Consider the following 230,686-nt stretch of genomic DNA (forward strand, 5'->3'; position numbering starts at 1 on the left):
TCGTATTTTATATTAGAGAAGTTCATATTTTATGTTAGAGAAAAGAGGTAAGTTATGAGTTGCATTCACGCAAAAAAATCTGTGCCTACAGATCCGGCCGAAAAGGCACGTTATGATTGGGCTAAAAAGCAGACGGAAGTAGCTAGAGAACAGGGAATGGACAGCGACGAAGTCCATGCATTGTTTAAATATATTATGGATATGGATTTAGACGCAGTGGGACAGTCCGCTACGGAAGAAGTGAGCAGCACGTTCCGCCGTGCTATCGGACAGGCTACTACCGCTTTGGAAGTCGGTCAGCCGACCGCTGTGGCACTCAATTTATTCCGCTGCATTATGCACGGTGATTTGAAACAACAAAAGGATTGATAGCATGGATTTAAAAGAAGTAATGATAATTTCTGAGGATATTCGAGTTAAATATCATGCTTTGGAACGTCAGATTCATAATAAGGAATGGTCCACCGAGGAAGATGCATTGGCCTTTTTAACTGATGCCGGTTTGGTGGGGCGTTATATTATGTCGAACGAAGGACGCTGGCCAAGCGAAGACGAAAAGATGCTGGCTTCCAAAATCGGCGAATGTGTTTGGTGGCTGGCCGTGCTGGCGGAACGCAGCGGCATTGATTTCGAAGAAGCAGTGGAAAACTTCTTGAATCCGAGAGCGGAAGAGTTAAAGAAAATGAATCTTTGAGGATTTAAACAAGATGAACTTGTAGTGGGGCAAATAAAAAAAGCGCTGTAATCTTAGATTACAACGCTTTTTATTTGCTTGGAATTATAAAGCATTAACTTTAGCAGCCAAGTTGGATTTCTTACGAGCTGCAGTGTTTTTATGAAGAACGCCTTTGGAGGCCGCTTTATCAATTACGCTAGTAGCTTGAACAAGTGCTTGTTTAGCATCTTCTACTGCGCCTGCTTCAACAGCTTCAACCGTTTTGCGGGTAGCTGTACGAATCTGAGATTTCACAGCAAAATTTTTCGCACGACGTTCAGCGTCGGTTTTTACGCTTCTAATACTGGATTTAATATTTGGCAATTGAGTCACCTCCTTATGATTACAATAATATACCTGAATAATTATAGCATAGTGAGCATTGTTGTGCAATAGCTTACTACAATACTTTTTGTGTTATAATAAAGTGTATTGATACTTTAATTTAATGTAATTCTAAAATGAATGATTTATTATAGAATTAATAGAGTAAAATAAATTCTTATTTCCTATGTGAGGTGCTTTATGAAAAAACTTATGATTATAGATGGCAGCAGTTTACTGTATCGTGCATTTTTTGCGTTGCCTCCGCTGAGTAATGCATTGGGTGTACCAACAAATGCGGTATACGGTTTTTTAACCATGCTTGTAAAGCTATATAATGAGTTGCATCCTGACTATGTGGCGGTAGCGTTTGATAAAGGGAAGGAAACATTCCGTACGGAGTTATATTCCGATTATAAAGGAAACCGTCCGAACGCGCCTGATGATTTGCGCCCTCAGTTCGGATTGATTCGCGAAGTGCTTGAAGCCTTGGGCATCTCCGTAATTGAAGAAGAAGGTTTTGAAGGGGACGACATTATCGGCTCTTTGAGCAAGTCCATGGGGAATGATGATACCGCTGTTTACATTATTACCGGTGACCGCGACAGCTTGCAGCTGGTAGATAATTACAGCACTGTATATATTACGAAAAAAGGCATTTCCGAAATGTTGGAAGTGACCCCAGCCAATATGGCCGATGAATACGGCTATGGACCTGACATGGTAATTGATATGAAAGCCCTCATGGGTGACAGTTCCGATAATATTCCGGGCGTACCGGGGGTTGGGGAAAAGACGGCGTTGAAGTTGCTTACTCAATATGAAACCTTGGAAGGCGTGTACGAACATATTGATGAAATCAAGGGCAAGTTAAAAGAAAAATTAGCTGATAATAAAGAGCTGGCTTATTTATCCAGAACCTTGGCTACGATTAAAACGGATATGGAATTGCCATATAAATTGGAAGATTTCGTGACTCATGCCCATGAAAGTGAAATCGTACCACTCTTTGACCGCCTCGGATTCCACAGTGTAACACCGCGTTTGATTAAAGCAATGGGATTGAATGAAGTGAACACAGCAGACAGCGATTCCTTATTCGCAGACTTCGCCAATGATCCGAACGCAGGTGAATTTACTATTGAAGAGGTTCAGTCTGCAGATGCTATTGATTATAAAGATAAACTTGTAGGTATCCACGTAATTCCGGAAGGAGCTCATCCGTTCCGCACTATCGGTTCTCTTTTTATAGCCAATGATGAAAAGGTCTACGAAGTGCAGGGCGACAGTGCGTTGCTGACTTCCGTGGCCGCTCGTGTGGCTAATGAAGCGCGCGAAGTGGTAAGTAATGATGTTAAGTTACTACTTGAAGTGTTAGGCACTGATGCACCGGGCGAATTGGCACTTTTCAATGACCAAGGTGAACCGCGCGTATGGGATTTAACATTGATGGCGTATCTCTGTGATCCTACACGAACTAATTACGGACTTACTTATTTATTAGAACGCTTTAACGGTGGCAATGTATCCACCGGCGGAGACAGCCGCGAGTTCGCCAGTACGGCAAAAGCCTATGTGGTGATGCAGGAGACCGCATTGAAGGCCCTTCATGAAGTGGAAGTATGGGATTTATATAAAGATATTGAGCTGTCCTTGGTAAATACTTTGCTTATTATGGAAAAGAACGGTATTTACATTGATACAGAAAAATTAGATGAAACAAAAACTCGCTTTGACGGCGAAGCGCGTGAGTTGCAACAGGCTATTTACGACTTGGCCGGCGAGGAATTTAATATTAACTCACCAAAACAGTTAGGCGTAATTCTTTTTGATAAATTAGGTCTTCCTGTGATCAAGAAAACAAAGACCGGTTATTCCACGAATGCGGAAGTATTGGATTTACTGCGCGATGAAAATCCAATCATTGAAAAGATTTTAGCATACCGCACAGTGGTAAAATTAATTTCCACCTATCTGGATGGACTGAAACCGCTCATCAATGGAGATACACATCGTATTCACAGTACATTTAACCAGATGGTGACAGCCACAGGACGTCTCAGCAGCTCTGATCCGAATTTACAAAATATTCCGGTGCGTACAGAAAAAGGCCGTGAAATTCGTGCCTTGTTCTTACCGGGGCAAAGCTACGATATGCTCATGAGCGCCGACTACTCGCAGATTGAGTTGCGCATCTTGGCACACTTGTCTGAAGATCCGGCCCTTATTAAAGCCTTCATGGACGGCGAAGATATTCACCGTTTTACAGCGGCGGAAGTATTGGGCAAGGAATTAGAAGATGTAACACCGTTGGAACGTTCTCATGCGAAAGCGGTAAACTTCGGTATTATTTACGGCATCAGTGACTTTGGTCTGTCCCGCGATTTGGGGATTACCCGCCAGGCTGCGAAGGAATACATCGAACTGTACTTCAGTCGTTATCCGAAAGTTAAAGAATATATGGATAATATGGTGGCATTGGCTCACGAAACGGGCGCAGTGCGCACTATGTTCGGCCGTGTCCGTACATTACCGGACATTAACAGCCGCAACTTTAACCGTCGCTCCTTTGCGGAACGAACAGCTATGAATACGCCGATTCAGGGCACGGCAGCCGATATTATCAAGCTCGCCATGAACCAGGTGGCACAGGCGTTGGCCGATAAAAAATTGAAATCTCGTTTATTATTACAGGTACACGATGAATTGGTAATCGAAGTAGTGAAAGACGAAGAAGCAACTGTTAAAGAGTTGTTGGAAACTATCATGGATAGTGTAGTCACTTTAAAAGTGCCTTTGATTGTAGACGTGCACAGCGCCACCAACTGGGCTGATGTAAAATAATAGACAGTGGTAAGTTAATAAGCTGAGGTAAGTTAATAAACTGAGGTATGTTAATGAGCTGAGATATAATAATAGGACGGGTTAAACTAATACTATGTACTTAAAGGAGGGGCACGTATGCCGGAACTTCCTGAGGTCGAGATCATTCGACGCTATATAACAAAACAAATCAAAGGAAAGACGATAGCATCCATTAACACTTTATTGCCCCGCCTGTGGCGCAATGCCACGGTGGGCGCGGCCGAGGATGCATTGGTAGGACTTACTGTTGATGAAGTGAGACGGCGTGGAAAATATCTGACCATTCACTTTGTGAACGTAGACCTGATTTTAGTGATACACTTGAAATTGACAGGTAGTTTAGTGTATCATGAATCGTCGGTAATTGAGCGTTTTGACCGAATTATATTCGAGTTTACAGACGGTACGGAATTGGCGTATGGCGATGTGCGTACATTGGGCGGCCTGTATATTTTTATTAATGAACAGGCCATCGATTTGACGTCCTATGTGTCTATGGGTGTGGAGCCTTTAAGCGATGATTTTACCGGAGCTTATATGTACGAAGTGAGTCGCCGCAGTGCGCTTCCTGTTAAGACATTTTTGTTGAATCAGAAGTATGTGGCCGGTATCGGCAATATATATGCGGACGAGGCCTTATTTAAGGCTCATATTCGTCCTACAAGACGCGCCAATTCGCTGACGAAGAAAGAAAGTAAAGCCCTTTGCGAAGCCATTAAGGATGTGCTGTCCGATAGTTTGGAACGAGGCGGCACAAGTTTTAGGAACTATAAAAATGGGGAAGGCAAAAAGGGAAATAATCAGAACTATTTACAAGTATATGGTCGCAGCGGTCAATATTGCTATGACTGCGGGCAACCTTTGACAGATATGATACTGCGTGGCAGACACACGGTATACTGTAAGCATTGTCAAAAATAGGAAATGCTTGCAAATGTGAAAGATCGGAGAGACAGTTACGAATGTATAAGATCGGATTAACCGGCGGCATTGCAACCGGTAAAAGTACAGTGAGCGGATGGATGGCCCAACGCGGTGTGGCTGTCATTGATGCTGACCGGGTTGCACGCGAAGTGGTAGAGCCGGGAACACCCGGCCTACAGGCTGTAGCAGATGCATTCGGCAAAGACGTGCTCCTGGAAGACGGACAATTGAATCGTCCCGCTTTGGGGGCTATTGTGTTCAATAATGAAGCAAAGCGCAAACAATTGAACGCGATTTTGCACAGCTATATAAAAGAGCGCATTGACCAGCTGGAGATAATGTTTGAAAATCGCGGCGAGCCGGCGGTTATCTACGACGTGCCGCTGCTTATCGAAGCCGGCTGGTATAAAGACATGGATGAAGTATGGCTCGTGGTGACTGATGAAGCGACGCAGATACGCCGCCTTATGGAGCGTAACGGCTTGGACGAGGCGGAGGCGGCATGCCGCATAAAGAGTCAGTTGCCGCTCAGCGAAAAAAGAAAGTACAGCAAGGTTATTATTTCCAATGAAGGTCCTATGGAAGAACTGGAAGCGGAATTAGAACAATTATGGGAACGCTATAAAAACCGATTTGAGAAGGAGTTGGCATGAGAGGGTCCACGTTTTTAGCTATTACAACTGTTATATTGGGCATTCATTATGCCTTTATAGGACAACCGTATTTGGAACGCATGTATGCTTATCCTTTGGAGCATCGCGAATTAGTGTATGCCGCTTCGAAGGAAAATAAGGTGTCGTTTTCATTGGTGGCGGCTGTTATTTTAGCGGAAAGCAAATTTAATGAGTCGGCACAATCGGCGCCCGGTGCTATGGGACTTATGCAGCTCATGCCGGATACGGCCCATTGGATTGCGGAACAAATTAATCAGCCTAAAATGACCGATGAGGACATACGTGAACCGGGCACCAATATTAAATTGGGTACCTGGTACTTAGCTTATTTATTGAATGAGTTTAAGGGCAATGAAATCCTCGCATTGGCTGCGTACAATGCCGGTCGCGGTCATGTGGAAGAGTGGATGCAGACGTATGGCTGGGGCGACGACTTTGATCAAATCGATGCCATTCCGTTTGCAGAAACCAGAGAATATGTGACTACGGTTTTAAGAAATAAAGAGCATTATGAAGAACTCTATCCTGAAACGGCTCTCAAATAGTAAATTGTGATTTTGCCACAATACATGTGGTAAGACGGAGGTGTAAGAATTGGGGAAGAAGCCTGATATTTTGGCGGAATGCAGCGAACGAACCTATGATTTTTCGTGGCTCCCTCAAACAATCGGCCCTTTTGAGCTGGTCATTGATACGAAACTTGAAGATAACACGTATTTATTTTTCCATTATGAAAATAAATTAGGCTGGCGTTGGCAGGCCATGTACGACAAAGAAGTAGATGACTTTACAGTCCATGTTATTATGCCATTGTTTTCCTTTGTGGATATCAGCTTTATCCGCACCGATTGGGATTCGTTCCTGGAGGGCTTGAAGGAGCGCGCAGTGGAAGGCATGCGTAAACGACTCATTGATTCTCATGAACTGTTTACGTATGAATATAAGAAGACCAATATTCTCGATTGGGACTTTGAAGAGGTGTTACCTCAAACTATTGATGACTTCGTGCTGGACATTACACCGAAAAACGCCATTTCCATGATCAACGGTTCTTTTATTATAGGAGAGTACCGCCTTATGGATGATCCGACCGGTTTGTTGTTCTTCTACAATGTACTTCGTCAGGAGTTTTTCGCAGAGCTTCGTTGTCATAACATTCCGGAAATCAGTCATAATTTTGATGGAAACTCGGTAAAAGAGTTTGAGATTTGTTTAAAAACGCATTTACATAATGAAATTAAAAACTTAAAAGCACGATTGTAATGCGTTTTATTTGAATTTTTAGAGTAGACATGCTATAATGTAGTAGATTTGGAATACGTTACTTTTGAAGAGTGGGCTCTGGCTCACTCTTTACTTTATAGTATGGACCTTATAATGCGATTATAAGAGGATACTGTAAGCCTTAACATGCATATAAAACAGCGTTTTTAAGTAAGTAAATCGTAAACAAGCAAACCTACAAAATAAAAGGAGGCGAAAGCAATGAAACGTGAAGCGGTAGAAGAATTGGTATCGTCTGTTGTTGAGCAAATTATCGAGTCCACAGATATGGAATTGGTAGATGTGGAATATGTGAGAGAGCGCGATTGGTATTTGCGCGTCTATTTAGATAAACCTAATGGGATTGATCTTGACGACTGCCAGATGGTCAGTGAAAAGTTGAGTGAATTTTTAGACGCAAAAGATCCGATTAAGGAAAATTATCTGTTGGAAGTATCGTCTCCCGGCATTGATCGCGTATTGAAAAAAGAAAAAGACTTTATCCGTTACAGCGGCAAAGCTGTAGATGTGCAGTTATTTAAGCCGATTGACGGTCAGAAACTGTACACAGGCAACCTTGGTGCCGTAACTGATGAAAGCGTAACAATTTATATAGATGAAACACCAAAAGAAATCGAACGCGCCGCAGTGGCACAGATTCGATTACACATTGATTTTTAAATATAAAATAAAATAGGACATTGGAGGAATTATCAGTGAGTCAAGAATTAGTACAAGCAGTTATGGTGTTAACAAAACAGAAGGGTGTAGCCCCTGAAGTGGTTTTCGAATCCCTTGAAGCATCATTATTGCAAGCTTATCGCAAGGAACCTGGCTCGAATCAAGAAGCGTATGTGGAATTAAATCGTGAAACCGGCGATTATAAAGTATTAGCCAAGAAAACTGTTGTAGAAACAGTGGAAAATCCTGAACTGGAAATCGGTTTAGATGAAGCCCAGGCTCGTGACTTACGCTATGAAATCGGCGATATTGTGGAAGTGGATGTAACGCCAAAGAACTTTGGCCGCAGCGCTGCCCATACAGCCAAACAAATGCTCATTCAGCGCCTCAAAGAAGCGGAACGCAGCATTGTTTACGAAGAATACTTCAGCCGTGAAGGCGACATTATAACAGCTCTGGTTGAACGCGTTGAAGGACGCAACGTATTTGTAAATCTGGGCAAAACGGAAGCAATCTTGCCTCCGGCGGAACAAATTCCGACAGAAACATATAAAGCGGGCGACCGTATTAAATGTTATATTGTGGAAGTTAAGAAGACCACCAAGGGTCCTCAGATCATGATCAGCCGTACACATCCGGGACTTTTAAAACGTTTATTCGAATTGGAAGTTCCTGAGATTTATGAAGGTGTTATCGAGCTTAAGTCTGTAGCTCGTGAACCGGGTATGCGTTCCAAAATAGCGGTTGTAAGCCGTGATGAAACAATCGATGCTGTTGGCGCTTGCGTAGGTCCTAAAGGACAGCGCGTGCAGAACATCGTTGATGAATTACACGACGAAAAAATCGACATCGTTAAATGGGACGAAGATCCGGCAGTATATATTGCCAACTCATTAAGTCCGGCAAAAGTATTGTCCGTTGACGTGGACGAAGAAGAAAAAACGTCCCGCGTCGTAGTGCCTGATTACCAGTTGTCTTTAGCTATCGGCAAGGCCGGCCAGAACGCCCGTCTCGCTGCTAAGCTTACAAACTGGAAAATCGACATTAAGAGCGAAAGCCAGGCGGACGATGTGGACTATAATGACCATGAAGAAGGTGACGGTGAGGCGTAATGAAGAAAAAAACTCCTCCTATGCGAATCTGCGTAGGTTGCGGTGAATTACGTAATAAAAAAGATATGCTCCGCATTGTGGCATCACCGGACGGCACCCTTTCTATCGACAGAACAGGCAAGGCCGCAGGCCGCGGTGCCTATATTGAGCCGAAGGAAGAATGTTTCGAAACGGCTTATAAAATGAAGCGATTGGAGCGCTCGTTGAAACGGGAAGTATCGAAAGATATTTACGAAGCCTTGCGAGCTCAATTGATCAATGAATAAAGTAAAAGTATTAAACTTATTAGGTATGGCGCAACGAGCCGGCAAACTCTTATCCGGCGATTTCGTAGCGGAAAAGGCAATGAAGAAGCAGCGCATACCTCTGGCCATCTTAGCCACCGACTGCGCTAAGAATAATGGCGAAAAATATAGATGGCTCGCCCAACAACATGAAGTGACGTTGCGTGAATTTGCAACGAAGGCGGAATTGGGCCAAGCCTTAGGAAAAGAACAACGAGCAATAATTTTAGTAATGGATGATGGATTTGCTAAAACTATGCTTAAGGAAATAGATTGTTAATATGAGGGGGAATGTAGATGTCCAAAAAAAGAATACGAGACCTAGGCAAGGAATTAAATGTAGAGAATAAACAGATTATTGCGTTTTTACAAAAAGAAGGTTACGCCGTAACCGCACCTGCAAGCGGTGTTGATGATGCCGGTGTTGATTTAGTAAAGAAACACTTCGGTGGTCAGAATAAACCGGCTCAGGCGGCAGCGAAACCACAGGAAACTGTTAAAGCGGTGGAAAGTGCTAAACCGGCAGCTTCCAATGAAGGCAGCCACAGAGAATCTGCTCATAATAAAACGCAGCAAGGCAAGAATCAGCAGGGTTCTTCCAACCAAGGCGGTCAGGCCGGTAATCAGCGTCGCAATCGTCCGGAAAACCAGAAACAGAGTCCCTCTCACACGAAATCCGGTGATTCCAAAGGAAACGATAAAAACAATAAGCGCGCACAAGATGCTCGTCCGCACAATCAGGAGTCTCGTCCAAAACATGGCGGCGAAGGCAAAGGTTCTGCACGCCACAACGATCGTGATGATCGCAACAATCGTAACGACAATCGCGGCGAAAACAGAAGCGACAACCGCAATGAAAATCGTAACGATAATCGAAATGATAAAAAAGGCAATCGCAACAAAGATAACCGCAATAAAGATAATCGCGGTCGCGATGGCTTCGATTCCAACGATCGTCGCAACAAGAAAGATAAGAAGAACAAGAATAACCGCCCTCAATCCTTGTTATCTACATCCTTAGCAAAGAGCAAAAATAAAGTAAAACAGCGTAATGAACAGAATCGCCAGCACAAAGAAGAAGAAAAACGTAAAGCGGAAGCAATGATTGCTACGTCAATCGAATTGTCCGGTCCGTTAACCGTTAAAGAACTGGCTGAAAAAATGGGCCGCGAAGTGAGCGAACTTATCAAGAAATTGATGATGCTCGGCGTTATGGCCACTATTAACCAGGAAGTGGATGTTGATACAGCCACTATCGTCGCTGAAGAATTCGGCGTAGAAGTAGTGGAAGTGGAACCGGAAGAAGATCCAACAGAAATCCATGAAATCGTGGATGCTCCTGAATCTTTAAAACCACGCCCACCTGTAGTAACTATCATGGGTCACGTTGACCATGGTAAAACTTCCTTATTGGACGTAATTCGTCAAACTAATGTAACTGCATCCGAAGCAGGCGGTATTACCCAGCATATCGGTGCGTACATGGTACGTTATAAAGGCAACAAGATTACATTCCTTGATACACCGGGCCATGAAGCGTTTACAGCAATGCGTCTTCGCGGTGCGCAGTCCACAGATATTGCCGTATTGGTAGTAGCTGCCGACGACGGTGTAATGCCACAGACTATCGAAGCGATTAACCATGCCAAATCTGCAGATGTGCCAATTATCGTGGCCATCAACAAAATGGATAAACCGGGTGCTAATCCGGACCATGTAAAACAGCAGTTGTCTGAACATGGCTTATTGCCTGAAGAATGGGGCGGCGATGTAATCATGGTTCCTGTTTCCGCTAAGAAACGCCAAGGTATTGAAGACTTACTTGAAAATATCTTGCTCGTAGCTGAAGTATTGGAATTAAAAGCCAACCCTAACCGTAACGCACAAGGCGTTGTTATTGAAGCGAAACTCGATAAGGGCCGCGGTCCTGTATGTACAGTGCTTGTACAGAAAGGTACTCTCCATGTTGGGGATAACATCATTGCCGGTGTAGCTTACGGTAAAGTACGTGCCATGACCAATGAACGCGGTGAAAAAGTTAAAGTAGCCCGTCCATCCATGCCTGTGGAAGTACTCGGTTTATCCGATGTACCGCAAGCCGGTGAAATTATGGACGCCGTTGACGATAACGAAGCCCGTACTATTGCAGAAAAACGTATTGAAAAACAACGTATTACTGAACAAAATACCAGTCATAAAGTTACCCTTGATGATATTTTCAACAAGATTCAACAAGGCGAGCTGAAAGACTTGAATATTATTATTAAAGCAGACGTACAGGGCTCTGTAGAAGCTCTTCGTCAATCTTTGGAAGCCATTAAGAATCCGGAAGTGCGCATCGTTATTGTTCATGCGGCCGTAGGTGCCATCAATGAATCCGACGTAATGCTCGCATCCGCATCGAATGCGATTATCCTCGGCTTCAACGTACGTCCTGACGCGGTTGTACGTAAAGCGGCTGAAAAAGAAAGCGTAGACTTGCGCACTTATCGCGTAATCTACGATGCCATCAATGACGTAGAAAGCGCTATGCGCGGTATGTTAACGCCTGAATTCAAAGAAGTAATTCTAGGCCGTGCGGAAGTTCGTCAAGTTATTTCCACACCGAAAGCTATCGTTGCCGGTTCCTACATCACTGAAGGTAAGATTACTAATAAATCTGAAGTACGTCTGATTCGCGACGGCGTAGTAGTTCATGAAGGTACTGTTGATTCCTTGCGTCGATTCAAAGATGAAGTGAAGGAAGTAAAACAAGGTTTTGAATGTGGTATTTCTATTGAACGTTATCGTGACATTAAGGAAGGCGACGTAATCGAAGCCTTCACAATGGAAGAAATTTCGCCACAGATCTAGGAGGCGTTTATGAGTGACGTACGAGTTCGTAAATTACAGGAATTTATTAAACAGGAAGTAAGCAGCATGCTGATGCGCGGTCTTAAAGACCCGCGCATCGGTTTCGTAACTGTTACCGATGTGGAAGTAACCGGTGATTTACGTCAAGCGACTATATATGTAAGTTTATTCGGCAGTGACGAAGCTAAAAAAGAATCTCTTCAGGCATTGCGTCACGCAATCGGCCATATTCGCAGCGAACTTGGCAAAGTATTGCGTCTTCGCTATACGCCGGAATTATTCTTCGAAGCGGATACATCGCTGGACTATAGCATGCATATCGAATCATTGTTGAATGATATTAAAAAAGATGAGCCGGCCTCATCAACGTCTGATGAAGACGGCAACAAGGAAGAGTAAGCACATGAAAATGATTAATTTAGAAGAGTTAAAAGCCGCCTTAGATGCTGTTAATTCTGTTATTTTAACTGTTCATGTTCATCCTGATGCTGATGCATTGGGATCCCTGTTCGCCTGCTATGAAGCATTGGTAGGCCAGGGTAAAACGGTAACTATGGTTATCGATGACGTAGTGCCTCAGAAGTTGACTTTCCTGGCCCATGCCGACAAGGTATATACCGTAGAAGATATGCCGTCCTGGAAGGCCGATATGTTGTTGGTTCTCGATGCAAGTACGAAAGAACGCATCGGCAAAGTGGGCGAGTTCTATGAAGGTCCTATTTATAATATTGACCATCATATTTCTAACTCAAAATTTGCTGACGCTTTGTACTTACGTCCTGAATTTGCCGCAACCGGTGAAATTCTTACCTATTGTTTCACTGAATGGAATTGGCCTGTAACTGAAACGATGGCGACAGCACTCTATGCGGCGATTGCCTCTGATTGTGGATTTTTCCGCTTCAGCAATACAACGGAGCACACCCTTAATATGGCGGCTCTGTGTGTAGCTAAAGGGGCTAAACCGAACATTATTTCCGAGCATTTGGAAGTGACGACGGTATCCCGTATTGAAGTGATGAAAGAAGCGCTTCAGACGATTAGCTTTCATGACAACCAACAGGTAGCCATGATTGCGTTAGATAAAGATTTAATTGAAAAGACCGGCAATGATACGGACGGTTTTGTCGATTTGATTCGCAATGTAGATACTGTGGATATTTCGATTTTATTGAAATACGTAGCTGCGAATGTAACGCGTGTGAGCTTGCGCTCCAAACGCTCTGATGTGAACGCCATTGCTCAACAGTTTGGCGGCGGCGGTCATATTCGTGCGGCAGGTTGCACAATTAATGCCTCCATGAGTGAAGCTAAAAACGCATTATTACAAGTCATTACAAATAAAGGATGATACGATTTTGGATGGAGTATTTTCTTTTTTAAAACCGCCCGGCATTACCAGTCATGACGCTGTGAGTATTTGCCGCCGCGTTCTCAGAGAGCGGCGCATCGGGCACAGTGGTACGCTGGATCCGCTGGCCTATGGTGTACTGCCAATTTTTATCGGCAAGGCCACCCGCATTATTGAATATACCGATGCGTTGGAGAAGACTTATGTGGCTGAATGCCGCTTAGGTTACGGCACCGATACGGAAGACAGTACGGGACAAATATTGGGGGAGCCTGTTACGGTTACTACTTACCCGACGATGGAAGAACTGGAAGCTATGGCGCAGCAGTTCATTGGTGAGCAGTTGCAAAAGCCGTCCATGTATTCGGCCATCAAGATTAATGGTCAAAAGGCCTACGAATTGGCACGACAAGGTAAGGAAGTGGACTTGCCAAGCCGTACCATCAATATTTATGATTGTCAGATTCTGGCGTATAGTTATCCTTATTTTACTGTAAGAGTAACTTGCTCGGCCGGTACCTATATTAGGGCTCTGTTGCGCGACATGTGTGCGCATTTGGGGATTCCCGGCACGATGACGCAGCTGGCGCGGACGGCTGTAGGTTCTTTTTACATTAATGAATCTGTATCCGTAGAAGAATTGGAAGCGCAGGGCGCCGGTATTTTACAACCTGTAGATAGAGCCTTGGTACATTTGCCGAAGATCAGTCTGCCGGCTGAAGCGGTTACCGCTCTTAAACAGGGGCAAACGTGGCCGCGCGATACTATGCAGGGCCCATCCGCCAAATTGGTGAGAGCTTACGGTCCTGACGGATTCTTTGGCGTGCTTTTTGACAAACGAACGCATTATAAAGTAGCAAAAAATATTTTTTAGTAGGATGGTAATATGAAAATTTTAACTTCTTTTGCTGAGCTAAATACACTTAAAAAGAATATGGTATTTGCTTTGGGCACATTTGACGGCCTTCATATAGGTCATCAGCATGTAATTGCAAAAGCTGTAACAGAAGCACATAAACAGGATGCCTATGCAGTGGTACTTACCTTTGACAAGCATCCATTTCATATTATCAATCCCCAGAGAGAGCCGAAAGCATTACTTCAACAGGCCGATAAGGTGCGAGTGCTGGAGGAACTGGCGGTGGATTGTGTACTTATGCTGCCTATGACTAAAGAGCTGATTACAATGAGTCCCGAAGCATTTGTAGATGCTTTGACAGCGTCTAAGCGGGCCGTCGGTTTCGTCATGGGGGAAAACTTTTCCTTCGGCGCAGGCGGCAAGGGGAATCCACGTGTTTTGACCGAGTTGCTTCAGACAACGGCTTGTAAAGACGCTCAGGTATACACGATTGATTTGGCGAAGTGCAGTAAACGGCCGGATCATGTGTCCAGCACATTGATTCGCAATCTTATCAGCGCCGGTGATTTTCCCGCTGTAAATGCCCTGCTGGGGCGTCCGTTTCGCTTTACCGGTACCGTTATTACCGGTGATCGCCGCGGCCGGACCTTAGGCTTTCCTACATTGAACTTCCTGTTCCCGCAGGATTTGGTGTTACCGCCTGACGGCGTTTATGTAAACCGCGTGTTCATTGATGGAGCCTGGTATAATGGCGTAGGCAATCTGGGTGATAATCCTACCTTCACCAACCAATATCATCGCTTTGAAGTACATCTGTTTGACTTTAACCGCGATGTGTACGGCTATGAAGCGACTATTGAGTTCTATGCCTTATTGCGCGGTGAAGAGCGTTTTGATTCCTTAGAAGAGCTGATTGATCAAATCAAAGCCGATGAACAGGGCGCTAAAGATTTTTTTAAAAAGAATAACTTTTAAACATAAAACGTTTACCTTTATCAGTGATGAGACTTCTTTTCACAAGGTAAACGTTTTTTTGTACAATAAAGTGTCTTTTTACTGAAAACTTATGTGTTCTTTTGGTTGACATTACAAAATGATGATAGTATTATTTATAGTATCAAAATTTTAGGAGGTAATAGTATGGCCATTCGATTTTCAGAACCTGTTAATGCAATCAAACATTCGGATACAGGAGATATTTTAAAACTCATTGCGCAACCTGATATGATTTCCTTTGCCGGCGGCCTGCCTGCGGAAGAATCATTCCCTGCGGAACAAATTCGGAAGGCTACAGAGCTGGTTCTCCAGAGTGACTCGGGCAAAGCCTTGCAATACGGACCGTCTCTCGGCTATGATCCTCTTCGTGAGAGCATCGCTAACCGTATGAACCGCATGGTTAAAACTAATTTTACAAAGGATAATATTTTAATCACATGCGGATCTCAACAGGGCCTCGACATGCTTTGTCGTCTATTCTGCAATAAAGGAGACACCGTTGTTGTAGAAAAACCGTCATATTTAGGTGCCATTACCGCATTTAACCTGTCTCAGGTAAATTATGTGGAAATTCCGGGCGACGGCAAGGGCATGATTATGTCAGAATTGAAGAAAGCGCTGGATACACATGATGTTCGCCTTATTTATATCGTAACGGACTTCCAGAATCCTACCGGTATTACCTGGAGCCGCGAACGCCGTGAAGAATTTATGGCTCTCGTTGATGAATATGAAGTGCCTGTTATCGAAGATAATCCGTATGGCGAACTTCGCTATGAAGGTGAATATTTGCCGTCTTTGAACAGCTTTGACACAAAAGGTCTTGTATGCTCATTGGGCACATTCTCTAAAACATTTGCTCCCGGCATGCGCTTAGGCTGGATTGCGGCCAATCCGTTATTCATTGAAAAATGCGACTTGTTAAAACAGAATATGGACTTGTCTACGGCACCATTTACACAGCGTATTTGTGCGGCATGGCTTGAAAACTTCGACTTTGATGCACATGTACAGGAAATCAAGAATTTGTATAAATCCCGTCGTGACGCCATGTTGTCAGCCATTGACGAATTCTTCCCTAAGGAAGTACAACACACATATCCTGAAGGTGGTTTGTTTATCTGGTGTACATTGCCTGAATATATGAAATCTCGTCATATTTTACAACAATGTATCGAACAGAAGGTAGCCTTTGTACCGGGTGAAGCATTCTTCACATCGGAAGGGAATACCAACTTCTTCCGTTTAAATTATTCCTGTAATAATGAAGAAGTGATTCGTGTAGGCATCCGTCGTATTGCGGACGTTTTAAAAGCTATTTTAAAATAAATTGAAACAAGTAAGTTGAAATAAATCGCTTAACATAAGCAGCCTGAAAGAAACAATTTAAAAGAAGCAATCGGCAATTGTTATAGAAAAAGTGCATTTAATTATATTTTTTTATATAATTGCGAAAACAGAGCGAGAGAAAGACGCCATGAAATGACTAAGTTCAAGAATGGCGTCTTTTTTGATATAGAAATTATGAGAAATAAATCGGGGCAATGAAAGGGCATTCATTCTATTGGAATGAGTCTGCCATCTACAAGTTAGACGTTAATTATGTTATGATAATAAAAGAGACCATTACGCCATGAAGATGCAAGCCTTCGTGGTCGTCAATGATTTGTTAGTAGGGAGGCTGCTATGATTTCAGAAGACATTAAAAATAGTAAGTTAGAAGAAGTTCGTAAAAAAATAGATAAACTGGACAAACAACTTATAGAAACCTTTGAAGAACGCCTTCAGGTAGTTCTCGAAGTGGCTAAAATAAAAGAAGAAGCTCATGGTCGAATTTATGAACCGCAGCGCGAGGAAATTGTTAAGGCTCATGCTGTTGAGCATTTAAAAAATAAAGAGTTATCCAACTATGCACTTTCCTTTATTGAAAAGGTAATGGAGATTAGCAAAACCTATCAAAAGAACCATATGCAGCAGCATGTGTTTCTTATCGGTATGCCAGGTGCCGGCAAAACTACAGTTGGTAAAGCGTTGGCACAGGACGAAGGTATGGAGTTCTTCGACTTGGATGCTGTGATTCAGGAAAAAAATCATAAATCCATTCAAAATATTATTATTTATGACGGTGACGAAGCATTCAGAGAATATGAATACGAAGCGATTAAAGATATTGTGTCTACTAAAGCTCCATCCGTTATTGCTACGGGCGGCGGCACCGTATTGTCCGAAAAAACTGTAAATCTCATGAGAGACTCCGGTTACGTTGTATTCATTCACCGCGATGTAACACAGATCCTTGACGATTTGGATATGGAAATCAGACCGCTTTTAAAAGAAAGCATTGAATATATCTTCCGTCTCTACGAAGAACGCTATCCGTTATATGAAAAAGTAAGTGACTTGAAAATAGTGAATGCCAGCACCATTTCCGATGCAGTGGAACAGATTATTGAAGCTTTGCCAAATGAAGTAAAATAACTGTTTATATTTAACGATAATGGAACTAGTGATAATGTAATGGAACTAATTCGTGGCATCGTGCAGCGATTAATTTATAAAAACAACACGGATACATATTGTGTGTTTTTGTTAACCGATTATAATGAAGAGCGTTTAGTGTGCACGGCTAAACAGGAAGCACCTAAAGAGGGTGACGAAGTAGAAGTGAAGGGGCGCTTCGTAGAACATAAGAAATACGGGCACCAATTCGAAATACAGCATTTAGAACGATTAAAGCCGGATACGATATTCGGCGCACGACAATATTTAATAAACCTGGAGATCCGAGGTTTTGGCGAAAAGTCCATCGATAAAGTGATGGACTATTTCGGCATGCAAATTGTGGAGCTCTTAAAAGAAGATAATCCTACAGAAATATTGGATGTACCGGGACTTCGCAAGAGTGTTAAGGAAGAACTTTACAACACCTTGCGTGGCGAAGGGATTCTTGTAGATATTAATAAATTCCTGGAAACTTGTGGCATAAGCTCCCGATGGAGCCGCAAGCTATATACACTATATGGCGGCGCTGCCATTGACGTATTGCGGGATAATCCGTTCCGATTAATGGATATGGACAGCACCATTACGTTTTCCATGGCGGATACTATGCGTGCGGCCTTGGAAATCCCGCCAGACGATGACCGGCGTTTGGAAGCTGCGTTGCTGGCTGTTTTAAAAGGTGTTACCGATAATGGCCATTGCTGCTATCCGGTAGATGAACTGATTCGGGAAGTTTTTGACCGTCTGGGTGGCTATGCCGATGAAATTGCGGCACGTATTGAAACCTTATTGGAATACGGTGAGCTCGTGAGCACGACCTATGAAGATATTATGTATATATACTTGCCGGAACTGTACGGAGCAGAGTCAGGCGCAGCGTACTTAACACAGCAGGTCATGGCGGAAGGGGCAGCCTTTTCCTTCGATATGAAAAGTTTTATGAAACGCTTCGAAGAAAAGGAACATTTAAAGTTGGGTGATCAACAGAAACAGGCCATCTCCATGGCTTTGGAAAATAAGGTGTCACTCATAACAGGGGGTCCGGGCACAGGGAAGACGACGATTGTAAAGGCGTTGGTAGAAGCGTTTCAGCAAACCGATCAGAACCGCATCGCCTTATGTGCGCCTACAGGGCGTGCGGCTAAGCGCCTCACAGAAGCGACCGGTTATGAAGCAACGACTATACATCGATTACTTATGCCTGTAGAAGGCAGTCATGATTATGATTTCAGTAAAAACGAAGATAATCAGCTGGAAGCGGACGTAATCATCGTCGATGAAGCTTCCATGCTCAATGTGCAGCTGTACCATGCGTTACTGTCTGCTGTACCGGAATTCTCCTTCGTTATTATTGTTGGTGACGTGGATCAGCTGCCACCAATCGGCGCGGGATTTATCCTTCGCGATTTACTGGACAGTGAAATCATTCCTTTTACACGACTGGATACTATTTTCCGTCAAAAAGAGGGAAACCGTATCGTAGATAATGCGCATGCTATCAATAACGGTCACATGCCTGTTTTGGAATCAGCCGGTGAATTTACTTTTATTCCGGTGAATACTGTATCGGATATGATGAAGCAGTTGGTTAAGACCTATGAAGAGGAATTGGATGAAGCGGACGACGAACTGGATGTGCAGATTATTTCGCCAATGCGCCGCGGTCCTGCTGGGAGCCATACTATATCGCAGACGGTACAGAAGTACTTGAATCCGCTGCCGGGCAGTGATGGAGAAGTCAAAATAAACGGCAACACATTTCGTGTAGGCGACAAGGTTATTCAAGTACTGAACAACTATGACCTGGAAGTGTTTAACGGTGAAATCGGCGTTGTATACGCTATCAGTAAGAGTTATGTGTTCATTCGCTTTACGGACAAAGAAGTCACCGTGCCAATGGAAGACATGGAGTCAATTATGCTGGCCTATGCCATTACGGTGCATAAAAGCCAGGGCAGTGAGTACGGCACCGTTATCATTCCGTTTATTCCGCCATACTCTAACATGTTACAGCGCAACTTGCTCTATACAGCAGTAACACGTGCTAAAAATAAAGTAATCATCATAGGCACACAGGGCGCTATCAAACGAGCCGTTGATACACAAGTGGGTGAAGAGCGATACACCTTGTTTAAAGAACGATTACAGGAATTAGTCTAATGTAGATAGTTTAGGCATGAGTGTGATAGAGAGAGCTATGTTTGGGATTCTTATGATGTATCTTTAAGATGTATCTTTATAAGGTATCTGATTAAACGGGAGAATTCGATTATGAAACAAGACGTTAGCATGAATACATTAACGGAAGCTTTCTTGAATAGAACGGTTAAAGTATGTTACCGTTCCGTGCTTAATGCTATGAGTAATATTATCTTTCCGCCTCGGTGTGCCGCTTGCGGCTCTGCCGTATGGCATGAAGGCGAGTGGTGCAGTGATTGCTTTACGGCGGAATATAAACTTCGCATTATTCCGGGGAATGAACGAGACCCTCTGGAGCGTGTGTACGTTCTAAGCGAATATGATAAGGGCGTTAAAAATTTAATCAGACATATCAAGTTCAATCAAAAAAAGGAGCACAGTCGAGGACTGGCTCCTTTTTTAATATCGTTTATACATTCCCTAACAAAGGAAGAATGGAATTCCATTGATTATATCATTCCTATCCCTGTAAGCCCGGAGAAACGAAAATCCCGCGGTTACAACCAGGTAGATATTATCTTTAAAGACTGGGCGGACGCTCACGGCAACTGGCTTGACTGTTTAGCGAAAAGTAACAGTACCAAGAAGATGTACGCTTTAGGCCGAACAGAGCGAAAGGAGAATATAGCCAAGGCGTTTTCTGTGAAAGAAGAAATTAGACTATCACAAATCTTAAAGGGAAAGAAGGTACTGATTGTGGACGACATACATACTACAGGTGCAACCGTTGCCTCGGCGGCTAATGTGCTGAAGCAAGAAGGTGTGAGTACAGTGTGGGCTTTGACTATTGCCGGGGCGGTGGGGAATGTGTAAGTAATCAAAAAGACGTAACCTAAAACTAAGGTTACGTCTTTAAATGGTTGTATTATAATTTTATTATTACCCGATAATCTCAATGAAAGCTTTAACCAAATCCGGATCGAAGTAGATACCGGAGCCGCTGAATAATTCTTGTTTAGCGGTTTTCTTGCTTTTGGACCAAGACTCAGTGGACGGGTTAATAGCGGAGTCGTAGTAATCGGCGATGCCAATTATTCTTGCCCCTAACGGGATGTTGTTGCGCACCAGGTGTTTTGGGAAACCGGATCCGTCCCAACGTTCATGGTGATGAAGGATGTACGGAATGATTGGCTGGCAACAGGAGTAGTTCTCTATCATGTTTGCCCCGTTTGCCGGATGCTGACGATATTTACTTAATTCCTGCCGATTAAAGAACGGAGCTTTTTTCAATACTGCAGAAGGCATTGTTATGAGGCCTAAGTCGTGCAATAATGCGCCGTGTCGTATTTGAACTATTTCGTTGGCAGGTAAGCCGATTTTAGCGGCGATACTCACCGAATAGTTAGCCACATTGAGTGAGTGCTTATATAATTCGTAACTTTTCATACGAATCATTTGGAGTAGCTGGGCACTGATGGCTTCCAAGCTGTCCTTTTCTAATTCATATAAGCCCGATGGCTGCATTAAAGATAACATAAACATAACAAAAATCCTTCCCTAGTTGTCTCCTTACCTAACAAGTAAAGATATTATACAATATTATGGTCATAAAAGATATACTTCATACTTGCTATATATGTATAAGTAAAATGCGTGAAAATTTTGAGTAAAAATAAGAACCCTTTGTACATCGCAGGTTTAAAGAAATATTCCTTTAGCATCTAAAAGTAGCAAGTGAAAAAATGAAAGTTGTGATATAATTTTGCTATAGACAAAGTGTGATTCTTTTCATATAATCACATGGTACGGGTCTGTGGTTGAAAATCGAGGCCAGTCGCAGGCAAAACGATCCACGTAAGTAATTGAACGAATTATGAGCATGGTGCGGCTTAGAAGTAAGACCTGCCGAAAAATTCGAGAGGAGTAGTAGTGGGGAGTCAGAGAACTTAGGAGCGAACCTTCCAGCAGGCGAGTGTGGGGGCAAAGACCAGGTCAGCCGTACAGTCAGGACTATCAGTTGATAGTCCTTTTTTTGTTGCCCTAATATATAAAAGGACGCGTATAAAATTTATAAATTACACAAGTTTTTTCTTCTGTCAGTGAATTATTATAATCATACAAATGCGATTAAATAAGGAGTTATTGAATACATGAGAATTAAAATACATAAAAATGTGTAAAAATATACAAATTAACTATTGACTATATATACAAACCTTTGTATAATTACAACATGTTAATTGAGGGGAAAACAATTAACGGAGAAGTGAGAGGCTAGCACACTTGAGATTTGAGAAGAGAAAGGGTTGAACATTTATGTTAAATAAAAAGTTTACAAAGGTTATCATGGCAGGCCTTGCCGTGCTGGCTATGGGGGCGGTGATTGCAGGCTGCGGCAGTGATACGACAAAACAGGCAACGACAAACGACGGAAAGAAAATCATTCATGTAGGTACGAACCCAACGTTTATTCCATTTGAGTATATAGATGATAACTCTAAAGACATTGCAGGTTTCGACATTGATTTGATTAAAGCAGTTGCCAAACACATGAACGCCGAAGTGGAATTCAAGAAAGTGGCGTTCGATGCGTTAATTCCAAGCTTGGGTAACAAAGACATCGACTTGGCTGCATCCGGTATGACGATTACAAAGGCCAGAGCTGAAAAGGTATTATTTTCCGAACCATATTATGAATCAGCTATGGGCGTAGTCGTAAAAGCAAATTCTTCCATTAATGATCTTAAAGATTTGGAAGGTAAAAACATTTCCGTACAAATCGGTACAACCGGTGCTGACTTGGCGGCGACAATCCCAGGTGCGCAGTTGAAACAATTTGATCACAGTAGCGATGCATTATTGGAATTGAGCAACGGTGCCGTTGACGCATCCGTTCTTGACTTACCGGTAGCGCAATATTATGCAGCTAAACATCCGGAAGCAAACATTAAAGTAATTCCATATCCAAACACTAAGAAATACTTCGGTTTCGCTATTGCTAAAGACAATAAAGAATTACAGGCAGAAGTAAACAAAGCGTTGGAAGAAATGAAGAAAAATGGTGAATTGAACCAGATTTACCAAAAATGGTTTAAACAGGATGCACCTGCTGATATGCCAATCGAATGGGCAGGGACCTGATTGAAATCGCAATAAAATGGAATACGGTTTTATAAAATTTGATGAGATTCAGTAAAATTTTGTAAGATGTAATTGACTAGTACTATTTGATACCATACTATATAAGCTACATGGTTTGTTAAATAGTACTAGTTTTACTAAGGAACAAAGTATTAACTATGTAGGGATTTTATTTTCAGGGATTCTATTTTAAAGAATTCTAATTGTGAAAGTCCTATATGTAAGGGGTTTAAAGGAGACGAGACATGAACTGGAAAAAAGGGGTTGCCCTTGTAGGCGCCGCATTATTGATGATGGGGCTTGTTGCCGGTTGCGGCAATGATGCACAAAGTGATAAAAAGGTGATTACATTTGCTGCGGAAACTACCTATCCGCCGTTTGAATTTGCTGAAGGCGATTCGTATCAAGGCTTTGATGTGGATTTAAGTAAGGCCTTGGCCAAAGAAATGGGCTATGAAGCTAAATTCGTAAGTATGGGTTTTGATGCACTCATTCCGGCGCTTCAGAGTAATCAGATTGACGCTATTGCGTCCGGCATGGTTATCACTGATGCCCGTAAGGCGAAGATTAATTTTACCGATCCATATTATCAGGTAAACTTGGTAATGGTAGTTCGCAAGAGCGAAACTAATGTAAACAGCGAAGCGGATATTGCAGGTAAAACGGTAGCGGCTCAAATCGGTACAACCGGTGCAATGTTGGCGAAAGAAAAACCGGACACCACTGTAAAAGAGTTTGATGCTATTCCAAATATGCTTCAGGACTTATCAAACGGTCAGGTACAAATTGTTATGCTTGATGAACCGGTTGCTAAGTACTACATCAGCAAATTGGGCATGAATGATTTAAAAATTGTACCTGTAGGTTTACAGGAGCATTTCTTGGGCATTGGGGTTAGAAAAGATGACAAGGAATTATTGGAAAAAATGAATGCTGCTCTTAAGAAATTAAAAGAAAATGGCGAGTATGCAAAATTAGAACAAAAATGGTTTGGTGACATTAAATATTTTTTACCCCTGCCGGTCAAATGGCAGGGGGCATTTTTAGATAGAAGTATGGAGTAAGTGATTAGTATGATGGCAGAGAATTTATTTTCCCAACGGGCTCGGGCAATTAAACGTTCGGTTATCGGGGCTTTAAAAGACGGAGTAAAAGGTGATGATGTAATTTCACTGGGAGAAGGTGTACCGGATAAGGCGGCCTTTCCGGCGGAAGAACTGGCTGTTGTAGCGGAAAAAGTATTGCGTGAGCAGGGGCGAGATATTCTTCAATATGGTGCTGTACAGGGCTATGTGGGGTTACGTGAACAGTTAAGTCAGCTCATGGAGCAGTATGGCATAAACTACGGTCCGGAAAATATTCAGGTCACTACTGGTTCAATGCAATCGTTAGAATTGGCGACAAAGTTATTCTTAGAACCGGGTGATATTGTATTGGTAGAAGATCCGACCTTCATTGATGCACAAAATGTTATTCGTTTTTCCGGCGCAACGGTAAAAGGGATTCCTTGTGACGACGAAGGTATGAATTTGGAAATTTTGGAAAAGACTTTGAAGTCCCATGTAAATATTAAGGCGATTTATGTAATTCCTGATTTCCAGAATCCTACAGGACTTTGCTGGACTGTAGAGCGCCGCAAAGCGTTTATGGAATTGGTAAGTAAATTCGGCGTAGTCGTACTGGAAGATAATCCTTATGGCGAATTATCTTATACACATGCTCCGTATAAAGGCTTGGCACATTATGATCAAAAAGGCCAGGTTGTGTTCATGGGCAGTTTATCAAAGACCTTGAGTCCGGGTATGCGCTTAGGCTGGTTGGCCGGAGCGGAGCCAATTATCCATATGATCAGTTTGGTGAAAGAGCAGAGCGATATTCACAGCAGTATACCGGACCATGTAATTGCTGCTACATATATGCAGGATTACGATTATAAAGGTCATGTACAAAGCATGTGCGCCATGTATAAAAAACGACTTGATGCATTGGCTAATGCATTGGAAGAAGAATTGCCTGAGTTTACTTTCCAAAAGCCGGAAGGAGGCTTCTTCATTTGGATCAGCTTACCGGACGGTATTAATGACATGAGCTTCTTTACAGCCGCTTTGGATGAAGGTGTATTGGTTATTCCGGGCACTCCGTTTTTAGTCGGTGTGCATAATAAATCATATATTCGTGTAAATTTCTCAGGCCGTACGGAAGAAGAATTAGTGGAAGCAGTTAAGCGAATGCATAAAGCCTATCAAAATATGATTAAATAACTATTGACAATGTATAATAATACAACTATAATGTGTTGTACATATTTTTAAGAATTATCGTATAGATAACTGAATTGATAGGGATTTAATCATAGAATTCATTTGCATAATTTTGCATTTATATATGCCTTTGACACATACATGGGAGCACGGACAGATTTTCATGAAATGCATGCCACCATGCATACTTAATCGTTTGTACAGTTATCATACATAGAACAATGGGTTAGTAGTTAAAAGAGAAAGGATTTAACGATGTTTGATTGGAGTTTGATTTGGGATAATTTTCCCTTACTGTTAGCAGGGGCGGGAATCACAATACAAATTACCGCCATGAGTGTTGGTTGCGGTTTTATTATCGGTATGTTTGCTTCTTTGGCACGACTTTCACGATTTAAAATTGTCCGAATCCTTGTGAAATGCTATGTAGAATTATTCCGCGGGACTCCACTTTTGGTACAGATCTTCATGATCTACTTCGCATTGCCAAAATTGTTACATCAACCGATTAATCCTTATGTAGCTGCCGTAACCGCATGTAGTATTAACTCCGGTGCGTACGTATCTGAAATTTTCCGTGCCGGCATTCAGTCCATCGACAAAGGTCAGATGGAAGCAGGTCGTTCCCTTGGTTTGACTTGGGCACAAACAATGCGTTACATCATCATGCCACAGGCATTTAAGGCAATTATTCCTCCTTTAGGCAACGAATTTATCGCCATGATGAAAGATACGTCCCTCGTATCCGTAATCGGCTTCGAAGAATTAACTCGTCGCGGTCAGTTGATCATCGCCAGAACCTACGGTTCTTTCGAAATCTGGTCCGCAGTAGCCTTGATTTACTTAATTATGACATTAAGTATTTCTCAGTTGGTGGCATACCTTGAAAGGAGATATAAAATTAAATGATTAAGATGATAGATGTGCAGAAGAAATTCGGTGAACTTCATGTATTGAAGGGCATCAATCTTACCGTTCATCGCGGTGAAGTAGTAGTTATTATCGGGCCGTCCGGTTCCGGTAAAAGTACGGTGCTCCGTTGTATGAATTATTTGGAAGAACCGACTGACGGACAAGTTATCGTAGACGGTATGGACTTGGGTGATAAAAAGAACATTAACAAGGTTCGCGCCGAAGTTGGCATGGTATTCCAGCGTTTTAATTTGTTCCCTCACATGAGCGTGTTGGATAATATTTCCCTGGCACCACAGAAAATCCGTAAGATCAGCAAGCAGGAAGCGGAAGCGACGGCTTTGGAACTTCTTAAAAAAGTAGGCCTTGAAGACAAAGCTAATGCGTATCCGGAACAATTGTCCGGCGGTCAGCAGCAGCGTGTGGCTATTGCCCGTTCCTTGGCTATGAAACCGAAAGTGATGCTGTTTGACGAACCGACATCCGCGTTGGATCCTGAAATGGTTCGCGAAGTATTGGAAGTTATGAAGGAATTGGCTGAAGAAGGCATGACCATGGTGGTAGTAACTCATGAAATGAAGTTCGCCAAAGAAGTGGCATCCCGTGTTCTCTTCGTAGACGGCGGGGAAATCCTTGAAGAAGGTACGCCGGAAGAGCTTTTCGATAATCCTCAGAACGACAGAACAAAACTGTTCTTATCGAAAATCCTATAAAAATAACTTATATTTCTATTCATTATATCTAAAAGTAATGTAATGACAGAAGGGTATATATTCATAAGAATGAATATATACCCTCTTTTTGAAATCTTGGGAAATATAATCAAAAGTTCCCTTATCCATTGGTGTATCTAGATTATGACGATAGTTTGTTAAGTTTTAAAGTAATTTTAACGATGTGTTTATTTTAGCATAATAACAGCAGAAAACTTTAACAATATACTATTATTGCATATGAACGTAATTATCCTTGTATTTTTATGTGCTCTATGCTACCATAAGCAAAGAGCACTTAAGTGTTCTTATGCAAGGATTTTTTAGGAGGATTTTGTTATGCTTGGTAAAGTTAAATGGTTTAGTGCAGAAAAAGGTTTTGGATTTATTGAACGAGAAAACGGTGACGATGTATTCGTACATTACACTGCTATCGAAGAAGATGGCTTCAAATCCTTGAACGAAGGACAAGAAGTTGAGTTTGAAATTAAAGATGGCGATCGTGGCCCTCAAGCTACAAACGTTAGAAAAGTATAATACTAACTTGACTTTACGACCGGCTTATGCCGGTCTTTTTTTGTGCAATTTTACATATACATTTTGTTCATTTATACATTGAAAGGGTATGCAAAATTTTCTTTGAAAGTTTTGTAAAAATTTTACAAAAAAGAAGGAGATTTGAAAAGCATTATAGAATAAGTAAGTATAACTAACAAGCTTTACTATTAAGGCTTGAAAGAAAGGATGTTTGCATATGAAAGTTTCAGTAAGAGGTAAAAATTTAGAAGTTACTGCGGCTCTACGTGAGTATTTAGAAAAACGAGTTGACAAATTAGCCCGTTATTTCGATTCTCCATTGGATGTACAAGCTGTGCTGTCAGTGGAAAAAGAAAACCGTGTCGTAGAATTGACCTGCTTCGTTGAAGGCATCGTACTTCGCGGCGTAACGTCTAATGCGGACATGTATGCGGCTATCGACTTAGTAGTAGATAAGATTGTTCGTCAGATTCATAAATATAAAACTCGCTTGGCAAGACGTTTCAAGAAAGAAACAGGTTTCAAACCGGATGCTTATGTACCGGAAGTTCCTGTTCAGGAAGATACTATCGATGTAGTTCGTCGTAAACATTTTGCAGTACGCCCTATGAGCGTAGAAGAAGCAATTATGCAGATGAACCTGGTAGGCCATGATTTCTTTATGTTCTTCAATGCGGACACTGAGATCATGAACGTTGTTTACCGTCGTAAAAACGGATCGTACGGTTTAATTGAACCTGAACTTTAAGGAGAGAGAGTTAACTGATCGGGAAGTAAGTACCTCACGTACTCGTGGTCGATACAAGGTGCTCAATAACCGTAACGATTAGTGACAATTAATATCTTGAATTAAAGTCCTACGATTAATCTTGTATATAAAGACTGTTATATGATGCAGAATATCTGCTCGTATAGCAGTCTTTTTTGTGTGGTATAAAATTTACACTTGACAAAACGAAGGTTAAAACCTATCATATTGGTATGTTTTAAAAATGAATGAAAAGTTTATTAAAACATAGAAAAGCATATGAAACGCGTTGATCAAAACAAGTACGTTCAATGAAACGAACAGAGAGATAAACCACGGCTGAGAGTTTATTACGATGTAGTTGAGCGGAATGCCTTTGTGAGCGGGGAAGCTGAAATTAGAGTAGGTTTCCACGGTGAGCCGCCGTTATGGTATTTGAGTGCAGCAGCTTGACTGTTGTAAACAGAGTGGAACCGCGGGCCACCGCCTCTGTCATGGAGGCGGGAGGTCCTTTTTTTGTGCAATTTGGGGGAATACTATGATTGAATTTAGGCACATTGACAAGGAATTTGTCATCAAAAAACAGCGAGTCCAAGCTTTGCAGGATGTATCGCTTACCGTTCAGGACGGCGATATCTTCGGCATCGTAGGATTCAGCGGCGCCGGGAAATCCACATTATTGCGCATGGTGAATGCGCTGGAAGAACCGACTGCCGGCGAAGTTCTTATTGACGGTGTGAATATTAACAAATTATCCCATAACGAACTGCGTAAGGTTCGTAAGGGAATCGGCATGATATTCCAATCGTTCAATCTTTTAAATTCAAAAACCGTGTTTGACAATATTGCCATTCCGCTGCGTTTGAATAAAGTGGCGGAAGATGTTATTGAAAAGCGCGTTAAAGAATTATTGGAGTTCGTTAATTTACCGGATAGAGCCAATGCGTATCCAACACAATTATCGGGCGGTCAAAAGCAGCGTGTAGGTATTGCCCGTGCGCTGGCGACGAATCCGTCCATTCTTCTTTGTGACGAAGCGACCAGTGCGCTGGATCCGGAAACGACGGAACAGATTTTAAAACTCTTAAAGCGAATTAACGAGGAATTTAACATTACCATTTTATTGGTTACTCATGAAATCAATGTCATTCAGGAAATCTGTAATCGCGTAGCGGTTATGGAGCATGGCCGTGTAGTTGAAACAGGCACTATCCTTGATGTGTTCAGCCATCCTACACAGGACATGACGAAGCGATTCGTGCAGACGGTAATTCCGGAACGTATTCCTGACAATATTGTGGCTCAGTTAAAAACGGATACCAGACCGTATGAACTGGTTAAATTACGCTTCTTAGGCGACATGGTAACAAAATCTGTTATCTACGAAGTGAACCGCAAATTTAATGTGGAAACAAATATTATTTTTGCTTCCGTTAACCAGTTGCAGGATTCAGCCTTAGGCATCTTTATTTTGCAAGTAGTGGGTAATGCCGACGATGTGGCGGCAGCCAAAAAATATATGTGTGACGCAGGACTGGAATGTGAGGTGATTACATTATGATGCCGGATTTGGGAGTACCGAACGAACAAATTATTTTAGCGGCTCAAGAAACACTGTACATGGTGTTCGTGTCGCTTATTATCGGGTCCGCTATCGGCCTTATATTAGCCGTCATTTTAGTGCTGACGAATAAGGACGGGATTCTAAAAAATAACTATGTATTTACCGTAGTTAATACAGTAGTTAACATTATTCGCAGTGTGCCGTTTATTATTTTAATGGTGTTTATTTTACCGCTTACGAAATTATTGATTGGTACACGTATTGGGACGACCGCGGCGTTAGTTCCACTGGTTATTTTTATTGCACCATATTTAACACGTTTATTTGAAAACTCATTACTTGATGTAGATAAAGGTATTATTGAAGCGGCCCAGGCCATGGGGGCATCTCATTTTGAGATTGTGTGGCACTTCATTTTACCGGAAGCGAAAGCATCCTTCATTTTATCTGTTACTACCGGTACAATTGGCCTTATCGGTGCCACGGCTATGGCCGGCGCCATCGGTGCAGGCGGGGTTGGCGATTTGGCGCTTACTTACGGGTATGAACGTTTGAATTTCCCGCTCATGTTGTTCACGGTTATTGTATTAGTTATTTTTGTTCAGATTATTCAAACAGTGGGTAATCACTTCGCATTTAAAATGCGCAATCATTGAGAAAAGAAAGCAGGGTTATTATGAATTTATCACGTTTTAAGAAAATTGGTTTAATCGTAGCGGCTACAGCGTTGAGCGCTGTTATCTTGGCCGGTTGCGGCTCAGACTCCGCTTCCGGTGATAAAAAGGAATTAACATTCAGTAAGTCTCAAGGTCCTTACTCGGAACTTTTCGAACAGGCTGTTAAACCTATCATGGAAAAGAAAGGTTACAAAATTACAGCACGCGATATGTCCGACTTGGTGCAGGCCGACGTTGCTTTAAATGATGGAGAAGTTGACTTCAACGTGGAACAGCACACAGCGTACATGGATAACTTCAACAAGAAACAAAACGGCCATTTAGTTGCATTGACTCCAATCCCAACAGTTCCTGCCGGTATTTATCCGGGTTCCAAAACTTCGTTGAGCCAAGTGGCTGACGGCGATACAATTGCTGTTCCTAATGATGCATCCAACACAGCTCGTGCGTATGCTTTGCTTCAAAAAGCAGGTCTTATCAAATTGGATCCAAACAAGGATTTAGCAACAGTAACTAAAGCTGACATCATTGAAAATCCACACAACCTTAACTTCGTGGAAATGAAATCGCTTACCATTCCATCAGTTCGTACAGACTTTGCGTACATCGTAATTACTGGTGCTATCGTGTATAATGCCAAGATTGATCCTTCCACAGCATTGATGAAAGAAGACATTTTACCATACTTGCTCTTACAGCTCGTAGTATTGGATAAAAACAAAGATACTCAATGGGCTAAAGACTTAAAAGATGCGTACAACTCTCCAGAATTCAAAGAATACATGAAGACACATAACAACGGTTTATGGTACGTACCTGAAAATAAATAATCTGAAAGCAAATAATTCGGAATGAATCGTTTAGAACGAATATTTCGGAACGAAAAGTGTAGAATAAATATTTTGAAACGAAAAGCTTAGAACAAATAGTTCGGAAGTCATGGTAATTGAAGAATATTTAGTTTACCAACATATCGTTAAATAGCTACCAAAAAGTAATGACCCTTTCAAATTTGAGAGGGTCATTATTTATTTTGAGGTATAATATAGAGGGGGTATACAGAGGCTATATTAGAATTTTGTATAAAGTCAGTCATGGTTACGTATACAATATGTAAAAACCTTATAACTTCCATTGTTTATTTTGGTTTTTTTAGAAACTTTGTGATATAATTAGTTGAATATGTATATAGTAAATATACGAACCTAAGGAGTTGATTTTGTTGTTCGATTTTATACAACGTTGGATTGGTAATAATAGTGCACGAGAAATTAAAAAAATGGGTGCCATTGTAGATCAAATTAATGATCTGGAAGGCTCTCTTACCTCGTTGAGCGATGCTTCATTGGCTGCGAAAACTCAGGAGTTTAAAAATCGTTTGGCTAATGGAGAAACGCTGGATGATATTTTACCTGAAGCGTTTGCCGTAGTGCGCGAAGCATCAAAGCGCGTACTTGGGATGCGTCACTTTGACGTTCAGTTAATCGGTGGCATTACATTACACCGTGGTAACATCGCAGAAATGCGTACCGGTGAAGGTAAAACATTGGTTGCTACATTGCCTGTATATTTGAATGCATTGACCGGCAAAGGCGTGCATGTTGTTACAGTCAATGACTATTTGGCCAGCCGTGACAGTGAGTGGATGGGTAAGTTATATCGTGCACTCGGTCTTAGTGTAGGTCTGATTGTGGCCAACTTGGATTACAATCAACGTAAAATGGCTTATGCCGCAGATATTACGTATGGTACAAACAATGAATTCGGCTTTGACTACTTGCGTGACAACATGGTTGTACACGCGGAACAGATGGTACAACGTCCGTTGAACTACGCCATCGTCGACGAAGTGGACTCCATCCTTATCGATGAAGCCCGTACACCGCTCATCATTTCCGGTCCTGGGGAACGTTCCACTGACAGCTACTACACATTGGCTAAAATTGTGCCACAGTTGAAAAAAGACGAAGACTATACAATCGATGAAAAGCAGAAAACTATTGCCCCTACAGAATCAGGGATCGCGAAAGTGGAAAAAATGCTTAAAATCGAAAACTTATATGATTCCGCCAACTTGGAATTGAACCACCTTTTAATTGCGTCTTTACGTGCCTATGCCATGATGCATCGCGACAAAGACTATGTAGTTAAAGACGGTAAAGTTGTTATCGTTGACGAATTTACCGGTCGTCTTATGTTCGGCCGTCGTTATTCCGAAGGTCTTCACCAGGCTATCGAAGCTAAGGAAGGCTTGCAGGTTGAACGTGAAAGCCAGACATTGGCAGCCATTACATTCCAGAACTACTTCCGTATGTACAAGAAACTGTCCGGTATGACAGGTACTGCTAAGACGGAAGAACAGGAATTTAACAACATTTATGGTTTGGAAGTGTATGAAATTCCACCAAACAAACCATTACTTCGTAAGGACTTACCTGACTTAATCTTTAAAACTAAGAAAGCCAAATACAAGGCGGTTGTTAAAGATGTAGTTGAACGTCACAAGAAAGGACAGCCTGTATTGGTTGGTACTACTTCGATTGTGCAGTCCGAAGAATTGGGCGAAATGCTCTTGAAGAGCGGCGTGCCTAATAATGTATTGAACGCGAAACACCATGAAAAAGAAGCGGAAATCGTTAAAAATGCCGGTCAACGCGGCATGGTTACAATCGCTACTAACATGGCCGGTCGCGGTACAGATATTACTCTTGGTGAAGGTGTTCCTGAATTGGGCGGTCTTCACATCTTGGGTACAGAACGCCATGAAAGCCGTCGTATCGACAATCAGTTGCGCGGTCGTTCCGGTCGTCAGGGTGACCCGGGTTCCAGTCAATTCTTCTTATCTCTTGAAGATGATTTGATGCGAATTTTCGGGGCTGACAACATTTCCAGCATGATGGATAAACTCGGTATGGAAGAGGATGAACCAATTGAACATTCCCTCATCACCAAGTCCATTGAACGAGCTCAGAAAAAAGTGGAAAACCATAACTTCAACATTCGTAAATATATCCTTGAATATGACGATGTTATGAACCAGCAACGTGAAGTTTTATATGAACAACGCCGTAAGATTCTCGGCAACGATTCATTGAAAGATACTATTATGGATATGGTTGACTCCATTATCATTAAAACAATGGATCAATACGCCGATGAAAAACTGTATCCGGAAGAATGGGATTACGAAGGTTTATTGAAACAATTGGAACTCTTCTTCTTGGAACCGGGTCAATTAACCGTCGAAAAGATGGAAGAATTCGGCCGCGGCGAATTACAAGAGGAATTAATTACTATTGCGCATGATGAGTACAACAAACGGGAAGCACTCATCGGGGAAACCAACATGCGTGCTTTAGAAAAAGCAGTTATGTTGAAAATTGTAGACAGCAAATGGATGGAACATCTGGATTCTATGGATATGCTTCGTGAAGGTATCGGCCTTCGTGCATATGGCCAGAAAAACCCATTGGTGGAATACAAATTTGAAGCCTATGATATGTTCGAGTCTATGATTGAAGCCATTCAAGAAGATACCGTAATGTACCTATACCGCATTCGTGTAGAACTTAACGACGATGCAGTAGAAGACGAGCCGGTAGATCACCTGGCAAATGCGCAAACCCATCATGATGATGTGTTGGAGCCGCAAAACGTAGATTAGACCAACGCAGAATGGTTCGTTGCCGGGGTTAATTCGGCACGGCCATTTTCTGCATTTATGGCAGATTTAATATGAAAGAGGTGAGCCTGTTGTTAGAGGACTTAAAAGGACCTATCGACAATTTGGAGGAGCGTATATATGGAATGAGGGATTCACTTTAACATCGCTCAGAAAGAAGATCGAATCTTCACACTAGATGTTAAAATGAGTGACCCTGAATTCTGGAATGATCCGGATACGGCGAAAGCCATATCTCAGGAAGCAACGCAGTTGAAAGATACTGTAGAAGGCTATAAGGCGTTAGTGAGTGAGATTGAAGATACACGACTCATGCTGGATATGGCCATCGAAGAAGAGGATGAGTCCATGGAATCGGAGATTTCTGAACTCGTCAAAGGTATTGAAGAAGAGGTGGAACGTCGCGAAATTCTCCTGCTCCTCAGCGGTGAGTACGACGCGAACAACGCCATCCTTACATTCCACGCCGGTGCAGGCGGCACGGAAGCCCAGGACTGGGTATCCATGCTTATCCGCATGTACTTGCGCTGGGCAGAGCAGCACGGCTACGGCATCACTATGATGGACGAACAGCCGGGTGACGAAGCAGGTATTAAGAGTGCTACTTTCCTTATTAAAGGGCAGAATGCATTCGGCTATTTGAAATCGGAGAAGGGTGTACATCGTTTGGTTCGTATTTCACCATTTGATGCCAATGCCCGCCGTCATACATCGTTCGCCGCAGTGGACGTTATGCCGGAAATCGACGATACTGTTGATATTCATTTGGATATGAAGGACGTGCGTGTCGATACATATCGCGCCAGCGGCGCCGGCGGTCAGCACATCAATAAAACTGACTCCGCTATCCGTATGACGCATATTCCGACCGGCATTGTTGTTCAATGTCAGAGTGAACGTTCTCAGATTCAAAACCGTGATCAGGCACTGAAGTTATTGCGTGCTAAGTTATTTGAACTGGAATTGGAAAAACAGGCTGAACTGAAAGAAAAAATCGGCGGCACCTACCAGGCTATCGAATGGGGCAGCCAAATCCGTTCCTATGTATTCCATCCGTACAACATGGTTAAAGACCATCGTACCGGCGTTGAAACCGGTAACGTACAGGCCGTTATGGACGGCAATATTGACCAGTTTATGGAAGGGTTCTTAAAGAAAGAAGCAAACTTAAATGTTAAGTAAGTAGTAGCGAGGAGTAATACAAAGACTATGAAAAAATTATTCATTACATTGCTGGTCGTTGTAGTGGCAATTTTAGTAGCTGCTCAATTACTGTTGCCGAACTTTGTAAAAGGGCAATTAGAACAGCAAATAAACAGCAAACTAAATCCTAACTCCACAACACTTCATGTGGAATCGTCCCCGGCTGTACAGCTCTTATGGGGTGACATTGATGCGTTGCGCGGCGAATTGGAAGGCGTAACATTAGGTCATTTAACTTTTGCGGACGTTCATTTGGATGTGAAAGAAATGAAATTGAATCCTGTAGCACTTTTGTTCAATCACCAGGTTGAAGTGACTCAGATGGGAAGCGGTCAGATTGAAGGTACTGTAACTGAATCCGATTTACAGACTTTCATGGAAAAGAGCATTAAAGGCTTACAGATTAGTAAAGTAAATATTACGTCTGACGGCATTGATGTAGTTGGTAATGTTGATATGGGCTTTATTAAAGGCACTGCCAATATTAAAGGTAAGTTGGAAATTAAAAACAACTCCCTCGTATTCTCGCCACAGCGCTTTGAAATCAACGGTGCCAGCATCGGCGGTCTCACTGCATCTGTGTTAAAACAAATTGTAATTTATGATTTTGCAGATTTCCCAATTCCGGTTAAAGCGGATCGAATTGAAACAATCAATGGAGAATTACATTTATTTGTAAGTCCTCAAACTAAGTAAGAAAGGTGCCATTGTGAAAGATATAGAAACAATTAGACGAAGATTTTCGCCCATATTGATTATGCTTTTAATCATCGGTGTATGTGCGAGTCTCTTTTTAGTGCATCAGCGGTATGAAATTGAGCACGGACAGCAACAAATCGAAAATATCGTCGACTATGATGCTGTTATGCGTGCCTCTTCGTACGAAAAACGAAGCACCGAAGATTCCTTAAAAGCCTTGAAGGAAGCCGGTGTTACCGCTATGGCCATATATGATCGCACCTTATTAAAATCCAGCGATGCCGGTGAAGTTAAAGTGTATAACGGTGTGGAAGCGGCCACTTTGGGTCTCTATAACACACAGCCTACGGCAGGTGTTACATACGTAGCACCGGTTCAGGGCAAAGAAGCATACTTTAAAGAAATTAAAGAAGACCTTATTGCCCGCCTCGGTGAAGATAAAGTTCAGAATCTTTGGTCTGTACAAGGCCCTGTCATTGCCTTGCGTCAACCTCATGATTCCTTGATGGACATGAACCTCAGTATTTCCCGTCAACAGGCGTTGGAAGTAAGCCGTTTAGGTTTTAATGTCATTGTTCGTCCTACGAACTTCAAAGATATTAACCGTGAATTGGTAAATCATGTGCTTGACCGCATTGACGGTGTACCTAATGTAACGGGTATGATTTTTGTAGGCAAAGAAGTATTGGGGTATCCAAACTACCTGGACGTAGTGGATCAACGACTCAAAGAAATGCGCATTCCGATTGCCGGTATTGAAGCGGTAGATCAGTTGCAATATGATCCACAGGTCGGTTTCAATCAATTAGCCGTAGCTGACAGCTACAGCGTAGGCCGTCTTTATACGATTCAGAAAGATTCCTTGAAGAAATTATCCCCTGACGAAGTGTCGCAGTGGTTCTTCATCAGCGACATTGAACGTAACATCCGCTATAACTTATATCCAATCTACGAAGAAGGTGTAGGTAATAAAACTGCACTGGAAACAAGTATCAGTTATATGCAGGAAGTTAAGGAAAAATTGGAACCACGCGGTTTCACGTTCGGTCGACCAAGCATTTATCCGCCATATTCGCCAAATCCTATCGGCGTAGTGCTTACTATGAGCGGTATGATTGCCTTGTTCACCTGGATGGTGCATCTGCTCTTGCCGATGAGCCGTAACAAACAACTGGTAATGAACTTTACGCTGTTGCTGATTTCTGTAGTTATCTACATTATTACGCAAGGTACGGTAATCAGTCAGCTCTGGGCTCTCAGTACAGCGATTGCAGCTCCGGTAGTGGCCATTACATTGTTGATGGACTGCTGGGTGGCACGCAGTAAGCGCGGCATCGTAGGACCATGGCGTGCAACGTTGGAAGCCGCTGTATACCTTATCGGAGCGGCTGTCTTCGCCGCAATGGGCGGTCTCATGATTGCAGCCTTGCTGGGCAATACGCGGTTCTTCATGGAATTCGCCTTGTTCCGCGGTGTAAAATTGGTGTTTGTTGCACCGGTTCTATTGACAATTGTGGCTTACTTACAGCGATTCCCGTTCTGGAAGGGTAAAACCATTACAAGTAAAGACGATGCTGTCAAGTTCGTTAAGGACTTCCTCGTAGTGGATGTAAAATTATATATGATTCTTATATTCGGATTCCTTTGTGCCGTAGCTTGGGTATTCGTGGGACGCAGTGGCCATACGGCCGGCGTACCGGTACCAAGCTTTGAAATAGCGTTACGACGCTTCTTGGAAAATACTTTGTATGCAAGACCTCGCGAAAAAGAGTTTTTAATCGGTCATCCGGCCTTAATGCTCGCCGCATTCGCGTTCTTGCGTCGTTGGCCTATGGTATTACATTTCTTGTTCACCGTAGCCGGCGTAATCGGTATCGGTTCTCTGGTAGAAACTTTCTGCCATCTTCGCACGCCGGTGCTCATGTCTATTGCCCGTGGTTTCGACGGACTTTGGCTTGGCATAATTTTCGGTATTGTGGGGATTTTAGTATTCCGCGTTTTAGCCTACATTACTCGTTGGAATCAGTCAGGGGAGGTGTCTCATGACTAGACTTGTAATTTCGGGCTATTACGGATTCGGCAATGCCGGAGATGAAGCCATGTTGGCGGCTATTTTAGAGGCAATATTAGAAGTTATTCCTGATGCCGATATTACGGTAATTTCAGGAAATCCGAAGCAAACAGCACAGTATCACGGTGTTAAGGCCGTAGGGCGCTTTGATATGTTCGGCATATTGAATGCTGTGCGCCGCTGTGATTTGTTGGTCAGTGGGGGCGGCAGCTTGTTACAAGATGTAACAAGTAAACGCAGTCTCTACTATTATTTAAGTGTTATCTCTTTGGCTACCGTATTGAATAAGCCGGTTATGCTTTATGCACAGGGCATTGGCCCTTTGCGTCGCAAGCAGGCTCGCAAGATGGTAGGCCAGGTGCTTAACAAAGTAACGATGATTACTGTTCGCGATGAAAAATCGAAACTGGAATTGGAAAATATGGGCGTTACGCAGGTACCTATCGAGGTGACTGCCGATGCCGTATTGGCCATGCATCCGGTGGATATTACAATCGGCAAACGCCTGTTAAAAGATTATCAGCTATCAGGCGTACGGTACCGCGTAGGCGTATCGGTACGAAATTGGAAAGATTTCAGAGCGTATCGTCAGGAATTGGCAGATGCACTGGATCTGTTGCACGAAGAGTTAGATGCACAAATCATCTTTATTCCTATGCAACATCCGGCCGATACTAACGAAGCGAAGTCAATCGCTCAGCTCATGCGCCATGAGCCGATTGTATTGGAAAGTGTTTATACAACCACAGAGCTTCTCGCTTTGGAAGGTTGTATGGATCTTCTTATCGGTGTTCGACTTCATGCATTGGTATTTGCTACTGTTATGGAGAAGCCGGTTGTAGGTATTTCCTATGATCCTAAGATTACTAATTTCCTACATATGATTGGACAGGAGCCTGTAGGCACACTGGATTCATTGCAGGGAGTTCGTATATTTAAAGCGGCCGCGTCATTCCTTGAGGATGAAACGCTGCAGCAAAAATCATTGGAGCGTGTAGCGCAGCTTAGAGAAGAGTCTTTAAAAAATGCGCATATTGCGTTATCCTTATTAAGTAAGACTAAATAGTTATTCAGTTACATGTTCCTGAGGAATGGAGGTTCTTTATGACAAAGTTAACAGCTGAACAGAAATCATTAGTTCAGAATAAAGCAAGAGAGATTCGCGTTAGTATCTTAAAATCTATTACAGCAGCCAATTCCGGCCATCCGGGCGGATCTTTATCGATTACCGATATTATGGCACTTCTGTACTATGTAGAAATGAACGTAGATCCTAAAAACCCTAAGTGTGCGGATCGCGACCGTTTCGTATTGTCTAAAGGTCATGCAGCACCTGCTTTATACGCTACATTGGCTGAAAAAGGCTATTTCTCCAAAGATGAACTTCAATACTTGCGCAAAATCGACCACATGTTGCAAGGTCATCCGGATATGAAGCATACACCGGGCGTAGATATGTCTACCGGTTCTTTGGGTCAAGGTATCAGTGCCGCTTGTGGTATGGCTTTGGCAGGTAAAATCGACAAAAAAGATTTCCGCGTATTCTCCATCTTAGGTGACGGCGAATTAGAAGAAGGCCAAGTTTGGGAAGCCGCTATGTTCGCCGGCTACTATAAACTGAATAATTTGACTGCATTTGTTGACTTCAACGGTCTTCAAATCGACGGCGATATTCGCGAAGTTATGTCTCCACTTCCAATCGGTGAAAAATTTGCCGCTTTCAATTGGAATGTAATTGAAGTAGATGGTCACAATTTAGATGAATTGCATGACGCTATCGAAGCGGCCAGAGCAACTACAGATAAACCTACAGTTGTAGTTATGCATACTGTAAAAGGCAAGGGCATTAAAGACATGGAAGGTCAGGCCGGCTGGCATGGCAAGGCTCCAAGCCCTGAAGAATGTGAAAAATATGTAGCAGAACTTATGGAGGTGTAAGATGGGTAAGGCAACTCGCGAAGCATACGGTGCAGCATTAGCTGAAATCGGTTTAAAAAATGAAAATATTATTGTATTGGATGCAGACTTATCTAAATCCACAAAAACAGATACATTTAAAAAAGTTTGTCCGGAACGCTTCTTTAACGTAGGTATTGCGGAACAGAACTTGATCAGCGTAGGGGCCGGTTTGGCCGCTGCCGGGAAGATTCCATTTGTTTCTTCTTTCTCCATGTTTGCTACAGGCCGTGCATTCGAACAGGTGCGCAATGCTGTATGCTATCCAAAATTAAATGTAAAAATCTGTGCCACTCACGCAGGCATCACTGTAGGTGAAGACGGTGCTACACATCAGAGCTTGGAAGACTTGGCTTGCATGCGCGCCATTCCTAACTTGACTGTTATCGTACCGGCTGACGAAGTGGAAACTAAAGCTGTTGTAGCATGGGCTGCTGAATATAACGGTCCTGTATATGTTCGCTTAGGTCGTGCCGGCGTAGCCGATGTATCTCCTGAAGGTTATACATTCACACCTGGCAAATCCACTGAGCTCGTAAGCGGCAACGATGTTTCCATTATTGCTTGTGGCGCATTGGTTGGCCCTGCAGTTGATGCAACGAAAGCATTGAAAGAAGAAGGCGTAAATGCTCGTGTTATCAACATGGCATCCATTAAACCTATCGATGCGGACGCTATCATTAAAGCGGCTGAAGAAACAGGCGCTATCGTAACTGCAGAAGAACATAACATTATGGGCGGTTTAGGTGCTGCTGTAGCTGAAGTGGTTACAGAAAACAAACCGGTACCTGTTATCCGCGTAGGTGTACAAGACAGCTTCGGCGAATCGGGCACACCAAAAGAATTAATGGCTAAATACGGTCTTACAGCAGAACACATTGTAGAAGCTGCTAAGAAAGCCATGGCTCGTAAATAATATTTGCCAAACGGGGAAATACTTATTGAGAGTCTTATAACAAGACTGAACTAGAAAAGGACATTATCAATGATAGAATTTAATCATGTCAACAAAGTGTATGACAATGGTTCATTGGCTTTGGATGATGTAAATGTACATATTGAAAAAGGTGAATTTGTGTTGATTTGCGGCCCTAGTGGCGCCGGCAAGTCGACCTTCATCAAACTTTTATCACACGAAGTAGTCCCTGAATCAGGCACAGTAATTGTAAATGACATGGACGTGACGCGTTTAAAGAAACGTAAGATTCCATATTTGCGTCGTCGTCTGGGTATCGTGTTCCAGGATTTCAGACTCTTGCCAAGCAAAACAGTGTTTGAAAACATTGCGTTCGCTTTGGAAGTTATCGAAGAAAAACCTAATCGAATTAAAGAAAAAGTAGAACATGTATTGGATTTGGTAGGCTTATCTCATAAAGCGGATGACCTGCCACAGGACTTGAGCGGCGGGGAACAGCAGCGTGTAGCGATTGCGCGCGCCATCGTTAATAAACCACTCGTTTTAATCGCCGACGAACCAACCGGTAACCTGGATCCTAATACAAGTAAGGATATTGTTGAATTGTTTAAACGCATCAACAACTCCGGTACAACTATCGTTATGGTTACTCATGATATGCAAGTGGTAAAATATTTGAATAAGCGTGTCATTGCATTAGAGGCAGGTCGCGTAGTAAGTGATAGATTGCGAGGTGCCGAATTTAATGAAGCTTAGAACCTTTCGATATTTTGTCAAGGAAGCATTAAAATCTATGAGCCGCAACGGTCTCATGACCTTGGCGTCCATTTCAACTGTAGCATTATCCCTGTTTATCCTCGGCGTATTTACAAGCGGCGTAGTTAACTTGAACAACTTGGCATCCAACTTGGAAAGCCAGGTTGAAATCAGCGTATATCTGAAAGACGGTTTAAACCAAAATCAGATTAACTCTGTACAAACTCGCTTAAAAGAAATGCCGAAGGTAAAAAGTATAGAATATGTGTCTAAAGACGAAGCAATGAAGCGCTTTAAGGAACACTTGGGAGAACAGCAGGGCCTCGTTGCCGCTCTGGACGGTAACAATCCATTGCCATCCTCCTTCGTAATCACCTTTGAAAATCCGGAAGAAGTTAAACAGGCCGCCAAGCTTGTAACTACCTATCCGGAAGTTGAAAGCGCTCATTACGGTCAAGACGTTATTGAACAGATTTTCAAGTTGACGGAAGTTATCCGTATCGGCGGTATTGCGTTGATTGCCTTCTTGGCCGGCGCTACACTGTTTATTATTTCCAATACCATTCGACTCACCGTGTTCGCACGTCGTAAAGAAATCGGTATTATGAAATATGTAGGGGCAACGAACTGGTTTATTCGTTGGCCATTCCTCATTGAAGGTATGTTGTTGGGCTTCATCGGTGCTGCCATTGCGACAGCCTGTGTTTGGGAATTCTATCACTTCATCCTTATCGAAGTGGAAAACTCCTTAGCCTTCTTACCTTTAGTACCTATGGTGCCGTTCTTCTATAATTTGGCGGCTATGTTATTCGGTGTAGGTATCGTAGTAGGGGCCATCGGGTCAACTATCTCCTTGAAACAATATATGAAAGTATAAGAAAAGAAGGGTGTTTATGGCAAAGAATAATTTAAAACTTCGCATAATGGCCGTTCTTTTAAGTACTACTGTATTCGTATCGGTGCCTCTCAGCTATTCCGGTGCGGAAGATGAAGATCTGACAAACCAGCTCGACACGATGCAACAGCAGATGAATGATGCCAGTGCGCAGAAAGCGAATGCGGAAGCGACCATCACCAATGTATCTGCTCAATTGCATCAAATTCAGATTGAATTGGATCAGGCGACAGAAAACTTGCAAAACTACCAGAAACAACGTGTTGCGGTAGAGCAGGAAATTGCTAAAAACGAGAAATTACTGGCTGAAGCACAGGCTCGTTTGAGTAAACGTGAAGCTGTATTCAACAAGCGCGTACGCGATATTTATATCAATGGCCGCCTAAGCTACCTGGACGTAGTGGTAGGTGCCAAAGACTTCAGTGATTTCGCCAATCGCGTAGAAATGTTGCGCCGTATTATTGATGCTGATATTAAATTAATCAACAGCATTAAAACAGAGCGTGAAGAAATTTCCACTCGCAAGTCTATTCTTGAGCAGGACCGAGCTAAGGTTGTAGAACTTGAAAATAAGGCTAAAGAAGCACAAGCTGTTATTCAACAGAAGAAAGATGAACAAACAGCAATTTTAAATAAAGCACAAAGCGATAAAGCAACTGCAGAGCAGATGGAAGCTGACTTACAGGCTTCATCCAATGCAATCCGTGCATTATTGCAGCAACGTCAAGCTGAACGTGCGGCCGCAGCAGCTGCAGCGGCACAAGCCGGCAGCAGTGGCGGAGGCGGCGGTGGTGGCGGCTGGGTACAAGGTACAGGACAGTTATCCTGGCCTGTTAACGGCGTCATTACTTCTGATTTCGGTTGGCGTAACCATCCGATCTTCGGCCGTCAAATTTTACACTCCGGTATTGATATCGGGGTCGATGAAGGTACTCCGGTACATGCAGCGGACGGCGGCGTAGTCGTTTACTCCGGCTGGATGGACGGCTATGGATATGCAGTAGTTATCGACCACGGTAACGGCATGTCTACTTTATATGGTCACAATTCCGACCTTGCCGTTTCGGAAGGTCAGACTGTATCGAAAGGTACAGTTATTGCTTACGCAGGAAGTACAGGTAATTCTACGGGACCTCATGTTCACTTTGAAGTACGTATCAATGGTGACCCTGTAGATCCTCAAGGGTATTTATAAGATGATGGAGTATAAAAATAATTCCGGTGTATCTAAATTTCGGACAGCTGTATTGTTTGTCTTGAAGTTTATCGTTGCAGGATTTATCTTTATGTGGCTCGCATTCTGGTATATGAGCGGTTCTCCAACCGCCATATACCGTTTCATGGCTACATACTATGTAAGTTCTCACTTCTTTATGAATCCTGTATCGAAAGAAGATCTATTTAATGGGGCGTTGAGCGGTATGGTCGAATCATTAGGCGATCCGCACAGCCAGTATTTGGATCAAAAGTCATTCGACAACTTAATGCAGCACACGAGCGGTACTTACAGCGGTGTAGGTATTGTACTCGGCTTCGGTAAGAACGGCCTTGAAGTGGCTACGGCGGTGGAAGATCAGCCGGCAGCCAAAGCAGGCATCCGTTCCGGCGACATTATCGTCGGCATTGACGGTGTAGATGCGAAATCGCTCACTTTGGAAGAAGCGTCTAAGAGCATTCGCGGTGAAGCGGGCACGCAAGTTGTATTGTCTATTTTACGAAACAATGAAGTAAAAGATTATACGATTACACGTGAGCAAATTACGTTGCCTACAGTTAAAGGTCGTATGATTGACGGTAATATCGGATATATTCGCGTAAGTCAGTTTGCTGAAAAAACAGGCGATGATTTCGCACGAATTTATGAAGAGTTATCAAAACAGGGCATGACGAAATTGATTCTGGACCTTCGCGACAATCCGGGCGGTTTAGTTACAACTGCACAGGATATCGGTGATTATGTGTTACCGAAAGGACCGATTGTAACGATTCAGGACAGATTCGGCCATGTGGAATCCTATGATTCCGAAGGATTAGGTAAGAATTTACCTATGGTGGTTCTCATCAACAAGGGGTCCGCCAGTGCGTCGGAAATTATAGCCGGCGCAGTACAGGATGAAAAAGTTGGTACTATTATGGGGACTAACAGCTACGGTAAAGGTACCGTACAGTCTGTACTAAATATATTGAATGATGAAGGTATTAAAATTACAATTGCGAAATATCATACGCCTAACGACCGTGTGATTGACGGCATCGGGATTAAACCTGATGTGGAGGTTGAATTGACTGACGCCGATATTCAGGCGGGCAATGATGCTCAATTGAACCGGGCAGTGCAATTTTTACAGTCAAAATAATGTTGAGGCGGTAATCTATTTTAGTTACCGCCCCTATTACTATCAGTAAAGGATGAAAACTATGTTTATCGATCGAGCAAGGATTTTTGTAAAAGCCGGTGACGGTGGCAACGGAATGAGTAGCTTTAGACGTGAAAAATATGTTCCAAACGGCGGCCCCAACGGTGGCGACGGCGGTAAAGGAGCAGACATCATTTTAAAAGCAGATAGAAATATCAATACTCTCGTTGATTTCAGATATAAACGGCAATTTAAAGGCCCGGCCGGCGAAGGCGGGCAGAGCAGTAATAAATATGGCCGCGGCGCAGATGATTTAATTATTCCTGTACCGTTGGGAACGACTGTAAAAGATGAGGAAAGCGGTAAAATTATGGCGGATCTCGTTGAAGACGGTCAAACATATATGGTGGCTAAAGGCGGTCGTGGCGGCCGCGGTAATGCGCACTTCCATTCCAGTGCCAATCGTGCCCCTACATTTGCGGAAAAAGGCGAACCGGGTGAAGAACGGTGGCTTCAATTGGAATTAAAAGTGTTGGCCGATGTAGGTTTACTGGGCTATCCAAGTGTGGGTAAATCCAGTATTATCCGCAAAGTGTCTTCCGCAAAACCGGATGTGGCGGCTTATCATTTCACCACCTTAACACCTGTATTGGGTGTAGTTTCCGTAGGTGAAGGCCACAGCTTTGTTATGGCCGATATTCCGGGCCTTATTGAAGGTGCCAGCGAAGGGGTCGGTTTAGGCCATGCATTCCTTCGTCACGTGGAACGCAGTAATATTCTTATCCACGTATTGGACGTATCCGGCATGGAAGGTCGCGATCCAATCGAAGACTTCTACAAGATTAATGAAGAACTGAAAAAATACAGTGAAAAATTAAGCAAGAAGCCTCAGTTGGTCGCACTTAACAAAACAGACTTAGTGGAAGATCCGGCTGTAATCACTAAAGTAAGTGATTACTTTAAAGAAAAAGGCTATGAAGTATTTGCGGTTAACGCTTTAACCGGCGAAGGGTTGGACGCTTTGATTAATCGCGCATGGTACTATGTAGAAAACTTTGTACCTGAACCGGAAGCCATTGACGAAACAGTAGAATATGTGGCTAAACCTGATACAGACTTTGTTATTACCCGCGGTGATGACGCGTCCTTTATTATTACAGGCAGCCGTATTGAAAAATTGGTGGCCATGACGAACTTGGAAGATGAACAGGCTCTTCGCCGCTTCCAGAAAATCTGGCGCTATATGGATTTAGATAGAAAATTGAAAGAACGTGGAATTAAAGACGGCGATGAAGTTGTTATCGGCGATCAGCGCTTTACATTCCATGATTTATAATAGGAGATAGCATGAAAGGAAAACAGAAACGATACTTGCGTTCTTTAGCTGCTACGATGGACCCGGTTGTTATGATCGGTAAAAACGGCTTGGAAGATGCTGTCATTGACAGCGCCAGAGCGGCCATTACAGCCCGAGAACTTATCAAAATAAAAGTACTCAACAACTCTCCTGTAGATGTTGAAGCGACTTTTGAAGAATTGGCTGACATGCTGGGCGCCGAATTAGTTCAGATTATTGGACATAACGGCGTACTGTATAAGGCTAAAAAAGAACCTAAAATTGTATTACCTGACTAATATTGTAATTTGAGAACAACGCAGCAAATCCTGAAGGAGAGAGCCTATGGAAAGCACGAATATTCAGCAGGGACACGTAAGTGATGAATCCTTGCGTCAACGCATAAAAAATGCAAAGCGTATTGTTGTAAAAGTAGGGACCAGTACATTGACCTATGAAAACGGCCGTTTAAATTTAAACCGCATCGAGCTTATTGTTAAGCAGATTGCGGATTTGATGAACCAAGGGAAAGAAATGATTTTCGTTTCCTCCGGTGCGGCCGCAGCGGGACTAGTGCCGCTAGGTTTGAAAGAACGACCCAAAGATATTACAACGCGCCAGGCTTGTGCTTCTGTAGGCCAGGGGATTTTGCTTCACATGTATGAAAAGTTTTTCCGCGAATACGGACATACAGTGGGTCAAATTTTGTTGACCAAGGAAGACAGCAGTCATCGCGGTCGCTATGTAAACCTGCGCAATACGTTGTTCGCTCTTCTTAAATTAGGTGTTGTACCTATTATTAACGAAAACGACGTAGTAGCCATTGAAGAGTTTAAAATCGGCGACAATGACACATTGTCCGCCACGGTGGCCAGTATTGTGGAAGCGGATCTGCTCATTATCTTATCTGATATTGAAGGCCTATATACAGCCAATCCGCAATCCGATCCAAATGCAAAATTGATTCATACAGTGGAAACAATTACACCACATATTTACGAAATTTCCGGCGGTGCCGGGTCCAATCGCGGTACAGGCGGTATGTATACTAAGATTCAGGCCGCTCATATTGCGGTTAACTCCGGTGTTGATATGGTAATCAGTTCCGGTGAACACGCCGATTCGATTCGCGCTGTTCTTGATGGTGAACTGCGAGGCACTTTGTTCGTGGCTCATGAAGGTACACCACATATGAAGAAGCGCTGGATGGCATTCGGTTCACGTTTAAAAGGCTCAGTCACTGTCGATGAAGGCTGTGCCAAAGCTATTTTATCGAAAGGGTCCAGTTTGTTGGCCGTGGGTATTAAAGCGGTACATGGTGAATTCTCCGAAGGGGAAACAATCAGCATTTACTTCAATGATCAGGAAATTGCACGTGGTTTCGTCAACTTCTCATCGGAAGATTTGGAACTTATTAAAGGTCATAACTCCGGTGATATTGCAGAAATCCTGAAAATTGCCGTTGCCCATGATGAAGTAATTCATCGCGATAATTTAGTTGTTCTTCATTAGGAGGTCTTTATGGGTAACTATAAAGCAATATTCGAAACAATGGGTGCCAAGGCTCGTCAGGCGTCGTTTCAGCTTCAAGTGGCATCCGGTGATAAAAAGAATGAAGTGTTACAGGCTATAGCCGATGTATTGGTAGCACACAGTGATGAAATTATGGCGGCCAATGACAAAGACATGTCTATGGCGGGCACTTACAATTTGCCTCAAATCATGTATGACCGTCTTCGCCTTACAAAAGAACGCATTGAACAGATGGCAAAAGGCGTTACGCAGCTTATCGATTTACCAAATCCTGTAGGGATTGAGTTAAATCGCCGCGTACGTCCGAACGGCCTTGATATTCGTAAGATTACCGTACCTCTCGGCGTAGTGGCCATGCTCTACGAAGCGCGTCCGAATGTAACTGTCGACGCGGCTGCTCTTTGCCTTAAATCGGGGAATGCAGTTATCCTTCGTGGCGGTAAAGAAGCCTTCCATACAAATCAGTGTTTGGTAGGTCTTATTCGCGATGTGGTTGAAAAAGCCGGTTTACCTGCCGATGCCGTTCAATTAGTGGAAGTATTGGACCGCGAAGCCGTGTCCGACTTATTAAATCAACGTAAGTATATTGATGTGGTCATTCCACGTGGCGGCGCCGGATTAATTCGCCGTATTGTAGAGGAAAGTCGTATTCCTGTTATTGAAACAGGCAGCGGTGTTGTTCATGTCTATGTAGATAAAGATTGCGATATTAATAAAGCTATCCCAATTATTATTAATGCAAAAGTACAGCGTCCTTCTGTATGTAACTCGGCGGAAACGCTCCTCATTCATGAAGAGGCGGCAGCCAAGTATTTACCTCAGATTGCGGAAGCTTTACATGAACAGGGCGTTACATTATTTGGAGATGCCCGTACACTTGAATTAATTCAGGCTGCTAAAGAAGCTGATGATACGGCGTGGTCAACTGAATATAACGACTTAATTATGAATGTTAAAGTCGTACCTTCTGTTGATGCAGCTATCGAACATATTAATACGTATGGTACTAAGCACTCGGAAGCAATTGTTACGGAAAATAAGGAAACGGCACGACGCTTTATGGATATGGTGGACGCATCTACTGTATATGTGAATGTTTCCACTCGTTTTACGGACGGTTTCGAATTCGGTTTCGGCGCGGAAATCGGCATTAGTACACAGAAACTACATGCACGCGGACCAATGGGTCTCGATGTATTAACTTCTTACAAATATTATGTGTTCGGTGACGGTCAAATTCGAAAATGAGACAATGGTTACAGTATGTAAGGTCATATCTCCGGTACATGCAATCGCCGAAGGGCAGCTTTGAATGGCGCTCCTACGGTTGGGCCTTGTTACTTTTTATACTACTTTCTGTACTGGGAATGTTAGGAGTCAGGATTGTGATGAAGCTATGAATAAAACGGGGAATATCGGAATTTTTGGCGGAACATTCAATCCCATACATATAGGACATTTAATGATTGCCGAGCTGGCTTTGGAAGCGTATGAACTGGAACAGGTGATTTTTGTGCCATCCTATCATCCGCCGCACAAGGATAGCGACGTAATCGATGCCGTATATCGGTATGAGATGACCGCTGCAGCAGTAAGTGACAATCCCCGATTTACGATTTCCGATGTGGAGTTTAAACGTGAAGGTCCTTCCTATACGATTGACACGGTTAAATATTTCCACACTGTGTATGGTGAAGATAAAACCTATTATTTTATTGCCGGCACTGACACGATTCAAGATTTACCCAATTGGAAATATATTGATGAACTTTTACCTTTGTGCCATTTTATCGGTGCTATTCGTCCGGACGGTTCAGAGGGGATAGACAATATAATCGAACATTTCGGTGAATTGGGAAAACGTCGTATTCATCGGCTCATCGTGCCGACTATGAAACTTTCCGCCACGGACTTGAGAGCCCGTCTTCGGGAGGGCCGTACCATACGCTATATGGTGCCGCAGGCGGTAGTGAAATACATTCAGGAACACAACATTTATAAAAAATAAAACTACAATTATTAGGAAGTAAGGAAGTTATTAACATTATGTATGAACAACTAATTGATCAGTTAGAAGGTCAGTTGACGCCGAAACGGTTCGCCCATACGCTGGGTGTGGCCAAGGCGGCTCAATCACTGGCGGAGATTTACAATGTAAGTCCAAGCAAGGCATATTTAGCAGGGCTGTTGCACGATTGCGGCAAGGAATTGCCCCTCAGCCATATGCAGGAGATTGTAAAAGAAGCGCAAGTGAATGTAGATTTAGATATGTTCAATAATGGCGCATTGCTTCACGGTGTAGTAGGTGCCATATTAAGTCGCAATATATATGGTGTGGAAGATGTGAACATTTTAGATGCCATTCGTTATCACACAACAGGCCGCATTGGCATGACTGTGATGGATAAAATTATTTTCGTAGCCGATTATATTGAAGAAACCCGTAATTTTCCGGGCGTAGACAAGCTTCGTCAAATAGCCTTCGAAGATTTGGATAAAGCAGTGTTAGCCGGCTATGATTCAACGATTGGACATTTGCTGGATCAAGGTCTTTCCATTTATTTTAAAACGATTTTAGGGCGCAACGATATACTACGTCAGATTCATAAGGCATAGGATGAGTTATGGAAGAACTGAAGAAAAAGCCGCGTAAGCGTCGCAAAAAGAAAAAAGGTTCCATTCGCTGGGGGCGTGTATTCTTGGCCTTGCTGATTCTTTGCCTCTTAATCGGCGGTATCAGTTATGGCATCATGAAAGGCTATGAGTATTTTACAACCGGGGGCGCCAACAGTTCGAATGTGGCTGCGCCGGTGGAAACAACAACAGCGGATAAGCCGAAAGGGATTACCATCCCGTTGGAACAAAAATCACTGGACAAACCGATTTATGTATTGGTTATCGGTCGTGACAGTTCCAATCCGGCACAAGGTGATGCCACCTTTTTAATGTCAATTAATAAACAGCAGAAAAATATAGATATTATCGGCATTCCGTCCAATACGAAAATCGACAGCCGCGATAAAAAATCGACAGCCATGCTGAATACGATTTACAGTACAGGCGGCATCGAACTTACAAAAGCTGTGGTGGAGGATATTTTCCATATTCCGATTCCATATTATGTAGTTGTGGATGAGGCGGCTTTTAAAAAGAGTATTGATGTAATGGGTGTACCGGACATGTATGTAGAAAAAGAAATGGTTCACATCGACAGTACAACCAATACGGCGGATGTAAATTTGGCCCGCGGTTTCCAAACATTGGACTCCGATAAGGCGTACCAGTATGTGCGATTTGTGGATGAAGATTCCAACGCATTTAGTCGTACGCAGCGTCAGGAACGTCTGATTAAGGAAATGATTTCCATGCAGGAAAACAAATTTGCTTTAACCCGCATGTGGGAAACGTGGAGATTGTGGAGTTCCTTTGACAGTAACATATCTACGACTGATATGTTGCGCCTCGTTATGGATATGGGCAACTTGCCAACTTCTCAGATTCACTACTATATTTTGCCGGGGACAAAGGAAACTATCGGTGGTCAAATCTATTGGACCTATGATCCTACGGAAGCACAACAGCTCGTAGGCATCACAATGGGCAATGCGCCGGCAGACGGAACACCGGCTCCGGCCGATTCGACAAACCAGGCTAAAGAAGGCTAAATTATTTTCAAATGAAACAAGGAGTTCTAATGGAAGAAAAAGTAACAATTAAAGAATTCGCACTGGAATTAGGCCAGGCGGGATTCGACAAAAAGGGCAGTGACATTGTAATTATGGATTTGGAAAGTGTATCCTCCATTGCAGATTATTTTGTTCTTATCAGTGCCACTAATATTAAACAGGCACAGAGTATTGCCGATGAAATCGAAGATAAAGGCGCTGAATTAAGCCGTCCTGTTCTTCATCGCGAAGGTTATCATGAAGGGGAATGGATCCTTCTTGATTTCGGCGACGTTATCTGCCACGTGTTCGGCGGTAATGAAACACGCGCATTTTACGGCTTGGAACAGTTGTGGAACGATGCACCGCGCGTAGAATTTGTAGGGAAATAATATGGCTACAGAATTAATGGAAAATACCCTGGCCACCTTGAAAGTGCTGCGCCAAAGCGAGCAAGGCTCTTTCCTGGACGGTGGTACAGGTAATACGAATGATGATATTTTACTGCATAAGGACCAGCAGACCGAGCCGGTGAAAATCGGTGACGAAGTTCCTGTATTCCTTTATAAAGACCCGAAAGGCCGTTTAACCGCCAGTATGCGTTTGCCTGCTATTAAAGAAGGGCAGATCGGTTATGTGGAAGTTGTAAACGTTACTAAATTCGGCGTCTTCGTAGAAGTGGGAACTGAACGCGGTATTTTCATGCCCCATGCTGAAATGCGCGGCCGTCCTCAGCTGGGCGAAAAGGTTTGGGTTCGCCTCTATACGGATAAATCCGGTCGTTTGGCCGTATCAATGGATGTGGATGACGCTATGCGACGGGCCTCTAAACCGGCTACAGAAGCTGTAGTGGGCCAGATGGTACGTGGTGCTATTTATAACTACACGGCAGACGGTGCCTTCTTCATCACGCCGGAACGATGGATTGCGTTCCTTCATCGCAGTGAAATGACAGAACATTTAAAAGTGGGCGACATGGTTAATGCCCGTGTTACCTTTAAACGTGAAGACGGTCGTATCAATGTATCGATGCGCCCTGTAAAAGAAACGGCCATCACGGAAGACGGCAAGGTGCTCATGCAGTACTTGCAACAGCGTAACGGCCGCATGCCTTACAGTGATAAAACGTCGTCTGAAATTATTAAAGATAAATTCGGCTTCAGCAAAGCCGCGTTTAAACGTGCCGTAGGCCATTTGATGAAAGAAGGAAAGGTCATCCAGGAAGATGGCTGGACACTTTTGACAGATAAGGGAAAGGAATATGTAGCGCCTGAAAATGACGAGGCGGACGTATAGTATCATATTATGAAGATTATTGTTGTTGGAGCCGGTAAGGTGGGCTATTCGGTAGCACAGCGACTGGTTCAAGATGAACATGATGTTTATATTATTGAAAAATCAGCAGAGAGAATTCGCAATCTGGAAAACAGTCTTGACGTAAGTATTGTACAGGGGAATGGTACAAGCTTGCGCCTGTTGCAGGAAATCGGCATGGACGATGTGGGCATGCTGATTGCCGTTACAGATTCGGATGAAGTGAATATGTTAGCCTGTTCAGTAGCTAAAATTGCAGGCGTTCCCCGTACCATTGCCCGCGTGCGCGATAATGAATACTTGCGCGACGGCAACAGTGAGGTACAGGAGCGGCTGGGTGTGGATTTATTTATTAATCCCGAGTTGGTTACGGCACAGGAATTGGTTCAGATTCTGCAAACTCCGGCGGCCCTGGACGTGGAAGACTTTGCCAGCGGTGCCGTGCGTCTTATGGAGTTTAAAGTAAGTGAAGACGTGCAGTATGTAGGTAAGAAATTGCGTGATATCCGATTCCCGGCCGGTGTACTGATTGTAGGTATACTGCGAAACGGGGAAATGATTATTCCTCACGGTGAAAGTCAATTGCTCGCTTACGATAAAGTGTTCATACTGGGATCCAAAGACAGTATGGAGGAAGTAACACAGGAATTCCACGAAGAGAATATGGGCCTTAGAACTAAACGGGTAGTCCTCGTAGGGGCAGGCCTTATCGGCTGTAATCTGGCTATTCTTCTGGAACGGGCCGGTTTTATCGTTAAAGTGATTGAAAAAGATTTGCAGCGTTGTGAATACTTGGCCAATCAGGTAAATAACACCATGGTTATCAATGGTGACGGCACGAATATGGACTTGCTGGAAGCGGAAGAAATCTCTGACAGTGATGCCATTATCTGCCTTACAAATGATGATAAACTGAATTTACTGGTAGCTTTGTTGGCGAAGCATTTGGGCGTACCGAAAACCATTGTGCGCGTAGGTCGTCCGGAATACATTGTCCTTATGGAACAGGTCGGTATTGATATAGTATTTTCTCCTCGTCTGTTAACGTCCGGAGAAATTTTGCGTATGGTTCGACGCGGCGAAAATGTGCTCAACATTTCCACCTTCGAAGGTTCCAAGGCGGAAGCGGTGGAAGTGGAATTGAGCGAAGTATCGCCACTGGTTAACTGTGCATTAAAAGATTTGCGCCTTCCCGGCAAAGCCTTAATTGGCGCCATTGTGCGAAACGGAGCTACTATTGTGCCTACCGGTAATACCGTACTGGAAGCGCAGGATCATATTATATTTTTCACATTGCCTGATTATGTAAATAAGTTGCTCACTTATTTGCAACCGCCACGTTAAGAGGTGCCGTATGCGTATTCAAATTGTTATGCGACTGGTGGGTCAGCTTATGTTAATCGTATCATTAACAATGCTGGTACCTTTCTTTTACGGAATTATTTTTGAAGACATTTTCATATCTTTTCTTATCAGTACAATAGCGGCTGCCTCTGTAGGCGGTCTTTTGTACTACTATGGCGAAAACAGCCGGTCCTATAGTTTGCGTGACGGCTTTTTGACCGTAGGTTCCACCTGGATATTAGTATCCTTATTTGCAGCCTTGCCATTTTACTTTGGCGGCATTTTACCAAACTTTATCGACGCTCTCTTTGAGTCGGTATCGGGTATAACCGCTACAGGGGCCAGTGTAATCCCGGATATAGATGATATACCGCAGGCTTATGTGCTTTGGCGCAGCTTGACGAACTGGTTGGGCGGCATGGGTATCATCGTACTCGTTTTGGCCTTCCTGAAAAACTTAGGTGCCGATTCGGCCCATCTGTTTAATGCGGAAGCGTCCGTACCGCGTCCAGGCATCGTTATGCCTCGCATTCAGTCTGTGGCGTTAAAACTGTGGAAAATTTACTTAATCTTTTCCGCCATTTGCTTTGTGGCTTTATTATTGGCCGGCATGAGTCTTTTCGATGCGGTAAATATGACATTTTCCATCATCGCTACAGGCGGTTATACGCCTAATACGGGCGTAGCTGAAATCTATGCCAATAACGGCTATATTCGCTTTATTCTTATTACCTTTATGATCTTGGCAGGCGGTAACTTTGCGGTGTACTACAATGTGTTCCAACAGGGGTTTAAATCCCTCTGGGAAGATTTTGAGTATCGCATGTATCTTATGATTTTAGCGATTGGTGCAACCTTTGTAGTCTTGTCCTTAACGTTCCAAAGTAAATTATCCGTGTGGGAATCCATCAACATGGGGTCCTTCATGCTCGTATCCATGCAGACCGGTTCAGGCCTGTCTTTCGGGAACTACGATCAATGGCCTCCTTTGGGACAAATGATGCTGTTTACATCCACTTTCTTTGGCGGATGTAGCGGATCTACTACAGGGGGCATCAAAATTATCCGTTTTATTATTCTCATAAAGAGCAGTCTTATTTATTTGCGTAAAGCCATTCATCCGGACTTGGTACAATCCATTACAATTAATGGTAAACCGATGCCTAATAAATGGGTTCAGTTGGCACAGGAATTTTTCTTTTTATACTTAACCATTTTTGCCATTTCAGCCCTTTGCATCTCCGCTACAGGCATTCCGTTCGGAGAGTCCATTCAATGTGTGGCCGGTATATTGGGGAACGTAGGATTAGGGTTCGGTACCTTAGGACCATCCGGCTCCTTTGCGGTGCTTCATCCATTCGCCAAGATTGTTTGCTTAGTCGATATGTTGCTGGGCCGTTTAGAATTATTTACGCTCCTTGTATTATTGCATCCTGACTTCTGGCAGGGATACTTTGTAAAACGACGTAAGAAGAGCTATAAAATCATGCGTCCCGTACAATCTCATCGCCACTTTTAAATCCCATTGTAGCATTTAAGACTCATTGCAGGTTTCAGTCTCATTGTAGGTTTAAATCTCATTGCAGGTTAGTATTGCCAACAGTATTGCGAGGTTATCTTATGGAAATCATTAAACAACCTCTGGGCCTCTACAAAGCGAATTGCTATGTATTGGCGGAGGATAATAAGGCCCTGGTCATCGACCCGGGATTTCATGCCCATAGGGTCCTTGAAATGATAGGGGACCGCACGCTGTTGGCTATTTTGCTGACTCATGGACATTGTGATCACATTTGTGCCGTTGACGGTGTAAAGGCAGCATTTGATGTGCCTGTATATATGCACGAAGGTGACAGAGAGCTGCTTCAACTAAAACGGCGCATGCCGTCTGCATATAAAAAGCTCTGTAATTCGCCGATTGAGCCTATTACAGAAGGGCCTCTGAATATAGGACCTTTTCATTTACAAGTCTTTGAAATGCCGGGACATAGCAAAGGCGGAGTTATGTATCAGTGGGGGCAGCACCTTTTCACAGGCGACACACTGTTAAAAAACTCTGTAGGTGCCGTGACTAATTACAATGGCAATCAGGAGGAACTGGATAATACATTGCGCCGACTCATGACCTGGGACAAGAATTTAATCGTTCATCCGGGCCATGCGGAAGACACTACCATAGGGGAGGAGATGGCCCATAATCCATTTCTTCTAAAACTTATGGATAAAGCCGTGTAATATGTCTTGTAAAGAATGTAAAACAATATAAATTTATTGAAAGAGTTCTTACAAATCCTTGTGTTATGCCTATATATTTACAAGCTTTTACATCAAAAAAAATAAAAATGTAAAAAATAAAAAAAGGGCTTGTAAAAAAGTAAAATATGCATTATAATAAACTAGTTGTCAGATGACGGAACTTAGTAATGCACTGAGAATTGCGTCAAATAGGCAACTAGTTATTATTCATGTTGCAGTATGTCGGATTAATTTTGAATAAGTATTTAAAATTAATTATAAACTTTCAAAAAAGAGGACTTGACAATTAACTGCTAAAAACATATAATAACAAAGTAACGTAAACGGCCCCGTGGTGTAGCGGTTAACATGTCGCCCTGTCACGGCGAAGATCGTCAGTTCAAATCTGATCGGGGTCGCCACGTTTGCCCCGGTAGCTCAGTCGGTAGAGCAAAGGACTGAAAATCCTTGTGTCGGCAGTTCGATTCTGCCCTGGGGCACCATGTATGCGGAAATAGCTCAGTGGTAGAGCACCGCCTTGCCAAGGCGGGGGTCGCGAGTTCGAATCTCGTTTTCCGCTCCATTATTTGGCGGCATAGCCAAGCGGTAAGGCAGAGGTCTGCAAAACCTTTATTCCCCAGTTCGATTCTGGGTGCCGCCTCCATATTTTTCCACCCATGCCGGGGTGGCGGAACAGGCAGACGCAACGGACTTAAAATCCGTCGGTTAGAAATAACCGTACCGGTTCGATTCCGGTCCTCGGCACCATTTAGACTGAACATGATGTTCAGTCTATTTTTGTTTTTCAGCACTATAAAAACGTAACATCATGTCGTATGACAATAGGATAGAATAAATGTACTAATAACTTAAAAAGGCTATGCAGGAAACTCTTAGAGAGCTCTTGCATAGCCTTTTTTATTTATGGATCAACTGCTTCCGGATCATTGGAAAGTTTTTGTTGTCCCAACAAGGTTGTAAGGTTTGATTTGTTGAAGCGGTAGTCCGGATTGGTAAAATCTCGGCTCGGATCGTAATGATTGGATGGAGCCTGTAAGAGACCGGATACCATATCATAGAGTAAATCATTGGTAAAGTACTGATATTCGTGTTCACGCATGGTTTCCACGGTTGTTGGGTACGCTTCCTGATATGTTGGGGATACATACACCCAAAGAGGAATGCGTGCCATGTCGAAGTCGAAGATATCAGGGTTATGAGACAGTTTTAAGCTTTCTCCATGATCGGAGAAGTAAAGCATAGCCTGTAAGTTGAGATGTTCTTTAGCATAGGTGAAGATTTGCTGCAATACCCAGTCCGTATAGAGCTGGCTGTTTGCATAGGCTTCTTTGCCTTGAGGCACATTGCCGATTTTCCACTGACTAAACTCATGTGGATAGCGGTCATTATAGTAAATATGACTGCCCATAATGTGAATAACGATAAAGTTATTTTTAGTAGGATCGGCGTGAGGTAGCAAGGAAAGTACTACGCCGTCATATTTGTCTGAGAACATATAGGCTTCGTGAGCCCAGAGTGGACGATCTGCCGTTTTCGCAACTAGGGAAATCGCCGTATCATACTCGCCGTACACGCCCTGGTTACTAAACCAGCTAGTGTAATAGCCCGCCTTCTTAGCTACGTCAATAATAGTGGCGGAGTCCATGAATGGTTTGTCATCATATTGATTTCGTTCAGTTAATGCCCGTTCAAGAGTCGGTACAGTCTGCACATACGATGAGTACGCATTTCTAAAGAAAATGAAGTCCGGATTAGTGGTCGCCATTTCACTTTGCCATGGCGTATCATTATATTCGAAGTTAGGATTATACACCTTCATGTAATTACGAGAGGCCGATTCACCGATAACTACGATAATCGTACCCGGTGCACCTGTAGCGGCAGTTTCCTGCGTAGATAACTTCAAATTGTTATACACATCTTTGTGATGAATCGAATATTGCTGCAGTTCTCGCATGTATGTAGCTACATCCATCCAGTTTTTTACCATATCTGTATGGAAAAATCCCCACGTAGGCAAGTATACTAAAATGGCCAGGCAGCCTGTATAGAGAAGACCTTCGCGAATTCGGAAACGAAGTGTTTTATTCTCCTTGAAATGTTTCCGTTTGAAAGTAATCTTATACATGTGCCAATTGCACCAGAAGAAGAAAATGTACAGGAAGAAGAGCAGGAACCCAAGTCCGATAAGACCGGGAATACCGGCAGCGCTTTTTAAAAAGCCCAGTGCTTCTTCCGTATTCGTCTGATACAGGGCCATTAAAGTGGCCGGTGTCAAACAGTGCCATGTGTTGATGTAGTAACCGATCTGAATGAGTGGAATCATTGTCATGGCCCAATCAATCAAAGTTATGAATGTGGTTACAATGTAACGGCGTTTCGACCAAAGTGTTAAAATGTAATGTAAGGATGAAATGCCGATAAAGTACATGGTACCGAATAGGAAGTCCGGGTAAAACTCATAAAAGTAGAACGGCTTGGTATAGGACCAGTGATAAAGAAGCGGGTAAGTAAGCACCCACGCTATACCTAATATGAGATGAGCCCAAAAGCCGAGGCGTAACAGGTGTGTCCCCCAAAGCCACTGGCATAAAAAAAGACCGCCTATAGTAGGCAGTGCCAGGAGTGTAATGTCTTCCCAATCAAATCCCAGCGCTAAGGGTTCGTATGTAAAATAAAGTAAAGCGAAGATTAGAACAGCAAAGCCCGCATAAAGCAGAGAGGGCTTACGCCAAGAAGCTGTTAACATATATAACTCCTTTATAGTATATTTACAAGTTTTTTACAAAGTATTCTGTTTATCATCAATACGATATCAGAAATACTATAAAATTACAAGCAAAAAGGTGGAAGAATCCATAAATATTAGGTATAATTAATAGTTGACATTTTTCGGTAAATTCACAGTTTAAGAAAGGAGTTATATATGCAGTCTTACGAATATAAACTGGACGTATTTGAAGGCCCGCTGGACCTATTGTTGAGTCTTATTGAAAAACATAAGATTGACATATATGATATCCCCATTGTGGAGATTACGAACCAATATATGGAGCAGTTAAAGTTGTGGCAAACATTCGACATTAAATACAGCAGTGAATTTTTAGTAATGGCCGCCACATTATTACAGATAAAATCCCGCATGTTATTGCCTCGCACGGCAGCACTTAATCCGGATGAAGAAGTGGATCCGCGGGATGAACTGGTAGCCAATCTGTTAGAGTATAAACAGATTAAAGAACTCACTGATGCACTTACGCAGAAGACGGAAATGAGCAGCCAGAGTTTCAGCCGTCTTGACGCACTCAGTCAGTGGGGCCAAGAGTCGGTCTATCGTTTTGAACTTCGTCAACTTTATCAGTTGTTCCGCAGCTGTTACGAACGCAGTGAGGAAAAGGAAGTTGAACCACCAACCGTCAAAGTGGAAAAAGAAGAATATAGTTTGGAAAATAAAATTGACGAATTGCTATTGTTGGCTAAGACAAAACGTTCCATCAGTTTTAAATTATTAATGGATAATGCGGTAGTGCGTGCGGAAAAAGTAACAATCTTTTTAGCCGTATTGGAATTGTTGAAACGGCAAGTATTTTCCTTGCGTGCCCATAAAGAAGAAACCGCCGGTCATGGCGTAGAAGATATAACACTCATCAGTGCAGTTGTGTAGGAGCATAATGAATATGGATCGTACAGATATTGATATTACGGACAAAGAGACTATAGATGAAAATATTGTAGATAAAGATACAATAGATATAAATATAGTAGATAAAGATGCTACAGATAAACATATTAATGAATTACATATAGATACAATGCGTTCCGTACTTTCGGAAGAAAAGAAAATGCCTACGCACAAAGAATTGCTCAGCCATATTGAAGCGGTTCTCTTTTCAGCGGCAAAGCCTGTACCGTTGGCCTTGTTGAGCGAACTCTTTGAAATGGACGAACCGAGCATGAAAGAAACGCTCGACTCCTTTGAGGCACAGCTGATAAGTGAAGGACGAGGACTTCGTCTGAAAATGAGCGGCATCGGCTACGAGTTGGTAAGTGCGCCGGAAAGCAGCGACTATGTAAGCAAGATTCGTCAAAAAGAAGATCGTTTATCTCCGGCAGCTATGGAAACATTGGCTATTGTAGCGTTTAAACAGCCGGTTACGAAAAGTGAAATTGAAGAAATTCGCGGTGTAAACTGCGAAAAAGTGTTGAAGCAGCTGGTAGGACGCGATCTTGTGGCGGAATTAGGCCGCAAGGAAACAATAGGACGTCCCGTATTATATGGTACAACGGATACATTTTTGCGAAGCGTGGGTATTGAGTCTGTTGACAATTTAAAAGAAGAGCTAGGTACGGTATAATAAAAAGATAGAGAGTATTTGCTTTTTCAGCAGCATATGAATTGTACAGTTTCTGTTAATTTTATGTAAACCATGTAAAGTTAAATGTATGAATTGTGTAAAGAGCAAATTAAAACAATAAAGCAAATTGACGCAATAACTAAAAATAATAATAATAAATTTAATCGTAAATAGATAAAGACCATTTTGAAAATGGTCTCTAAAGAAGAAAAGAGGTAAGTATGGATACAGAACGTTTGCAAAAATATATCAGCCGCTGCGGCTATGTGTCCCGTCGTAAGGCGGAAGAACTGATTGTGGCCGGCAAAGTATTTGTTAACGGCCGTTTGGTTACTGAATTGGGTACAAAAATTAACCCTGCCGTTGACCGCGTTAAAATTGACGGTCAGCGCATTGAACCGGAAGCGTTGGTTTACTACGTGTTTAATAAGCCGAAGGGAAGTATTACATCTGTAGGAGATCCGCAAGGCCGTGCAACCGTTATGGATTATTTAAAAGACATTAAGGAACGTATCTATCCGATTGGCCGTTTGGACTACAATACGGAAGGACTTCTTTTGTTAACAAATGACGGTGCTTTGGCGCAGGCTTTAATGCATCCGTCCAAAGGTGTTAACAAAACCTATGAAGTAAAACTTAAGGGCCGTGTAGCGGATGAGCACTTGGAGTCTTTAAGTCAGGGCGTTGAGCTTGAAGATGGCATGACTGCACCGGCGGACATTATGGACTTCGGTTTTGACAGCAAACAGAATGTAACAACTGTGGAAATTACAATTCATGAAGGTCGCAACCGTCAGGTACGCCGCATGTTTGAACATTTCCATTACAGCGTTTATAACTTGAAGCGCATTGCTTACGGCGGAATTACCTTGGCCGGTCTTAAACGCGGCGCTTATCGTCCATTGCGTGATGATGAAGTTCGTCAGTTGAAAGGACTTGTAGACTTACCGGTAGGCAAGATTTCCCGTAAGAATAGAGAACAACAACGAGAAGGAGCTCGTAATGCACGACGTGGCGCATTTACCGGCACAGGTCGACGTACATCGGGCAGCGCCGGTGCATCCCGTCGTCGTGGTTCAGACGCACGAGGCGCTTCTGATTTCCGCCGTGAATCTGATACACGAGGCAATTCTTCTTCCCGTTATAGTTCAGACGCACGCCGCAGTTCCTCCACAAGAGGTACAGCTGATTCTCGCTACGGTTCAGATGCACGCCGTAGTTCCACTCGACGTTCTGATATGCGTGGCACAAGCGGAAACGGTGGTCGCGGTGATGCAGGTAAACGAGGAGGCCGTCCATGAGACGAATTATAGTAGTAGGTGCGGGAGCCGCCGGCCTTATGGCTGCAACTATCGCAGCTCGTGAAGGTGCGGTAGTCACGTTGATTGAAAAGATGAACATGATCGGTAAGAAGATGGGGATTACCGGCAAAGGCCGTTGCAATATTACGAACAATGCCCCTATTGAAGATTTTATCGCCCATACACCGGGGAACGGCAAGTTCCTCATGAGTGCCTATCAGCAATTTGATAATAGAGACTTGTTAGGGCTTTTGGACCACTGGAAATTAAAAACTAAGGTGGAACGGGGCGGCCGTATTTTCCCTGAGTCTGATTCGGCCTTAGAAGTACGCGATATGTTCATGCGCGTATTCAAAAGTTATGGCGGCAAATTACACTTGAACGAAGCCGTTAAAGAGATTATTGTTGAAGATGGCCAGGTTAAAGGAGTTGTTACAACTCGTGAAACCTATTATGGCGATGCCGTAATTATCGCTACCGGCGGTTTGTCTTATCCATTGACCGGATCCACCGGCGACGGGTACGAATTGACAAAAGCCGTAGGTCATAGCATTACCGATTTGCGTCCATCCTTAGTACCTTTAGAGACTGAGGAAAAATGGGTGCAGGAAGTTATGGGTTTAAGCTTACGCAATGTGGAATTGTCTGTAGTCGCTAAGAATAAAGTACAAGCGAAACAGTTCGGCGAAATGATGTTTACTCATTTCGGCATTACGGGACCGATTGTTCTATCTTTAAGCCATACGGTTGGCAAGCTCATGAAAAAGAAAAACGTCGGTGCAATTACATTGGAAATTAATTTGAAACCGGCTCTTACAGCGGAGCAATTGGATTTACGCGTTCAGAAAGATTTCCAGTTATATTCCAAGAAGCAATTGTCCAATGGTCTGAAGGATTTGCTGCCACAACGACTCATTCCGATTATTATTCAGGAAGCGGACCTGAGCGGCGATAAATTCATCAACCAGATTAGCAAAGAAGAACGTTTGAATCTGGTTCGCACATTGCAACATTTAACATTGCGATTTAAAAAGCTTCGCCCTATTGCGGAAGCTATCGTAACGTCCGGTGGCATTTCTGTAAAAGAATTTACACCGCGCACTATGGAATCCAAACTTATTAAAGGGTTGTACGGTGCCGGCGAAGTTATGGATGTGGACGCCTTCACAGGCGGTTATAACTTACAAGCTGCATTCTCTATGGGCTATGTGGCCAGCCATGCACGCCGTGCACGGTGATGTGGAGTAAAACGTATTACAAATAAAACATGTAAACATAAATCAAAGTAAGGAGTATTTTCTATGTCGTTATCGAAACGTATTGCCGTTGCTGTAGATGGACCGGCCGGAGCCGGAAAGAGTAGTATTTCAAAAGTGGTGGCTAAAAAACTGGGCTACTTATATATTGATACAGGAGCCATGTACCGCGCTGTAACGTGGGCCGTATTAACTAATAAGATTAATCCGTCTGATGAAAAAGCGGTCGCCCAATTATTAAATGATCTGACTCTTCGTTTAGAGCCAACGGAAAATACTTTTCGCGTTTTTGTAAATGATAAGGAAGTAACAGACTTCATACGTACACAGGAAGTAAATGCCAATGTGTCACAGGTGGCATCGCTCAAATTGGTGCGTGAATACTTGGTGGCACAGCAACGCGTCATGGCCTCCCAAGGCGGCGTCATTTTAGACGGTCGTGATATCGGATCTGTAGTGCTTCCTAAAGCGGAACTGAAGATTTACTTAACAGCGTCCGTAGAAGCCCGCGCCAAACGCCGCTGGCTAGAAGTAAAGGATAAAGAGCCTGTTACACTAAAAGAGATTGAAGAAAGTGTAAAAGCTCGCGATACAATGGACACAACTCGTAAGGAATCTCCATTAGTTTGCGTGCCGGAAGCTATCGTAGTAAACTCCGACAACCTTACTTTTGATGAAACTGTTAATCGTATGTTAGAATTAATTCGTGAGGCTGAACAGAAAGCTCACGCTTAAATATTGAAATTGAGCACAAATGCTCCTGTTTACCCTTTGAGAATATATGAACTCTTGAAGTTAAACAATGAGGCTGACATGAGGCTCAAATTTATTTGGTAGTTAAAAACATAGTTTTGAAAAGAAGGTGTGCTTGTGAATAAAGCTTCAGAATTATTGTGGCGCAGTGCCTTCCATGTAGTATATAAGTGGATTTACAACATAGATATTGTGGGGCGGGAGAATTTTCCAAAAGAAGGTCCCGTTATTGTAGCACCTAACCACATGAGTAATAATGATCCGTGCGTAAGCGGTCTTGCCTTGCCACGCCACGTAAACTTTATGGCCAAGGAAGAGTTGTTCAAAAATCCTATTTCCAATTTCTTCTGTACTTGGCTGGGAGCATTTCCGTTGCGTCGCGGCGGTGTAGATAAAATCGCAATTCGCCATGCAATGAATTTGTTGAAAGACAACAAAGTTCTTGGCATATTCCCGGAAGGTACTCGTCAAAAGAATGACAAATTGGGCCGTTTCCATGACGGCGTAGCCTCAATGGCTTTGCGTACAGGTGTAGACATAGTGCCTTTGGCTATTATGGGGACTCGAGATATTAAACGCAATCAGGTGGCAGCGGTAATTGGCAAACCAATCAAAGTGACTAAAGAAAAGCCGACTGCTGAAGCCATTGCTCGTGTAAATGATGAACTTCGAGCTCGATTGGAAGAGCTCATGTCCGACTATCGTCAGTCTCATCCGGACTTTAAACGTTAGTTAAGAATAGAGGTCAAAGTCATTTATCAGTTACAGGCATAGGCCAAAGACAGTTATTTGATATGTAACTGTCTTTGGAATTAAATAAAAACAGGTCTGATTCGAAAACTTGACGGTAATATATAAAAAAAATTTGTAAAACTTACAAATTCCTGTTTTCAAGATAATTTAAACGTAGTACAATAGATAGCGTAAGAGGTAAGATAATGGAAATTATCAAGGCAAAGAATTGCGGCTTTTGTTATGGCGTAAAGCGCGCTGTAAATATGGCGGAAGAAACGTCAAAAGAAACAGACAAAAGTTATACACTGGGCCCTATTATTCACAATCCACAAGTTGTGGGAAGTTTGGAAGATAAAGGCGTATTCTCGGTAAACACGTTGAACGAAATCCCCGGCGGGACTGTTATTATCCGCTCTCATGGTGTAGGACCGGCCATTTATGAAGAAGCTTCTAAGAAAGGCCTTAACGTTGTGGATGCCACCTGTCCTCATGTGACAAGAGCGCAGCAGGATGCAAAATCCGTTGTAGACTCAGGCATGAAATTAGTTATTTTAGGCGAAAAAAAGCATCCTGAGGTGATTAGCATCAACTTATGGGCAGGAAACGAAGGTATAGTTATCGAATCTGAAGAAGAGGCTGAAAATATTCCTTTCGTGGAAAATATGGGCGTTGTAGTGCAAACAACCTTTTCACAATTTAAGTTTCAAAGTATAATAGACATATTAGAGAAAAAATCTAAGAATCTAAAGGTTTTCAAAACGATTTGTACAGCCACTCAAGAGCGTCAAAACTCAGCCGTGGAACTGGCAAAAACGGTGGACCTTATGATTGTGGTAGGTGGGAAAAACAGCGGTAACACGACTCGACTGGCAGAGGTATGTCGTGACGTTGGATGCCCTACGTACCATATAGAAACTTCTACTGAATTACAATTGTCATGGTTCACACATGCACAAACAGTAGGAGTCACAGCCGGTGCATCGACACCCGACTGGATAATTAAGGAGGTCATTGACACAATGAGTGAATTCGAAGAATTATTAGCCAAAGAATCTGACTGGGCAGAAGATCTAAAGAAAGGATCTGTAGTACAAGGGGTAGTAGCACAGGTTGAAGACGACCGTGCATGGATTTCCTTCGGTTACAAAACAGAAGCTATTTTAAATCGCACTGAAATTTCCTATCCGGCACCAGCCTCTGCAAAAGACGTGCTTAAGGAAGGCGACGAAATTAAAGCTGTTATCATGAACCACATTAAAGAAGATAATCCTATCTACTTATCTGTTACTCGTTTGGCTAAAGACGAAGATTGGCAGTATGTACAGGAAGCACAGGAAAAAGATGAACCAATCATCTGTAAAGGCGTTGACGCTATCCCTGCAGGTCTTGTTGTAACTGTTAAATCCCTACGTGGTTTTATTCCATTGTCTCAAGGGGATGTACACTTCGTTAAATCTCTTGACAACTTGGTAGGTACTGAGTTCGAAGCTAAAGTATTGGAAATCGATGAAAAGAAAAACCGTTTGGTTCTTTCCCGTCGTGCCGTACTTGAAGTAGCTCGTCAAGCTAAATTGGAAGAAGCATTGAAAAACATCACTGTAGGCGAAAACTACAAAGGTATTGTACGTAAAATCATGCCTTACGGTGCGTTTGTAGATATTGGCGGTATCGAAGGTTTACTTCATATCTCCGATATTTCCTGGCATAAAATTAAACGCGTTGAAGACGTGTTGACTGTTGGTCAGGAAATCGAAGTTAAATTACAGTCCTTCGATCAGGAAAGCAACAAACTTTCCTTGTCCTTAAAAGCTTTAACTAAGAGCCCATGGGACGAAGCTGAAGAAAACATCCATGTTGGTGATGTTATCACCGGCAAAGTTGTACGTTTGGTAGCTTACGGTGCATTCGTAGCTGTTAACGACGACATCCAAGGTTTACTTCACATTTCCCAAATTACAAAACAACGTAATGCGAAAGTTGAAGACTACTTGAACCGCGGTCAAGAAGTACAAGTTAAAGTTATTTCCCTTAACAAAGACGAAAAGAAACTTGGCTTGGCTTTGACTGAATTAATGGAACCGGTTGAAACTGCTGCAGAAGCTGACGCTGAATAATTTTATATAGCCTATATTGGAGCTGTTCCGATAAAAACTAAATAGTTTTACCATTCGAATAGCCGCTGATGTAACTAATATAGAATCACATAACTGTGAAGTGGATTTCCACTTCACAGTTTTTATTTGTTTATAAAGTTGATTGGAGTTATAGAACAAAACGTGTTGATTGCTTATGGCCAATTAATGCTGCATCTTTATAGATTGACTGTAATATGATAAAATATATAGTGATATTTTATGTGTAATTGAGGTGATTATCATGGCCAAACCATTAGTCGCAGTCGTAGGACGACCAAACGTAGGTAAATCGACTTTATTTAACGCCATTGTAAACAAGCGAATTTCCATCGTGGAAGATATTCCCGGTGTAACGCGGGATAGAATTTATTTTGACGCTGAGTGGCTCAATCGGGAGTTCACCATGATTGATACAGGCGGGATTGAGTTTATTACCGCCGACAGTCATGTAATTCCTAAGATGATGAGACTTCAGGCAGAGCTTGCCATTGAAGAAGCTGACGTTATCTTATTCGTTGTAGACGGTAAACAAGGTATTGTTCCGGCTGACGAAGAAGTAGCGAATATTTTACGTGCCAGCGGCAAACCGATTATTCTTGTAGTAAACAAGATTGACAGCATCAGTCAGGAAGCTAATATTTATGAATTCTATAATTTAGGTATTGGCGATCCAATTGGTATTTCTGCTAAAAACTTAATGAATTTAGGTGATCTCTTGGACGATGTGGTGAAAAACTTCCCACCGGCGGGCACTAATACAGAGGACGAAGATACAATTCATGTTGCCTTGATTGGCCGTCCGAATGTTGGTAAATCGTCCCTTACAAATGCCTTATTGGGTCAGGACCGCGTTATCGTAAGTGATGTGGCAGGTACCACTCGCGACTCCATCGATACGCACTGGACTCATGACGGGCAAAAGTTTATCCTCATCGATACAGCCGGTATGCGCCGTAAGGCGAAAATCGATGCGCCTGTAGAACGTTACAGCATCGTTCGCTCCTTGCGCTCCGTAGACCGTGCAGACGTTGTTGTACTCGTACTTGACGGTGTAGACGGCGTTACTGAACAGGACAAGAAAATTGCCGGTTACGCTCATGAAGCAGGCAAGGGGATTATCATTGTAGTGAACAAATGGGACTTAGTCGAAAAAGACGATAAGACCACTTTGCGCTATACAGAAGATATTTACGATGAAATGGCATTCCTTCGTTACGCGCCGATTTTATTCGCCTCCGCTTTAACGAAGCAGCGTATCCATCGCTTGGCGGATTTGATTAAATTCGTTTCTGAACAGCAGCACATGCGTGTATCCACAAGCGTTCTTAACCAGGTATTATCTGATGCACAGAACGTTAACCCTGTGCCTTCCAGAAACGGTCGTCTGCCTAAGATTTACTACATGACGCAGGCGTCGGTAAAACCGCCTACATTTATCCTCTTCGTAAATGAACCGGAGTTAATCCATTTCTCCTATATGCGATTCCTGGAAAATCGTCTGCGCGAATCGTTCGGCTTTGAAGGTACGCCGATTCGATTAATCTTACGCGGTAAGAAGGGAAATGACGATGAGTGATTATAATTTAACGATTATCTGGTTGAGTTTAGGAGCCTATTTATTAGGTTCTATTCCTTCCGGATTGATTATAGGAAAGCTCTTCTTCAACACGGACGTGCGTCAATACGGCAGCAAGAACATCGGTGCCACCAATACGTACCGCGTGTTGGGCATGAAAGCGGCGCTTCCTGTATTTTTGGCCGATGCTGCCAAAGGTATGGCCGGTGTATGGTTATTTTCGCCGGACCAAAACCTAATGCTCTTAGGTGGCATTTTAGCCATGGTAGGACATAACTGGTCGGTCTTCCTGGGATTTAAAGGGGGCCGCGGCGTAGCCACAGGTCTGGGGGTACTCATATTCCTTGTACCGCTTACCTCGGCTATCTGTTTCGCCGTATGGGCCGTTATTGTGGCACTTACCAAGTATGTGTCCCTCGGATCTATCGTAGGGGCCGCCCTGGTGCCAATTTTGATGTTTGTATTTGATGAACCGCTTTGGTATATTGTATTCGGCTTTGTAGCCGCTTTATTTGTTATCCTTCGTCATCGGGAAAATATTATGCGTTTGTTAAAGGGTACTGAATTAAAAGTGGAACGAACAGAAACCGATAAAGATCATGCATCCCATTAATTAAGGAGGCATCATGAAGGTAACTATTTTAGGCTCCGGCAGTTGGGGGACCGCTTTGGCTCTAAAAAGCGTGCAAGCCGGCAACGATACATATTTGTATTGCCGACAACCTCAAGTGGCGGATACGATGAATAAAACGCGTGAAAACGGGACATATTTGCCGGGAGTCACTCTTCCGGAAGCTCTTCACATAGAATCTGATTTAGCTCTTTGTATGGATAAAACTCAAATCGTATTGGTCGTAACACCGTCCATTTACGTGCGCTCCATATTGGAGCAGATTCAACCGCTCGTCACAGCAGATACAATTATTGTCATCTGTTCCAAAGGGATTGAGCGTCAAACCGGAACCCGCTTATCCGAAGTGGCTCGAGAAGTGGTAGGAGCTATTACGCCACATATCGCCATTTTATCGGGGCCAAATCATGCGGAAGAAATTGGACGCGATTTACCGGCCGCTACTGTAATTGCCGCCACCGATATGGAGACGGCGAAAACAGTTCAAAACGCCTTGAATACGAGCACGTTCCGCGTGTATGTGAACGAAGATATGACCGGCGTGGAATTATCCGGTACGACTAAAAATATTATCGCCTTGGCTGCCGGTATTGCAGACGGCATGGCCCTAGGGGATAACTGTAAAGCCTTATTGCTTACGCGCGGTCTGCACGAGATGGCCAAGTTCGGTACTGCACTGGGTGCGCGACGTGAAACTTACGCCGGCCTGGCCGGTATGGGCGATCTTATTGCCACCTGTATGAGTAAGCATAGCCGCAACCGTTTGGCCGGTCAGAAGCTGGCTGACGGCGAATCTATGGATTACATTGTGAACCATTCCAAGATGGTGGTGGAAGGCTTTTTCGCGGTAAAAACTGTGTATGAAATCGGTCAATCCAAGGGACTTGATTTACCGATTACGGAAGCGCTGTATAAGATTTTATATGAATCAAAACAGCCCCGTGATGTGCTTATTGAATTAATGGGCCGTAATGTAAAAGATGAAATGAATTTATAATAAATTTTCTTGGAAGATTACTTTTATTTTGGCTTATTATATACTATAATTATATGATGAGTGTTGGCATTCGAGGAAGGTATGAGAATTATAGCAGGACGTGCTAAAGGTCACACCTTAAAAGCACCAAAAGGTCTTCAAACAAGGCCCACTCAAGATCGAGTAAGAGAAAGTATTTTTAATGTATTGTCAAATTATGGATTCCACGAAGCGACAGTGCTTGATTTATTTTCCGGCACCGGTGCCTTTGCACTAGAGGCTGTAAGCCGTGGGGCAGAGAGTGCATATTGCGTTGATAAGGCTACAAGCCGTATTATCAAAGAAAATATTGCACATTGTCGCATGGACGATGAGGTTACTGTGTTAGCCACAACGATTCAGGCTGCAGGCGCCCAATTACAGGGTAAGACGTTTGACTACATTTTTTCCGACCCTCCTTATGAGCGAGGATTTGTAGCGACTACGTTTGAAGTGATTGAAAAGCATCGATTAATAAAAGAAAATGGAATGCTTATTATGGAACACCATGAAAAGGAATTGATTGAGTTGCCGGAAGGTTGGTCGATTGTAAAAGAGCAACAATTTGGGTATACTAAGATTACCTATTGTGTGCCATATGAGCTTGAAAGGAGCTAATGGAGTGCGTATAGGTATTTGCCCCGGTAGTTTTGATCCTGTTACGAATGGGCATTTAGATATATTTGAAAGGGCCAGCAAATTAGTTGACAAGCTAATTGTGGCTGTTCTTGATAATCCAAATAAAAATAGTTTATTTACTCAAGAAGAACGTGTAGAATTAATAGAAGAGGCTGTAGCTCATCTTCCGAATGTGGAAGTGGATTGTGCGTCCGGCCTTCTTATCGACTATGTAAAATCGAAAAACAGTTACATGATTATTCGTGGATTACGAGCGCTGAGTGATTTCGAATACGAATTTCAACGAGCGTTGTTCTCCAAATATTTAGACGATGAGATTGAAACGGTATTTATTATGACGAATAATAAATACTCCTATGTAAGTTCTACGGGCATTCGCGAACTGGCCAAGTTCCACGGAAATCTGGACGGTCTGGTTACCGAAACTGTCAAAAAAGCATTGGAAGCAAAATTTAGTAAAATATAGTAATACGTTTATAGGAGTGGCGAGAATGAGAACTGAAAAACTTTTAGAAGACTTGGAAAATTTAATCGAATCGGCAAGTCGCATTCCTATGACCTCGAAATTGGTCATTGAAGAAGAAGAAATTATGAACATTTTGGACGCTATTAATGAGTCCCTTCCACTTGAAATGGAAGAATCACGCCGAGTTATTGCTGAACGAGACAAAATTTTGGCCGATGCACAACGTCAGGCGGACACTTTAATCGCCCAAGCTAAAGAATATATCAACAAATTGACTGATGAAAGCGAATTGGTTAAACAGGCTCAGGCTCAAGCTAACCAGATTATTGGTGCTGCTAACCAGTCATCGGACGAACTTAAAAACAGTTCCTTGCAATACGCGTCCGATGTGCTTCGCTATGTAGAAAGCAATTTGGAAAAAACTTTGGAAAGCTTGCGTGTAAATCGTGAAAGCTTAAAACAAACTAACCGCGACTAATTTCTACATAAACAGCTTATATAGCTAATAGTACGTAAGACTAATGGTGTAAAAGACTGTTATAAAACTTCATAGTAAAAAGAGCAAAAGCTCCCTATATTAGCTTATTAGTAATAATAAGTTAATAGGGGAGCTTTTTTTATTTAATATATAAATCTTCATAATTAATATGCGGAATTTCATAATTGCATATATTAATGTTTTTTATTCATTTATGTTTTCTCTTAATTATCAATATGAAGTCTTGATTGATACTGTGAAGAAGGATAAAGATGGTAATCCAACTATCCAACGTGTTCGTATCGTTCCTGAAAATAAAGATAAATACTAATTTTTATTGAGGACGTACAGACTATTTATGTATTACATTAAAAACTGCGACTGTCGAAAGGCAGTCGCAGTTTTTATTTTCTATGAAAATACTGGAAAAACTAATGTAATGCTTTAATTTTAGGCTAATTGCACAACAAGCCACTGTCATAACAATTTAAACTAAAAAGGTCTTGCAGACGTAGTGTCTGTAAGACCTTTTTATATAATATTAATCTTTTATATATTATTTATCTATTTATAGTATTAATTATATTAAATTTGGAGTTAATCAGAAATATTGTTCTTAATCAAAAATATTGTTTTTAACCAAAATTAATTTCTAAAAAGCTGTTATTCCCTCTATCGGCTTATTAATAAATCACTGGTTTCCGGTGACTTCGGATCCACAATAACTGTCTGCTGGTGAGTATAAATAACAAAACCCAGTGGAGAAGCAGGCGGTTTTTTTATATATTTTACCAAGGTATAATCTACCGGCACTTTTGTTGAGTCTCCGGCTTTACTGTAGTAGGCGGCGAATTGAGCTACTTTAGTGAGTAAATCATCGGACGGTTCGCCGTCCGGCCGGAGGATTACATGGCTTCCTTGAATCTGCAAAGTGTGGAACCAGATATCCGTCGGCTTCGCGAAGCGGTGTGTTAGGTATTCATTTTGTCGGTTATTTCGTCCGATGAATACGGTACCACCATGAAGTTCAAAGCGGAGGAAGTTTTCTTTACCGGTTTTATAAGAAACAGGTTTCTTCGATTTTTTAATTAGACCGATAGCTTCAAATTCGGAATAAATTTCCTGAATATCTTCCCGTGTTTTCGCCAAGGATAAACTGTAGAGAATAGAGTTGTAGTAATCCAGTTTCTTCGTACTTTCCGTAAGTTGGTAATTGCCGCTAATGAGGCGATTTTTCAGCTTCGTATATGTCTTATAGTATTGCTGCGCATTTTCCACCAACGTAAGTTCCGGTTGCAAGGTAATGGTAATAGGCTCTGCAGGGTCTACTAACACGTTGTCCAGTGTGATTTCCTTTTGATAGTGACTTTCCATGTACGAATTAATCATGAGCAAGTCGCCATACATCTTATAGGTGTCCGCTTCATCGCTGAGCTTCAGTTCTTCCTGAATCTTTTCGTGACGTCCTTCTTCCTTGCGAATAGCCTGCTGAATGAGCTGTTCCAAGTTTCTGGCCGCCGTATGAATGCCGCCTTGCTTCATAACAGATCCTTCCACAGCCTCCGATAAGGTGGAGAAGGTACGAGTCAATTCGTAAGTCTCATCGATGTAAGTAAGTGGGATTGGAGAAGCTATTTGCTTGCCCTTAGGTCCTGTATATACATAGAGAGTTGTGCTTTCCCCAATATCCTTCTGCATCTGAATCAGTGCATTGCTGAGTCGCGTAAGCTCGTCAGGAGTAAGATCATCCATAGCGGCTTTTTCAGTAGTACCGGCCTGATGACAAAGTTCTTTTAGAAGAATAGGACCGAACCCGTTAAAAATGCGGCGTACAGTGGTTGCTACAGTATCCTGTTTGAACGTAGTCAGCAAGTCCTGAATTTCATGGGCGGAGAAATCAAAGAGACTCATACGCTCGCTGTTAGGTGGCAACTCGTAGGTCAATTTAGGCCCGATGGAGCGCTCCCGGTTCATAAGTGGCGTTACATGGAGCAATGACTCCAAAATCACACCATTTTGAACAAAAATACAGTTGGAGTATTTGCCCATCAGTTCCACGTAAATACGTGTGGTTATCAAAGAGCCGTCCAAGTCCAGTTTATCCACTGTAATAAGGAGAATGCGGTCTCCATGTACCTGTTTAATAGACGTAATACGGGCACTTTCTACATGCTTGCGTAAAAACATACACAAAGCGGTAGGCTCTTTCGGCAAGTCCGTAATGTCCCGGCTAATGTAGCAGGAAGGTGTATTGCCTACGGTGATTAATAAATTTTTATTTCCTTCCATTGTATTGATACGAAATACAATGGTTGTCTTATCTATTTGCAGTAACCGCTGAATTTGGCCGGTTACCAGTTCACGGCTTAACTCTCGCGTTAAGACCGATAAGGTTAAACCATCTAAGTTCATAATTAAGACTCCTTTTCATATACTCTTATTAGTATAACACATTTGTTTGCTTAATTGTTCGGTTGAAGATAAGATTATTAACGCTTTTAATTGTACGGACCTTAATTTCATCGTTCTTCACTTATACTAAGATTCTCTTATGTTTTCTTTACCCTAAGGTAGTAACATGTTAGAATAGATATAAGAATTTTTTCTATTAAAAATCTATGTAACGCAGTAACTAAAAATCTATGTAATGCAGTAACGTTGAATAAGGGGATTTATATGAAAAGTATGACCGGCTTTGGCCGTGGCAGAGCATCGGCTCCACAAATAGAAATTCAAGTTGAAATCAAAAGTGTGAATTCTCGTTATTTAGATATATATATCAATATGCCGTCCGTCCTAAATGAGTTTGAAAGTTTGTTAAAACAGACGATCAAAGAGTCAGTGAGTCGCGGGAAGCTGGAAGTATATGTATCGTTGAAGGATAATCGGGACCGTCTCAAAGACATTCAGGTGAATCGCACCTTGGTAAATCAGATCAAAGACTTGCTCCTTACAGAAGGATTTTCGAAGGATCCGGAATCTATTCGGTTAAACGATGTAATGAGTATTTCGCGAGATTGGCTGACGGTTACAGAAGTACCGGGCGATAATACGGTGCTTGGCGAACTGACTGTAGAGGCATTAAAAGAAGCACTGGCTGGTCTTTTGATCATGCGCGAGCGTGAAGGCGACAATTTAAAGGCTGATATTGAAAGCCGCCTGGAAACTATGAAAAACTTGGTTGGCCAAGTGGATGCCAATAAAGCGGTGGTATTAACACAGTATGAAGAACGACTCCGTCAGAAAATCCAGAATCTACTGGAAATACACAAGATGCCAGTCGATTCGGACAGAATCTTACAGGAAGTGGCAATTTTGGCAGATAAAACAGATATTACGGAAGAAATTGTACGTTTTAGCTCACATGTGGTACAATTAAAGGACACACTAATAGAGACCAACCCAATTGGCAGAAAGTTAGACTTCTTAATTCAGGAGATGAATCGGGAAGTAAACACTATGGGCTCCAAGAGTCCGGACGTACATGTGACAGAATATGTAGTGTCCCTGAAGTGTGAACTGGAGAAGGTCAGAGAACAAATTCAAAATATTGAATAGAAGTATTAAAGAGCAGTAAATGTACCTATAGATATAGGTCAAGAGCAGAGCAAGGAGTAAGAATATGAGTACAAAGCTTTTGAACATTGGATTCGGCAACATGGTTTCGGCGTCCCGACTTATTGCTATTATCAGCCCTGAGTCGGCACCGATTAAACGATTGATTCAAGATGCGAGAGAAAAAAGCGTGTTGATCGATGCCACCTACGGCCGTAAGACCCGTGCAGTTCTCGTTATGGACAGCGGTCAGATCGTATTATCCGCTATTCAACCTGAAACAGTGGCTCATCGTATTGTCCAATCAACACCTAGCGAATCGGAGGTGTAGGTCATATTATGTCGGATAGAGGTATATTAATCGTTCTTTCTGGACCATCCGGTGCCGGCAAGGGAACAATCTGTTCCGCTTTGCGAAAAGAAATGCCAAACTTGGTTTATTCTGTCTCTATGACGACGCGTGCACCTAGAGTTGGAGAGGAAGAAGGAGTAAGCTACTTCTTCAGAGATAAGGAAGAATTCCAACGTCTTATTGAAGAAGATGCATTTCTCGAATATGCCAAAGTATATGATAATTACTATGGCACGCCTAAGCAGCATGTAATGAACTTGCTCAGCGAAGGCAAGAGCGTAATCCTGGAGATTGATATTCAGGGCGCTATGCAGGTTAAAGAGCGTTTCAGTGAAGCCGTATTTATTTACATCGTGCCGCCTTCACTGGATATTTTATCTACGCGCCTGCGTGATCGCGGCACAGATGCTACAGATGTAATCAACAAGCGTTTATCCAAGGCCAGTTCCGAATTGGCTCTGGCGCATCGCTATGACTACATTGTGGTAAACGATGTATTGCCTGATGCAGTAGAGAAGGTTGCGTCTATTTTACGCGCCGAAGCCTGCCGTATTAAGCGCAATAAAGAAAAGATTCAGTATATTTACAATCAATACAGAAAAGATGAGGTGTAGTTATTATGATGGTAAAACCATTATTAAAAGAATTGGAACCTTTTGTTGACAGCAAGTACACATTGGTAACTTTGGCGGCTAAACGCGCCCGCGAGCTTACTGACGGTCAGGAGCCGCTAGTATCCGGCCTTGATACAGATAAGCCGGTGTCTATTGCACTTCATGAAATTGCGGAAAACAAAATTGGTTTCTCCCGTACAAAGGACGGCATTAAGTAATTTTACAAATTCTGTAAATATAACTTGAAGGTGACCCATGAAAAACAAACATATTATAGTCGGCGTTAGCGGCGGTATTGCCTGTTACAAGGCAGTGGAAGTGGTGAGCCGACTACGAAAAGCGGGCGCGGAAGTTAAAGTCGTTATGACCCGTAATGCCACCAAATTTGTCGCTCCTATGACATTTGGTGAAATCAGCGGTAATCCTGTGGCGGTGGAAATGTTTGAAAACATTCACGATTGGAATGTGGAACATATTTCACTGGCTACCTGGGCGGATGCATATGTTGTTGTACCTGCTACAGCCAATATAATCGCTAAGATGGCCGCCGGTATTGCGGATGATATGCTTACGACGCAGCTGCTCGCTACGAAAGCACCTATCTATCTTTGTCCGGCCATGAATACGAATATGTATGAAAACCCGATTACGCAGCGCAATTTTAAAACGCTGGAAGAATACGGACATCATATTTTGCCGGCGGCCAGTGGTCAATTGGCATGCGGTACGTCCGGTATCGGTCGTTTACCGGAACCGGTTGATATTGTAGCTTGGTTGTCGTTCGAGCTTAATAAGACGGATTTACTGAAAGGTAAAACTGTACTCGTTACAGCCGGTGGCACAGAAGAAGCCATCGATCCTGTGCGCTTTATCGGTAACCGTTCAAGCGGAAAAATGGGATTTGCTATCGCCAGACAGGCCGCACTGCATGGGGCACGCACTATCTTAGTGGCCGCTCCGAATCATTTGCCGGCACCGTATGGCGTTGAAGTCATCAATGTTGACTCCGCTCGCCATATGAATGACACGGTTCAGTCTTTATATGACGATTGTGACGCCGTTATTATGGCTGCAGCTGTAGCCGATTTCCGCGTAGCTGATGTGGCGCCTGAAAAAATCAAGAAAATGGATACATTAGAGTTAAAACTTATAAAAAATCCTGATATCTTAAAAGGCTTAGGCGAAAAGAAAACACATCAGAAGCTGATCGGTTTTGCCGCAGAAACGCAAAATGTCATTGAAAACGGCAAGGGCAAGGTGCATAACAAGAATTTGGATATGCTCGTAGCCAACGATGTAAGTAAGGCCGGGGCAGGCTTTAATGTAGATACGAATAAGGTAAGCTTCATCTATCCGGGCGACCAGGTGGTCGACTTGCCGCTTATGAGCAAGGATGATGTGGCAAAGCGTATAATTTTAGCCTTGGCAGAAATGTAATTCTATAGTATAATATCAAATGTGATTCTTAATCGCATTAACTTATATACAAACAGTATTCTCATCAAGAGTAGTGGAGGGAAAGGCCCTGTGAAGCTACAGCAACCATTCGCAAGAAAAGGTGCTAAGTCCGACGGTAATGCCGAAAGATGGGGTTTTATTCCTCATCGGCTGATGAGGAATTTTTTTATGGAGGTAATGGATAAAATGGCTGAAAAACATGTTTTTTTCACATCAGAGTCCGTAACAGAAGGTCATCCCGATAAAATTGCTGACCAAATTTCTGATGCAGTTCTTGATGCAATTTTAGCAAAAGACCCAAGTGCTCACGTAGCATGCGAAACCTTGGTAACAACAGGCCAGGTTCATGTAGTAGGGGAAATTTCAACGAAATGTTATGTGGACATTCCACACATCGTTCGTAATACAATTAGAGAAATCGGCTATACTCGCGCCAAATTCGGTTTCGACTGCGATACTTGCGGCATTAACGTATCTATCGACGAACAGTCCGCCGACATCGCAATGGGCGTTGATGATGCTTTAGAAACCCGCGAAGGCGGTACTGATAAATTTGATAAGATTGGCGCCGGCGACCAAGGTATGATGTTCGGTTACGCTTCCAACGAAACTGAAGAATTCATGCCAATGCCAATCGCTTTGGCTCACCGCTTATCTCGCCAGCTTACTAAAGTTCGTAAAGACGGCACTTTGGATTACCTCCGTCCGGACGGTAAAACTCAGGTAACTGTGGAATATGTGGACGGCGTGCCTAAACGCATCGAAACTATCGTTATTTCCACACAGCACGGTCCTGAAGTAACACGCGAACAAATCGAAGCGGATCTTAAGAAATATGTAATCACACCTGTATTGCCAGAAGGCTTCATTGATGAAAACACTAAATACTTCATCAATCCAACAGGTCGTTTCGTAATCGGCGGTCCTCAAGGTGACGCCGGCTTAACAGGTCGTAAGATCATCGTTGATACTTACGGCGGCATGGCTCGTCACGGAGGCGGTGCATTCTCCGGCAAGGATCCTACAAAAGTAGACCGCAGTGCCGCTTATGCAGCTCGTTACGTAGCTAAGAATATCGTAGCTGCCGGCTTGGCCGACAAATGCGAAATCCAGATTGCATACGCTATCGGCGTAGCAAAACCTGTATCCGTAATGGTTGAAACATTCGGTACTAACAAAGTATCTGAAGAACGTATTATCGAATTGGTAAACAAGCACTTCGATCTTCGTCCGGCAGGTATCATTGAAATGCTTGACTTATTGCGTCCTATTTACCATCAGACTGCAGCGTATGGTCACTTCGGCCGTACCGATGTGGATCTTCCTTGGGAACGCACAGATAAAGCGGTAACACTTCGCTTAGAATCAGGTTTATAATAATACATTGAACGGGATATGGTGGGTTTTAAACCCCCTTGGTGAGAACAGGAAAACAGTTACATTAAGGGGTAAAAACCTTCTATATCCTGTCTTTTTTTATATTGCCAAATAATGGTATAATTAAGAGTAAAACAAAGGAGGCGAGTATGTGCGTGTAGCAGAGATTATTATCAATCGACCGGCTAAAGCTATGAATGATCCATTCAGCTATACAGTACCGGAAAAATTCGGCACCATTCCCGTTGGCACGCGTGTACTCGTACCGCTCGGACCAAGCCGGGAAGAGGGAATTATTATCGGTTATCGGGACTTGGAAGAACCGCCCGCTTACCGTTTACGACCAATCCAGGCGGTATTGGACAGCACACCTTGGTTCACGGCGGAAATGCTGAGCACGGCTAAGCGCTTAAGCCGCTATTATCTGTGCGCTCTGTCCGAGTCCCTAAGTCTCTTTACGATTGATAAAAAAGAATTAAAAGGGTATGAACGCCCTAAAATGCAATGGCTCGTTGTGCAGCCGGATTTCAATCCCGAACTGGTTCCAAAGCGCAATCGAAAGCAGCGAGAACTTGCATTTTACTTAGACGATTTAAAAACCGCATCAGTGGACCACTTAAAACGGGATGGCTATTCGCTGATGGTTATTAAACAGGTTATGCAGCTTCCGGGTATCGTGGTGGAAGAGCGTTACAAAGCCACACAGACGCCGTATGCTTACAAGAAGATAGAAGACATTCCCCTTACGGATGATCAACAAACGGTGTATACGCCGATTTACAAATCCATTGAGGAAGGCCGTCATGAAACTTTTTTGCTTCACGGCATTACAGGTAGCGGTAAAACGCAGATTTATATGAAGGCCGCCAAGGAATGTTTGGAAAAAAACAAGATTGCGATTATTCTGGTTCCTGAGATTATGCTTACCAATCAGATTGTTACTCGATTTGTAGAAGTCTTCGGCGATGAAGTGGTAGTATTCCACAGTAAGCTGACCATCAGTCAACGGTACAATAACTGGGAACGACTACGCCGCAAGGACAGTCATATCATTATCGGCGCCCGATCCGCTATTTTTGCCCCTACTGACGATATTGGAGTCATTGTAGTGGACGAAGAACATGATACGTCCTATAAACAGGAAGATATGATTCGTTACCATGCCAAAGAGGTGGCCTTATGGCGTGCGGAAGCACATCAGTGTCCGCTAATTCTCGGATCAGCCACGCCGTCTGTTACATCCTATTACAAAGCCCTTCATGGAGAATATACATTGCTGGAGTTAAAGCATCGTATTTTCCATCAGCCTTTGCCGGCTGTACAGATTGTGGATATGAAGGAAGAACTCATCTATGGGAATCGCTCTGTATTTTCCGGCGCCTTATTCAGCTTGATTAAAGATACGCTGGCAAAAAAAGAGCAGATGATTATCTTGTTGAATCGCCGCGGTTTCAGCACCTTTGTTATGTGCCGCAATTGCGGAGAAACGATAAAATGTCCTCACTGTGACATTGCCATGGTGTATCACAGCGAAGGGGAAGAATTGCGCTGTCATTATTGCGAACACCATGAGCCAATTCCGAAAGTTTGTCCTCACTGTAAAAGTGATCAGATTAAGTATTTCGGTTCCGGCACTCAAAAGGTGCAGGAACTGTTATGTCGTAATTTCCCTCATGCACGTATTGCCCGTCTGGATCAGGACGTAACGGCCAAGAAAGGACAGGGGGAGGAAATCCTCAACCGCTTCGGCGCCGGTGCATATGATATCTTGCTGGGTACGCAGATGGTGGCGAAGGGACACGACTTCAAAGGCGTTACGGCTGTAGGCGTGTTAACAGCTGATTCCATACTGCATATTCCGCTCTACAGCGCGTCGGAACGCACCTTTGACCTGCTCACTCAGGTGGCGGGACGAGCCGGCCGTGTAACGGGAAACGGGAAAGTAGTAATTCAAACCTATAATCCCTTACATTATGCTATAATAAAGAGTAAGAATCATGACTATGAAGGATTTTATAAGGAAGAAATCGAAACGAGAGAAGCCTTACAATATCCGCCGTTCGGTCATATGATTCAACTTAAAATTCAACATAAGGACTACGCAAAAGGAATGGAGATTGCCCAAAAAATTGCGGACGAGCTCATGCCTTTTGCCAAGGACGACGTAGTTGAAGTCCTGGGCCCTTATGATGAAGGTATACGCAAAATTCGAGACTTGTATCGCATATCGATTATGATTCGCGGTACGGAACTGAAAGACATAAAGTCTCACATTTATAATTCATGGATATTTACACAAGACGGTCTGCACATCGATGTAGACCCTATATAAGGAGAAAATATGGCTGTTTTAGACATTGCGAAAATCGGGTCCCCGGTACTCAAACGTATTGCCGAGCCCGTACCATTTGTAAATAAGAAAGTTCGTCAGTTATTGGACGACATGGCGCAAACTATGCGCGAATCTGACGGTGTAGGTTTGGCTGCACCGCAGGTAAGAGTATCTCAGCGTATTATTGTGGTGGACGACGGCACCGGCCTTCAGGAATTTATCAATCCTGAAATCGTAAAAGCCTGTGGTTCTCAGATTGGCCTGGAAGGTTGTTTAAGTGTTCCGGGTTACTTCGGCGACGTGGACCGTTTCAATGAAATTGAAGTTCACTACATCGACCGCAATAACAAAAAGAAAAAAATTAAAGCGGAAGGCTTTTTAGCGCGTATCATTCAACATGAAATCGACCATTTAAACGGTATTTTATTCGTAGAAAAAGTTACCGCTCTTTCCGCAGAAACTACAGCTGAAGAAGCGGAAGATTCCCACAGCGAAGCTAAAGAAACAGCTGTTGAAGCAAAAGAAGCTAATGCAGTGGAAACCGACAAAGAAGCTGACGCCGTAACAGCAAATGCAGCGGACAAATCTGCCGAAACAGCTGAAACTCTCGCAGAGGAAGCGAAGTAGGAGGACCGATGAAATCATTACGAATTGTGTTTATGGGGACTCCTGATTTTGCTGTGCCAACCTTGGAGGCTCTTATTGAAGGGTCTCATGAAGTGATCGGCGCCTTTTGTCAGCCTGACAAACAACGCGGCCGCGGTCAGAAGATTACCATGTGTCCGGTGAAAGAAACGGCACTGAAACATAATATTCCTGTTTATCAGCCGGTTACCTTGCGCGATGAAGCAAGTGAACAGTTATTACGTGAACTGAATCCGGACTTAATCGTAGTTGTGGCATACGGTAAGATTTTACCGCCATGGCTTATTGCCTTGCCACAGTATGGCTGCATAAACGTACATGCCTCTTTACTTCCGAAGTATCGCGGTGCCGCGCCGATTCAGGCTTCCATTTTAAACGGAGACACTGAAACGGGCGTTACAATTATGAAAATGGATGACGGCCTCGACACAGGCGATATGCTCAAGGTTGTAACCACGGCTATCGAACCGTTGGAAACCGCAGGACAATTGTTTGACCGCTTAGCTGCAATGGGTGGCGAATCCATCAACAGTGCAATCTCTGATTGGATTTCCGGCTCCATTAAACCTGTAAAACAGGATGACGCCAAAGCCACTTACGCAGGCAAAATCACTAAAGAAATGGGCCTCATTGATTGGAATGAAAGTGCTCGCGCATTAGGCTTTAAGATTAGAGGCTTAAATCCTGCGCCGGGCTGCTATACATATTTTAACGGTAAGCGTTTAAAAGTCTGGCTGGCTCAGACGGCGGATGCTGTATCCGGCTCCGACAATACACCGGGTACGATTGTAAAAGTATCTGAAAACTCTTTCTTTGTCGCTACCGGTAATGGTGTACTGGAAGTGTTGGAAGTTCAGCCGGAAAATAAAAAACGTATGAGTGCCGGCGATTTTTGTCGCGGCCATCAGGTAAAGGCAGGAATGGCATTTAATGAGCAACCATAATGTATTAGGCAGATATCCTTTATACTTCAAGCTTACAGGCCTTGTCTTTGCATTACTCACGGCTTTGCTTGCTGTATTAGGTTATTTACTTTGGCCCGGACTTATTCGCTATGGCATGACTGTAGCGGTGAGTGTTGAAATTGTCTTGGCCCTCATACCTGTTGTATGCTGGTTTATGTGGGGCCTTATGTTATTGGCCACAACTAAATATATTAAGATTCATTTTATTTTACTGCGCCTCAGCAACCGCTGGCTCTACGCATTTTTCCCGGCGGTTATACTGGTAGGACGCATTCTCGGAATTTCTAAGGACCGCATCAGTCAGTCCTTAATTGACTTAATCAATTACTTGGTAGAGTTGAATTTATATAAAGTGCCGGCCGACCGGGTACTGCTTTTAACCCCTCATTGCCTGCAGCAGAGCGACTGCGTTCATAAAGTAACGACGGACGTACATAACTGCAAGCGATGCGGACGCTGTCAGGTAGGAACACTGTTAGACATAGCCGATACATATGGCTGTCATTTTCTGGTTGTTACCGGCGGTACACTGGCACGCCTTATGATAAAAAAGGTGAAACCAAAGGCCATTGTGGCCATTGCCTGTGAACGGGACCTGGTGAGCGGAATGAATGATGTATTTCCCATTCCTGTTATCGGCGTCCTCAATGAACGTCCTTGCGGCCCATGCTGCAATACGCGTGTAGATACAGATAGAATTAAAGAAGCTGTGGAGAAATTAATTAATGGCTAAAGAAGAAGTAAAGACGATCAACGTCCGTCGAGTAGCTGTACAGGCTCTGGATGAGATTGAACGTAAAAAGGCATATGCCAACTTGGTCCTCCAAGACTACATCAAAAAACAGAATATGCGCGATGTGGATCGCCGTTTCTTTACTGAACTGGTATACGGTGTAGTACGCCGTAAAAACTATTTAGATGCCATTATTGTGGCACTGACAAAGCGGCCCTTAAAGAAATTATCCCCATTGGCCTTACAAATTATACGACTCGGTTTATACCAGCTCATTTATCTGGACAAAGTGCCGGAAAGTGCGGCGGTAAACGAGTCGGTTAAACTTGCGAAAAAGATGACCCGCGGTCTGGAAGGTTTCGTAAACGGCGTGTTGCGCAATTATCTGCGTAACAGCGACGATTATGCCATTGATGAATTGGCAAAGACACCGACAGAACGACTGGCCTTTATATACAATCAGCCAACATGGCTTCTTGACCTTTGGCTGAAAGAATACGGTGAAACAACGACCATTGGCCTTTGCGAGTGGTTTAATACTTCGCCACGTCTTACGGCCCGTGTAAATACGCTGAAAGCCACACGATCTGAAGTACTGGATGAGATGGCGAAAGCGGGCTGGATTGTGGAACCGTCTCCGAAATTGGACGACGCTATTTTCATTAACCGCCACGAAGGTGCTATCGATGAATCGCCGTGGTTTAAGAACGGTTTTATTACATTCTCCGATTTGGCATCCATGGTAGTGGCCTATGTGATGGCACCGGCTACGGGAGACACGATCCTGGATTGCTGTGCCGCACCGGGTGGCAAGTCCATGCATTTGGCGGTCCTTATGAACAATGAAGGTCACATCGTATCCAACGATATACATGAACATAAATTACAGCTCATGGACCACAACGCCAAACGCCTGGGTATTACGAACATTGAATTAACTCATGGCGATGCGACAGATTTACCGAAGAAGTGGAATGAGCATTTCGATAAAGTATTGGCCGATGTGCCTTGTTCGGGCCTCGGCATTATGCAGCGAAAGCTGGACATGCGCTGGGAAAAAGATCCGGAACAGCTGGAGCGTCTGCCGAAACTGCAGTTTCAGATTTTAGAACAGGCTGCACAAACGGTGAAGCCCGGCGGCATTCTGGTGTATTCCACCTGTACCATCAACAGCCGTGAAAACGAAGGTGTTGTACAGGCATTTCTGGATAAGCACAGTGAGTTTATTCTGGAAGATGCGGCGCCATATGTGCCGTTCCCTGTAAGCGGTCCCATGGTAACGCTGTGGCCGAACCGCGATGAAATGGACGGTTTCTTTATAGCCCGCCTTAGAAAAAGGATAGATACAAATGGAACTATTAGGTAAAAACCTGGAGGAAATGCAAGCTTTTATAACAGAGCACGGATTTCCGAAATTTAGAGCTAAGCAGCTCATGGATTACATTTACAAACGATATATTTTTGATTTCAAAGATATGACGCAGCTCCCTGAAAGCATGCGTCAGTGGTTAGGGGAGAATTGTAAAATCTCCATCCCTCAGGTAGTAACCGAGAAAACGGCACCTGACGGACAGACCATCAAATTGTTACTTCGCTTTGAAGATAACAATCAGGTAGAAACAGTGCTTATGAAGCAGCATTACGGCAACTCCGTATGCGTGTCTTCCCAAGTGGGCTGTGCTATGGGCTGCATCTTCTGTGCATCCACCACAGGCGGCTTGTACCGCAACTTGGAAACCCATGAAATCGTAGGACAGGTACTCCTGTTCGGCGCTCTTTTAAAAGAACGCATTCACTCCATCGTAGTGATGGGGGCGGGCGAACCGTTACAGAACTACGTGAATACGATTAAAGCGCTTCGTTTCTTACACGAAAAAGAATCCTTTGATATCGGTTATCGCCGCATGACTTTATCTACTTGCGGTATTGTGGAAAATATCTACTTATTGGCCGAAGAAGGAATTCCGATTACGTTGGCATTAAGCTTACATGCACCGAACGATACAATTCGTCGTGAAATTATGCCAATCGGCGCCTACTACAAATTGGATGATATTTTGGCGGCCGTTCGTACGTACTACGAAAAAACAGATCGCCGAATTACCTTTGAATATATTTTAATCGACGGTGTTAATGCGTCCGTTGCACAGGCTCATGAGTTGGGGCAGTTGGTAAAATCATTCCCGAACTGCAATGTGAACCTCATTCCGGTAAACGGCAACGAACACATTCATTTATTTAAACCATCTAAACGAAATACGGAAGCGTTTAAGAATATTGTAGCTTCCTATGGCGTATCGGTTACGGTACGTAAAGAGATGGGCGATGCCATTCAGGCAGCATGCGGTCAGTTAAAAATTCAACATGCGGCAGACGTGGAAAAGCAGACAACCGAGGCTGAACAGCCAACAGGATCGTCTGAAGAATAAGCGGCAGATTCAGCATATGTATTGACCGTACTACACAGTATGTAAAGGAGACTCTATGAAAAGTATCGGCATAAGTAAAATAGGCTTAGTTCGACAGCGCAACGAAGATCGATTTTTCATCGATAAGTCGTTGAGCATTGTCACGGACGGCATGGGCGGCTACAAAGGCGGCGAAATTGCCAGTACCATGGTTGTCGATTCCTTAGCTAAGCAGTTCAAGCAATGTAAACATCCTTCTGTTGAACTGATTCGCTCTTACATGAATAAGGCGAACGAAGAAGTTTACAATCGCGTAAAAGAAACACCGGCTCTTGAAGGAATGGGAACCACCGCAGTTGTTGCTTATGTATACGCCAATACCTTATACTGGGCCAATGTAGGCGACAGCCGACTATACATTTTCAAAGATCAGTCACTCCGTCAGATTAGCACCGATCACTCTATGGTACAGGCTTTATACGATGCAGGTGAACTGGAAAAGCAGGAAATGATCAATCATCCGCAGCGCAATATATTGACCCGTGCCATCGGCGTGGAACCTTTTGTTGAAGTGGATGGAGGTAAACTCGAAGTAGCTCCGGGTGACCGCATCATGCTTTGTTCCGACGGATTAACCGGCTATGTATCGCCGGAAGTTATCGAGGCTGCGTTCAAACACGAGCCGTCTGACGAACGCCTGGTAGAAGATTTAATACAGCTTGTATATGACCAGGGCGCTAAAGATAATGTTACGATTGTAGTAGGGACCGTGGAGTGAGGTATAGATAATGAAAGAAATAAAAACGAAGCTGCAAGGGTTAGTCCTTGACAATCGCTATGAGATCATTTCAAAAATAGGCGTTGGCGGCATGGCCGATGTATTTAAAGGTAAAGATACCTTGTTGGGCCGCATCGTAGCTATCAAAATTTTACACGCCAATTTTGCAGGTGATGAAGAATTTGTTTCAAAGTTTAAACGCGAAGCTCAAGCGGCGGGCAAACTGAATCATCCCAACATTGTAAGTATGTATGATGTAGGTTTCGACCAAGGCTACAATTACATCGTTATGGAATATGTAGAAGGTGAAACCTTAAAAGAATATATTGTTCGCCACAAGATGCTCTCCGTGGATCAAGCTGTTAAGTTCACTATCGCTATTGCGGAAGGTCTGGAACACGCCCATGCTATGGGCATTGTGCACTGTGATATTAAACCGCACAATGTGCTTATCACATCTACAGGCCGCATTAAGGTAACAGACTTCGGTATTGCCCGTGCTATCAATGCAGGGACTACCATTATGTATACGAACTCCATTATGGGTTCCGCTCATTATTTATCGCCGGAGCAGGCCAGCGGCAAACCGGTAAGCGGCAGCACGGATATTTATTCCTTAGGTGCCGTACTCTATGAAATGCTCACAGGCCGCGTACCATATGACGGAGATACCCCTATCAGCGTAGCTTTAAAACACGTACAGGACCGTTTAACTCCGCCTACACGTTACAATTCGAGCATTCCTCCATTATTGGAATCCGTTGTAATGAAAGCCTTGGAAAAGAAGCCGGAAAACCGCTTTGCTTCCATTTCCGACATGATCAGCGATCTCCGCTTATCTCAGGGATTTGCTACAGGCCGTACGTCCCGCGCGGTGCCTCATGACTTCGTAACCGACGTAATTCATCCTGTACCTGATGACACGGTGTATATGGGCCGTGCAGACGAGGAGGAAGAGGACGAAAACGAAGGCTGGTTAACCCGTCTGGGCAATCTGCCTCGCAAATACGTTATTTTAGCCGCACTGGGAATTTTCCTCTTTGCTTTTGCATGGGCCTTCTTCAGTTTCGGTAACTTCTGGAGCAATGCGACCGTTGATGTACCGAATGTAGTAGGCAAGCAGGTAACAGTGGCTAAACATATTTTAGAAGACAACCATTTGCGCGTAACAATTAGTGAAGTGTCCAATCCGGATGTGCCGGCAGGACAGGTTATTTCTCAAAGTCCTGAAGCGGGCGAATCTGTAAAGGAACAGCGTCCGGTTCACTTAGTCGTAAGTAAAGGTGTTGGCGATATAACTATGCCGGATCTGACCGGCCTCACCTTAGACCAGGCCAAATCGCGCTTGAAAGACTTGGGTCTCGTAATCGGCAAGATTACCAATGAATCAAATGACAGCAAGGATGACGGCGTAATCTTAATGCAGTCGCCTCCTGGTGATTCTAAAGTCAACAAGGGCGCAACGGTTGATATTGTTATCAACCGCGTAAAAGCTAAAAAAGTAAGTGTTCCAAATCTTGTCGGTATGACAGTGAAAGACGCTCGTGATACCTTGACAGCACTTGAATTGTCTGTAGGTTCCATCAGCGGTTCTTCCGATGATAACGCTGTAATTACAACGCAAAATCCGGCAGCCGGTTCCACAATTGATTCCGGCTCGTCCGTAACATTTGCGGCAGAAGCGAAAGCAAAACCGACAGCACCGGCGAAGAGCCAGCAGTCCAGCGGTACTGTGGACATCACAGTTCCATCAGGCAAGGCTAATCAGTCCGTACGTATCGTCGTATCTGATGATAACGGTTCCCGTACCGTATTTGACGGCACCGGCCAACCGGGCGAACGTATCGTAAAAGACATTTCCGGTACAGGTAATGTGCGAATTCAAGTATATCTGAACGGAACACTGGTTCAAGATCAAAGCTTATAGGAGATGTATGAATACAGGGATTGTAGTAAAAAATGTAAACGGATATTTCTATGTACAAAATGAAGCAGGACAGATTTTTGAATGCAAGGTAAGGGGCCGCTTGAAGCAAAAGCGGTACTCCTTACTGGTGGGCGACCGCGTAACCTATACGCAGGACGGCACCATTGAAGAAATTCTGCCTCGCCATAACCAGCTGAAACGCCCGTTTGTGGCCAATCTGGACCAGGTTATTCTCGTAGTAGCCGCCCACGAACCGGACATTAACGAGCTGTTGCTCAATAAGCTGTTGGTTATGATTGAACATGCGGATATTCCGCTCGTTCTTTGCATTAATAAATGGGACTTACACCGAGAAGACAATGTGGAACTTGTAAAAGTGTACGAAAATGCAGGCTATAAAGTCATCACTGCGTCCACAATTACAGGGGAAGGCATTGAGGACTTAAAAGAAGTATTACAGCATAAAGTAAGTGCTTTTGCAGGTCCGTCCGGTGTAGGCAAGAGCAGTCTTCTCAATGCGATTGAGCCGAAGTTTGCCTTCCAAACAGGCGAGGTAAGCGACAAGATTAAGCGCGGCCGTCACACCACGAGACATGCGTCCTTATACAGTTTAAATGATGATTCCTTTATTATGGATACACCGGGTTTCAGTGCGCTGGACTTCAGCGATATTTCTGAAGAGCGGTTAACGTCGCTTTATCCGGAATTCAGAACCTATGAAGGGGCTTGTAAATTCAGTCCCTGCTATCATGAACATGAACCGGTTTGTGCTGTAAAAGATGCGCTAAAAGAAGGCGCTATCTCGCAAAACCGCTATGATTCATACTTAACAATCCGCAACGAAATTAAAAATCAAAGAAAGTGGTGAAACTATGGTAAAAATTGCACCTTCAATGTTGTCAGCTAACTTTACAATCTTAAAAGATGAAATTTTAGATATTGAAAGAAAAGGCGCCGATTTATTGCATGTAGATATTATGGACGGTCACTTTGTGCCGAATTTGACCTTCGGTCCATCCATGTTAGGTGAATTGAGCAAAGTGACTAAACTTCCTTTTGACGTGCATTTAATGGTAACCAATCCGGCCGATTATGTGGAAGCGGTTGCCAAATTAGGTGCAGAGTATTTTACCTTTCACGCAGAAGCTACACCGCACATGCATCGCTTAGTACAGGAAATTAAAAAGGCGGGCATGAAAGCGGGCGTGTCTTTGAATCCGTCCACACCGGTGGCTGTATTGGAAGATATTGCAGTAGATTTAGATATGATTTTAATTATGAGTGTAAATCCTGGCTTCGGCGGCCAATCCTTTATTCCACATGCATTGCGTAAGATCAAGAAAGCGAAGGCTCTCTTTGAATATGTAAAACGTCCTGACGCAGTGGTGGAAGTGGACGGCGGCATCAATCCGGAAACAGCGCCATTAGTGCGCGAAGCCGGTGCTGATATTTTAGTGGCCGGTTCCGCCGTATTCGGTGCGAACGACCGTGCCGCTATGATTAAAACCCTGCGCGGATAACTGAAAAGCCCTGAATAAGGGCTTTTCTTATATGCAGTTAGTGCCTATTTATATATTAAGTGACTTATTTGCCCATATGTTTTTAATACCTATTTTTGTATATGTATTTTTTAATACCTATTTTTACATATGTACTTAGTGACTATTTTGTATTTATTCAGTTACTATACGTATTTTTATCTGTTTAACGTTTTTAAGTCGGAGAGTGATGCTATTGAGACTGGGCACGGATATTATTGAAATAGACCGCATAGCTAAGGCCGTAATGAAGAGCAAGCATTTCGGCGAGCGGGTATTTGCCGCATCAGAGCGGGCCTATGCAAAGAGCCGGGGCAAACAGGAGATGGCTTCATTAGCCGGTATGTATGCAGCAAAAGAGGCTTTTTTCAAAGCCCTTGGCACAGGTTTTCGCGGCGGTTCGTGGCATGAAATCTACGTTCAGCGCGACGAACTGGGCGCGCCGCATATTATTTGCAACGGTAAGTTTAAAGCTATGTTACAGGAGCGGGGGTTCTCGCATATTGAAGTCTCCATCAGTCATTGCCGGGACTATGCGACAGCCACAGTTATTCTCACAAAGTAAAGGAGAAAGAAATGCGCATTATTACTAATCAGGAAGCTCATTGGATTGATGCCTGGGCCGAAACAAAGGGACGTATACCAACTGCCATTCTTATGGAAAATGCCGGTTCTGCTGTGGCACAGGTAATTGATGAAAGCTTGAAGGAACGCTTCAAAGAAGAAGCGTCCACGAAAGAAGTGGTAATCCTGTCCGGGTTCGGCAATAATGGAGCCGACGGCCTCGTTGCGGCCCGCCATTTGGATGAAATGGGCTACGAAGTACGAATTATAACGCCGGCTCCAACAGGTCATACATCAGATCTGTTTGAAAAACAGGCGGCTATCATCGAAGGATTGGATATTCCTATGATGTCCATCGAAGAAGGGGTAGACAGCCTGGAAGGGGCCGCTGTAATCGTCGATGCGCTGATCGGTACATCCTTAAACGGTGAGCTTCGCGAATCTATGCTGGATGTACTGGACGCGGTGGAAGCGTATTTGGATGTATATGAAGACACTATCGTCATCGCTGTAGATATGCCATCCGGTGTAAACGGTAATGACGGCTCCGTATCGAACGGCACCTTGGGTGTAGATAAAACAGTTACGTTCGGTGCAGCCAAACAGGGCATGTATTTGTATCCGGCTCATGAATACTGCGGTGAAATTATTGTAAAAGGATTGGGCTTCAATTGGGAAATGGCCTTAATGGACGAAGGCAATCACAATTTTCCTACGGAGTTAATCAATGCGCCGTTAGCGGCTTCGCTGGTACCGGAACGGGAAGTGACCGCTCATAAGGGTACCAACGGTCATGTGCTCATCATTGGCGGTGCAGCGGGCATGATAGGGGCGCCTGTATTGGCGGCGGAAGGTGCATTCCGCACCGGTGCCGGCAAGGTCAGCGCAGTTGTTCCTACGGATTGTCTGGAAGCCATGCAGGCAAAAGTTTGGCCTGAAATTTTGACAGGCAGCTTCAGCAATATTATTCATTTACGCATGCACAATGAAGGAAAAGATGCTGTAGTCATCGGTCCCGGCTTAGGCCGCAACGAAGAAATCAGCACCTTGGCGAAGAACTTCATCAGCACTACGGAACAACCGCTCGTAATCGATGCGGACGGACTATGGGCCTTAGGCAATATTCTCACTGTGGACGATATGTTAAAAGCTAAGTCTGTTCCGCCTATTTTAACGCCTCATCCGGGCGAATTCAGCCGTCTTTCCGGCAAGTCCGTAGCAGACATTGAAGCGGACCGCATCGGCATTGCCCGTGATTTTGCTATCTCCCATAATGTGATCTTGGTTCTAAAGGGGGCACCAACTGTAATCGCCGGTCCTGACGGATTTGTAGCCGTAAACAGCTCCGGTAACGAAGGCATGGGCTCCGGCGGTATGGGTGACACCTTATCGGGTATCATCGGTGCCTTACTGGCTCAAGGTCTGGAATCATTGGAGGCGGCCATCCTCGGCGTTTATATCCATGGAGCCGGCGCAGACAGCCTGCAGGAAAAACGTCCATGGGGCTTTACGGCCACAGAAGTGGCGGAGCAGGTGCCATACGAACTTATGAAACTGTTAGACTTGGAATAATACTTGGAGTAACTTAATTTATGAATATTTTTTCCTATTTCTTTAGACTTATTCAATCTGTAATTGCGTTCTTTTTACAGATGACCCGGAGCGGGGCAAACCGGTTAAAAGCCCACAGCGCCACATGGATCCGCACAGTCGGTACATTGGCCGTTACAGTTCTCATGGCCTTTACCCTGAGCGGGTGCGCTTCCTCCTTGGCGGAGTACTTGCCGGCAGGCTTCAATCAATCTACCACAGCTTCCAAGCAGGTGGAAGGAACGCTCGACGTATATGTACTCAACATCGGCCAGGGCGATTCCATTCTGATTCGATCCGGCAATGATTACTCACTCATTGATACAGGGGATGTGGATCACCGCGACAATTTAGTGGCCTATTTGAAAAAATATAATGTGACGAAGTTGAAAAATGTAATTATCACACATCCTCATGCAGACCATTTAGGCGGTTTCTATGCCATTACGAAGGCCGGCATTCCCATAGAACACGTATACGACAATGGTGCTTCTTACAACAGCTCCGTATACAATACGTATATGAAGAATGTGGACCGCTTAAAAATTCCTCGCACCGTTCTCTATAAGGGCGATGTGGTGGACTTCGGCAATGGTGCAACATTTACCGTGTATGCACCTTGGGAAGCAGATCCGATTACGTCTGAAAAAAGCGGTGATGATGTAAACAATAACAGTATTGTTGGTAAATTGGAGTTCGGGAAGTTCTCCATGTTGTTCACCGGTGATGCGGAACGATTGGAAGAAAATCGCCTCATTAAAGAGCAAAATACAAAATTATCCAGCAGATTTTTAAAAGTAGGCCATCATGGCAGTAATACATCATCACAAAAAGACTTCTTGCGATCTGTACGCGCGGAAACAGCTGTTATTTCTGTAGGTGAAAAATCAATTTACGGACATCCGGCCGATCAGACGATTAAACGTTTGAAAGAGGAAAATATGACCATCTACAGCACCTTCGAAAAGGGAACTGTACAGATTCATACGGACGGAAACACATGGCAAATTACGACAGATAAATAGTATATCTAAAAATCTTGTCAACCCTTGATAAAAAACTTCTTTACGCTATATAGTACCAATCGTTTCGAAAAGGTACTATATAGCGTATTTTTACGTGAGATAATTATGAAAATTAGATAAGAGTCATTTTCTTTCAAAAACTTGTGGTATAATAAAATGACTTGAAAAGACGAAATAGTAAACTAGAAAACATAAAAAACCAAACGCATTACTGATGGGAGTGATTATGTTGCGTAAAATATGGATGATGCTATTCTTAGCATTTGCTATGATTCCTTTGTCAATTGTTTCAGCCAAGACGGCCGATGTAACCGATATGTACTGGGTGACTCGAAATGATGCACCGATTCCGTTCGTTCGTGTAGTACTTAACCTGTCTACACCGGTGGAAGCGTCCGCATCTATCGATAAGGCCGGCACAACGACAACGATTAAGTTAAAAAATGCAAAATTGAAATCTGATACGAAATCAGTAACTATGAATGACAAAATTGCCAACTCGGCCAAATTGGATCAGGACGGCAAAGCAGTCAATCTTACAATTAAAACACCAAGTGCTATTGATGTAGGCGATATTAAAGTTTTTTCCTTGAAAAAGGACAAAGCCAACAATAAACCGGACCGCATCGTAGTAGATATTCAGCAAAAAGGGGTAGCACCACGTACATCCTATTATGGCAGCCCTAAGAGTACGCCGAGCGTAACAGTGAATACAGGTTCCACTGCGTCGACAAGTACAACCACTAAAACAACGACTAAAAAGCCGGTAGCCATTCCAAATGCACAGGCACAACCTGTAATGCCGAAGATTGATTACAAAACATCGGGCGGTATTGCCGGTAAAGTTATTACTATCGATCCGGGCCACGGCGGTACAGATCCGGGGGCTATCGGACCTACAGGCTTAATGGAAAAAGATGTAACCTTGCCGATTTCTATGAAGCTGAAAAAAGCCTTAGAAGAAAAAGGTGCCAAAGTATACATGACACGTACTACTGATGTGGATGTATACGGTCCTAATGCCAGTGGTCCTGACGAATTACAGGCCCGCGTAAATGTAGGTACTAAATCTGAATCCGACTTATTTATCAGTGTTCATATTAACTCTTTCAGCAATCCTAACGTAGGCGGTATTGCCACATACTATTATGAAAAGACACAATATGATACAAAACTGGCGTCCCGTATTCAATCCTATATTGCAGATGAAGAGGGTTTTGCCGGTGACCGCGGCATCCAGCCGGGTAATCTTTACGTCCTTCGTCGTTCTTTGATGCCGGCCGTACTGGTTGAACTGGGCTTTATTTCCAATCCGAAGGAAGAAGCGTTGTTGAAAACCGATAAAGTACAGCAGCAATTTGCTGATGAAATCGCAAACGGTATTGAAAACTATTTTAGGGGGTAACAGATATGACTAAGTCACTACGACTCTTATTGGTAGGCATTACAACTGCATTATTACTTGTTCTGGCCGGCTGTGATACAGCTCAGACAGATAGTAACACAACCAATGCCAACAAGAGCACTACACAAACAACAGCCAAAGCGTCAGCAGGCAGTGAAAGTACCATGTCAAAAATGACGATCTATGTACCCCTTGATAATGGTAAAGGTGTAACACCGAAGCTAATTACCGTAGACAGCAATAAAAAGACTATGGCCTATGCGGTAAGCTTCATTCTCGATGAAGACAGCCGTCAAGACTATCCGATTTTCCCTAAAGGAACCAAAGTTAACGGCGTAAACCTGAAAGGTGATACAGCCATCATTGATTTATCCAAAGAATTCCTCAGTGATTCCAATTTGGACGGTTTAAGCGCACAACTTCGCTTAGCCTCTTTGGTAAATACAGTGACTGAATTTAACGGCGTGAAAAAAGTTCAATTCCTCGTAAACGGTAAGAAAGTTGATTCCTACGGCGGATATGATTTATCAGTGCCAATGGAACGAATGGACAAACTAATCGTTAAATAAGAGCGCCGGTCACTCCTATAAGAGAACAATAAGGACTCCCTGCCCAAGATGTGAGGCAGGGAGTTTTTGTGTTATAATAAAATGTAAAACATCTGTACTATACATTTAACAAGTATACGTTTTACGATTAAACGATTGACCATTACAAAGTTAACCACTAAAAATTAAATGGTTAACCATTTAAGGACTATAAATTTAGCGATTGAGTAAATGAGTGTGAGATTCTATGAAGATAAATGAATGCGGTGAATTCGGATTTATTGATTTAATCAAAGAGAATACGATTGCGGATCCTGACTCGGTAGTATTCGGCATCGGCGATGACTGTGCCGTGTACAAGGCGGGGCCCCATACAGATCAGGTAATTACGACGGATATGATGGTGGAGGACATTCACTTTTCCGCCCGTACGACTGAGCCATTCCATGTGGGCTATCGCTTAGGTGCGGCCAATATCAGCGATATAGCCGCTATGGGCGCCTCGCCGAAACAGGCCGTTATATCCATCGCCTTACCGGATACGTTTGATACAGAATATGGAGAAAAGCTGTTCCGGGGTATTAAGCAGATTTTCCAGGAGTTCAAAGTGAATCTCTTGGGCGGTGACACGGTTAAAACGAAGGGCCCCTTGATCGTCAATCTTACTGTAGTGGGCGAAGTCCCGTCAGGACAAGCGGTTTATCGAAGTGGTGCACAGCCGGGCGATGTAGTCTTCGTTACAAATAATGTTGGCAGTGCCGCTGCAGGATTGTATGCGTTACTGCACGATATGAAGGGTTATGAAACAATCAAGAAAGCCCATCAAATGCCGGTACCGCAAGTTCAGCTGGGGACTGCGCTGCGCATAAACGGCGTACATGCTTTAAACGACATTAGCGACGGCGTAAGCAGCGAATTAAATGAAATCGCTAACGCCTCAGCAGTAGATATATATGTGGACGAATCTAAACTGCCGTTGGACAAAGAGCTCCTACAGTTAAGTCAAGAGGCTTCTGTTGATCCATATCAGTTTGCCTGGCAGGGTGGCGAAGATTTTCAACTGATCGGCACGATGAGCCGCGCACAATATGAAGAATTTTCACAGAAAGAATCCTTAACCGTAATTGGACATGTGGCCCAAAGAGATAACCTTAACGAGGACGGCAACAAACTGAAGGGCCGACTCTTTGTAACGGATGTACGAGGCAACACACAACTGGTTCAAGCGAAAGGATACAATCACTTTAAATAAGGAGGCCCTATGAGCTATCAAACAAAACAGACCATTACTTGTCATACAGACTCAGTGGAAGACACTATGCAGTTGGGCCGACAGTTAGGCGAATTTCTAAAAACTTACAGAAAACCTTTATGTATGGCTTTGGTGGGCGATTTAGGAACGGGCAAGACGCATATGTCTCAAGGTATTGCCAGAGGCTTTGGCGTGAGAGAAGAAGTGACGAGCCCTACCTTTGCCCTTATGAATACATATAATACGGCTTATGGCATACTCTATCATTTCGACGTATATCGTCTGGATGTGGAAGCGGAATTGGATAATATCGGCTTTGCGGAATTTACAGAAGATACATTGAGTATTGTTGAGTGGGCCGATAAATTTCCCGATGCACTGCCATTGGAAGTTATGTGGATTAGAATTGAAAAAACAGATGATTCATCTCGCCAAATCGTATTTGAAACGACCGAATTAGGTACCGATGAATTGGAAGCCATAGGAGGATCCTATGTATTTAGGAATTGAGACCAGCAGCGCCGCATCAAGCGTTGCCTTATTGAATGAACAAGGTATTTATAATGAACTGACTGTACAGGCCGGATTAACCCATTCGGAGCAGTTGGTTCCCAACATAGATTTATTATTAAAACAGAGTAATGTGACAAAGGCTGATTTAAAAGGCGTCGCTGTAAGCATTGGCCCGGGCTCTTTCACAGGCCTTCGCATCGGCATGGGCACGGCCAAGGCATTAGCCTATGCACTCCGAATCCCTTTGGTGGGCGTTATGACCATGGATGCTATGGCACGCAATTTTTACAATGTACAAGGCGTCGTATCCATCATGATCGACGCACAGAAAAAACAGGTCTATGAAGCCCGTTATTCCTGGAAGGAAGGCCAATTGGTTGCCCTGTCCGATCCGGAAGTAAAACCGCGGGAAGCGGCATTAGAAGATTTGAACGCCCTAGGTGTCCCTGTAATTGTGGCCGGTGACGGCATTGTAAAAATTAAAGACTCCATAGAGGAGACCTATCAAAATATTACAGTCGCTCCGCCTACCTTGATTCTGCCAAGAGCGTCTTCGATTGTATTGGAAGCCCTGCCTAAACTGGAAGCGGGCGTTGATGAAAATGACCGCCTCGTTCCATACTACATGCGCCGCTCTGAAGCGGAAGTGTTATGGGATCAACGCCATCCGTCAGAGGCCGCAGCGGCAGATGTGAAAGAACCGACAGTTATTGTTACAGAAGTGGCATCACAGATTAAAAACTGATGCCTTGCGAAGGAGATAAAATATGTTAATTCTACGGCGCGCCACACCGGATGATGCGGAAGCCATTTTTGAAGTGGAGCAGGCCTGCTTTTCCATACCTTGGTCCTTGTCCGCCATTGAAGCGGAACTGGATGAGGATATGCAGGAACAGCGACTCTACTTGGTGGCGGAAGAAGAGGGGCAAATTGTTGCCTATGCAGGTGCGTGGCTCGTACTGGATGAAGGTCAAATCACGAATATTGCAGTCATTCCTGAAGCACGGCGCCAAGGAATCGGAGCCATGATTACGCGCAAGCTCATGAGACTCTTATTCGAGGCGTCTATGAATGAAATCTTCCTGGAAGTGCGCCTGTCCAATTTGGGCGCTTTGGCCATGTATCGCCGTCTGGGTTTTACCGTAAAAGGCATTCGCAAGAATTATTACACGGAACCCGTAGAAGACGCATATATTATGTCCTGCACTAAAGATGAAATATACCATAAAGAATAGGAGTTTTTTAATGGAACATATATATACCTTGGCCATTGAAAGCAGCTGCGATGAAACATCCGCCGCTGTATTACAAGATGGCCGTCAGGTTTTATCAAATGTTATATCCAGCCAAGTGCCGATTCACCAAAAGTTCGGCGGTGTGGTGCCTGAAATTGCATCGCGCCACCATATTGAACAGGTGATTCCCATCGTAGATCAGGCACTTACAGATGCCAATTTAACCTTAGCGGATATAGATCATATTGGCGTAACTTACGGTCCCGGCTTAGTAGGTTCGCTCCTGGTAGGCGTTGCCGCCGCCAAAGGTCTTGCCTTTGCAACGGACAAACCGCTTATCGGCGTACATCACATGGAAGGTCATATATTTGCCAACTTCCTCATTCATCCGGAATTGGAACCTCCATTCCTGAGCCTCGTAGTATCCGGCGGTCACACCATGCTGGTAGTCGTAAAGGATTACGAAACCTACGAAGTATTAGGGCAAACCCGTGATGATGCGGCCGGTGAAGCCTTCGATAAAATCGCCCGCGTATTAGGCTATCCCTATCCCGGCGGTCCTCAAATCGAAAAAGTAGGCACCACTGGAGATCCTCATGCTATCGAATTTCCAAAAGCATTACAGGAGAAGGGCAACTTCGAATTCAGCTTCAGCGGTTTGAAATCGGCCGTTCTTAACTATATCAACAATGAACGCCAAAAAGGCAATGAAATCAACGAACCTGATGTAGCGGCGTCTTTCCAGCAATCCATCATTGATGTGCTGGTTCATAAGACGAAAGAAGCGGCGCATGCGTCCGGTCAAACGAAGATTACTTTAGCCGGCGGCGTTTCCGCCAATAAACATTTGCAGGCCGCTTTAAAAGCTATGTGTGAAGAGGAAGGATTTACCTTCTACGAACCGAGCAATATTTTGGCCACAGATAATGCGGCCATGATTGGTTGCCGCGCGTACTACATGGCGAAAGCCGGCAAATTCACCGACCTGTATCTCAATGCAAAGCCGTCCATTCCGCTGGGCGTGCAGGCTACAGTAAGAGATGTAAAATAAGTTTTATCATAAGATACGCTAACTATTTTCGCAGTTCTCAATTCGCAGAAAGATACGTTAAACCTTTTTGCAGTAAGATGCGTTAAGCAATTTTCCAATAAGATATGTTACATAATGTTCGGCTAGGAGTATGGTATGAATATTGCTCAAATGTTAGAGACGAAAACAAATCTAAATCCGGTGCAACAGCAATTGTTGATTCATATTACTAAATTGCTGCCGTTTGCCAACTCCTTGCCGCAGCAGTCTGTCTTTTTATACACCTTGCACAAGGACGGCACCATTTTACACTGGACACCGCTCAGCCGGCGTTCCCACAAGAAACGCTTGCAGACGGACGATAAGACAGGCTATAAGTTCAGTCAGGCCGGTGATACGCCTGTACCTCGCAAGGAATTGGTGATTATGGAAGACGGTTCCCAGGCCTATAGCTTGGAAAATGTGAGCGCCTACGAATTGGCACTTTGGAATGAAGTATTCAATACAGGCCACGCCGTAAAGGGCTTCATGGAACGGTCTCACGGCAATCTGGACCGACTCATGGCATTTCCGATTAAGGACAACGGGGGCAAATGTATCGGCGGTATTGCCGTAGTTCATACAGGTTTTATGCAGCAGGATGAGCATCGCAATACAGCTTTATCTGATGTATTAGGGGAAACGACCTACTTGAGCATGCTCGTGCCGGCGCAGACACAGCTGGAATTGTACAAGCCTTTATCCTATAAAGACGGAGTCATTATTTTCGACGAAGCGGGCATTATTCTCTATGCCAATGAACCGGCGGCCAGACTGGTTGACCTGCTCGGCTTTGACCGCCGTCTATTAGGCACATCCATCTACGGTGGTTCTTTGAAAATGAGCTGGGTAAAGGAAGCGCTTCGCAATCATCGCGGTGCCGTATCGGAAGAGATTTACGGCAATATTATTGTAGAACAGACGATAATCCCTGTAAGCACAGGCCATCGAAGCAAACGAAGCTTTTTACTGTTAAAAGACCGCACTGAATATCGACGTCAGGAGCAGGCTTTACTCGTTAAGAACTCCGTTATTAAGGAGATTCATCACCGCGTAAAGAATAATCTGCAGGTCGTGGCGGGCCTATTGCGTATGGAGAGTCGCCGTTCCGATAATGAAGAAGTGAAAAAAGCTCTTCGGGAAGGGGTCAGCCGCATCGAAAGTATGGCGCTGGTTCACGAATTGATTTCTCACTATGACGAGGATTATATTAATTTGCGCACAATCGGGGAAGAGCTGTTCCGCCTGTTGCGGCGCGCCATGGTGCCGTCTGACAAAACGGTCTTCTTTTCCTATGACGGTCCCGATGTGGAACTGTCTTCGCATCGTGCAGGCTATGTGTCACTCATTTTAAATGAGCTTATCAGCAACAGCATGGAACATGGTTTTAACTTCCTAAGTGAGGAAAATAGCGGCGCTACGACGCATTCCGTTCAGTCTCATAACGAGTGGGACCTTATGGATGACAAACAGATAAAGGCGGATGCTTTGAATCGACGCTTCCGCATCAAAATGAAGGTAACGAAAACGAATGGTGAAATCACCTTAGTTTTATCTGACTCGGGCGTAGGTTTTCCTTCAGATTTCGATATTGTGAAAACATCCCGATTAGGGTTGCAGATTATAAAGAATCTGGTAGAGAATGAATTGAACGGCTCCATCCATTGTGGAACTGCGGAATCACATGGGGCGGCTGTCACCATTACCTTCAGTGATGCGGAATAATTAAGCCATATGTATTGAAAAGAAGCAGAATAATAAATCCATGAGTATTGAAAAGAATTGGCATAAAAGTCAAAATGTTTTAAAGACCATATGGAGTGCCGGTATCATATGAGATGTGAAAGCACGACAAAGATTTAAGAGAGAGGATGGGCTGTATGAAAGTCTTGATTGTTGATGATGAGTCACTCATTCGCATGGATTTACGAGATCAATTGGAAGCGGCCGGCTACGAAGTAATTGGGGAAGGCCGCAATGGTGTGGACGCATTGCGTTTAACTAAAGAGCTCTCACCGGAATTGATTCTTATGGACGTTAAAATGCCCGAATTGGACGGCATTGAAGCGGCTCGTCAAATTCGTCACAATCATCCATGTCCGGTTGTACTTTTAACAGCCTACAGCCAGGCCGACCTGGTGAAAAAAGCGGGGCAGTCCGGCGTTTACGGGTATTTAATTAAACCGGTACGGGAAGAGCAGCTTATCCCGGCGTTGGAAATGGCCTACCATCGTTTTATGGAAGACGAAGCGTTAAAAAAGAATATTACCGACCTGGAAGAAAGTCTAAAAGAGCGCAAATTAATTGCACGGGCCACAGGTATTCTCTGTAAGTTATACACAATCAGTGAGGACGAAGCCTACGGCCGTTTGCGCCGTTACAGCATGGATAAACGCCTTACTATGAGTGAAACTTGTGAGCGTGTTATCGAGGCTGCTAAAAAGTCAAAAAATCAAAAATAGTACTTGCATTTTATTTTTTATCCGCTATAATAATAATTGTAGTTAGCACTTGACCATAGTGAGTGCTAATAATGTAACCTATAAGAAACTGAAATAATTAGTTCAAAGGAGAGATTAACAATGATGAAACCTTTAGGCGACCGTGTCATAATTCGTGTCCTTGAAAAAGAAGAAAAAACGAAAAGCGGTATCTTTTTACCGGAAACTGCTAAAGAAAAACCTTCCGAAGGTGAAGTAGTAGCAGTAGGTGCCGGTAAAGTTTATGACAATGGTCAGCGCATAGCTCCTGAAGTAGCTGTTGGTGATAAAGTAATGTTCTCCAAATATGCCGGTACAGAAGTTAAAATCGATGGTGTAGATCACCTCGTAATCAGCGAACGCGATATTTTAGCAATTCTCTAATTGATGAAACGAGATCATCCCGAACACGCTGAAGCAGTTCCGATGGTCTGAAATATTTAATCAACCGGAAATAAAGTTTACTGATTTTATATAATACGTGATATGGCGGCAGACGCTATATACAGGAGGTAATATATTATGGCAAAAGAAATTCTTTTCAATGAAGAAGCACGCCGTGCCCTTGGCCGTGGTGTAGATGCATTGGCAAACGCAGTTAAAGTAACATTGGGACCTAAAGGCCGCAATGTTGTATTAGATAAAAAATTCGGTGCTCCAACAATTACTAACGACGGTGTAACCATCGCTCGCGACATCGAATTGGCTGATCCATTCGAAAACATGGGCGCTCAGCTCGTTAAAGAAGTAGCAACTAAAACTAACGACGTAGCCGGTGACGGTACTACAACTGCTACCGTTCTTGCTCAAGCTATGATTCAAGAAGGTATGCGCAACGTAGCAGCCGGTGCAAACCCAATGATTTTGAAAAAAGGTATTGAACTTGCTGTTGCTAAATTAGTGGACGAAATCAAAAAGAAATCCATTAAAGTTAACGGCAAAGCTGATATTGCTCAAGTTGCTTCCGTTTCCGCAGGCGACCAGGAAATCGGCGGCTTAATTGCTGAAGCTATGGAAAAAGTTGGTAACGACGGCGTTATCACTGTAGAAGAATCCAAAGGTCTTCAAACAGATCTTTCCGTTGTAGAAGGTATGCAGTTCGACCGCGGCTACATTTCCCCTTACATGGTAACTGACCCTGATAAGATGGAAGCCGTAATGAACGATCCTTACATCTTGATCACTGACCGCAAAATCAGCGCTATTGCCGACATGCTTCCAACTCTTGAAAAAGTGGTAAAACAAGGTAAAGAACTTCTCATCATTGCTGAAGATCTTGACGGCGAAGCATTGGCTACATTAGTAGTTAACAAATTGCGCGGTACTTTCAAAGCTGTAGCTGTTAAAGCTCCTGGCTTCGGTGACCGTCGTAAAGCTATGCTTGAAGATATTGCCATCTTAACCGGCGGTGCTGTTATCTCCGAAGATATGGGCCGCAAATTAGACGCTGTTGAACTTGAAGATCTTGGTACAGCTCGTCAAGTACGCGTAACTAAAGATGAAACTGTAATCATCGATGGTGCAGGCAATGCAGACGCTATTAAACAACGCGTTAACCAGATTAAAGGTCAATTGGAAGAAACTACTTCCGAATTCGATAAAGAAAAACTTCAAGAACGCCTTGCTAAATTGTCCGGCGGTGTAGCTGTTATCGAAGTAGGTGCTGCTACTGAAGTTGAATTGAAAGACAAAAAACTTCGCATCGAAGACGCATTGAACGCTACTCGTGCAGCTGTTGAAGAAGGCATCGTAGCCGGCGGCGGTACTACTTTGATCGACATCCTTCCAGCTCTTGAAGACTTGAAAGAAGAAGGGGACGTACAGACAGGTATTAACCTTGTTAAACGTGCTGTAGAAGAACCTCTTCGTCAGATCGCTTACAACGCAGGCCTTGAAGGTTCCGTTGTTGTAGAACGCGTTAAAAACACTGAAAGCGGCGTAGGCTTCAACGCTCTTACTGAAGAATATGTGGACATGGTAAAAGCCGGTATCGTAGACCCAGCTAAAGTAACTCGTTCCGCTCTTCAAAACGCAGCTTCCATCGCAGCATTAGTATTGACTACTGAAAGCATCGTAGCTGATAAAGTAGAAGAAAATGCAGCAGCTCCTGCTATGCCTCCAATGGGTGGCATGGGCGGTATGGGCGGCATGATGTAATAAATCATAAAACCATACGCAGTGCTTCATAGGTACTTGTACCGATGAACTAAGCTGAATATAAAGGGTTGTAACCGAAAGGTTACAGCCCTTTTTTGTATATAGGGAAAATTTTCTTCACAACTTTATTCTATAGAATTGACAGAACCTATCAAAATTAAGTATAATTTAGTTCATACATAAACATGTATACATTATACGTGAACAAATTTTACGCTGTTTAAGCGCCAAAGCGCGAGCAGGGAGCGTATGATGGACAGAGAAAAAACACTGATGAGAGTCGCTGTATTGTCTATAACTGTAGGCAGCATGGCACTCTCATACATTTATAAGGAGGAGAATTCGCATGAATCAAAAAACATTACCCGTATCCAATGAACAACTACATGAAATTATTGCACAGTATCCAACACCTTTCCACATGTACGATGCGAAGGGAATCGTTGAGAATATTCGCAAATTTATTGCTGCTTTTGACTGGGTGCCGGGATTTAAGAATTACTTTGCTGTAAAAGCAACTCCAAATCCATACATTATGCGACTTCTTCAAAATGAAGGGGTAGGCGCCGACTGCTCGTCCATGGCGGAACTCGTGCTCTGCGAAAAAGTGGGCATATTGGGCGATAACATTATGTTTACCTCCAATGACACACCATATGAGGAGTTTGCCAAAGCTTTTGAACTGGGTGCCATCATCAACCTTGACGATATTACACATATTAAATATATTGAAGCACGCCGTCCATTACCTGAACGTCTTGCATTCCGCTACAATCCGGGCTCTTTGAAAGAAGGGGGCAATACGATTATCGGTATTCCGGAAGACGCAAAATACGGCATGACCGGCGATCAGATTATTGAAGCGGTAAACTACTGCAAAGACCGCGGCATTACCAGCTTCGGCCTGCACACCATGGTAGTGTCCAACGAGTTGGATCTGGAAGGTCTTATCGGCACAGCACAGCTCATGTTCGACTTGGCCGTGCGCGTAAAAGAAGAAACAGGCGTTATGATTGATTTTATCGACCTTGGCGGCGGTGTAGGTGTAGCTTACAGACCGGAAGACACACCGGTTGATTACGAAGCTCTCAGCGCCGGTATTAAAGAAGTCTACAATAATACACTCATAGCCAACGGCTTCAAAGATGTATCCTTAGTATTCGAATGCGGCCGTATGGTTACAGGCCCTTACGGTTACCTGGTAACGACCGCCATTCACCACAAAGACATTTACAAACATTACATTGGTCTCGATGCCTGTATGACGCACTTAATGCGTCCTGCTTTGTATGGTTCGTATCATCATATTACCGTAGTAGGGAAGGAATATGCACCGCTGGATCATGTATATGATGTGACCGGCTCCTTGTGCGAAAACAACGATAAATTTGCCATTGACCGCCAACTACCGGAGATTGTGGACGGAGATATTTTAGTCATTCATGACACCGGAGCTCACGGCCATGCTATGGGCTTCAACTACAACGGCAAATTGAAATCTGCCGAATTGTTACTCAATGAAGATGGCAGCGTAACTCAGATTCGTCGTGCAGAAACCTTAGATGACTTATTTGCAACATTGGATTTCAGTAATTTATAATAAAACACTATTATTTTTCATGAGTGTATGTTATAATATTTAGGAAATTTATAACAATGAAACATTCTAATTGCAAGCATTTTTAATGTTTCATATAAAATTTAATAATATTTTTAAATTCATAGTATTTTAGTAGAATTTAACTTGCACAGCACAGTGTAAGGCTGTATAATGTTTATTAGGTATAAATGTTACAAGTCTTGATGGTTACCAAAGTGGTATGAATTTAATGCTTTTATGAGCGGTATTTCACTTTGGTGGAATATCGCTTTTTTGTATTTACACCTATATACTCAATATCTATGACAAAATATCATAATTAAACAATAAAGGAGTGACCGAATCGTGGCAGAATTGCTTCGCGTAGAAAATCTACACGTATCCGTAGAAGGTAAAGAAATACTGAAAGGTATCGACTTAACGATCAATAAAGGTGAAATCCATGTAGTAATGGGTACTAATGGGGCAGGTAAATCCACTCTGGCTAACGCTATTATGGGCAACCCTGTGTATGAAGTAACAGAAGGTTCCATTACATTTGAAGGTGAAGATATTACTGAAGAAGATGTAAACAATCGTGCGAAAGCCGGCATTTTCATGTCTTTCCAAAACCCAATTTCCATTCCCGGCATTACAGTTGAAATCTTCATCCGTACAGCCAAAGCGACTGTAACCGGTGAAAACGTTCGTGCCTTGGCATTCAAAAAAGAATTGAAAGCTAAAATGGATGAGCTTTCCTTCGACCAGACTTACGCTCAACGCTATGTAAACGAAGGCTTCAGCGGCGGGGAACGCAAAAAGAACGAAATTTTGCAGATGGCCATTTTAAACCCTAAATTGGCTATGCTTGACGAAACAGACTCCGGTCTTGACGTTGACGCAGTGCGCATTGTTTCCGACGGGGTAGACCGTTTCCACAATAAGGACAATGCCGTATTGATCATTACACATCACAATTCTATTTTACAGAAACTTAAACCTGATTTTGTTCACGTTCTTATCAACGGCAAAATCGTTAAAACCGGTGATGCATCCTTAGTAGCTGAAATCGAATCCAAAGGCTACGATGCTTACAAAGCATTAGTTTAGGAGGCTTGTTAATGGAAACTAGAAAGAAAACTCATGTAGAGGAGATGGATCGCGGCGTCTACGATATAAAGAATGACTTCGAATATTCTTACAAATCCGATGCCGGTCTTACAGAAGACATTATTCGTGAGATTTGGTCCAATAAAAATGAACCTGAATGGATGTTAGACTTCCGTCTTAAATCCTTAAAAATATATAACGAATTGGATATTCCAAACTGGATTCCTGATATTAGCGGACTCCACATGGAGAATATCGTAACCTATGTTAAGCCTAAAGTAGATATGAAAGGCGACTGGGACGAAGTTCCTGAAGATATTAAGAGCACATTCGACCGCCTCGGTATTCCGGAAGCGGAAAAAACATCCCTTGCCGGCGTTGGCGCTCAGTATGACTCCGAAGTTGTTTACCACAGCATTCAGGAAGACCTTGTAAAACAGGGCGTTATCTACACAGATATCGAAACTGCGCTTCATGAACACGAAGACATCGTTCGTCAGTACTTCATGACGTTGGTGCCACCAACTGACCACAAATTTGCCGCACTTCACGGTGCTGTATGGTCCGGCGGTTCCTTCGTATACGTACCGAAGGGCGTACAGGTAGACATTCCGTTGCAGTCTTACTTCCGACTCAATGCTCCTGGTGCAGGACAGTTCGAACATACCTTGATTATCGTTGAAGAAGGCGCGAAAGCTCACTTCATCGAAGGTTGTTCCGCTCCTAAATACAACGTGGCCAACCTTCATGCAGGCTGCGTAGAATTGTTCGTTAAAGACAATGCCACACTTCGTTATTCCACCATTGAAAACTGGTCGAAAAACATGTACAACCTCAATACAAAACGTTCCCGCGTAGGCAAGAACGGTACAATTGAATGGGTAAGCGGATCCTTCGGTTCTAAAGTATCCTGCTTATATCCTATGAGTATTTTAGCCGGTGAAGGGGCTCACTGCGAATTTACAGGCGTAACATTTGCCGGTGAAGGCCAGTACCTCGATACAGGCGCTAAAGTAGTACATGTGGCACCACATACAACAAGTAACATCAACTCCAAGTCCATTTCCAAGAGCGGCGGTGCAGCGATTTACCGCGGCGTATTGAATATCGGCAAAAATGCGGAGCATGCGAAAGCCACTGTATCCTGTGAATCCTTGATGCTCGATCAGGAATCCCAATCCGATACAATTCCTTCCATTTCCATTGAAAACGATAATGTGGACTTAGGTCACGAAGCTAAAATCGGTCGTATTTCCGATGAAGCTATTTTCTACCTCATGACACGCGGCATCAGCGAAGAAGAAGCGCGCGCTATGTTGGTTCGCGGTTTCGTTGAACCGATTTCCAAAGAATTGCCATTGGAATATGCTGTAGAAATGAATAATTTAATTACCTTGGAACTTGAAGGTTCTATCGGATAGGAGGTACTGATGAGTAACGTATTATTTAATGAATTACCCAGACCTACCTTCCGTTGGTTGCAGGTAAATCATACTGAAGGCGTTGTTGCTTCCGGTAACGCGCCGGCCTCTATTGCCGTAGATGCGGCAGAAGGGGTTGTGTCTGAAATTAAAGACACTGCTTTAATGAATCCAAACTTTGAAGGTGCTGAAGCTACATCCTTAAAAGCTGTAGCGGAACAGTTCACCAAAGGCCTGGCAATTACGGTTCCTGCCAAGGGCCAAGAAAAAGTTGCTATTTATATTGATGCAAACAGTGCCAGTGTGGGCGACAAAACTCGCGTTTCCATTCAGGTAGCATCAGAAGGCAGCCTGGAATTACTTTACGTAGTTACCGGCGAAGCCAAAGAAGGCGGCATCAACTTATTGACTGAAGTGAATGCTGCTCCAAACGCCAATGTAGTGATTAAAAAACTGCAGATGCTCAGCGAAGGTGTTCAACAAATCGAACATCGCTACACTAAGCTTGGCGAAAACAGTAAAGTAGAGTACTTGAACGTTGAATTGGGCGGCCAGGAAAGCTTCCTGCATTATACACAGGATTTATCCGGTGATGAAGCTCATATCGTTCATGACTTGGCATACTTGGGCGACAACAAGCAGAAATTTGACATTTCCATGCTCATGTCCCATATTGGCCGTAAAACAGTAAGTGACATTCATGTACTCGGCGCCTTGGGCGGCGAATCAAAGAAATCCTTCCGCGGCACCTTGGACTTTATCCGCGGCAGCGTGGCTTCCGAAGGGGCGGAAGAAGATACATGCGTATTACTTGATCCTACTGTTAAATCCGTATCCTTACCATTATTGCTCTGTAAAGAAGACAATGTAGTAGGTAACCATGCGGCCAGCGCCGGACAATTGGATAAAACAAAATTATTCTACATCATGAGCCGCGGTTTCAGCGAAGCGGAAGCTAAGCATATGATTGTAGAGTCCATGTTACGCCCGTTAATCGACCGTTTAGGCAGTGAGGAATTAGAAGAAGCAGCCTTGAAGACTGTTCGAGAAAAGATTTAATATAGGCGGAGAGGATACTATAATGAGAGCTATTACTGAAGCATATAAAGATTTTCCAATCTTAAAGAGAGAACATAAAGGCCATCGCATTGTGTACTTGGACAGCGGTGCAACCACTCAAATTCCTGAGCAGGTGGTAAACGCGTTAAATACACATTTACTGAACCATAACGGCAACCCACATCGCGGTGCTCACATCTTGGCTGTGGAAGCATCCGAAGCGTACGAAACAGCACGCGATGCGGTACAACGTTTCATCAACGCCAAAGAGCGCGAAGAAATCGTTTTGACCCGCAATACGACTGAAAGTTTGAACCTCATTGCCAACAGCTATGCAATGAACAATCTTAAGAAAGGTGACAAAATTGTCATCACCATTGCGGAGCATCATGCCAACTTGGTTACATGGCAGGTAGTGGCTCAACGTACCGGCGCCGTTTTAGAATACATGTACCTGGATGAATCCGGTCATTTAAAAGACGGCGAAATGGATAAGATTGATGAAAATACTAAAATCGTATCCTTCGCGCATGTAAGTAATGTTTTAGGTATGGAATTCCCTGTGGAAGAACTCATCAGCCGCGCTCACAAAGTTGGCGCTATCGCCATTCTTGACGGTGCACAATCGGCGCCTCACAAGAAGATTGACGTGCAGGCTCTTGACTGTGATTTCTTCGTATTCTCCGGCCATAAAATGTGTGCCTCCCAGGGCATCGGCGTAATGTACGGCAAACGTCATTTGTTGGAAGAAATGCCTCCATTCTTATTGGGCGGCGACATGATCGAATACGTACAGGAACAGACTACTACATACAATGAAGTTCCTTACAAATTCGAAGCAGGTACACCAAATGCTCACGGTGCCGTTACATTGAAGGCTGCTATTGAATACTTGGAAGAATTCGGCATGGAAAACATCAATGCATACGAAAAGGAATTGGTAAGCTATGTATTGCCTAAGTTATTGGAAATTCCTCACGTACATGTATTAGGTTCCGAAGATCCTGCTGAAAAACACGGTGTAATCGCCTTTACTATCGACGACGTACATCCTCATGACGTAGCTACCATCTTGGACAGCTATGGCGTAGCAATTCGTTCCGGTCATCATTGTGCACAGCCTTTAGGCGCTTACTACAATGTACCGGCCTCAAGCCGTTTAAGCATGTACATTTACACACGCAAAGAAGATTTGGATATTTTCTTAGACGCTGTTAAAAAAGTACGTCCAACTATGGGGTTACCGGAATAATACAAACACCGACAGAATACGAAACATAATGTAGGAGGTTTATTCCCATGGAAATGGATCAGTTATATACTGAATTAATTTTGGAGCACAATCAGGACAAACGCAACAAACGCCTGTTAGATGTATTTACTTCATCTGAACACGGTCACAATCCAAGCTGCGGCGACGATTTGACATTGCAACTTGATGTGAAAGACGGAGTAGTAGCCGATGCGGCTTACACCGGCTCCGGTTGTGCCATCAGTCAGGCATCCGCGTCGATGATGATTGATATTGTAAAAGGCAAATCAGTGGAAGAAGCATTTCATCTGGTAGACTTGTTCTTAGGTATGATCAAGAAAGAAGTAACCGACGATGAAGAGTTGGAAGAATTGGAAGATGCTATTGCATTGAAGAATATTTCCAACATGCCGGCCCGCGTAAAATGTGCTGTATTAGCATGGCATACATTGAAAGAAGCTTTGAAAAAAGAAGAAGCGGCAAAATAAACTGAGCGCTGCTTTATAACTACGAAGTAAACTAAATGCTAGTTCATAAAAGTAGTATAGTAAAAGGAGTTAACCACAATACCATATTGGGGTTAACTCCTTTTTTATACATTCATATTTATTTTTGCGGATAGGCTTTTAATCTTCTTTCTTAGCGCCCGGTTTAGGCAATTTGCCCATGTCCTGTAAGAGCTTCACGATGCGCACACCGCAGTTTTTACCGCCGCAGGAACCTGTACCGGCACCGGTGCGTTCACGAATCTTAGGAATTGTATCACAGCCGTCGTTAATGGCTTCTTTAATTGTCTTACGGCTTATGCTGCGGCAAGTACATACTTTTGTATATTTGTCCAAAATACTTTCCGGCACCTTTTGTTCTTCAAAATCCATAGGATTACCTCCCATTCAACATACTACTTAGTATTTTTTTAATATAGCTGTTCTATGGTACAATAACAAATGTAGGAATATGATTATAGACCATTTGTTTATCATTATTGTAACACACAATGGTAACATACAATAGTAAAATTCATTGTCCATAAAAGAAAGGAAAGGCCCATGATTTGTATTATCTTTGACCTTGACGGTACCTTAACCGATTCCCAAACAGGTATTATTACATCCATTAAATACGCATTGGATAAAAAGGGAGCTCCTATTCCCGATGATCCAACGTTACAACTGTTCTTAGGGCCGCCTATGCTTGACTCCTTACAGGAGCATTGCCATATGACCTTGGAAGAAGCACAGGAAACATACGGCTATTTTAAAGAACGTTATGAAACGATTGGCAAGTTTGAAAACGAAGTGTACCCGGACATTGAGTCCATGTTGGTAACATTGCGTCAGACCAATACGTACGTGGCTGTAGCTACGGCAAAACCGGAGCATTTGGCACGGGAAATCTTGGATCACTTCAAATTAACACAATATTTTGAAGTCATTAAAGGGGCGGACGCTTCTAAAAACTTAGTACACAAGGAAGACATTTTGCGCGAAACCATTAAGGAATTGCGTGAGCTTTCCTCAAGCCGCGTAAAACGAACTATTACAGGCTGGTACATGGTAGGGGACCGCAAATACGATATTTGGGCAGCCAAAGAGTTGGGTTGCAAAGCTATCGGCGTAACTTACGGCTATGGCACCTTGGAAGAACTGGAAGCGGCGGAGCCGAACTACTTATGTGACAATCCGTCGGATGTAGTACTTCAGATCGCTGTTGATACATTGTTATAATAGAGATTTAATAATATTGCTTTAGTACATATAGGTATTAATTAAGACATTTACGGTAATACTTATAGTGAGTTATTATAAACAATTTAAGAACGTTAGTAATAAATAAAAAAGACTGTGGAGCAGTGGCTTCACAGTCTTTTTGTATTGTTTTTGTAATATTTGTTACTTTTTTGTAAGTTTTGCAACATTTGTATTATTTTAGTAATATTTTTGTTTTTGATTTTTGGATATATTTAATTTTGAATTTTTTGATATATTTTGTATGTGTTTTTTATATATCTTCCGGGTGTTGTGTGTTTTTCTTGGCAATCACTTTAAATACTTTAGCGCCTTTAGATTTCAGTTTTGTACCGGTTTCTTTGAGGCGCAAGCGGGTACGAGTTACACGGGCCATAGCGGAGAGGGAAGTCTTCTTGCGAGGTTTCATATCGCGAAGAGAGCCGAAATCACCGCGGTTAACGCTAGTGGCTTTTACACGTTCCGCACCGAAGGATTGCTTCAATACACGCATAATCAAAGTTGCCTGCAAAGGAATGCCGAAGGTATAAATATCGGCTGCGGCATAGCCCATTTCAGGATAGGTATGGACAATTACATGACAGCGATTGGTTACAGCAATCAAAATAACTTCGTCGTCCAGTACCTGACAACTGATTTCATCAATCGGCTGATTAGCCGCTTCCAATGCATTGGTTACGCTTTCCTGAATCATAACAGGGGAGCTTACCGCATCTTCTAAACAAGCATATAAATCTATAAGTAAATGTGTTCCCATAGAATGAGTCATTAGGAGTCACCTGCCTTTATCGTAGTGTAATAATTGTTCTAATCGTAGTAATTGTAATCGTTATTTTTTCGTCGAATCTTTAATCTATCGAATGTGTTAGTATCTTTTTCGATTGCTTTCAGTATTCATGTATTTTATTCACCCTTAATATATCATCTAATTATACCTTGTATTACTTTGATTGTAAAATACTAGAATTTAAAATTATTGTTTATGCGTTACAGTGATAGTAAAACCTTTGTATACCCGTTTTATACCGATTTTTAAATCAAACGTAACATTGTAATGTATTTAATTTACTTTAAAACTATAGTATGTTATTCTTAAATTAAATATATATTATAAGTTTACCATGCGGTAACATCTAAGTGATGTAGTGACTAGTAGCAGTAAGGTAGGAGGTCCTAAACTAATGGGTATGGTATTAAGAAAAGACTATGACACCTTTGTAATTGAAGCAAAGAAGATTTGTCCTGATCGCGTATTTACCGATTATTTATTACGCTATGCGTACGGCATTGATGCATCATGCTACAGCTATTTGCCAAAAGTAGTGGTGAAGGCACACAATGAAGCGGAAGTTATTCAACTCGTTTTATTGGCTAACCGTTGCGGTACACCGGTTACATTCCGTGCGGCCGGCAGTTCCTTATCCGGTCAGGCATCCAGTGAAGATGTGTTAATCGTTGCCAATGACGGCTTCAAAGACGTAACTGTTTTAGAAGGGGGCAACGCCATTCGTTTGGGTTGCGGCGTTATCGGCATTGATGCCAATGATGCATTGGTTCAATATGGCAAGAAAATCGGTCCTGATCCGGCTACATTGGCTACAGCATTAGTTGGTGGTATTTTAAATAATAACTCCAGCGGTATGTGCTGCGGTACTGCGCAAAACTCGTACCAGACAATTCGTTCCCTGCGCGTTGTATTGGCTGACGGTACTGTACTTGATACAGGCAATGAAGCCAGCGTAAAAAGCTTCTTACAGACTCATAAAGCCTTAGTAGAAGACTTATTGAGCTTGCGTAGCCATATTATGGAAGACAGCGACCTGGTTGATTTAATTCGCCGTAAATACAAGATTAAAAATACAACCGGTTACAGCATTAACACCTTAGTAGACTTCCACGATATTGTAGACATTTTAAACCACATCTTTATCGGCAGTGAAGGTACCTTGGGCTTCGTAAGCGAAGTAACTTACAACTGCGTAGATGATGTAAAACATAAAGGCTGCGGCCTCTTATTCTTCGAAAAATTGAGCGACGCTTCCAGAGCCGTTGTGGCATTGGCAGGCATGAGCCGCGAAGTAGTTGTAGCTGCGGAAATGATGGACTATCTAAGCTTGAAGAGCGTTCAGCAGTTACCGGAAGTGCCAAGCTTCGTACGCGACGTTCCGGAAGGAACCAGCTGTATTTTATTCCAGTCTGAAAGCGCTGATGAAGCAACCTTGGATAAAAACCTGGAATACATTAAAGAGCAGTTGAAAGATATTCCTACAGCCATTCCAAGCTTATATTCCAAAGATGCAGCTGAATATAATCACTGGTGGATGATCCGTAAGGGCTTATTGCCAATCGCTGCGGGCTTACGCCGTTCCGGTACAACTGTAATTACGGAAGACGTTTGCTTCAAAATTGACGATTTTACCGACGGTATCGAAATGATCACCGAATTATTCCATAAATACGATTTCGTAGACAGCGGCATTATCTTCGGTCATGCTTTAAGTGGTAACGTTCACTTTATCATTACACCTAACTTCAACGAACAACGCGAAATGGATAACTTCGCCGGTCTCGTAAAAGAAATGGCGGAACGTGTAGCCGGTGTAGAAGGCTCCATTAAAGCGGAACATGGTACAGGCCGCATGGTGGCACCATTCATCGAATTGGAATGGGGTAAGAAAGCATATGCCGTAAACCGCCGTATTAAAGAAATCTTTGATCCATCCGGACTGTTAAACCCTGATGTAATCATCACTGATGATCCTGACATTTACAAGAAAAACTTGAAGGCAATGACCGAAATCGATCCATTGTTCAATATGTGTATGGAATGCGGTTTCTGTGAAAAACATTGTCCAAGCCGTAATTTGACATTAACACCTCGTCAACGTATTTCCTTAGTTCGTGAGGAACAACGCCTCTTAAAAGAAGGCAATACAGCGATGGCGGAAGACCTGAAGAAGGGCTACGAATATTACGGTGTTGACACTTGTGCCGCATGTTCCATGTGTTCTCAGTTATGTCCACTTGGCATTGATACAGCACAAATCGCCATTTCCTTACGTAAAATCGATCCTAAGGGTCGTCCGTTAGCTAAAGCATTGTACAATAACTTCAGTACAACAATTAAGGCGGCCAAAGTAGGTGCCACATTGGGTGGTGCAGCCGGTGCCATTGCTACGAAAGCTTTATTATCCAAGATTAGTGCCGATGCACATAAGATTACAGGTTTAACACCATATGTGCCATCAACTATGCCTAAAGCTAACACTTACACGTTGAAGAATAAACGTAATCCTGAATATCAACGCAATGTAGTATACTTCAGCACTTGTGCCAACCGTGCATTCCGTCAGAACCAAGGTTACAACGATACACGCAGCTTGCAGCAAGTATTCGAAAGCTTATGTGATAAAGCAGGTTACAATGTAATTTATCCTGATCACATCGAAAATCTCTGCTGTGGCTTGAGCTTCGAAAACTACGAAGAAATCGATAGAAAAGCATTGGCTGACTTGACAGCGGCCTTAACAAAAGCCAGCGAAGGCGGGGTATATCCGATTGTAATCGACCATTCCGCATGCTTCAACCATGCATTCAAACACATTAAAGGTTTGAAGATTCTTGATATTTCCGAATTCTTGTATACAATCTTACCTAACTTGGAAATTACGAAATGCGACGAATCAGTTATCGTACATAAACAATGTAAGATTAAAACATTAGGCAAACAACAATACATTGAAGATTTAGCCCGTGCATGTACTGATAAAGTATTCAACATTAAGAGCTTTGCATGTTGCGGCTTTGCCGGTCAAAAAGGTTTCTTTACACCTGAATTGAATAAATCGTCCACAAAAGACTTGGCTGCTGAAATTAAATCCTATGGTTGTACCTTAGGCGTAAGTTCCAGTTCAACTTGTGAAATCGGTTTAGGCGAAAATGGCGGCATTCCATTTGTAAGCATTGCATACTTATTGGATCGCTGCGCATCTAAGAAGTTCCCATACTAATTAGTATTATAGAATTAGTTAGTATCATAGAATTAGATGGTGTAGATTGAATGTAGTATAACTTACTGGCTAAATTACACGGTTATACACATTATAGGTAAAACTTAATATGGGCCCGGAATTGACACTTTTTCGGACCTGTGATAAAATTACTTCCGATAACGATATATTATCGGAAGTAATTTTTTATTAAAAAATAAGAGAGGTACGTCAAAATGGCTTCAAATAAGCATTTCTACCTACGTTCTAACGAAATACTCATGGCCAGCTCCAAACTCTCCCAAAAAGCGAAACAAAGTATTCTCCTATCTAAATCGGAAAATACAATCAACGCTTACGAGTCTGACTGGTACGATTTTGTATATTGGTGTGAATCTCATAAGACAGATTATTTCCCGGCCACACCGGAAACCATCGTTAACTATATTAACGATTTAGCTGACAATGCCAAGGCTAATACCATATCACGTCGCATTAGCGCCATTTCTGAAAACTTTAACGCTTCAGGCCTTGCCGACAATCCTTGTAAATCTTCCTTGGTTAAATCCGCCCTTCGCGGTATTCGCCGTTTAAAAGGCACTTACCAACAAGGCAAGACTCCAATCCTCTTAGATGACCTGGAAGACATTTTTAAGGAAATGGAGACCTTGGATATGCCGGAGCTTTTAAAACTTCGGGATAAGGCCATTCTCCTCGTGGGCTTTATGGGCGCCTTCCGCCGCAGCGAATTAAGCGCTATTACGGTGGAAAACCTTACATTCTCACCACAAGGCGTAGAAATCTTCCTGGACAGTTCAAAAGCCGACCAAGAAGGCCAAGGTGAAGTTGTAGCCATCCCATTTATCGAAAACGCTGAATTTTGCGCTGTAAGGGCCCTCAAAGACTGGCTCAGGTATTCTGGTATTAAAACCGGTCCAATTTTCAGAGGTTTTACGAAGAATATGAGCCTTCGCAAGACTGCCATCAGCGATAAAAGCATTGCCGAAATTGTTAAGAAATATGTAAGCCTTATCGGATTGGATCCGAACATGTATGGCGCACACAGTTTGCGTCACGGATTTGCCACGACGGCCGCAGCCTATGGCGTTGAAGAACGTAACATTATGCGTCAAACACGCCATCATAGCGTCAATATGGTACGTCGTTACATTAACGAAGCCAATCGCTTCGAAAATAACGCGATCAATACAATCTTTAAGAGATAATATATTCAAGACTTCAGAGATATTCTTAATTAAGACCGTACAGATATTTTCAATCTTGAATATCAACTTTATTATATAAGTTGTTATATAGAAATTTGAATAGATCCTTATATGGAAATAAAAAAGGAATTCACAAGCCGCTTGCGAATTCCTTTTACCATATTCAATTGTCCTATATACACAGTATCCGTCATTTGGCTGTACTGAATATAACAAGTTAATTTTTCTTAATCAAAACATATAGCGCTGTAAACATATAGTACTGTTTAATATGTTTAATAACATATATAACGCATTATTACTTTGTTCGTTATTATGTTCGATTAATCATTTCTGGCCATATAGCCGTTAGCATTTACATGATTCTGAATTGTTGGAACCTTGATTTGACTGCCCGGAGTTAACACTACGGAGTCATCAAGTCCGTTTAAACTTTTCATTGCATGAATCACTTCACGCACATCAACAGTATTATTGGAATTCGCTGCCGCTATATCCCATAAAGTGTCACCGCTTTTAACAGTAACAACTTTAACATTATGTACATCAATCTGCTGCGCAGATGTATTCGTCATAAAAAAGCCAATTAAAAGGGTGAAACACATGCTTAGCGCTATTAACAAATCTTTTCTCATAAGTACTCGCCTCACTATATTATTCACTGACATAGCCTCATCTCTTTACTCGTCTTTTCTTGACTCTTATTCGGCTATCATCGACTCACTAACATCGAACATTTAATTTAGAATGTATGTTCTCTTACAATGAAATTATAACACACGAATAAATGTTCGGTCAATAGTATTTTCGAACATTTATTTGACAACTTTCAAATGTTCGATTTATAATAATACTATAGTATAAAATATAATTGATTATTTAGTGCTTATTATTAAAGTGATTTATAAAGTGACTTAGATTCTTATCGTAGAACAGATTTTATAGTAACTTAGATTTTATATATTCTTTTGTTTTCAATGAATGCGAGGGTTTTATTTTGAGACGTCCGGCTACCGATATAAATTCCAAACAAAAACGTATATTAGACTACATCACCGAGTGTTTACAGACGAATTACCGCTGTCCCAGTGTGCGCGAGATCTGCACGTACATGGGCCTCAGCTCCACTTCTACTGTGCAAAGCCATCTAAATACATTAGAACGTTTCGGATATATTACACGTGATAATAACAAGAACCGTTCCATCACTGTTGTGGGTATGCAGGAACGTTTGGCTCCTTCTGTGGCGGTTTCAGAAGATAAACAGGTTACGTCCTCCGAAACCTTTGAAATGCTGCAATCCAAGCTCCGCAATGTACCTCTTATCGGTACCGTTCAGGCCGGCTTGCCTGTTACAGCCATTCAAAATCAGGAATCTGTAGTGCCTTTGCCGCTCTCTTTAATCGGTAACTCCGAGTGCTTCTTGTTGCGCGTACGTGGCGAATCCATGCGTGATATCGGCATGTATGAAGGCGATTTACTCATCGTCCGCAATCAATCTACGGCCAACAATGGTGATATTGTAGTAGCCCTTATCGACGACGAAGCAACCGTAAAACGCTTCTATCGTGAACCGGACCGCATTCGTTTACAGCCGGAAAACAGCGAATTTGAACCTATTTACACAAAGAACTGCGTCATCGAAGGCAAAGTTATCGGTCTTATTCGCGATCATATTTAAACGTATTCTTACGCTATATTTTACCCTTGCATACACCTACTAATTAAAACCAGGCTATCCAAAGTTATTGGATAGTCTTTTTTATGTTAAAACTTTTCTTATATTAAAACTCTATTATATAGAACAAACTAAAATTATCTTAATTTCACGAAAATCAAAAAGCGAACACTTGTTTGTCTGAGATATTTTCTCTTAAGTAAACAAGTGTTCGCTTTTATTTTTATAGCTAATATTGTAACGTTCTTATTTAATATACGGTGCAATGGCTGCATCAACTACAGCTGCTTCGCTGTCTGTAGGTTCACACATTGGTAAATGGAATGGACCTGCCGGTAATCCCATTTTGCGTACTGCATATTTTACAGGGATTGGATTTGTAGTTACGAACATAGCTTTAAATACAGGTTGTAACTGTTCGTTAATAGCTTTTGCTTTTTCCACATCCCCTGCTTCATAGGCCTGAATCATTTCGTTCATTTCTTTGCCTACCACATGGGCCGCTACGGAGATAACGCCTAAACCGCCAATGGCTACCATAGGCAATGTTAACGCATCGTCACCGCTGTAGATCATAAAGTCTTCAGGCAATAAATGGTAAATGCGCTGTGCTACGGAAATATCGCCGCTCGCTTCTTTAACGGCACGAATATTAGGACATGCTTCGTTAAGCTGGGCAATTGTTTCAGGTGTAATACCTGCACCGGTACGGCCGGGCACATTATACACGATAATAGGCAATGTAGTTGCTTCCGCAATGGCTTTAAAATGAAGGAATAAGCCACGTTGGTTAGGTTTGTTGTAATAAGGAACTACGGCCATTACCGCATGCACGCCTGTCTGAGCAGCGCGTTTTGTAAATTCCACGGAGAGTGCCGTATTATTGGAACCTGTATTGGCTACAATGGTTCCCTGTTGACCACATTCACGGGCAATCAGCTCGAACAGTTTTAATTTATCTTCATTGTCAACGGTTGGACTTTCACCGGTTGTACCACAAACAATGAGTCCGTCAGACCCGTTTGCCAATAAATATTTTGCCAGCGTTACCGCTCCGTCAAAATCCACGGCACCGTCTGCCGTAAATGGCGTAACCATAGCTGTTAATACACGACCTAAAGATTGCATAGAATTACCTCCTATGGAAATTAAAAGTTTTGTTTTTCAACGATATATTCCGCAATTTGAAGTGCATTTAATGCGGCACCCTTGCGAATCTGATCCCCTACAATCCAGAAGTTCATGCCCTTGTCGTTATATAAGTCTTTACGGATACGTCCGATTTCACAGTCATTTTGATTGGATGTATATAAAGGCATAGGATATTCCTGTGCACTTGGATTATCTTTTACAATCAGACCCGGGAATTTTTCACAGGCCGCTCTGAAATCAGCTACGCTTACCGGTTCTTCCGTTTCTACGAGCACAGATTCTGAATGGGAACGATATACAGGGATTCGAATGGTGGTCGGCACGATCTGAATGGTATCATCGTGCAAGATTTTGTGAGTTTCGTTCACCATTTTCATCTCTTCCTTAGTATAATCATTATCCAGGAATATATCAATCTGAGGAATTACATTAAAGGCGATTGGATAATGTTTTTTATCCGATGCGCATGGAAGAATATTGGCTACCGGTTCCTTGCCTGCCAAATAATCATTTACCTGGTTGGTCAATTCATCAATTCCTTCTTTACCGGCACCGGATACGGCCTGATAAGTACTTACAACAATACGTTTGATTGGAGATAAGTCATGAAGCGGTTTCAAGCCTAAGGCCATGATGATTGTAGAACAGTTCGGATTGGCAATAATACCTTTATGGGTATCAATATCTTCCGGATTTACTTCAGGCACAACTAACGGTACATTCGGATCCATACGGAATGCACTGGAGTTGTCAATAACGATGGCGCCGCGTTTTACTGCTTTCGGAGCCAAGGTCTTCGAGATAGATCCGCCTGCAAACAAAGCAATATCGATGTTTTCAAAGGATTCAGGCTTTGCTTCTTCTACCACATATGTCTTGCCGGCCACTTCCAATTCCTTACCGGCCGAACGAGCTGATGCTAATAATTTTAAACTTTCGAATGGGAAATTACGTTCTTCAATTAAAGTAATAAATTCCTGTCCTACGGCGCCTGTGGCACCTAAAATAGCTACACGTGGTTTTCTCATATCTATCTCTCCCTATAATAATTAATTTACTTTACAAATAATGCTCCAAGCCGTAAACAAGGCCTTTCTTCTCAGCAATTTTCTTGCAGGCCAATACGACGCCCGGCATAAAGGATAAACGACTCAATGAATCATGGCGAATCGTCAGGGTTTCATCGTAACCGCCAAATAATACTTCCTGATGCGCTACATAACCTGGCAGACGAACGCTGTGAATAGTCACATCATCTACCTTGGCACCGCGTGCACCCGGTAAACTTTCTCGGGTTAAATCTTCCGCTGCCGTTGCACCGGCGGCCGCCTTAGCTTCATTGATAAGCTTAGCGGTCAATACGGCTGTACCGGATGGCGCATCGTACTTGTGGTTATGATGAAGTTCAATAATTTCCACATTTGGGAAATAAGGAGCCAGCTCAGCCGCTGTTTTCATCATCATAACGGCACCGAGTGAAAAGTTTGGTGCTACCAGACAGTTTGCACCGGTTCGTTCGCCAATTTTAGCCAATTCTTCACGTTGTTCCGCAGTTAAACCGGTAGTACCGATAACCATGTGAACCCCCGCTTCAAGAACGGTCTTGGCATTTTCAAAAATAACGGCCGGCGAAGTAAAATCAACGATTACGTCAGGCTTTCGCTTAGAAAGGGCCTCAGTTAACGAAGTATCAATGGCTATCCCAAGCTCCTCAATACCGGCCATAAGACCTACGTCTTTACCGGCGGCGCTGGGATCAATGCCACCCACTAAGGTAAGGTCTTTATCGGCATGCACCGCTTTTACGACTTCGCGGCCCATCTTGCCGGTTGTACCACATACCATTACTGTTGTCATTTTAATCCCTCCTAAGAAAAAAGATCAGCGGATTAGCTACCACTGATCTAGGTTAAAAACCTAACCAACCCTTCTCATATACATATAAGAATAAGATAGTTAATAAAAATAATCCATATTTTTAAACGATTACAAATAGTATATAATCATTTTGTCCTATCGTCAAATACTTTTGTACACAAATAGGACTATCACTATATTAATATTATAACTATACTCAGATAATAAAATTCAACTATTCTCAGCCGGTAAAATTTAATTAATCTGAGCTGATAAAAATTAAGGATTCTCAGTTAGTAAAACGCAACTGACTGCTTCTAGTTCTTATGGAAATGAGCAATCATTTCGCGAGCTGTTTCCAATGCGGTGTGGGAGAAATCCTGTCCGGACATCATGCGGGCAATCTGCTCCACATGTTCTTCGTCGCTGAATTCCTTAATATTTGACACTGTACGGCCGTCCACTTCTTCTTTATACAGATGATAGTGCTTATCTGCAATGCTGGCTGTCTGCGGCAAATGAGTAATACAGAACACTTGCGTGTTTTTACTGATCTGCTGAATCTTGGACGCTACGCGCAACGCAATGTCGCCGCTAATCCCCACGTCGATTTCGTCAAATACCAATGTTTTGAGCGTCTGATCATTGAATACAGTCTTAAACGCCAAGGCGATACGGGAAATTTCACCGCCTGATGCAACTTTATGAAGGGGCAACAGGTCTTCCCCTTTATTGGCGTTAAAGAGCAATTCAATACTCTTCGCACCTAATCGGCACAGTGTTTCGCTCGGTTCAATTTTAAAGGTAAGGCGCGCATTCGGCATGCCCAAATCGGACAGCTGTTTCTGCAGAAGATTAGCAATCTCCTTGCTGTTAGCATGACGCACATCCGTAAGGGTTTTCAAGGCCGCTTCCGCTGCCTGCTGATTCTTAGCAAGTTCCGCTGCCAATTCTTCCTTCGCAAAGCTCTGCGATTCCAATTCTTCCAGGCGGGCCTGCGCTTTCTCTTCAAACTCCAACACAGCCTCAATGGTCTCGCCGTATTTTCGTTTAAGTCCGTAAATTAAAGAGTCTCGCTCCTGACAATACGCATAACGCTCTTCGTCATACGATATGGTATCGCGATATCTGTCTAAAGACTGAGCCACTTCCTCCAATTGGAAATAGGCGGAGTTCAATAAGTCTGACGTATCCTTTAGGGCTTCGTCAATACTTACCAAGTCCTGAATCTCTCCCTTTATGGCATTCACTCTGTCCAAAATGGCATAGCGGTCACTATAAAAGGCATCATAGGACTGACCAAGAATCTTATCCATTTGTTCGAAACTTTCCAGTCGTTTCAGTTCTGCAGAAATAGCGGCATCTTCACCGGGCTTCAATTGTGCTTCTTCAATTTCATCAATTTGAAAGCGCAACATATCCAGTTCGCGAGCACGTTCCGCAGCCATCCCTTCCAGATTATCATAGGCCAAACGAGAGGCTTCGTAGGCTTTAAAGGCTTTCACATAATTTCCAAAAGCAGTTTTCCCCTGCTCATTGTATTCGTCTAAATAGCGATGATGATAATCCGCATTTAGAAGGAGCTGGTTATTATACTGGCCGTGAATATCCGCTAAATAAAGGCCGATTTCACGCAATGCTTTTAGAGGAATTACCTGGTCATTAGCCAATATATTCGTTTTTCCCTGTCGATTGAAGGACCGGGACAATATAAGCAAGCCGTCGTCTTCAACGGCAATATTTTTAGATGTAAGCAAATCCAGCAGCGCTGTATTATCTCCTATATCAAAGACACCTTCAATAATGAAGGCGTCTTTTTCATGTCGAATAAATTCACTGCTGGCCCGCTCGCCGAGCAATATACTGAGTGCGTCCATTAAAATTGATTTACCTGCACCGGTTTCACCGGTAAATATGCTTATGCCCTTGGAAAAATTCAAATTCATATGTTCAATGAGGGCAAAATTGCGAATCCCCATTTGTACCAGCATATAATTATCCCTTCATCAAATCAGAAATTCGTTTTAGGATAGGTTGAACTTCGTCAACGGAACGAGCAAGCAACAGGATTGTGTCATCACCGGCAATGGTTCCGATAATTTCATTCCATTTTGCATGATCGATGGCAAAAGCCACTGACTGTGCAGAGCCCGGTAATGTATGGAGTACAATCTGGTTCATTGCAAAATCAACACGGGTAATAGAATCCTGGAATAAGCGATGAATACGGTTCGTAAATAACAGTACATTTTCTTCCGGTGACAATGCGTAACGGTAATGTCCGTCCCCTGTAGGAATCTTGATGAGCATCAATTCCTTAATGTCGCGGGATACTGTAGCCTGCGTAACTTCAATACCGCGTTCCGCCAATGCTTGCGCCAATTCTTCCTGTGTCTCGATGGATCTGGATTGTACAATTTCTTTTATGATGTTATATCTATAACGTTTCATAAGTCACCGTCCTTTGATAAAAAATAAGATAGGTGGATGATTCGCCTGGTTTAAAGGCTGCCAGGTGGAAACATCAAACTGTTTTTGAGGAATACTGCGTAAATACGCTGTGACCGCCTCCATTTCAGCTTGGCCTTCCGCCGTGCCCGGATACGCAACCACCGTGATAAGTCCGTGATCACTCAGTATATTAAGCCCCTGTTCCAGAGCCTTAATCGTCGTGTCACTGCGAGTCATACACGCGTGATCGCCGCCCGGTTAATACCCTAAGTTAAATATAAGTAAGTCAATACCTTTAGTCCATTCAGTTTGCTCCAACAGCACATCATGAGACCCCTGTAAAAGGGTTATGGAAATGTCTGTGCGAGCACACTGTGCGTCCAAGAGTTCTCGACTTTTTTGCAATGCTTCACTTTGAAGATCAAGTCCCCACAAGGAGGTCCCGCCTTCACAATGCGTGGCCAGGTAGAGTAAATCATGACCGTTGCCGGCCGTGGCATCTACGATGACCCGTGCGTCCTTCAGTTGGTCCTGCCAGAAAAGATGTTGAAACTTTACGGCATGATTGAGATTAATCATAAGAGCTCATCTCGCCGTGCCGACAATTTTCTAAACAAGGTGGCAAAGAACTTCTGATCGTAGAAGCGCACGTAGCGACTATATAAAGAGCTTGCTTCAATGTGCAAGGAATCTTCGTGAGTAAACTCGTAGTTGAAGGTGCCGTCTATGCAGATATGAAGTGAACCCTGCCGCTTCGGCATGGTCAAATCTACACGGGCGCTTTCTTTCAATACAAGAGATACGCTCTGCAATAGATGCGGCGCTACCGGGGTAATAATAATGGAGTGATTGTCCGGCGCCATAATCGGACCGCCGGCAGACAAGTTATACCCTGTAGAACCTGTGGAGCATGCCACAATGAGACCGTCAGCCGGATACATCTGCGTATGACCTTCATTGATGGCCAAATTGATGCGGGCCATTTTAGCCGGTTCTTTGCAGGTGATCGCCACTTCATTGATGATTGGCGTCAATTTTGTTACGCCGTCAGGATGACGAATCTCTGCTGCCAAGTGAATACGGCTTTCCACGCGATAATCACCGCGGGCAATCTTATCGATGCGCATTTCCATTTCCTTCAGCTCAATCTGATTCAAGAAGCCCAATTCACCGAGATTAATCCCGCAAATCGGTACATCGTGCATATAAATCTGACGAGCCAGGTGAATTAACGTACCGTCACCGCCAAAGCTGAATGCAATGTCCAAGTGTTTAAAAATTTCCGGCCGCGGCAATACGCGACTCTTCGGTACCCCTAATAAATTAGGCACATCGTACTCTTCAAGATCGGCAGGGAGCCACACTTCCAAGCCTCGTGCCACACAATAGTCATGGGCTTCTTTCATTATGGGAATAATATTTTCCTTGCCCATATTGGGAATAAATCCTATACGCATATAATCACCTACATTTGATGTGCCGCCTTGACTGTTTCGTCGATTAACTCGTCCGTCACTTCAAGGGCGCCCTCTCCTGATTTCTTGAAATACCCTAAAAACTCTATGTTGCCTTCCGTCCCCTTAATCGGTGAGAATGTAAGGCCATGTACATAAAATCCACAGTCTAATGCGACCTGTAAAATGCGTTGCAACACTTCTTTATGTGTAGAAGCTTCGCGCACAATACCGCCTTTGCCCACCTTTTCGCGGCCCGCCTCAAATTGAGGCTTAATAAGTGCCACCAAAGAACCGGAGTCTTTTAACAATGTAACTGCTACGGGCAGAACTTTATCCAAGGAAATGAATGCCACATCGATGGATATGAAGTCGGCCAACTCGCCTAATTGCTCCGGCGTAACAGTTCGTATATTCTGCTTTTCCATATTGACCACACGCGGATCCTGCCGCAGCGACCAGGCCAACTGGTTGTACCCCACATCAATGGCAAATACTTTAGACGCGCCGTTCTGCAGTGCACAGTCGGTAAAGCCGCCTGTGGAGGCACCAATATCTATCATTACCTTGTCGGTTAAGTCGATAGGATATAGTTGCAATGCTTTCTCCAGCTTCAGGCCGCCGCGACTCACATACTTGAGCTGCTGCCCCTTCACTGACAAGTCGGCATCTACCGGCACTTTGGTACCGGCCTTATCCACACATACAGTGCCCATAAAAATCTGCCCTGCCATAATTGCCAGCTTCGCTTTCTCACGGCTTTCAAAAAGCCCGCGATTCACCAGCAATACGTCCAAGCGTTCCTTTGTACTCATATTCTGTCCTTACTATAAAAAATTATAAAAGATGATGGATGCCACCACATACCCTAAAATGGCGCCGCCAAATACTTCCAGCGGTGTGTGACCCAACAATTCTTTCAACATGCGCCCGCTGGTGCCGTCCATATGAACCTGCACGCCGCGCGTTTTAAAATGTTCTAATAACTGGTTTAAGATTTGCGCCTGCCGACCGGCCTCGCGTCGCACACCGGATGCGTCATACATAACAACCAATGAGAATACGAGCGCCACGATAAACAGTTCCGACGAAACGCCTTCTTTATATCCCAGCGCCGTCGTAAGACCTACTACCAAGGCTGTGTGAGAGCTGGGAAAACCGCCGGCTCCGATGAGTCGTTCCCATTGAAAACGTTTTATCTGCATCAGAACGATGAAGAACTTCATCACCTGAGCTAAAAACCATGACCATAAGGCGGCCTGACCGATATAATTTGCAAACATTTCAGTTAAAAAATCCATATACTTTCAAGTACCCCTTCATTATAGGTCCGGTTAATGGGTCCGGTGAATTAAATAGTCCGCCAATGCTATTAAAATAGATACATCGCCATCTACATCCTGCAGCGCCGTTTTAGCCGCTTCGCATACTTCCATCGCTTTCTCACGGGCTTTCGCTTCCCCAAGCAAGGATACATAGGTGGCCTTATGAAGTTTTTCATCACTCCCCGGCATTTTGCCCAAGTCTTCAATAGTTCCGGTCACATCGAGAATATCGTCGGTGATTTGGAACAGAAGACCCATGAGGTCGCCGTAGGTTAAATACTTTTCACGTACTTCAGCAGGTGCATTACTTAAGATAAGGCCGATTTCAATGGCCCCTAAGAACAATGCGCCTGTTTTCCCTTTGTGAAGAATCTGTAACTCTTCCAAGGATAACACTTTATCTTCCGAGGATAAATCGAAGGCCTGACCGCCTACCATGCCGCTCGGACCGGCCGCTTTCGCCAACGCCACCATGGACTGAATCTTTTGTGCATCAGTAGCTACAGTGTTGCGTCCCATGAGCTCAAAGGCAAAGGTGTTGAGACCGTCGCCCGCTAAAATGGCCATGCCGTCACCATACACTTTGTGATTTGTCAGATTGCCGCGGCGATAATCGTCATCGTCCATAGCCGGCAAATCGTCGTGAATCAGCGAGTACGTATGAATCAGTTCAATGGCGCAGACCAATTCTTTGTATGGTTCCGCACTGACACCGAGGGACTCCATAACAGCCTTAGTCATAATAGGACGAATACGTTTACCGCCCATCATGAGACTATATTTCATCGCTTCATATAGTCCGCTGTACTCCTCACAGGGAGCTTCAAGAACAGTAGCTAAAAACTCTTCTGTCCACGCTTTGCCTTCTTTTAAATAGGCTTTTAACATAAAAATCTCCTATGCACTTATACACGTATATACAATTTTAGTATTTTATGAATACCCTTTTGTATACTCTATGCAAGCGACTTGATGATAGAAAACTGTGTAAGCGGTTATAAAATAAGATAGTAACTAAATACTTTCTACTTTAACCTTAAATAACATAAATTCATTTGTACTCATGTATAGTATAAAGTATCAAAACTGAATATACTAACATCATTATTATACACTATTTTATTTATTTTATACAAAGTAATTTATGCAATTTATACATTTTTTTGCTGAATAACAAAATTTTTTATAAGACACATAAATTGTATACAAGTACAGGTATATATTCAGCTTCTATAACGTTGTTCTTCTATACATTTCCTCTGAATATGCACTAAAATATGTGCTTATTCACCGATGCGCACTTCATCGATAATCTGCTTAACTTCGCCCTCTACACTTTGAAGCATTTCAGAACATTCCTTAACTAAAGTTAAGCCTTTTTTATACTGTGCCAGCAATTCGCTGATAGACAATTCATTTTCGTCCAGGTTGCGTACCACTTCTTCCAAAGCGGCGTATTTCTTCTCGTAAGATTTCAATGTATTAGCCATGTTTAACAATCTCCTCTACTTTCGCCTGTATTTGACCGTCCTGTAAAATCACGTCAATCGACTGTCCCGGTGTAACCTGATCAACTGAAGATAAGGCTTTACCGTCCAATTCGACTTTACTGTAGCCCTTTACTAATAAGTGTAACGGATTCAACAACTCAAGCTGTTTTGCCAATAAGGCCAATTTATTTTCCTTAGTGCCCATCTGCGTCTTTACTTGACCTTCCAGACGATGTACCAGCTCCTGAAGGCCGCTCCGTTCTTTGTGAATCAAGGTTAACGCCGGAATACCCAACTTGCGGTTAAAAATAGCCTGCAGTTCCTGTTTCTTTACTTCCAATGTGCGATTCATCACATGATGGAGATAATTTTCTTTTTCTTCCAAGCGCTGTAATAAATAAGGCACCGGGAATACAGTTAATTCCGCTGCATGACTTGGCGTAGCACCGCGTGCATCAGCGGCAAAGTCGCACAAAGTATAATCGGTTTCATGACCGACAGCAGATACAATCGGTTTATTTGCATTGTACACGGCCTCTACGACGGCACGATCATTGAAACACCATAAGTCTTCCATGGAGCCACCGCCGCGACCTACAATAATTAATTCCACATCTTTATCCGCATCGGCCCGCTCAATCCCCTTCGCAATGACAGGGCCCGCTTTTTCGCCCTGCACAGGTACAGCGAACAGTTTAAACTTCACAAACGGATTGCGTTGTTCCGCCACATGCAAAATATCGTGCAATACCGCACCGGACTGTGACGTAACTAAGCCGATACAGGTGGCCATTTCAGGGAGCGGCTTCTTGTGAGATTCATCAAAATAACCTAAGGCGGTCAATTCTTTTTTTAGCGCTTCATAGGCCAGTTGATATGGGCTCTTCTGTCCCACTTCCATGTCATTGCAGATTAAACTGAGACGACCTGTTTTTTCGTAAAAGTTAATAGACGCACGCATAGTGACAAACAGGCCGTTTTCCAGCACGCCTACGAGGCCTTTTTTCTGAGCCGTACTTGCCCAGAGCGCCACATCGATAGACGCATCATCATCTTTTATGGAGAAATAATAATGTCCTGTACTGTGTCGTTTCAAATTGGAAATCGTACCGCCTACATAACAGTTTTTCAGCAAATACTCCCGCTCCAGCGTGCGTTTAACCAGCGCACACAGGCGGGTAACGGAAAATACATCCATAGGAACTCCTTGTCTTTCCATAAACTTGAATAATACCTGCTATTAGTATAGCAGGTATTTAATGTGTATATAAAATAATATAGTATGTCTCCGGTATTTCGTTAGTATATCTCGTATTTCTTTAATATAGTGTATCTCGGTATTACGCTGGTTTATCTTAAAAGGCTATTTCGAAATCACGGAAGAATGGCCTTTTTATTAAATAACGACGCCCCATACGCTACACCGGTTGCGTTATCAGAGCTGTATTTCGGGTCGGCGAAATGGAGTTGTACGCCTTCTTTGACACCATAATCACATAGTGCCTGGCGCAAATAGTAATTGCACATAACACCGCCAACGGCGATTAAGTGTTCCGCCCGCTTCTGTTTATTATAATATGTTAAAAACTTAACGATAGACTGACTGATGCAACGGAATACGGCCAAACCCAATTCAGCCGGCTCGTATTCACCGCGTTCCAGGCGTCGAACAGCTTCACTGCATGGTCCGCCAAAGCTCATCTGTCCCGCCTTAACGGCTACAGGGAGGGGGTTATCCAACGGTGCTTCTTCCCATCGTTTCGCATGGGGATACGCATTGCGCACCAACGTTTCCAAATGTGGGCCTGCGGGGAACTGCAATCCCAGAGCTACGCCCATACGGTCTACAAACTGACCGCCGTGAAGGTCGATGGATCCGCTGATGAGTGTAGCTGTAAATAGCTCATCACCCTGCGGTTCACAGTACAGAAGTTCTGTAGTACCGCCGGACACATGAAGGCTGTAAAATGGCTCCTGTAATAAGCCGCCTAAGTCACGTACAGCGGCTAAAATATGATTCTCCTGGTGAGAAAATTCGTAAAGGGGCACCTGTAACGCATGTGACAGGCTTCGTCCCATGCCATGGCCCACCAGGAAGGCTGGCATGTACGAATCTTCTTCGCGACGCGGAAACGCGCTCACACCGATGCCCTCTATGGCATACGCATCTAACGGCAATGTTTCAATAAGTTCAGGCAAGGCGCGAGTATGTTGAAATACCATTTCCGACTGCTGCAAACCGCGGCGGCCGGGTTTAACCTTCAGTAAACGTCGGGATTCCGCCAACAATTCTCCCTCTTCGCCGACCAAGGCGCAGGATGTAGTATAACAACTGGTATCAATGCCTAAAAAAGCAACTTTCTTATCCATAGTTACTCCGCTTAGGCGTTAGCGCCGCTTTTATGTTCCTTGCTGATTACGTCCAATACGGCATTGACGAACTTATAGCTCTTGTCGGCGCCATATTCTTTTACAAGCTGAATCGCTTCGTTAATAACGATGCCCGCTTCCACAGGTTCCGGAGCGTATACCATTTCCCAAGTGGCCAAGCGCAACACATTGCGTTCCACAGCGCCTAAATGAGCGATTTTACGCTTTGGCGAATGACTTTGCAACAAGGCGTCAATAGCTTCTAAATTCGCTTTAGTTCCGTCAATGATGGCGTTGGCATAGGCAATATCCAAGGCGCCGAAATCATCTGTCGGAATAGGAGTTGATTCTTCTCCCTTATGAAATTCCAATGCATATAGAGTTTGAAATGCATATACTCTAGCTAAACGACGATTACGATTCTGTTTCATTCTTTGTCTCCTCTGCCACCTGATCGGGTCCTATAATATGTTCAAAGTGAACATCAATTCTTACATCCGGTATATCCAGCATGCGCTTTAATTCCGCTTTTATTTTCTGTCTGATTTCTTTCGCCATATCCATTAAGCTGTACCCGTAAAGTACATTCAAGTAAAGGTTAATTTCCAGGCCTTCTTTTCGATGTCTTACGTTCATGCCCGGCAAGCTCTTCTGACCGAAGTTTCGAGCAATGCCGTTTACAACGCCGTAATAAAAGTTGCTGTTCAACGAGTGATAGCCCGGTGTTTCCGTAACCACATGTGTGGCAATCTGTAAAATCACATCGTCCGACACTTGCACTTTAACGGCTGTATCCGTATTTTTCTTATTTGTTTGGTCCATTATTTACCTCTCTCCCTTACACCGCCCATAGGAGTAAATATGTCTTCAAACACAATTTCCTGTACATAAATATTAACAGCTTCCACAACGGAACCGGTTAATTCCACGATACCCGACTTTACATGTTCCTGCACACGAAGAGCCACATCGGGAATGCGGTATCCGTACTGCGCCACCACATACAAATCAATAATGAGGCTTTGATCTTCACTGCGGCTGATGCGCACGCCTTCCCATTGATTCTTAATGCCCACCAGATTGGCGATATCATCACCCGCCGTGGTGCTCATAGAGCTGATTCCGCGCACTTCAAGAGCGCGCAAAGCGGCTATCGTCGTATACACAGAATCACTGATTTTTGTTGCACCATCAAAGAAAGAACTTTTATCACTCATAGCAGGCCACCTCTCAGACATAAGTATAAAAGCATTTGCCTACAACGATTGCGCGTCAGAGACAAATGCTTTACAAGTTAAATTTAATTACGCACGTTCGATGTACTGACCGGTACGAGTATCAATGCGAAGAACATCGTCAACTTCGATGAATAAAGGTACTTTTACTACATAGCCGGTTTCCAATGTAGCCGGTTTGTTACCGCCTGTAGCAGTATCGCCGCGGATGCCAGGGTCAGTTTCAACTACGCGAAGCTCTACAGCAACAGGTAAATCGATACCGATAACGATGCCTTGGAAGAACATAATGCTTACTTCCATATTTTCAAGAAGGAAGTTTTTAGCGTCGCCCAATTGTTCTTGGTTCAATTCTACTTGATCGTAAGTTTCATTGTCCATGAATGTATAAGCTCCGTCAGCTTCGTATAAGTATTGCATACGACGACGGTCAACATGTGCTTTAGGCACTTTTTCACCGGCATTGAAAGTACGTTCAACAACAGCGCCTGTTTGCAAGTTCTTTAATTTACAACGCACAAAGGCGGCACCTTTACCTGGTTTTACGTGTTGGAAGTCTACAACTTGCCACACGTTACCATCGAGCTCAATTGTTACGCCCGGGCGAAAATCATTACTAGAAATCATTTAAAATCCCTCCGTTTAACCTTTTACTTCTATTAATTCCTTAGTGGTGTGAGTGATTATCTCACAGCCATTATCGGTAACAATAACTGTATCTTCGATGCGAAGACCACAATCGCCGTCATTGAACTTGTCAATGGCATGACAACCTTCCAAATAGATACCCGGTTCCACCGTAATAATCATATTCGGTTCCAATACTGTGTCAGACTTCGGTGACGCCACCGGTTCTTCGTGAATATCAAGACCTACGCCGTGGCCTGTACCATGCTGGTACACCAAGTCTTTCAAGTCTTCCCGCGCCTTAAAATTAGCGCGACACGCTTCATCTAAATCACGGCCTGTAATGCCCGCTTTCACGGCTTTGACGCCGTTCATCTGCGATTCCAGGATCGTATTATACAAGAATTTCTGGAACTCCGATGCTGTGCCCATTACAATCGTACGGGTCATATCGGAATGATATCCTTTATACACGCTGCCGAAGTCAAATGTGACGAAATCGCCGTCTTCAATGACTTTATCGGACGCTACACCATGAGGCATGTTGGAGCGAATACCGGAAGCTACAATCGTTTTAAATGAAGGTTCTTCGGAACCGCGATCCATCATTTCCTTTTCAAGAATGATGCGCGCTTCGTTTTCCGTCATACCCACTTTGAGCTGTTTCAGCATCGCTGCAAAGGCTTCGTCGGCAATCTTCGCCGCATACCGCATCAATTCCAGTTCATCTTCACGCTTAACGGCGCGTACGGTGGCCAAGTTGACTGATTTGAATTCCTTAATATCTGTCAGTGCTTCGCTCATTTTTTTATACGTATCTACAGGCATGCTGTCGCCTTCAATAATACAAGTTGCAATAGGCGTACCGGAATCGTTGATTAATTCCTTGATAGTCTGCCAGATTGAATCTTTATATTGAATCACTTCATACCCTTCACACTGATTAGCAGCCTGAATGCGATAACGGCTGTCCGTAATCAAATAGGCATCTGTGCGGGTTATGAACGCAACGGCGGTTGTACCTGTAAATCCGGTGAAATATCTTAAGTTTGTTTCGCTGAGTATAATACTCGCATCGTAATTTTCGGCTTTTAAAAAGTCTTGTAAACGATGTAATCCATTCATAAAAAGACTCCCTTACCATTAAAATTTTTCATTTAATGATACCATAAAAACGGAATTTTGACTATAACTTTTCATAGTCTTCCGGCAAAAGAATTGCATACTGACCTGTTTCTTCGATACCGGATAAATCAAAAGGCCCTACGGAAAGTCGTTTCAAATAGACCACTTCACCGCCGGCCGCACCAATCATGCGCTTCACCTGATGATACTTGCCTTCCGTAACTGTGATCATGGCTGCATTACAAGAGCCTTCTAAAGGCTGTGCTCTATGGGCATCCTCTTCTTCAATGCGACTCAGCTCATCACCATCTATTTTACATGGTCCGTCACCGGCAATCTTACGCCACTCGTCGCCGTCACCCAACAATGTTAAATGGGCCGGTTTGCACTTAGTACCGTCGCCCAGCTCCATACCGGCCGCAATGCGGTCCAGTCCTTCTTCACTGAGTGTTCCGGTGTATTCCACGTAATATACCTTCTCTATTTCTTTTTTGCCATTTATAATGCGATGCGCCCAATTGCCGTCATTGGAAAGGAGCAAGAGCCCCTCAGTATCCTTATCCAGTCGTCCTACAGGAAATACTTCCAAGGTAGTAAACTCCGGCGGCAACAGCTCCATTACTGTAGGCTGTTTCGTATCATGAACTGCACAGATATATCCGGCCGGTTTATTAAAGGCCACATAATATACCATCTGCATAGATACAGGCTCATTTTTTACGGCTACCACGTCTTTGTCCGTATCAATGGATACGTCCTTTTTACGGGCCGTTGTTCCATTCACCGTAACCAGCCCCTGCTTTATGAGGCTGTGCACTTCTTTGCGTGTACCGAACGCTTTATGAGCTAAAAATTTATCTAAGCGCAATCTCACTACATTCACTACTTTCTAAATATACTATGCGTACTGCCTATACTTCTATTTTACCAATTCCAAATGCTTTGTATCATTCAGGAAGTTCAAGATATTGTGATCATCAGCACCGGAGCCATAATATTCCAACTTGGTAATGGATGTATTGCCCTGGCTGAAGCTCCAGGAATAATGAAGCGGCAAGTTCAAAATCTTACAAATAATGGTACGGTTAGTGCCCCCATGAGCCACCACCAAAATGCTTTTTTCACTGCCTACATCAGTCATTTCATCGGTCAATGCAGACCAGGCGCGATCCTGTACCTGCGCAAAGGTTTCCCCTTGAGGAAGGTTTAATTTATCCGGATTGCGATACATTGTAAAAATGCCGTTTGGCCAACGTTCATTAATTTGCTCATAGTTCAAGCCTTCCCATTCACCGAAGTTGATTTCCTGAAGGCGTTTATCAGTTTTAAAGGAGATATTGCGGCCTTCGTAAATATATTCCGCAGTAATGCGGGCTCGATCCAGGTCACTGGCAATAATACTGTCAAAATGAATCGGTTTCAACACTTCCGCCACCGCTTTCGCCTGTTTAATGCCTAGCGAGTTAAGCGGCACATTCGTGTGCCCCTGGTATAATCCTTGTTTATTCCAGTCAGTCTGACCATGTCGAACTAAATAAATTGTGTTCATCAGCAAACTCCTTTACCTGTGTTAGTAACATATCATTTTCTTCTTCTCTTTTTACTGCTATGCGAAACCATCCGGTTCCCAAACCTTCATAGGCTTCGCAATTTCGAATCATTATATAGCGACGATTTAAAAATGCCGTCAATGCCTGTAAATCAGGTGATTCAGGAAGCCAACGGACCAAGATAAAATTCACTGTCGGTTGCACTACCTGCAAGAACGGAAGTTCCATTAAGGCATTAGAAAATCGTTGTTTTTCTTTTTGTATAAACACTTTGCTCGCTTCAATATATTCTTTGTCGGCCAATGCCGCTTCCCCGTAGATTTGAGCCGCCCGATTGACGGACCAGGCAGGTAAAACCTGTTTAACCTGCTCCAACAAGGCCGGTGCTCCCAATAAGGCGCCTAAACGCAACCCGGGAACAGCATAGAACTTCGTCAACGAATGAAGAATTAACAAATTGTCATATTTCTTCAAAAGCGGTCTCGCACTATGGCTCTCGTCGGTGAACTCAATAAAGGATTCATCGACCAGTACAAAACTGTTATAGCTTTTCCACTTAGAAATAATCCCATCCAACTCGTCCGGATCAATCAATGAACCGTCAGGATTATTAGGATTGCCCATAATGAGAAGTGACCCGTCAACAACGCTTCCGGTCGAAGCATCAATAATTCTTTCGGCAAAAGTAGCAGCTCTTTCCATAGAAGCATCCATACTGCGCCCCGTAGAATCTATCTGTTTTCTATAAGAAACGACGTTCTTATTAAAAGCCCGCGCTCCTTTTTCATATTCGGAAAACCCCGGTGCCGGCACATACACGGTACTGTTTACCAGTGAAGCCATCAGCCCATATAAAAGCTCAGCGGCGCCATTGCCTACCAGTATATTTTCGGCAGGTAACGACAAATGCGTGCTTAAGGCTGTGAGTAAACCTTTGTTATGAATATCCGGATAATGTATGCATTGTTCCCATGACCGTTCTAAGGCACGACGACCTAAGGGACTCATGCCAAGGGGATTTATATTGGCACTAAAATCAAGCACGTGTTTCTCATCCACCTGATGAGCGGCACTAAATTCATATATATTACCGCCATGCTGATTTCCGCTCACGTTACTCCTGCTTTCCTTTGCACACAAAAATGTTTACGAACTTGAAACTTTAAGTCGTAAAAAGAATCTCTTCAAATTATAAAAGGCCTACTCTTTTATTGTAACATAGGTTATACCTGTGTTTATAGTATTCACTGTATAAAGATAAGATAAGTCCGCGCATCGTTGCAATACGTGCGGAACTATTTCATCCGTCATCTGATCTACCGGATACAGTAAGGCCATAACTGTTCCGCTATGAGCCACTACCAGACCCAAACTGCCCGTTTCTTTGCCAATTTCAACAAGTGTTGGTACATGTTTTTTATATAAAATTGACTGATTAGCCAGTGCACTCATCGTAGCCGCTCGGCCAATCAATGAACTGTCGCCCCTTTCAAATCCGGCCAACAGTAACTCAAAGGCTTCTCGTATCACATCTTCTTTAGCGGCCACTTTTTCCTTCAAATCTATCCGACTATTGAAAGCTACCGTATCCACGGTGCCCCCTTCATCAAAGATGACCAGCTTCATAGACGGAAGTTCGCCTAAATAACGCGTAACCTTACCTTTATAATAATCAAATTGAACAGAGCCGGGATAAAAAGACGCATCGCTTGGTTCAATAGCCAAACAGAGCTTCGCCAACTCTTCATAGGATAAAGTCTTTCCTTTTAAAAGTGATGCCGCCATAGCAACGGCACTAATATCCGCGCTGCTGGAGGCGAGCCCTTTTCCCTGTAAAAGTTGAGATAATCCGATGATATTGTTCACATCATTGCCTGTAATTCCTGCAAGCTCCACAGCATGTAGGGATTTACTCTGTAATGAAAGAGTATCTGTAATGATATTCGTATTTGTATTGATATTTACATTCGACTCAGTGACTTCCGCATCAAGATATCTCCACAACTCTTCCGGCAAATGTGGTTCAATAATTCCCTTTACAGCGTCTAACCGGATCTTCAGATTGTCACCGCTGATTGCGTAAGAGTATAAATTAATCGGGCAGGTTACGAGAAAGTCCTGCCCGTCAATGGAGCCCTGCAGGAGTTCACCGCAGGAGCCCGGTGATTTTACAATATGAAGCATTCGTACCGCCCCTTACATGCCCAGACCGATAACAACCATGAGAAATATAAGTTCCGTTGTTTCAATGACGAAACCATAGGTGTCGCCTGTAACGCCGTCAATCTGTTTCATAATAAACTGATTAAGTATGAGATTAATAGCTATTACACTACCCATATAGAGCAGGTAATGCCAGCCATATAAGAATACAGGCCACAACGTCAAAATCGTACTGATCCACAATGTACTCTTCGGCGAATAAACGGCAAAGGCCTTGCCCATCCCTTCAGGACGGGCATAAGGAAAGAGCCGAATACTTAAGGTCAGTCCGTAGCGGCTCAATAAAGGCATAATGAACAGCACTTCGTATATGTACGTCTGGGAAACAATGAGCAACAACTGCCATTTTAAAAGGACCAGAAAGACGAAGCCGATTACGCCGTTAGAGCCTACGCGGCTGTCTTTCATAATTGCCAGCTTCCGTTCCTTGTCGCGACCGGAAAAAAGGCCGTCACAAGTGTCCATAAAGCCGTCCGCATGAAGACCGCCGGTGAAGAGAAACTCAAATATAACGGCACCCAAGGCGACCAGCTCCAAGGAAATTCGCCCCGCCAAAAGCCACCAGTAGCCCATCAAAAAGGCACCAATAACAGCACCGACTAAAGGAAAATAAACTACACTTTTGCCAAAGTCCTCGATATTCCATTCCGTTTGATTCACAATCTTTAACCGCGTTAAAAATTGGAGACCTACAAAAAATGCGTTCATTCATACTCCTTTATACTATCTTAACTAGTTATATAATCTTAATGCTTTATACAATCTTACTTTTTTAAAATCTAACGTTTAAAATTTCGGTCACAAAGTTTTTAACATAATAAACTGACCGATACATTACAATAAACTGATTATCAGTTTAGACAGCCCCATGCTGAGTAAGATTCCCAACATGGTACAAACATACATAAGGCCCGCTGTATTCACAATATGTCGTGCCCGTAAAGGACGCAGATTATCGCCCATATAGGCGCGGAATGTAGTTTTATCTCCATATGTATTATAGCCGCCCAGGCGAATGTGTAAAGCCCCTGCTACCGGAGCCTCCGCGTAGCCCCCATTAGGACTTGGATGCTTGTGAGCGTCACGTACAGTTATGGAGATAGCCTTACGCCAGTCAAGCCGCATAATAGCCGCCGCCAATACATAGAGAATGAAGGTAATACGGGCGGGAATGTAATTAGCCACATCGTCCAAACGAGCCGCAAAGCGACCGAAGTATATGTACCGTTCATTCTTATAACCCAACATGGAGTCCAATGTGTTTACGGTGCGGTAGAAAATGGCACCCAAGCTGCCGAAACAGGCAAAGAACAGGAGCGGTGCAATAATGCCGTCCACCGTATTCTCCGCAATAGTCTCCACGGTGGCTCGCGTAATTTCACCTTCATCAAGATCGGAGGTTTTGCGCCCCACAATATAGCCCACTTTTTTTCGCGCCATATCGAGCTTCTTCCGGCGCAGCAATTCACTGATTTCAAGACCGGCCGATGCCAAGCTGCGCGGGCTGATTGAAATATATACGAGGAAAATATCTACGAAGTACCCCACCCACGGGCTAATTGTGCCGCCCAGGAGTTGTAAGCCGAAAGATATAATTAACACTGTAAAAATGGTTAATATAACCGTAAGAAATCCATGGAAAAACTGGCGTTGCGGACGTTCCTTCTGCTTGTAGAGACGACGCTCATATATGCTGATGCAGCGACCGATTAACGCCACCGGATGATATTTCGAATTCGGATCGCCCAGCAGGCAGTCCATAATAAATGCCCAGAGCGGAATCAGATAGAGTGAATTATTAATTAACCATTCCATACATTTGGCTCCTTAAATAAATGATTAATGTAATCCATGTCCAGGTGAGACTCCACAATATCGGCCAACCGATTATAGGCCGCCTCCTTATGGGCTCTATACTTAAATGTGCGCTCCAACGGAGGTAATCCTTTATTGATACGCAATTGATTTAATATAAAATAACGCAACTCGTCATTATCGAAAATACCGTGAATATATGTGCCAAGCACACGGTTCTCCGATCCTGTACCGCCATCGCCGATTTGTACGGCATCATGGCTGCGCTTCGTTATCATGAAATTAGGTGTATGTTCGCCCTCAAATTCAGTGCGTCCCATATGAATTTCATAACCTGACAGATCCTGACCTTCATAGGTACCGCCCATAAATCGCAGGCACGGCACATCAAAAGCAACCTGATGAGTCATTTTCTCGCGGCTCATAGTAGTTACCATAGGCAGCAGATTTAGCCCGTCCATAGATTTTATGGACCCTTCCATCCCTTCCGGATCAGCCAGCTTTGTACCCAGCATCTGATAGCCGCCGCAAATACCGATAACCGGTACCCCTTCAGCCACCAAGGCGGCCAATTCATCAGCGTAACCTTCTTCTTTAATGTACTGCAGGTCCGCCAAAGTATTCTTGGAGCCCGGTAAAATAACTAAATCGCTGTAGCCAATGGATTCTCCGGGCTTCACGAAGCGAAGGGCCACGTCAGGTTCTCTCGACAAGGCGTCAAAATCAGTGAAGTTGGAAATCTTCGGCGTTTGAATCACGGTGATGGTCAATTCCTTATTGCGGAGAAACGGCCGTTTCTCCAAAGCCACGGAGTCTTCTTCGTCAATATCCAGATTATCAATGGCGGGAATCACTCCTACCACCTTCTTACCCGTTTTCTGTTCAATAAAATCGAGCGCCGGTGTGAGGAGATTAATATCACCGCGGAATTTATTGATAATTACGCCCTTTACCAAATCTCGTTCTTCCGGTTCCAACAATTCCAAGGTGCCTACAATGGCTGCAATGGAACCGCCCCGATCTATGTCCGCCACCAGTAATACCGGAATATTGGCCATCTTGGCAACGCGCATATTCACAATATCATTGGCTTTCAAATTTACTTCCGCCGGACTTCCCGCCCCTTCAATAACGACGCGTTCAAAGTGTTCGTCTAAATAAAGAAGGCTTTCTTTTACCTTATCCAGAGCCATTAAGGAATATTTCGTATGATAATCCTTCGCACTGTACACGCCTACAGGTTTCCCCATAAGTACTACCTGCGAAGACTGATTGCCCGTCGGTTTTAAAAGGACCGGATTCATCTGTACGATTGGCGGAATACCGGCCGCCTCCGCCTGTGCCACCTGAGCGCGGCCAATCTCGTGACCCCACAAAGTAACAAAGGAGTTGAGCGCCATATTCTGCGCTTTAAAAGGAGCTGTCTTATATCCTTGTCGATAAAAAATTCGGCACAATGCAGTGGTTATAATGCTTTTTCCCACATTTGAACTAGTGCCTTGAAGCATAATTTTCTTCGCCATTATATATGAACCTCCTTCGATTTAACTTCTATAGTAATACCGCTAACGGTCAAATATACTTCATCCGCCGCTGCCGCCACATGCTGATTCAAATAGCCGGCCACATCTCGAAAATGACGGCTCAGCGCATTGTCCGGTACTATGCCGGACCCCACCTCATTTGTCACCATAATCAAAGTCTTATGATGGGCCCGCGTCGATTCAATAATGCGGTCAAATTCGTTAGTTAGGCGCTCCTGAAGCGCATCAACAGCTTCGCTCGTAATAGGATCGGAAAGTTGAAGCACGTAGTTTGTCACATACATAGTTAAGCAGTCAAGTAATATAATGGAGCCTTCCCCGTCCATCACCTGAGACCAATGCTCTTCCAGTGCCAAGGGAATCTCATGTGTTTCCCAACGGGTTCCGCGACGATGCTTATGATTTGCTATGCGCCCTTTCATTTCATCATCAAAGGCTTGACCGGTAGCTACGTATAGTAGGCCTGCCTGCTTGGAATCTATGACGGCATCAGATGACACATCACCTGCACCGTGTTTTTTCATGTAGAGGGATTGAGCCAAGCGTTCGGCAAATTCACTCTTGCCGCTTCTGGCACCACCCGTGCACAATATTATCTTCGGTTCCATCGAATCAGCCTTTCTTCTGTGTCTAACATCATTCACATATTGAATAGCTTACTTAAGCTTCAATCTTGATACATATATTTATAATATCACGTTTCGTAAAATTATAGCATTGCACTTTTCATATACACATTCATAGGCTATACTAAGAGCAATTACAACCAAAGGAGATCTATATGACTATCGAAAATCTATCCTTACAAGTATTTGCCACCTTATGGGAAAATACCTATCGCGTGGTCGCCTATAATCAAAATGAAGAATATACAGCCACGGCCCGCGTCATCGTATCCATACCTCTCAGCGGCGATGCATTGCCTCCCAACGCGCCGGAAGCGGAACCACAACTTCATGTATTAGTGGAAGACTCGCTTATCAACGCTGAACAAATTATCGAGTTTGAAACTATTTTTGCCGCCAAATTGCGAGAGAAGTTCCAATATAATATTAACACAATCTTTTTCTTCTATCCCAGTCCGGAAGATATGCTGAATAAATAATTCTTAACGAAGTGAAATAACTTAATAGTATTAACTAAAAAAGCTATGTTACCGCTCTTATAGTAGTAACATAGCTTTGTTTTTACACATCTAATTCGGCTTCTACTCGTGCTAACATATAACAGCAATCAGACAGGCGATTCAAATATTTAACATTCACGTCATGCACTGCTTCGCCTTCAGCTCTTACGCGCCAAAGAGCGCGTTCCGCACGGCGAACTACAGTACGTGCCTGATGCAAAAAGGCGGAACTCCGGTTATCGCCGGGCACAATAAAGGCCGTCAACGGCGGTAACTGTTCAGAGTACTCGTCAATAATATGCTCTAACGCTTCAATATGAGCTTCCGTAATCATCGGCTCCTGCCCCAAGCTGGATACATCGGCCATTAAAAGCCATAAGTCTTTTTCCATCTTGTACAAATAGTTGCGCACCGATTCATGAGTGGCAAAAGAACGGCATACACCGAGTACAGCCTGTAACTCGTCAATTGTACCGTACGCTTCTACGCGATAAGAAGCCTTAGAATAACGTTCGCCCGTACCTAAGGAAGTTAAACCTTCATCACCTGTTTTTGTGTAAATTTTCGTCATATCTTTACCTCATGAAAAAGCAAAAATAATCCTAAGAGTTATTAATTTTTAAATTCAGGGAACCATAGAGCTACTTCACGTTCCGCAGTGCTTACCGCATCAGATGCGTGCACTACGTTTTCATTAATAGCCAAACCGAAATCACCGCGGATACTGCCCACTTCCGCCTTCAACGGATCAGTGGCACCGTTTAACTGGCGAATAGCTGCTACTGCGTTAGTACCGCTGAGCACCATAGCCACTACAGGACCGGAAGTAATGAAAGCGATTAAGTCTTCAAAGAAAGGCTTATCCTTGTGTTCCGCATAGTGAGCGGCCGCCAAATCGCGCGATACATTAATCAGCTTCATGGCACTGATGGTCAGGCCTTTACGTTCATAACGGCTGATAATTTCACCGCAAATTTTCTTGGCAACGCCGTCCGGCTTAATTAATACTAATGAATGCTCCATGTTTTCCTCCTAATTACCTATCTGACTAAACGATCAGATTAATGCATCTTAGCTGCAATTTTCTTTAATTCTTCAATACGAGATTCCGTGGACGGATGGGTACTGAATAAACTTTTCATACCGCCTTTGAAGTGACTGAGCGGGTTGATAATAAACATATGAGACGTTGTTTCCATGCGTGACGTGCTGGCCGGCAACGTACCATACTTCGAGTAATAATCAATTTTAGCCAATGCGGAAGCCAAAGCCAACGGCTTTCTGCTCATCATAGCACCGCCTTCGTCGGCCAAGTATTCACGAGAACGGGAAATCCCCATCTGAATGAGAGCCGCCGCGATAGGTGCCAAAATAATGGTGGCGAGCATGGCAATCGGATTGCCGCCGCCTTCGCGATCGTCACTGCGGCCGAAAATGGCGAACATCTGCATCATATTGGCAATCATGGTGATAACCCCGGCCAATGTGGCTGCAATTGTACTGATCAGCGTATCGCGATGCTTAATATGCGTTAACTCATGAGCTAATACGCCTTCAATTTCATCGTCTGTCAGAAGGTCCATAATACCGGTAGTTACCGCCACGGCACCATGTTCAGGGTTTCTACCTGTGGCAAAGGCATTCGGCACATTCGTATCGATTACATACACCTTCGGCATAGGAAGGCCGCCATTTTGAGCCAGTCTGCCTACCATGTTGAACAATGCCGGATTGCTCTGCGCTGTTACCGGCTGTGCATTGTACATGCTGAGTACAATTTTATCACTGTTCCAATAGGAAACGGCATTCATAACCATAGAGATCAAGAACATTGTGATGAGACCGCTACGTCCTGCGACGAGCTGGCCGATTACCATCAAAATGCCTGTCATCAGAGCTAATAAAACTGCTGTTTTAACATTATTCATTTATAACATCCTTTTTTCTTTAACATAGAAGTAACAATAAACACTAAAAAGCAACAAAATCACTGAAAAGTAACGAATCACTAAAAAGCATCATAATCACTAGAAGTATCCAAGAAAAAACTAATAAACTCCTCGTATTAAGGCGAAATGATTCCGAGAACCCGTCCCGAAATCATTTACACTTATAATTATATCTTATTTAACGTTGTTTTGCAATTTTCTACACGTAAGCAGCACCGATTGTATCCGGTTTCAATACATAGCTCTTGCAGGCAATACCATTTGTTTCAAAAACATTTTTCATAGCCTCCGCCACATCTGCCGCCGCTGATGCGGGACAGTAGGCAATCAAGGTAGATCCGGAACCGCTAATCGTGGCTCCATGAGCTCCTTTTGCCAACGCCGCGTTGAACACGTCCTCGCAATGAGGAATGAGTTTCTTCCGATATGGCACATGTAAGTAGTCTTCCAGAGCAACTTTTAAAAACTCCGGTTTATCCTGCTGTAAGGCCGTCACAAATAAGGCGGCATGACTCACATTGGCTGTGGCTTCATGATGACTTATTTCCTTCGGCAGCACACTGCGCGCATATTCCGTAGATACGGTCACTTCCGGTACAGCTACGGCAAAAAATACATCAGTTGGAATCATAACAGATGTATAGAAAAGGCCTGCTTCCGCATTTACAGCGCAAATTAAATTGCCCAGTAAAGCGGGTGCCACATTGTCCGGATGACCTTCAATGCGATTGGCCAATTCCACCAAGCGCTCTTTCGAAAGAGGTTTCTTCAAGAGTTTATTGGCCAGCAATAAGCCTGCCACAATAGCGGTCGAGCTGCTGCCCAATCCCCGTGAAGGCGGAATATTGGTGTCACTGTGAATATGACCATATTGAGGTGCTTCACCGGCTTCGGCAAATACCACATCCATGGCACGGCCGACCAGGTTTTGACTCTGATCTTCTTTTTCCAGCAATTCAGCATCAAATCCGGTAAAGCTATATGTATTGGCGGTACTGCCGGCATCATGTGTAAAAGTAAATGTGTTATAAAGTTCCAAGGCCAGTCCCAGACAATCGAAGCCGGGCCCGCAGTTGGCGCTGGTAGCCGGTACACGAACGCGAATCGTTTCCATAGTACCTCCTATTCTGGCATGATGCGGATTACACTGCCTAACTCACGAACTACACGAAGATTTTTAAACGCGTCGATTACATTTAAAATGTAAGAGCGCGGACATGCGGCCGTCACAATGGCCAGAGTAGCGAATTTTTCGTTTTCATTACGTTGAATAACGGATTGAACTGAAATGCGCTGCTCCGCCAATTTCGAGGCCACTTTCGCCAAAACACCGGTGTTATTATCCACCAGAAGGCGAATATAATGAGACGATTCAATCTTCCCCGGTGCGTAAAGATTCTTTTCCGGATTGAAGAAAGAAATTAAACGTCCTGTATTTTCATTTTGAATATTTTTGGCAATTTCCATAATATCGCTAACTACGGAACTGCCTGTAGGCAAGCTGCCTGCACCGCGGCCATAGAACATGGCGTCGCCGATGCCGTTGCCTTTTACGTAAAGGGCGTTGTAAGAACTGCGTACCGAAGCCAGCGGATGATCCGAAGAGATAAACGCCGGTAATACATTGAGGGACAAACCTTTTTTCGTTTCCTTCGCAATACCTAATAATTTTATGGTGTATCCGAACTCTTTGCCGAAGGCAATGTCTGTCGCATCAATACGGGTAATCCCTTCCACGTTTACGTCGCTGAAAAACAACTTGCGGTTAAAGGCGATGGATGACAAAATAGCCAGTTTTCTGGCTGCATCATACCCTTCCACATCGGACGTAGGATCTGCTTCCGCATATCCCAGCTCCTGCGCCTCTTTCAACACTTCTTCGTAACCGGCACCTTTTTCTGTCATATTGGACAGAATAAAGTTGGTGGTACCATTTAAAATGCCCACCAGTTCAGTTATTTTATTGCCGCCCAATGATTCATAGAGCGTGCGGATAATTGGAATACCGCCCAATACACTGGCTTCATAACGCAAATCTACATTCTGTTTAGCTGCCAGTTCTAATAAGTATGGGCCATAATCGGCCAACAAATCTTTATTTGCGGTCGCTACATGTTTGCCCGCCATAATCGCCTTTTCAATACAATCCTTGGCGAAGTCGATGCCCCCCATGACTTCCACAATGATTTGTACCTCAGGATCGGCCAAAATGGCGTCCACGGATTGGATAAATTGTGTGCCTTCCGGCAACTCAATATGCTTATACTTGTCCGCGTTGCGCACAAAAATAGATTTTACATGAATCGTTACGCCCGTACGTTGTGCAATGAGCGCCTTATTACTCTGCAGTAATTCAAACGTCCCCTGCCCAACAGTACCGAAGCCCAACAATGCAACATTTACCTGTTTCATATATGACCCTCACTCTTACTTCTCTTTATTTCTCGTTTAATACATCCCGACCTATAAAGCATATCTCTCATTTCTGCTCTATAGGCATATTTTCATATCTAAGCTGCAACAATCGTACTTCTCGCACGTTCAAACGCACTTCTTGCACGTTTGCTGCAGCGCTGTTATATTACAGCGAAAACCGGCTTATGCCTGGCCTAAGATTTCTACTTTTAAAATACCGCGAATGGAGCGAATATGATCAAGTAAGTCTTCCAAGGAACCGGATAAGTCTTTTGTTTCAAATGCGATTGTTACGTTCGCAATGCCTTGTAATGGAATATCCTGGTTGATAGTCAAGATACTGCCGTTGCTTTCTGCAATGGCTCTCAAAATATTGGACAACATACCGGATTCATTGGACATGGAAATGGTAATAGATACAATTTTGCCCTGCGCAATTTCATAGAAAGGAAATACATAATCCTTGTATTTGTAATAAGCGGAGCGGCTCAAGTCCATGCGTTCTACCGCTTCGTTAATCGTTTTAGCTTCACCCAGTTTAAGGATTTCTTTTACTTTAATGGTCTTTTTAATTGCCTCTGGGAGAATGTCTTCCTGCACCAGATAAAATTTGTCTTTCTTCAACTTAGCCAATTTTGTTGCCTCCTTCTTCATCTTCACGGACATTAATTTCACCGGCTAAGAACCGATGGCCGTAAAGTGTAAACACCGAGTACATGCCGATAAAAAATGGCACATATTCCGCTACTATTCGCCAACCCACAGCCACAATTCCGACCGTTCCTACAGGCAGGAAATCACTGAAGAGATAGATGAATAGCCCTTCCGCAACACCGGTGCCTCCCGGAGTGGGTGCAAAATACAAAATAAGATTTAATAATATCATCCGATTGAGAATATCTACAATCGGTATATCAACCGTAAATGCCCACATAAGGGCCGGTGCAATCGCATATAAGAATAATAAACTGATGCCGGACTCAATGAAAACGAGAAACGATTGCCAAGGTCGCGCATATAAAAGCCCGAGCCCATCATTGAGTTCTTTCAGTTTTAATAACCATGCTTTAGGTGTACCTTTATTGGTTTTTCGGGCAATCCACAACACGGCGCGTTTCATCAAATTGGTGCGCAACGCATACAACCCTATAATCGTACAAACAACCATGACCAGCGAAAGCTGTAATAAGGTTGTATTGGAAATATAAGGAATGGTAATGGATCCATGCAGGAAAATAAACGGGAGCATAACGATGAGGAAGAATATGGAAAATATAGTTCTCACCAGTACAATTGGTGCTCCCTTCATAATAGGCACCTTATAACTTTTTAAAATAAGCATCTGCGCAATCGCCCCGCCGCTGGCGCCGGGAGTCAGCATCGCCATAAAATAGTTGCCGAATATGACGCGCAAAATAGCTCGAATCGGAAGGGCATAGCCCCCCATTTTAACCAGGCGTTGCAGTCGCAAACCATCAAAATACATGCCGATGGCCAACGCTAACAGCGCCAATAACAAAGAGGAAATGTTGAATGTCTGCAAAGTCCTAAGGGACTCCAAATCAATCGTAAAATAAATAGTCAGACCGGAGATGACAAACAGTAAGGCAGCCAACATAAGCCCACGTTTTACCATCTTATTCATTCACATTCTCCATAATTCAATAGTTGGATATTATGTGCTTCAATAAACTGTCTGATTACCGGGGAGCACATAGAATACAATTCACTTTCCCAATGGTAATCCCAGTGGAATTCCTTATTCAGCACGCTGTCTTTTGCCCCCGGATGCGTCATAATTTCATGACTGCCCCGCATATTGGCAATGCGTCCTAAAATGTGAAGCAAACGGTCTTCTGTCAAACGACCGCCGCTCATCATGCCCCAGAAATAACGAGGTGACCAGATACCGTTGCGGCTTGTAAAGGTGTAGGCGTGGTCCGCCACTTCCGCAAGACCTACCTTGCCGATATACCGCCCCCATTGCGTAATGCCGTTCATAAAGAATCTATCTTCTGCGGGAATACGCATCTTGGTGATGCCGTATTTCTTCAGAAGGGAAACCATAATCGGCGTAATCTGAGGGAGTACATGTAAGTGCTGGTGTCCGTCAGCATGCGTAATGTTAAGTCCGGAGGACATAACTTTTTCAAACTGCAGGTCCAACTCATTGTATACTTCCTGGAAATTAATCTGCCCCATGGCCGCTTTCTTAATGAACTTCGGATAGGATTCCACAAGTTTGCCGTCTTCCAACAGGCTTGGTACCTTTTCCGGATCACTTAACGGTTTCAAACCGCCCACAAGGGCTGTGTGAACCCCGATGCCGAGTTCCGGTAAACTTTTTGCCGCCTCTACGGAACCGTCAAAATCATAGCCGTTCGCCAATAAAGACGTACTGGTTATAATCCCTTCTTTATGGCCGCGCACAATCCCCTTATTCACTTCTTCATGGAGGCCAAAATCATCTGCATTTACTATTAAACGTATCATAATTTTACTCTTTCTTTTATACACTCACACTGTAGAAGTTATATTTAATTGCAACATATGTCCATTCGTAGTGTATAGCATTTTTTATATAATGTAAATCTCTTTTTTATTTTTCTTTCGAGCCGGAAACAACTATGGCCATAACTTCCTGTTCAATGAGCTTCAGCGGTTGTTTCAGCCCTGATGCGGCGGCTGCCACATCTTCGTATTCCAATGTGGTATTCACACATTCACCTTTGTAAAAGGCTCGTTTCACATGGATGGGAAAACCTCTATATTCTACCACTTGAAATGTTCTTTCGCAAATAGAACGTTCCACCGGAAAATAACGAAAGCCTATCGTCGTCGTTTGGGTAAATAAAAATGCTTCCACTTCTTCAAGTAAAGCATTGTCACATAATATGGACAACAATATGGCGGGCCGACCTTTTTTCATGATAATCGGTGTAAGCCACGCATCATTGACACCCATGGTTAATAAATATTCCAGCACCGCCGTGTAAAGCTCCGGATTCATATTGTCGATGTTTGTTTCGATCTGGATAAGATTCTTATCAGCTTTATATTCCATACTACTCTATCACCTCCATATGCTGAGACCGCCGTACTGAAAACGAGGTTACACCGCTACAGTATGCCCTGTTATCAGTGTAACCCGAATATATTAATACATTCACAATTATATTTAAACTAAAGATAAACAATGCAGTATTTCAAACTACATATTCCGGTTATCGACTCAGAAAACATATCTCTTACTCTATGAGAGTATATAATTCGTATCGTTGGAATTATATAATTCTTACCTTTGGAATTATATACCTCTTATCGACAGAATTATATAGTTTTTATCTTTGACTGTTTATCATGTGAGCCAACCGCCCTGCGCCGAAGCCGTTATCGATGTTCACAACGCCTACCCCGGCCGCACAGGAATTGAGCATACTCAAGAGGGCTGCCAAGCCGTGGAAGCTGGCACCATAGCCAACTGACGTAGGTACAGCCACAACCGGTTTTGATACGAGGCCGCCCACTACACTGGCCAAGGCCCCTTCCATACCGGCTACAACGATGACCACATTGGCCTCCTGAATGGTTTCCATGCGGTCGAATAGTCGATGAATCCCCGCAACGCCTACATCATAGATGCGCTCCACTTTATTTCCCATCAGCTCCGCTGTCAATGCCGCTTCTTCCGCCACCGCAATGTCGCTGGTGCCTGCCGTAACAACTGCAATTATACGGTCACCGTTTTTCAATTCCTCATCGCCGCGACTGTATATAATCCGGCTCGTTTCATCGTATTGAATATGCGGAATATCCTTGCGCAACGCTTCATAGATACTGCGACGCGCACGAGTTCCCATATATGTTTTATAATGAGCATCCAATTCTTTAAAAATTAAGATGCACTGTTCATCTGTTTTGCCTTCGCAATATACAACTTCAGGAAATCCCTGTCGTTCTGCACGTTGCAAATCCACTACCGCATGGGCGTAGCCGGGTCCTTCAATCGATATAGTCTTGCCATCATTCACAGTCGTCACACTCTCTGGCAGCATAAAAACACAGCGCCGCCGCCACATTCAAATTCAATGATTCAATCGGTCCGTACATAGGAATATGCACTCGTTTATCCGCCATTTGAAGCCATTCTGCGCTTAAGCCGCGTGCTTCATTCCCCAACAGGAAAACGGCGGGATATGTGAAGTTCGTCTTATATAAGGACGTTGCTTCTTCCAGTGCGGTGCCGTAAAACGTAAGGCCCAGTTGAGATTTTAAAGCCCTCATAGTCTCCAAATCCACATCTTCAATAATAGGCAATTTTGTAATCGCGCTCATGGTGCTGCGAACCGTTTTTTCATTATACGGATCCACACTGCCCTTTGTAAGGAAAATGGCTTTAACACCGGCTGCCAACGCTGTACGAATAATCGTCCCCAAGTTTCCCGGATCCTGTACTTCATCCAATAGAGCGTAAATAGCCTTCTCCGGTTTCTCGGTAAAGTCTTTCACCACATCGTCCATAGAAAGGGACTGTTTTTTCACAATGCCAACAATGCCCTGACCATGAACCGTTTTTTCCACTTGCTTAAAAAGCGTCTGATTCATTACATACACTGAAATGGACCGCCCTTCCGCCTCTTTAACTACGGCTTCACCGTCTTCACTGTCCCGAAACACATCGGTCATCAAAACGGATTGCACATAGCCCGTAGGCATCATGTCCACAACGGTTCGAAGTCCTTCTGCCAAGTACGCCTGATGTAAAGTGCGATATTTTTTCTTTTGCAAAGATTGGGCAAACTTTAATGTTTTACTGTCTTTTGACGTAATTATCTCAATCACCGCTACACCTCCTGACGTCCTTACAGAATATACATTGTACTCTTAATTATAACATATGTCAGTATATTTTTAGTAAAATATATCCGTATTTATTAGAAATTAATAGTTCTCTACTAAGCTTTCTTCGCTTCCCAAAGCGTGTAGAATGCGCCTTTTTGACGAATCAGCTCTTCATAGCTGCCTCGTTCTACGATGCGGCCGTTTTCGATTAAGTAAATACCGTCCGCAAAACGGATGGTGGATAAACGGTGAGCAATGCTGATAATCGTCTTTTCTCCGCGAATAGATTCAATGGAGTCCTGGATCAGCTGTTCCGTATGGCTGTCAATATGGGCCGTCGCTTCGTCAAAGATAAGCACTTGGCGCTTACGTACCAATGCACGGGCCATAGCGAGCAACTGCTTCTGCCCTGTAGACAACAATGAACCCAAGTAACCAACCGGCGTATCATAGCCTTGCGGCAATCGCTCAATCATAGTGTGTAAATGAGCCTGTTTCGCCGCTCCAATAAGAACCGATTCATCAATATCGTCTTCATAGAGAGATAAGTTTTCCCGAATGGTGCCCTTAAACAAATGACTGTCTTGGAACACATAGCCCATAATTTCACGAAGCACGGCCGGTGCATAGTCACTTACATCGAGACCGTTAATGCGAATTGTCCCTTTAGTCGGCTTATAAAAGCCCATGAGCAATGACATTAATGTGGATTTACCACCACCGGATGGACCGGCAATGCCGATAAATTGACCGCCTTTGATGGTTAGGCAAATATCCTCCAAGGCATATTTGTCGGAATTGTCGTAGGAGAACCACACGTGATCGAACTCAATAGAGTGAATTTCTTTAAATTCATCCGGCACGTCCACGCTCTTAATTTCCGTATCCGCTTCCTCATTGATAATCGGCACCAGACGCTCCGCGCCCGCCAAGGCACTTTGCAGATTGTTGTATTTCTCGGCAATTTCTTTAATCGGCACAAATAGTTTATTCATATACTGCAGGAACGCAAATACGGTCCCCGCTTCAATGACTGTATCAAACCAGTTTGTAAAGCTGAAGATGGCAATGATAACTACAAATACCAAGCCGTCAACGATTGGACGGAATATGGCAAAGGTCTTCACTTCAAACAGTCCGGCTTCCAAAAATTCCTTACTGATTTTATCGTACTGCTTCGCCATAATACGCTCGCCCACATAGGACTTAATAATGACGATAAAGTTAAGCATTTCCTGCACCGATGAGTTAGATGCGGCCAGCTTCGTACGCACACCGCGGAACGCCTTGCGCGCATAGATTTGGTATACGTAAATGATAACGCCCATGATCGGGATTAATAATGACACCATGAGGGCCATTTTCACATTGAGCATAAACATGGAAATTAAAATACCCACAATCATAAGCGCACTGCTTGCTAATTTTAAAACTACATCTGTATATAAGGTACGCAGAGATTCCGTATCATTCGTCACACGGGTTACCAAGTTGCCGATAGGCAGTTCTGAAAAATGAGCCGGCGTACGGGCCAAAATCTTTGCAAACACTGTATTGCGTATTTCAAAAATAATCTGTTGCCCGAATTTCTCCAGCATATAGGTATGGGTGAACATAGCGATTATGCTGATAATAATGGTACCAAAGTAGATGCCTGCATATTGCATAATCAGTCCGGCCGACTTTTCAGGGAATGCTGTATCGATGACCGTCTTAATAATCCACGGACGGGTCAAGTCAAGGAATAGGGCCACAAGTAAAAATATGGCCGCCGTAATTAACAGCATTATATGAGGCTTAATGTAAAGCCCTAAGCGCTGTAACAGGAGAAAGTCATTTTTATTGGTAAGTGTAGTTTCTTCCTGCACTGTATAGGAACTGCTGTGTTGCTTACTCATGAATAGCACCTCCTTTACCGCTTTCTACATTTTCTATGATTTCATCATCAGTAAAATTAGTAACGTATTCCAACTGTTTTTCGTAAAGACGATAATATTCGCCACGGCTAGCAATCAATTCATTATGAGTGCCCTGTTCAACAATGGAACCCTCTTTAAATACGATGATGCGGTCCGCATCGCGCAATGCTTCCAAACGTTGGGAAATAAAGAGCAATGTCTGTTCGCGACCGCTTCGCAATGTATTGATGATGGTAGACGCACTCACTGTATCCAACGCGGAAAAACTGTCATCTAACAGTAAATACGGTGCATTTTTATAAAGACCGCGCGCAATATTGACGCGCTGTTTCTGTCCGCCCGACAGATCCGTGCCGCCTTCTTTCAAACGCTTGGCCGCAGAAGGAAGTCGTTCATTCAGATCGCGGTTAAAGGCAGCCCGCTTAGCCGCCTCTTCCAACGTAATCGTGTGATCTGATGCGGCACCGAAGGCTATATTTTCGCCAATGGTTGTACCCAGTAAATAACTTTCAGGAGGTACATACGCAATGGATCTGCGAAGCACTTCTAAAGGAAGCTTCGCAATATCCTCACCGTTGATAAACATGGTATTTTCCGGAATTGACTGAAGTCTGAGCAATAACTTAAACAAGGTAGATTTTCCTGAGCCGGGACCTCCTACAATGCCCACAAACTCGCCCGGTTCCACCGATAGGGACACATCATGTAAAATAGGCTCCTTCGTGCCAGGATAGGTAAACGTTAAATTCTTAATTTCCATCTGGCTCAATGGAAGCTCCCGTTCGTCTTCCCCTACCACTTCCTCTTCAATGATAAGGAAGTCGTAAATGCGATCTAACGAGGCCAATCCTTTTTGAAGTACGGCCAATAAAGAACCGATGCCCATAATCGGGCCGATGATTAGGAGCAAATAGCCGTTGATGGCAACGAACTCGCCTACAGTCAGCCTATTTTCAATAATAAGCGTGCCGCACACATAAATGGCGATGGCATAGCAAAGGAACGGTGCCACATAGGTAATGGGCGCCAAAAGTGAATCGAGCAAAACTACTTTCATATTCTTTTCGTAGTTTTGAGTATTAATGGCGGCAAATCGTTTAATGCTTCGCATTTCACGATTGAATGCACGGATAATCGGCATGCCTAAAAATAATTCTTGAGCGAATTCCGTTAAATCACTATATGTATTTTGCGCTTCACGCTGTTTCTTGCGCATGCGGCGACTCACATAGAGCATGCCTGCCATAACGAACGGCATAGGTGATAAAATAATAGCTGCCATCTCCAAACTGATGGACTGTGCCACAATAAAGAACGCACAGAGGCCGAAGAAAATGGCATCTACAAGAATCATAACGCCAAGGCCCAATGATACACGCAAGGACGTTACGTCATTAGTCATGAGCGCCATAACTTTGCCGGGACCGTTCTTTTCATAATAGGCCGTGTTAATATATAAGGCATGATCAAACAATCGACGGCGCAACAGAAATTCAAACCGTCGAATCGAACCCAGTACTAAGTGACGGGATGCAAACTTTAGAATCGTTACCGCAATAGCTAAGATAAAAAAGTACCCTATATAGGTAGTGAGTCCTTCTCTACCGTAATATAAGGTGCTGATTGCTTCACCGGTAAGTTTCGGTACGTATAAGAATAAAATGTCGATAATAATCATCAATATGACGCCCAATAAATAAATGAGCCCATATCCTTTAAAAAATTGAGAAAAAATACGAAGTTTCTTCATGTTCTCTCCTATATAAAAAACTGCGGAACACATACTACATCCGCACTTGCGGTTATCTCTCAGTATATTCAAAATCCAATGTATAGAAATTATGCGATTTACTAATATATTTTATCATAATTATCTAAAAAATGAAAAACATACATAAATAGCCGGATGATAAGACACGATAAAGCTAAAAGAGAATAAGTATCGAATTTCTTAAATTTAGTGTTTTACTATTGTCCACGAAAATGCTATACTTGATATGCAGAGAGAAATCTCATCCAATTGTTTTGTATTCAACCTATTTAATCATATGGAGGTTAATAACATGGAAAAACGTACTGGTGTAATTACATTTTTAAATAACCCAATGACTCTTGTTGGCAAAGAAGTAAAAGTTGGCGAACAAGCTCCTGACTTCACTTTACTTGATAACGATTTACAGGCAAAATCCCTTAAAGACTACGAAGGCAAAGTAAAAATCATCTCCGTAGTTCCTTCCTTAGATACCGGTGTTTGCGATGCTCAGACTCGCCGTTTCAACGTTGAAGCCGGTAACCTTTCCGACGATGTAATCGTATTGACTGTATCCATGGACCTTCCTTTCGCTCAAAAACGCTGGTGCGGTGCTGCAGGCGTTGACAAAGTAGTTACTCTTTCCGACCACAAAGAAGCTAGCTTCGGCACTAACTACGGTTTCTTGATCGAAGAACTTCGCCTTTTAACTCGCGGTATCGTAGTAGTTGGTAAAGACAACAAAGTAGCTTACGTAGAATACGTTCCTGAAGTAACTAACGCTGTTAACTTCGACGCTGCTTTAGAAGCTGCTAAAAAATTAATCTAATAAATGCGTTTATCTACTAAAAACAGTATATAACGAAAATAAAGACCATCTGTTAAACAGATGGTCTTTTTGTATTACTTTTTAAAAATCTCCGTCCCCACTTGTATCTGACGACGCAATTTTTCTTCGTCGATGGTAAGTAATTCTCTATCTTTCATAAGGATCTTACCGGCAACGATTGTAGTGGCCACGTCGGAGGAATTAGCTGCATACACGAGGGATGCCACATCGTTGTAACGTGGTAACCAGTGTACACCGGTTGTATCGTATAACACGATATCCGCGCGATACCCTTCTTTAATTAGGCCCAAATCGTGGTAGTCCAACACTTTAGCCCCTTCTACAGTACCCAATGCCAAGGCGGTATGAGCCGGAATGACTTTAGGATCGTAATGAGTTGCTTTATGAAGCATAGCGGCTAAGCGCACTTCTTCCAGCATATCCGCATTATTGTTGGAAGCGGATCCGTCTGTGCCGAGGCCTACTGTAAGACCTTGTTGCAACATAGCCGGAAGGTCTGCAATACCGCTGGCTAATTTCAGATTGGACTGTGGATTATGTGCTACGCGTACGCCCTTTTCATGCATAATGAGCAAATCGTTATCTGTAAGATGAACACCGTGAGCAGCCACACAGCCCACATCGAATACGCCCAAATCATTGAAATGAGCAATCGGTGTTTTACCGGTAGCCTTAATTACATCATTCACTTCTGTTTTAGTTTCGCAAAGATGTACATGAATCTGAGCCCCCAGTTCGTGAGCCAAGTCCATAACTTTCTTCATGTATTCATCAGGGCATGTATATGGTGCGTGTGGCCCTAACATGACCTTGATGCGGTTATTTTCAAAGCCGTTCCACTTGTTAAACAAATCGCGGCTTTCGTCCAGAGCCTGCATAGCAGTCGGTGCCACACCGGCCATGCCACGGGATAATACGGCGCGAATGCCGGTTTCTTTTACCACTTCCGCCACGTCGTCCATAAAGAAGTACATGTCGTTGAAGCAAGTCGTACCGGAGCGAATCATTTCGGCCACACCTAATTGTGTACCCATGGTAGCAAGCTCGCTCGTAAGCTTCGCTTCCGCCGGCCAGATTTCATTAGCCAACCAGTCCATTAACTCCAAATCGTCCGCATAGTTACGGAACAGGCCCATTGCAATATGCGTATGCGTATTAACGAAGCCCGGTGCAGCCAAGCGGCCTTTACCGTCCAGCACGTAGTCTGCCGTCTTTACCGCATGGTCAATCAGCTGCTCCCCTTCCGGGGTGCGTGCTTCTTCCGGAGAAAGAATACACTTAATATAGCCGTTCTCGATAATGAGTGTGGCATTTCGCAAAATTACACTGTCACTACCGTTAAACTCGCCGGTTATGCAGTCAATATGGCGAATCACAATTTCTGCCATGGTGAACTCCTTTTATAAATAAATCTGTCAAAAGAAACAATAGCTACTCCTCAGGCAATCTAAATTACCTGTAACTATACGTTTAGCTGTTAAAAAACTAAATACACACTGTTACTGTTTAAACGCTAAATATAACTAACACTTTAAAAGCATTAGCTATACTTTCATCAATTAACTGTATGTAAATAATCGTATTGTTCCTGAGTCAATGTATCGATATCATAGCCCATGGACTGTAATTTTACTTTCGCCATGCGTTCATCTAATTCATGAGGCAAGATGTGAACTGTTGCTTCCATGGATGTGCCATGATCGAGCAAATATTCAGCAGCCAATGCCTGCATAGCAAAGGACAAGTCCATGATTTCTGCAGGATGTCCATCGCCGGCCGCCAAGTTTACTAAACGTCCACCGGCCAAGAGATACAAAGTACGGCCGTCTTTCATTGTATAGCCTTCAATATTTTTACGTACTTCCTTGTGAGATACAGCCACTTCCGCCAATTCTTTGCCATTTACTTCACAGTCAAAATGACCCGCATTACACATAATGGCTTTATCTTTCATCACTTCATAGTGAGCCTTGCCGATAACGTCTTTACAGCCTGTTACAGTAATAAAAATATCACCGATTGGAGCGGCTTCCACCATAGGCATAACTTTAAATCCGTCAAATACGGCTTCGATCGCTTTAATAGGGTCAACTTCGGTTACGATAACGTGAGCGCCCAAACCTTTTGCACGCATAGCAACGCCCTTGCCGCACCAGCCGTAGCCGGCTACAACAACATTTTTACCGGTAACAGTCAAGTTCGTAGTACGCATAATACCGTCCCATACAGATTGACCTGTACCGTAGCGATTGTCGAATAAATATTTGCAATAGGAATCGTTAACGGCAATCATCGGGAATGTAAGTTTCTTCGCATTAGCCAATGCATGAAGGCGATGAACGCCTGTGGTTGTTTCTTCAGAGCCGCCGATGAGACGTTCTTTCGCATCTGTGCGAGTTGTATGAAGCAGATTTACCAAGTCGCCGCCGTCATCAATAATAATATGTGGCTTGTGGTCCAATGCTTTGTTGAGGAACATGAAATATTCTTCTTCGGTGCAGTCGTGCCATGCATATACGGTGAGGCCCATATCTACCAAGGCAGCGGCCACATAATCCTGTGTGGACAGTGGATTGGAACCGGTTACGATAACGTCAGCACCGGCTTCTTTTAACACTGTGGACAAGTACGCTGTTTTCGCTTCCAAATGGACACTGACCACAATCGTCTTACCTTCAAACTTATGACTAGCTTTAAATTCTTCACGTAAGCTGTTAAGAGCAGGCATGAAATTGGACACCCATTCAATCTTTTTATGTCCTTCAGGGGCCAATTTAATATCTCTAATTAATGATTCCATGAGATTCCTCTTCTTTCTTTCAATTGGTATTTATATTTCTTCGGCGAATTCGTATATTGTTTCCTTCGCTGAGCTGTCAGATTATTTCCTTCGCTGGGCTGTCAGATTATTTCCCTCGGCTAGTGTTTCGTTATTACCATTCTAAGAAACGGCTTATTATTCCACGCCGTCCAAGCCTTTTTTCTGTTTCAACCGTTCAATAGATTCTGTGAACGGCGCTTTTAAAACGCCTTCTTCCGTTATGATAGCCGAAACCAGCTCATGCGGGGTTACGTCAAAAGCCGGATTCAAGACGTCCACATCAGGAGGTGCTGTCAGAACGCCGCCGAAGTGTTTTACTTCCTCGTCACCGCGCATTTCAATAGGAATATCTTTCCCATCCTGCAAGGTGAAATCAAAGGTGCTGTACGGTGCAGCTACATAAAATGGAATATTATGTGCCTTCGCCGCCAATGCCACGCCGTAAGTGCCGATTTTATTGGCCACGTCACCGGCTGTGGTGATGCGGTCCGCGCCGACGATAACGGCGTCAATAAGTCCTTGCTGCATTGCGTATGCCGCCATATTATCAGTTAATAATGTAACCGGGATGCCATCGCGATGCAGTTCAAAAGCTGTTAAGCGGGCCCCTTGTAAAAGAGGTCTCGTTTCGTCCGCATACACCCGTTTCAACTGACCGTTTTGATGTAACTCGCGCACAACGCCCAGCGCCGTACCTAAGCCGGCTGTAGCCAATGCGCCCGCATTACAATGCGTCAGGATGCGAATATTTTCTTGCCCTTCAAACAAAGTGGCGCCCGCTTTGGCCATACATTTATTAAGTTGTACGTCTTCAAGCTCAATGGCGGTCGCTTCCGCTTCGATTAAACTGATCACTTCTGAAATGGAATCGGCCTGATACACAATGCGATTCACGATGCGGTCAATCGCCCAGGCCAGGTTTACCGCTGTAGGGCGTGTATTTTTCAATTCTTCCGAATATTCAAGGAATAAAGACTTCTCCGCCGCCCCCGGTTCGGATGCTTTTGCTACCGCTTCTTTAGCCGCTAAAATTAAACCGTACGCCGCAGCCACACCGATAGCCGGAGCTCCGCGCACTCGCAATTTCTTAATGGCTTCGCCAACTTGTCGCCAATCTGTGCAGTGAATATACACTTCTTCGCCGGGAAGCTTTGTCTGATCCAATAAGATTAACTCTTCGCCGGTCCAGTTAATACTGCGCAATGGTTCGTTCATCATAGAAGCTCTCCTTCTTTACCCAAGGCTACTTTAAATCCGCCGTATTCTTCAAGGCGATGATGAGACGGTAAATCTTCATTCGGATCGATTTTTTCAATGGTTCGTAAAATAAGCGCTTTAAACTTATCGCTCATTTCCTGCATAATATCCAGCACTTCCTGGTGAGTCAATTCGGTTGGTGAAATGCCTGCGGCAAAGTTAGTTACCATGGAAATAGTGGCATAAGCGATTTCCGCTTCGCCGGCCAACACAACTTCCGGTACATTTGTCATGCCGACAGTGTCCGCACCAAGCATGTGATACATCTTGATTTCAGCCGGTGTTTCAAAACGAGGGCCTTCTGTACATACGTAGGTACCGCCATTGTGAATATCAATATTGAGCTCATGAGCGGCCTCTTCAATATGCGCGCGGATTTCCGGTGCATATGGATTGCCCACACCCAAGTGAACTACTTTCTTCCCGTTGCCGTCAAAGAATGTGTTGGCCCGAACTTTCGTAAAGTCCAGGAATTGGTCGATCAACACAAAATGACCGGGTTTGTAATTTTCATTTAAGGAGCCTACAGCTGTAGTAGACACAATCACTGTAACGCCTAATTTTTTAAGGCCCCAAATATTGGCACGATAATTAATCATGTGGGGCGGAATGGAATGGTCCGAACCGTGGCGTGCCAGGAACACAACCTGCTTGCCTTTGTAGGACCCCTCTGTATAGGTAATCTCTCCATAAGGAGTATTCATAGTCTTCTTTTGAATATTTTCAAACATAGACGGATCGTATACACCGGTACCGCCAATTACTGCAATTATACCCATTATGTCACCTCTTCGTTTTGAATACGTTCTAAACAAAAAAATTCTCCAGGGCAAGCCTGGAGAATTTACACCATAGTAGTGCCTGTCTATATTATTGTACCACATTACGCTTAATTACGTTATGTCTTACTTTTTGTAAATCAAAGTCATTAAGAAATTTTTTAACTTCTAATGAACCTCTCATTAGCTCTTGGGAAAGCCTATTTCTTTCATTAACCTATAACAGACTCGCATCCGTCATTAGCCCTTAGACGAACTTGTTTCTTTATTAGCTCTTAGGCTGACTTGCTTCTTTGAACAACTGTTTCAATTCGTCACGAGTGAAATGATATTTTTCATTGCAATAATGACAAACAAGTTCAGTTGTTTCATCTTCCAAGAGATCCTTCTTGTCTTTATCAGTCAAGGTCATGAGCACGCCTTCGAAACGTTCACGGCTGCAAGTACACTGGAATCGAACATCCCCTTCGTAAACTTTCTCAACAGTAAGTCCGCCTAATACGCGTTCAACCAAACCTTCAGCATCAGGATGCGTTTCCAAGTACTTGGAAATTGGACCCAATTCGTTAATGTTGGCTTCTACTTGCGCCAATGCTTCATCAGTAGCATCAGGCAATGCCTGTACGAGGAAACCGCCGGCCGCTTTTGTTGTCTGATCTGTGTCTACCAACACACCGAGACTGATGGTAGCCGGAATCTGTTCGGACGTGTACAAGTAGTACGCCAAGTCTTCCGCGATTTCACCGGTTTGGATTGGGCTTTGGGATGTATAATCCTGACGGAGTTTAGTAAAACGAGTTACTTTTACATCACCATTATGACCTACCGCTGCGCCTACGTCTAATTTACCGGCATACTTCAAAGGTACGTCTACATGAGGATTATCTACATAACCGCGCACTGTATTATTGCTGAACGCATCTACGTGAACGACGCCTAAAGGACCGTCCCCTTGAATGCGCAAGCTTACGTTTTCTTCGTTTTTAAAATCACCGGCCATAAGCAGAGCACCGGTCATTGTACGACCTAATGCGGCTGTGGCAACTGGCGACAAATCGTGACGCACACGCGCTTCTTCCACTGTATCTCTTGTAACTGCAACGGCCATACGAACGCCTTCTTTCGTCGTATAGCGACAAATTTTATCCATATGAAAACCTCACTTTTCTTTACTTAAATAATCTTCAAAATATTTAATGTACTTAAACGAATTAAGCTGCTTAAATGACTCAATGAGGCTAACCGATCCATATCAATCAGGCTGTATAAGCAATTTAAGTGACTTAATTCAAACTTGATTTAGGCCCTGTTATATTGCGTAACAGGGCCCGGAATTAACAAAATATATGTACTTATAGCTGATTAGATTTGTTCCAACAAGTTAACCATTTCGATGGCACCCATTGCACAGTCAAAGCCTTTGTTGCCTGCTTTAGTGCCGGCACGTTCGATAGCCTGTTCAATATTTTCCGTTGTAATAACACCGAACATTACAGGCACACCGGTTTCAAGGCTTACATGAGCAATGCCTTTGGATACTTCACTGCACACATAGTCATAGTGTGTAGTGGATCCGCGAATTACCGCGCCTACGCAGATAACAGCATCGTATTTACCGCTCTGAGCGGCTTTTTTTGCAATTAAAGGAATTTCAAATGCGCCCGGTACCCAAATTGTGGTCACATCTTCTTCCTTAACGTCATGACGCAATAAAGCATCCATAGCGCCGCTGATTAATTTAGATGTAATAAACTCGTTGAAACGGGAGCCAACGATTGCAAAACGTTTACCTGTGCCTAATAATTTACCTTCTCTTACCATGATATCCTCCATCAATTAATATAAATGACCCATTTTTTCTTTTTTAGTTTGTAAGTACGAAGCATTCACGCTGTTCGCTTTGATGATTACAGGAACGCGTTTATGTACATCGATGCCCCAATGTTCAAGGCTGGTGCGTTTTAACGGATTATTCGTTAAAAGCTGTACGCTCTTAATGCCCAGGAAGCGGATAATCTGTGCCGCCAAAGAGTATTCGCGCATATCAGGCGGGAAGCCTAATTTCACATTCGCTTCTACTGTGTCGAGGCCTTGTTCCTGCAACGCATAGGCTTTAATCTTGTTCGTCAAGCCGATGCCGCGACCTTCCTGACGCATATACACCACTACACCGCGACCTTCTTTTTCAATGGTACGCAACGCATTGTGAAGTTGTGCACCACAGTCACATCGTTTCGATGCGAACACATCGCCGGTTAAACATTCGGAGTGCACGCGAACCAATACGTCTTCACCATCAGCTACATCGCCTTTAACGATAGCTAAATGTTCTTTGTGATCCAAGTAGTTTTTGAATACTAAAATTTTAAAATCGCCGAATTCTGTAGGTAAATTGGATTCCGCAGCCAGTTGAATGATAGGCTCATGCAATTTACGGTATTCAATAAGTTCTGCCACAGAGGCAATCTTCAAATCATGTTTTTCAGCAAATACCAATAAGTCATCAAGACGAGCCATGTTGCCGTCGTCTTTCGTGATTTCACAGATTACGGATGCTTCGCGAAGGCCCGCCAAACGGCAAAGGTCTACCGATGCTTCTGTATGGCCCTGACGCACTAACACGCCGCCTTCTTTGTACTGCAATGGGAATACATGACCCGGACGACGGAAATCTTCCGGTTTTGCATCCGCGTCAAGCATGTGGCGAATCGTAAGGGCACGTTCATAAGGAGAAACGCCGGTTGTAGTATCCACATGGTCTACTGTAACCGTAAAGGCCGTTTCGTGGTTATCTGTATTCTTTTCCACCATCTGGAAAATGCCGAGACGGTCCAAATCTTCCTTCTTCATTGGTGTACAAACGATACCGCGCGCTTCTTTTACCATGAAGTTAATATTTTCACGGTTTGCAAATTCGGCGGCAATTACCAGGTCACCTTCGTTTTCGCGACTTTCATCGTCAACGATAATTACCGGTTTACCAACTTTAATATCTTCTAATACTTCTTCAATCGTATTTAACATACGTCCCATTTACATCGGCTCCTTTACATAAACCCTTTCGAGGCTAACCAGTCCATAGTTATGCCTGCGGTTTGCTTATTTTTATTACTATCATCGGCTACGTTACGCTGTGCGTCGCCTTCCACTGACTTCGTCTGCGAAGATCCGCTGAAATCAGTTAAGAAGTGGCGTATGTAACGACCGGCTATATCAGTTTCCAGATTAACAACGGTTCCCTCCCGGGCCGTTGCTAAAATCGTATTGGCAATGGTATGTGGAATAATGGAAATCTCAAAATAGGAGGCTTCCCGTTTCGATACAGTCAAGCTTGCTCCGTCCACCGCTACAGACCCTTTATAAATGATGTAGTCCAATACATCCGGGGTTGTTTCAATAGTAAATACAACGGAGTTGCCCACATGGCGCACCGCCTTGATGCGGCCCATGCCGTCCACGTGGCCTGCCACCATATGTCCGCCGAAGCGGCCGTTTGCCGCCATAGCCCGTTCCAGATTAACGGCGGAACCGGCTTTCAAATTGTGAAGCGTCGTCATCTTTACCGACTCCGGCATCACATCGGCGCTGAACTGGCGTCCCTTATATTCCGTTACGGTCAAACATACACCGTTAACGGAAATGGAGCAACCGATCTCCATATCGTCGAATATTTTTTGCCCTTCAATAGTGAGCCGCAATGACGGTCCGGTGTGACGAATACTAACCACATGTCCCACTTCTTCAATAATTCCTGTGAACATTATGTGTCACTCCTTTCCTGTTGATACGCTTCAATTCGTACATTATTATCGATGAGTTCCACAGTTTTAAACTGTAAAACCGGTGCGTCCTTTAAATAATCCACGCCTTCACCGGCCATGGCGCTCAAAGCGTCTTTACCGCCGATGAGTATATTACCTATGTAAGTAATGATTTTATTGAACAGATTGGCTTTTACGAAGGCGGAAATAATACGGCTGCCACCTTCAACGAGAATCGATGTGTAACCGATTTCACCGGCAATCTGCAAAAATTCTTCTATGTCTACATGGCCGTCGTGCCCATTCACTACATGCACCAGAGCACCTGCCCTTTGAAGTCGTTCGATTTCATGGGCCTCACAACGGTCACTTACAAATATATGAACCTTGCGGCTCTGTTCATTACTAAGACCTTTTAAAAGATTGGCATCTGTAGGCGTACGCCCCAAGCTGTCCAGCACAAGCACATCCGGCTGGTGTACCTTTACAGCCGTTTCAGCCGGCAAACCGGACGTTACATCAGCACCATACGCAGTAAGGCCTTTCGTGAGTGCCGCCTCAACCTCTTCATAAGACACCCGCGCCGTTAGCGTAGGATTATCTGCCAATACGGTGCCGATTCCTACCACAATGGCATCATGGGTGGCACGAAGAATGTGCCCGTCACGGCGAGCCATCTCATTCGTAATCCACTGTGATTCACCGGTTCGGGTGGCAATTTTGCCGTCCAGACTCATGGCGGATTTCAAGGTTACAAAAGGGCGCTTTGTTTTAATATAAGAAAGAAAACCTTCAATCAATACGCTGCACTCTTTTTCTAAGACACCCGTGGTCACTTCAATACCGGCCGCTTTCAACATGGCAATGCCCTTGCCTGCGACCAAAGGATTCGTATCCACTACGCTCACAACCACTCGTGCTATGCCGGCTTCAATAACCCGCTTTGCACAAGGCGGTGTCTTGCCGTAATGCGCGCAGGGTTCCAACGTTACATAAAGCGTGGCTCCCTTTGCCGCTTCACCGGCAGCTCGCAATGCATGTACTTCCGCATGAGGTTCTCCGGCCTTATGATGATATCCTTCCCCTATAATGCGTCCGTCTTTTACAACAACGGCACCCACCATAGGATTCGGATATGTTTGTCCAACTGCTCTGGCCGCCAGGGTCATGGCCCGGGCCATATATTGCTCATCTGTCATAACATACCCTCAATAGTATCGCTAACATCACAACAATTTTTCGTCCATAAGGTATTTATGTAAAAGAAAAAGGACTATATTGCTATAGTCCTTGAATTTACTTGCGGGCTACACGAACTCTCCCGGCCCCTTGCAGAACCAAGTATATTCATGTACCTGTCTTTTCCCATCCAGACTGTACTGTCGGTCTCGGAATCACACCGAGTCAACCCATTTCAGGGCTTGCGGACTATCACCGCCGGTCAGGAATTGAATCTTACATCACGGAGAATACTGTTATTACAGCCGTCACCACTAAATATGTAAGGATTCGCACCTTGCCTCAAAGACTACTCTTTATTTAGTTAAAATTAAATTTATTTTTTTCAAAAGTAAATCTAATTCTGTATTGATTATACTCTCAATTAGCAAAAAGTGCAACCTCTGCCAATTAATTTGTCTTTATCAATAGTTTCTATCAATCCTATAGGTAAAGCGTTTATACCTTCATTTACGCCTTATTTTCATTCTTCTGTACATAGTCAATTAAGTCTATATATTCAGGCTGCCACTTGATAGCGGTTACCAATGCCTTCACATCAGTACCGTCCACTGTAGCCAAGTTTTGTTTAATCGCTTCTTCCCCTACAGCAATGGCAATCGTTTCAGAGAATTCAGTCAACTTGGAAACAGGAGGAATTGTAGCCGCACCCGGTTTAGTGGTATCAATGATACCGCCCAAGGAATGAGCCGCTTTTGAAATCATCTGGTCGGACAATAACTTAGCACCTACCGCAATAGCACCCAAGCCGAGACCCGGATAGATCAACGCATTGTTGGCCTGGCCGATATCATAGGTTACACCATTGTATGTTACAGGCTGAGCCGGAATACCGGTGGCTACCAAGGCACGACCGTCCGTCCATTTAATTAAATCTTCCGCTGTAGCTTCCGCCAATTCTGTAGGATTACTCAACGGGAAGATAATAGGACGTTCTGTATGAGCCGCCATTTCTTTTACAATAGATTCTGTGAAAGCACCACCTACAGTGGACGTACCAACTAAGATTGTCGGATGAATGGCTTTTACACAAGCTTCCAAAGTAGTCAATTCATCGCTGTTTGCAAATTCGCTGCGTTTTCTTGCAAATGGCTTTTGTTCCGGTGTTAAATCAGTCATATCGTCGAAAAGAAGGCCTTGTTTATCTACTAAGTAGAAATGCTTCATAGCTTCTTCTTTCGCCATACCCTGGTCGATGAATTCCTGAAGAATGCGGTTTGCAATGCCTGCACCGGCTGTACCGGCGCCGAAGCACATATATACTTGATCATGTAGGGATTGACCGGAAATTTTCAAGCCCCCGAGAATGCCGGCCAAGGAAATAATCCCCGTACCTTCAATGTCATCATTGAATACGGTATATGTATCTTTATAGGCATTAAGAATATTAGCGGCATTGCTGCGGCCAAAGTCTTCAAAATGTAAGTATAAATTAGAGAATAAGGTTTCCGCTGTTTTTACGAATTTATCTACAAAGCTGTAGTATGCATCGCCGGTAACGCGTTCGTGTTTGTTACCCAAGTATAAAGGATCTTCCAATAATTCCTTGCGGTTTGTCCCTACATCCAGCACAACCGGTAATACTTTGCGAGGATCGATGCCGGCACCGGCTGTATATACCATCAACTTGCCGATGGAAATGCCTACGCCGTTGAGGCCCCAGTCGCCAATACCCAAGATAGCTTCCGCATCAGTAACTACGATAAGGTTAATGTCCTGATTACCTGCTGCATGGCGCAATGATTCTTCAACGCCTTCAGGATCGTCAATAGATAAATATGCCGCATTCTGTGGCGTTGTATAGTAATGGCTGAAATTACGAATCGTATCGGCAATACATGGATCGTATACGATTGGCATAAACTCTTCCACATGTTCGCTGAATACTTTATAGAATAAGGTGCGGTTACGTCCGAAGATTTCCATGAGGAAATGTCGTTTCTCAACGTCATTAGCCTTAGCACTTACTTCTTCATATACCTGTTTAACTTGTTCATCAAGCGATTGAACGACAGGTGGAACGATACCTTTCAGACCGAAGAATTTACGTTCTTCTTCTGTAAAAGCCGTCCCTTTGTTTAAAAATGGATTATTAAGAATTTCGTACGCTTTTTTCATTGCTCAAACCTCCTAGTAAATAACAAACGAGCAAATACGTCATATTATTCTAAAACCATATAAACTAAACATTAACACTGCACATTAAATCTAAACATTAAAACTAAACATTAAAACTAAACATTAAAGTTAACTCCATCTCTTATTATCATACTACAAGCAACTTATAAATAAAAGTGACTACGAGTGGCTAAATTTCTAATATAGAAAAAAGGAACGGAGCGCTATGGCGTTCCATTCCTTTTCGTTATGTATTATTACTTTTTTTATCAAATGAATCCTAGTAGATATTATGTACTTCTTTATAAGTGGATAAGCCGATGCCGAACCAGGCTTTGAAAGCCACCAGGAATTCGCGCAATGTTTCAAATCCTACTAAAAAGGCAATTTCCTCACTACTCAATTCCAAGGCCAGATACACTTTAATCATCATTTGTTGTACATCTTGCAAAACTTGTTTAAACGTAACCATCTCATTATGCAGATGGCGCTGCAAATTACGTTCGGACATATCAAGTCGTTTAGCTATCTGAATCACATGGAATTCGCCTCTGGATAAGCCGTCTACAAGTTCCATAATAATCAGTTCTGTAAAACTCTGTACCTCTTCAATCAGTGAATCGAGGTAAGGTTGTGTATTTTTAGACAGCTGCTGTGCCATATGATTATTCTCTTTCAAGAACGGAAAACGAAGATCACTAAGCGTGAATACCACTTCATTATCTACGGTAATATGGCCGCCTTTATGTTTATGCAGAACCCATGGCACATTATTTCCGCCGCCTTGAGCGAGCACATTTTGCAACATAGCTTTTTCGTATTGTAACAGGCGATTGCTTAAGACTTCCTCTGATTCCTTATGAATAAACTGTAAGTATATAGAATCTTCAGTTTGTCGTGCACGAATGCGAATCGGCCCGATTCTATTTTTAAAGTTAATATAACGCTTAATTCCGTCAATGCCGTTTTTACCGCATAATGTATAGTATACCAATGCATTGAAGCGGCGCGTTGCTTCTATATTGCATAAGTTGCCGATAATGATTGAGGACAATTTCTTTTCATGAATTCTGAGGAATTCATAATACTCTTCATCACTTACCCAAAGTATATTATCTTTCACTTCCACATAAGCATTCCGAGCACTGCACCACTCCACTATATCCAGCGAAGTTTCTTTCAACATTATTTGAACAGACAAAGGAATGGGGTATTTCATATATCTATCGTTCTCCTCATCAAAAACCTAACCACACAACAACCAAAGTACCAAACACCTTAACATTTCCCCCATTTATCGTCATATATTATACTTATTCTTAATTAAGATTCAATTAACAAAAGTTCATAATATAACTAAAAACTGACAATTCATATTATAATAAAATCTTGTATAAATAATCAATAGAATATTAATTAAAATTTAATATATCTATTAGAAATATTAATTTTATCATTTATTTTGATAGTAAAATTTTAGAAAATACCCACTATATAAACCAAGAAACATGTAATCCCTAATTTAATTAAATCCATTATTAATTAATTGTTATTACGCATAAAATGTACAATTCAATTACGTATATACGCATTTTATAACACTAAATTTCATTTTTTCACTGTTTCTTCATTCATGTATCTTTTAAAATTTTATTATTTTTCTCTAAAAATTATCGTTTTTTATTTGAGGTTTTACTGTTTTGCTTTAAAAATTTATTGTTTTCCCTAATTATTTAGTGCTTTTCCCTGACTATATTTTTTTTCTCCAACTATTTACAGTTTCTCTCTAAAAATCCGGAGCAAACCAAGCATCTTCGCTTCCGGATGCTCCGGATTTTCAAATTATCTCAAATTTTCTAAAGCTCTTCGCCAAAACTCAATTCGAGGTTTGAAACAAAGAATGTAACAGCTCCCGGTCATTGATCATATTAATCCCCTGATCCTTCCCTATAGTAAGCTCTCCATTTGATCCAATATTACCTCCACAAATTCGGAAAATACCCAACATGACCCCTGCTTTTAGAATTTCTAATAAATCAAAGCAATCGGCCATATACTGAGTGAGCTGGTCTTGAAGCGCCAATTGGCGTATTTTTTTGCTTTTACAAGTAACTGTGACCTTTCCCTCATCAGCAATTAATTGCTTAATATACAAATCCAACTCTTCTAACATATGGCATACATCTTCAGTATTACTGCGTATAGCTTCAGTGTGAAAAATAATCTGATCCGATAGAATTCGTCCATAACCACGGATTCGAGATGTAAAAATCGTCAATTCACTTACCATCCGATTGAATCGTTCTATACGTTCTTTAACAGCTTCTACGAGCTCTTCATTTTCAATGAATGGCCGTATTAACTGCAAACGGTCATACAGTTTAACCATAACTCGGCGAAAACCAATGGAATACACATAGCAATACCTAAATCGATATGGAAGTTCACTTTTACACGTATCTCCCAAACGCTCCATGTGATACTTTACAAACTCATGATTGAAATCCATGCCACCGAATATCGACACTATATGAGGCCGCTCCCTATAGCTATAATAACGACTGGTTTTAGCCTCACCATGAACACGGTTATTAAAACCATATTCACGACTTAATATGCCCTTCATCGTATTAATGACGGCACTTATCATTTTAAGAATGCTATAACCATTACGAGCCTGGGGGCAACGTAATGGATATTTTTGTGTAATCCTCTCTACATATGAGAGAAACTTTCCTACCTTATCAGAAATAGTTCTTGTCAAATGACGCTTATGAACAGCCCTTGCAATTTCACCGTTAACACGTCTTAACAATGCGCTGCACTTATGGGTACAATCCGAAGGATAATTTCCTTCCATAAGTAACCCTTCAAGAACTTCCGTATAAAATCTAATATTGTTCAGGAGAATATACGCTCCATCATAATCCAGTTTAAATAGTTCCTGTTTATTTTTGAGATATTTATATTTCATATTTAAAGTCATATAAAATCTCCTTCATATACTAAATCAGAGAATTAAATATTACTTAAATATTATTGATAACGTAAATAATTAGATTAATTAACGAATACCTCCTCCTTTCATACAGATTGCTATACCGGAAAAACAGTAATAAGCAACGTAATGTTTACACTATATGAATTACATGCTTACTACTGCTTTTCTTTTTGTATAATAAATGAATTTTACTAAGTATTTAAGGTATCCTTTTTGTGACCAAATACCAATAGACCAAAGATATAGTTTCTTTAAAAAAGCAACTATAACAACCACTACTCTCAAGGCGTTTTTACGCTTTATCCCCCACTAACGGGGTATACGCTCCTTAGTTCACATAACACCGGAGCTTTTTTTTTTATGTTACCATTTCAATAAATTTCTTTAAATTTCATATCCCATACCAATAAGGGATAAAGTCCCTGTCTTTGAATTTAAAAATTTTAACCGGATTTTTCGATAAACTTGGTAACGACAGTTATAAAAGTTGTTGTATCACCCTCCTAGTCTTTTCCTAAATTACACCCTCCTAGAAAACAAAAACCTAACGCATCACCTACCTAGTCTTTATCTAATTTCTTCCTCTTAATCCCCAAGTCCCCTTCAATACCTATACGCATCACCCCCTTACATGGCGATTTATATTTTACATTTTGGTGAAAATTTTCAAATTTTAGATAGATTTGCTTGTTTTTCAAGAAATGGATATACTGTTACACAGATTACGTAATCTGTTGTACTTTACCGCACAGTATTTGCCTATACTGTGTGCTAATCACGAAATGTATGTAAGTATTCTTACATACAACCTACACCAACACGGTCGATACGATTCTTTCAATAAAACAGAAAGGATATGCATTATGACAATGAACAGTATAGTTTACGAACAACCCGTCCAATCTATCATTTGGGCTGCTCAGCAAGGTGATAAAGACGCGATTACCAAGCTGTGCCGAAATTATAAGCCCCTTATTTCGAAGTACGCCTCCGCCAGGCCCATTGCCTGTGAAGCCGATGACATGGCGTCCGAATTATGGATCATCTTTCTAAAAGCCTTACAGGAATATGATCTCAATGGTTCTGTTCCATTTTCCGGCTTCGTCAAAAGCCGCATTTCTTACGGCCAATATAATGTATTTAAAAAATGGCGTAACCGTTGGCAACAGGAAATTACCGGACTTGATGGGACCACTTCAAACAATGAAACCGGATCCACAGCCACTGCCGGCCTGAGTCTGGAAGATGTACTAACCCCGGCCCCTGCTGCGGAGTCTGTTTATATGACCCGGCAGAATAAAGACCTGTTGTGTAAGGCCTTTTCAAGATTGATGCCTTTACAACAGCAGCTGCTACATGACTATTATTTCAAGCACCGTACCTTGGAAGAAATAGGCCGCACGCTTAATATTAGCCGCCAAGCTGTGCACAAACATAAAAACCGTGCCCTCACTGCTTTATATGTTTACATGACAGAAGGAGGAATCTAAGTATGTATGGCATCGATATTAGCGAACACAACGGCTCCATCCCTTGGGAGCACTTACGATCAGCGGGCCAGGAATTTGTAATCATACGGCTGGGCTATGGCAATTGGCATCAAGACAGTCTGTTTGAAGAAAATATTACATCCGCTATAATGCACCAAATCCCCATAGGCGTTTACCTCTACTCCTATGCCCTTTCGGAGGCGGATGCCCGCAATGAGGCGGAATTTGTTATTCACACCTTGCAGTCATTGTATCTGGGGCCTTCTAAGTTGGCTATGGGAGTCTGGTACGACATGGAAGACGCCGATTTATATAAAGAGCGTTTTTTCCCGTTAGACGAGGAAGTAAATCCGCACTATAAGCAAAAGCTGACCAATATATGCAGCACCTTTGTTAATGCGTTGTGGCGAGACGGTTATTACCACACCGGTGTGTACGCCAACTACGACTGGTGGACTCACCATCTTCATGGAGATCAGCTCCACTGCCCTAAATGGTGCGCTCAATATAACAGTCAATGTGATTTTAAGGACCCTTACCTATGGCAGTATACAGATTCATTAGTCATTGACGGTCAGCGCTTCGACGGTAACCTCAAAATAACTTCAAAGTAATCTCAAAGCAACCTCAAAACTTCGTATACATAGATAAACACAAAGACTGTAAGCGCAGGATATCACCTGTAGCTTACAGTCTTTTTACATTCAATTACGTCATACACTGATGCTAAGTATAACATATTTGATTTATTTATGTTTATATCAATAATTAATAGCTAATGCACTGAAATCAATCAAAATCGCTGATTTCATCATGATTTAATATTTATTTTTTTAAATAAGGTCTTATTTTTATACATCTTTTAATCAATTTAAACATATGATAAAAAGTAATATAAAAATCATTTTCATCTAAAAAATATCTTATTTCAGCTCATCCACAGCTTTTGCCACATCAGATGCCTTGGTAATCGCCGAAATAACAGATACACCGTTAGCTCCGGCTGCTTTTAACGGCGCCACGTCGGCAGCGGTAATGCCACCGATGGCCACGATAGGAACCGAACGGTCAAATTGACGAATCTTCGCCACTCCTTCATAGCCTACAGCCCCTTTTGCATCCGCTTTCGACTGCGTGCCATGAATCGGACCTACACCGATATAGTCGGCCAAGCGCACATTGGATATCATATACTCGTCCAAATTATGGATGGACAAGCCGATAATTTTCTTGCCGAAACGCTCACGCACTTCTTCAATCGGGTCATCATCCTGACCGATATGCACACCGTCCGCATCGAGTGCTTCCGCCAAATCCATGTCATCGTTCACGATAAATGGTACCTTATATTGTTTACATAAGGCCTGCACATGTTTGGCGAATTGAGCCTTCACCTCACCGGTTAAAGAGCCCTCACCTTTTTCACGCAATTGGAACATGGTAACGCCGGACTTTAAGGCCTCTTCAATGGTCTGAAGGGCCTGTTTCACATCGCCGCCGAAGTCCTGCGTTCCGCAGATGAAATACACGGACAGGCTTTTGCCGATTTCTTCATTATCATGGAACGGATTATGAGCTTCCGTACTGATAAAACGAGTATGTGTATTAACAATTTCATCAGTAATTTTATCGAGAGCGTTCAAAAATTCTACGGCGTATGTGCCGGGACCTTTGCCAAGAGCGGCCGTTTCTGCCATTTCTCCGGCAATGTTGTACGCCGATAAAGCCTTTTGTGCACCTACGAACAAGGCATTGTCGCATATATGGGCATCAGAGCCTGTAAGTTCGTCACATTTTACAGCAAGCCCTGCAAAAGCCGCCACTACGGCACCCAATAAACAGCCGGTCCCCACTACCTGTGGCATCAATGACGAGCCGTTGCGCACTTCCACATAACCGTTAGCGCAGGCAACTCCGTCGGTGGCACCGGTAGCAATAACTACTGTATCGTATTGAATAGCCGCTTTTCGAGCCAATGCTCCCGGATGATCCGCGCTGAGGCTGTCCACACCTTTTGTATCTATTTTTTCATCTACCAAAGCGGCAATTTCACCGGCATTACCGCGCAAAATGGAGATTTTACATTCCGTTAAGAGTTCTAATGCCACCGATTTTCTAAAAGCACCGGCACCACATGCTACCGGATCGAGCACGATTGGTACATGATGCAAGTTTGCCAATTTGGCCGCTTCTTTATAAAATTCGGCCTGCTGCGGTGTGATAGTCCCGTTGTTGATGAGCAATGCATCGGCGAAAGGCATTAAATCCTTCAAGTCTTCAATGCAGCCACTCATAACCGGAGATGCCCCCAGTGCTAATAAACCGTTGGCCGTAAAGTTTTTAACTACATCATTTGTGAGGCAAATAACGAGGGGCTTGCGGGCACGCAATACCTCTAAATATTGTGTATGTTGTACTAATTTCATGCTTCTAACTCTCCTTGAAAGGCCATGTGATTCACCGGACCATGTCCGTGACCCAGCGAAGGATTGGTGGCGATGGCTTTAGCGATAAACAGTTTGCCTGTATATACCGCTTCTTCCAATGATTTTCCTTTACTTAACTCTGCCGTAATTACAGCGGAGAACGTACAGCCTGTGCCATGTGTGTGTTTCGTATCCAATTTGACACTTTCGTACGTGATCGGTTCTTTTCCTTTTATGAAAAGATAGTCTTTAGCGGCATCACCGAAATGACCACCTTTAATAATAACGGATTTTGGACCCATTTCATTTAAAATGATATGAGCCGCTTTAAACAGTTGCTCTTCCGATTCAATGGAAAAACCTACGAGAAATTCCGCTTCCGATAAGTTCGGTGTCACCAAGGTGGCTACCGGCATAAGTTCAGACTTAAATTTATCGCGAGCGTCTACGTCGATGAGATAGTCACCGCTGGTCGCAACCATAACAGGATCCATAACGTAAGGCACGGAACCATCCACATATTTGCGGATAATGCGCATCATGTCCACGTTTGGAATCATACCGGTCTTTACTGCAGTTGGGGCAATATCGTCATACACACAGGCCAACTGCGCTTCCAACATGCTTAAGTCTACGTTCTGAATCGCTTTAACACCTAATGTATTCTGTGCCACTACACTGGTAATCACCGCCATGCCATATACCTGACGGGATTGAAAGGACTTCAAATCCGCCATAACACCGGCTCCGCCCGATGGATCGGTACCTGCAATAGTCAACGCAATACCGGCCGGTTTCGACGGCTGTAAAGTCAACGGTTCTAACACTATATTCGATTGTGTGGTTACATCAAATTGGTTCATTTCTGTCCTCCTGTTACTACAATTACGTGGAAGCAGGTCTCCTTTTCCCGCTTCCTTTGTAATAAATTCATGAACCCAATACTCCATATTATTGTACGCTATTTGCCGCTTAGTATGCAAACACAAAGCACTATGGTACATAAAAATACGGCCCGAAATTTTCATTTCGAGCCGTATATAAGCAAATGCCTTACTCTCTCTATTATAGATTTTAAAACTCTATTATGGCTTTTTTAAACTCTATTATAAGCGTTTTAAACTATAGATAATTCTATGCGATATAGATACACTCTATTAGATTAAATTGCGGCTGTATTCGAAGTACTTAGCTTCCAATTCAAGCATTTTTTCGTTCATTTCCACCTGCAATTTGGAGGCTGTATCGAAGTCACCGCTGTTAACCGCTTCGATAATACGTGTGAACAAGGATTTTTCAGTTACACTGTCTTTTGCAAGGTATACGCGAAGACGGTTAACTTCTTCCCAGCGAGCATCGTCGAAGGAATTAGTTTCGTGAGCTGCACGCATAGCGCGGATTGTGCCCAAGTTAGCAGGTACAATGCGGTTTACCAATTCCAAAGTCCAGCGTTTCTGAATACCGGCGATGAAGGAATCCATCAAATCTTTCGCAAATGCACCGGCACCGGCCAAAGCATCCACTTTTTCAGGGTTGTTCTTATAGCCCAAGATGTTTTCCCAAACAGTAGCAGGCGGTACACCGAACATGGAGTCGCGTTCTTCCGGTGTATAATCTTCAAATACGTCTTTTTCAGAACGATATGCACGACCCTGTTCTAAGTAATCAGCAGCATCTTCAGGAGCTTTGGAGATTTCAGCCAACAATGCTTCATAAGATTTGCCGGATTTAATTACATAGCGAAGACCGTCAAGTACGGCGGAGTAAATCAACGCGATAGCTGTGTAAGTGTTAGTGTAAGGGTTTGGCGAACGAAGTTCGAAACGTGTAGCCATCGGATTGTCAATATCGCGAATTAAACCGCAAAGGATAGTACGGTTACGGCTTGGAACGCTTGGATCTTTACCGAAGGAAGTTACGATACAAATTGGTGCTTCGAAACCAGGTTTTAAGCGGTTCAAGGAGTCTGTTGTAGACGTAATGAACGGATTGATAACTTCATAGTTCTTCAAAAGACCCATAATAGCGCCAAGGCCGATGGAGCTTAATGCAGCTTTGCGCATATCAGCCGGGGAGAACAAGTTAACCATTTTACCGCTCTTCAATTTAGCCATTAAACCGAAGTGAGTATGTTCACCGGAACCGGCAACACCGATAATAGGTTTTGCCTGGAAGGTTACATCCAAACCGTATTTACGGAATACTTCACGCACGATAATGCGAGCCTGTAATTCGTTGTCAGCAGTCTGCAATGGATTGCCGGTGTATTTCCAGTCGATTTCCAACTGTTCCAATACATGGTCCATATGGCCTTCATCGTCGATTTTACCTTTAACGCCGCCCACTTCTTTGTGACCCATTTCAGCATGTAAACCGTAATCATTGAGGCGAAGTACAGCTTCTTCCATGGCGGTTCTTACGGCGCCATGTGTACGCTGCCAGTACTGTTCCTGCAATTTCTGAGATGTGGACAATTCCTTAGTACTTACAACCTGAGATGGTGTTTTAACCCAGAATTCCAATTCAGTAGCGGTTGTAAATACAAGGTCTGCTACATCATCGAAATTTACATGGTCCATATCGGCCACTTTGTATTCTTTTAATAATGTTAACAATTCGCTTTTAACGAATGTAAGAGTGTCTTTTAAAATGGAACGGGAATCAACATAGCGGTCATTGTGATTCAAGAATGCCGGAATGCGAAGAGTACCGGTAGGACGACCTGTCGCTTTGTCGATGTTTTCTTCGTTGTAGTCCACGAACCAGTTAACGCTCGGATCGGCCCAGATGTCAACTCGAGCATTGTTCAAGGTTGCAATATTAGTAAGTACAACGGAAGAACCGTCAGTTTGTACGGCACGACCTTCGAAGAATGATTCATAGTCATCAAAGAACACGGAAACAGGAATTTTTTCGTCTGTATCGTTACCGGCAAGATCCACGCCTACCAAGGATACAAACTTAATTTCCGGATGCTGCTCCAATAAAGCGAGCACACCCTCTTTACCATACTGACCTGCGGGAATGTAGTAAATTAAATCGTTGTTCATAATATAGCCTCCTATAAAACAAAAAGACCTATACCTTGTTAAATCTAACAAGGTATAGGTCTTCATTGACCGATTATTATTTTAGGTGTATGTTACCATACTCGATAGCATATGTCAACAGATTAACCATTAACTTTAGCTATTTCTTCACGGACAATTGTATTTACTAGTTTGCCATCGGCTCTGCCGCGAGTTTCGGGCATCACCTTGCCCATTACATCACCCATTTTCACAGGTGCTGTGAGTGAGCTGATTGCATTAACTACAATAGTACGAATTTCTTCTTCCTTAAGCTGTTCAGGCATATACTTTTTCAGTACATCCATTTCAGCCTTAGTTTGTTCAACGAGATCATCACGATGACCTTTAACAAATTCAGCTAATGAATCTTGACGCATTTTCATTTCTTTGGCCAAAATTCCTAATATATCTGTATCGTTAAGCTCACGCTTTTCGTCAATTTCCGTATTTTTGATAGCACTGTTAACCATTCGGATAACCGATAAAGCAAGCTTCCCGGCTTCACGAGCCTTCATTGCTTCTTTCATATCCGCTTTAAGCTGTTCTTTTAAGGACATGCCAATTCCCTCCAAGATAAATCTTATGCTCTGAATTTGCGCTTACGTGCTGCTTCAGATTTTTTCTTTCTTTTTACGCTTGGTTTTTCGTAGTGTTCGCGTTTTCTTACTTCAGACAAAACACCCGCTTTTTGGCAGGAGCGTTTAAAGCGACGAAGAGCGCTTTCAAGCGTTTCATTTTTACCGACTTTAATTTCAGACATCTATATCCCTCCCTCCAAAATATACTATGGAAGTGCAGGTATTTACTATACGCACATAAAGATATTATAATATTTGCGCTTTTCTTTGTCAATATTTCCGGCCCCGTTTATATAAGATTCTTATAGAAAATATCTTATTAAATCATAGGACTTATTTCAATTTCTTATTGACATACTACGTGAAATAATATGTGAAAACAAACATAGAAAATTGTATGAAATATTTAGTACAAAGTTAGGCGCCTGTGCTCATAAACAGGGCTTTATCTCACAAGTAAATGTTGATAAAGCCCCTATAGAATGCCATAAACTATAATACCTTACAACGAGTCACTTATGCTTCAGGCCAGCCAAGTTCCTGGCCGCCCAATAAATGAGCATGTAGATGGAATACAGTTTGACCTGCCTTTTCACCTGTGTTTAATACAAGGCGGTAACCGTCTTTCGAAATGCCTAATTCCTTGGCCACATCGCGTACGAAAGGCAATAAGCCTTCTACATAGTCCGCATTAGCTTCTGTTAAATGCGCAATATTGGCTACGTGGTTTTTAGGAATAATCAATGCATGTACTTTTGTTACAGGATTGATGTCGTGAAATGCCAGAAACTTATCGTTTTCTAAAATTTTCTTACATGGAATTTCACCGGCAATAATTTTACAGAAAATACAATCACTCATGGGTATACCTTCTTCCTCTACACCGCGCCGACTATTCAATAATCAGCGACTCACCGTCAAATTCTTTCACGGTTCCTCCAATAATACTGCCTATAGGATAATCCGCATCTTCTTTTTTTATTTTACCGTGAATGTATTCATTCGTAAAGCCCACATAGTATCCGTCCACTTCTCGTTCCACCAGGATCTCCGCTTTTTTGCCGATTAAGGTGTTGGCGAAATTGGTCAATCCCTGCTGTCCTAAACTATTCAACAAGGCTACACGGGTCTTCTTCACCGCTTCCGGCACCTGATTTTCCATAGTCGCCGCCGGCGTACCTTCACGAATGGAATACGGGAAGGCATGAATATGAGTGAATCCGATTTCTTTTACTGTATTCATAGTTTCATCGAAATCTTCGTCAGTTTCCCCCGGGAAGCCTGCAATAATATCGGTAGTAATAGCCAAGCCCGGAATGCGATTACGCAACATTGCTACCAAATCTTTAAAATCCTGCAGCTTGTAGTGGCGGTTCATCAATTTTAAAATGTGGTCGGAACCGGCCTGTAGCGGCAAGTGTAAATGTGTACAGAATCGCGGTTCATTCGCCATGAGGTCAATCAGTTCATCGGACACTTCGACGGACTCGATGGAACCGAGGCGAATACGTTGTAAACCGTCAATAGTCAACAAAGCTTTAACAACATGGGCCAAGTTCGGCTTATCAGGCAATTCCACACCGTAGTTGCCCAAGTGAATCCCCGTAAGTACAATCTCCTTGTAACCGTGAGCCACAAGGCGTTTCGCTTCTTCCAAAATGTCATCTACACGGCGGGATTTCAATTTGCCGCGAGTGTAAGGAATGATACAGAACGTACAGTAGTTGTTACAACCTTCCTGAATCTTCATAAATGCGCGGGCTTTGTCGATTTCATCACCGTATAAAGGCATTTCTTCAAAGGTGGACTGCTCCATAATATTACGCACAATATTGATTTGCTTTTCCGTAGATTCAAGCTGTTCAACCAGCTCCACTACTTTGTTTCGATTGTTCGTACCGATTACCAGGTTAACACCTTCAATAGCCGCAATAGCGTCCGGTGCCAACTGGGCGTAACAGCCCGTAACAATAATATACGCATCTTCATTTGTGCGCTTTGCTTTACGGATCAACTGACGGGACTTACGTTCCCCCATATTCGTTACAGAACAGGTATTGATTACGTAAATGTCCGCTTTCTCGTCAAAATCCACCGGCGTATAGCCGCTATCTATAAATAAACCTCGCATGGCGTCTGTGTCATACTGATTCACACGACAGCCCAAGGTTGTAAATGCTACTGTTTTCATGAGATTTTACTTCGCTCCTCACTATTTTATATAAACTGTAAAACCCTTTACAGATATTAATTCAATGTTTTAATCTTACATATTCAGCTCGTACTGCAACATGCTCACAGCGCCGATAGCTGCCGTCTCAGCCCGCAAAATAGTGTTACCCAAGGTAACCGACTTCACACCGGCCGCTTCATACTCAGCCACTTCCGTCGGCGTCAAACCGCCTTCAGGACCGATGAAAATAACAACCCGTTCAATGGTTTCGCCATTATTATCTTGAAGAGCCTCTTTCAACGTGCGGCTCTGTTCATTTTCATAGGCTACCAATAATAAGGTATTTGGATTTGTCTCACGTTCAATGATTTCATTGATGGACAATTCCGCTTCCAGCTCCGGCAATTTAGCACGCCCGCACTGCTGGGCCGCTTCTTTTATAATTTTCTGCCAGCGGCTTATCTTCTGTGGCAGCTTGCTATCTTTATATTGGGCCACGCAATTTTTCATATTCGTTGCATACACTGTGTGTACATTCAATTCCGTAGCTTTCTGTAGCACCAGTTCCAGTTTATCCGCTTTTAAAAAGCCCTGCACCAGTACAATCTCCACTTCATCGTCCTGTACGACACCATCCTGGAGTATACGGGCTCGCGCCTGTCCATCCACAACGTCGATCAGTTCATACGTGGCCGTACGGCCGTCACTGCCGCCTACCAAGATCGGTTTGCTCATTTTATGACGAAATACATTCAATAAATGATGCGTCGTATCAGCAGGCAAAACTATTTCGTCCGTTAACGGAACATCTATAAAAATTTTTTTCATGAATATACCTCTCTAAGCAATCCAATGTATTGTGTAAATGATGTACTCTTTAGTATATCATGACTTGAGGATTAAATCTAATTTATTCGAATTGAATAATCAATCTATTACTCTACACGTGGCGTTAAGGCCAATGTATGCCAGCTGCCCTTCACCAATTCAGTCTCAATCTTCCAATGGGCCTGAATAAACGGCATAATTTCCTCGTAGCGCTCGTCGATGATGCCGCTGATAATCAAGATACCATTCGCATCCAATTTCTTGCTTATAGCCGGCAAGAGCATTTTTAAAGGGTCTACGGTCAAGTTAGCCAAGATTAAATCAGCTTTGCCATCAAAGTCCTTATCTAAATCGCCGCAAATCAAAGTGGCATTTACATTGTTCAGTTTACAGTTTGCTTCCGCCTGTGCCACAGCGTCAGCGTCAATATCGATACCCACCAAGTTCGTTAAACCCAGTTCATATGCTACCAGCAGCAAAATTCCGGTTCCCGTGCCGATATCCAGGCACGTTTTACGACCTTTTCCATAGGTTGCCATAAGCTCCGCACAGGCTCTGGTCGTTTCATGAGCACCGGTACCAAAGGACAGTTCGGAGTCAATCGTAATAATCTTATCTCCCGCCGCCGGCGTATACTCTTTCCAGGCGGGGCGAATAATAATATGCGGTAAAATCTCCGTCGGCTCAATATACTGCTGCCAACTGTTATACCAGTCCGTATCAGTAACAGTCTTTGTTTCCAGATCCGAGTAATCTACGTGACCTTCTTTCAATAAGGCCTCCACCTCGTCAGCCCATTGCTGCGCCGGTTTACTCATATCGCCGTAAATTGTCAATTTTACCAAGTCCGGCTGATCCGGTAAATCTTCTTCAATGATTCCGTTGCTGCTGAAATTGTCAAAAAGAGTAGTCACCTCGTCGATGACTACTCTTTTCACTGCAACGGATATTTCTATCCATTCCATATAAGTACCTCATTGTGAAATACAATCTATATTGTACGTACTAAATAAGCACGCACTACAGTCATTACTTTGTACTTATCTAATACTATGAGTTTAATGACAATTTGTCAAACAATTTAAACTGGAAAGTTTCCTTCAGCTTTTCACCCATGTTCTTCAAAAAGCCTTTGTCCTGATTTAACTGACTCACATCTTCATTACCTTCCTTGGCAAACTCAATGAGTAACTGTTTCTGTTTATCAGTCAATTTCTTAGGCGTATTTACAATTACGCGTACATGATGATCCCCTCTTTGTTTAGGGTTTCGTTGGTACGGAATGCCCTTGCCCTTAATGCGGAATACGGTGCCGCTCTGCGTGCCTGCAGGAATCTTAAGATCCATTTGGCCGTCCAGCGTATTCACTCGGATTGTGCAGCCCAATGCAGCCTGTGCAAAGGAAATATTGGCCGAGCTGATAACTTCATAGCCCTGACGCTCGAACTCATTACTTGGACGCACATAAACGTATAAGTACAAGTCGCCTCGTGGACCGCCGTTAATGCCCGGTTCACCTTCATTAGCAACGCGAACGCGATTACCGCTATCTACTCCCGGAGGAATTCGAACTTCAAGTTGACGGTTAACCACAGTTTGACCGCTACCATGACATTTTTTACATTCTTTTTCAATCTTCTTGCCTGTACCGTGACATATAGAACATGTACGGGACGAACGCATCTGACCGAATGGGGTGTTCTGTACCACTGTTTCCTGACCGGATCCGTGACAGCGCGGACAAGTTTCCACTTTGCTGCCCGGTTCACCGCCGGTGCCGTGGCAGTGATCACATTCTTCATGACGATTAACAACAATCTTTATAGTTTTACCGAAAGCGGCATCACTAAAGCTGATTTCCACTTCCTGTTGTAAATCATCACCCTTTTGCGGGCCACTGCGCTGACGACCGCCGCCGCCAAAGAACATATCGAAAATATCGCCAAAGCCACCGGCCTGACCGCCAAAACCGCTGAAGTCAAAGCCACCGGCTCCACCGAAACCGCCGGCCCCGGCGCCTCCACCCTGAGTGAAGGCGTCATGACCGTACTGATCATATTGAGCACGTTTTGTCTCATTGGATAAGACTTCATAGGCTTCATTAGCTTCTTTAAATTTTTCTTCTGCTTCTTTGGGATTATCGCGGTTTACGTCTGGATGGTATTGTCGTGCCTTTTTACGAAAGGCCTTCTTTATCTCGTCTTGGGACGCATCTTTGCTGACCCCAAGGACGTCATAATAATCCTTTGCCATTATCTAACCTTACCCTCTTATTTATTCTGATCGTCTTTTACTTCAGTGTATTCAGCGTCAACTACGTCGTCCTGACCCTGCTGTGCGCCCTGTTGTTGTGCACCGCCTTGAGCACCGGCCTGGCTTGCAGCCTGAGCTTGTTCATACATCTTAGTGGACAATTCATATAAAGGTTTAGTTAATTCTTCGCTCTTAGCTTTAATATCTTCTACGTTGCCGGATTCAATAGCAGCTTTCAAAGCGTCTTTTGCAGTCTTAACTTGTTCAAGTGTAGATGCATCAGCTTTGCCTTCAAAGTCTTTTACTGCTTTTTCAGCCTGGTAAACCAAGGAGTCCGCATTGTTTTTAACTTCGATTTCTTCTTTCTTAGCTTTATCTTCTGCAGCATGAGCTTCCGCTTCTTTTACCATGCGGTCGATTTCATCCTGTTGCAATCCGCCGGAAGAAGTAATTGTAATAGCCTGTTCTTTACCTGTACCCAAGTCTTTAGCTTTTACATTTACGATACCGTTAGCATCGATGTTGAATGTAACTTCGATTTTAGGTACTCCGCGTGGAGCTGCAGGGATACCGGTCAATTCAAAACGACCCAATGTTTTGTTGTCTGCTGCGAAATCACGTTCACCTTGTAATACATGGATGTCTACAGATGGTTGGTTATCAGCAGCTGTGGAGAATACCTGGCTCTTGGATGTAGGGATTGTAGTGTTGCGGTCGATAATGCGAGTGAATACGCCGCCCAAAGTTTCGATACCCAAGGACAATGGAGTTACGTCGAGAAGTAATACGTCTTTAACTTCACCAACAAGTACACCGCCCTGAATAGCAGCACCTACGGCTACACATTCGTCAGGGTTTACGTTCTTAGTAGGTTCTTTACCAAGTACGCGTTTGATAGCTTCCTGAACTGCAGGAATACGGGAAGAACCGCCTACCAACAAGATTTTATCGATTTCGTTTACACTGAGACCGGAGTCAGCCAATGCTTTACGAGTTGGTTCGATAGTAGCTTCTACCAAGTCGTGAGTCAATTCTTCGAATTTTGCACGAGTTAAAGTAAGATCCAAGTGTTTAGGACCGGTAGCGTCAGCTGTAATGAATGGCAAGTTAATGTTTGTGCTCATTACGCCGGACAATTCGATTTTAGCTTTTTCAGCAGCTTCTTTTAAGCGTTGATCAGCCATTTTATCTTGAGACAAGTCAATGCCTGTATCTTTTTTGAATTCTTCGATTAACCAGTTCATAACGCGTTGGTCGAAGTCGTCGCCGCCCAAGTGGTTGTTACCGCTAGTTGCTTTTACTTCGAAAACGCCGTCGCCCAATTCAAGGATGGACACGTCGAATGTACCGCCGCCAAGGTCGAATACCAATACTTTGCCTTCTTCGTCTTTATCTACACCGTAAGCAAGTGCTGCTGCTGTAGGTTCGTTGATAATACGAAGTACATCAAGGCCTGCAATAGCGCCCGCATCTTTAGTAGCCTGACGTTGGCTGTCAGTGAAGTAAGCAGGTACAGTGATAACTGCCTGGGATACTTTTTCACCTAAGTAAGCTTCAGCGTCTGCCTTCAATTTTTGAAGAATCATTGCGGAGATTTCTTGTGGTGTGTATTCTTTGTCGTCAATTTTTACTTTGTAGTCAGTACCCATGTGACGTTTAATGGAAGAAATTGTACGTTCAGGATTGGAAACTGCCTGACGTTTTGCCAACTGACCAACTAAACGTTCACCATTTTTTGCGAAACCAACAACGGAAGGAGTCAAACGGGAGCCTTCCTGATTTGTAACAACAACAGCTTCGCCGCCTTCCATTACAGAGACTACAGAGTTTGTTGTACCTAAGTCAATACCAATTACTTTTGCCATGTCAAATGACCTCCTAAGTTTTAATTTATCTATTGAGTATCGTATATTTACGGAATTTATTTATTAAACGGTTAACTCTTGTGAGCTTTTTAGCCCTTGTGAACTACTTTGATTAACCGTTGTGAGCTACATTGATTAACCGTTGTGAACTACTTTTACCATAGCGGGACGAACTGTTCTGCCGTCTACTGTGTAGCCGGTTTGCAGAACTTCACATACTACGTCGTCATCATATTCATCGAATGGTACACGCATTACCGCCTGATGATAATTCGGATCGAACGGTTTGCCTACGGCATCAATCACTTCAAGTCCATGCTTTTTCAGCATAGCCATCAGATTCTGCTGAATCATTTCAAAGCCTTCCAAGAATGCTTTTGTTTCATCAGTAGTCGGTGCCTGTAAAGCTCGTTCAAAGTTATCTAGAACAGGGAATAAATCTTTGATTACATCAGCCTTAACGAAACCGGCCAATTGATCTTTTTCCTGTAATGTGCGGCGTTTAAAATTTTCAAAGTCCGCTTGCAAACGTTTGTAACGATTTTCTGTTTCCGCTACAGCCGCCTGAATTTCAGCTTCTATGTCGGCACTTTCTTCAATCGTCACATCTTCAGCTGTTTCCACGTCAACCGCTTCGTCTGCATTGTCTGTCGCCATCGTTTCGTCATGCACTTCAGTCTCTGCAGCCTCGTCTGTGTGCGCTTGCTTTTTAATTTCTTCTGTACTCATTGTGTGTACCACCTCGCCGTTATTTTTTATTATCTTTTAAAAGTTTAACAAAATCTTGAATATAGGATAAAATACCGATAATTCGTCTGTACTCCATCCGTGTAGGCCCCAAAATTGCCAATGTGCCGATGCCTTCATCAGCGTCGCCGAAGTTCGCCTGAATAACACTTAAGTTCTTCATGGTTTCCGCTTTGTTTTCGTCACCAATCTTAATATCAATCCCCACCGGAGCGGCCGGCTCAATCAATTGTGTGAGCTGATCTTCTTTTTCCAGTATGGATAAGATGGACTGAACTTTCTTGACATCCTTGAATTCCGGTTGTTCCAACAACTCAGTTGTACCAATGGAGTAAAATAATTTACGTTTCGCAATGGCTCTATACAACGATGTTGCCAGAATCATGAGCAATTCTTTAGGTCCCTCAATGAGTTTCACTGTATGCTCCAAGAAGAATGGGGATATATCTGCAATCCGTACATCTTTCAAAGCATTGCTGAACTTCATAGATGCGCCTGCCAAATCGTCTTCACTTACAGCCTCACTGAAGCTGATGTGCTCATTATCCAGCGCCCCCACATCTGTTACTACTACCATCACCGCTCTATGTGGCGAGATAGGCAACACGTGAATAAACTTCAATGTGGAAGAGTTATGCGCCGGTGCCAAGACTAAGCTCATATTGTGACTAATCTGGGAAATCAGTTTGGCCACATCTAAAAAGAAATCTTCAAGATTACTAGGCTTTTTATTCCATATTTGATTGATTCGTTCTGCATCTTCGCGCTGTGTGCCGTTCAAATGCATCATGTCATCTACATAATATCGATAGCCCTTAGGCGAAGGAATACGCCCGGCGGAAGTGTGTGGCTGCTCTAAGAAGCCCAACTCTTCCAAATCGGCCATTTCATTTCGCACTGTAGCAGGACTGACGCCGAGTTTATAATTCTTTGCCAATGTTCTGGACCCTACGGGCTCAGCCGACTTTATGTAGTCTTGTATGATAGCGTGTAAGATGCGTTGTTTTCTTTCATCCATAATCGCGCCTCGTTTGTTAGCACTCATTAACATCGAGTGCTAATCACAGGTATAATGTTACCATAAAATGTCAAAATGTCAAGAGAATATTTCCGCAAAGATACAGATATTTCCCTATTAGTCAAAAAATCAAAACCATTAAACTTTATTCTATTCTCCATCGTATCCGTTCGTTGTTCATTTGCTATTCTTTTCTTTTTCTTTGATTTTTAACTGAAAGTACAAACGATATTTTTCTTTTATTCCTGAGTTAAATGCAGTAAGTCAGCTTTTTTCTAATTTTTAAACTCTCTTCAGAAAAAACAAAAAAGACCCTACCGGGTCTTTTTATATACAAATTTAAAGCTGTCCTATCTAACTTACTTAGATTACATATCCTCCCTACTCAGCTTCTCCAACTCACATCACTTACTTAATTTATAAAATCTGCCATTAATTCCTGAACAATATCTTCACAACTTTTTACTTCTTTAATTAGATCTATAGCAGTGTTTACGGAAACTATTCCATCCTCCAGTCTGCCCTCCAGCATCCCTGGTCTCAACCCGTCAATCTGATTAATTTTTTCATCAAGCTCTGCTGTAGACATACCATCTTCATACATACGCGCCAACTTTTGAGCAAACGTATGCGGTGTCGAACGTTGAGTTCCCGAAACAAAAACCAAATCTTTTGCCTTTGTCTGAATAATATCTTGTTTACATGCATCTGAAGCCGGACATTCTTCGGATAAAATAAATCGGGTTCCCACATATACACCTTCAGCACCCAGTGCAAACGCAGCCCTCACACCACGAATATCATTAATACCACCTGTTGCCATTACCGGTATCTGAACAGAATCTACAATAGTTGGAACGATAGAAAAGGTACCAATTTTATTTTGAGGTATCCAGCCGCCTTCATCATAGCCTGTAGCTATAATAATATCAGCACCTTCATTCTCTGCCAATTTTGAAGCTTCAGGGGTAGGCGTTAATTCTCGATGTACCCAAATACCATTACGCTTTTTCAGTTGTTTTGCCAATTTCTTATTCACTTGACCAACAGTAACAAAAATAGTTACGTCTTCTTCAAAAGCTATATTAATAATATTTTCCCCATAGGCTTCCATTTCTGTCATTCCGTCTTCCGGCAAATAAACATTCACAGCAAACGGATTATTAGTTAAATTCTTAATTTTTCGTAATTCGTTTCTATATCGTTCTTCTGTACTAACTCGTTTATTGCCTTCAAATTTTACACCTGCATTAGGGCCTAACACACCCATTCCGCCTGCATTCGAAACTGCTGCCACCATGTTCGCATCTGTAATCCAGTTCATAGCAGCTTGAACAAGCGGATATTTAATGTTAAGTATATTGCATACTCTGTTCTTATTTTCCATGACTATAACCTTCCTATTATTACTACGTATTTTCCTAATCCGTTAAATCGAAATAGTAATTCATGCCCTGCAATAATAAGCAAAGGCACTAAATTTAAGATTGCCTAAATATTTTTACAATGTTACTAAAGCAATTCAACTGACGACCTCGCTTATATCTTACAAAATATCAAATATGTTCGTCTGCTACAGTTGATACAAAAAACAAAAAAGGCCCCGAAGGACCTTTTTTATTTACATAACATATAACAAAGTGAAACTTTATTTTTATGCTTTATTGCGTTTCAACTTAACGCTGGTTGCAATCTTATACATAGCGATACAGAAGATGAAGTAAATAACCATGCCTAAGAATGTAGCGCCCGGTGTTTTTTCCCATTCAGTTAAGAATACGTCCACACCTGCGATGTGAAGAATCGCACTGATCAAGGCACCAATCGCACCACCGGCTACGAAACCGGAAGCCACGATACCGCCCTGGGTAACGCGTTCTTCTTGTTCAGCTTCATCTTTAGAAGATTTTTTAACCAAGTAGGAAATGAGACCACCGATCAGTAATGGCGTATTGATTTCCATTGGTAAGTATGCACCAAGAGCGAAAGCCAATGGTGGCACACCGCACATCCAAAGAATAACGGCGAAGAAAGCACCCATAATATACAATGGCCATTGAGCACTGCCGCCTGTCATTAATGGTTCAACGATAGCAGCCATCGCATTAGCCTGTGGAGCGTTCAATGCGTTTTCACCCACGAAACCGTATGCGTGGTTCAAAAGAAGTAATACGCCTACAGCTACGATAGCAGCGATAACAACGCCTACTAACTGCCATTGTTGCATTTTCTTAGGAGTAGCACCCAATAAGTGAGCTACTTTCAATTCAGACATGAAATTACCGGCTACACCGATTGTAGTTGCCAGGAACGCAGCCATCATCAAGATAGCGATGATGCCGAGCTTGCCTGTTAAACCTACGCTTGTAAGAGCTACTGCACCGATGAGAATCATGAAGATTGTCATGCCGGATACCGGTTCACTACCGGTAAAGGCGATGGAGCTGATACCTACTACGGAAAGTAAGAACGCCAAGATCAATACGATTACGAATGCCACTAAAGTCTGAACGATTGTTTGCGCATAGAAAATATGGAAGAAAATAGCAAACAATACAGTCGTTAAAATGATACCCATACCCAACATGGACATTGGCAAGTCCATCTGTGTACGAAGCAAGTTAACATTAGTTGTTTTACCGCGTTTGAACATATCCACGATAGCACGGCGCATAATGCGGGTTACTACATTGGACATGCTGAGCAAGCCGATAACGCCGGCCATGGCCAACATACCGATACCGATATGACGTACGTATTGCGAGAATACAGTACGAACCGGCGCATCAGCAAGCAGAACTTCCTTGCCGGCAATTACCATTACATGGTCGCCGCCGAGGTAGTAAACCAATGGAATACATACATACCAGGAGAAGAAAGAGCCTGCTACGATAATGGCTGTATAGCGCAAGCCGGTAAAGTAACCGATACCGAGCAGAGCAATATCACTGTCCAGAGAGAAATGTAATTTCATCTTATCCTGGAAAGCTTGACCCCATTGGAAGGTAGTGGTCGAAAATACTTCGCGCCACCAGCCCAATGAATTGAGCACGAAATCATAGCCCATACCGAAGAGACCACTGAAAATCATCAGTTTAGCGCGGCTGCCTTCATTACTGCTAAGTACTTCGGCTACGGCGCGGCCACCAGGGAACGGATACGCATGATGCATTTCTTCACAGAAGTATTGACGGAAAATGGTACAAAGCTGTACACCAAGCAAGCCGCCCAATACAACCGGAATCATCATTTCAAGTGGTGATACATCATCAATATTCAAAATAAATAGCGCCGGAAGAATAAACATAACCCCTGCTAATACGTTAGTACCCGCACTACCGATAGCCTGAATATGAACTGTTTCCGGAAACGCATTTGCACGTTTAAAAACTGCCGCCATCCCCATGGCAAGTACAGATACAGGAGCGAACGCATCAACTGTCTGACCAATTTTTAAACATAAATAACCTACCGCCAATGAAAACAATGCGGCGTAAAAGAGGCCCCAAAAAACTACGTAGGAGTTAATTTCCACGTACTCTTTGTGCGGATCCATTATGGGATGAATGTCATTTACATGTTCCTGTTCTTTCACAATATCCTCCTCAAAACAATACAAAAAACCATAGTCCCATAAGCCTCAACTCTCACTAGTAAAAACCGGTACGTCATTTAATAATACTACAGCCAAAATATACATAAAACTTCACAAATAAATACATGCTGCGTCATTTAAACGTAATGCTACACATAAAAATATACTCTATAGTATAAACTACAATATAAACAGTCTCTTTCTGCTTATACTGTATTCCCTATGCATTAATACAACCCTGTTTCACTAAAAATTCTTTCTCTCAAACCGACTTTAAATTGTCAGCCTCACCACCTTTGGTCAGTAATCTCGATTTTGTATGACTATACGATTAGATCATATATTCTTCACAGGCTTCCACAAAGGCTCTGAATAAAGCCTGTGCTTCCTGAGAGTTCTCCGTCATCATTTCCGGATGGAACTGACAGGTTACCAGCCACGGATAGTCTGTTGCTTCCAACGCTTCGATAGTGCCGTCCTTGGAACGACCGGTTATCTTCAGTCCCTTACCTACAGCCTTTACGGTCTGATGGTGATGGGAATTGGTAACCCAAGCGGTTTTCCCTAAAATATCCGCAATCTTCGAATCTACTGTAAAATCGACTGTATGGAATGGCATCCCCGGACTTTGGTTCTGCCAGTGTTTAATCGTGCAAGATTCATCATACTTCAAGTCTTGGTACAACGTACCGCCGCGATACACATTTACAACCTGATGACCTCGGCAAATAGCAAATATAGGAATGCCTTTATCGATGGCCGCCTCCAAAAGTGCGAAATCAAACTGATCGCGCTCAGGCCATACCTGGCTCAATCCCTGCAACGGTTCTTCACCGTAATACAGCGGATACACATCCTGTCCGCCCGATAAAACTAAACCGTCAAGGCGTGCTACTAAAGACTTGATATTTTCTTTATTCGTCGTAAATGGAAGGATAATAGGCAAACCGCCCTGATCCTCTACAGAGCGCAGATAGTTATCATTAACATAAGCTCGTGCTACACTTCTGAAATCATCTTGGCCCACATGAAAATGGCTGCCGGAAACTCCTATTAATGGTACCACACTATCACCCTTTCCTAAAAAAGAAGAGCTTTCACCCTTTGTGATGAAAGCCCCCAAATTTATTGAATTTTGAATAAAGTCGTTTAATAAACCAGTTTATATAACTCATTATAAATTTGGGAAATGTATTTGTCAATATGGACAACTGTTCTTTACACTTGATAAATTCGCATAACGAAGGGCTTTAAAACCCTATTGTCCCAGTTTTGTAATCTCTTCGTTCCGACCGATCACAATTAACATATCTGTCGCTCGGAGCCGGTCATTCGGATCCGGCGTGGCTATGACTTGATTATCGCGCTTTAAGGCTACCACGTTCACGCCGTATTGTTTACGAAGTTCCAGTTCTTTTAAATTTTTATTTACCATGAATTCCGGTGTGCGGATTTCCACTATACCGATATCTTTAGATAATTGGAAATAGTCTACTATATGGTCGCCTGTGAGCATCTGCGCCACCCGTTCCGCCATATCCATTTCCGGATACACGATAAGGTCCACGCCCACTTTTTTAAGCAATTTACTTTCAATGGCCGTCGATGCTTTCGCCACAATGAACGGACATCCGATTTCCTGTAATACCATGGCCGTCAAAAGCTTGGCATTCATATCTTCACCGATGGCGATTACTACCACATCCAATGTTTCCAAATGAAGCTGGCGCACCGTATCTTCATCAGTGAAGTCGGCAATTACGCTTTGTGCAATATACGGTGCTATCTTCTGCACCACTTTTTCATCCCGGTCCACGCCATATACTTCATGGCCCAAGCCGGTTACCTGTTTGGCCAAGGTACCGCCAAAACGGCCCAGGCCGATAATTCCGATTGATTTACGTTTCATAATAAACTCCTATGGCATTACAATAGCACATTGTCTTCCGGATAGTACACGGCACTCGGCTTTTTCGGGGTAATAAAGAACGCACTTATAAGTGTTAACACGCCAATACGGCCTGTGTACATAACGAACATAAGGACAATTTTACTCAAATCTGTCAATTCGCCCGTTATCCCTCGTGTAAGACCTACCGTAGCAAAAGCGGACATTACTTCGAACACAAGGTCCAGAAACTGGAACGGTTCCACCCAAGATAGAATGAATGTAGCAATTAGAACCAGCCAGGACGAGAAGAATATAATACTGCAAGATTTATTGATTAAGTTCTGACTCAAGCTGCGATTAAACAGATGAACTCTTGTTTTACCGGTCAAGGCCGCATACGCCGTAGCCCATACGACGGCAATGGTGGAAATTTTCGCACCACCGCCCGTAGAGTTCGGGCCCGCACCGATAAACATAAGAATGACCGTAATAAATGCCGTTACCGGATGGAACTGTGAATAGTCCAGCGTAGGCAGACCTGCCGTACGAGGCGTTACGGCCTGCATCAATGCGGCCTGGAATTTATCGACTAACGACAACGGTGCCAATACGCCGGTCCATTCAAGGAGACATATAAGCAATGTGCCGCCTATGACGAGAACAGCATTGCCTACAAGCATCACCTTTGTGTGTAATGAGAAAAAAGTAAATCCCCGTTTATAATTTTTCAAAATATCAAAAGTGGCCATATAGCCGAAGCCGCCAATTAAAATAAGACCTGATGTGTTTAACGTAAAGCCCCAGTTAGTCACAAGTTCGTAGGGCAAATTATTGTCAAAGAATACAAAGCCTGCATTACAGAAAGACGAAATAGACTGATAAAACCCGTAATATATAGCACTGTGTCCTAAATAAGGATACAGTACAACTGTATAAATCAGGCCGCCTACAAATTCCACAAAAAAAGTAAGACCTATAACCTGTTTCATTATGGTTCGAAAATCAATATTTTCCAGGCCCACATCTTCCTGCAGGAGTAATCGGTTTTCCAAGCCTACGCGCCGCCGTAAAATCAGGAATATAAGCGTTGTAAAGGTCATAGTGCCCAGACCGCCAATTTGAATTAAAATAATCATAATGGTTTGTCCGAAGACACTCCAATGATGAAATGTGTCAACCGGGGTCAAACCTGTTACAGATGCACAGGAAACGGCCACGAAAAATGCATCCACCCAGTGAGTGGCCGTGCCGTCACTGGTCGCTATAGGCAATGACAGCAATGTTCCGCCCACCAGCATAAGTAATGCAAAGCTGATAGCCAGCATGCGCTGCGGGTGGCGAACCAGAAATAAACGGTACCATGTTAAAAAATTACCTGCCCGCCTCCGTGGCTCAAATGAAGACAACATACTTAATCCTCTTTTCAATCTACATGTAATTTAATTCTCTGCCATAGTGTACGCCTATTTATTGCAAAGTTCAATAGAAAAACTAGTCCACATCTTTATCAAGCCGGTCATACAGCCGCTCTTCTTCTTTACCGGCTGTACCGCTTTTATACTCCTTATGAGCCCGTTTAGCCTCTTTTATGGCCTGCCACAAGGGGCGAATCTGCGTGCCGTTAAAGGCCTCAACCGTGGTATATCCGGCGAACCATTCCGCTGCGGCGGCACATACAAAGGTGATAAAGAAATAGGCCATAATAATAAAGAGCAGCAATATGGCTACAAAGAAAAAGGCGACTTTCTCAAGGCCAAACTGATTATGCTCGCCCATGAGAATGTCCATAAAGCTGACAAAGGTCAACGAATGATACACGAGCATCAATTCGGCCAATCCCCAGAATCCCAGCAACACGGCGCAGAATATATAGAAGGAGTATTTGTGAAACTCCGTATAGGTAGACATGGCTTTTAAATACACTTTGCGTGCTATGGCACCGCCCAATATGAGGCAAAGAACAATTGCGAACGCCTGCGTTACAGCGTCATTCGTTTCACTGCCCACCAAAACGCCTACAATCATTGAAAATAAGCCGTAAAAAGAGTACAAAACGCCGCCGGCGGCCACTCGCAATCCCAGTTTTACATATTCATTCACCTTGCTTCACCTTCTTTCTCTCCTTTATTTATCAGTTCATACAATTAATTATTCAGATAATTATTCAGATAATTATTCAGTTGATTATTCTCTACTCAAACAGATAATTATTCATCTAATCATACAGATAGTTATTCCTCTAATCATTCAGCAAATGGATTTCCCAAACGCTCCAGCACATGCTCAAACTTCTCCTTCGGCATGGCCTGTTCTTTATACCAGTTTAATAAATAGTCCATTTTTTCCTGTGCTTCTTCGGCAGATAAGCCTTTTAAAAGTACTTCTGCACTCTGCGGTCTGCCGCCACTCTTGCCACCGGCCACAAGTACAAATCCGTCAGGCATGCCGTACACGCCGATATCCTTGATCATGGTTTCTGCACAGCATCTTGGACATCCGCTGATACCGATGCGAATCTTGTTCGGCATTTCTTCACCGAAATGAGTGCTATCCATATATTTGGCAAGCGGCATCGTCTGCATGAATGCGTGACTGCAACCGTCTGTACCGCGGCAGGATATAACGGAGTTGACCGCCTTGTGCTTCACCACTTGCACGCCTTCAGGTAGGCGCTCCATCATACTTGCCTTTGCTTCTTTTGAAATATCATAAATCTGAATGCCTGTAGCTACAATTCGGAAGCTGCCGTCAAATTCGCGGGCCAGCTCCATAAGCGCCGCTAACTGCTCAGAAGAAAACTCATTAAATAGTGAATGAAAAATAATCGATGTTTTCATAGGGGGTACTCCTTGTATATTATAAATTTAAGGGATAGCTCCTTATATTACCTAACTTTAGTAAATTCCTTTTAATAAAACCCGGTCTTTTAAATTGAACTTATTTCTTTTTATTTAGTATTACCAGACGTTTTATTATATCACATCTTGAGGCTCTTCTTCAGCAGTATTACGTAAAAACAGCAAGTACAGGCCCTTAAAAACTTGTACTTGCTGTTTATTTTAATCATTTACTTGTCATTCCAAGACGTATTAATTTACTTGTTATTTCAAAACGTATTCGTTTACTTATTATTCTAAGACTCACTCATTGGATATTGACTTATTCATTCGATATTGACTTATTCATTGAATATTTTTATGCGGCTCATTCTTTCCTGTAAGCGAATGATATCCCAAGGCATATATTCCGCAAAGCTGAGGCCAACAATATCGGCTACATTGCCGATTTCCACAAAGTGAGTGGTAATTTGATCCAGCGTCATACTGCCGGTCGCATAACTTACAGGTCCCAAGCCCGGCTCGTTATACAGAAGCCCTCTAAAGTCATTCGCATCCATAACGTCCATATCAAAGTGAATCAATACTTGTTTTACATTACGTTCACGAAGCCAATCCAAAATCGGCTTGCTGTTAATTATAGTTTTACCATCTTCCGATGTATCCAGCAAATCTTGCGGGCGCAAGTATGACATGCTGTGCTCTTTTAAATACTCTCCCTCAAAGTCCATCATATCTTCCGCCTTGAGGCCTACATATAGCACTTGATCCGGCGTAAAGGGATGGTCTACCTGAGCTGCAAAATCAGGTTCGCCATCTCCCAGTAGATTGCCAAGCACCATGGCATGCTCATGATTAAACTGCGTTGGCTTCATTATATCGGGATGCGCATCAAACCACAGAATGGCCGTATGTTCCCCATATTTGCCATGAAGGTAATCGAAGGGCGCCTGTGATACGGAACAGTCACCGCCGACGGTGATAATCTTTTCCGGAGCGGCCGCTGCAATAATAGCTTTCGCCGCTTCCGTCTGTTTCAAAAGAGTCTCTTTTTCATACACCCCATCTTCTACGCGCCACATATCGACAGGCTGATTCTGACCTACCGGCACTTTGATATAGTCGGCCTCAGTAGCGCCCGGTAAAATATGAGCCAGCACGCGAGCACCCACTTGATACTTCGGATTGGCACCGCCCTGCCATTGAGGATATAATAAACGTAACACTTTGTGAGAATTCTTTTTTTCTGTTGTCATAGTTACCTCCATGGTTACTTACCTAAAACGTATGCTATATAAGGAGTCAAATATGCTTGTTCCTCGTTATATATTTAAAAATGATTTTGCAGAATTTGCTGATTTGCTGCATTCCTATCCTCATAAGGAATATTTTATTCCTGCCGGACAATATATGTGGAGTCCCGATGAGCCCTTAGATACGCTCCATTTTATAAAAAGCGGCCTCGTCGAAACCTCTATGGAACACGAGGAAGGATTTCGTAAAATTATTTCGTTTCACGGGCCGCAGACAATCTTCCCCGGCTTTCACCAGGAAGATTTCAAATTGGAGCGTTCCCTATCATCAAAAGCAATAACAGATACGCAGACCATAGCTTTCACTAAATCAACATTTCAGAGCATATTAGAAGAGCATCAGTCTGTTACGTTTGCCATGTTAAACTCCTACGCCCGTTATGTAAATCTGCTTCTCTACGAAACAGGTCATCAGGAATATAACACGGGCTTTGTAAAGCTCTGTAATCTGCTGTACTTAATTTCCTCTGAAAACGATACTGCGCTTCACTTAACTCAGGAAGACATCGCCACCATACTCGGCTTGAGCCGCGTCAGCTTAACCCGCTACCTCAGCCGGCTCCGTGAAGAACACATCATCGAAACAGGCCGCAAGATCTTGTCTATAAAAGATATAAATTCTCTAAAAGCCTATTGTTCCGACGAAACAGTATTGTAACTTACTACTAATAACTTTCGACTAATAACTTACAACTAATAACTTACTACTCTTTCAGTATAAACTGATTTTTAAAATCGGTCTGTATCATATGATGCAAAGAACACACATTCTAACTGATAATAGTATATGCAAAAACAGTGCCATACAAATGTATGACACTGTTTTTTATTAGTCTAAGTTCATAGATGGCACCAACAAAGAGCCGGGCACAATTCTAAACTATTAAATTGTATTAAGTTTAGCAATTAATTTATCTGCATGAGCAGCCATTTTTTCGCGTGTAGTACCTTCGTTTTCAGGCTTGCGATCAGTATAGGATACGCCCTGTGTTACTACTAGGCCGCCCCAGTTCATGCCGGTTAAGATGCAAGTACATTCTAATGTGTAGAAATAATCTTGCAAGTCATGTTTCATAAAGCCTTCCGGCGTATAAGCACCTTCAGGAGCACCGGTTGTGAAAGATGCGATCAACGTCTTGCCCTGCAAAGCCTGACCGGTTGTACCGTGAGACCAGCCATGAGTGAAAGTCTGTTCCATCCAGCGATGTAATAAAGCAGGCATGGAATACCAGTATAATGGGAACTGCAATACAATAATATCAGCTTCTTCCATTTTCTTCTGTTCTGCTTTTACGTCAAACTGAAAGTCTGCATATTGTGCATCTAAATCATCAAACACAGCTTCAGGTAATTTGGCTTTTAAGTCTTCTAATAAATATTTATTGGCTACAGATTCAACAACTGTGTCATGAGCGGAAACGATCAATACTTTTTTCATAGGTGTACCCCTTTTCTTTTTAATAGTAAATGTAACTAACAGTATATACTCTATACTTGTATTGACTAAGGAAAGGATTCTAAATAAGAATCTCTATCTATACTATAAAAAATATCCACATGATAGTCAATGAATTTTTTCGATATACTACATTAAGAAACAGATAAAAAAAAGCCACTACCGAAGTAGTGGCTTTATACTCATGGTGGAGATAAGCGGGATCGAACCGCTGACCTCTTGAATGCCATTCAAGCGCTCTCCCAGCTGAGCTATACCCCCATGCATTACGAGTTATATATTACTAAATACATGAGGTATTTGTCAAGATAATCTATGATTTTTGTAAAAACACTTTTACAATGATCGAACAGTTTAAAACCCGGCATTTCCTACCTAGAACTTCGATTTCCGAAGTCCCCTGTCATCTACAGGGAGCTTGAATGTTCCGGATTATTTTCCGCCTTCGCACTTTCTCTCAGTCTGTGAATGTAGCGGCGCCAAATGTATTCCACACTGGCCGTCGTATAGAGCAAGAAATAAAAATACGTAAATAAGGCGGCACCGATAAACCAGGTAAGCAATGCAAACGGTGCTACAACCGGCGTGGACATGTTCATGTACATGGAATCCAATTCACGATTCAGTTCCCACGCTACGAGCCCCATGGCCAATAGATAAAGGAAAAGCAATACGATAGCTACACTGAATAGGGTCAATATAAAGAATGTCTTTGACACGCCCGTACGCGGAAAACGTTCGTCCAATGCCTTTTCATAGATAGGACGACAACCCAACGCCAGTAAGGTTACGATGACCGCAACCAGGCAGGCAATAAATATATTAAAGCCCGTATTATTCGGGCTCACTGCTACACCAAACTGAAGTACAAATAAACAAATAAGCATCAATATTTGAAACACAATGCCGGCGCCACACGCACGCCAACCAAATCTAACATAATCCTTCACTACGCCGCCTCCCATACTTCCACCGGGCCTGCTATAGTTACAACTTCCCATAGGCACACTGCCTTTTAATACAAAACTACAGGCACAACACCATACAGGTATAAAAAACTATAGGTACAACAAACTCTTATCGAATAAACTGACTAAACACATAATTTCCGTGTTTAGCCCCTTCGCGTGTCAATCGCCACGCGTTATGTTTTATTATAGCAGATTTATCGAAATTACTCATCACTTCATCATAGGATTCCAAGAGCCCCAGTTGTTCCAGATGATCCAACTCATCCTTATAAATGGACGTCAACGGCTTTTTAAATAACGCTTCAAAAGCGCTGCTGCTGAGTCCCCATTTGGTACGTAGTGCCAGGAAGCAATAATCTTCCACAGCCCGCTCTTCGCTGATGGTCTCTTCAAACACAACAGGCAACAAATCCTGACGAAGGCGATTAATATAAGGCACCACATATGGTTCGTTGTTGCGGCGCACATTATTATAAAATGAGTACGCACCGGATCCGAATGCCAAATACTCCTTATATTGCCAATATCGTAAGTTATGACGGCTATAGGCCCCATTATTTGTAAAATTGGAAATCTCGTATCGCTCAAATCCATTCTCCGCCAACGAATCCAACATACAGTCGTACATGGCTTCATTCGTGTCGTCATCAGGCAGTACATATTCGCCGGTACTTACCTGCTTATGCAGATTAGTCCCTTCTTCCAGCTGAAGGCCGTAAATCGACACGTGATTAACACCGAGTTTTACCAAGGTGCTCACATCATTGCGAATATCTTGCAGTTCCTGACCCGGCAATGCATAAATGAGGTCGCCACTCACAGAATTAAAGCCTACGGCCAACGCATCTTCAATGGCCTGTTTCGCGATTGCCGCCGTATGGCCGCGGCGCAAAATAGTGAGTAAATGGTCATCAAATGTCTGCACACCGTAACTGAGGCGTGTAACGCCCAATTGTTTTAATTCATGCAAATAAGCGCGGTCCACTTCTCCCGGATTTGCCTCTACGGACAACTCCCGTACATTGCGGCAGTCGTAATAAGAATATAATGTTTTCAAAATCTTTTGGATCTGCTCAATAGAAAGCATGGTCGGTGTGCCGCCGCCAAAGTAAATTGTATCTACGGGAATGTGGCGGCTTTCTTCATAGGTTCGGGCCCACAATTCAATTTCTTTACAAAGTGCTTCTACATAGTCGTCATAATACGCTTCCAATCCTTCATAAGAAGCGAAATCACAATAAGAACACTTCTTACGGCAAAACGGGATATGAAGGTACACCCCCATATCCCGCTTTACTTGAGCAGATAAAGAAGTCGTATCCGGTATGATTTGCATAGAACAAACACTCCTTATCTATACGAACTCTTCTTTATTTATCGTCAACTTTTAAAATAGCCATAAATGCTTCTTGTGGAATTTCCACGCTGCCTACGGCTTTCATGCGCTTCTTACCTTCTTTTTGTTTTTCCAGAAGTTTACGCTTACGGCTGATGTCACCGCCGTAACATTTAGCAAGAACGTCCTTACGCCATGCTTTAACCGTTTCACGAGCCACAATTTTGTTACCCACAGCAGCCTGAATCGGAATTTCGAACATTTGACGAGGAATCAATTCTTTTAACTTTTCAGCCAACGCACGACCACGCACTGCGGCACGGTCTTTGTGAACGATGATGCTGAGCGCATCCACCGGTTCCCCGTTGAGGAGAATATCCATCTTCACCATCGGCGAAGTCTGATAGCCGATGAGTTCATAGTCCAGGGACGCATAGCCTTTAGTGGCGGATTTCAATTTATCAAAGTAATCGTAAATGATTTCCCCTAAAGGCAGATGGTATACGATGGAAACACGTGTTTCATCCAAGTATTCCATACTCTGATACTCGCCGCGTTTATCCTGAGACAATTCCATGATGGCACCGACGAAATCTTTAGGCACGATGGTAGTAGCCTTTACATACGGTTCCTGAATGTAATCGATTTCTGTTGGAGGTGGCAACTTGGCCGGATTGTCAATTTCCAGAACTTCCCCGTTTGTTTTGTGAACTTTATAGTTTACACTTGGCGCCGTCGTAATGAGGGTCAAGTTATATTCACGTTCCAAACGTTCCTGAATTACGTCCATGTGGAGCAATCCAAGGAAGCCGCAACGGAAACCAAAGCCCAAGGCGATGGAGGTTTCCGGTTCGTATTCAAGTGCAGCGTCGTTCAGGTTTAACTTTTCCAAGGCGTCGCGTAAGTTGTCATAGTCTTTGCTGTCTGTCGGATAGAGACCGCAATACACCATGGATACGGCTTTGCGATAACCCGGTAACGGTTCTGTCGCCGGATTGTCCGCTTTAGTGATAGTATCACCTACATGGCAATCGCGTACGTTTTTAATACTTGCCGCTACACAACCTACAGCACCGCATGTTAATTCATCCACAGGCAATAAGTTTGGCGTGAAAACACCGAGTTCGGTCACCTCAAAGTCTTTTTGATCGTGCATCATACGGATGATGTCACGTTTTTTCAAAGACCCTTCCTTAACGCGTACATAGGCGATAGCGCCTTTATACGAGTCGAAGCGAGAGTCGAAAATAAGAGCTCTGGTCGGTTGATCGGATTTATCTTCAGGAGCCGGAATACGTTCTACAATGGCTTCCAAAATATCTTGAATGCCGATGCCGGATTTAGCACTGGCCAAAATAGCCTCGGATGCGTCAAGACCGATAATATCCTCAATCTCCTTTTTTACACGCTCCACATCAGCACTCGGTAAGTCGATTTTGTTAATAACCGGAATAATTTCCAAGTCATGTTCCAATGCTAAATATACATTAGCCAAGGTCTGCGCTTCAACACCCTGAGCCGCATCGACAACGAGCAAAGCACCTTCACAGGCGGCTAATGAGCGAGATACTTCATAACTGAAGTCCACATGACCCGGTGTGTCAATTAAGTTTAAAGTATATTGTTTACCATCTTTAGCCGTATGCAGTAAGCGAACGGATTGCGCTTTAATTGTAATCCCACGTTCTCTTTCTAAGTCCATGGAATCCAATACCTGAGCTTCCATCTCACGCTTAGTAAGAGTTCCCGTCGCTTCTATTAAACGGTCAGCCAAGGTGGATTTCCCGTGGTCTATATGGGCAATAATGCAGAAATTGCGAATATGTTCGGTTACCATGTTCCATTCTCCTTATAATTAGCTTAACCACGCCAGTCTCAATAATTTAGGATGAGCAACGGTTGAGCAATAAATAAATCTAAACCAATATATAGGAATTAAAAGTTAATTGATAATCTTAGGTAAATTACATAAAATGTATAATCCATTTAATTATTATAACATTACTACGGCATATCGTCTATTATTGCAAGAATACTACATATTAAATACTTACACACATTACGTTTTCACCTGTTGCACAATAGCAATGACGCCCAAAAACAAGACGGGACTGTCAAGCCAATTCCATCCATATTTATCCATAGATAAATACTCGGATACACTTTACAATGCCAATACAACTATTACACTTTTATTTTTCATACGTTCATGATACGATATAAACCAGTTAGAGGTTTTCACCCCTAACCCTTGGACAGTCCTTACTTTTTGAAAAGTGTTTTATTGCTACTGCTATTTGCACTATCTTTTCAATTATAGTAAGGACTTTTTCTATATGGTTATCATTTTTCACATCCAATTTATCGTTTCATTATAATCCTGCATAAAATAGCTGTTTTTAAATATGAAAGCCTGTAACCACATTCGGTTACAGGCTTTCTAACTGTTTGTTATATTCAGTTATCCCTATAAATATTTATTTAGCAAACAGTTTCAATAACACCGCCACCTAATACTTGAGTGCCTTCGTAGAATACTACGGATTGACCCGGCGTAATGGCACGCTGCGGCGTTTCAAAAATAACTTCCATAGTTTCGTCATCTAAAATGCGGGCTACGCATGGTGCCGGATTAGCGGCATAGCGAATTTTGCCTGCTGCATGAAGTTCTTGAGGAATTGTTCCGGACAAGAAGTTGTAGTGTTTGCAAATCATGCGATTTGTAAACAGGCTTTCATCAGGACCTACTACGACTTCGTTCTTTTCACTATCCAAACGAACTACATAAAGAGGATGTTTATATGCAACACCCAAGCCTTTACGCTGGCCGATAGTATAGTTGAACAAACCGTTGTGACGACCCAACACTTCTCCATTTTCATGCACAATGTTACCAGGTTTTGCCGGTACGGATAACTGCTTTTCAATAAAGCCCTGGTAGTTGTGATTTGGCAGGAAGCAAATATCTTCGCTGTCCGGTTTATTGGCAACCGGCAAATCACGGTCGTTCGCCATGGCACGAGTCAATGTTTTCTTCTGCGAGCCCAATGGGAACATGAGATGACTTAGAATATGTTGATTTAATGTATATAATACGTAGCTCTGATCTTTACTTGGGTCTGCCCCTTTGTGAAGTTCATATAAGCCGGTTTCTTCGTTGTAGCGTACCTGTGCATAGTGACCGGTCACCATGTGAGTGGCACCCAGTTCCAACGCGCGGTTCAACAACAAATCAAATTTTATATTTTTATTACAGAATACACAGGGATTCGGTGTACGGCCGGCAGCATACTCCTGTACAAAGTAGTCTACCACATTATCATAAAACACATCACGTGCATCTACAACATGATGTTCAATGCCAAGAAAATCACACATTTTCTTAGCGTCGGTTACTGCTAACGGCACATCGTCCGCGTCAGTATTATCAACCCATAAACGTAAGGTAATACCAAATACCTTATACCCTTGTTCTAACAGCATAGATGCTGTTAAGGAGCTGTCAACGCCCCCACTCATTGCTACTGCAACTGTTCCTTTTTCCATGCTTTCTCCTTCTGTGGACCGCTTGGTCCAAATATACATGATACAGAGTGAAAGTCCGAATATGTATATACTAAAATAATAAAAATAAAAACTTCCGTAAGTATATCACAAAAAATCGATTTTATACAGAGATGGCCTTAAAAACTTACTGTTTACGATTAGCCAAAAGTTCTTCTGCAGCGCCTAAAATACCGAGCATGGAGTGCTCAAATACTAAGCCGCCCTGCATGTAGATTGTATATGGCGGACGTACCGGACCGTCAGCACTGAGTTCGATGGACGAACCTTGTACGAAAGTACCGCCTGCCATAATGATTTGATCCGTGTAGCCCGGCATATCACCAGGAATCGGATGCACGTGCGCATCTACCGGAGAGTATGCCTGCATACCGCGGCAGAACTGTTCCATTTCATCCGCATTGTGAAGGTTGACCGCCTGAATGAGGTCATAGCGGTTCGCATCCACTTTAGGGAATACTTCATAACCGAGCAAGGTGCCTACAGCGGCTGTATAAACAGCGCCTTTTAACGCTTGCAACACTACGTGCGGTGCCAAGAAGAGGCCTTGGAAGAATAAACGGTAGCCCGGTGCGTACGAACCCATATGGTCACCTAAGCCGGGAGCCGTCAATTCATAGGCCACAGTTTCTACCAAGTCTTCACGACCGGCCACATAACCACCTGTTGGGGCAATGCCGCCGCCGGCGTTTTTAATTAAAGAACCGGCCATAATATCGGCACCATGTTCCAATGGTTCTGTAGTTTCTGTAAATTCGCCGTAGCAGTTATCTACGAAGCAAATTGTGTTCGGATTTACCGATTTTACAGCGGCGCAGATTTTTTCAATATCCATAACGGATAAAGGTTCTCTCGTGCTGTAACCGCGGGAGCGCTGAATCACTACTACGCGTGTATCGTTGGTAACGGCCGCTTTAATGCCGTCCAAGTCGTAAGAACCGTTAACTAACGGCACTTCTTTATAAATAAAGCCTCGTTCTACTAAAGAGCGTTTTTGAGGATGTGGCACACCGATAACAGACTGCATTGTGTCATACGGCGCTCCTACAGCGTAAACGAATTCCTTGCCATTGTCGCCGCTGCCCATCAATGCGATCAATGTGGTTGCCAAGGCGTGAGTTCCTGACACAAAATGAGCACGCACCAATGCTTTTTCCGCTTTGAACACATGAGCAAATACTTCGTCCAGCTTTTCGCGACCGCTGTCATTGTAACCGTAGCCGGAAGAGCCGTTGAAGTGATAGTCACTTAACTGACATTCCTTAAAAGCTTCCAACACTTTCTTTGTATTGTGCAATGCTACAGGTTCAAATTTCTTAAAATGAGGCTCTGCCATTTTCATGGCTTCGTCGCGTAGAGTATCTAAATTCATTACTTATACTTCCTTTACATTTAATATTGTGCCTTTGCGCTTACCGTGCAAAAGGTCTTGCTAATCCAAGGTCAGTTGAGTCATTATAAACTACTCTTTATCAACCTCTCTGCCTCTTCATAAATTTTTTGTGATGATTTCTTGGTACAATCGATCCATTGAATGTATGGCATCCGCTTGTACCAAGTGATTTGCCGCTTCGCAAAGTGTCTCGTGTTCTGCTGAATCGCCTCAATGGTTTCTTCCTTTGTAGCCAAACCTTGGAAATACGCTACCACTTCTTTGTAGCCGATGCCTTTAAAAGCCTGGCAATCAGGATTTACCCCCTCATGAAGCAAACGTTCCACTTCTTCAAATAAGCCCGCTTCCACCATAAGGTTCACGCGCAAATTAATGCGTTCATACAGTTCCTCGCGATCTCGTCGAAGCCCGATAACCGGACCTTCATAGGACAAGCCGTCCTTTGTCTGATTCACAAGGGCATCGTAATCACCGGTGCACATCAATTCGATTGCTCTGTACAATCGATGTTTGTCCGTAAACTGCAACGTAATGCCGCCCTTACGAGCCAATTCTTCGCCATAGGCGCGTAAGCCGTCCATGCCTTCCGTTTCATACAAAGTATCTAAGGACTGACGAAGTTCCAAATCCGGTCCCTGCGTGGAAAATTTAAAATTTTCCAACAACGACTGCACATAAAAACCGGTACCGCCCGATAATATAGGCAACACATTCTTCTCGTTCAGTTCCGTTATAATGCGCTGCGCCTCTTCCTGAAACAAAGCGACGCTGAATTCTTCTTCAGGGTCCAAGCAATCTATCAAATAATGAGGTGCCCGACTCAGTTCCTCCGCCGTCGGCTTGGCAGTCCCAATATCCAGGCCTTTATACACCTGATAGGCATCGCCGGATATGATGGACGCGTTTAAGTTCTCTGCCAACTGCAGCGTTAATTCAGTTTTTCCCACCGCCGTGGGGCCCAGAATAGTAACGAGTCGATTCATAATAACACCTTTCTTACACTTCATACACACCATACGCCACGCGGCTGTAGGTACCGCCCTCCACATAGTCAGGCGGGAATGTTTTAAACACTGTGGCAAACGGTCGTTCTTTTACAATAACTTTTTTCCGTGCCACCCGCTTTGCCTCATTGAGCATTGCCTCCGTAAGAGGTGTTTCCACAATATGACCGCGAAGTCCGAGGAATTGGGGACTCTCCGTTACAGGCACTTCAAACATGGGATCGAAGTAAACAATGTCAATACTGTCAGAATCGGCCCGAGCTAACACGCTTTCGTAGCGCAGTGCAAAGACCTGAATGCGCCGCAACGCGTCGGTCACCTGCTGCGATTCATGAACAAAGTGGCGACATCCGTAATTGCTGATATAGGCGAGCAATGGATTACCTTCCAGTGCATAGAGCCGCTCCAGCTCCGGATGGCTATAGGTTACCATAAGGGAATCACTGCAAAGACCGGCCGTACAGTCCAAAAAGGACTCTATCGGTTCACTGCCGACGGCATTGAGCAAATGCTCCGTCTGCCCCCGATCATAAGCGATAATGCGCAGCTGAGCCATGGACAGATGGAACTTGTGATTCACACCTTCGCCCGTATAGAGTTGAGGCCCCTGCTTACTCATGATTAAAATATCCGAGTCGCCGTAAAGACTTTGCAACTTGCTCATGGAGTGCTTCTTGCGCTCCACATAAGGAAGATTAAGTAAAGAAGCCGCATGACGGGCAGCGTGAATCTCGGCTGCACCTACATTCTGTGATGTTGTAACAAACGCGGACCGCATACATTTCCTCCTGCCCATAACTTTATGTCTTAACTTCGTAAGAACAGTTTCCCCATTTCCTCAGGCGTAAACTTAATAATCGTCGGTCTGCCATGAGGACATACATATGGTTTGTCTGTTTTAAATAATTCTTCGATAAGTACGGCCATCTGATACGTATTCAGTGTATGACCGGCCTTGATGGCACCGCGACAAGACGCGTAAGCCAGCATTTCGTGACGAAGCTGTGCCTTTGTAGGAATCTGCTCGTCTTTTAATAATGAAAATACGTAACGCAAAATTTCAAAGGCCTTGCTTTCCACTAAATCTACAGGCAAGCCTTCAATCTTCACCTGCGTTGGACCGCCCTGCACAACCTGGAAGCCCAAGTTCTGTAAAATGTCCTGTTTTTCTTCTACTAAAATCAGCTCTTCTTCATCCGCTTCTTCGTATTGAGGAATTAATAACTCCTGCATAGGAATTGCTTCTGCGGACTTACAGAGTTTATCATAACGAATGCGTTCATGTGCCGCATGTTGATCGATGATATACAGATTTTCGTCTTTTTTAGCCAAAATATAACAAGCCGCTACCTGACCAAGCGGCAATAAGCCGGTTGTATTGACGGTCACACTTTGTCGCTCTAAATCGGAACGGGATGTAGTGCCGATGCCGTCAGCCGACGCACCGGATGCGCTATAGTCGTTTCCATAAGGAGCGTCACCATCCTGCCAGTTCTGGCGGCGGTTAGCTTCTGCAATTTCATGGAAACGGGCTTTGTCTTCATCCGTATAATTTCTAGCGGACGTACCGATTTCAAAGTCACCGCTGTCAACCCATGATTCTTCCCGATAGTTAACACGTTCCGGCGCTTCATACCCTTCGCGGCGTAACTTATTAACAAACTCGTTTACCTTCGAACGGTCCTGTGCCTGTTCCGGCACATTTTCAATGGGATCAATATCTATATCGTAAAGGCGTTCACGACCTAATTTCGTAAATGATGTATCGTAATTAACCGCCGTCGCGATTGTTTGCTCCGACTGACCTAAATCATTGCACTGACCTAATTGATCAGTGCCATTACCCACGGAAAAGGGAATAGAGTCATTAGAGCCCCCCATGGAGTTCCCTCCACTAAACGATTGCGAACCTGTATAGGAACCGTCACCGGACTGAGGACCGCCGAAAAATTCTCGTGGGCCGCTGTTTTCAGTAGTTCCATATGGGGAACTTCCTAACGTGGAGCTATCTCCGCCCTGCTGCTGTAACGGATGCTGCAAGGCCTGTAAAATGCCATGATATACAGCCTTGAAAATAGGCTTGTCATCGCTGAATTTTACTTCGCTCTTGCGAGGATGCACGTTAATATCTACCGATTCAGGCGGTACAGTAATCATAAGGAGTACTAGTGGATAACCGCCTTTCGGAAGGAGCGCGTGATAGGCGTTGTCGATGGCTTTCATAATCGCTTTATCCGTAATCACGCGATTATTCACCACAACGGTCTGCCAGATACGGCTGCTCTTTAAGAGGGTCGGTTTACTTACCACACCTTCCACAACGATTCCTTCCGCCTCATAGGCGATAGGGAAAATATCATTACTCACTTTGTAGCCATACAAAGCGGCCACCGTGTCCATAAGTTTGCCGTTCCCCGGCACTACAATGCTCACTGTATCATTGTTAATCAGCTTGAAGGCCACATGAGGATTACTGAGGGCCAATTTACCCACAATATCCTGAATTTTAGCCGTTTCCGTACGCTCCGTCTTTAAAAACTTGCGTCGTGCAGGCGTATTATAAAATAAATCGCGCACTTCAATGGTTGTACCGGGCTGCGCACCGAAAGGCATGCAGTCGGTAACGGTACCACCGTCAATAGTAATGCGTGTGCCCAACTCCTGATCTACAGGCCGGGTCACCAAGGAAAAATGAGATACGGAGGCAATACTCGCCAATGCTTCACCGCGGAATCCGAGGGATGCAATGTCGAATAAGTCATCAACGGAACGAATCTTACTGGTTGCATGGCGCAACACAGCCAATCGAGCGTCTTCCTCGGTCATACCGGAACCGTTGTCCGTAACTCGCATATAGGATACACCGCCGTCGGCGATTTCCACTTCAATGGAGGTGGCCCCGGCGTCCAAAGAGTTTTCCAACAACTCTTTAATGACGGACGCAGGGCGTTCCACCACTTCGCCGGCGGCTATTTTATTTATCGTCACTTCATCAAGTACATGAATCTGTGCCATAACTATACACCTCCTTTACGAGCGTCCTCCTGTAATTTGAAGAGAACGTTAAGTGCTTCAATCGGTGTTAAACTCATAATATCTACGGCCAGCAGTTCATCAACGACGGAGTTGGTAAATAAATTCCCGCCATAGCCTGCCGAAACAGGTTCGCCGGCACGTTGGCCCATAATTGTGGAACCCGGCTTTACGCCTTGTCCTTCAGCGTCACTGCCTGCACCGGACGCACCGGCACGGCTGCCGCCTGCGCCTGCCTGATTGACAGGATTATAGTCTTCAGCCGTTGCTTCCAGCCCTTCTAAAATGACTTCCGCCCGCTTCAAAACGGAGTTTGGCAGGCCCGCCAATTTAGCTACATGGATACCATAGCTGCGGTCCGCACCGCCACGTACAATACGGCGTAAGAACACTACATCTTTGCCCTTTTCTTTAACAGCCACTGTATAGTTCTTCAGTTTCTCATACGTCTCTTCCATGCAGATGAGCTCATGATAGTGCGTAGCAAATAGGGTCTTGCCGTGAATGTGCTTGCAAATATATTCCACTACGGCCTGGGCAATACTCAGTCCGTCAAACGTACTGGTACCGCGGCCGATTTCGTCGAGGATTAACAGACTGTTGGACGTAGCATTATTTAAAATGTACGCCACCTCCTTCATTTCCACCATGAACGTACTTTGGCCGGTGGAAATATCATCGCTGGCGCCTACGCGTGTGAAAATACGATCGACCGGAGAAATTACCGCTTCTCGTGCAGGGATAAAAGAACCGAGCTGCGCCATAATCATAAGTAACGCTACCTGACGCATGTAGGTTGATTTACCGGCCATGTTAGGGCCCGTAATCAAGATGAACTCTTCCCCTTGATGATTAAGATTTACATCATTCGGAACGAATACTTCCCGTTTCAAAAGTTTTTCAATAACCGGATGGCGGCCATCGCGAATAGTAATCTGTCCGTTCATTGTCATGGTCGGACAAATGTAATTTTCCTCGTACGCCACCTGTGCCAAGCTGGCCAATACGTCCAGTTTCGCAATAGCACGAGCAGTGCTCTGAATCTCTTTCACAGCCCCTTTTACGTGCTCGCGCAACTCCTGGTAAAGACTTTGTTCTAAGGCGACGATTTTCTCCTTCGCACTTAAAATTTTAACTTCAAACTCTTTTAATTCAGGCGTAATATAACGTTCCGCATTAGTCAATGTCTGTTTGCGGATGAAATAGTCAGGAACCATATCTTTATTCGCATTGGACACTTCGAAATAATAGCCGAAGACTTTATTATAACCCGTTTTCAAACGAATCCCGGTCTTCTCTCGTACTTCATCTTCCAAACGCTGCAACCACTGCTGGCTGTTCGTTGCCAGGGAACGAAGCTCATCCAGCTCCGCATTGTAGCCGTCGCGAATAACGCGGCCGTCTTTTAAAGTCAGCGCCGGCTGTTCCGCAATGGCTCTATATAAAATGTCATAAATATCTTCATGGAGTCCCACCTCACCGATAATTTCGGTCAGTAAGGAGCTTTCATAGGTTTTGCCCAATTCAACTATATCAGGCAGAATACGCAATGATTCACGAAGGGCTGTAAAATCTCTTGGCGAAACAGAACCGGTTTCCACGCGGGCCAAAATGCGTTCAAAGTCGAAGATTACATCCAATAACTCACGCAATCGTCCCTGTTCAATCGGCTTCGCCACCATCTCCGCAATACTGCGCTGGCGTCGCTCAATATGATGAACGTCCATGAGGGGACTTTCCACCCATTGTTTCAACAAACGAGCCCCCATAGGTGTCAATGTTTTATCCAACACCTGTAGCAAGGTGCCCTTCGTACCGCCGTCGCGCAAGTTGTGAGAAATTTCCAAATGGCGCAAACTGGACGTATCGAGAACCATGCGGTCTCCTATCTGTAATGGATGGAGATAGTTAATATGAGAAATATCGGTTTTAATAACCGTAGATAAATACGTAAGCAAATAGCCGAGACCTTCCAGTACATCTTCTTCCAAAAGGCCGGCATCGCTGAAATGAGACATGCTTTGGCTACGAACCGCATTCAAGTCCACATCCGGATCAAATGGCGATAAGGCCACCTGATTCAATTGCACCGCAATGAACTCTTCCAGCTCTTTCCCTAAGGGAATATTTCCGATGGTTACAATCTCGGACGGACGATACATGGAAAAGGAGTCGTAAATGGCGGATTGCCGCTCTCCATGACGGATGCGGTCCCAAATTACTTCGCCGGTTGATACATCACAGAAGATGAGAATCAATGTCTCAGCGGTGCGATAAAACAGTGCGAGGAAGTTATTTTCACGCGCTTCTGTACCGTTTTCCGTAAGCACCGTGCCCGGCGTAATCACGCGGATTACATCGCGCTTTACAATGCCCTTCGCCGTCTTCGGATCTTCCACCTGTTCGCAGATAGCTACTTTGTAGCCTTTTTTTATCAGCTTATCGATGTAGCCTTCCGCTGCATGATACGGCACGCCGCACATAGGCGCTTTCTCTTCTTCACCGGAATTACGTCCCGTAAGGGTAATATTCAGTTCGCGAGATGCAGTTAAGGCATCATCATAAAATAGTTCGTAAAAGTCACCAAGACGAAAAAATAAAAGCTCCTCTTTATATCGATCTTTAATGGAGAAATACTGATCCATCATGGGCGTTTGTTTTTTACTCATCTACGCCTCCATCACCATTAGCAAAAGCGAGCCTATACTGTAACAGTATAGGCATGCGCAAATTCTTATACAATCGTACCGTATAAAATCCAAGTTTGTGCTTTGTCCACTCTGGCCTGCACCGTGTCACCGATTCTCAGCGATTCATCCTTAGGGAATAGAATCATCTTATTGCCGGACGTACGGCCGAACCAAACATCTTCATCATTGCGGCTTGGACCTTCCACAATAATGTCGTACACGTGACCTTCCATTTCCTTGTTAAGTTCCAGGGAAATTTCGTTCTGCACATCCATGAGAGCCTGTAAACGCACGCGTTTAACTTCTTCAGGCACCTGGTCTTCCATAGTGGCCGCCGGCGTACCGGAGCGCTTGGAGAAAATGAATGTGTAGGCCATGTCGTAACGAATATCTTTTAATAATTGCAACGTATCCTGGAAGTCTTCCTCCGTTTCACCGGGGAAACCTACAATCAGGTCCGTTGTCAACGTTAACCCTTTAATCGTTTTACGGCAGTAATCGATTAATTCTTTATAATGTTCCACTGTGTAACGGCGGTTCATTTTCTTAAGAATACGGTCGGAACCGGATTGAATCGGCAAATGAAGCTGTGTTACTACATTGGAAGAACGCCCCAAAGCGTCAATCATTTCCTTATTCATATCCTGCGGATGACTTGTCATATAGCGGATGCGTTCGATGCCCGGAATATGATCCAATGCATCAATCAAGGTACCGAAATGTGTGCCGTCCTTGAAGTCCAAACCATAGGAGTTTACGTTCTGCCCCAACAAGGTCACTTCTTTATAACCGTCTGCACCGAGTTTCGTCACATCGGCCACGATAGCGTCGATGGAACGGCTGATTTCACGGCCGCGCACGTGCGGAACAATGCAGTATGTACAGAACTTGTTACAACCGTTCATAATCGGTACCCATGCGGAGAATGTGCCGCTTGGTTTTGCTTCCAATTCATGTAATACGGAATTATCCATTTCTACATTGAGCTGATGTTTATGCGTGCGCTGCACTTCCGCTACCATTTCATTAATATGGCGCAAGTTGTGAGTGCCCAACACGATGTCAATGTGTGGAGCGCGCTTAAACATATCCGCCTGATTTTTCTGAGCCATACAGCCTGTAATGGCTATGATTAAATCTTTATTTTTCGCCTTCAAGTGCTTCAATTCGCCGATGCGGCCATAAATCTTATGTTCCGCCGTTTCGCGCACACAGCAGGTGTTCAAAATAATCAAATCAGCCGTTTCAAAATTATCCGTGCTTTCGTAGCCTGCTTCTTCTAATTGATGAGCCAGGCGCTCCGAGTCACTTTCATTCATCTGACAGCCATATGTAAAAATATAATAAGTCTTCATTCTAATCTCCAAAACTGCTAACCTAAGCCATACCGCTACATTTGGGGAGCTACTATACCGTCAACCACAATGGCCAGACGCTCCACCGACATACCGGTAATGTATTCTATATCATTGCAAATATACTTATGCATTTCATTCATTATTGTCTTCACAGGACGCCCTCTATACAGAGTGACTCCCATGTTTAATGCTAACGCATTGGTGCCCTTCTGGGACTTTTTAATATCTATATCGGAACAGCCTGCAATATCTTTAATTTTTCTCAAACTGTTTTTTATAATCGACTCTACAACATTGTCTGAAAAGGTCAAGCTGCCGTAGTAACTGAATACAGGGCGAACCACCGATTTTTCAAACTCTGCCGGGCCGTTCTTCGAAAACCGTTTACGACGCCAAATAGACGTAATCGGATCAATTAAGTACCCTTGGAAATGAGGTTTCAATTCCATGGTCGGTACAGGGATAATATGTTTCCCCTCTTTAAGACGGGACACCTGTGCCTTTTCAATTTCTTTGCTGGACGCAATGTCTTCAATGTGAATATAGCGGCTTGGCGCGTCAATATCCAAAGCCTTCGCGATTTTGCTAACCATGTTTTCCGACGTACCTAAAATCAAGATACGTTCCGGTTTGATTACATTAAGTTGCTCTTTCACCGAAGCTACCTGCTTAGGATCCTGGAAGATAGCACGGCGAACCGCTTTAAGACGGCTTTCTTCTTTTTTCGCAGAAAAACCCGCTACAATACGGTTGTTATGAATTAAAATGCCGTCATCAATGATGCATTCCGCATGATTCTCATGGGCCACAACCAAGGCTCTATGACTTTTTCCTGTGCCGCTGGGACCTACAAATGCTATAACTTCCATAGATATATTCTCCTATTCAGTAACAGAGATATGTTCTCTTATTCAGTAATAGAGGTGTGTTCTCGTATTCCGTAACAGAGAGGGCTTTCCCTATTCAGTAACAGCTTTTAAAAATTCCGCTACATCTTCACTTTGGATCAAGAAATCTCCAACACGAAGTGGTTCTTTGTCAAGAATACCATGATAATCGGAGCCGCCGGAAATTAACAGATTATGTTCTACCGCCATTTTACGGTAATGTTTTGATAATTCAGCGCTTTGTTTAACATGGTACACTTCCAAACCGTCAAAAGGCAGTTTCAATAACTCCAATACATCTTCATCAGATTTAATTAAAACAGGATGTGCCATAACTGCTATACCGCCTGCGCGATGTATTAAATCAATCACATCATTTGGCTCCGCTTTAAACTTTGGTACATAACAAGGGCTCTTACGGTCTAAAATTGTATTAAACACTTCGCTTGTTGTTTCTGCATACCCTTTTTTTATTAATAACTGAGATAAGTGCGGACGTCCCAAGGAGTTTGTGTCAGGAAATGCTTCAAGCAGTTCTTCTTTAGATACATCATACCCATTCTGTTGACAGCGCTCTATCATTTCAAAGATACGGGATAGTCTATTCGCTTTAAAGAATGAAATATAATCCAATACTTCTTTATTCTTATAGTCAAACGAATACCCTAAGATATGAACGTCTTTATCATTATATGTGGAACTGAATTCACAGCCTACTACAACATCAATATCCGAAATAGGGTTATTAATTAACTCCACAACACCTTCCACAGTGTCATGATCCGTTAAAGCCATAACACGAATCCCTGCTGCAGCATTCGCTGCACGCAAATCTTGTGGTTTCATAGTGCCGTCAGAGGCAGTACTGTGCATATGAAAACCGACTAACATGCTAAGACCTCCTGTATAAAATATACGCAGTAAGCGTTCTAATAACATATTGAGATTATTCCATAATACTCCATCTTTTATTATGACTTAAATTATCATTTTATACAAGGTTTTACCATCACATTTGTCACATAGATTTACCACATAAAAACAGTCGATAGGCTTGTCGTTCCCTATCGACTGTTTTCTTAGGCAGATTTATTATAAATCAGCTAACAGTTTAGCCACTTCCGTTGCAAAGCTGTCTACAGGTACATCGAATACTTCGCCGGTTTTGCGAACTCGAACTTCCACTGTATTGCTTTCCAAGGATTTCTTACTTACTGTTACTCGGAGAGGATAGCCGATTAAATCAGCATCTTTAAACTTAACGCCTGCGCGTTCGTTGCGATCGTCTAATAAAATATCAGCCGGTGCCACATCGCCGCCTTTCATCAAGTCCTGATACAAACGCTGGCTCAATGTCATCAACGCTTCGTCTTTCGCATTAATTGGCACAATTACCACTTCATACGGTGCAATGGCGCGTGGCCAGATAATACCGTCTTCATCGTGATACTGTTCAATAGCCGCCGCCAATGTACGAGATACACCAATACCGTAGGAACCCATCTGGAATGGTGTAGGACGACCACCCTGGTTGAGGAAGGTAGCATTCATAGCTTCACTATATTTAGTTCCCAATTTGAATACCTGACCTACTTCAATTCCTTTATCAATACGAAGGTCGCCACCACATACAGGGCATTTATCTTCTGTCGTAATTAAACGGATTGGAGCCACAATAATGTCATTTACATCGAAATCGCGTTCAGGATTGATGTTGATATAGTGTGCATCTGTTTTATTGGCACCGCCACAACCATTGTTCATAGTCATAACGGATTCATCCACAACAATTTTGAAGTCATCAGATTGATGTAAGCCTACAGGGCTGATAAAGCCGCCTACAAGACCTACTTTTTCCAATTGTTCTTCAGTAGCCATTTCCGGTTCAATATTGCCGTTTACTGCATGCTGTACAGCAATTTCATTCACGTCATGATCGCCGCGAACCATAGCCAATACAACGACACCGTCAACGGAAAGTACAACAGCTTTCATTGTTTTGGATAACGGCAAGTTGAGCATTTCTGCTACGGCATCAATAGTTTTAGCATCAGGCGTATCTACAATTTCCAATGCTTTAGGCGCTTCACCGTCACCAGGCAGTACACCCGGTTTACCGATTTCAATATTGGCTGCATAATCACATTTTGTACAGTGAATAACATCAGCTTCACCGGATTCAGCAAGCACCATGAATTCATGGCTGTTGCTGCCGCCGATAGCGCCGGAGTCAGCTTCTACCGGTTTGAAATATAAACCGCAGCGGCTGAATACATTGCTATATGCATTGTACATATCGTGATAGGATTTATCTAAATCAGCTTCATCCAAGTTGAATGAATATGCATCTTTCATGATAAATTCGCGACTGCGCATTAAGCCATAGCGAGGACGACGTTCATCGCGATATTTATTCTGTGTTTGATACAATGTGAGCGGTAATTGACGATAAGAGTTAACTTCCCCTCTTACAAGGCTCGTAATCATTTCTTCGTGAGTTGGTCCTAAGCAATATTCACGTTCATGACGGTCCTTAATACGCATCATTTCCTTACCGTACACATTCCAACGGCCGGATTCCTGCCAAATTTCAGCAGGCTGAAGAATCGGCATCATTACTTCCTGAGCGCCAATGTTGTTCATTTCTTCATTGATGATCGCTTCAATCTTGCGGATACTTTTCCAAGCCAAAGGCAAATAAGAATACAAACCGCCCGCCATCTTGCGAATCATACCGGCACGAAGCATATACTTTTGACTGATTACCTCTGCATCAGCAGGTGTTTCTCGTAAGGTTGGGGCATACAATTTACTGGCTAACATATTACTATGACTCCTTTGACTCTAAATACGTTTCTATTTCATGGAATAAAGCGTCTACTAGTTCGCTTTCATCCACAGTTTTAATGGTTTCACCTTTGCGGAATACGATGCCGCGACCGTCGCCGCCGGCAATACCGAAGTCCGCTTCACGCGCTTCGCCCGGACCGTTTACCACACAGCCCATGACAGCAACGCGAATCGGTTCTTTAATTGTTTTCAAGCGCTCTTCCACTGTTTCCGCCAACTTGAACAAGTTCACGCGGCAGCGACCGCAGGTCGGGCAGGAAATCATGGTGGCCCCATAGGTTCTAAGGCCGAGAGAACTCAAAATAGTCTTACCTACTTCCACTTCGTGAATCGGATCTCCTGTGAGAGATACACGCAATGTGTCGCCAATCCCTTGTGCGAGCAATGCGCCGATACCGATTGAAGACTTAACGGTCCCCTGACGGATTGTCCCCGCTTCGGTAACACCTAAGTGAAGTGGATAATTAACTTTGTCAGATAACTTCTGATACGCTTCGATCATGAGCGGCACATCTGTAGCCTTAATGGAAATTTTCATATCCCTGTAATCCATGGACTCCAAGATGCGCACATGTTCAAGAGCGGCTTCCACCATGCCGTCAGCACAAGGATGACCGCCGTAAGCTTCCAGAATATGGGCAGGTAAGGAACCGGCGTTAACACCGATACGAATCGGAATTCCCTTCGGTTTCGCTTTTTTTATAACGGCCAATACATTTTCAATACCGCCAATATTGCCCGGATTGATGCGAAGACCGTCAATGTTATTATCGATAGCTTCCAAAGCCAAACGATAGTCAAAATGAATATCCGCAATTAACGGAATTTTACTGCCTGCACGAACAGCCTTGATTGCTTTGGCTGCGGCCATGTCAGGCACGGCAAGGCGCACTAAATCACAGCCTGCATCGGCTAAGCGGTTAATCTCCGCAATCGCCTTCTCCGTTTCCACCGGATTGGTGGTAATCATGGACTGTACACTGATAGGCGCAAAATGACCGATTGGTACATCGCCCACCTTAATTCGTGTTGTTTCTTTTCTGTTAATCATAGGTAACTCCTACATTACAGACGGCTTATATCATGAGTCGTCGCATAAATAAATAAAGCGATGAGTAAAATAACACCTGTCAGTTGAATATATTGTAATGCCTTTGGCGGCATACGTCTTCTTGTAATACCTTCAATGATGAGGAGAATCAAGTGACCGCCGTCCAATGCCGGAACAGGCAGCAAGTTGATAACCCCCAAGTTTAAGCTCAAGATAGCTGTAAAGTTCAGCAAGTACACAAAGCCGAACTGTGCCATCGTACCGGCCGCCTGCGCTACGCCAATCGGGCCGGATACCTGTGCGGCCACCTGACCGGTAATCATGAGCCACAAAGTATTCACCATTTCTTTTAAAATGGCAATGGTTCCCACTACAGATAACTGAGCCGCTTCTCCCACACTATACGGCGTGGAGTTAATTACCGGATTTATCCCGATAATAGCGCGACCGCTGTTTTCTGTGGGAATGACTGACACTTCGCGGCTTTCGCCATTGCGTTCAATCATCATAGTAACCACTGTGTTTTCAGTGCCTTTTAACTGAGTCGTAATGTCAGACCACACTTTAACAGGCTGACCGTTAATGGATGTAATGCGGTCATTTTCTTCCAAATGAGCCGCAACAGCCGGCGAATCGCTTACAATACGGCCGATAACAGGCTCTGTAGACGGTGTTTGCTGTCCATACGTAACAAATACACCGAAGAAAATAACAATAGCCAGCAAAAAGTTAAAAAATGCGCCGGCAAAAATAACGATAAAGCGTTTCCACACCGGTTTATTTAAAAACGAACGATCATCAAGGGGCTCATCCGGCATCATACCGGCAATTTTATTAAAGCCCCCCAACGGAATCGCCCGGATTGAGTATAAGGTCTCGCCATACTGTTTCTTCACAAGTGCCGGACCGAAGCCGATGGCAAATTCATCAACGCGCATACCGCTTGCTTTAGCGGTTACGAAATGGCCCAACTCATGAATGAATACAATAATCCCAAATACAAAAATCGTGGCAAGTAGAGTTAACAATATTCTATCTCCTATTTAATGAACGATTTTGCCTTTTCACGGGCCCATAAATCTATGCGTTGTAAATTTTCCAACGTAAATTCCGGTTCCGTTTCCATCTGTTCCAGCACTGCCGTAACAGTTTTATAAATACCGCCGAAGGTGATCTTGCCGTCTAAGAAGGCATAAACGGCCTCTTCGTTAGCTGCATTGAATACGGCAGGTTTAAATCCGCCTGCACGGCCCACTTCAAAGGCTAAACGCAAGGCAGGGAAATCATCATAACGAGGTAGGAAAAATTCCAGTTGCAACGCTTTGTCGAATGTAAGTACATCCATATGGAGCGGCTTGCGATCAGGATAGGTAAGCGCATATTGTATAGGCTCGCGCATATCCGGATTGCCCAACTGTGCCAAAATAGCACCGTCCTTCATCATAATCATGGAATGAACAATACTCTGTGGGTGAACTGTCACTTTAATGTGATCGAAATCAAAGCCGAATAGCCAGTGTGCTTCAATAACTTCCAGGCCCTTATTAAATAAAGTGGCGGAATCAATAGTAATCTTGCTGCCCATATTCCATGTAGGATGCTTTAAGCAGTCCGCCGCCGTAGCCGTTGGTAATTTTTCACTTGGCCAAGTGCGTAAAGGACCGCCCGATGCGGTAATCAGCAAAGAGTCAACGTTGTGGCGCTCCTGCCCTTCCAAACATTGGAAAATAGCACTGTGCTCACTGTCGATAGGCAGTAATTTCACATTATATTCTTCGCAAAGAGACGTAATAAGAGGTCCCCCTGCTACGAGTGTTTCTTTATTGGCCAAACCGATTGTTTTACGCGCTTTAATAGCGGCTACGGTCGGTTCAATACCGGCTGCGCCTACTACGGCGGTAACAACCATGTCTGCCGTATCCCAGGTGGCACCGGCCATTAAGGCTTCCTTGCCGCCTAAGAGCTTCGTTGGGCCCGAATAGCGGGCTGCCAGCTCCTTATAGGCCGCTTCGTCTACAAGACCGGCCATTTCAGGTTGAAATTCTTTAATTTGGGCTTCCAATAAATCAACATTCTTATAAGCAACTAAGCTTTTTACGGAAAATAAATCCGGATGCTGACGAACCACGTCCAAGGTTTGTGTTCCTATGGAACCGGTCGATCCCAGTATGCTTATGTTTTTCATGAAAGGTTCTCCCTTAGAGTTAATAAGTTAAAGCAAATAAGTCAACGCAAATAACTTAGCGCAAATAAGCTGAAGCAAATGAGTCAATGCGTATAAATTAAAGCAACTGACTTAGAGCAAGTAAGCTAATATCATAGGCGCTGCGAATAAAAGGCTGTCAAAGCGGTCCAATACGCCGCCATGGCCCGGCAATAATACACCGGAGTCTTTTAAATGGCAATGCCGTTTTAATTTTGATTCAAATAAGTCGCCTAATGGTGCCACAATACCGGTTAATAAGCCGATCATAGCGCCTAGGCCTACAGGAATACCTGTAATCCAGGAGTAAACGATAGCCGTAAAAACACAACCGATGAAACCGCCGATAAAGCCTTCCAAGGTCTTATTCGGGCTGATTCTCGGTACAATACGGCGTTTACCCCATTTACGTCCTGCAAAATAGGCGAACGTATCGCTGGCCCATGTGCAGAACAATAGTAACCATACCATGAGTTCACCCATATGAGGCGCTGTAAATGGCATAGAGAAAAATTCATAGGCTGAATTTTCACGCAAAATCAGCAAGGCCGCAAAACCGCCGTTAATGTAAAAGAACCCGAACGAAGCATAGGTCAATACATCAATGGTAATGCGTCTCGAACTGAAAATGTAAATAATGCTGAGGAGCATAACAGCACCGACGGAGCTGATAAGTGCCCATTTATACTGATGGAATACAAGGGACGTCATGATAATGGCGGTAAAGATAAATCCCCACGCCTCCGGTAACTTCATATCAAGTTTTCGCATCATGCCGGTGTACTCATGCCACCCTAATAATGTTAATAATAAAATGAGCCCGCTGAACCAGTAACCGCCCAGCGTAATGGCTATTATCGCTATAATAAACCCTATTAGAGCAGTTATGACGCGTGTCTTTAACATACTACTCCTCCACTTTTAACCCGCCGAAACGACGTTCACGCTGTTGATACGCACGAACCGCTTCCTCTAAAATGGCAGGGGTAAAGTCAGGCCAGTTGGTCGTAGTAAACCAAAACTCCGCGTACGCCAGTTGCCATAATAAAAAATTACTGATTCGATAGTCCCCGCTCGGGCGAATCAATAAATCCACATTAGAAAATTCCTGCGTATATAAACAACTTCCAAAATAATCTTCCGTTATATCATCCGGACTTAATTGTCCGCTCTGTACATCAGCCACAACATGTTTTACGGCCCGTACTATTTCATCGCGCCCACCATAGTTGATCGCCAACTGTAAGGTAAGGCCCGTATTATTCATGGTTAACTCTTCAGCATCTTTAATAATCTGCTGTAATTCTTCAGACAATCCGCCGATAAAACCGATAAAGCGAATTCTCACATTATGTTCGTGCATATCGCGCACATTGCCAAGCAAATATTCCTTGATCAAACTCATCAAGAGAGATACTTCCTGAGCAGGACGTTTCCAGTTTTCCGTGGAAAAGCCATATACAGTTAACGCTTTTACGCCCATATCATTGGCGGCGATAACAATTTTCTTCAATACATCCGCACCGGCACGATGACCCATGGTGCGCGGCATGCCACGATGTTTTGCCCATCGACCGTTGCCGTCCATAATAATTGCCACATGAGCGGGAATATTATTCGGATCTAGAGGCGCTGCACCTTCACCGCCTTGTGGATTTTGTTTACGAAATAAACTCTTTAGCATATTGTACCTCATTGCAGTTTTCGAATTCACTGGCTATCATAGGTCGGAACAGCAAAATCTGCCATACCTCCGGTTTTTGTTTGTCAATCGTAACGCGACCGACATAATAGTTGGAGTCTGCCACTGTAAAAAAGCGGTTATAATTATCTCCTATGGTCACTGCAAAAGGGATTTTGGCAGCCCGCAGTAATCCTTCTGCGAGCTGCCAAGGTAATCCTATAATCGAAGAAGTTTGCATTATACTTCTAATACATCCTTTTCCTTCTTGTCTCTTAAATCGTCGATAGCCTTGACTTTTTTATCAGTTAATTTTTGAATTTGTTCCTGACCGTCTTTCACATCATCTTCAGTGATTGTTTTAGCCTTTTCTTCTTTTTTCAAAGCATCGTTGGCATCACGACGGATATTGCGGATAGCAACTTTAGCTTCTTCAGCACGTTTGCTAACAACTTTAACTAATTCTTTACGGCGTTCTTCCGTCAATTGAGGAATAGCTAAACGAATTACTTCGCCGTCATTGCTTGGGTTTAAGCCTAAATCGGATTGTAAAACAGCTTTTTCGATAGGTCCAATCATGGAACGGTCCCAAGGTTTGATTAAGATTAAACGTGGTTCCGGAGCAGTTACGCCGGCTACCTGATTAATCGGGGACGGGGAACCATAATAATCAACCATTACTGTATCCAGTAAGGAAGTGCTTGCTCGGCCTGTGCGGATAGATGCGAATTCATGTTTTAAAGAATCGATTGTTTTATCCATGCGAGCTTCTTCTTGTTTCAATAGCGCTTGAATATCCATTATTTTTCTCCTCTTACAATAGTACCTATAACTTCTCCCTTGGCAGCGCGAGTAATATTGCCCGGAATGTCCATGCTGAATACTACGATTGGAATGTTGTTGTCTTTACATAAAGTGGTGGATGTGGAATCCATAACTTTAAGTTCGCGACTGATAACATCCATATATGTTAATTCATCAAATTTCTTCGCATCAGGATTTGTGCGAGGATCGCTGTCGTATACACCGTCAGCAAATTTCTTAGCCATTAAAATGGCGTCAGCTTCGATTTCTGCGGCGCGAAGTGCAGCGGTTGTATCCGTTGAGAAGTATGGATTACCTGTACCGGCTGCGAAAATAACAATGCGTCCTTTTTCTAAATGACGAATGGCGCGACGTCGGATATATGGCTCAGCTACTTCCTGCATAGCAATGGCAGTCTGAACACGGGTAGCTGCACCCAAGTTCTCCAATGCGTCCTGTAATGCCAACGAGTTCATTACAGTAGCAATCATGCCCATGTAGTCTGCACTGGCACGGTCCATACCTTTAGCGCTGCCTGCAAGACCACGCCAAATGTTGCCGCCACCAACTACGATGGCAATCTGAAGATCTGTAGTTTTAGCAAGTTCTGCAATTTCTTTTGCAATTTCTTCAACTACGATAGGGTCAATGCCGTAACCTTGTTCACCGGCTAATGCTTCACCACTTAATTTTAATACAATACGTTTAAACTTTCTATCACTCATCGCTATACTCCTTTATTGCAAAATAAGAGAACACTGGACGGTGTTCTCTTATCTGTTAAATCTTATTGACCAGCAGCTGCACGAACTTCAGCTTCGAAGTCGTCCTGGCGCTTTTCAATTCCTTCGCCTAAAGCGTAGCGAACGAAACGACGTACGTTGATATTTTCACCGATCTTAGCAATTTTTTCAGTAATAACATCAGTAATAGTTTTGTCACCATCTTTAATGAAAACTTGTTCCATTAGGCAGTTTTCTTTATAGAATTTTTCTACACGGCCTACAACCATTTTTTCAAGCACTGCTTCAGGTTTTGGTTTTCTGCCATTTTTAACATCTTCAGCGGCTTCAGCTTTAGCCTGTTCTAAAAGAACTGATTTTTCATGTTCAATTACTTCAGCAGGTACTTCTTCACGGTTTAAGTAAAGAGGGTTTGCTGCAGCGATTTGCATAGCAATATCTTTTACTAATTCCTGGAAGTCAGGAGTTTTAGCAACGAAGTCAGTTTCGCAGTTAACTTCTACGAGAACACCGATTCGGCCGCCACCATGAATATAGGAAGCAACAACACCTTCAGCAGCAATACGGCCTGCTTTTTTAGCAGCAGCTGCCAAGCCTTTTTCACGAAGAAGGTCAATCGCCTTTTCAATATTTCCGTCGGCTTCAGTTAACGCCTTTTTGCAATCCATCATGCCTGCGCCTGTAATCTCACGCAATTCTTTTACTAATGCAGCAGTAATAGCCATGTTCAAATATTCCTCCTATACATTAATTAAGGTAAGGTCATAATAGCCTTACCCTAATTTTATATTGTTTTACAATTTTTATCAATTAGTAAGTGAATCATCTATGACTTTATGTAATTAAATTACGTATAGCGTAATGATTCGTCCTCACTCATTGGTTTTTATTAGCCTTGACCGTCCTGAACCATGTCAACGGAGTCGGATACCATTTGTGCTAATGCTTGGTCAGCAGCTTCCTGGTGTTCGCCCTGTTCGTCCAAAGATTCGCCTTGACAACCTTCCATGATAGCGTCAGCCATTTTGCCTGTTAACAATTTAACGGCACGGATAGCGTCATCATTTGCAGGGATTGGGAAATCGATTTCATCAGGATCGCAGTTAGTGTCAACAGTTGCCACTACAGGGATACCTAATTTTTTAGCTTCCGCAATTGCAATGCGTTCTTTTTTAGGGTCAACTACGAATAAAGCACCTGGCATTTTAGGCATATCTTTAATACCGCCAAGGTATTTTTCTAATTTTTCCATTTCATGACGAAGACCGATTACTTCTTTTTTAGGAAGAAGTTCGAAAGTTCCGTCTTCAGACATTTTTTCTAACTCTTTCAAACGTTTAACGCGAAGTTCGATAGTTTTGTAGTTAGTCAACATACCGCCTAACCAACGTTCGTTAACGTAGAACATGTTGGAGCGTTCAGCTTCTTCTTTTACAGATTCCTGAGCTTGTTTTTTAGTACCTACAAAAAGTACTACTTCACCGTTTTGAGCTACTTCGCGTAAGAAATCATACGCTTCTTCTACTTTTTTAACTGTTTTCTGAAGGTCGATGATATAAATACCATTACGTTCAGTGAAGATGTACTTAGCCATCTTAGGGTTCCATCTTCTTGTTTGGTGACCGAAATGTACGCCGGCCTCCAATAATTGTTTCATTGATACTACTGCCATGTTGGCACCTCCTGTTAAATAACCTCCGCAGCGTCATCTCCAATATAAATCAGGACAATTCCTGACACAGACATTGAATCAAACTGCGTGCGTAATTTCATACCTTAAGAGTATATCACACGAAGAAGTGCTATGGCAAGCGGTTTAGAGGAAAATCTTTTTCTTTTTGCAATGTGTGTTATGGGCTGTTGAATCAATTCTCTCGCTCCCCTTTGCTTCGCAAAAAAGGTCCCTTCGAAAATTGATTCAACAGCCCTCCATTGCACGCTTCTACATTACATCCGAAAAAGACCATTCCTCAACCGGCGCAGCCATAGCAAAACTCGTGTGATATAAAGGTATTCATTTTTCCTCCCCCAACATCCATCGTCATTTACGGGCATTACGAAGGTGTTGAAATTTTGTTTACTAAAGTTGCTCTAATGTAAAAAAGCCTTGGGGCTTCCTCCTGCAACGAATTTTTTCGGAACAAAGGAGAATCTTCCATTGCCAATTTCGTGGTGAATATTGTGGTGTTGAAATTTTAGTTAATGAGGTAAATTATTCTAAAGATAAAGCCCCGGGAATTCCTCCTGCAGCGACCTTTTGGGGACACAGGATGCTCTAAATTACACTTTCCTTCCCCCAAAACATCCATCGCCAGTTTCGGGCGTTACGAAGGTGTTGAAGTTTTGTTTACTAAAGTTGCTCTAATGTAAAAAAGCCTTGGGCCTTCCTCCTGTAGCGACCTTTTTGCGAAGCAAAGGGAGCAAAGGAGGTAAGGCCCGAGGCTTTTATGTTAAATAAATAAGTTCAAAAGTTCAACACCGATCAAGCCACAAATGGCGATGGATGTTTCTACTGCGCACCACGTCCGCATTGTCTGTTTTACTGACAATCCAAAGAATTCTTTGAAGAGCCAGAATCCAGGGTCGTTTGGCGGGCTGAAGATTACGCTGCCGGCGCCAACGGCGATTACCATAAGTTCAGGGCTAACGCCTGTTGTAGCAATAAGTGGCGCTACGATACCGCCCGCTGTCATAGCCGCTACGGTTGCGGAACCAACGGAGATACGGATTACGGATGCGATTAACCAAGCGAGGAACAATGGGGATAGGTTGGCATCTTTTACCAAGGAACCGATATAGGTACCTACACCACTGTCGATCAATACTTGTTTTAACGCACCGCCGGCACCTACGATGAAGAGGATCATGGCAACTGTTAAGATAGCTTTTTCAGAGGTTTCCATAATTTCTTTCGTAGTTTTACCGCGCGCATAGCCGAATGTATAGAACGCTACCAAAATAGAGATAGACAAGGCTACGCTTGGGTCACCGATGAATTTGAGGATATGGTATAACACAGTATCTTTTGGAACACCTACCATGGTGCCGATTGTGTTGATAGCCATCAAAATTACCGGAGTCAAAGCAGTTAAGATACTGCTCCAGAAGGAAGGCATTTCTTCTTCAGTGAAGACTTTGTCATTGTGAAGACCTTCCGGAATGGAGTTTTTAATATCTTTTGCTGTGTTATAAAGCAAAGGACCGGAAATGATTACGGTTGGAATACCGATGATTAAACCGTAAATCAATGTTTTGCCGATGTCCGCATTGAATAATACGGAAATGGCTGTAGGGCCCGGATGTGGCGGTAAGAAACCGTGAGTTACGGATAAAGCCGCTACCATTGGCATACCTACTTCAAGAAGAGGAATATCTGCAGATACGGCGATTGTAAAGATAAGAGGAATTAAAAGTACAAAGCCGATTTCATAGAACAACGCAATACCTACGATAAAACCTGTCAGACAAACTGCCCAACGCACATTTTTGCGTCCGAAGATGTTAATTAATGTAGTGGCGATACGCTGTGCACCACCGCTGTCAGCCATTAATTTACCAAGGATAGCACCGAAGCCTACAACGATTGTTAAGCCGCCCAAGGTGGAACCTAACCCTTTTTGAATTGTAGGGAAAATCTGATCAATTGGAAGACCTTCCGCATACCCTACTACGACGCACACTAACAGCAAGGATAAAAAGCTGTTTACTTTTAGTTTTACAATTAGGAAAAATAGTAAAACTATACCTAATGCCAAAATAATGAGTGGCATTTTGACGCCTCCTTTCATTCAAGGCCATGAAAAAAATAAAACTCCATATATAGTCACTGAAAACCGACGGGCAAGCTCTCCTGCCTGCCGGCTTCTCAGTCATTTTACAGTGTTTATTTATTGTCGTTTAACAGTATCCGTAATTGCTTAATTTTTCAATCAGCTGTGCTGATAAAACAATTGTACCTATGTTGCAAGCAATTGCACCCATATTACCAATTACACAGATGTTGCAAACGATTGTATCTGTATTACAAGCGATTGAACGGATGGTCTTGCTGGAATGTTACCAGACGAGCCAAATCGTCTTTCATGTTGTTATAGAGTGATTTATAGATAGCCACTAATTCATCATATACTTGACGATGTTGTTCTTTTGGCTTGTAAATTTCCTGTGCCTGAACGAGTTCAGCTGTATCGGTAATGTCTTTCAATGTACCGTCGGAGATGAAGCCCAATACGGCGGCACCGAAGGAAGCGCCTTCACTGTTGGTCGGCAAGGTAATATCTTCATTGAAAATATCCGCCATAATCTGCAACCACAATTCAGACTTCGTGAAGCTGCCGCTTACGCGAATGTCTTTTACGTCTTCAAAGTCGCGAAGGGCGTGAAGTACGCAAAGAAGGCTGTAGCAGATGCCTTCCATAGTGGCACGAATCATATAGGAACGGCTGTGGTTCAAAGAAAGACCAACAAATGCACCGCGCAAGTCGGAGTTCCAGTATGGAGCACGTTCACCGGTAAAGAATGGCAGAAGAATCAATCCGCCGGAACCGGCAGGTACGTGGCGCGCTTTCATAGTCATTAAATCGTATGGATCCACGTCGAGCTGTTCCATTTGAGGTCCATGTAAATGAAGAATGCGGTCGCGCATCCAGCGCATGATGATACCACCATTGTTGATGGCACCGCCGGCTACCCACATATCATCGGTCAAGTTGTAGCACCATGTACGTTTCTGTTTATCCATGCTTGGTTTGTTAGTAAGCATGCGAATGGCACCGCTTGTACCGATGGTGCAGCTCAACTGACCGGCGGAAACGGCACCAATACCTACGTTAACCAATACGCCGTCGGTGGCACCGATAACAACCGGCAGGCCTGCAGGCAAACCAAGACGTTCCGCTACAGGAGCCAATAAGGAGTTGCTGTATGTAGTAGACACAACTTGAGGCAATTGTTCATTTTTAATGCCGATGAAAGCGAGAATTTCTTCATCCCACTCTTCTTTATGGGCATTGTATAAACCGCTGCTGCTGGCTACAGATTTATCTGTTACCCATTCGCCGGTTAAGTTGCGGAAAATGTAATCTTTAATGGAGCCGATGTGAGCCATTCGTTCAAAAATGGATGGCTGATTTTCTTTTACCCAGATAATTTTAGCTAACGGATAGCAAGCATGGAGGGGACAACCTGTATTGAAGTAGAAGTTCGCACAAGTTTCGTCTTTTTCCAAGCGGCGTACAATGGCCGCACTGCGGCTGTCCGCCCAGGTCATCATATTGCCTAAGAGCTGGAAGTCTTTATCTTGAGGGATAAAGCTATGCATTACAGAGCTCAAGGCGAGACCGGAAATAGTAACCAATTTGTACTGCAATGTTTGTACAGTACCGCGAATTACTTCTTCTACAGCATCGTAAATCTGTTGGGGATTTTGTTCCGCCCGGTCATACTGCGGTGTTTCCAACGCATAGAAAGCTTCTGTGGTAGCTACGGCTTTGCCTGTAGCAGTGTACGCTGTGGCGCGAACACCGGTAGTTCCCACGTCTACGCCAATCCAAACCGGTTCTTTTACTTTTATTGTCATACTGACCTCCTTGGAACTTAGCCGAATAAACTGATCTGTTCATCATCCGGTAAGTCTGTGAAACAATGAATCTCTTTCATCTTTTCGATGAGCGTCTGTGAAACGCCGCAACGACGACGCAAATCTTTAATGGATGTGAACGGACCTTTTTCCCGTTCTGCCGCGATTGCGTCAGCCACTTTTTCCCCTAAGCTGTCAATTGCTAAAAATGGCGGTAAGAGTTTACCATCTACTATTTTAAAACGACGGGCATCGGACTTCTGCAAATCCGGTGAAGAGAATTGGAATCCGCGCTGCAACATTTCCATAGATACTTCCAAAGCGGACATCATATCTTCTTCTTTGTTGCTGTTCTTCTTGAACTTCTTCGCTTCATCTACAACTTCTTTCAGTCGCTTAAATTCAGCCATCTGTCCGTTTAAATCTCGCTGCATAATCTTCACGTCAAACGCTTTGGCGCGAATGGAGAAATAAGCGGCATAGAAAGCGAGCGGATAATTAATTTTAAACCATGCAATACGGAAGGCCATCATTACATAGGCCACCGCATGGGCTCTCGGGAATAAGTACCCGATTTTTTTACAGGAATCGATAAACCAGTCAGGAATACCGCCGTCGCGCATTTCCTGTTCATAACCGGTAACCACTTCCCCTTGGGAATTTTTCTTTTCAATCCCCTTCCCTTTACGCACATTTTCCATGACGGAGAACGCCGTAAGAGGTGCAATATTGCGATGCATCAGGAAGTTCATGATGTCATCGCGCGTAGAAATCGCTTCATTCAACTGGCAGGTGCCGCTGGTAATCAATGTTTGCGCATTGTTCAACCACACGTCCGTACCATGAGAGAATCCGGAAATACGCACAATGTCGGAGAAACATTTCGGTTTGGAGTCTTCCAACATGCGTCGTACGAAGCCCGTACCACACTCAGGTACAGCCAGCGAAGCAACT

Annotated in this window: 214 protein-coding genes, 6 tRNA genes, 3 pseudogenes, 2 riboswitches and 1 other annotated feature (1 of these 226 running past the window's edge); of the genes and pseudogenes, 116 read left to right on the forward strand and 107 right to left on the reverse strand. The window is 43.3% G+C overall.

The features are described from left to right. Positions 1–54: 54 nt before the first annotated feature. Positions 55–369, forward strand: a complete 315-nt coding sequence (locus KHZ77_RS00495; RefSeq protein ID WP_295194585.1) for a hypothetical protein — start codon at positions 55–57, stop codon at positions 367–369. Between the two features lie 4 nt (positions 370–373). Continuing rightward, entirely contained in the window at positions 374–694 is a 321-nt protein-coding gene (locus KHZ77_RS00500) for a MazG-like protein (protein ID WP_295194588.1), read from the forward strand. 84 nt (positions 695–778) lie between these two features. Here the strand turns inward: KHZ77_RS00500 and rpsT are convergent, their stop codons facing one another. Beyond that, positions 779–1,039: a 30S ribosomal protein S20 gene (gene rpsT / locus KHZ77_RS00505; RefSeq protein WP_295194590.1), complete on the reverse strand. Its 261-nt coding sequence runs from the start codon at positions 1,037–1,039 to the stop codon at positions 779–781. Between the two features lie 201 nt (positions 1,040–1,240). On the opposite strand from rpsT, the gene polA reads away from it, so the two are divergent. The 18 genes from polA to KHZ77_RS00595 all read left to right on the forward strand — a co-directional run bounded on the left by polA (position 1,241) and on the right by KHZ77_RS00595 (position 20,415). Then, positions 1,241–3,883: a DNA polymerase I gene (gene polA / locus KHZ77_RS00510; RefSeq protein WP_295194592.1), complete on the forward strand. Its 2,643-nt coding sequence runs from the start codon at positions 1,241–1,243 to the stop codon at positions 3,881–3,883. 117 nt (positions 3,884–4,000) lie between these two features. Further along, entirely contained in the window at positions 4,001–4,825 is an 825-nt protein-coding gene (gene mutM, locus KHZ77_RS00515) for a bifunctional DNA-formamidopyrimidine glycosylase/DNA-(apurinic or apyrimidinic site) lyase (RefSeq protein WP_295194594.1), read from the forward strand. 41 nt (positions 4,826–4,866) lie between these two features. Further along, complete coding sequence (gene coaE, locus KHZ77_RS00520) at positions 4,867–5,481, forward strand: dephospho-CoA kinase (protein WP_295194596.1); 615 nt, start codon at positions 4,867–4,869, stop codon at positions 5,479–5,481. Beyond that, a complete protein-coding gene (locus KHZ77_RS00525; RefSeq protein WP_295194598.1) occupies positions 5,478–6,047 on the forward strand; it encodes a lytic transglycosylase domain-containing protein in 570 nt (189 codons plus the stop codon). Before coaE ends, KHZ77_RS00525 begins: the two co-directional genes overlap by 4 nt. Positions 6,048–6,096: 49 nt before the next feature. Continuing rightward, the gene (locus tag KHZ77_RS00530) at positions 6,097–6,765 is read left to right on the forward strand and encodes a hypothetical protein (protein ID WP_295194599.1); all 669 of its coding nucleotides are present in this window, start codon (positions 6,097–6,099) and stop codon (positions 6,763–6,765) included. Positions 6,766–6,987: 222 nt separating this feature from the next. After that, positions 6,988–7,446: a ribosome maturation factor RimP gene (gene rimP / locus KHZ77_RS00535; protein WP_295194601.1), complete on the forward strand. Its 459-nt coding sequence runs from the start codon at positions 6,988–6,990 to the stop codon at positions 7,444–7,446. A gap of 35 nt (positions 7,447–7,481) precedes the next feature. Continuing rightward, positions 7,482–8,558, forward strand: a complete 1,077-nt coding sequence (nusA, locus tag KHZ77_RS00540) for a transcription termination factor NusA (RefSeq protein WP_295194603.1) — start codon at positions 7,482–7,484, stop codon at positions 8,556–8,558. Beyond that, the gene (locus KHZ77_RS00545) at positions 8,558–8,824 is read left to right on the forward strand and encodes a YlxR family protein (RefSeq protein ID WP_295194605.1); all 267 of its coding nucleotides are present in this window, start codon (positions 8,558–8,560) and stop codon (positions 8,822–8,824) included. Before nusA ends, KHZ77_RS00545 begins: the two co-directional genes overlap by 1 nt. Beyond that, positions 8,817–9,122, forward strand: a complete 306-nt coding sequence (locus KHZ77_RS00550) for a ribosomal L7Ae/L30e/S12e/Gadd45 family protein (RefSeq protein ID WP_295194607.1) — start codon at positions 8,817–8,819, stop codon at positions 9,120–9,122. Before KHZ77_RS00545 ends, KHZ77_RS00550 begins: the two co-directional genes overlap by 8 nt. Before the next feature lie 17 nt (positions 9,123–9,139). After that, on the forward strand, positions 9,140–11,695 hold the full coding sequence (gene infB / locus KHZ77_RS00555) for a translation initiation factor IF-2 (protein WP_295194609.1): 2,556 nt from the start codon (positions 9,140–9,142) through the stop codon (positions 11,693–11,695). 9 nt (positions 11,696–11,704) lie between these two features. Continuing rightward, the gene (gene rbfA, locus KHZ77_RS00560) at positions 11,705–12,094 is read left to right on the forward strand and encodes a 30S ribosome-binding factor RbfA (protein ID WP_295194612.1); all 390 of its coding nucleotides are present in this window, start codon (positions 11,705–11,707) and stop codon (positions 12,092–12,094) included. Between the two features lie 4 nt (positions 12,095–12,098). Then, positions 12,099–13,046 (forward strand): bifunctional oligoribonuclease/PAP phosphatase NrnA, encoded by a 948-nt coding sequence (locus KHZ77_RS00565; RefSeq protein ID WP_295194613.1) that lies wholly within the window; start codon positions 12,099–12,101, stop codon positions 13,044–13,046. A 7-nt stretch (positions 13,047–13,053) separates the two neighbouring features. Then, positions 13,054–13,920, forward strand: a complete 867-nt coding sequence (gene truB / locus KHZ77_RS00570) for a tRNA pseudouridine(55) synthase TruB (RefSeq protein ID WP_295194614.1) — start codon at positions 13,054–13,056, stop codon at positions 13,918–13,920. A gap of 12 nt (positions 13,921–13,932) precedes the next feature. Then, on the forward strand, positions 13,933–14,880 hold the full coding sequence (locus KHZ77_RS00575; RefSeq protein ID WP_295194615.1) for a bifunctional riboflavin kinase/FAD synthetase: 948 nt from the start codon (positions 13,933–13,935) through the stop codon (positions 14,878–14,880). 165 nt (positions 14,881–15,045) lie between these two features. Further along, entirely contained in the window at positions 15,046–16,230 is a 1,185-nt protein-coding gene (locus tag KHZ77_RS00580) for a PLP-dependent aminotransferase family protein (protein WP_295194618.1), read from the forward strand. A gap of 357 nt (positions 16,231–16,587) precedes the next feature. Next, positions 16,588–17,379 (forward strand): shikimate kinase, encoded by a 792-nt coding sequence (locus tag KHZ77_RS00585; RefSeq protein WP_295194621.1) that lies wholly within the window; start codon positions 16,588–16,590, stop codon positions 17,377–17,379. A 39-nt stretch (positions 17,380–17,418) separates the two neighbouring features. Beyond that, positions 17,419–19,563 (forward strand): ATP-dependent RecD-like DNA helicase, encoded by a 2,145-nt coding sequence (locus KHZ77_RS00590; protein ID WP_295194624.1) that lies wholly within the window; start codon positions 17,419–17,421, stop codon positions 19,561–19,563. Positions 19,564–19,674: 111 nt separating this feature from the next. Further along, entirely contained in the window at positions 19,675–20,415 is a 741-nt protein-coding gene (locus tag KHZ77_RS00595) for a ComF family protein (protein ID WP_295194626.1), read from the forward strand. A 66-nt stretch (positions 20,416–20,481) separates the two neighbouring features. Here KHZ77_RS00595 and KHZ77_RS00600 read toward each other — a convergent pair whose 3' ends face one another. Further along, a complete protein-coding gene (locus KHZ77_RS00600; protein WP_295194629.1) occupies positions 20,482–21,084 on the reverse strand; it encodes an HD domain-containing phosphohydrolase in 603 nt (200 codons plus the stop codon). A 774-nt stretch (positions 21,085–21,858) separates the two neighbouring features. Here KHZ77_RS00600 and KHZ77_RS00605 point away from each other — a divergent pair. The 38 genes from KHZ77_RS00605 (at position 21,859) to KHZ77_RS00790 (ending at position 56,825) form a co-directional block, all read left to right on the forward strand. Further along, the gene (locus KHZ77_RS00605; protein ID WP_295194631.1) at positions 21,859–22,683 is read left to right on the forward strand and encodes a transporter substrate-binding domain-containing protein; all 825 of its coding nucleotides are present in this window, start codon (positions 21,859–21,861) and stop codon (positions 22,681–22,683) included. A 245-nt stretch (positions 22,684–22,928) separates the two neighbouring features. Continuing rightward, positions 22,929–23,747 carry a basic amino acid ABC transporter substrate-binding protein gene (locus tag KHZ77_RS00610; RefSeq protein ID WP_295194633.1) on the forward strand — a complete coding sequence of 273 codons (819 nt, stop codon included), beginning with the start codon at positions 22,929–22,931 and terminating at the stop codon, positions 23,745–23,747. A gap of 12 nt (positions 23,748–23,759) precedes the next feature. Beyond that, positions 23,760–24,944: a PLP-dependent aminotransferase family protein gene (locus KHZ77_RS00615; RefSeq protein ID WP_295194636.1), complete on the forward strand. Its 1,185-nt coding sequence runs from the start codon at positions 23,760–23,762 to the stop codon at positions 24,942–24,944. Positions 24,945–25,199: 255 nt separating this feature from the next. Further along, positions 25,200–25,853 (forward strand): amino acid ABC transporter permease, encoded by a 654-nt coding sequence (locus KHZ77_RS00620; RefSeq protein WP_295194638.1) that lies wholly within the window; start codon positions 25,200–25,202, stop codon positions 25,851–25,853. Further along, positions 25,850–26,569, forward strand: a complete 720-nt coding sequence (locus KHZ77_RS00625) for an amino acid ABC transporter ATP-binding protein (protein ID WP_295194640.1) — start codon at positions 25,850–25,852, stop codon at positions 26,567–26,569. The genes KHZ77_RS00620 and KHZ77_RS00625 overlap by 4 nt, the downstream gene beginning before the upstream one ends. 339 nt (positions 26,570–26,908) lie before the next feature. Further along, on the forward strand, positions 26,909–27,106 hold the full coding sequence (locus KHZ77_RS00630; RefSeq protein WP_295194642.1) for a cold-shock protein: 198 nt from the start codon (positions 26,909–26,911) through the stop codon (positions 27,104–27,106). 217 nt (positions 27,107–27,323) lie between these two features. Then, positions 27,324–27,854, forward strand: a complete 531-nt coding sequence (gene raiA, locus KHZ77_RS00635) for a ribosome-associated translation inhibitor RaiA (RefSeq protein ID WP_295194645.1) — start codon at positions 27,324–27,326, stop codon at positions 27,852–27,854. 280 nt (positions 27,855–28,134) lie between these two features. Beyond that, positions 28,135–28,348 (forward strand) — a binding site (T-box leader). Positions 28,349–28,392: 44 nt separating this feature from the next. Beyond that, positions 28,393–29,415 carry an ATP-binding cassette domain-containing protein gene (locus KHZ77_RS00640; RefSeq protein ID WP_295194648.1) on the forward strand — a complete coding sequence of 341 codons (1,023 nt, stop codon included), beginning with the start codon at positions 28,393–28,395 and terminating at the stop codon, positions 29,413–29,415. Beyond that, complete coding sequence (locus tag KHZ77_RS00645; protein WP_295194651.1) at positions 29,412–30,074, forward strand: methionine ABC transporter permease; 663 nt, start codon at positions 29,412–29,414, stop codon at positions 30,072–30,074. Before KHZ77_RS00640 ends, KHZ77_RS00645 begins: the two co-directional genes overlap by 4 nt. Before the next feature lie 20 nt (positions 30,075–30,094). Beyond that, a complete protein-coding gene (locus tag KHZ77_RS00650) occupies positions 30,095–30,925 on the forward strand; it encodes a MetQ/NlpA family ABC transporter substrate-binding protein (protein ID WP_295194653.1) in 831 nt (276 codons plus the stop codon). A gap of 392 nt (positions 30,926–31,317) precedes the next feature. Next, entirely contained in the window at positions 31,318–33,759 is a 2,442-nt protein-coding gene (secA, locus tag KHZ77_RS00655) for a preprotein translocase subunit SecA (protein WP_295194656.1), read from the forward strand. An 89-nt stretch (positions 33,760–33,848) separates the two neighbouring features. Beyond that, positions 33,849–34,959 (forward strand): peptide chain release factor 2 gene (gene prfB / locus KHZ77_RS00660; RefSeq protein WP_295195099.1). Its coding sequence is split into 2 segments (ribosomal slippage): positions 33,849–33,905 and positions 33,907–34,959, totalling 1,110 coding nucleotides; the frame shifts between segments, so codons are not numbered across the junction. Positions 34,960–34,986: 27 nt separating this feature from the next. Beyond that, positions 34,987–35,676 (forward strand): DUF2993 domain-containing protein, encoded by a 690-nt coding sequence (locus KHZ77_RS00665; protein WP_295194658.1) that lies wholly within the window; start codon positions 34,987–34,989, stop codon positions 35,674–35,676. A 61-nt stretch (positions 35,677–35,737) separates the two neighbouring features. Beyond that, complete coding sequence (locus KHZ77_RS00670) at positions 35,738–37,729, forward strand: DUF5693 family protein (protein WP_295194659.1); 1,992 nt, start codon at positions 35,738–35,740, stop codon at positions 37,727–37,729. Beyond that, positions 37,722–38,816, forward strand: coding sequence for a polysaccharide pyruvyl transferase CsaB (gene csaB, locus KHZ77_RS00675; RefSeq protein ID WP_295194661.1), 1,095 nt, complete (start codon positions 37,722–37,724; stop codon positions 38,814–38,816). Before KHZ77_RS00670 ends, csaB begins: the two co-directional genes overlap by 8 nt. Positions 38,817–38,854: 38 nt before the next feature. Further along, positions 38,855–39,688, forward strand: a complete 834-nt coding sequence (locus KHZ77_RS00680) for a transketolase (RefSeq protein WP_295194664.1) — start codon at positions 38,855–38,857, stop codon at positions 39,686–39,688. A gap of 1 nt (position 39,689) precedes the next feature. Next, on the forward strand, positions 39,690–40,622 hold the full coding sequence (locus tag KHZ77_RS00685; RefSeq protein WP_295194666.1) for a transketolase family protein: 933 nt from the start codon (positions 39,690–39,692) through the stop codon (positions 40,620–40,622). Between the two features lie 69 nt (positions 40,623–40,691). Then, positions 40,692–41,378, forward strand: a complete 687-nt coding sequence (gene ftsE, locus KHZ77_RS00690; protein ID WP_295194667.1) for a cell division ATP-binding protein FtsE — start codon at positions 40,692–40,694, stop codon at positions 41,376–41,378. After that, positions 41,368–42,255, forward strand: coding sequence for a permease-like cell division protein FtsX (gene ftsX / locus KHZ77_RS00695; RefSeq protein WP_295194670.1), 888 nt, complete (start codon positions 41,368–41,370; stop codon positions 42,253–42,255). The genes ftsE and ftsX overlap by 11 nt, the downstream gene beginning before the upstream one ends. Positions 42,256–42,271: 16 nt before the next feature. Further along, positions 42,272–43,468 (forward strand): murein hydrolase activator EnvC, encoded by a 1,197-nt coding sequence (locus tag KHZ77_RS00700; RefSeq protein ID WP_295194672.1) that lies wholly within the window; start codon positions 42,272–42,274, stop codon positions 43,466–43,468. A gap of 1 nt (position 43,469) precedes the next feature. Beyond that, entirely contained in the window at positions 43,470–44,630 is a 1,161-nt protein-coding gene (locus tag KHZ77_RS00705; protein WP_295194674.1) for a S41 family peptidase, read from the forward strand. Between the two features lie 61 nt (positions 44,631–44,691). Then, positions 44,692–45,966 (forward strand): GTPase ObgE, encoded by a 1,275-nt coding sequence (gene obgE, locus KHZ77_RS00710; protein WP_295194676.1) that lies wholly within the window; start codon positions 44,692–44,694, stop codon positions 45,964–45,966. An 11-nt stretch (positions 45,967–45,977) separates the two neighbouring features. Beyond that, positions 45,978–46,265 carry a ribosome assembly RNA-binding protein YhbY gene (gene yhbY / locus KHZ77_RS00715; protein ID WP_295194678.1) on the forward strand — a complete coding sequence of 96 codons (288 nt, stop codon included), beginning with the start codon at positions 45,978–45,980 and terminating at the stop codon, positions 46,263–46,265. Positions 46,266–46,356: 91 nt separating this feature from the next. Next, the gene (proB, locus tag KHZ77_RS00720; RefSeq protein WP_295195101.1) at positions 46,357–47,478 is read left to right on the forward strand and encodes a glutamate 5-kinase; all 1,122 of its coding nucleotides are present in this window, start codon (positions 46,357–46,359) and stop codon (positions 47,476–47,478) included. A gap of 9 nt (positions 47,479–47,487) precedes the next feature. Then, positions 47,488–48,747 (forward strand): glutamate-5-semialdehyde dehydrogenase, encoded by a 1,260-nt coding sequence (locus tag KHZ77_RS00725; RefSeq protein WP_295194681.1) that lies wholly within the window; start codon positions 47,488–47,490, stop codon positions 48,745–48,747. 148 nt (positions 48,748–48,895) lie between these two features. Continuing rightward, positions 48,896–49,507 (forward strand): nicotinate-nucleotide adenylyltransferase, encoded by a 612-nt coding sequence (gene nadD / locus KHZ77_RS00730; protein ID WP_295194683.1) that lies wholly within the window; start codon positions 48,896–48,898, stop codon positions 49,505–49,507. Continuing rightward, positions 49,504–50,115 (forward strand): bis(5'-nucleosyl)-tetraphosphatase (symmetrical) YqeK, encoded by a 612-nt coding sequence (yqeK, locus tag KHZ77_RS00735; RefSeq protein ID WP_295195103.1) that lies wholly within the window; start codon positions 49,504–49,506, stop codon positions 50,113–50,115. Before nadD ends, yqeK begins: the two co-directional genes overlap by 4 nt. 8 nt (positions 50,116–50,123) lie before the next feature. Beyond that, entirely contained in the window at positions 50,124–51,164 is a 1,041-nt protein-coding gene (locus KHZ77_RS00740) for an LCP family protein (RefSeq protein WP_295194684.1), read from the forward strand. 29 nt (positions 51,165–51,193) lie between these two features. After that, a complete protein-coding gene (rsfS, locus tag KHZ77_RS00745) occupies positions 51,194–51,556 on the forward strand; it encodes a ribosome silencing factor (RefSeq protein WP_295194686.1) in 363 nt (120 codons plus the stop codon). Position 51,557: 1 nt separating this feature from the next. Beyond that, a complete protein-coding gene (locus tag KHZ77_RS00750) occupies positions 51,558–52,460 on the forward strand; it encodes a S1-like domain-containing RNA-binding protein (protein ID WP_295194688.1) in 903 nt (300 codons plus the stop codon). Between the two features lie 9 nt (positions 52,461–52,469). Further along, entirely contained in the window at positions 52,470–53,822 is a 1,353-nt protein-coding gene (gene trkA, locus KHZ77_RS00755; protein WP_295194690.1) for a Trk system potassium transporter TrkA, read from the forward strand. A gap of 10 nt (positions 53,823–53,832) precedes the next feature. Beyond that, complete coding sequence (locus KHZ77_RS00760; RefSeq protein ID WP_295194692.1) at positions 53,833–55,341, forward strand: TrkH family potassium uptake protein; 1,509 nt, start codon at positions 53,833–53,835, stop codon at positions 55,339–55,341. Between the two features lie 101 nt (positions 55,342–55,442). After that, positions 55,443–56,057 (forward strand): MBL fold metallo-hydrolase, encoded by a 615-nt coding sequence (locus KHZ77_RS00765; RefSeq protein WP_295194694.1) that lies wholly within the window; start codon positions 55,443–55,445, stop codon positions 56,055–56,057. Between the two features lie 346 nt (positions 56,058–56,403). Then, positions 56,404–56,479, forward strand: a tRNA-Asp gene (locus KHZ77_RS00770). Positions 56,480–56,484: 5 nt separating this feature from the next. Then, a tRNA-Phe gene (locus KHZ77_RS00775) sits at positions 56,485–56,560 on the forward strand. Between the two features lie 5 nt (positions 56,561–56,565). Beyond that, positions 56,566–56,640: transfer RNA gene (locus KHZ77_RS00780), tRNA-Gly, on the forward strand. A gap of 6 nt (positions 56,641–56,646) precedes the next feature. Then, positions 56,647–56,721 (forward strand) — tRNA-Cys (locus KHZ77_RS00785). 15 nt (positions 56,722–56,736) lie between these two features. Continuing rightward, a tRNA-Leu gene (locus KHZ77_RS00790) sits at positions 56,737–56,825 on the forward strand. Between the two features lie 154 nt (positions 56,826–56,979). Here KHZ77_RS00790 and KHZ77_RS00795 read toward each other — a convergent pair. Continuing rightward, the gene (locus KHZ77_RS00795) at positions 56,980–58,827 is read right to left on the reverse strand and encodes a phosphoethanolamine transferase (protein ID WP_295194696.1); all 1,848 of its coding nucleotides are present in this window, start codon (positions 58,825–58,827) and stop codon (positions 56,980–56,982) included. A gap of 177 nt (positions 58,828–59,004) precedes the next feature. Here KHZ77_RS00795 and KHZ77_RS00800 point away from each other — a divergent pair, with 177 nt between their 5' ends. The 13 genes and pseudogenes from KHZ77_RS00800 to KHZ77_RS00860 all read left to right on the forward strand — a co-directional run bounded on the left by KHZ77_RS00800 (position 59,005) and on the right by KHZ77_RS00860 (position 71,418). Next, positions 59,005–59,742: a segregation/condensation protein A gene (locus tag KHZ77_RS00800; RefSeq protein WP_295194698.1), complete on the forward strand. Its 738-nt coding sequence runs from the start codon at positions 59,005–59,007 to the stop codon at positions 59,740–59,742. Positions 59,743–59,755: 13 nt separating this feature from the next. Then, complete coding sequence (gene scpB / locus KHZ77_RS00805; RefSeq protein ID WP_295194700.1) at positions 59,756–60,433, forward strand: SMC-Scp complex subunit ScpB; 678 nt, start codon at positions 59,756–59,758, stop codon at positions 60,431–60,433. Between the two features lie 221 nt (positions 60,434–60,654). After that, positions 60,655–61,362: pseudogene (locus KHZ77_RS00810) on the forward strand (pseudouridine synthase); the annotation flags it as partial. A gap of 368 nt (positions 61,363–61,730) precedes the next feature. Further along, positions 61,731–62,972 (forward strand): NAD(P)/FAD-dependent oxidoreductase, encoded by a 1,242-nt coding sequence (locus tag KHZ77_RS00815; RefSeq protein WP_295194702.1) that lies wholly within the window; start codon positions 61,731–61,733, stop codon positions 62,970–62,972. Positions 62,973–63,035: 63 nt separating this feature from the next. After that, a complete protein-coding gene (gene cmk, locus KHZ77_RS00820; protein ID WP_295194704.1) occupies positions 63,036–63,725 on the forward strand; it encodes a (d)CMP kinase in 690 nt (229 codons plus the stop codon). 135 nt (positions 63,726–63,860) lie between these two features. Then, positions 63,861–64,475, forward strand: a complete 615-nt coding sequence (locus KHZ77_RS00825) for a lysophospholipid acyltransferase family protein (protein ID WP_295194706.1) — start codon at positions 63,861–63,863, stop codon at positions 64,473–64,475. A gap of 206 nt (positions 64,476–64,681) precedes the next feature. Continuing rightward, positions 64,682–66,592: a bifunctional 4-hydroxy-3-methylbut-2-enyl diphosphate reductase/30S ribosomal protein S1 gene (locus KHZ77_RS00830; protein WP_295194708.1), complete on the forward strand. Its 1,911-nt coding sequence runs from the start codon at positions 64,682–64,684 to the stop codon at positions 66,590–66,592. Between the two features lie 262 nt (positions 66,593–66,854). Continuing rightward, positions 66,855–68,189 carry a ribosome biogenesis GTPase Der gene (gene der / locus KHZ77_RS00835; RefSeq protein WP_295194710.1) on the forward strand — a complete coding sequence of 445 codons (1,335 nt, stop codon included), beginning with the start codon at positions 66,855–66,857 and terminating at the stop codon, positions 68,187–68,189. Then, positions 68,182–68,802 (forward strand): glycerol-3-phosphate 1-O-acyltransferase PlsY, encoded by a 621-nt coding sequence (plsY, locus tag KHZ77_RS00840; RefSeq protein WP_295194712.1) that lies wholly within the window; start codon positions 68,182–68,184, stop codon positions 68,800–68,802. Before der ends, plsY begins: the two co-directional genes overlap by 8 nt. A gap of 13 nt (positions 68,803–68,815) precedes the next feature. Then, complete coding sequence (locus tag KHZ77_RS00845) at positions 68,816–69,817, forward strand: NAD(P)H-dependent glycerol-3-phosphate dehydrogenase (protein ID WP_295194714.1); 1,002 nt, start codon at positions 68,816–68,818, stop codon at positions 69,815–69,817. Positions 69,818–69,898: 81 nt separating this feature from the next. Continuing rightward, a complete protein-coding gene (rsmD, locus tag KHZ77_RS00850) occupies positions 69,899–70,453 on the forward strand; it encodes a 16S rRNA (guanine(966)-N(2))-methyltransferase RsmD (protein WP_295194717.1) in 555 nt (184 codons plus the stop codon). 4 nt (positions 70,454–70,457) lie between these two features. Beyond that, a complete protein-coding gene (gene coaD / locus KHZ77_RS00855; protein WP_295194720.1) occupies positions 70,458–70,940 on the forward strand; it encodes a pantetheine-phosphate adenylyltransferase in 483 nt (160 codons plus the stop codon). 25 nt (positions 70,941–70,965) lie between these two features. Beyond that, complete coding sequence (locus KHZ77_RS00860; protein WP_295194723.1) at positions 70,966–71,418, forward strand: ATPase; 453 nt, start codon at positions 70,966–70,968, stop codon at positions 71,416–71,418. Between the two features lie 672 nt (positions 71,419–72,090). Here the strand turns inward: KHZ77_RS00860 and KHZ77_RS00865 are convergent. Continuing rightward, positions 72,091–73,830 carry an NFACT family protein gene (locus KHZ77_RS00865; protein WP_295194724.1) on the reverse strand — a complete coding sequence of 580 codons (1,740 nt, stop codon included), beginning with the start codon at positions 73,828–73,830 and terminating at the stop codon, positions 72,091–72,093. Positions 73,831–74,094: 264 nt separating this feature from the next. Here KHZ77_RS00865 and KHZ77_RS00870 point away from each other — a divergent pair, with 264 nt between their 5' ends. From KHZ77_RS00870 to sufU, 36 genes and pseudogenes are all read left to right on the forward strand, one after another. Then, a complete protein-coding gene (locus KHZ77_RS00870) occupies positions 74,095–74,976 on the forward strand; it encodes a YicC/YloC family endoribonuclease (RefSeq protein WP_295194727.1) in 882 nt (293 codons plus the stop codon). A 64-nt stretch (positions 74,977–75,040) separates the two neighbouring features. Continuing rightward, the gene (gene remA / locus KHZ77_RS00875) at positions 75,041–75,304 is read left to right on the forward strand and encodes an extracellular matrix/biofilm regulator RemA (protein ID WP_295194729.1); all 264 of its coding nucleotides are present in this window, start codon (positions 75,041–75,043) and stop codon (positions 75,302–75,304) included. 8 nt (positions 75,305–75,312) lie between these two features. Then, on the forward strand, positions 75,313–75,939 hold the full coding sequence (gene gmk / locus KHZ77_RS00880) for a guanylate kinase (protein ID WP_295194731.1): 627 nt from the start codon (positions 75,313–75,315) through the stop codon (positions 75,937–75,939). Between the two features lie 5 nt (positions 75,940–75,944). Further along, positions 75,945–76,157 carry a DNA-directed RNA polymerase subunit omega gene (rpoZ, locus tag KHZ77_RS00885; protein WP_295194734.1) on the forward strand — a complete coding sequence of 71 codons (213 nt, stop codon included), beginning with the start codon at positions 75,945–75,947 and terminating at the stop codon, positions 76,155–76,157. A gap of 37 nt (positions 76,158–76,194) precedes the next feature. Continuing rightward, positions 76,195–77,376, forward strand: a complete 1,182-nt coding sequence (gene coaBC / locus KHZ77_RS00890) for a bifunctional phosphopantothenoylcysteine decarboxylase/phosphopantothenate--cysteine ligase CoaBC (protein WP_295194736.1) — start codon at positions 76,195–76,197, stop codon at positions 77,374–77,376. 58 nt (positions 77,377–77,434) lie between these two features. Beyond that, positions 77,435–77,532, forward strand: a riboswitch (SAM riboswitch). A gap of 51 nt (positions 77,533–77,583) precedes the next feature. Next, the gene (gene metK, locus KHZ77_RS00895) at positions 77,584–78,774 is read left to right on the forward strand and encodes a methionine adenosyltransferase (protein WP_295195105.1); all 1,191 of its coding nucleotides are present in this window, start codon (positions 77,584–77,586) and stop codon (positions 78,772–78,774) included. Between the two features lie 151 nt (positions 78,775–78,925). Further along, complete coding sequence (gene priA, locus KHZ77_RS00900) at positions 78,926–81,106, forward strand: primosomal protein N' (protein ID WP_295194738.1); 2,181 nt, start codon at positions 78,926–78,928, stop codon at positions 81,104–81,106. 9 nt (positions 81,107–81,115) lie between these two features. Then, positions 81,116–81,634: pseudogene (def, locus tag KHZ77_RS00905) on the forward strand (peptide deformylase); the annotation flags it as partial. A gap of 107 nt (positions 81,635–81,741) precedes the next feature. Next, positions 81,742–82,695 (forward strand): methionyl-tRNA formyltransferase, encoded by a 954-nt coding sequence (fmt, locus tag KHZ77_RS00910; RefSeq protein ID WP_295194741.1) that lies wholly within the window; start codon positions 81,742–81,744, stop codon positions 82,693–82,695. Next, positions 82,682–83,449, forward strand: coding sequence for a DUF116 domain-containing protein (locus tag KHZ77_RS00915; protein WP_295194743.1), 768 nt, complete (start codon positions 82,682–82,684; stop codon positions 83,447–83,449). The genes fmt and KHZ77_RS00915 overlap by 14 nt, the downstream gene beginning before the upstream one ends. After that, a complete protein-coding gene (rsmB, locus tag KHZ77_RS00920) occupies positions 83,442–84,815 on the forward strand; it encodes a 16S rRNA (cytosine(967)-C(5))-methyltransferase RsmB (RefSeq protein ID WP_295194745.1) in 1,374 nt (457 codons plus the stop codon). Before KHZ77_RS00915 ends, rsmB begins: the two co-directional genes overlap by 8 nt. Next, entirely contained in the window at positions 84,799–85,878 is a 1,080-nt protein-coding gene (gene rlmN, locus KHZ77_RS00925) for a 23S rRNA (adenine(2503)-C(2))-methyltransferase RlmN (RefSeq protein WP_295194747.1), read from the forward strand. The genes rsmB and rlmN overlap by 17 nt, the downstream gene beginning before the upstream one ends. Positions 85,879–85,933: 55 nt before the next feature. Further along, a complete protein-coding gene (locus KHZ77_RS00930) occupies positions 85,934–86,635 on the forward strand; it encodes a Stp1/IreP family PP2C-type Ser/Thr phosphatase (protein WP_295194749.1) in 702 nt (233 codons plus the stop codon). 10 nt (positions 86,636–86,645) lie between these two features. Continuing rightward, positions 86,646–88,562, forward strand: a complete 1,917-nt coding sequence (gene pknB / locus KHZ77_RS00935; RefSeq protein WP_295194750.1) for a Stk1 family PASTA domain-containing Ser/Thr kinase — start codon at positions 86,646–86,648, stop codon at positions 88,560–88,562. A 7-nt stretch (positions 88,563–88,569) separates the two neighbouring features. Continuing rightward, positions 88,570–89,430 (forward strand): ribosome small subunit-dependent GTPase A, encoded by an 861-nt coding sequence (gene rsgA, locus KHZ77_RS00940; RefSeq protein WP_295194753.1) that lies wholly within the window; start codon positions 88,570–88,572, stop codon positions 89,428–89,430. A gap of 4 nt (positions 89,431–89,434) precedes the next feature. Continuing rightward, positions 89,435–90,082, forward strand: coding sequence for a ribulose-phosphate 3-epimerase (gene rpe / locus KHZ77_RS00945; protein WP_295194756.1), 648 nt, complete (start codon positions 89,435–89,437; stop codon positions 90,080–90,082). 214 nt (positions 90,083–90,296) lie between these two features. Then, positions 90,297–90,665: a holo-ACP synthase gene (gene acpS / locus KHZ77_RS00950; protein ID WP_295195107.1), complete on the forward strand. Its 369-nt coding sequence runs from the start codon at positions 90,297–90,299 to the stop codon at positions 90,663–90,665. Positions 90,666–90,676: 11 nt separating this feature from the next. Next, positions 90,677–92,236, forward strand: coding sequence for an NAD(P)H-hydrate dehydratase (locus tag KHZ77_RS00955; protein WP_295194758.1), 1,560 nt, complete (start codon positions 90,677–90,679; stop codon positions 92,234–92,236). A 20-nt stretch (positions 92,237–92,256) separates the two neighbouring features. Then, complete coding sequence (locus KHZ77_RS00960; RefSeq protein ID WP_295194760.1) at positions 92,257–93,279, forward strand: ComEC/Rec2 family competence protein; 1,023 nt, start codon at positions 92,257–92,259, stop codon at positions 93,277–93,279. A gap of 229 nt (positions 93,280–93,508) precedes the next feature. Then, positions 93,509–94,684: an N-acetylmuramoyl-L-alanine amidase gene (locus tag KHZ77_RS00965; protein WP_295195109.1), complete on the forward strand. Its 1,176-nt coding sequence runs from the start codon at positions 93,509–93,511 to the stop codon at positions 94,682–94,684. Positions 94,685–94,689: 5 nt separating this feature from the next. Continuing rightward, positions 94,690–95,253, forward strand: a complete 564-nt coding sequence (locus KHZ77_RS00970) for a GerMN domain-containing protein (protein ID WP_295194762.1) — start codon at positions 94,690–94,692, stop codon at positions 95,251–95,253. 226 nt (positions 95,254–95,479) lie between these two features. Next, entirely contained in the window at positions 95,480–96,484 is a 1,005-nt protein-coding gene (gene thiL / locus KHZ77_RS00975; RefSeq protein ID WP_295194764.1) for a thiamine-phosphate kinase, read from the forward strand. 9 nt (positions 96,485–96,493) lie between these two features. Next, complete coding sequence (tsaE, locus tag KHZ77_RS00980) at positions 96,494–96,994, forward strand: tRNA (adenosine(37)-N6)-threonylcarbamoyltransferase complex ATPase subunit type 1 TsaE (RefSeq protein WP_295194766.1); 501 nt, start codon at positions 96,494–96,496, stop codon at positions 96,992–96,994. After that, a complete protein-coding gene (tsaB, locus tag KHZ77_RS00985; RefSeq protein ID WP_295194768.1) occupies positions 96,978–97,742 on the forward strand; it encodes a tRNA (adenosine(37)-N6)-threonylcarbamoyltransferase complex dimerization subunit type 1 TsaB in 765 nt (254 codons plus the stop codon). The genes tsaE and tsaB overlap by 17 nt, the downstream gene beginning before the upstream one ends. A gap of 22 nt (positions 97,743–97,764) precedes the next feature. Beyond that, positions 97,765–98,232 (forward strand): ribosomal protein S18-alanine N-acetyltransferase, encoded by a 468-nt coding sequence (rimI, locus tag KHZ77_RS00990; RefSeq protein WP_295194771.1) that lies wholly within the window; start codon positions 97,765–97,767, stop codon positions 98,230–98,232. 10 nt (positions 98,233–98,242) lie between these two features. Beyond that, complete coding sequence (gene tsaD, locus KHZ77_RS00995; RefSeq protein ID WP_295194773.1) at positions 98,243–99,283, forward strand: tRNA (adenosine(37)-N6)-threonylcarbamoyltransferase complex transferase subunit TsaD; 1,041 nt, start codon at positions 98,243–98,245, stop codon at positions 99,281–99,283. 135 nt (positions 99,284–99,418) lie between these two features. Continuing rightward, positions 99,419–101,026 carry a histidine kinase dimerization/phosphoacceptor domain -containing protein gene (locus KHZ77_RS01000; protein WP_295194775.1) on the forward strand — a complete coding sequence of 536 codons (1,608 nt, stop codon included), beginning with the start codon at positions 99,419–99,421 and terminating at the stop codon, positions 101,024–101,026. 155 nt (positions 101,027–101,181) lie between these two features. Beyond that, positions 101,182–101,763 (forward strand): ANTAR domain-containing response regulator, encoded by a 582-nt coding sequence (locus KHZ77_RS01005; RefSeq protein ID WP_295194777.1) that lies wholly within the window; start codon positions 101,182–101,184, stop codon positions 101,761–101,763. A gap of 120 nt (positions 101,764–101,883) precedes the next feature. After that, positions 101,884–102,165 (forward strand): co-chaperone GroES, encoded by a 282-nt coding sequence (gene groES, locus KHZ77_RS01010; protein ID WP_295194779.1) that lies wholly within the window; start codon positions 101,884–101,886, stop codon positions 102,163–102,165. Positions 102,166–102,303: 138 nt separating this feature from the next. After that, positions 102,304–103,938 carry a chaperonin GroEL gene (gene groL / locus KHZ77_RS01015; protein WP_295194781.1) on the forward strand — a complete coding sequence of 545 codons (1,635 nt, stop codon included), beginning with the start codon at positions 102,304–102,306 and terminating at the stop codon, positions 103,936–103,938. Between the two features lie 346 nt (positions 103,939–104,284). Then, complete coding sequence (locus KHZ77_RS01020) at positions 104,285–105,538, forward strand: diaminopimelate decarboxylase (protein ID WP_295194783.1); 1,254 nt, start codon at positions 104,285–104,287, stop codon at positions 105,536–105,538. Positions 105,539–105,883: 345 nt separating this feature from the next. After that, on the forward strand, positions 105,884–106,627 hold the full coding sequence (gene sufC / locus KHZ77_RS01025) for a Fe-S cluster assembly ATPase SufC (protein ID WP_295194785.1): 744 nt from the start codon (positions 105,884–105,886) through the stop codon (positions 106,625–106,627). A gap of 11 nt (positions 106,628–106,638) precedes the next feature. Beyond that, positions 106,639–108,048: a Fe-S cluster assembly protein SufB gene (gene sufB / locus KHZ77_RS01030; RefSeq protein ID WP_295194787.1), complete on the forward strand. Its 1,410-nt coding sequence runs from the start codon at positions 106,639–106,641 to the stop codon at positions 108,046–108,048. Between the two features lie 9 nt (positions 108,049–108,057). Then, entirely contained in the window at positions 108,058–109,107 is a 1,050-nt protein-coding gene (locus KHZ77_RS01035; RefSeq protein ID WP_295194789.1) for a SufD family Fe-S cluster assembly protein, read from the forward strand. Positions 109,108–109,129: 22 nt separating this feature from the next. Next, positions 109,130–110,359: a SufS family cysteine desulfurase gene (locus KHZ77_RS01040; protein WP_295194791.1), complete on the forward strand. Its 1,230-nt coding sequence runs from the start codon at positions 109,130–109,132 to the stop codon at positions 110,357–110,359. Between the two features lie 47 nt (positions 110,360–110,406). Further along, the gene (sufU, locus tag KHZ77_RS01045; protein WP_295194793.1) at positions 110,407–110,847 is read left to right on the forward strand and encodes a Fe-S cluster assembly sulfur transfer protein SufU; all 441 of its coding nucleotides are present in this window, start codon (positions 110,407–110,409) and stop codon (positions 110,845–110,847) included. A 138-nt stretch (positions 110,848–110,985) separates the two neighbouring features. Here the strand turns inward: sufU and KHZ77_RS01050 are convergent, their stop codons facing one another. Further along, positions 110,986–111,237: a (2Fe-2S)-binding protein gene (locus KHZ77_RS01050; RefSeq protein WP_295194794.1), complete on the reverse strand. Its 252-nt coding sequence runs from the start codon at positions 111,235–111,237 to the stop codon at positions 110,986–110,988. A gap of 171 nt (positions 111,238–111,408) precedes the next feature. Between KHZ77_RS01050 and KHZ77_RS01055 the strand changes: the two genes are divergently transcribed. Next, positions 111,409–112,086, forward strand: a complete 678-nt coding sequence (locus KHZ77_RS01055) for an HAD hydrolase-like protein (RefSeq protein WP_295194795.1) — start codon at positions 111,409–111,411, stop codon at positions 112,084–112,086. Between the two features lie 274 nt (positions 112,087–112,360). Here the strand turns inward: KHZ77_RS01055 and KHZ77_RS01060 are convergent, their stop codons facing one another. Next, positions 112,361–112,864 (reverse strand): S-adenosylmethionine decarboxylase family protein, encoded by a 504-nt coding sequence (locus KHZ77_RS01060; RefSeq protein WP_295194796.1) that lies wholly within the window; start codon positions 112,862–112,864, stop codon positions 112,361–112,363. A 424-nt stretch (positions 112,865–113,288) separates the two neighbouring features. Between KHZ77_RS01060 and KHZ77_RS01065 the strand changes: the two genes are divergently transcribed. Next, complete coding sequence (locus KHZ77_RS01065) at positions 113,289–116,117, forward strand: FAD-binding and (Fe-S)-binding domain-containing protein (RefSeq protein ID WP_295194798.1); 2,829 nt, start codon at positions 113,289–113,291, stop codon at positions 116,115–116,117. A 215-nt stretch (positions 116,118–116,332) separates the two neighbouring features. Then, positions 116,333–117,322: a site-specific integrase gene (locus KHZ77_RS01070; RefSeq protein WP_295194800.1), complete on the forward strand. Its 990-nt coding sequence runs from the start codon at positions 116,333–116,335 to the stop codon at positions 117,320–117,322. Positions 117,323–117,645: 323 nt separating this feature from the next. On the opposite strand, the gene KHZ77_RS01075 is transcribed toward KHZ77_RS01070, so the two are convergent. Then, positions 117,646–117,897, reverse strand: a complete 252-nt coding sequence (locus tag KHZ77_RS01075) for a LysM domain-containing protein (protein WP_295194802.1) — start codon at positions 117,895–117,897, stop codon at positions 117,646–117,648. A 422-nt stretch (positions 117,898–118,319) separates the two neighbouring features. Between KHZ77_RS01075 and lexA the strand changes: the two genes are divergently transcribed. Next, entirely contained in the window at positions 118,320–119,003 is a 684-nt protein-coding gene (gene lexA / locus KHZ77_RS01080) for a transcriptional repressor LexA (protein WP_295194804.1), read from the forward strand. Between the two features lie 243 nt (positions 119,004–119,246). On the opposite strand, the gene dapA is transcribed toward lexA, so the two are convergent. From dapA to cobU, 26 genes and pseudogenes are all read right to left on the reverse strand, one after another. Continuing rightward, on the reverse strand, positions 119,247–120,128 hold the full coding sequence (gene dapA / locus KHZ77_RS01085) for a 4-hydroxy-tetrahydrodipicolinate synthase (RefSeq protein ID WP_295194806.1): 882 nt from the start codon (positions 120,126–120,128) through the stop codon (positions 119,247–119,249). A gap of 20 nt (positions 120,129–120,148) precedes the next feature. Next, complete coding sequence (locus tag KHZ77_RS01090) at positions 120,149–121,180, reverse strand: aspartate-semialdehyde dehydrogenase (RefSeq protein ID WP_295194808.1); 1,032 nt, start codon at positions 121,178–121,180, stop codon at positions 120,149–120,151. 31 nt (positions 121,181–121,211) lie between these two features. After that, positions 121,212–122,009: a 4-hydroxy-tetrahydrodipicolinate reductase gene (dapB, locus tag KHZ77_RS01095; RefSeq protein WP_295194810.1), complete on the reverse strand. Its 798-nt coding sequence runs from the start codon at positions 122,007–122,009 to the stop codon at positions 121,212–121,214. Between the two features lie 317 nt (positions 122,010–122,326). Further along, positions 122,327–124,000 carry a DNA repair protein RecN gene (gene recN / locus KHZ77_RS01100; protein WP_295194812.1) on the reverse strand — a complete coding sequence of 558 codons (1,674 nt, stop codon included), beginning with the start codon at positions 123,998–124,000 and terminating at the stop codon, positions 122,327–122,329. Positions 124,001–124,004: 4 nt separating this feature from the next. Then, positions 124,005–124,460 (reverse strand): arginine repressor, encoded by a 456-nt coding sequence (gene argR / locus KHZ77_RS01105; protein ID WP_295194815.1) that lies wholly within the window; start codon positions 124,458–124,460, stop codon positions 124,005–124,007. A gap of 3 nt (positions 124,461–124,463) precedes the next feature. Continuing rightward, positions 124,464–125,039 (reverse strand): annotated as a pseudogene (locus tag KHZ77_RS01110) (class I SAM-dependent methyltransferase). Next, a complete protein-coding gene (locus KHZ77_RS01115; RefSeq protein WP_295194817.1) occupies positions 125,036–125,917 on the reverse strand; it encodes an NAD(+)/NADH kinase in 882 nt (293 codons plus the stop codon). The pseudogene KHZ77_RS01110 and the gene KHZ77_RS01115 overlap by 4 nt, the downstream one beginning before the upstream one ends. A gap of 8 nt (positions 125,918–125,925) precedes the next feature. Then, positions 125,926–126,729 (reverse strand): TlyA family RNA methyltransferase, encoded by an 804-nt coding sequence (locus KHZ77_RS01120; RefSeq protein WP_295194819.1) that lies wholly within the window; start codon positions 126,727–126,729, stop codon positions 125,926–125,928. 12 nt (positions 126,730–126,741) lie between these two features. Next, positions 126,742–127,215, reverse strand: coding sequence for a divergent PAP2 family protein (locus KHZ77_RS01125; RefSeq protein ID WP_295194820.1), 474 nt, complete (start codon positions 127,213–127,215; stop codon positions 126,742–126,744). A gap of 33 nt (positions 127,216–127,248) precedes the next feature. Continuing rightward, entirely contained in the window at positions 127,249–128,127 is an 879-nt protein-coding gene (locus tag KHZ77_RS01130; RefSeq protein ID WP_295194822.1) for a polyprenyl synthetase family protein, read from the reverse strand. Between the two features lie 395 nt (positions 128,128–128,522). After that, entirely contained in the window at positions 128,523–128,729 is a 207-nt protein-coding gene (gene xseB / locus KHZ77_RS01135) for an exodeoxyribonuclease VII small subunit (protein ID WP_295194824.1), read from the reverse strand. Beyond that, positions 128,722–129,948: an exodeoxyribonuclease VII large subunit gene (gene xseA, locus KHZ77_RS01140; RefSeq protein WP_295194826.1), complete on the reverse strand. Its 1,227-nt coding sequence runs from the start codon at positions 129,946–129,948 to the stop codon at positions 128,722–128,724. The genes xseB and xseA overlap by 8 nt, the downstream gene beginning before the upstream one ends. Positions 129,949–130,103: 155 nt before the next feature. Beyond that, complete coding sequence (locus KHZ77_RS01145; protein WP_295194828.1) at positions 130,104–131,099, reverse strand: metallohydrolase; 996 nt, start codon at positions 131,097–131,099, stop codon at positions 130,104–130,106. An 11-nt stretch (positions 131,100–131,110) separates the two neighbouring features. Continuing rightward, positions 131,111–131,530, reverse strand: a complete 420-nt coding sequence (nusB, locus tag KHZ77_RS01150) for a transcription antitermination factor NusB (protein ID WP_295194830.1) — start codon at positions 131,528–131,530, stop codon at positions 131,111–131,113. Beyond that, positions 131,514–131,921 (reverse strand): Asp23/Gls24 family envelope stress response protein, encoded by a 408-nt coding sequence (locus KHZ77_RS01155; protein ID WP_295194831.1) that lies wholly within the window; start codon positions 131,919–131,921, stop codon positions 131,514–131,516. Before KHZ77_RS01155 ends, nusB begins: the two co-directional genes overlap by 17 nt. After that, entirely contained in the window at positions 131,921–132,316 is a 396-nt protein-coding gene (locus KHZ77_RS01160; protein WP_295194833.1) for an Asp23/Gls24 family envelope stress response protein, read from the reverse strand. The genes KHZ77_RS01155 and KHZ77_RS01160 overlap by 1 nt, the downstream gene beginning before the upstream one ends. Before the next feature lie 87 nt (positions 132,317–132,403). Further along, positions 132,404–132,961 carry an elongation factor P gene (gene efp, locus KHZ77_RS01165; protein WP_295194835.1) on the reverse strand — a complete coding sequence of 186 codons (558 nt, stop codon included), beginning with the start codon at positions 132,959–132,961 and terminating at the stop codon, positions 132,404–132,406. A gap of 15 nt (positions 132,962–132,976) precedes the next feature. Further along, on the reverse strand, positions 132,977–134,086 hold the full coding sequence (locus KHZ77_RS01170; protein WP_295194836.1) for a Xaa-Pro peptidase family protein: 1,110 nt from the start codon (positions 134,084–134,086) through the stop codon (positions 132,977–132,979). A 61-nt stretch (positions 134,087–134,147) separates the two neighbouring features. Next, positions 134,148–134,954 (reverse strand): pseudouridine synthase, encoded by an 807-nt coding sequence (locus KHZ77_RS01175; protein ID WP_295195111.1) that lies wholly within the window; start codon positions 134,952–134,954, stop codon positions 134,148–134,150. A gap of 51 nt (positions 134,955–135,005) precedes the next feature. Continuing rightward, positions 135,006–135,635 (reverse strand): alpha-ribazole phosphatase, encoded by a 630-nt coding sequence (cobC, locus tag KHZ77_RS01180; protein WP_295194838.1) that lies wholly within the window; start codon positions 135,633–135,635, stop codon positions 135,006–135,008. Next, complete coding sequence (locus tag KHZ77_RS01185) at positions 135,598–136,749, reverse strand: threonine-phosphate decarboxylase (RefSeq protein WP_295194840.1); 1,152 nt, start codon at positions 136,747–136,749, stop codon at positions 135,598–135,600. The genes cobC and KHZ77_RS01185 overlap by 38 nt, the downstream gene beginning before the upstream one ends. A gap of 87 nt (positions 136,750–136,836) precedes the next feature. After that, entirely contained in the window at positions 136,837–137,820 is a 984-nt protein-coding gene (locus KHZ77_RS01190; RefSeq protein ID WP_295194842.1) for a GHMP kinase, read from the reverse strand. A gap of 12 nt (positions 137,821–137,832) precedes the next feature. After that, positions 137,833–138,567, reverse strand: coding sequence for an adenosylcobinamide-GDP ribazoletransferase (cobS, locus tag KHZ77_RS01195; RefSeq protein ID WP_295194844.1), 735 nt, complete (start codon positions 138,565–138,567; stop codon positions 137,833–137,835). Between the two features lie 126 nt (positions 138,568–138,693). After that, entirely contained in the window at positions 138,694–139,674 is a 981-nt protein-coding gene (gene cbiB, locus KHZ77_RS01200; protein WP_295194846.1) for an adenosylcobinamide-phosphate synthase CbiB, read from the reverse strand. Then, entirely contained in the window at positions 139,662–141,197 is a 1,536-nt protein-coding gene (locus KHZ77_RS01205; protein WP_295194848.1) for a cobyric acid synthase, read from the reverse strand. The genes cbiB and KHZ77_RS01205 overlap by 13 nt, the downstream gene beginning before the upstream one ends. After that, positions 141,197–141,826, reverse strand: coding sequence for a bifunctional adenosylcobinamide kinase/adenosylcobinamide-phosphate guanylyltransferase (gene cobU, locus KHZ77_RS01210; RefSeq protein ID WP_295194851.1), 630 nt, complete (start codon positions 141,824–141,826; stop codon positions 141,197–141,199). Before cobU ends, KHZ77_RS01205 begins: the two co-directional genes overlap by 1 nt. Before the next feature lie 173 nt (positions 141,827–141,999). Between cobU and KHZ77_RS01215 the strand changes: the two genes are divergently transcribed. Continuing rightward, positions 142,000–142,323, forward strand: a complete 324-nt coding sequence (locus KHZ77_RS01215) for a hypothetical protein (RefSeq protein ID WP_295194854.1) — start codon at positions 142,000–142,002, stop codon at positions 142,321–142,323. A gap of 82 nt (positions 142,324–142,405) precedes the next feature. Here KHZ77_RS01215 and KHZ77_RS01220 read toward each other — a convergent pair whose 3' ends face one another. The 13 genes from KHZ77_RS01220 to KHZ77_RS01280 all read right to left on the reverse strand — a co-directional run bounded on the left by KHZ77_RS01220 (position 142,406) and on the right by KHZ77_RS01280 (position 155,219). Next, a complete protein-coding gene (locus KHZ77_RS01220) occupies positions 142,406–142,915 on the reverse strand; it encodes a cob(I)yrinic acid a,c-diamide adenosyltransferase (RefSeq protein WP_295194856.1) in 510 nt (169 codons plus the stop codon). Positions 142,916–142,956: 41 nt separating this feature from the next. Continuing rightward, positions 142,957–143,367 carry a nucleoside-diphosphate kinase gene (gene ndk / locus KHZ77_RS01225; RefSeq protein WP_295194857.1) on the reverse strand — a complete coding sequence of 137 codons (411 nt, stop codon included), beginning with the start codon at positions 143,365–143,367 and terminating at the stop codon, positions 142,957–142,959. 38 nt (positions 143,368–143,405) lie between these two features. Further along, entirely contained in the window at positions 143,406–144,272 is an 867-nt protein-coding gene (htpX, locus tag KHZ77_RS01230) for a zinc metalloprotease HtpX (RefSeq protein ID WP_295194859.1), read from the reverse strand. 220 nt (positions 144,273–144,492) lie between these two features. Further along, positions 144,493–145,407 carry a homoserine kinase gene (thrB, locus tag KHZ77_RS01235; RefSeq protein WP_295194861.1) on the reverse strand — a complete coding sequence of 305 codons (915 nt, stop codon included), beginning with the start codon at positions 145,405–145,407 and terminating at the stop codon, positions 144,493–144,495. A gap of 8 nt (positions 145,408–145,415) precedes the next feature. After that, a complete protein-coding gene (locus tag KHZ77_RS01240; RefSeq protein WP_295194863.1) occupies positions 145,416–146,705 on the reverse strand; it encodes a homoserine dehydrogenase in 1,290 nt (429 codons plus the stop codon). A gap of 186 nt (positions 146,706–146,891) precedes the next feature. Then, the gene (locus KHZ77_RS01245) at positions 146,892–147,341 is read right to left on the reverse strand and encodes an ACT domain-containing protein (RefSeq protein WP_295194864.1); all 450 of its coding nucleotides are present in this window, start codon (positions 147,339–147,341) and stop codon (positions 146,892–146,894) included. Continuing rightward, entirely contained in the window at positions 147,334–148,353 is a 1,020-nt protein-coding gene (locus tag KHZ77_RS01250; protein WP_295194867.1) for a lysylphosphatidylglycerol synthase transmembrane domain-containing protein, read from the reverse strand. The genes KHZ77_RS01245 and KHZ77_RS01250 overlap by 8 nt, the downstream gene beginning before the upstream one ends. Then, positions 148,350–149,201, reverse strand: a complete 852-nt coding sequence (locus KHZ77_RS01255) for a ChbG/HpnK family deacetylase (protein WP_295194869.1) — start codon at positions 149,199–149,201, stop codon at positions 148,350–148,352. Before KHZ77_RS01255 ends, KHZ77_RS01250 begins: the two co-directional genes overlap by 4 nt. 106 nt (positions 149,202–149,307) lie before the next feature. Then, positions 149,308–149,772: a nickel insertion protein gene (gene larC, locus KHZ77_RS01260; RefSeq protein ID WP_295194871.1), complete on the reverse strand. Its 465-nt coding sequence runs from the start codon at positions 149,770–149,772 to the stop codon at positions 149,308–149,310. A gap of 277 nt (positions 149,773–150,049) precedes the next feature. Beyond that, complete coding sequence (gene larB / locus KHZ77_RS01265) at positions 150,050–150,763, reverse strand: nickel pincer cofactor biosynthesis protein LarB (protein ID WP_295194872.1); 714 nt, start codon at positions 150,761–150,763, stop codon at positions 150,050–150,052. Further along, entirely contained in the window at positions 150,732–151,550 is an 819-nt protein-coding gene (locus tag KHZ77_RS01270) for an RNA methyltransferase (RefSeq protein ID WP_295194873.1), read from the reverse strand. The genes larB and KHZ77_RS01270 overlap by 32 nt, the downstream gene beginning before the upstream one ends. Before the next feature lie 113 nt (positions 151,551–151,663). After that, positions 151,664–153,448, reverse strand: a complete 1,785-nt coding sequence (locus tag KHZ77_RS01275; protein ID WP_295194875.1) for an ABC transporter ATP-binding protein — start codon at positions 153,446–153,448, stop codon at positions 151,664–151,666. After that, a complete protein-coding gene (locus KHZ77_RS01280; RefSeq protein WP_295194877.1) occupies positions 153,441–155,219 on the reverse strand; it encodes an ABC transporter ATP-binding protein in 1,779 nt (592 codons plus the stop codon). Before KHZ77_RS01280 ends, KHZ77_RS01275 begins: the two co-directional genes overlap by 8 nt. 313 nt (positions 155,220–155,532) lie before the next feature. On the opposite strand from KHZ77_RS01280, the gene tpx reads away from it, so the two are divergent. Beyond that, positions 155,533–156,048, forward strand: coding sequence for a thiol peroxidase (tpx, locus tag KHZ77_RS01285; RefSeq protein WP_295194878.1), 516 nt, complete (start codon positions 155,533–155,535; stop codon positions 156,046–156,048). 74 nt (positions 156,049–156,122) lie between these two features. On the opposite strand, the gene KHZ77_RS01290 is transcribed toward tpx, so the two are convergent. The 12 genes from KHZ77_RS01290 to KHZ77_RS01345 all read right to left on the reverse strand — a co-directional run bounded on the left by KHZ77_RS01290 (position 156,123) and on the right by KHZ77_RS01345 (position 171,030). Then, on the reverse strand, positions 156,123–157,457 hold the full coding sequence (locus KHZ77_RS01290; RefSeq protein WP_295194880.1) for an amidohydrolase: 1,335 nt from the start codon (positions 157,455–157,457) through the stop codon (positions 156,123–156,125). 167 nt (positions 157,458–157,624) lie between these two features. Further along, positions 157,625–158,869: an adenosylhomocysteinase gene (locus KHZ77_RS01295; RefSeq protein ID WP_295194882.1), complete on the reverse strand. Its 1,245-nt coding sequence runs from the start codon at positions 158,867–158,869 to the stop codon at positions 157,625–157,627. 156 nt (positions 158,870–159,025) lie between these two features. After that, a complete protein-coding gene (mtnA, locus tag KHZ77_RS01300) occupies positions 159,026–160,093 on the reverse strand; it encodes an S-methyl-5-thioribose-1-phosphate isomerase (protein ID WP_295195113.1) in 1,068 nt (355 codons plus the stop codon). Between the two features lie 11 nt (positions 160,094–160,104). After that, entirely contained in the window at positions 160,105–160,926 is an 822-nt protein-coding gene (gene mtnP / locus KHZ77_RS01305) for an S-methyl-5'-thioadenosine phosphorylase (RefSeq protein WP_295194885.1), read from the reverse strand. A gap of 268 nt (positions 160,927–161,194) precedes the next feature. Beyond that, positions 161,195–162,076 carry an Hsp33 family molecular chaperone HslO gene (gene hslO / locus KHZ77_RS01310; protein ID WP_295194886.1) on the reverse strand — a complete coding sequence of 294 codons (882 nt, stop codon included), beginning with the start codon at positions 162,074–162,076 and terminating at the stop codon, positions 161,195–161,197. A 212-nt stretch (positions 162,077–162,288) separates the two neighbouring features. Then, positions 162,289–162,750, reverse strand: a complete 462-nt coding sequence (gene ribE / locus KHZ77_RS01315; RefSeq protein WP_295195115.1) for a 6,7-dimethyl-8-ribityllumazine synthase — start codon at positions 162,748–162,750, stop codon at positions 162,289–162,291. Between the two features lie 12 nt (positions 162,751–162,762). Beyond that, positions 162,763–163,959 carry a bifunctional 3,4-dihydroxy-2-butanone-4-phosphate synthase/GTP cyclohydrolase II gene (locus KHZ77_RS01320; protein ID WP_295194888.1) on the reverse strand — a complete coding sequence of 399 codons (1,197 nt, stop codon included), beginning with the start codon at positions 163,957–163,959 and terminating at the stop codon, positions 162,763–162,765. Positions 163,960–163,973: 14 nt separating this feature from the next. After that, complete coding sequence (locus KHZ77_RS01325) at positions 163,974–164,687, reverse strand: riboflavin synthase (RefSeq protein ID WP_295194890.1); 714 nt, start codon at positions 164,685–164,687, stop codon at positions 163,974–163,976. Next, complete coding sequence (ribD, locus tag KHZ77_RS01330; protein WP_295194893.1) at positions 164,687–165,886, reverse strand: bifunctional diaminohydroxyphosphoribosylaminopyrimidine deaminase/5-amino-6-(5-phosphoribosylamino)uracil reductase RibD; 1,200 nt, start codon at positions 165,884–165,886, stop codon at positions 164,687–164,689. Before ribD ends, KHZ77_RS01325 begins: the two co-directional genes overlap by 1 nt. 154 nt (positions 165,887–166,040) lie before the next feature. Next, a riboswitch (FMN riboswitch) is annotated at positions 166,041–166,159 on the reverse strand. Between the two features lie 217 nt (positions 166,160–166,376). Beyond that, a complete protein-coding gene (locus KHZ77_RS01335) occupies positions 166,377–168,044 on the reverse strand; it encodes a malolactic enzyme (RefSeq protein WP_295194894.1) in 1,668 nt (555 codons plus the stop codon). A gap of 280 nt (positions 168,045–168,324) precedes the next feature. After that, positions 168,325–169,263 (reverse strand): helix-turn-helix domain-containing protein, encoded by a 939-nt coding sequence (locus tag KHZ77_RS01340; RefSeq protein ID WP_295194896.1) that lies wholly within the window; start codon positions 169,261–169,263, stop codon positions 168,325–168,327. Positions 169,264–169,920: 657 nt separating this feature from the next. Next, a complete protein-coding gene (locus tag KHZ77_RS01345) occupies positions 169,921–171,030 on the reverse strand; it encodes a hypothetical protein (protein ID WP_295194898.1) in 1,110 nt (369 codons plus the stop codon). An 878-nt stretch (positions 171,031–171,908) separates the two neighbouring features. Here KHZ77_RS01345 and KHZ77_RS01350 point away from each other — a divergent pair. Together KHZ77_RS01350 and KHZ77_RS01355 are read left to right on the forward strand one after the other, a co-directional pair. Next, entirely contained in the window at positions 171,909–172,535 is a 627-nt protein-coding gene (locus tag KHZ77_RS01350; protein WP_295194900.1) for a sigma-70 family RNA polymerase sigma factor, read from the forward strand. A gap of 2 nt (positions 172,536–172,537) precedes the next feature. Beyond that, positions 172,538–173,149 carry a GH25 family lysozyme gene (locus tag KHZ77_RS01355; protein WP_295194902.1) on the forward strand — a complete coding sequence of 204 codons (612 nt, stop codon included), beginning with the start codon at positions 172,538–172,540 and terminating at the stop codon, positions 173,147–173,149. Positions 173,150–173,458: 309 nt separating this feature from the next. Here KHZ77_RS01355 and thiM read toward each other — a convergent pair whose 3' ends face one another. The 21 genes from thiM to KHZ77_RS01460 form a co-directional block, all read right to left on the reverse strand. After that, positions 173,459–174,961, reverse strand: coding sequence for a hydroxyethylthiazole kinase (gene thiM, locus KHZ77_RS01360; protein ID WP_295194904.1), 1,503 nt, complete (start codon positions 174,959–174,961; stop codon positions 173,459–173,461). After that, a complete protein-coding gene (gene thiD / locus KHZ77_RS01365; RefSeq protein WP_295194907.1) occupies positions 174,958–175,824 on the reverse strand; it encodes a bifunctional hydroxymethylpyrimidine kinase/phosphomethylpyrimidine kinase in 867 nt (288 codons plus the stop codon). The genes thiM and thiD overlap by 4 nt, the downstream gene beginning before the upstream one ends. Before the next feature lie 294 nt (positions 175,825–176,118). Beyond that, entirely contained in the window at positions 176,119–178,011 is a 1,893-nt protein-coding gene (locus KHZ77_RS01370; protein WP_295194910.1) for a glutamine synthetase, read from the reverse strand. Between the two features lie 122 nt (positions 178,012–178,133). After that, on the reverse strand, positions 178,134–178,589 hold the full coding sequence (locus KHZ77_RS01375) for a GatB/YqeY domain-containing protein (RefSeq protein WP_295194912.1): 456 nt from the start codon (positions 178,587–178,589) through the stop codon (positions 178,134–178,136). A gap of 23 nt (positions 178,590–178,612) precedes the next feature. Next, positions 178,613–178,792: a 30S ribosomal protein S21 gene (rpsU, locus tag KHZ77_RS01380; RefSeq protein WP_004695751.1), complete on the reverse strand. Its 180-nt coding sequence runs from the start codon at positions 178,790–178,792 to the stop codon at positions 178,613–178,615. Positions 178,793–179,126: 334 nt separating this feature from the next. Continuing rightward, a complete protein-coding gene (locus KHZ77_RS01385; RefSeq protein WP_295194914.1) occupies positions 179,127–179,471 on the reverse strand; it encodes a histidine triad nucleotide-binding protein in 345 nt (114 codons plus the stop codon). A 31-nt stretch (positions 179,472–179,502) separates the two neighbouring features. Next, positions 179,503–180,801 carry a tRNA (N(6)-L-threonylcarbamoyladenosine(37)-C(2))-methylthiotransferase MtaB gene (mtaB, locus tag KHZ77_RS01390; RefSeq protein WP_295194916.1) on the reverse strand — a complete coding sequence of 433 codons (1,299 nt, stop codon included), beginning with the start codon at positions 180,799–180,801 and terminating at the stop codon, positions 179,503–179,505. A gap of 75 nt (positions 180,802–180,876) precedes the next feature. Next, a complete protein-coding gene (locus tag KHZ77_RS01395) occupies positions 180,877–181,611 on the reverse strand; it encodes an RsmE family RNA methyltransferase (protein ID WP_295194919.1) in 735 nt (244 codons plus the stop codon). Positions 181,612–181,718: 107 nt separating this feature from the next. Further along, positions 181,719–182,576: a 50S ribosomal protein L11 methyltransferase gene (locus tag KHZ77_RS01400; RefSeq protein WP_295194921.1), complete on the reverse strand. Its 858-nt coding sequence runs from the start codon at positions 182,574–182,576 to the stop codon at positions 181,719–181,721. An 85-nt stretch (positions 182,577–182,661) separates the two neighbouring features. Further along, complete coding sequence (dnaJ, locus tag KHZ77_RS01405) at positions 182,662–183,864, reverse strand: molecular chaperone DnaJ (RefSeq protein WP_295194923.1); 1,203 nt, start codon at positions 183,862–183,864, stop codon at positions 182,662–182,664. Positions 183,865–183,881: 17 nt separating this feature from the next. Continuing rightward, entirely contained in the window at positions 183,882–185,729 is a 1,848-nt protein-coding gene (gene dnaK, locus KHZ77_RS01410; RefSeq protein WP_295194926.1) for a molecular chaperone DnaK, read from the reverse strand. Positions 185,730–185,864: 135 nt separating this feature from the next. Next, positions 185,865–186,458 carry a nucleotide exchange factor GrpE gene (gene grpE / locus KHZ77_RS01415; protein WP_295194929.1) on the reverse strand — a complete coding sequence of 198 codons (594 nt, stop codon included), beginning with the start codon at positions 186,456–186,458 and terminating at the stop codon, positions 185,865–185,867. A gap of 19 nt (positions 186,459–186,477) precedes the next feature. After that, positions 186,478–187,494 carry a heat-inducible transcriptional repressor HrcA gene (hrcA, locus tag KHZ77_RS01420; protein WP_295194930.1) on the reverse strand — a complete coding sequence of 339 codons (1,017 nt, stop codon included), beginning with the start codon at positions 187,492–187,494 and terminating at the stop codon, positions 186,478–186,480. Between the two features lie 412 nt (positions 187,495–187,906). Next, positions 187,907–188,881 carry a nitronate monooxygenase gene (locus tag KHZ77_RS01425; RefSeq protein ID WP_295194931.1) on the reverse strand — a complete coding sequence of 325 codons (975 nt, stop codon included), beginning with the start codon at positions 188,879–188,881 and terminating at the stop codon, positions 187,907–187,909. A gap of 267 nt (positions 188,882–189,148) precedes the next feature. Next, positions 189,149–191,050: an oligopeptide transporter, OPT family gene (locus KHZ77_RS01430; RefSeq protein WP_295195116.1), complete on the reverse strand. Its 1,902-nt coding sequence runs from the start codon at positions 191,048–191,050 to the stop codon at positions 189,149–189,151. A 370-nt stretch (positions 191,051–191,420) separates the two neighbouring features. After that, positions 191,421–192,143, reverse strand: a complete 723-nt coding sequence (locus KHZ77_RS01435; RefSeq protein ID WP_366664905.1) for a gamma-glutamyl-gamma-aminobutyrate hydrolase family protein — start codon at positions 192,141–192,143, stop codon at positions 191,421–191,423. A 204-nt stretch (positions 192,144–192,347) separates the two neighbouring features. Continuing rightward, positions 192,348–192,998, reverse strand: coding sequence for a TrkA family potassium uptake protein (locus tag KHZ77_RS01440; RefSeq protein ID WP_295194935.1), 651 nt, complete (start codon positions 192,996–192,998; stop codon positions 192,348–192,350). 17 nt (positions 192,999–193,015) lie between these two features. Further along, positions 193,016–194,389 (reverse strand): potassium transporter TrkG, encoded by a 1,374-nt coding sequence (locus tag KHZ77_RS01445; protein WP_295194937.1) that lies wholly within the window; start codon positions 194,387–194,389, stop codon positions 193,016–193,018. Between the two features lie 82 nt (positions 194,390–194,471). Further along, positions 194,472–195,080: a hypothetical protein gene (locus tag KHZ77_RS01450; protein ID WP_295194938.1), complete on the reverse strand. Its 609-nt coding sequence runs from the start codon at positions 195,078–195,080 to the stop codon at positions 194,472–194,474. A gap of 143 nt (positions 195,081–195,223) precedes the next feature. Beyond that, positions 195,224–195,817 (reverse strand): nitrite reductase, encoded by a 594-nt coding sequence (locus tag KHZ77_RS01455; protein WP_295194939.1) that lies wholly within the window; start codon positions 195,815–195,817, stop codon positions 195,224–195,226. A gap of 341 nt (positions 195,818–196,158) precedes the next feature. Next, positions 196,159–197,073: an arginase family protein gene (locus KHZ77_RS01460; RefSeq protein WP_295194942.1), complete on the reverse strand. Its 915-nt coding sequence runs from the start codon at positions 197,071–197,073 to the stop codon at positions 196,159–196,161. Between the two features lie 52 nt (positions 197,074–197,125). Between KHZ77_RS01460 and KHZ77_RS01465 the strand changes: the two genes are divergently transcribed. Next, complete coding sequence (locus KHZ77_RS01465; protein WP_295194943.1) at positions 197,126–197,788, forward strand: Crp/Fnr family transcriptional regulator; 663 nt, start codon at positions 197,126–197,128, stop codon at positions 197,786–197,788. Positions 197,789–198,013: 225 nt separating this feature from the next. Here KHZ77_RS01465 and KHZ77_RS01470 read toward each other — a convergent pair whose 3' ends face one another. The 28 genes from KHZ77_RS01470 to KHZ77_RS01605 form a co-directional block, all read right to left on the reverse strand. Beyond that, positions 198,014–198,568, reverse strand: a complete 555-nt coding sequence (locus KHZ77_RS01470; protein ID WP_295194945.1) for an NAD(P)H-dependent oxidoreductase — start codon at positions 198,566–198,568, stop codon at positions 198,014–198,016. A 203-nt stretch (positions 198,569–198,771) separates the two neighbouring features. Further along, a tRNA-Ala gene (locus KHZ77_RS01475) sits at positions 198,772–198,847 on the reverse strand. 146 nt (positions 198,848–198,993) lie between these two features. Next, positions 198,994–199,536, reverse strand: a complete 543-nt coding sequence (locus KHZ77_RS01480) for a hypothetical protein (protein WP_295194947.1) — start codon at positions 199,534–199,536, stop codon at positions 198,994–198,996. 127 nt (positions 199,537–199,663) lie between these two features. Beyond that, complete coding sequence (gene hemW / locus KHZ77_RS01485; RefSeq protein ID WP_295194949.1) at positions 199,664–200,893, reverse strand: radical SAM family heme chaperone HemW; 1,230 nt, start codon at positions 200,891–200,893, stop codon at positions 199,664–199,666. Between the two features lie 34 nt (positions 200,894–200,927). Next, a complete protein-coding gene (lepA, locus tag KHZ77_RS01490; RefSeq protein WP_295194952.1) occupies positions 200,928–202,730 on the reverse strand; it encodes a translation elongation factor 4 in 1,803 nt (600 codons plus the stop codon). A 644-nt stretch (positions 202,731–203,374) separates the two neighbouring features. After that, entirely contained in the window at positions 203,375–204,439 is a 1,065-nt protein-coding gene (gene mnmA / locus KHZ77_RS01495; protein ID WP_295194954.1) for a tRNA 2-thiouridine(34) synthase MnmA, read from the reverse strand. Positions 204,440–204,584: 145 nt separating this feature from the next. Then, positions 204,585–205,829 carry a methionine gamma-lyase family protein gene (locus KHZ77_RS01500; RefSeq protein ID WP_295194956.1) on the reverse strand — a complete coding sequence of 415 codons (1,245 nt, stop codon included), beginning with the start codon at positions 205,827–205,829 and terminating at the stop codon, positions 204,585–204,587. 83 nt (positions 205,830–205,912) lie between these two features. Then, on the reverse strand, positions 205,913–206,833 hold the full coding sequence (gene miaA, locus KHZ77_RS01505) for a tRNA (adenosine(37)-N6)-dimethylallyltransferase MiaA (protein WP_295195118.1): 921 nt from the start codon (positions 206,831–206,833) through the stop codon (positions 205,913–205,915). 13 nt (positions 206,834–206,846) lie between these two features. Then, positions 206,847–207,632 carry a class I SAM-dependent methyltransferase gene (locus KHZ77_RS01510; protein ID WP_295194958.1) on the reverse strand — a complete coding sequence of 262 codons (786 nt, stop codon included), beginning with the start codon at positions 207,630–207,632 and terminating at the stop codon, positions 206,847–206,849. A gap of 29 nt (positions 207,633–207,661) precedes the next feature. Next, on the reverse strand, positions 207,662–209,869 hold the full coding sequence (gene mutL / locus KHZ77_RS01515; RefSeq protein ID WP_295194960.1) for a DNA mismatch repair endonuclease MutL: 2,208 nt from the start codon (positions 209,867–209,869) through the stop codon (positions 207,662–207,664). A 2-nt stretch (positions 209,870–209,871) separates the two neighbouring features. Further along, entirely contained in the window at positions 209,872–212,556 is a 2,685-nt protein-coding gene (gene mutS, locus KHZ77_RS01520) for a DNA mismatch repair protein MutS (protein WP_295194961.1), read from the reverse strand. A 65-nt stretch (positions 212,557–212,621) separates the two neighbouring features. Further along, positions 212,622–213,932 carry a tRNA (N6-isopentenyl adenosine(37)-C2)-methylthiotransferase MiaB gene (gene miaB / locus KHZ77_RS01525; protein ID WP_295194963.1) on the reverse strand — a complete coding sequence of 437 codons (1,311 nt, stop codon included), beginning with the start codon at positions 213,930–213,932 and terminating at the stop codon, positions 212,622–212,624. A 35-nt stretch (positions 213,933–213,967) separates the two neighbouring features. After that, positions 213,968–214,804: a hypothetical protein gene (locus KHZ77_RS01530; protein WP_295194965.1), complete on the reverse strand. Its 837-nt coding sequence runs from the start codon at positions 214,802–214,804 to the stop codon at positions 213,968–213,970. Between the two features lie 90 nt (positions 214,805–214,894). Continuing rightward, complete coding sequence (locus KHZ77_RS01535) at positions 214,895–215,713, reverse strand: PHP domain-containing protein (RefSeq protein WP_295194967.1); 819 nt, start codon at positions 215,711–215,713, stop codon at positions 214,895–214,897. A gap of 201 nt (positions 215,714–215,914) precedes the next feature. Beyond that, positions 215,915–217,645, reverse strand: a complete 1,731-nt coding sequence (locus tag KHZ77_RS01540) for a proline--tRNA ligase (protein WP_295194969.1) — start codon at positions 217,643–217,645, stop codon at positions 215,915–215,917. Positions 217,646–217,649: 4 nt separating this feature from the next. Next, positions 217,650–218,723 (reverse strand): flavodoxin-dependent (E)-4-hydroxy-3-methylbut-2-enyl-diphosphate synthase, encoded by a 1,074-nt coding sequence (ispG, locus tag KHZ77_RS01545; RefSeq protein WP_295194970.1) that lies wholly within the window; start codon positions 218,721–218,723, stop codon positions 217,650–217,652. A gap of 14 nt (positions 218,724–218,737) precedes the next feature. After that, positions 218,738–219,751 carry an RIP metalloprotease RseP gene (gene rseP, locus KHZ77_RS01550; protein WP_295194971.1) on the reverse strand — a complete coding sequence of 338 codons (1,014 nt, stop codon included), beginning with the start codon at positions 219,749–219,751 and terminating at the stop codon, positions 218,738–218,740. Positions 219,752–219,762: 11 nt separating this feature from the next. After that, positions 219,763–220,908 (reverse strand): 1-deoxy-D-xylulose-5-phosphate reductoisomerase, encoded by a 1,146-nt coding sequence (locus KHZ77_RS01555; protein WP_295194974.1) that lies wholly within the window; start codon positions 220,906–220,908, stop codon positions 219,763–219,765. Between the two features lie 111 nt (positions 220,909–221,019). Further along, on the reverse strand, positions 221,020–221,832 hold the full coding sequence (locus tag KHZ77_RS01560) for a phosphatidate cytidylyltransferase (RefSeq protein WP_295194976.1): 813 nt from the start codon (positions 221,830–221,832) through the stop codon (positions 221,020–221,022). Between the two features lies 1 nt (position 221,833). Beyond that, a complete protein-coding gene (locus KHZ77_RS01565; RefSeq protein ID WP_295194978.1) occupies positions 221,834–222,610 on the reverse strand; it encodes an isoprenyl transferase in 777 nt (258 codons plus the stop codon). Next, on the reverse strand, positions 222,588–222,848 hold the full coding sequence (locus tag KHZ77_RS01570; protein ID WP_295194980.1) for a hypothetical protein: 261 nt from the start codon (positions 222,846–222,848) through the stop codon (positions 222,588–222,590). The genes KHZ77_RS01565 and KHZ77_RS01570 overlap by 23 nt, the downstream gene beginning before the upstream one ends. After that, entirely contained in the window at positions 222,848–223,408 is a 561-nt protein-coding gene (gene frr / locus KHZ77_RS01575) for a ribosome recycling factor (protein WP_295194981.1), read from the reverse strand. Before frr ends, KHZ77_RS01570 begins: the two co-directional genes overlap by 1 nt. Further along, positions 223,408–224,136, reverse strand: a complete 729-nt coding sequence (pyrH, locus tag KHZ77_RS01580; RefSeq protein WP_295194983.1) for a UMP kinase — start codon at positions 224,134–224,136, stop codon at positions 223,408–223,410. Before pyrH ends, frr begins: the two co-directional genes overlap by 1 nt. Positions 224,137–224,198: 62 nt before the next feature. After that, positions 224,199–224,879: a translation elongation factor Ts gene (gene tsf / locus KHZ77_RS01585; RefSeq protein WP_295194985.1), complete on the reverse strand. Its 681-nt coding sequence runs from the start codon at positions 224,877–224,879 to the stop codon at positions 224,199–224,201. A 164-nt stretch (positions 224,880–225,043) separates the two neighbouring features. Continuing rightward, positions 225,044–225,826 carry a 30S ribosomal protein S2 gene (rpsB, locus tag KHZ77_RS01590; RefSeq protein WP_295194987.1) on the reverse strand — a complete coding sequence of 261 codons (783 nt, stop codon included), beginning with the start codon at positions 225,824–225,826 and terminating at the stop codon, positions 225,044–225,046. A 778-nt stretch (positions 225,827–226,604) separates the two neighbouring features. Continuing rightward, on the reverse strand, positions 226,605–227,924 hold the full coding sequence (locus KHZ77_RS01595; RefSeq protein ID WP_295194989.1) for a gluconate:H+ symporter: 1,320 nt from the start codon (positions 227,922–227,924) through the stop codon (positions 226,605–226,607). A 251-nt stretch (positions 227,925–228,175) separates the two neighbouring features. Next, positions 228,176–229,732 (reverse strand): gluconokinase, encoded by a 1,557-nt coding sequence (locus tag KHZ77_RS01600; protein ID WP_295194991.1) that lies wholly within the window; start codon positions 229,730–229,732, stop codon positions 228,176–228,178. 17 nt (positions 229,733–229,749) lie between these two features. Beyond that, positions 229,750–230,686, reverse strand: partial view of a PolC-type DNA polymerase III gene (locus KHZ77_RS01605; RefSeq protein WP_295194993.1) — the end only. It continues 2,894 nt past the right edge of the window; only the last 937 of its 3,831 coding nucleotides appear in the window; the start codon falls outside the window, past its right edge — the gene reads right to left on this strand; it ends in the stop codon at positions 229,750–229,752.

The organism is Veillonella sp. (assembly GCF_018364065.1).
Classification (GTDB): Bacteria; Bacillota; Negativicutes; order Veillonellales; family Veillonellaceae; genus Veillonella_A.

Coding starts and splice junctions, on each gene's coding strand:
- KHZ77_RS00495 (WP_295194585.1), top strand. CDS start 55: ATGAGTTGCATTCACGCAAAAAAATCTGTGCCTACAGATCCGGCCGAA.
- KHZ77_RS00500 (WP_295194588.1), top strand. CDS start 374: ATGGATTTAAAAGAAGTAATGATAATTTCTGAGGATATTCGAGTTAAA.
- polA (WP_295194592.1), top strand. CDS start 1,241: ATGAAAAAACTTATGATTATAGATGGCAGCAGTTTACTGTATCGTGCA.
- mutM (WP_295194594.1), top strand. CDS start 4,001: ATGCCGGAACTTCCTGAGGTCGAGATCATTCGACGCTATATAACAAAA.
- coaE (WP_295194596.1), top strand. CDS start 4,867: ATGTATAAGATCGGATTAACCGGCGGCATTGCAACCGGTAAAAGTACA.
- KHZ77_RS00525 (WP_295194598.1), top strand. CDS start 5,478: ATGAGAGGGTCCACGTTTTTAGCTATTACAACTGTTATATTGGGCATT.
- rimP (WP_295194601.1), top strand. CDS start 6,988: ATGAAACGTGAAGCGGTAGAAGAATTGGTATCGTCTGTTGTTGAGCAA.
- KHZ77_RS00545 (WP_295194605.1), top strand. CDS start 8,558: ATGAAGAAAAAAACTCCTCCTATGCGAATCTGCGTAGGTTGCGGTGAA.
- KHZ77_RS00550 (WP_295194607.1), top strand. CDS start 8,817: ATGAATAAAGTAAAAGTATTAAACTTATTAGGTATGGCGCAACGAGCC.
- infB (WP_295194609.1), top strand. CDS start 9,140: ATGTCCAAAAAAAGAATACGAGACCTAGGCAAGGAATTAAATGTAGAG.
- rbfA (WP_295194612.1), top strand. CDS start 11,705: ATGAGTGACGTACGAGTTCGTAAATTACAGGAATTTATTAAACAGGAA.
- KHZ77_RS00565 (WP_295194613.1), top strand. CDS start 12,099: ATGAAAATGATTAATTTAGAAGAGTTAAAAGCCGCCTTAGATGCTGTT.
- KHZ77_RS00575 (WP_295194615.1), top strand. CDS start 13,933: ATGAAAATTTTAACTTCTTTTGCTGAGCTAAATACACTTAAAAAGAAT.
- KHZ77_RS00580 (WP_295194618.1), top strand. CDS start 15,046: ATGGCCATTCGATTTTCAGAACCTGTTAATGCAATCAAACATTCGGAT.
- KHZ77_RS00585 (WP_295194621.1), top strand. CDS start 16,588: ATGATTTCAGAAGACATTAAAAATAGTAAGTTAGAAGAAGTTCGTAAA.
- KHZ77_RS00590 (WP_295194624.1), top strand. CDS start 17,419: ATGGAACTAATTCGTGGCATCGTGCAGCGATTAATTTATAAAAACAAC.
- KHZ77_RS00595 (WP_295194626.1), top strand. CDS start 19,675: ATGAAACAAGACGTTAGCATGAATACATTAACGGAAGCTTTCTTGAAT.
- KHZ77_RS00600 (WP_295194629.1), bottom strand. CDS start 21,084: ATGTTTATGTTATCTTTAATGCAGCCATCGGGCTTATATGAATTAGAA.
- KHZ77_RS00605 (WP_295194631.1), top strand. CDS start 21,859: ATGTTAAATAAAAAGTTTACAAAGGTTATCATGGCAGGCCTTGCCGTG.
- KHZ77_RS00610 (WP_295194633.1), top strand. CDS start 22,929: ATGAACTGGAAAAAAGGGGTTGCCCTTGTAGGCGCCGCATTATTGATG.
- KHZ77_RS00615 (WP_295194636.1), top strand. CDS start 23,760: ATGGCAGAGAATTTATTTTCCCAACGGGCTCGGGCAATTAAACGTTCG.
- KHZ77_RS00620 (WP_295194638.1), top strand. CDS start 25,200: ATGTTTGATTGGAGTTTGATTTGGGATAATTTTCCCTTACTGTTAGCA.
- KHZ77_RS00625 (WP_295194640.1), top strand. CDS start 25,850: ATGATTAAGATGATAGATGTGCAGAAGAAATTCGGTGAACTTCATGTA.
- KHZ77_RS00630 (WP_295194642.1), top strand. CDS start 26,909: ATGCTTGGTAAAGTTAAATGGTTTAGTGCAGAAAAAGGTTTTGGATTT.
- raiA (WP_295194645.1), top strand. CDS start 27,324: ATGAAAGTTTCAGTAAGAGGTAAAAATTTAGAAGTTACTGCGGCTCTA.
- KHZ77_RS00640 (WP_295194648.1), top strand. CDS start 28,393: ATGATTGAATTTAGGCACATTGACAAGGAATTTGTCATCAAAAAACAG.
- KHZ77_RS00645 (WP_295194651.1), top strand. CDS start 29,412: ATGATGCCGGATTTGGGAGTACCGAACGAACAAATTATTTTAGCGGCT.
- KHZ77_RS00650 (WP_295194653.1), top strand. CDS start 30,095: ATGAATTTATCACGTTTTAAGAAAATTGGTTTAATCGTAGCGGCTACA.
- KHZ77_RS00665 (WP_295194658.1), top strand. CDS start 34,987: ATGAAAAAATTATTCATTACATTGCTGGTCGTTGTAGTGGCAATTTTA.
- KHZ77_RS00670 (WP_295194659.1), top strand. CDS start 35,738: ATGCTTTTAATCATCGGTGTATGTGCGAGTCTCTTTTTAGTGCATCAG.
- csaB (WP_295194661.1), top strand. CDS start 37,722: ATGACTAGACTTGTAATTTCGGGCTATTACGGATTCGGCAATGCCGGA.
- KHZ77_RS00680 (WP_295194664.1), top strand. CDS start 38,855: ATGACAAAGTTAACAGCTGAACAGAAATCATTAGTTCAGAATAAAGCA.
- KHZ77_RS00685 (WP_295194666.1), top strand. CDS start 39,690: ATGGGTAAGGCAACTCGCGAAGCATACGGTGCAGCATTAGCTGAAATC.
- ftsE (WP_295194667.1), top strand. CDS start 40,692: ATGATAGAATTTAATCATGTCAACAAAGTGTATGACAATGGTTCATTG.
- ftsX (WP_295194670.1), top strand. CDS start 41,368: ATGAAGCTTAGAACCTTTCGATATTTTGTCAAGGAAGCATTAAAATCT.
- KHZ77_RS00700 (WP_295194672.1), top strand. CDS start 42,272: ATGGCAAAGAATAATTTAAAACTTCGCATAATGGCCGTTCTTTTAAGT.
- KHZ77_RS00705 (WP_295194674.1), top strand. CDS start 43,470: ATGATGGAGTATAAAAATAATTCCGGTGTATCTAAATTTCGGACAGCT.
- obgE (WP_295194676.1), top strand. CDS start 44,692: ATGTTTATCGATCGAGCAAGGATTTTTGTAAAAGCCGGTGACGGTGGC.
- yhbY (WP_295194678.1), top strand. CDS start 45,978: ATGAAAGGAAAACAGAAACGATACTTGCGTTCTTTAGCTGCTACGATG.
- KHZ77_RS00725 (WP_295194681.1), top strand. CDS start 47,488: ATGGGTAACTATAAAGCAATATTCGAAACAATGGGTGCCAAGGCTCGT.
- nadD (WP_295194683.1), top strand. CDS start 48,896: ATGAATAAAACGGGGAATATCGGAATTTTTGGCGGAACATTCAATCCC.
- KHZ77_RS00740 (WP_295194684.1), top strand. CDS start 50,124: ATGGAAGAACTGAAGAAAAAGCCGCGTAAGCGTCGCAAAAAGAAAAAA.
- rsfS (WP_295194686.1), top strand. CDS start 51,194: ATGGAAGAAAAAGTAACAATTAAAGAATTCGCACTGGAATTAGGCCAG.
- KHZ77_RS00750 (WP_295194688.1), top strand. CDS start 51,558: ATGGCTACAGAATTAATGGAAAATACCCTGGCCACCTTGAAAGTGCTG.
- trkA (WP_295194690.1), top strand. CDS start 52,470: ATGAAGATTATTGTTGTTGGAGCCGGTAAGGTGGGCTATTCGGTAGCA.
- KHZ77_RS00760 (WP_295194692.1), top strand. CDS start 53,833: ATGCGTATTCAAATTGTTATGCGACTGGTGGGTCAGCTTATGTTAATC.
- KHZ77_RS00765 (WP_295194694.1), top strand. CDS start 55,443: ATGGAAATCATTAAACAACCTCTGGGCCTCTACAAAGCGAATTGCTAT.
- KHZ77_RS00795 (WP_295194696.1), bottom strand. CDS start 58,827: ATGTTAACAGCTTCTTGGCGTAAGCCCTCTCTGCTTTATGCGGGCTTT.
- KHZ77_RS00800 (WP_295194698.1), top strand. CDS start 59,005: ATGCAGTCTTACGAATATAAACTGGACGTATTTGAAGGCCCGCTGGAC.
- scpB (WP_295194700.1), top strand. CDS start 59,756: ATGGATCGTACAGATATTGATATTACGGACAAAGAGACTATAGATGAA.
- KHZ77_RS00815 (WP_295194702.1), top strand. CDS start 61,731: ATGAGACGAATTATAGTAGTAGGTGCGGGAGCCGCCGGCCTTATGGCT.
- cmk (WP_295194704.1), top strand. CDS start 63,036: ATGTCGTTATCGAAACGTATTGCCGTTGCTGTAGATGGACCGGCCGGA.
- KHZ77_RS00830 (WP_295194708.1), top strand. CDS start 64,682: ATGGAAATTATCAAGGCAAAGAATTGCGGCTTTTGTTATGGCGTAAAG.
- der (WP_295194710.1), top strand. CDS start 66,855: ATGGCCAAACCATTAGTCGCAGTCGTAGGACGACCAAACGTAGGTAAA.
- plsY (WP_295194712.1), top strand. CDS start 68,182: ATGAGTGATTATAATTTAACGATTATCTGGTTGAGTTTAGGAGCCTAT.
- KHZ77_RS00845 (WP_295194714.1), top strand. CDS start 68,816: ATGAAGGTAACTATTTTAGGCTCCGGCAGTTGGGGGACCGCTTTGGCT.
- rsmD (WP_295194717.1), top strand. CDS start 69,899: ATGAGAATTATAGCAGGACGTGCTAAAGGTCACACCTTAAAAGCACCA.
- KHZ77_RS00860 (WP_295194723.1), top strand. CDS start 70,966: ATGAGAACTGAAAAACTTTTAGAAGACTTGGAAAATTTAATCGAATCG.
- KHZ77_RS00865 (WP_295194724.1), bottom strand. CDS start 73,830: ATGAACTTAGATGGTTTAACCTTATCGGTCTTAACGCGAGAGTTAAGC.
- KHZ77_RS00870 (WP_295194727.1), top strand. CDS start 74,095: ATGAAAAGTATGACCGGCTTTGGCCGTGGCAGAGCATCGGCTCCACAA.
- remA (WP_295194729.1), top strand. CDS start 75,041: ATGAGTACAAAGCTTTTGAACATTGGATTCGGCAACATGGTTTCGGCG.
- gmk (WP_295194731.1), top strand. CDS start 75,313: ATGTCGGATAGAGGTATATTAATCGTTCTTTCTGGACCATCCGGTGCC.
- rpoZ (WP_295194734.1), top strand. CDS start 75,945: ATGATGGTAAAACCATTATTAAAAGAATTGGAACCTTTTGTTGACAGC.
- coaBC (WP_295194736.1), top strand. CDS start 76,195: ATGAAAAACAAACATATTATAGTCGGCGTTAGCGGCGGTATTGCCTGT.
- metK (WP_295195105.1), top strand. CDS start 77,584: ATGGCTGAAAAACATGTTTTTTTCACATCAGAGTCCGTAACAGAAGGT.
- fmt (WP_295194741.1), top strand. CDS start 81,742: ATGAAATCATTACGAATTGTGTTTATGGGGACTCCTGATTTTGCTGTG.
- KHZ77_RS00915 (WP_295194743.1), top strand. CDS start 82,682: ATGAGCAACCATAATGTATTAGGCAGATATCCTTTATACTTCAAGCTT.
- rsmB (WP_295194745.1), top strand. CDS start 83,442: ATGGCTAAAGAAGAAGTAAAGACGATCAACGTCCGTCGAGTAGCTGTA.
- rlmN (WP_295194747.1), top strand. CDS start 84,799: ATGGAACTATTAGGTAAAAACCTGGAGGAAATGCAAGCTTTTATAACA.
- KHZ77_RS00930 (WP_295194749.1), top strand. CDS start 85,934: ATGAAAAGTATCGGCATAAGTAAAATAGGCTTAGTTCGACAGCGCAAC.
- pknB (WP_295194750.1), top strand. CDS start 86,646: ATGAAAGAAATAAAAACGAAGCTGCAAGGGTTAGTCCTTGACAATCGC.
- rsgA (WP_295194753.1), top strand. CDS start 88,570: ATGAATACAGGGATTGTAGTAAAAAATGTAAACGGATATTTCTATGTA.
- rpe (WP_295194756.1), top strand. CDS start 89,435: ATGGTAAAAATTGCACCTTCAATGTTGTCAGCTAACTTTACAATCTTA.
- KHZ77_RS00955 (WP_295194758.1), top strand. CDS start 90,677: ATGCGCATTATTACTAATCAGGAAGCTCATTGGATTGATGCCTGGGCC.
- KHZ77_RS00960 (WP_295194760.1), top strand. CDS start 92,257: ATGAATATTTTTTCCTATTTCTTTAGACTTATTCAATCTGTAATTGCG.
- KHZ77_RS00970 (WP_295194762.1), top strand. CDS start 94,690: ATGACTAAGTCACTACGACTCTTATTGGTAGGCATTACAACTGCATTA.
- thiL (WP_295194764.1), top strand. CDS start 95,480: ATGAAGATAAATGAATGCGGTGAATTCGGATTTATTGATTTAATCAAA.
- tsaE (WP_295194766.1), top strand. CDS start 96,494: ATGAGCTATCAAACAAAACAGACCATTACTTGTCATACAGACTCAGTG.
- tsaB (WP_295194768.1), top strand. CDS start 96,978: ATGTATTTAGGAATTGAGACCAGCAGCGCCGCATCAAGCGTTGCCTTA.
- rimI (WP_295194771.1), top strand. CDS start 97,765: ATGTTAATTCTACGGCGCGCCACACCGGATGATGCGGAAGCCATTTTT.
- tsaD (WP_295194773.1), top strand. CDS start 98,243: ATGGAACATATATATACCTTGGCCATTGAAAGCAGCTGCGATGAAACA.
- KHZ77_RS01000 (WP_295194775.1), top strand. CDS start 99,419: ATGAATATTGCTCAAATGTTAGAGACGAAAACAAATCTAAATCCGGTG.
- KHZ77_RS01005 (WP_295194777.1), top strand. CDS start 101,182: ATGAAAGTCTTGATTGTTGATGATGAGTCACTCATTCGCATGGATTTA.
- groES (WP_295194779.1), top strand. CDS start 101,884: ATGATGAAACCTTTAGGCGACCGTGTCATAATTCGTGTCCTTGAAAAA.
- groL (WP_295194781.1), top strand. CDS start 102,304: ATGGCAAAAGAAATTCTTTTCAATGAAGAAGCACGCCGTGCCCTTGGC.
- KHZ77_RS01020 (WP_295194783.1), top strand. CDS start 104,285: ATGAATCAAAAAACATTACCCGTATCCAATGAACAACTACATGAAATT.
- sufB (WP_295194787.1), top strand. CDS start 106,639: ATGGAAACTAGAAAGAAAACTCATGTAGAGGAGATGGATCGCGGCGTC.
- KHZ77_RS01035 (WP_295194789.1), top strand. CDS start 108,058: ATGAGTAACGTATTATTTAATGAATTACCCAGACCTACCTTCCGTTGG.
- KHZ77_RS01040 (WP_295194791.1), top strand. CDS start 109,130: ATGAGAGCTATTACTGAAGCATATAAAGATTTTCCAATCTTAAAGAGA.
- sufU (WP_295194793.1), top strand. CDS start 110,407: ATGGAAATGGATCAGTTATATACTGAATTAATTTTGGAGCACAATCAG.
- KHZ77_RS01050 (WP_295194794.1), bottom strand. CDS start 111,237: ATGGATTTTGAAGAACAAAAGGTGCCGGAAAGTATTTTGGACAAATAT.
- KHZ77_RS01055 (WP_295194795.1), top strand. CDS start 111,409: ATGATTTGTATTATCTTTGACCTTGACGGTACCTTAACCGATTCCCAA.
- KHZ77_RS01060 (WP_295194796.1), bottom strand. CDS start 112,864: ATGGGAACACATTTACTTATAGATTTATATGCTTGTTTAGAAGATGCG.
- KHZ77_RS01065 (WP_295194798.1), top strand. CDS start 113,289: ATGGGTATGGTATTAAGAAAAGACTATGACACCTTTGTAATTGAAGCA.
- KHZ77_RS01070 (WP_295194800.1), top strand. CDS start 116,333: ATGGCTTCAAATAAGCATTTCTACCTACGTTCTAACGAAATACTCATG.
- KHZ77_RS01075 (WP_295194802.1), bottom strand. CDS start 117,897: ATGACGAATACATCTGCGCAGCAGATTGATGTACATAATGTTAAAGTT.
- dapA (WP_295194806.1), bottom strand. CDS start 120,128: ATGCAATCTTTAGGTCGTGTATTAACAGCTATGGTTACGCCATTTACG.
- KHZ77_RS01090 (WP_295194808.1), bottom strand. CDS start 121,180: ATGAGAAAACCACGTGTAGCTATTTTAGGTGCCACAGGCGCCGTAGGA.
- dapB (WP_295194810.1), bottom strand. CDS start 122,009: ATGACAACAGTAATGGTATGTGGTACAACCGGCAAGATGGGCCGCGAA.
- recN (WP_295194812.1), bottom strand. CDS start 124,000: ATGCTGGTACAAATGGGGATTCGCAATTTTGCCCTCATTGAACATATG.
- argR (WP_295194815.1), bottom strand. CDS start 124,460: ATGAAACGTTATAGATATAACATCATAAAAGAAATTGTACAATCCAGA.
- KHZ77_RS01115 (WP_295194817.1), bottom strand. CDS start 125,917: ATGCGTATAGGATTTATTCCCAATATGGGCAAGGAAAATATTATTCCC.
- KHZ77_RS01120 (WP_295194819.1), bottom strand. CDS start 126,729: ATGAGTACAAAGGAACGCTTGGACGTATTGCTGGTGAATCGCGGGCTT.
- KHZ77_RS01125 (WP_295194820.1), bottom strand. CDS start 127,215: ATGGATTTTTTAACTGAAATGTTTGCAAATTATATCGGTCAGGCCGCC.
- KHZ77_RS01130 (WP_295194822.1), bottom strand. CDS start 128,127: ATGTTAAAAGCCTATTTAAAAGAAGGCAAAGCGTGGACAGAAGAGTTT.
- xseB (WP_295194824.1), bottom strand. CDS start 128,729: ATGGCTAATACATTGAAATCTTACGAGAAGAAATACGCCGCTTTGGAA.
- xseA (WP_295194826.1), bottom strand. CDS start 129,948: ATGGAAAGACAAGGAGTTCCTATGGATGTATTTTCCGTTACCCGCCTG.
- KHZ77_RS01145 (WP_295194828.1), bottom strand. CDS start 131,099: ATGGATAAGAAAGTTGCTTTTTTAGGCATTGATACCAGTTGTTATACT.
- nusB (WP_295194830.1), bottom strand. CDS start 131,530: ATGAAACAGAATCGTAATCGTCGTTTAGCTAGAGTATATGCATTTCAA.
- KHZ77_RS01155 (WP_295194831.1), bottom strand. CDS start 131,921: ATGGACCAAACAAATAAGAAAAATACGGATACAGCCGTTAAAGTGCAA.
- KHZ77_RS01160 (WP_295194833.1), bottom strand. CDS start 132,316: ATGAGTGATAAAAGTTCTTTCTTTGATGGTGCAACAAAAATCAGTGAT.
- efp (WP_295194835.1), bottom strand. CDS start 132,961: ATGATTTCTAGTAATGATTTTCGCCCGGGCGTAACAATTGAGCTCGAT.
- KHZ77_RS01170 (WP_295194836.1), bottom strand. CDS start 134,086: ATGAATGGATTACATCGTTTACAAGACTTTTTAAAAGCCGAAAATTAC.
- cobC (WP_295194838.1), bottom strand. CDS start 135,635: ATGAACACAATTTATTTAGTTCGACATGGTCAGACTGACTGGAATAAA.
- KHZ77_RS01190 (WP_295194842.1), bottom strand. CDS start 137,820: ATGCTTCATATTGTAAAATCACCGGGCTCCTGCGGTGAACTCCTGCAG.
- cobS (WP_295194844.1), bottom strand. CDS start 138,567: ATGAACGCATTTTTTGTAGGTCTCCAATTTTTAACGCGGTTAAAGATT.
- cbiB (WP_295194846.1), bottom strand. CDS start 139,674: ATGGAATGGTTAATTAATAATTCACTCTATCTGATTCCGCTCTGGGCA.
- KHZ77_RS01205 (WP_295194848.1), bottom strand. CDS start 141,197: ATGGCGAAGAAAATTATGCTTCAAGGCACTAGTTCAAATGTGGGAAAA.
- cobU (WP_295194851.1), bottom strand. CDS start 141,826: ATGGAACCGAAGATAATATTGTGCACGGGTGGTGCCAGAAGCGGCAAG.
- KHZ77_RS01215 (WP_295194854.1), top strand. CDS start 142,000: ATGACTATCGAAAATCTATCCTTACAAGTATTTGCCACCTTATGGGAA.
- KHZ77_RS01220 (WP_295194856.1), bottom strand. CDS start 142,915: ATGACGAAAATTTACACAAAAACAGGTGATGAAGGTTTAACTTCCTTA.
- ndk (WP_295194857.1), bottom strand. CDS start 143,367: ATGGAGCATTCATTAGTATTAATTAAGCCGGACGGCGTTGCCAAGAAA.
- htpX (WP_295194859.1), bottom strand. CDS start 144,272: ATGAATAATGTTAAAACAGCAGTTTTATTAGCTCTGATGACAGGCATT.
- thrB (WP_295194861.1), bottom strand. CDS start 145,407: ATGGAAACGATTCGCGTTCGTGTACCGGCTACCAGCGCCAACTGCGGG.
- KHZ77_RS01240 (WP_295194863.1), bottom strand. CDS start 146,705: ATGAAACAGGTAAATGTTGCATTGTTGGGCTTCGGTACTGTTGGGCAG.
- KHZ77_RS01250 (WP_295194867.1), bottom strand. CDS start 148,353: ATGAATAAGATGGTAAAACGTGGGCTTATGTTGGCTGCCTTACTGTTT.
- KHZ77_RS01255 (WP_295194869.1), bottom strand. CDS start 149,201: ATGATACGTTTAATAGTAAATGCAGATGATTTTGGCCTCCATGAAGAA.
- larC (WP_295194871.1), bottom strand. CDS start 149,772: ATGGAATATAAAGCTGATAAGAATCTTATCCAGATCGAAACAAACATC.
- larB (WP_295194872.1), bottom strand. CDS start 150,763: ATGCTGCCAGAGAGTGTGACGACTGTGAATGATGGCAAGACTATATCG.
- KHZ77_RS01275 (WP_295194875.1), bottom strand. CDS start 153,448: ATGAGTAAGCAACACAGCAGTTCCTATACAGTGCAGGAAGAAACTACA.
- KHZ77_RS01280 (WP_295194877.1), bottom strand. CDS start 155,219: ATGAAGAAACTTCGTATTTTTTCTCAATTTTTTAAAGGATATGGGCTC.
- tpx (WP_295194878.1), top strand. CDS start 155,533: ATGGAAAAACGTACTGGTGTAATTACATTTTTAAATAACCCAATGACT.
- KHZ77_RS01290 (WP_295194880.1), bottom strand. CDS start 157,457: ATGGCAGAAATTGTGATTCGCCATATTGACTGCATAACCGGCGAGTTT.
- KHZ77_RS01295 (WP_295194882.1), bottom strand. CDS start 158,869: ATGGAATCATTAATTAGAGATATTAAATTGGCCCCTGAAGGACATAAA.
- mtnP (WP_295194885.1), bottom strand. CDS start 160,926: ATGGGTATAATTGCAGTAATTGGCGGTACCGGTGTATACGATCCGTCT.
- hslO (WP_295194886.1), bottom strand. CDS start 162,076: ATGGATAAAATTTGTCGCTATACGACGAAAGAAGGCGTTCGTATGGCC.
- KHZ77_RS01320 (WP_295194888.1), bottom strand. CDS start 163,959: ATGGGACGTATGTTAAATACGATTGAAGAAGTATTAGAAGATATTAAA.
- KHZ77_RS01325 (WP_295194890.1), bottom strand. CDS start 164,687: ATGTTCACAGGAATTATTGAAGAAGTGGGACATGTGGTTAGTATTCGT.
- ribD (WP_295194893.1), bottom strand. CDS start 165,886: ATGACAGATGAGCAATATATGGCCCGGGCCATGACCCTGGCGGCCAGA.
- KHZ77_RS01335 (WP_295194894.1), bottom strand. CDS start 168,044: ATGAAAAAAGCGTACGAAATTCTTAATAATCCATTTTTAAACAAAGGG.
- KHZ77_RS01340 (WP_295194896.1), bottom strand. CDS start 169,263: ATGAAATACCCCATTCCTTTGTCTGTTCAAATAATGTTGAAAGAAACT.
- KHZ77_RS01345 (WP_295194898.1), bottom strand. CDS start 171,030: ATGACTTTAAATATGAAATATAAATATCTCAAAAATAAACAGGAACTA.
- KHZ77_RS01350 (WP_295194900.1), top strand. CDS start 171,909: ATGACAATGAACAGTATAGTTTACGAACAACCCGTCCAATCTATCATT.
- KHZ77_RS01355 (WP_295194902.1), top strand. CDS start 172,538: ATGTATGGCATCGATATTAGCGAACACAACGGCTCCATCCCTTGGGAG.
- thiM (WP_295194904.1), bottom strand. CDS start 174,961: ATGAAATTAGTACAACATACACAATATTTAGAGGTATTGCGTGCCCGC.
- thiD (WP_295194907.1), bottom strand. CDS start 175,824: ATGAACCAATTTGATGTAACCACACAATCGAATATAGTGTTAGAACCG.
- KHZ77_RS01370 (WP_295194910.1), bottom strand. CDS start 178,011: ATGAACAACGATTTAATTTACTACATTCCCGCAGGTCAGTATGGTAAA.
- KHZ77_RS01375 (WP_295194912.1), bottom strand. CDS start 178,589: ATGTCCTTAAAAGAACAGCTTAAAGCGGATATGAAAGAAGCAATGAAG.
- rpsU (WP_004695751.1), bottom strand. CDS start 178,792: ATGTCTGAAATTAAAGTCGGTAAAAATGAAACGCTTGAAAGCGCTCTT.
- KHZ77_RS01385 (WP_295194914.1), bottom strand. CDS start 179,471: ATGAGTGATTGTATTTTCTGTAAAATTATTGCCGGTGAAATTCCATGT.
- mtaB (WP_295194916.1), bottom strand. CDS start 180,801: ATGAAAACAGTAGCATTTACAACCTTGGGCTGTCGTGTGAATCAGTAT.
- KHZ77_RS01395 (WP_295194919.1), bottom strand. CDS start 181,611: ATGAAAAAAATTTTTATAGATGTTCCGTTAACGGACGAAATAGTTTTG.
- KHZ77_RS01400 (WP_295194921.1), bottom strand. CDS start 182,576: ATGGAATGGATAGAAATATCCGTTGCAGTGAAAAGAGTAGTCATCGAC.
- dnaJ (WP_295194923.1), bottom strand. CDS start 183,864: ATGGCAAAGGATTATTATGACGTCCTTGGGGTCAGCAAAGATGCGTCC.
- dnaK (WP_295194926.1), bottom strand. CDS start 185,729: ATGGCAAAAGTAATTGGTATTGACTTAGGTACAACAAACTCTGTAGTC.
- grpE (WP_295194929.1), bottom strand. CDS start 186,458: ATGAGTACAGAAGAAATTAAAAAGCAAGCGCACACAGACGAGGCTGCA.
- hrcA (WP_295194930.1), bottom strand. CDS start 187,494: ATGGATGAAAGAAAACAACGCATCTTACACGCTATCATACAAGACTAC.
- KHZ77_RS01425 (WP_295194931.1), bottom strand. CDS start 188,881: ATGGAAAATAAGAACAGAGTATGCAATATACTTAACATTAAATATCCG.
- KHZ77_RS01430 (WP_295195116.1), bottom strand. CDS start 191,050: ATGGATCCGCACAAAGAGTACGTGGAAATTAACTCCTACGTAGTTTTT.
- KHZ77_RS01440 (WP_295194935.1), bottom strand. CDS start 192,998: ATGAAACGTAAATCAATCGGAATTATCGGCCTGGGCCGTTTTGGCGGT.
- KHZ77_RS01445 (WP_295194937.1), bottom strand. CDS start 194,389: ATGTTGTCTTCATTTGAGCCACGGAGGCGGGCAGGTAATTTTTTAACA.
- KHZ77_RS01455 (WP_295194939.1), bottom strand. CDS start 195,817: ATGAAAACATCGATTATTTTTCATTCACTATTTAATGAGTTTTCTTCT.
- KHZ77_RS01460 (WP_295194942.1), bottom strand. CDS start 197,073: ATGACAACAGAAAAAAAGAATTCTCACAAAGTGTTACGTTTATTATAT.
- KHZ77_RS01465 (WP_295194943.1), top strand. CDS start 197,126: ATGCTTGTTCCTCGTTATATATTTAAAAATGATTTTGCAGAATTTGCT.
- KHZ77_RS01470 (WP_295194945.1), bottom strand. CDS start 198,568: ATGAAAAAAGTATTGATCGTTTCCGCTCATGACACAGTTGTTGAATCT.
- hemW (WP_295194949.1), bottom strand. CDS start 200,893: ATGCAAATCATACCGGATACGACTTCTTTATCTGCTCAAGTAAAGCGG.
- lepA (WP_295194952.1), bottom strand. CDS start 202,730: ATGGTAACCGAACATATTCGCAATTTCTGCATTATTGCCCATATAGAC.
- mnmA (WP_295194954.1), bottom strand. CDS start 204,439: ATGGAAAAAGGAACAGTTGCAGTAGCAATGAGTGGGGGCGTTGACAGC.
- KHZ77_RS01500 (WP_295194956.1), bottom strand. CDS start 205,829: ATGAATTTAGATACTCTACGCGACGAAGCCATGAAAATGGCAGAGCCT.
- miaA (WP_295195118.1), bottom strand. CDS start 206,833: ATGAATCGACTCGTTACTATTCTGGGCCCCACGGCGGTGGGAAAAACT.
- KHZ77_RS01510 (WP_295194958.1), bottom strand. CDS start 207,632: ATGCGGTCCGCGTTTGTTACAACATCACAGAATGTAGGTGCAGCCGAG.
- mutL (WP_295194960.1), bottom strand. CDS start 209,869: ATGGCACAGATTCATGTACTTGATGAAGTGACGATAAATAAAATAGCC.
- mutS (WP_295194961.1), bottom strand. CDS start 212,556: ATGAGTAAAAAACAAACGCCCATGATGGATCAGTATTTCTCCATTAAA.
- miaB (WP_295194963.1), bottom strand. CDS start 213,932: ATGAAGACTTATTATATTTTTACATATGGCTGTCAGATGAATGAAAGT.
- KHZ77_RS01530 (WP_295194965.1), bottom strand. CDS start 214,804: ATGGAAGTTATAGCATTTGTAGGTCCCAGCGGCACAGGAAAAAGTCAT.
- KHZ77_RS01535 (WP_295194967.1), bottom strand. CDS start 215,713: ATGTTAGTCGGTTTTCATATGCACAGTACTGCCTCTGACGGCACTATG.
- KHZ77_RS01540 (WP_295194969.1), bottom strand. CDS start 217,645: ATGTTAGCCAGTAAATTGTATGCCCCAACCTTACGAGAAACACCTGCT.
- ispG (WP_295194970.1), bottom strand. CDS start 218,723: ATGATTAACAGAAAAGAAACAACACGAATTAAGGTGGGCGATGTACCA.
- KHZ77_RS01555 (WP_295194974.1), bottom strand. CDS start 220,908: ATGAAAAACATAAGCATACTGGGATCGACCGGTTCCATAGGAACACAA.
- KHZ77_RS01560 (WP_295194976.1), bottom strand. CDS start 221,832: ATGTTAAAGACACGCGTCATAACTGCTCTAATAGGGTTTATTATAGCG.
- KHZ77_RS01565 (WP_295194978.1), bottom strand. CDS start 222,610: ATGCTAAAGAGTTTATTTCGTAAACAAAATCCACAAGGCGGTGAAGGT.
- KHZ77_RS01570 (WP_295194980.1), bottom strand. CDS start 222,848: ATGCAAACTTCTTCGATTATAGGATTACCTTGGCAGCTCGCAGAAGGA.
- frr (WP_295194981.1), bottom strand. CDS start 223,408: ATGGATATTCAAGCGCTATTGAAACAAGAAGAAGCTCGCATGGATAAA.
- pyrH (WP_295194983.1), bottom strand. CDS start 224,136: ATGAGTGATAGAAAGTTTAAACGTATTGTATTAAAATTAAGTGGTGAA.
- tsf (WP_295194985.1), bottom strand. CDS start 224,879: ATGGCTATTACTGCTGCATTAGTAAAAGAATTGCGTGAGATTACAGGC.
- rpsB (WP_295194987.1), bottom strand. CDS start 225,826: ATGGCAGTAGTATCAATGAAACAATTATTGGAGGCCGGCGTACATTTC.
- KHZ77_RS01595 (WP_295194989.1), bottom strand. CDS start 227,924: ATGCCACTCATTATTTTGGCATTAGGTATAGTTTTACTATTTTTCCTA.
- KHZ77_RS01600 (WP_295194991.1), bottom strand. CDS start 229,732: ATGACAATAAAAGTAAAAGAACCGGTTTGGATTGGCGTAGACGTGGGA.